The organism is Pseudomonas sp. KH_027, from assembly GCF_057838565.1.
Genome location: NZ_CM174470.1, coordinates 3,629,850 through 3,857,916, shown reverse-complemented (window position 1 = coordinate 3,857,916; position 228,067 = coordinate 3,629,850). Strand labels below are relative to the sequence as shown.

The following is a 228,067-nucleotide window of genomic DNA, read 5'->3' as shown; positions in this document are numbered from 1 at the left end:
CACCACCGGAACCGACAGTTCTTCGCCGAGGCGCGCCTTGGCATAGACGCGGCCGAACATGGCTGCGGTGTCGGCCTGTACCAGGCTGCCGGCCTTGTCGGTGTAGTCGATCACCTCTTCCAGCAGGCGGTGTTTTTCCTTCTGGTTCGGCACCAGGAACATGGCGTACACCACTTGGGCGAACATCGCCGGAATTTGCCCGCCGACGCCGAGGGCCAGGCCCTGTTTCTTCGCTTCGGCGAAATCGCCACGGAACATCAGGCGCCAAACCTCTTGCAGCTTGCCGGCATAAACCTCGGCTTCTTCCGGTTTTCCGGTGAAGCCGGTGTTGCCCTCCACCGTCATTTCCAGGGCTTTGGGGTAGGTGGTGGCCATGCTCAGCACCCAGTCGGCGTCCGGGAACGGATAGTCGGCGCCGAAACCGCGGGTCAGTTGCGGCCAGGCTTGGCGCAGTTTGTCGCCCGAGTAATCGAAGGCGCTTTGTTCGTAAGGGAAGGGTTTCCAGGTATCGTCCGCCGCAGCGCTGAAGCTGCAGAGGGCGAGCAGGGCAAGTAGATAACGGCGCATGGCAAAGACCTGTTTTTGTTATGAGCGAAGGTCCCCGCAAGGGGGTGCGCCGATCATAGGTCGCCGGACCTGGTGACCCACCCCATCCTAGGAATGGCTGTCCTTGTGCTGGAACTGGCGACGGTATTGGTTGGGCGACAGTTCTGTGTGCTGGCGGAACAGTCGGGCGAAGAAGCTGGCGTCGTCGTAGCCGACCTCGTAGCTGATGGTCTTGATGCTCTTGCGGGTGGCGCTGAGCAGGCCCTTGGCTGTTTCGATCCGTAACCGTTGCAAGTAGTGCAGCGGCTTGTCGCCGGTGGCGGCCTGGAAGCGCCGCATGAAGTTGCGAATGCTCATGCCGTGTTCGCGCGCGACATCCTCGAAGCGAAACTTGTCGGCGAAGTTTTCTTCCAGCCACTGCTGGATTTGCAGGATGGTCACGTCCTGGTGCAGCTTCTGGCCGCCGAAGCCGATCCGCCCGGGCGTATAGTTGCGTTGCACTTCATACAGGATGTCGCGAGCCACGGCTTGCGCGACGCTGGCGCCGCAGAAGCGCTCTATCAGGTAGAGGTAGAGGTCGCAGGCCGAGGTGGTGCCGCCGGCGCAGTAGAGGTTGTCGGCATCGGACAGGTGCTTTTCCTGATTCAGCAGCACCTTGGGGAAGCGTTCGGCGAACTCGCGGAAGAAGCGCCAGTAGGTGGTCGCCTCCTTGCCGTCGAGCAGGCCGGCCTGGGCGATCCAGAACACGCCCATGGCTTCGCCGCAGAGCACGCTGCCGGCGGCATGCTGGCTACGCAGCCAGCTCAGTATTTGTGGATGGCGGCTGCAGAGTGCGTCAAAGTCACCCCAGTAAGCGGGCAGGATGATCACGTCGGCCGGTGCCAGCGCGCCGTCCACCGGCAGGATGACATCGCTGAAGCTGCGTACCGGTAGGCCGTCCGGGCTGACCAGTTGGATCTCGAATGCGGGGGTCAGCCCCAGCCCCTGTTGCCGCCCGTAGCGCAGGCTGGCCATGTGGAAGAAGTCTTTGGCCTGCATCAAGGTGGAGGCGAACACGCCTTCGGTGGCGAGAATGCTGACTCGTTTCAATGCGGCGGATTGCACGGTAGACATGGGGTCGTTGTTCTTATTAGGGGAGAGTGGTCAAGGTCTGGCTGGATCGTCTTATTTTTTGTCGCATGTGTCCAGTGTGTCAGGACGTTTGACTGTCCTACAGTCTGGGCCTGCCAATCCTGGCGATAGACGTTTCTCTGCAGGTGCAACCATGATCCCAAGAACCCTGTTCAGCTCCGACCATGAGCTCTTTCGTGACAGCGTGCGCAAGTTCCTTGAGCAGGAGGCGGTGCCTTTCCATCAGCAATGGGAAAAGGATGGGCATGTCGACCGTCAGCTGTGGAACAAGGCCGGTGAAGCCGGGATGCTTTGCTCGCATATTCCCGAGCAATACGGCGGCATGGACGCGGATTTTCTCTACAGCACGGTGGTGATCGAAGAAATCAGCCGCCTGGGGCTTAGCGGCATCGGCTTCTCCCTGCACTCGGACATCGTCGCGCCGTACATTCTGCATTACGGCTCCGAGGCGCTGAAGCACAAATACCTGCCGAAACTGGTGTCCGGCGAGATGGTTACGGCCATCGCCATGACTGAGCCGGGCGCGGGTTCCGACCTGCAGGGCGTGAAGACCACTGCCGTGCTGGATGGCGATGAGTATGTGATCAACGGCTCGAAGACCTTCATTACCAATGGCTACCTGGCGGATCTGGTGATTGTGGTCGCCAAGACCGACCCCAAGGCTGGCGCCAAGGGCACCAGCCTGTTCCTGGTGGAGGCGGGGATGCCGGGCTTCGCGAAGGGCAAGCGACTGGAAAAAGTCGGCATGAAGGCGCAGGACACCTCCGAACTGTTCTTCCAGGATGTACGCGTGCCGAAGGAAAACCTGCTGGGGCAGGCCGGCATGGGCTTCGCCTATCTGATGCAGGAGTTGCCGCAGGAGCGTTTGACCGTGGCGCTCGGCGCCCTGGCCTCGGCCGAGGCCGCGTTGCAGTGGACGCTGGACTACACCCGTGAGCGTAAAGCCTTTGGCAAGGCCATCAGTGACTTCCAGAACACCCGCTTCAAGCTGGCGGAAATCGCTACTGAAGTGCAAATCGGCCGGGTTTTCGTCGATCGCTGCCTGGAGTTGCACCTCAACGGCAAACTGGACGTACCGACCGCGGCGATGCTCAAGTACTGGAGCACCGATATGCAGTGCAAGGTGCTGGATGAGTGCGTGCAGTTGCACGGTGGCTACGGCTACATGTGGGAATACCCGGTGGCGCGGGCCTGGGCCGATGCACGGGTACAGCGCATCTATGCCGGCACCAACGAGATCATGAAGGAAATCATCGCGCGTTCGTTGTAACGCGCCGGTTCAGGGTGCCGGGTTGGGTTGTGCCTTGTGGATCGCCTCGATGGCGGTGAGTACCTCGTCGCTCAACTTGAGTTCAGTACTGGCGAGGTTGCTTTGCAGTTGCTCAAGGGTCGTCGCGCCAATGATGTTGCTGGTGACGAAAGGTCGCGCGGTGACGAATGCCAGGGCCATCTGCGCGGGATCAAGTCCGTACTCTCGGGCCAGGGCGACGTAGCGCGAGCAGGCAGCCTCGGCCTGCGGGTTGGTGTAGCGGGTGAACCGGCTGTACAGGCTGATGCGCGCATTCGCCGGGCGGGCGCCACCCTCGTATTTGCCCGAGAGCATGCCGAAGGCCATGGGCGAGTAGGCCAGCAGGCCACATTGTTCGCGCAGGGCGACCTCGGCGAGGCCGACTTCGAAGGTTCGATTGAGCAGGTTGTAGGGGTTCTGGATCGACACGGCGCGCGGCCAGCCGCGATTTTCCGCCAGTTGCAGGTATTTCATGGTGCCCCAGGGCGTCTCGTTGGAGAGGCCGATGTGGCGGATCTTGCCGGCTTTCACTTGTTCGTCCAGCGCGTCCAGGGTTTCTTCCAGGGGCGTGAAGCTTTCTTCCTTGTGCTGGTAACCCCGTTGGCCGAAGAAATTGGTGCTGCGCTCGGGCCAGTGCAGTTGGTAGAGATCGATCCAGTCGGTTTGCAGGCGCTTGAGGCTGGCATCCAGTGCCGCGCCTATGTGGCTGCGGTTGTGCTTGAGCTGGCCGCCGCGGATGTAGTCGATGCCGTTGCCGGGGCCGGCGATTTTGCTGGCCAGCACCCAGTCCGCACGATTGCCGCGAGTTTTGAAGTAGTTGCCGATGATCTGCTCGGTGCTGCTATAGGTGTCGGCGCGTGGCGGTACCGGGTACATCTCGGCGGTGTCGATGAAGTTGATGCCGGCAGCGCGGGCCATATCGATCTGGGCAAAGGCTTGATCCTGGGTGTTTTGCTCGCCCCAGGTCATGCTGCCCAGGCAGATCGAGCTGACGCTCAGGTCGGTGCGGCCGAGCTTGCGAAACTGCATAAATATCTCCTCGCGCAAAACTGCCATCAAATCAGGTTGAAATTTTTCGTGCAATCGGCATAATTCCGCAGCTGTTTTCGGCGGGGGATGCCAAGCCTGCCGAACTGGCCGTACGGACGTGATGACCCGAGCCCCCGATAGCGTCCGTCTCTGGCTGTCTTTGACTTGTCAAAGCACGCACTATTCAGTAAGATCCGCCGTCTCATTTCAGGGCGGCCCCTGAGGCTATTAAAGAATGAAAACTTTTACTGCTAAACCGGAAACTGTTAAGCGCGACTGGTTCGTCGTCGACGCTGCAGGTCAGACTCTGGGTCGTCTGGCCACAGAAATCGCTAGCCGTCTGCGTGGCAAGCATAAAGCCGAATACACCCCGCACGTTGATACTGGCGACTACATCGTCGTGATCAATGCTGAGCAGGTGCGTGTAACCGGTGCTAAGACCACCGACAAAATGTACTACTCTCACTCCGGTTTCCCGGGTGGCATCAAGTCGATCAACTTTGAAAAGCTGATCGCCAAGGCGCCTGAGCGTGTGCTCGAGACCGCGGTTAAAGGCATGCTGCCGAAGAACCCGCTGGGTCGCGACATGTACCGTAAGTTGAAAGTGTACAAGGGTGCCGTGCACCCACACACTGCTCAGCAGCCCCAAGAACTGAAGTTTTAACGGAATAGTTCATTATGTCGGCGACTCAAAATTACGGCACTGGCCGTCGCAAGACTGCAACCGCTCGCGTTTTCCTGCGTGCAGGTACTGGCAAGATCTCGATTAACAACCGCACCCTGGAAAACTTCTTCGGTCGCGAAACTGCCCGCATGGTAGTTCGCCAGCCGTTGGAGCTGACTGAGACTGTCGAGAAGTTCGACATCTACGTCACCGTTCTCGGTGGTGGTGTTAGCGGTCAGGCTGGTGCAATCCGCCACGGCATCACTCGTGCCCTGATGGACTACGACGAATCTCTGCGTCCTGCTCTGCGTAAAGCTGGCTTCGTGACTCGCGATGCCCGTGAAGTTGAACGTAAGAAGGTCGGTCTGCGTAAGGCGCGTAAGCGTCCGCAGTACTCGAAGCGTTAATTCGCTCCTGCGTTCAAAAGCGCCCAGTTTCCTTACGGAGCTGGGCGTTTTTTATGGGCGTCACTTTTTATCGATGAAAATGCTGGTTGCGACAACTTGCCGCAGCGGCAAATCCCGCGTCCGACAAGGGGTTCAGCCATTTTGTATCCAGTAATTGCCTTGTCAGGAATGGGGCTTTTCTTTACCATTTGGCAAATTTTTTGCGCGGCTTGATTTTTACTTAGTAGACGCCTGAATAACAGGCCACAAAGCTGATGGGAGACGACTGAATGAGCAATGACGGCGTGAATGCAGGCCGACGTCGCTTCCTGGTAGCGGCCACTTCTGTGGTGGGTGCTGCTGGAGCGGTGGGTGCTGCGGTCCCGTTCGTGGGGTCATGGTTCCCGAGTGCCAAGGCCAAGGCCGCCGGTGCGGCGGTGAAGGTGAACGTGAGCAAGGTCGAGCCTGGTCAGCAGATGATTGCTGAGTGGCGCGGCCAGCCGGTGTTCATCGTGCGCCGTACCGAGGAGATTCTCGGTAACCTGGTCAAGATCGAAGGGACCCTGGCTGACCCGACGTCCAAGGCGTCTACTCAGCCCACCTACGTGGATCCTGAAGTGCGCTCGATCAAGCCGGAAATCCTGGTGCTGGTCGGTATCTGCACGCACTTGGGCTGCTCGCCGTCCTTCCGCCCGGAAGTGGCGCCGGTGGATCTTGGTGCCGAATGGGTGGGCGGTTATTTCTGCCCGTGCCACGGTTCTCGCTACGACCTCGCCGGTCGCGTCTACAAGTCGCAGCCCGCTCCCTTGAATCTGCCAGTGCCGCCGCACTCATATGAGTCGGACGATGTCATTGTCATCGGTGTGGACCAGGAGAAAGCCTGATGAGCAAATTCATGGAATGGGTTGATGCGCGCTTTCCCGCCACAAAAATGTGGGAAGACCATCTCAGCAAGTACTACGCACCGAAGAACTTCAACTTCTTCTACTTCTTTGGTTCCCTGGCGTTGCTGGTGCTGGTCAACCAGATCGTCACCGGCATCTGGTTGACGATGAGCTACACCCCTTCGGCGGAAGAGGCCTTTGCCTCCGTCGAATACATCATGCGTGACGTGGAATATGGCTGGATCTTGCGTCTGCTGCACTCGACCGGTGCTTCGGCATTTTTCATCGTGGTGTACCTGCACATGTTCCGTGGCCTGCTCTATGGCTCCTACCAGAAGCCGCGTGAGCTGGTCTGGGTATTCGGCATGCTGATCTACCTGGCATTGATGGCAGAGGCCTTCATGGGCTACCTGCTGCCTTGGGGGCAGATGTCCTACTGGGGGGCCCAGGTGATCATCTCGCTGTTCGGTGCCATTCCGGTGATCGGTGACGATCTGACCCAATGGATTCGTGGCGACTACCTGATTTCGGGGATCACGCTGAACCGCTTCTTTGCGCTACATGTGATCGCACTGCCGATCGTGGTGCTTGGTCTGGTGGTACTGCACATCCTGGCGCTGCACGAAGTGGGTTCGAACAACCCCGATGGCGTGGATATCAAGAAGCACAAGGATGCCAACGGCGTGCCGCTGGACGGTATCGCGTTCCACCCGTACTACACCGTGAAAGATATCGTCGGCGTGGTGGTGTTCCTGTTCATCTTCTGTTCGATCGTGTTCTTCTTCCCGGAAATGGGCGGTTATTTCCTCGAGAAGCCCAACTTCGAAGTGGCTAACGCCTTCAGGACGCCTGAGCACATCGCCCCGGTCTGGTACTTCACGCCGTTCTACGCGATTCTGCGGGCGATCCCGGACAAGCTGGCTGGCGTAATCGCCATGGGTGCGGCGATTGCCGTGCTGTTCGTGTTGCCGTGGCTCGACCGTAGTCCGGTCAAGTCCATGCGCTACAAGGGCTGGCTGAGCAAGATCTGGTTGCTGGTGTTCTGTGTTTCCTTCGTGATTCTCGGTGTGCTGGGTGTTCTGGCGCCGACTCCGGGGCGGACGCTGCTGTCGCAGGTGTGTACGTTCCTGTACTTCGCGTACTTCATCCTGATGCCGTTCTACACCAAGCTTGAGAAGACCAAACCGGTTCCGGAAAGGGTGACTGGCTGATGAAAAAGCTATTTGCTGCACTGATTTTCGCTGTATTGCCGGCTATTGCCTTCGCCAGCACTGGCGGTGGCCACGCGCTGGATGAAGTCGATATCGACCTGGCCGACAAAGCCGCCCTGCAGGATGGTGCGCGGACTTTCGCCAACTACTGCATGGGTTGCCACAGCGCCAAGTTCCAGCGTTACGAGCGCGTCGCCGATGACCTGGGGGTTCCGCACGAGTTGATGCTGAACAATCTGGTATTCACCGGCGCCAAGATCGGCGACCTGATGAAGATCGGCATGCAGCCGGCCGACGCCAAGAGCTGGTTCGGCGCTGCGCCACCCGATCTGACCCTGGTGGCTCGTGTGCGTGGTACCGACTGGCTGTACACTTACCTGCGCAATTTCTATGAAGACCCGACGCGTCCATGGGGTGTGAACAACAAAGTGTTCCCCAATGTGGGCATGCCCAACGTGCTGGTCGGCCTGCAAGGTCGCCAGGTCGTGGGTTGCAAGCAGGTGCAAGTGGTCGAGCATGGCAAGAAGCAGTACGACCCGTTGACCGGGACGCCGCTGACTCATGAAGCCTGTGATCAGCTGACCATCGTGCCGAAAACCGGCAAGTTGAACGAGGCCGAGTTCGACGAGAAGGTCAAGAATCTGGTGACCTTCCTGGCCTATTCGGCCAACCCGGTGAAACTGCAAAGCCAGCGCATCGGTACTTACGTGCTGCTCTATCTGGCCTTCTTCTTCGTGTTTGCCTACCTGCTCAAGCGCGAATTCTGGAAGGACGTGCATTAACTAGCTGTATTCTCCGCTGTCGACGTACGCGCCCACTTTGGGCGCGTACGTCTTTCTGCTTCTGATAACTTTAACAAGCGAGGAGGACCGCCATGGGCGTGACCAATCGGTTGGCCTGTTACTCCGACCCCGCCGACCACTATTCCCATCGTGTACGTATCGTGCTCGCCGAGAAGGGTGTAAGCGCCGAGATCATCAATGTCGAGCAGGGTCGTACGCCGCCCAAGCTGATCGAGGTGAATCCCTACGGCAGCGTACCAACCCTGGTCGATCGTGATCTGGCGTTGTATGAATCGACTGTGGTGATGGAATATCTGGACGAACGCTATCCGCATCCACCCTTGTTGCCGGTTTATCCGGTGGCGCGGGCGAATAGCCGGCTGCTGATTCATCGTATCCAGCGTGACTGGTGTGCGCTGGTGGACCTGATTCTCGATCCGCGCAGCAAAGAGCCGGCCCGCGTTCAGGCGCGCAAGGAGCTGCGTGAAAGCCTGACGGGTGTTTCGCCGCTGTTCGCCGACAAGGCATACTTTCTCAGCGATGAGCTGAGTCTGGTGGATTGCTGCCTGTTGCCGATCCTCTGGCGTTTGCCGAAACTAGGGATCGAGTTGCCCAAGCCGGCCAAGCCGCTACTGGATTACATGGAGCGCCAGTTTGCCCGCGAGGCCTTCCAGGTCAGCCTGTCCGGCGTCGAGCGGGACATGCGCTAAAGCTTAAGGAGCTTTCGATGAACTCCAGTCGTCCTTATCTGATTCGCGCACTCTACGAGTGGATTGTCGATAACGATTGCACGCCGCACCTGCTGGTCAATGCCGAGTACGCCGACGTGCAGGTACCGCAGGGCTTTGCCAGCGACGGGCAGATCGTGCTGAACGTCTCGCCGGGTGCTGTGCGCCATCTGCATATGGATAACGAAGCGGTGAGCTTCGAGGGGCGCTTCGGTGGTGTGGCGCATACCCTGTATATCCCCGCTGCGGCCGTGCTGGCGATCTATGCTCGCGAAAACGGTCAAGGCATGGTCTTCGATCTGGAGCCGCCGGTGGCGGATGAAGAGCCGGAGATTGGCCCGGATGATGAGGGCCCATCTGGCGGCGAACCGCCCAGGCCAAGTGGGCGACCCAGTTTGAAAGTGGTCAAATGAACAACAAAAAAGGCGATCCGAGGATCGCCTTTTTTGTGTCTGGAAAGTCGTCAGCTCAGTTGGTGTACTCGAACAGCTTGACGATTTTCTGCACGCCGGACACGCCTTGCACCAGATTGCTGGCGAGAGCGGCCTCCTGGCGGGTAACCAGTCCCAGCATGTAAACGATGCCGTTTTCGGTGATCACCTTGATCTGCGAGCTGGTGATGCTGTTGTCGGCCAGCATCTGGGTTTTGATCTTGGTGGTGAGCAGGGCATCGTTGCTGCGGGCCAGGGCGGAAGAGGGCGGGATCACCTGCAACTCGTTATGAACTATCCGTACGCCCTGGGTGGCGCGGGCAGCCTGTTCGGCTGCGCTTTTGAGTTCGGCGCGAGGTGTTTGGCCGGCCAGCAGTACCACGCCATTGTAGCTGGTGACGACGACGTGCGAGCCCTGGGCCAGTTGTGGGTTGGCCCTGGCGATGTTCTCGCTGACCTTCGATGGGATGAACTGGTCGTCGATCTTATTGCCGAACGAGCGGCTGCCGCAGCCAGCCAGAACCAGGCTGAGCGCCAGGGTGGCAAGGATCAGTGGTGAACGGGTCATTCTTCACTCCCAAACAGTTGGCTATCGATCAGGTCGCACAGGCAGTGGATGGCCAGCAGGTGGACTTCCTGAATGCGTGCGGTGACTTTTGACGGTACGCGGATTTCCACGTCCTCGGGTAGCAGCAGTGAAGCCATGCCGCCGCCGTCGCGGCCGGTGAGTGCGACCACCACCATCTCGCGGTCGTGGGCGGCCTGGATGGCCTGGATCACGTTGGCTGAGTTGCCGCTGGTGGAGATCGCCAGCAGCACATCGCCCGGCTGGCCAAGGGCACGGATTTGCTTGGAGAACACTTCGTTGTAGCTGTAGTCGTTGGCGATCGAGGTGATGGTCGAGCTGTCGGTGGTCAGGGCTATCGCCGGCAGGCTCGGGCGCTCGCGCTCGAAGCGATTGAGCAGCTCGGAGGAGAAGTGCTGGGCATCGCCGGCCGAGCCGCCGTTACCGCAGGAAAGGATCTTGCCCTCGTTGAGCAGGGCCTGAACCATCGCCAGGCTGCCTTGCTCGATGAAAGGGATGAGCACTTCCATGGCTTGCTGCTTGGTGTCGATACTGGCCTGGAAAAGCTGGCGGATACGGGATTGCATGTCCATCAGGTATTACCTTCAGTGTGGCGGCTGGTCACGCGGCTTCGCGCTTATCGCGCCGGCCGCCTGCTACAAGGGTATATCGCTTGGCAATCGCAGACCGGGGTCTGTGCTTTCGCCGAAGTTGAGTTCGGGTGCTGTCCTGCGCAGCTCCGGTGAATGTCGATGCAGGCCGGGCCGGCAGTTCTCTGGTCGTGTCAGGCGCAATCTTGCTGGGCTTGCTCAGGTATCAAAGGCGTTCTTGATCCAGTTCAATCGAGCCGTCGGATTGCTGTCGGCGTCGATGGCTACGACATCAAAACGGCAGGGATGTTTGGCCCAGCGCGGCTCCTGTTGCAGAAAATGTTCGGCGGCGGCAACGAGTTTGCCGCGCTTGCGCGCATCGACGCTTCCCAGGGCGCCGCCCCAGGCGGCATGCCGCCGGTAGCGTACTTCGACGAATACTACTGTATCGCCGTCGAGCATGACCAGATCGAGCTCGCCGCGCTTGCACAGCCAGTTCTGCGCCAGTAGGCGCAGTCCTTGCTGTTCCAGGTGCTGGCGGGCGAGCGCTTCGGCGGCCCGGCCACTGGACTGAGTGCCGCTGTTATCGGTCAATTGATGCTGTCGGGGAGGCGCTGAACCTGGCCGTCGCGGAACTCGGCCCAGGGCAGCTGGCGTTCGATGCGTTGTGTCGGGGTCAGGCTGAGGCTGCCGGACAGGCCATCGACGCGGCTTTCCGGCAATGCCTTGAGCTGGCTCAGGCGCGGTGCCAGGCGATAGGCGTCGACGCCCATGGCATACAGGCGGCCGAGGCTGCCGGCGGCCTGTGGCCATTGCGCGCTGACTTGTTGGCGCAGCGGATCGTTGGCGTCCAGCAGCCAGGGTGTTTCGCAAAAGCGAATGCCGTTCAGGTCGAGGTACTGGGTCGGATTATTGCCGCCGCTGAACAGGTGCGAGGTGGCATAGACCGGTACATCGCCGGCGTATTGGAAGGCCAGCGTCGGTTTGATCTGCTGTGCTTGCTGGGGGGTGGCGGCGAGGAAGATGAAGTCGACGTCCTGGCGGCGTGCCGGTTGCGCAGCGATCGCGACGCCAAGAGTACTCTGCAGACGCTTGGCGCGGGCTTCGCTCTGGCGCAGCTGGAACAGGTCGGCGATCTGTTGGGCCAGTTCGACGGGCTGGTCGACATGTTCTGCAGCGATCAGGCTGCCACCGGCGGCTTGCCAGCTTTGGCGGAAGGCATCCAGTACGCGATCACCCCATTCGCCGCGCGGCACCAGTGCCACGGCGCGGCGCATGCCGTCAGCCCAGGCGCGACGGGCGACTTCGCGGGCCTCGTCTTCGGCAGAGAGGCCGAACTGGAACAGTTGCGCAGGGCCTTCCTGGCCGGCTTCGCTGTAATTGAGGGCGAGGGTGGTGATCGGCAGTTGCTCGCGTGCACTGAGTTGCTTGACCAGTGGCTTCTCCAGTGGGCCGACGATCAGTTGTACGCCGGCGGCTTGCGCCTGGCGGTAGAAGTCGTCCAGCGAGGTCAGCGTGGAGCTGTCATACAGCTCGATCGCGGGCGGGTTCTGGCCGGCCTGCTGGGCCTGGTAGTGCGCGGCGAGGAAGCCGTCGCGCAAGGCGCGGGCGACCGAGGCCAGTTGGCCTTCCTGTGGCAACAGCAGGGCGATCTTGGTCAGCGGCTGGCTGGCCAGCTCTTTCAGTTTGCTCAGTGCTACCGGCAGTTGCAGGGCCGCCGGGTGTTGTGGGTGCTGCTGGCGCCAGGCGTCGATGGCGGCCTGTTGCTGTTCCAGGGTGCTCGCGCTCTTCGAGATTCGTGCCAGTTGCAGCCAGCCGGCCAGGTCGGCATCGCCACCGTCCTGCAGTTGCTCGAGCGGCAGGGACGATACCAGTGCCCAGATCGCTTCATGGTTGGTGGTGGCGGTTTCGCCGCTTAGCAGTGGCGCGATATAGACCCGTTCGCGCGCGGCCGCCAATGTCTGGCCGTCGGCTTCGAGGGCGCGGGCACGAACCAGTTGGGTGCGCGCCTGTTGCTCCACCGGCAGCTCGCTCAGGCGTTCCAGGCTCGGGTGGTTGAGCGCTTGCAGGGCGGACTTGGGCTTGTTGCGTGCGAGCGCGAGCTCGGCGGCCAGGGTGCTGGCGAAAATCTGTTGGGCCGGTTTCAGGCTGTCCAGGGGTACCTGTTCGAGGATGCCGGCGGCACGGCCCAGATCCTTTTGCTGGTAGGCCAGGTCGGCAGCGGATAAGCGCAGCAGGGCGGCCTGCTCGGGCTTGCTTTCAGTGGCCTGTTGCAGCAGCTGCTCGATACTGGCTTGAGGCGTGCGAGGCAGTTCGCCCAGGCTGGACGAGGGCGAGCTGGCACAGGCAGCCAGCAGGCCGGCGAGACAGAGGGCGGAGAACGGGCGCAGGCAGGCGATCATGTAAGCGATCCTGGTACTTGATCAAATGAGGGGCGAATTGTACCCAAGCCCCGCCGGGGGCGCGATGTCGATGGCGTGAATCGGGCTACAATGCGCGTTTTATGTGATAGATGAGGTGTGCGTTGTGACCGCTCCAGGCGCTCTGAATTCCGCTACTGGCACGCTTTATGTGGTGGCGACGCCCATCGGCAATCTGGATGACATCAGCGCGCGGGCGCTGAAAGTGTTGCGTGGCGTCGCGCTGATCGCCGCCGAGGACACCCGGCACTCGATCCGCTTGTTGCAGCATTTCGGCATCGCCACGCCGCTGGCGGCCTGCCATGAACATAACGAGCGCGACGAAGGCGGGCGCTTTCTGGCGCGTCTGCAGGCGGGCGATGATGTGGCGCTGATTTCCGATGCCGGTACGCCACTGATTTCCGACCCCGGCTACCACCTGGTGCGCCAGGTGCGGGCGGCCGGTATTGCCGTGGTGCCAGTGCCTGGCCCTTGCGCGCTGATTGCGGCGCTGTCGGCGGCAGGCTTGCCTTCGGATCGGTTTATCTTCGAAGGTTTTCTGCCGGCCAAAGCGGTGGGCCGTCGCGCCCGTCTCGAGTTGGTGAAAGAAGAACCGCGCACGCTGATTTTCTATGAGGCGCCGCATCGCATTGTGGAATGTCTGGCGGACTTGGAAGCGGTGTTTGGTGGCGGGCGCATGGCGGTCTTGGCGCGCGAGCTGACCAAGACCTTTGAGACCTTGAAAGGCCTGCCGCTGGCCGAACTGCATGCCTGGGTGGCGGCCGACAGCAATCAGCAGCGCGGCGAGTGCGTGGTCTTGGTGGCGGGGTGGCAGGCGCCGGAGGGCGATGATGCCTTGAGTGCGGACTCCTTGCGGGTGCTCGATCTGTTGCTCAAGGAAATGCCGCTCAAGCGTGCGGCCGCGCTGGCGGCGGAGATCACCGGGGTGCGCAAGAACCTGCTCTATCAGGCGGCTTTGGAGCGCCAGCAAGACGTTTAAGCTTGTTCTCAGGCCTGCCTGCCGCTACCCTAGGCGGCGGAGAGTCGATCGGACAGTCGCTGCTGCGTTTCGTTCCGCGAAATGCAGGGGAGGAAAGTCCGGGCTCCATAGGGCGGAGTGCCAGGTAATGCCTGGGGGGCGTGAGCCTACGGAAAGTGCCACAGAAAATAACCGCCTAAGCGCTTCGGCGCCGGTAAGGGTGAAAAGGTGCGGTAAGAGCGCACCGCACGGCTGGCAACAGTCCGTGGCTAGGTAAACCCCACTCGGAGCAAGACCAAATAGGGTTCCATTGGCGTGGCCCGCGCTGGAACCGGGTAGGTTGCTAAAGGCGTGCAGTGATGTACGTCGTAGAGGAATGACTGTCCTCGACAGAACCCGGCTTACAGATCGACTCTCCACCTTTTCTTCTATCCGCTTCGCCTCTCGCATCGCATTTCTAATACCGAAAAAATCTTACTCTTAACAAACCACTTTAAGTTTGAGCTCTAGCTGCTTGAGTCGGCGAAGTTTTGTCCTCGAAAAGCCCCCGTAATGCCTCGCCAATACCCCCTCTAAGTTCGCTAAATTACCGTCCTATAAGGGTTTTTCCCTATTTGCGCGCCTTGACGGTGGGGTGGCCGCATTCCTATAGTGTGCGTAAGTGGCACGAAGTGGCATGAAGTGGGTTTTTTGGGCATGGATAGCTAATCAAAGTGGGAGAGCTCAACAGTGTTTCGCGGAGCTAACGCCATATCTCTCGACGCCAAAGGGCGGCTCGCGATGCCAAGTCGGTATCGGGACGAGCTCGTTTCGCGTTCGGCTGGCCAGCTCATCGTCACTATTGATGCCATCGATCCATGCCTGTGTGTTTATCCGCTGCCCGAGTGGGAGCTGATTGAAGCCAAGCTCCGCGAATTGCCTTCTCTGCGTGAAGAAACCCGTCGCCTGCAGCGTCTGCTGATCGGTAATGCCGTGGACTTGGAGTTGGACGGCAGTGGCCGCTTCCTGGTGCCACCGCGCCTGCGCGAGTACGCCAAGCTGGACAAGCACGCGATGCTGGTCGGCCAGCTGAATAAATTCCAATTGTGGGACGAGGGTGCCTGGAATGCGGTTGCTGACGCAGACCTGGCGGCGATTAAACAGTCCGGCGGCCTGCCGGACGAACTGCGTGATTTGATCCTGTGACTATGACCAGTAGCGACTTTCGCCACATCACCGTATTGCTCGATGAAGCCGTTGAGGCTCTGGCCGTGCGCGCGGATGGCTGCTACCTGGACGGCACCTTCGGGCGTGGCGGGCATAGTCGCTTGATCCTCGAGAAGCTCGGCCCGGATGGGCGTCTGCTCGGTTTCGATAAAGATCCACAGGCGATCGCAACTGGGGAAGCGCTGGCGGCCGAAGACGGCCGCTTTGTCGTTGTGCAGCGCAGTTTTGCCGAGTTGAGCGAGGAAGTCGCGGCGCGTGGCATGGCCGGCCAGGTGGCGGGCGTGCTGCTGGACCTGGGTGTCTCCTCGCCGCAGCTGGATGATGCCGAGCGCGGCTTCAGCTTCCTCAATGATGGCCCGCTGGATATGCGCATGGACCCGACCCGCGGGATCAGCGCGGCAGACTTCATCGCCAGCGCGTCCGTGGAGGAGATCGCCCGGGTCTTCAAGGAATATGGTGAAGAGCGCTTCGCCAAGCGCATGGCTCGCGCGGTCGTGGAGCGCCGGGAAACTCAGCGTTTCGAGCGTACGGCCGACCTGGCCGAAGTGCTCAAGGTTGCCAATCCGGCCTGGGAGAAGGGCAAGAACCCGGCGACCCGTGCGTTTCAGGGTCTGCGCATCCATGTGAACAACGAGTTGGGCGACCTCGAACGCGGGCTGGATGCCGCGCTGGAGGCGCTGGAGGTGGGTGGGCGGCTGGTGGTGATCAGCTTCCATTCCCTGGAAGATCGCATCGTCAAACTGTTCATGCGCCGCCATGTGAAGGGTGAGGCGGATAATCTGCCGCGTGACCTGCCGGTGCGTTTTGCCGCCTTCGAGCCGAAGATCAAGGTCCACGGCAAGCCGCAGTTCGCTTCCGAGGCCGAATTGCAGGCCAACCCTCGCGCCCGCAGTGCGGTCATGCGCGTGGCGGAGAAGCTGCGGTGAGTCGCGCCTTCGCCAAGCCTTTGCCCGGCGGCAGCCTGCTGATGCTGGTGCTGTTCGTCGGCGTACTGGTTTCGGCGATTGCCGTGTCCTACAGCGCGCACTGGAATCGTCAGCTGCTCAATGGGCTTTATGCCGAACTCAGCGTGCGCGATAAGGCGCAGGCCGAGTGGGGCCGCCTGATCCTCGAGCAAAGTACCTGGACTGCCCATAGTCGTATCGAAAGCCTGGCTAGCGAGCAGCTGAAAATGCGCATTCCCGAGCCAGCCGAAGTGCGGATGGTGACGCCATGATGAAGCTCGAAGGCGCGCTCTACCCCTGGCGCTTCCGGCTGGTGCTGGCTTTGCTCGCGCTGATGGTCGGCGCCATTGCCTGGCGGATCATCGATCTGCAGGTACTCGATCACGACTTTCTGCAAGGCCAGGGCGATGCGCGCAGCGTGCGGCATATGCCGATTCCTGCGCACCGTGGCTTGATCACCGATCGCAACGGCGAGCCGCTGGCGGTCAGCAGCCCGGTCACCACCCTGTGGGCCAATGGCAAAGAGTTGCAAACCGCCCGCGAGCGTTGGCCGGCCCTGGCGGCGGCGCTTGGCCAGGAGCCGAAAGCCTTCGCTGCGCGCCTGGAACAGAATGGCGCGCGCGAGTTCATGTACCTGGTGCGCGGCTTGACGCCTGAGCAGGGGCAGGTGGTGCTCGACCTCAAGGTGCCGGGCGTCTACGCCATCGAGGAGTTCCGTCGTTTCTATCCGGCCGGTGAAGTCACCGCCCATGTGGTGGGTTTCACCGATATCGACGACCGTGGCCGCGAGGGCATGGAGTTGGCGTTCGACGAGTGGCTGGCCGGTGTGCCGGGCAAGCGCCAGGTCTTGAAAGACCGCCGCGGACGCCTGATCAAGGATGTCCAGGTCACCCAGAACGCCAAGGCTGGCAAAGCCTTGGCGTTGTCGATCGACCTGCGCCTGCAATACCTGGCGCACCGCGAACTGCGCAACGCCCTGACCGAATTCGGCGCCAAGGCCGGTAGCCTGGTGATGCTCGACGTCAAGACCGGCGAAGTGCTGGCCATGGTCAATCAGCCTACCTACAACCCGAACAATCGCCGCAACCTGCAGCCGGCAATGATGCGCAACCGGGCCATGATCGATGTGTTCGAGCCGGGCTCCACGGTCAAGCCGTTCTCCATGAGCGCCGCGCTGGAAAGCGGCCGCTGGAAGCCGGGTGACACGGTCGACGTCTACCCGGGCACCCTGAAAATCGGCAAATACACCATCCGCGACGTGTCGAAGAACGAAGGCGTGCTGGACCTGACCGGCATCCTGATCAAGTCGAGCAACGTCGGCATCAGCAAAATCGCCTTCGATATCGGCGCCGAGTCGATCTACAGCGTCATGCAGCAGGTCGGCCTCGGCCAGGATACCGGCCTGGGCTTCCCAGGCGAGCGGGTCGGCAACCTGCCCAATCACCGTATCTGGCCTAAGGCGGAGACGGCCACCCTGGCATACGGCTACGGCCTTTCGGTGACCGCCATCCAACTGGCCCATGCCTATTCCGTATTGGGTAACAATGGCCGCAGCGTGCCGATGACCCTGATGCGTGCGGACAATAAAGTGGCAGAGGGTGTCCAGGTGATTCCCGAAAGTACCGCCAAGACCATTCAAGGCATGCTGCAACAGGTGGTCGAGGCCCCTGGCGGAGTGTTCCGCGCCAAGGTGCCGGCTTACCACGTCGGCGGCAAGAGCGGCACCGCGCGCAAGAACACCGTGGGTAGCAAGGGCTACACCCAGAATGCCTACCGCTCGCTGTTCGCCGGCTTCGCGCCGATGAGCAATCCGCGCATCGCCATGATCGTGGTGATCGACGAACCCAGTACCGGCGCCTATTACGGCGGCCTGATCTCGGCGCCGGTGTTCGGCAAGGTCATGGCCGGTGCGTTGCGCTTGATGAATATTGCCCCGGACAACCTGCCGCCGCCGGCGGTTGAGCCTCCGACTATTGCCGCTGCTGTTGGCCAGGGAGTGCCGCGCTGATGCCGATGCCGCTGAATCAGTTATTGCCCGAGGCCGAAAGCTCGGTGCTGATCCGCGAACTGACCCTGGACAGCCGCAAGGTGCGTCCGGGTGATCTGTTCCTGGCGGTGCCGGGCGGTCAGCAGGATGGCCGGGTACATATCAGCGATGCCATCGCCCGTGGTGCCGCCGCCGTGGCCTATGAGGCCGAAGGCGCGGCGGCGATGACCGCCACCAGCGCCCAGCTAATTCCATTGAAGAACCTGGCGGGGCAGCTGTCGGCCATCGCCGGACGCTTCTACGGCGAACCGAGCCGTGCGCTGCATCTGGTTGGCGTGACCGGCACCAATGGCAAGACCAGTGTCAGCCAGTTGCTGGCCCAGGCGCTGGATCACTTCGGTGAGCGTTGCGGAATTGTCGGCACCCTCGGTACCGGCTTTCACAATGCCCTTGAACAGGGTCGCCATACCACGCCGGACCCGATTGGCGTGCAAGCGGTACTGGCCAACTTGAAACAGGCTGGCGCGCGCGCGGTGGCGATGGAGGTCTCATCCCATGGCCTGGAGCAAGGCCGGGTCGCGGCCCTGGCCTTCGATGTGGCGGTGTTCACCAACCTGTCGCGCGATCACCTGGATTACCACGGTTCGATGGAAGCCTACGGCGCAGCCAAGGCCAAGCTGTTCGGCTGGCCGGGCCTGCGTTGCCGGGTGCTGAATCTGGACGATGCCTTCGGTCGCCAACTGGCTACCGAGGCGCAGGACTCGCGCCTGATCACTTACAGCCTGGAAGACGCCAGCGCCTATCTGTATTGCAGCGAAGCGCATTTCGACGATCACGGCGTACGCGCCAAACTGGTCACGCCCAAGGGCGAGGGCAGCCTGTGCAGTTCGCTGCTCGGGCGCTTCAACCTGAGCAATCTGCTGGCGGTGGTCGGCGCCTTGCTCGGCATGGATTATCCGCTGGACGAAATCCTCAAGGCCCTACCCGCACTGCAAGGCCCTGCTGGGCGCATGCAGCGTCTGGGTGGCGACAAGCAGCCGTTGGTGGTGGTCGATTACGCCCATACCCCGGATGCACTGGAAAAGGTTCTTGGCGCTTTGCGTCCGCATGCCCAGGGCCGTCTGCTCTGTCTGTTCGGCTGTGGCGGCGACCGTGATCGCGGCAAGCGTCCGCTGATGGCCGAAGTGGTCGAGCGCCTGGCCGATGGCGTACTGGTCACCGATGACAATCCGCGCAGCGAAGCGCCGGAGCAGATCTTTGCCGATATCCGTGCGGGCTTCAAAGCCCCGCAGCAGGTTCGCTTCGTTTCCGGTCGTGGCCAGGCCATCGCGCAATTGATCGCCAGTGCCGAGGCAGCGGACGTCATCGTGCTGGCCGGTAAAGGGCATGAGGACTATCAGGAAATCAATGGCGAACGGCAGCCGTTTTCCGATCTGGACGAGGCCGGCAAAGCGCTGGCGGCCTGGGTGGTGAAGCATGCTTAAAGCCTTGCGTTTGAGCGAAATCGCCGCGCCGCTGAACGGCCGCCTGGTCGGTGCGGACGCCCTGTTCGATGCCGTGAGCACCGACAGTCGCGCGATTCAGCCGGGTCAGCTGTTCATTGCCCTGACCGGCCCGCGTTTCGACGGCCACGCCTATCTGGCTGAAGTCGCAGGCAAGGGCGCGGTGGCGGCGCTGGTCGAGCGCGAAGTCGCCGGCGTGGCGCTGCCGCAACTGGTGGTGCGTGACAGCCGCCAAGCGTTGGGGCAGCTCGCCGCCTTGAATCGCAGCGCTTACCACGCGCCGCTGGCCGCCATCACCGGCTCCAGCGGCAAGACCACGGTCAAGGAAATGCTCGCCAGCATCCTGCGCGCTGGCAGCGCCGGCCCGGTACTGGCGACCCGTGGCAATCTGAATAACGACCTGGGCGTGCCGCTGACCTTGCTGGAGCTGGCGCCGGAGCACGTTGGCGCGGTGATCGAACTGGGGGCGTCGCGCATCGGAGAGATCGCCTACACGGTCAACCTGGCTCAGCCGCAGGTCGTCATCATTACCAATGCCGGTACCGCCCATGTTGGCGAATTCGGTGGGACGGAGAAGATCGTCGAGGCCAAGGGCGAGATCCTCGAAGGGCTGCCTGCCAACGGCGTCGCGGTACTCAACCTGGACGATAAGGCCTTTGCCACCTGGCAGGCGCGAGTCCATGCCGGCACAGGCCGCGCGCGCAAGGTGTTGAGCTTCGCCCTGGCCAACGCCGCGGCGGATTTCCAGGCCAGCGACCTGAGCTGCGACGCCCGCGGTTGCCAGGCATTCGAGCTGCACAGCCCGGCTGGTAGCGCGCGGGTTCAACTCAATCTGCTCGGCGAGCATAACGTCGCCAATGCGCTGGCCGCCGCCGCCGCCGCTTTTGCCCTGGGCGTGCCGCTGGTCGGTATCGTCACTGGGCTGGAAACCGTGCAACCGGTCAAAGGCCGCGCCGTAGCTCAGTTGGCGACGAACGGCATGCGCGTCATCGATGACAGCTACAACGCCAACCCGACCTCCATGTGCGCGGCCGTTGATATACTCGCCGGCTTTTCCGGTCGCACCGTTCTGGTGCTCGGGGATATCGGTGAGCTGGGCGATTGGGCCGAGCAGGGCCATCGCGACGTCGGCACCTATGCCGCCGGCAAGGTCGACGCCCTGTATGCCGTGGGCCCGCTGATGGCCCATGCGGTCGCAGCGTTCGGCGCCGGCGCTCGGCACTTTGCCGACCAGGCCAGCCTGATCGTGGCCCTGGGCGCCGAACATGGCAACACCACCATTCTAATTAAGGGTTCGCGCAGCGCGGCGATGGAAAAGGTTGTCGCGGCTTTGTGCGGTACCAGCGAGGGGAGTCACTAAATGCTGCTGCTGCTGGCGGAGTATCTGCAACAGTTCTACAAGGGCTTCGCGGTCTTTCAATACCTGACCCTGCGCGGGATTCTGGGTGTGCTGACCGCGCTGTCGCTGTCGCTGTGGCTGGGTCCGTGGATGATTCGCACCCTGCAGATCCGCCAGATCGGCCAGTCGGTGCGCAACGATGGCCCGCAATCGCACCTGTCGAAATCCGGTACGCCGACCATGGGGGGCGCGCTGATTCTCTCGGCCATCGCCATCAGCACCTTGCTCTGGGCCGATCTGTCCAATCGCTATGTCTGGACCGTACTGATCGTCACGCTGTTGTTCGGTGGCATCGGTTGGGTCGACGACTACCGTAAAGTCATCGAGAAAAACTCGAAAGGCCTGCCAAGCCGCTGGAAGTACTTCTGGCAGTCGGTGTTCGGCCTGGGCGCGGCGATCTTTCTTTATATGACTGCGCCGAGCGCGGTGGAAACCACTCTGATCCTGCCGATGCTGAAAGATGTCAGCATCCCGCTGGGTATTGGCTTCGTGGTGCTGACCTATTTCGTCATCGTCGGTTCGAGCAACGCGGTCAACCTCACCGACGGCCTCGATGGCCTGGCCATCATGCCCACCGTGATGGTCGGCGGCGCGCTGGGCATCTTCTGCTACCTGTCGGGTAACGTGAAGTTCGCCGAATACCTGTTGATTCCCTATGTGCCGGGTTCCGGTGAGCTGATCGTGTTCTGCGCCGCGCTGGTCGGTGCAGGTCTGGGTTTCCTCTGGTTCAACACCTACCCGGCGCAGGTCTTCATGGGCGATGTCGGCGCGCTGGCGCTGGGCGCGGCGCTGGGCACCATTGCCGTGATCGTCCGCCAGGAGATCGTGCTGTTCATCATGGGCGGCGTGTTCGTGATGGAAACCCTGTCGGTGGTGATCCAGGTCGCTTCGTTCAAGCTGACCGGCAAGCGCGTGTTCCGCATGGCGCCGATTCATCACCATTTCGAACTCAAAGGCTGGCCGGAGCCGCGCGTGATCGTGCGCTTCTGGATCATCACCGTGATTCTGGTGTTGATCGGTCTCGCCACCCTGAAACTGCGTTAAGGACGAGGAGCCCATGAGCCTGATCGTTTCTGACCACTTCCGCATTGTTGTCGGCCTCGGCAAGAGCGGCATGTCGCTGGTGCGCTTCCTGGCGCGCCAGGGCATCCGCTTTGCCGTGGCCGACACGCGCGAGAACCCGCCGGAGCTGGCCACTATCCGTGCCCAGTACCCGCAGGTGGAAGTGCGTTGTGGCGAGCTGGACGTGGAGTTCCTGTGCCGGGCCGACGAGCTCTACGTCAGCCCCGGTCTGGCCCTGGCCACGCCGGCGCTGCAACAAGCGGCGGCGCGTGGCGTGAAGCTGCTGGGCGATATCGAATTGTTCGCGCGCCACGCCAAGGCACCGATCATTGCCATTACCGGTTCCAACGCGAAAAGCACTGTCACCACTCTGGTGGGTGAGATGGCAGTGGCTGCCGGCAAGCGGGTCGCCGTCGGCGGCAACCTTGGCACGCCGGCATTGGATCTGCTGCAGGATGACATCGAGCTGTATGTGCTCGAGCTGTCCAGCTTCCAGTTGGAAACCACTGATCAGCTGAATGCCGAAGTGGCCACCGTACTGAATATCAGCGAAGACCACATGGACCGCTACAGCGGCCTGCCGGCCTATCACCAGGCCAAGCACCGGATCTTCCGCGGCGCGCGTCAGGTGCTGGTGAATCGCCAGGATGGCCTGTCGCGTCCGCTTATCGGCGAGCAGGTGCCGTGCTGGACCTTCGGTTTGAACAAGCCGGACTTCAAGGGTTTTGGCTTGATTGACGAAGACGGTGAGAAATTTCTGGCCTTCCAGTTCGAGCCACTGATGTCGGTGCGTGAACTGAAAGTCCGGGGTGCGCATAACCAGGCCAATGCCTTGGCCGCTCTGGCGCTCGGTCATGCGGCCGGCCTGCCGTTCGCGCCGATGCTGCAGGCGTTGCGCGCCTTCACCGGCCTGGCGCATCGTTGCCAATGGCTGCGCGAGCACGCCGGGGTCAGCTACTACGACGACTCCAAGGCCACCAATGTCGGCGCCGCTCTGGCGGCCATCGAAGGCCTGGGCGCGGATATCGCCGGCAAGCTGGTGTTGGTGGCCGGTGGCGATGGCAAGGGTGCCGACTTCTCGGCCTTGCGTGCGCCGGTCGGCCAGTATTGCCGCGCGGTCGTGCTCCTCGGCCGCGATGCCGAGCGGCTCGCAACAGCGCTTGAAGGGGCCGGCGTGCCGCTGCGTCGCGTGCAACGCCTCGACGAAGCCGTGCAGTTGGCCGCCGAGTTGGCCCGGGACGGCGATGCCGTGCTGTTGTCGCCAGCCTGCGCGAGCCTGGATATGTTCAAGAATTTCGAAGAGCGCGGGCGCTTGTTTGCCCAAGCGGTGGAGGCGCTCTCCTGATGCTGACTGCGCTGCTTGGCATCCTCCGTCCTTACCCGTCGCCACTGTTCAGTCGGCGCGGCATCGACCTGGATTTCCCGCTGCTGGCGGGCTGCCTGGCGTTGCTCGGCCTGGGCCTGGTGATGATCACCTCGGCCTCCTCGGAAGTGGCATCGGTGCAATCGGGCAATCCGCTGTACCACATGATCCGTCACCTGATTTACGCCGTGATCGGCGTCGGTGCTGCGGGCCTGATGATGATCATTCCGCTCGCGACCTGGCAGCGCATGGGCTGGCTGTTGCTGGTCGCGGCCTTCGGTCTGCTGGTGCTGGTGCTGGTGCCGGGCATCGGTCGGGAAGTGAACGGTTCGATGCGCTGGATCGGCTTCGGTGCCTTCAACGTGCAGCCTTCGGAAATCGCCAAGGTTTTCGTGGTGCTCTATCTCGCCGGCTACCTGGTGCGTCGCCAGGAAGAAGTGCGCGAGAGCTGGATGGGTTTCTTCAAGCCTTTCGTCGTGCTGTTGCCGATGGCCGGCCTGCTGCTGCTGGAACCGGACTTCGGCGCCACGGTGGTGATGATGGGCGCCGCCGCGGCGATGCTGTTCCTCGGGGGCGTGGGGCTGTTCCGCTTCTCGCTGATGGTCGCCCTGGCGGTCGGCGCGGTGTTCGTGCTGGTGCAGACCCAGGAATACCGCCTGCAGCGTCTGATCACCTTCACCGATCCCTGGGCCGATCAGTTCGGTTCCGGCTACCAGTTGACCCAGGCGCTGATCGCCTTCGGGCGCGGCGAATGGCTGGGCGTCGGCCTGGGCAACAGCATCCAGAAGCAGTTCTACCTGCCGGAAGCCCATACCGACTTCGTGTTCGCGGTGCTGGCCGAAGAGCTGGGCCTGGTCGGCGCGTTGGCCACCGTTGGCCTGTTCGTCTTCGTCAGTGTGCGAGCCCTGTATATCGGCTTGTGGGCGGAGAAGGCCAAGCAGTTCTTCGCCGCCTATGTCGCCTACGGCCTGGCCTTCCTCTGGATCGGCCAGTTTCTGATCAATATCGGCGTGAACGTCGGCCTGTTGCCGACCAAGGGCCTGACCCTGCCCTTCCTCAGCTACGGCGGCAGTTCGCTGGTGATCTGCTGCGCCTGCCTCGGCTTGTTGCTGCGCATCGAGTGGGAGCGGCGCACGGTGCTGGGCAGCGAGGATGTCGATTTCGTCGAGAGCGACTTCGCCGAAGACCTCCCCAAGAAAAAGAGCCTGCCCGAGGAGGTCGTCCATGGCCGCTAATATTCTGATCATGGCCGGTGGTACCGGTGGGCACGTATTCCCGGCGCTGGCCTGCGCGCGTGAGTTCCAGGCGCGCGGCTACAGCGTGCATTGGCTGGGTACGCCGCGGGGCATCGAGAACGAATTGGTGCCGCAGGCCGGCCTGCAACTGCACCTGATCAACGTCAGCGGGCTGCGCGGCAAGGGCGTTCTGGCGTTGCTGAAAGCGCCGTTCAGCCTGGTTCGGGCCTTGTTCCAGGCACGTAGCATCGTGCGTAAGTTGCGCCCGGTGTGCGTGCTCGGGATGGGTGGTTATGTCACCGGCCCGGGCGGGTTGGCGGCGAAACTGGCCGGCGTGCCGTTGATCATCCACGAACAGAACGCGGTGGCCGGTACGGCCAACCGTAGCCTGGTGCGCTTCGCGACCCGCGTCTGCGAGGCCTTTCCGAATACCTTCAGCGCTTCGAGCAAGCGTCGCACCACCGGGAATCCGGTGCGCGAAGAGCTGTTCCTGGAAACGCCGCGTCCGGCTCTGCATAACCGCAAGCTGCGCCTGCTGATCCTCGGCGGCAGCCTGGGGGCCGAGCCGTTGAACAAGCTGCTGCCGGAAGCCCTGGGTGAAGTGCCGGCCGAGTTGCGTCCGGAAGTGGTTCACCAGGCTGGCAAGCAACACGACGAGGTGACGGCCGATCGCTATCGCGCCGCTGGCGTGCAGGCGCACGTCGCCCCCTTCATCCAGGACATGGCCGGCGCCTATGCCTGGGCCGACCTGGTGGTGTGCCGCGCAGGCGCGTTGACCATCAGCGAACTGGCCGCTGCCGGGCTGCCATCGATGCTGGTGCCATTGCCGCACGCCATCGACGATCACCAGACCCGCAATGCCGACTATCTGGCGCGGGAGGGCGCTGCCTTCCTGCTGCCGCAAGCGACGACCGGCGCCGCCGAATTGGCCGAGCGCCTGACCGAGGTTTTGATGCATCCCGAACGACTGATCTATATGGCGAGCACTGCCCGCCGCCTGTCCAAACCTGACGCGACCCGCACCGTGGTCGAGATCTGCCTGGAGGTGGCCCGTGGTTGAGAGCCAGAAAGCCTTCCCGCAACCGGAAATGCGCCGCATCCGTCGCATTCACTTCGTCGGCATCGGCGGCGCCGGCATGTGCGGCATCGCCGAGGTGTTGCTGAACCTCGGTTACCAGGTTTCCGGCTCCGACCTCAAGGGCTCGGCGGTGACCGAGCGCCTGGAGAGTTTCGGCGCACAGATCTTCATCGGCCACCGCGCCGAGAACGTCGAGAGCGCCGATGTGCTGGTGGTGTCCAGTGCGATCAATACGGCCAACCCGGAAGTGGCCACTGCCCTTGAGCGCCGTATCCCGGTGGTGCCGCGGGCGGAAATGCTGGCCGAGCTGATGCGCTACCGCCACGGCATCGCCGTTGCCGGCACCCACGGCAAGACCACCACCACCAGCCTGATCGCCTCGGTGTTCGCCGCCGGCGGCCTGGACCCGACCTTCGTGATCGGTGGGCGCCTGAACGCCGCCGGTACCAACGCCCAGCTCGGCACCAGCCGTTACCTGGTGGCCGAGGCCGACGAGAGCGACGCCAGCTTCCTGCACCTGCAGCCGATGGTCGCCGTGGTCACCAATATCGACATGGACCACATGAGCACCTACGAAGGGGACTTCAACAAGCTGAAGAAAACCTTCGTCGAGTTCCTTCACAACCTGCCGTTCTACGGCTTGGCCGTGGTCTGCGTGGACGATCCGGTGGTACGCGAGATCCTGCCGCTGATTGCCCGTCCGACCATGACCTACGGCCTCAGCGAAGACGCTGACGTGCGCGCCATCAATATTCGCCAGGACGGCATGCTGACCTACTTCACCGTGCTGCGTGCCGGGCGCGAGCCGCTGGCGGTCTCGGTCAACATGCCGGGCAACCACAACGTTCTGAACGCCTTGGCCACCATTGCCATCGCCACCGACGAAGGCATCACCGACGAGGCCATCTTCCAGGGCTTGTCGGGCTTCCAGGGGGTCGGTCGGCGCTTCCAGGTATACGGCGATCTGCCGGTGGAAGGTGGCAGCGTGATGTTGGTCGACGACTACGGTCACCACCCGCGCGAAGTCGCCGCGGTGATCAAGGCTGTGCGTGGTGGTTGGCCGGAGCGCCGTCTGGTGATGGTCTACCAGCCGCACCGGTTCAGTCGCACCCGCGACCTGTATGAGGATTTCGTCCAGGTCCTGGCCGATGCCAATGTGCTGCTGCTGATGGAGGTCTACCCGGCCGGCGAAGAACCGATCCCCGGTGCGGACAGCCGACACCTGTGTCACAGCATCCGCCAGCGTGGCCAGCTCGACCCGATCTATATCGAGCGCGGCACCGAGTTGGCGCCGCTGGTCAAGCCGCTGCTGCGTGCCGGCGACATCCTGCTGTGCCAGGGCGCCGGCGATATCGGCGGTCTGGCCCCGCAACTGTTGAAAAGTCCGTTGTTTGCGGGTGGCGAGTCGGCCGCCGCGAGGAAGTCCAAATGAGTCGCGAATTGAAATCCAACCTGGCCCCTGAGGCCTTTGGCCGCGTCGCCGTGCTGTTCGGTGGCAAGAGCGCCGAGCGTCCGGTCTCGCTGAAGTCCGGCAATGCCGTACTGGAAGCGCTGCAGGGCGCCGGCGTGGACGCCTTCGGGATCGACGTTGGCGATGATTTCCTGCAGCGCCTGGTCAGCGAAAAGATTGATCGCGCCTTTATCGTGCTGCACGGTCGTGGCGGCGAAGATGGCAGCATGCAGGGCCTGCTGGAGTGCCTCGGCATTCCTTACACCGGCAGCGGCGTGTTGGCCTCGGCACTGGCCATGGACAAACTGCGGACCAAACAGGTCTGGCAGAGCCTCGGGCTGTCGACGCCGCGGCACGCGGTGCTGGCCAGCGCCGATGACTGCCGGTCGGCGGTTGCGGAACTGGGCTTCCCCTTGATCGTCAAACCGGCCCATGAAGGTTCCAGTATCGGTATGGCCAAGGTGAACAGCGTCGACGAATTGATCGTCGCCTGGCAGGCCGCCTGCACGTTCGACTCCCAGGTGCTGGTCGAGCAGTGGATTCACGGCCCGGAATACACCATCGCCGTGCTGCGTGGCGAAGTGCTGCCGCCGATTGGCCTGGGCACGCCGCACAGTTTCTATGACTACGACGCCAAGTACCTGGCCTCTGATACCCAGTACCGTATTCCCTGCGGGCTGGATGCCGCGAAAGAACAGGAGTTGAAAGACCTCACCGCCCGCGCCTGCGAGGCCGTGGGTATCCAGGGCTGGGCCCGCGCCGACGTGATGCAGGACGCCGCCGGCAAGTTCTGGCTGCTGGAAGTGAATACCGTACCGGGCATGACCGATCACAGCCTGGTTCCGATGGCCGCTCGCGCCGCCGGTCTGGATTTCCAGCAGTTGGTGCTGGCGATTCTGGCCGACAGCGTTGAGGCGCGAGGTTAAGACCATGCACGGCGCCACGCTCCGTCATCAGCAACCCGCCACCGGCCGCGTTCCACCGCGCAAGCCGGCACAGCGGGGTGCCAGCCGGATGGTGGCCAAGGAACCCTTGTCGGTACGCATGCCGAAGCCGAACTTTGCCTTGATCAAGCGTGTGCTCTGGCCGTTGCTGCTGTTGGTGCTGGGCTTTGGCACCTACGAGTTGGCGCAGCGCCTGTTGCCCTATGCCGACCGGCCGATCACCAAGATCAGCGTCAAGGGCGAGCTCAGCTACATCAGCCAGCAAGCCGTGCAGCAACGTATCGCGCCCTATGTGGCGGCGAGCTTCTTCACCGTCGACCTGGCCGGCATGCGCTCGGAGCTGGAGCAGATGCCCTGGATCGCCCATGCCGAAGTACGCCGTGTGTGGCCGGACAGCGTGTCGATCCGCCTGGAAGAGCAGCTGCCGGTAGCCCGTTGGGGCGATGAAGCCTTGCTCAACAATCAGGGCCAGGCGTTTACCCCGCGCGAGCTGGCCAATTACGAAAACCTGCCGCAGTTGGTGGGCCCGCAGCGCGCCCAGGAGCAGGTGATGCAGCAGTACCAGATGCTCAGCCAAATGCTGCGGCCACTGGGTTTCTCCGTCGCCCGGCTGGAGTTGCGCGAGCGCGGCAGCTGGTTCCTCAGCACCGGCGTGAACAGCACCGGGCAGAGCATTGAACTGCTGCTGGGACGCGATCATCTGGTGGAGAAAATGCGTCGTTTCGTCGCCATCTACGAAAAGAATTTGAAAGAACAGATCGCAAATATTTCGCGCATCGACCTGCGTTACTCCAACGGCCTGGCCGTTGCGTGGCGTGAGCCGGTAGCGCCGGCGGCGGATAAAACCGTCGCTCTGAAGTGAATCAGGAGAAGGCAAGCAACATGGCAAACGTGCAGAGCGGCAAGATGATCGTCGGCCTCGATATCGGCACCTCCAAGGTGGTGGCGCTGGTGGGCGAGGTTACGGCTGACGGCCAGCTGGAAATCGTTGGCATCGGTACCCACCCCTCGCGCGGCCTGAAGAAGGGCGTGGTGGTGAATATCGAGTCCACGGTGCAGTCGATCCAGCGCGCGATCGAAGAAGCGCAGATGATGGCCGGGTGCCGGATCCACTCGGCATTCGTCGGTGTGGCCGGCAGCCACATTCGCAGCCTCAACTCCCACGGCATCGTCGCTATCCGCGACCGTGAAGTCAGCCAGGCCGACCTCGAGCGCGTGCTGGATGCCGCACAAGCCGTGGCGATCCCGGCGGATCAGCGCGTGCTGCACACGCTGGCGCAGGATTACGTGATCGATAACCAGGAAGGCGTGCGCGAGCCGCTGGGCATGTCCGGTGTACGCCTGGAGGCCAAGGTGCATGTGGTGACCTGCGCGGTGAATGCGGCGCAGAACATCGAGAAGTGCGTGCGCCGCTGTGGCCTGGAAATCGACGACATCATTCTCGAACAACTGGCTTCCGCCTACGCGGTGTTGACCGATGACGAGAAGGAGCTGGGTGTCTGCCTGGTGGACATCGGCGGCGGCACCACCGATATCGCGATCTTCACCGAAGGCGCCATCCGCCACACCGCAGTGATCCCGATCGCGGGCGACCAGGTCACCAACGACATCGCCATGGCCCTGCGCACGCCGACCCAATATGCCGAAGAGATCAAGATTCGTTATGCGTGCGCCCTGGCCAAGCTGGCAGGTGCCGGCGAGACCATCAAGGTTCCCAGCGTTGGCGATCGCCCGCCGCGGGACCTGTCCCGGCAGTCGCTTGCCGAGGTCGTGGAGCCGCGTTACGACGAGCTCTTCACCTTGGTACAGGCCGAATTGCGGCGCAGTGGCTACGAGGACTTGATCCCGGCCGGGATCGTCCTTACCGGCGGTACCGCGAAGATGGAAGGCGCCGTTGAGCTGGCCGAAGAGATTTTTCACATGCCGGTGCGTTTAGGTGTGCCGCACAGCGTCAAGGGACTGGCCGATGTCGTACGTAACCCCATTTATTCAACAGGCGTGGGCCTGCTGCTGTACGGGCTGCAAAAGCAGAACGACGGCGTCTCCATGTCTGGCATTAGCAGTAGCTATAGCGATGAACCCAAGACACCTGTACTGGAGCGACTGAAGCGTTGGGTCCAGGGCAATTTTTGATGTTAAACCGCGTGTGCTGTAGGCGTTACAACTAGAAAGCAAAGGAGAGGGGACCATGTTCGAGCTCGTAGACAATATCCCGCAGAGTGCAGTCATCAAAGTAATCGGCGTGGGTGGCGGTGGTGGTAATGCCGTCAACCACATGGCCAAAAACAACATCGAAGGCGTCGAGTTCATCTGCGCCAACACCGATGCACAGGCATTGAAAAATGTCGGTGCGCGCACCGTTCTGCAACTGGGCACTGGTGTGACCAAGGGCCTGGGCGCTGGCGCCAACCCGGAAGTCGGCCGTCAAGCCGCGCTGGAAGACCGTGAGCGTATCGCTGAAGTGTTGCAAGGCTGCGACATGGTCTTCATCACCACCGGCATGGGCGGCGGCACCGGTACCGGTGCGGCACCGATCATCGCCGAAGTGGCCAAGGAAATGGGTATCCTCACCGTTGCCGTGGTGACCCGTCCGTTCCCGTTCGAAGGCCGCAAGCGCATGCTGATCGCCGAAGAAGGCATCCGCGCGCTGTCCTTGAGCGTCGACTCGTTGATCACCATTCCCAACGAGAAGCTGCTGACCATCCTCGGTAAAGACGCCAGCCTGCTGTCCGCCTTCGCCAAGGCCGATGATGTATTGGCCGGTGCCGTGCGCGGTATCTCCGACATCATCAAGCGTCCGGGCATGATCAACGTCGATTTCGCCGACGTGAAAACCGTGATGAGCGAAATGGGCATGGCGATGATGGGGACTGGCTGCGCCAGTGGCCCGAACCGCGCCCGTGAAGCGACCGAAGCCGCTATCCGCAACCCGCTGCTGGAAGATGTGAACCTGCAGGGCGCGCGTGGCATCCTGGTGAACATCACCGCCGGTCCTGACCTGTCCCTGGGTGAGTACTCCGACGTGGGTAACATCATCGAACAGTTCGCTTCCGAGCACGCCACTGTGAAAGTGGGCACCGTGATCGACCCGGACATGCGCGATGAGCTGCACGTGACCGTTGTCGCAACAGGCCTGGGTGCGAAAATCGAGAAGCCGGTCAAGGTTATCGACAACACCGTGCAGCCGGCTGCCGTTTCGGCCTCTGCCGCACGTCAGGAACAGCCTTCGGTCAACTACCGCGATCTGGACCGTCCGACCGTGATGCGCAATCAGGCTCACGCCGGCGCGGCCACTGCGGCCAAGCTGAATCCGCACGACGACCTGGACTATCTGGATATCCCAGCCTTCCTGCGTCGCCAGGCTGATTGATGAAATGTATCAGGAGTATTGGGGTGATTGGTGTTCAGCAAAGGCCGGTTCTGCTATCATCGCCGGCCATTGTTGAAAACAATTCGCAACTAGTGCTATAGCGGCCAAAGCCATGATCAGACAACGCACCCTGAAGAACATCATCCGCGCCACTGGCGTCGGCCTGCATTCCGGGGAAAAGGTTTACCTGACCCTGAAGCCGGCACCGGTGGATACCGGAATCGTGTTTCGTCGTACCGACTTGGACCCCGTCGTGGAAATATGCGCGCGGGCTGAAAACGTCGGTGAAACCACCATGTCGACCACGTTGATTAATGGTGATGTGAAGGTGGATACCGTGGAGCACCTGCTTTCGGCCATGGCTGGCCTGGGCATCGATAACGCCTACGTCGAGCTCTCCGCGTCCGAAGTGCCGATCATGGATGGCAGTGCTGGGCCCTTTGTATTCCTGATTCAATCCGCCGGTCTGCAGGAGCAGGAAGCGGCCAAGAAATTCATCCGCATCAAGCGTGAAGTGACAGTGGAAGAGGGCGACAAGCGCGCCACTTTCGTGCCCTTCGACGGTTTCAAGGTGAGTTTCGAGATCGATTTCGACCATCCGGTTTTCCGCAATCGCACGCAGAGTGCGACGGTGGACTTCTCCAGCACCTCCTTCGTCAAAGAAGTGAGCCGTGCGCGGACTTTCGGTTTTATGAGTGACATCGAGCACCTGCGTTCGCAGAACCTGGCGCTCGGCGGCAGCGTGGAAAACGCCATCGTGGTCGATGAGTTTCGCGTGCTTAACGAAGACGGCCTGCGTTACGAGGACGAATTCGTCAAACACAAGATCCTCGATGCCATTGGCGATCTCTACCTGCTGGGTAACAGTCTGATTGGCGAGTTCCGTGGCTTCAAGTCGGGGCATGCACTGAACAACCGTCTACTGCGCGCGTTGATCGAGCAGACCGATGCGTGGGAAGTGGTGACCTTCGACGACGTGAAGAGCGCGCCGATCTCGTACATGCGTCCGGTTGCGGCCGGTTAAGCAACACTCTCTCTCTTTTGCTTTTTTTGAAGGCCACCTCCGGGTGGCTTTTTTTTGCCTTGAGTTTGAGCGCGGAAGAGGTGGGCTTAGTGCTTCAACCCAGCCTACCGAACGTGCTTGGCTAGCCGTTCCAGGGCGGCGCGCAGGCCAGGGTCGGTAATGCCCTCGGCAATCTCCTGGATGCCGTCGGCGCTGTCCTGCGACAGCTCCATGGTATGGCCCTTGAGCTGTGCGATGGCCACCGGTGGCTGTACCTTGAACAGGATACGGTTCAGGTTGCTGAACTCGTCGAAGGCCTGCAGCTGGCGTTGCAGGCGTCGTTGCTGATAACGCAGGCGCGTGGCCCAATGGCCATCGGTGACGATCAACAACAGGCAGCCTTCGCGCCACGAAGCCACGTGACAATGCTCGCGGGCGGCCGGCTGCAGTTGGCTTTCCAGCAGGCGTTGCAGGTTGCCGAGGCGCTGGGCCTGCTTGAACAGTGCTTGCAGGGGCTTGGCATCGCGCAGCAGCGCGGCGGGAGCTCGGGCCGGTAACGGGCGAAAAGCCATGACGGAGTGCCTGAGGTTGCAGAGCTGTCATGGTAGCAGAAAGGTCGCGCTCTTCAGCCTTTCATGCAGGTCGTTGTCGGCGCGATACGCTTTCGCGCGCACACGCGCAGGGCTTGATTTCGCGGTCGGCGGCTCCATATAGGTACAACGGGAAAGTTCAGCTTGGCTATGCACATTCCAGCGCGCGTCAGCGTTGTTCCGTGTGCGTGGAGTTGACTGTACGGTCAGCCGAAGCTGCAGGCGCCACAGGTGCTGGCACACTGAAACAACGCTACTTTCCTCATCAACGTTTCCGGGTAGAATGCCCGCTTCGCAAGCAGCCATGAGGGCTGCGCGGGCGACTCACGGGGCCGCCCTCCATCCATACGTGTGGAAGATCCTGCCGATATGTTTGCGCCTTTGTTGAAAAAGCTCTTTGGAAGCAAGAACGAGCGCGAAGTGAAGCGCATGCTCAAGACGGTGCAAGCCGTTAATTCGTTCGAGGAGCAGATGCTGGCGCTCTCGGATGAGCAGTTGCGCGCCAAAACCGAAGAGTTCAAGGCCCGTCTGGGCAAAGGCGAAACCCTTGATCAGCTGCTGCCCGAAGCCTTCGCCGTGGCCCGTGAGGCCGGCAAGCGGGTCATGGGCATGCGTCACTTCGATGTGCAGCTGATCGGCGGCTCGACCTTGCACGAAGGCAAGATCGCCGAAATGCGCACCGGTGAAGGCAAGACCCTGGTGGCGACGCTGGCGGTCTACCTGAACGCGCTGTCCGGCAAGGGCGTGCACGTGGTCACGGTCAACGATTACCTGGCCCGCCGCGATGCCAACTGGATGCGCCCGCTGTATGAATTCCTCGGCCTCTCCGTCGGCATCGTCAGCCCGTTCCAGCCGCCGGAAGAGAAGCGTGCCGCCTACGCCGCCGACATCACCTACGGCACCAACAACGAATACGGTTTCGACTACCTGCGCGACAACATGGCGTTCAGTCTGGAAGAGAAGTACCAGCGCGAGCTGAACTTCGCCGTGATCGACGAAGTCGACTCGATCCTGATCGACGAAGCCCGTACGCCGCTGATCATTTCCGGTCAGGCGGAAGACAGCTCCAAGCTCTACATGCAGGTCAACCTGCTGATTCCTCGTCTCAAGCAGCACATCGAGGAAGAAGAAGGCGTCGTCACTCAGGAAGGCCATTACTCGGTCGATGAGAAAACCCGCCAGGTCGAGCTGAACGAGCAGGGTCACCAGTTCATCGAGGACATGCTGACCCAGGCCGGCCTGCTGGCCGAAGGCGAGAGCCTGTACTCCGCACACAACCTCGGTCTGTTGACCCACGTGTATGCCGGCCTGCGCGCGCACAAGCTGTTCCAGCGCAACGTCGAATACATCGTGCAGAATGATCAGGTCCTGCTGGTCGATGAGCACACCGGCCGCACCATGCCGGGCCGTCGCCTGTCCGAAGGCCTGCACCAGGCCATCGAAGCCAAGGAAGGTCTGAGCATCCAGGCCGAAAGCCAGACGCTGGCCTCGACCACCTTCCAGAACTACTTCCGCCTCTACAACAAACTGTCCGGCATGACCGGTACGGCCGACACCGAAGCGTTCGAATTCCACCAGATCTACGGCCTGGCCGTGGTGGTGATTCCGCCGAACAAGCCGCTGGCCCGTAAGGACTTCAACGACCTGGTTTACCTGACCCAGGAAGAGAAGTACGCCGCCATCGTCGCCGATATCAAGGAAAGCCAGGCGGTCGGGCGTCCGGTGCTGGTGGGCACGGCCTCGATCGAAAGCTCGGAGTACGTGTCCCAGCTGCTGACCAAGGAAGGTATCGAGCACAAGGTGCTCAACGCCAAGTTCCACGAGAAGGAAGCTGAAATCATCGCCCAGGCCGGCCGGCCCGGCGGGCTGACCATCGCCACCAACATGGCCGGTCGTGGTACCGACATCCTCCTGGGCGGCAACTGGGAAGTCGAAGTCGCGGCGCTGGAAGATGCGACGCCCGAGCAGATCGCGCAGATCAAGGCCGATTGGCACAAACGTCACCAGATGGTGATCGAGTCCGGTGGCCTGCATGTGATCGCCTCCGAGCGGCATGAATCGCGCCGTATCGACAACCAACTGCGTGGCCGCTCCGGTCGTCAAGGCGACCCGGGCTCCAGCCGCTTCTATCTGTCGCTGGAAGACAATCTGATGCGCATCTTCGCCTCGGACCGGGTGAAGAACTTCATGAAGGCCCTGGGCATGCAGTCCGGCGAGGCGATCGAGCACCGCATGGTGAGTAACGCCATCGAGAAGGCTCAGCGCAAAGTCGAAGGGCGCAACTTCGACATGCGTAAGCAACTGCTCGAATTCGACGACGTGGCGAACGAGCAGCGCAAAGTGATCTATCACATGCGCAACAGCTTGCTGGCCGCCACCGATATTGGCGAAACCATCGTCGACTTCCGCCAGGAAGTGCTGGATAACACCATCAGCCAGCACATCCCGCCGCAATCGCTGCCGGAGCAGTGGAACGTGCCGGCCCTGGAAGCTGCGTTGTTCAGCGATTTCAGCATCAAGCTGCCGATCCAGCAGTGGCTCGACGACGACGCCCATCTGTACGAAGAGCCGCTGCGCGAGAAGATCCTCGCCGCGCTGCTCGAGGCCTACAGCGAGAAAGAAGACCAGGCCAGCGCCGAGGCGCTGCGCACCTTCGAGAAGCAGATTTTGCTGCGCGTGCTGGACGACCTGTGGAAAGACCACCTGTCGACCATGGATCACCTGCGTCACGGTATTCACCTGCGTGGCTATGCGCAGAAGAACCCGAAGCAGGAGTACAAGCGCGAATCCTTCACCCTGTTCCAGGAATTGCTCGACTCGATCAAGCGCGACACCATTCGCGTGCTGTCCCACGTTCAGGTCCGGCGCGAAGATCCGGCCGAAGAAGAGGCGCGTCTGCGCCACGAAGCCGAGCAACTGGCGCAGCGTATGCAGTTCCAGCACGCCGAGGCCTCGGGCCTGGAACCGCTGCAGCAGGCCGAGCCCGAAGGCGAATTGGCCGTGGCCACTTTTGCGCCCGTGCGCAATGAGCAGAAAATCGGCCGCAACGAGCTGTGCTACTGCGGTTCGGGCAAGAAGTACAAACATTGCCATGGGCAAATCAGCTAAGGCTGATTAGTCTGTGGCTCAACGCCGCGACCGGCTTAGCCGCTCGCGGCGTTTTTGGCTCAATCTGCGCTGCGGCGCAGTTTTCAATTCTAGTGTTTCTGCCAAGGAGCTCCCTCCATGCCTGTCGGTCTCGGCCCTCTGCCCACCCTGCACCCGGTTTCCGGTTTTGAACTCGGCATCGCTTCTGCCGGCATCAAGCGCGCTGGGCGCAAGGATGTGGTGGTCATGCGCTGCGCCGAAGGCTCAAGCGTAGCGGGCGTGTTCACCCTGAATGCGTTTTGCGCGGCGCCGGTGATCCTGGCCAAGAAGCGCGTGCTCGGCGAAGTGCGTTACCTGCTGACCAATACCGGCAATGCCAATGCCGGCACGGGCGAGCCCGGCCTGCTGGCGGCGACCCGCACTTGCGCCAAGTTGGCGACGCTGGCGGGTGTGGCGGAGAGTGCGGTACTGCCATTCTCCACCGGGGTGATCGGCGAGCCGCTGCCAGTGGAGAAGATCGAGGGCGCCCTGGAAGCTGCCCTGGCGGATCTGGCCGTGAACAACTGGGAGGCGGCGGCCACTGGCATCATGACCACCGACACCCTGCCCAAGGGCGCCAGCCGTCAGTTCGTGCATGACGGCGTGACCGTGACGGTGACCGGCATCAGCAAAGGCGCCGGGATGATCAAGCCGAACATGGCGACCATGCTCGGCTACATCGCCACCGACGCCAAGGTCGCCCAGGGCGTGCTGCAGGACCTGCTGCGCGATGCGGCGAACAAATCCTTCAACCGCATCACCATCGACGGCGATACCTCGACCAACGATTGCTGCATCCTGGTCGCCACCGGCCAAGCCCAACTGCCGGAAGTGACCCAGGCCAGTGGCGCATTGTTCGCCGAGCTCAAGCAGGCGGTGCTGGAGGTATCCATGGAGTTGGCCCAGGCCATCGTGCGCGATGGCGAAGGCGCGACCAAGTTCGTCACCGTGCAGGCCAACGGCGGTGCGACCCATCAAGAGTGCCTGGACGTTGCTTATGCCGTGGCCCACTCGCCGCTGATCAAGACCGCGCTGTTCGCCTCCGACCCGAACTGGGGGCGGATTCTCGCGGCCGTCGGTCGCGCCGGCGTGGCGCAGTTGGATGTGAGCAAGATCGACGTGTTTCTCGGTGATGTGTGTATCGCCAGCCGTGGTTGCCGTGCAGCGAGCTACACCGAAGAGCAAGGGGCTGCGGTGATGGCCGAAGAAGAGATCGGCATCCGCATCGAACTGGGGCGCGGCACGTGCAGCGAGACGATCTGGACCACCGACCTGTCCCACGAGTACGTGCGCATCAACGCCGAATACCGTTCCTGATTGCCGAAGGCAGCAGGCGCCGAGCCCGGTTTGCCTGCTGCCGCCGCGCTTTCTCTGTGCCACGCTGTGGCGCGCTTAAGTGCCTGCCGCCAGGCGGTTATTCCAGGCGCTTATCCCCGCATGAATAATCGGAATTTGCCCTGAGCCCGGGCGCTGCCTATTGTCGCAGTTCGTTCAATCAACTTCAGAATAGGTGGCGCGCATGGCTTTATCACTGCTGATCGGCGACAAGACGTATTCTTCCTGGTCGCTGCGGGCGGCGCTGGCGTTGGAGCTGACGGGTGCGCCCTACACCGAGTTGTTGATTCGGCTGAATCAGGCGGATACCCGCGCGCGGATTCTCGAGCATTCGCCGACCGCTAAAGTGCCCTTGCTGAAGACCGAAGAGGGTTCGATCTGGGACTCGCTGGCGATCAGTGAATACCTTGCCGAGCGCTTCCCCGAGGCGCATCTGTGGCCGCGCGGGCAATATGCGCGGGCCGTCGCACGCAGTGCCTGCGCGGAGATGCACAGTGGTTTCGTCGCACTGCGCACACATATGCCGATGGATCTCAAGCGCGCTCAGGTATTGGCCGAGATCCCGGTCGACGTGCAGGCTGACATCGAGCGCATCGTCGCGTTGTGGGCGCGATGCCGCGCCGAGTTCGGTCAGGACGGTCCGTTCCTGTTTGGCCATGCCAGTTTGGCCGATGCTTTTTTCGCCCCGGTGGCCGCCCGCTTGCGCAGCTATCAGGTAGCGCTGCCGGCAGAGGCGGCGGCCTATGTAGAAACCATTTACCAGTGGCCGGCCTTTAAGGGCTGGTACCAGGCAGCACTTGAGGAACGCGCGGCGTGAAACGAGTTCATGTGGCAGCAGCAGTGATCCGTGGCGCGGAGGGGCGCATCCTGCTGGCCCGGCGCCCGGCGGATAAGCACCAGGGCGGCCTGTGGGAGTTTCCCGGCGGCAAGGTGGAAGAGGGCGAGTCGGTGGCGGCGGCGCTGCAGCGCGAATTGGCCGAAGAGCTGGGTATCCAGGTCAGCGCTGCACGGCCATTGATCCAGGTGCAGCACGACTATGCGGACAAGCACGTATTGCTGGATGTCTGGGAAGTCTCGGCCTTCACGGGCGAACCCCATGGCGCCGAGGGCCAGCCGCTGGCCTGGGTCAGCGCCAAGCAGCTGGTCGATTACGAGTTTCCCGCCGCGAACCGGCCGATAGTGGCTGCCGCGCGTCTGCCGCAGCATTACCTGATCACCCCGGAGAATCTCGAGCCGCAAGCCCTGTTGCGCGGCCTGAAAGCCGCTCTGGAAAGCGGTATCCGCCTGGTGCAGCTGCGTGCGCCAAACATGTACGACCCGCAGTACCGCGATTTGGCGGTGGATGCCGTCGGCCTGTGTGCCGGCCGTGCCCAGTTGATGCTCAAGGGCCCGCTGGAATGGCTGGGCGACTTTCCCGCGGCGGGCTGGCACCTGACCTCGACCCAGCTGCGCAAGCTGGTCAGCGGCGGCCGGCCGTTCCCGGCGGCGCGCTGGCTGGCGGCCTCCTGCCACGATGCCGAAGAGTTGGCGCTGGCGGCGCAGATGGGGGTGGATTTCGTCACCCTGTCGCCCGTGCAGGCCACCCAGACCCACCCCGAGGCGCAGCCGTTGGGCTGGGACAAGGCTGCAGAGCTGATCGCCGGCTTCAATCAGCCGGTCTATCTGCTCGGTGGTGTCGGTGCGGCAGAGACCGAGCGCGCCTGGCAGGCCGGCGCCCAGGGTGTGGCGGGCATCCGCGCGTTCTGGCCGCAGGTCGTATAAGCCTGCGGCGGATAACCCTGCGGGGTCATTCGCGTCACAGGGTTTGCGGTTTCGGGGCCGCCTGCCAGAGCACTTCATTGATCTGCATGCGCTTGGCGATCAGCCGGGCGGCAACGAACAGCAGGTCGGACAGGCGGTTGATGTACGCCAGGCCGACGCCGGTCAGCGGCTCCAGCGCATTCAGGTGTTGGCAGCGGCGCTCGGCGCTGCGCGCCAGGCTGCGGCAGACATGGGCTTGGGCGACCAGGTGCGAGCCGCCCGGCAGGATGAAATTTTCCAGCGGTCCCAGCTCCTCGTTCCAATGATCGATGGCCGTTTCCAGGCGTTGTACCTCGGCCGTATTCAGGGCCTGGTAGACCGGCATCGCCAGTTCGCCGCCGAGGTCGAACAGACGATGCTGGCAGGGCGCCAAGACCTCGATCAGCTCGCTCAGGCCCGGCCACATGGCTTCATGCTCGGCCAGGCCCGCCAGCAGCAGGCCCAACTGGCTGTTGAGCGTATCCACCTCGCCCATGGCCTCCACCCGTGGGTGATCCTTCGGCACCCGGCGGCCGTCGGCCAGCCCGGTTTCGCCGCTATCACCGGTGCGGGTGTAAATCTTCGAGAGTCGCATGCTTAAAGTCCTGTGAGGTCCTGGGCGGCGGTCAGCGGCAGGCGCAGGGTGAAACAGGTGCCCTGGCCCAGCGTGGAGTGCACTTCCATCTGCCCTTTGTGGTTGTTGGTGATGATGAAGTAGGAGACCGACAGTCCCAGCCCCGTGCCCTGGCCGATCTCCTTGGTGGTGAAGAACGGCTCGAAGATGCGCTTGCGCACCAGTTCGGGCATGCCGATGCCGTTGTCTTCCACCTGAATCTCCGCCCAGGTCGGTGTCAGCCGCGTGCGCAGGATGATGCGGCCGGGCTCCAGTGGCGCCGCGCCGGGCTTGGCTTCGCGTTGGTGGATGGCCTGGGCGGCATTCTTCAGCAGGTTGAGCAGCACTTGTTCCAGTTCGTTGCCGATACCGGGCACCGGGCCGACCTGTGGGTCGAACTCGCGCAGGATGCTCAGGCCCTTGAAGTCAAAGCCTTCGGTCAGGTCGAAGTTATTGCTGGCGATCTCCACCGCCTGTTCGATCAGCGCCGGTAGCTGACAGGGGGCGAGCTGACGGTTACTCATGCGGCTGAAACTGAGCATGTGGGTGACGATTTTCGCCGCCCGCGAGCCGGCTTGCTGGATGCCATCGAGCAGTTGCGGCACTTCGCGGCCTTGCAGGTAGCGATTGACCGTCTCCAGTGAAACGCCCACGGCCTCGGCGTGTTCGAGGTTTTTCGGCAGTTCGCTCGACAGGCGCCGGCGAATGTTCTGCACGTTGTGCAGGATGGCGCCCAGTGGGTTGTTGATCTCATGGGCCATGCCGGCCGCCAGGCCGCCGACCGAGAGCATTTTCTCGGATTGCACCATCATCTCCTCCAGTGACAGGCGCTGGGTGATGTCGTCGATGCGGATCACCACGCCCCGGCCGGCGCCGCCCATCAGCGGATAAAAAGTCAGGGCGTAATGCCGTGGCACCTCATCCTTGAGCCAGGTCACACGCTCGATTTTCTCCACGGTGTGCCGTTCTGCGGTGTTTCTCAGCTGTGGCAGGAACGGCTTGAGGAGCGGGAAGGCAAGGAATACCGGCTGGTTCAGGGCCTCGTCCAGGCGGGTGCCCGAGAGTGCGCTGGCTTCCTGGTTCCATTGGCTGACGTAGAGCTGCTCGTCGAGGGCGATCAGTGCCGAGGGCATCGAGTCGATGATGCTGTTCAGGTAGTTCTGAAAGCCGGTGAGTTTCTTTTCGATCTTGCCGCGTACCTGCACTTCCAGCTCCAGCCTGCGGTTGGAGTGGCGGGTTTCCTCGGCCAGATGCTGCGCCTGGTCGAAGGCTGTTTGCGCGTCGTCGCGGGCACGCTTGAGCTGCTGCTCGCGCGCTTCGATACGCGACAGCATGGTGTTGACGGCCTCGGCCAGGCTGCCGATTTCGTCCTGATTGCCGCGGACGGCGCGCAGGGCGTAGTTCTCTTCGCGGGTGACTTGGCGCGACAACTCTTCCAGCTTGCGGATCGGTCGTGTCACCAGGCGCCGGATTTGCCGGGCCACCAGGCTCCAGAACACCACGCTGAAGGCGAGAATCACCAGGCTGGCGGTCAAGGTGCCGGTGTAGAAGGCGCCGGGTAATTCGCTGGAGGCGACCAGCAGCAGATGGCCGGGCGGCTTGCCGTTTTGTGGCAGGGCGATCAGTTGGTTGGCGCGAAATTCGCCGTAGCGCCAGCTGTCCAGCTGTTCGAGGCTGTGCGGCAGCTGCAGTTTCTCGCCGCGTTCCAATTGTGCCAGGCGTTTGCCGTTGCTGTCGTAAATGACCGCCGCGCGCAGCGGTGTGTAGCCGTTCAAGCGTTGCAGCATGGCCTCGGCGGCGGCCGGCGAGCTGAGCGCTTCATTGCTCAGGGAGGGGCTGGAGAACAGTCTGCCGAGGGTCTGCAGGGCTTGCGGCGCCATGTTCTCCTGCGAGATCCAGTAGGCGGCACTGATAAAGGCCAGATTGGCCACCAGCAGTACGGTAGTCAGCAAGGCCAGCAGTGCAACCAGGAGTTTGCGGCCAACCGGGAGGTTTTCAAGACGCTTGCGCAGGGTCATGGGCAGGTTGATCGCGGCGAAAGTAAGAGCGGCAGGGTAACGCGGGCTTTACTGGGTGGGCAATCCGCGTGCGCTGAGCTGGCTGATCAGGCGCCTGTGCAGAGCCGCCAGGTGTGGCAGTTGGCGCTGATGCCGCTCTGCCACGGCGCAGGCGTAGCCGAGCAGGAAGCTGATTTCGGTGCGCCGCCCCAGGGCGACGTCCTGGTGCATCGACGAGTAGTTGGCTGCGGTGGCTTTGATCACCCGCTCGACTTCTTCCGCCAGTTGCTCGGCCGCCGCCGGCTGGCCGCAGAGGCTCAACAACTCGCCCAGTTCGGCGCAGAGGGTCGCCACTTCGGCCGGGTGTTCGAGCAGGCCGCCATTGCGGCAATCGTAGAGAACCGTCAGCGGATTGATCGCGCAGTTCAACGCCAGCTTGCGCCACAGGCGGGTGAGGATGTCCGGCGTCCATTGGTGCGGTATGCCGGTGCTGGCGAGCTGTTCGAGCCAGGCCGGCGGTGTGGGGTCGCGCGGGTCGCCGAGCCAGGTGTGGCCGTGGCCGGCGAACACCACACGGAAATCGCCGTCACGGAACGCGCCCTCGGTACTGGAGGCGAGGATGCAGCGCGTGCGCGGCAGGCAAGCAGCCACGGCGTCCTGGCTGCCCATGCCGTTCTGCAGCAGGATCAGTTCGGCATCTGCCGTCAGGCGGTGGGCCAGGCTGGCGACCGCGGCCTCGGCGTCGTAGGCTTTGCAGGCCAACAGCAGTCGGCTGATCGGGCTGGTGTCCGCTGCGGTTTGCGCGGCGATCGGGTAGAGGCTGCTCTGGCCATGCTCCACCAGCGTCAGGCCGCCGGCTGCGCGGTAGGCGGCCAGGCGTGCGCGGTCGCGCAGGAGCAAGCGCACGGGCAGGCCGGCGCGGGCCAGTCGAGCGGCCCATAGGCTGCCCAGGCTGCCGGCACCCAGTACGTGCCAGGTCATGGTTACTTGTGCAGCGGCAGGCGTAATGCCGCCACCCGGCCGCTGGCGTAGGACTCCGGCAGTAGCGTGGTGGCGTGCGTGATCAGGCTGTCCGGCTCGATCGGCAGCGCTTTGGCGTCCATGCCAACCAGGCTGATACCGGCTTTGAGACTGATGAAGCCTTCGCTGGTCTTGAAGGCTTTCAGATTCAGGCCCTCGTGCAGGCGCTTGAAGCTGCTCGGGGAGCATTCTTGCAGGTCTTCGAGCAGGGTGAGCAGGCCGAAGTGGTTGTCGTCCAGCCGCGTCAGCACATCCAGCGGCCGCACCAGCTGTTGCAGGCGGCGGGCGACGCCATGCAGCAGTTCGTTATAGAAGCTGTGGCCATATTGCTGCCGCAATTGCGGGGCATCCTGCAGGCCGATCAGCAGGTAGCACACGGCGCCGCCGCGGGATTCGATCTGGCGCAGGCTGTCCGCCAGCATCTGCTGCAGGTAGCGCGGGTTGCCCAGGCCGGTTATGGGGTCGACCAGGTTGCGCTGCTCCAGACTGGCGATGTTCTGCGTCAGCAGGCGGTTCTCCTGCAGCAGCCGTTGCAGCGTGTTGCACAGGCGGTCGGCGGCGTAGACCCGCGGCACCAGTTGCTCGCTCATGGCTGCCTTGCTGATGAAGTCATCGACGCCGCGGTCGAAGGCTTCGTGCAGCACGTTCTCGCCTTCCTTGCCGGTGAGCAGCATGACGTAAGTGTAGTGGTCGGCCATTTCGTCGAGCTGGCGCACGCGTCCGGTCAGTTCCAGGCCGTCGATTTCCGGCATCAGCCAGTCAGCCAGCAATACGCTGGCTGGGCGTTCTTCCAGCAGCGTGAGCGCTTCAACGGCGCTGCTGGCGAAGCGCACATCAAGATAGCCTGCCTGGCTGAGGGCGCGGCCGATCATGGCGCTGGAAAACTTGGCGTCGTCCACCACCAGGATGCTGAGATGGGGGTTGGGCATTGGCAGGCTCGCAGGAAAGAACACAAAGAATAAAGATCCCGAGACATCGCCGGGCAGTGATTGTATCTGCGGTTATATAATGGCTGCGCATTTTAACCATCAACAAGCATGGCGCGCTCCGTACGTGACCTGGGTCGCGCCGTCTATCTGGAGAAATCCCATGCCCTCGTTCGACGTGGTGTCCGAACTGGACAAACATGAACTCACCAATGGGGTGAAAAACGCCATCCAGGAGTTGGAGCGGCGCTTCGACCTGCGTGGTAAATGCAGCATGGAGCACAAGGACAAGACTGTCACGCTGACTGCCGAAGCCGATTTCATGCTCGAGCAGATGCTCGAGATCCTGCGTGGCAACCTGATCAAGCGCGATATCTCCAGCCAGTGCATGGAAACCAAGGACGCCTACGCCTCCGGCAAGGTGGTCAAGCAGGAAGTGACGTTCCGCGAGGGCATCGACAAGGAGTTGGCGAAGAAGCTCGTCGCGCATGTCAAAGACTGCAAACTCAAGGTCCAGGCCGCCATTCAGGGCGAGCAGGTACGCATCACCGGCAAGAAGCGCGATGACCTGCAAGAGGCGATTGCGGCCCTGCGCGCCAAGGATTTCGGCATGCCGCTGCAGTACAACAACTTCCGCGACTGAAGCGCAGGCGCCAGCAATGGGCCAGAACCTTCGCGTCTGGCTGGCGTTGCAGTGTACGTGGCGTCTGTTTGCATGGCCGGCATGTGCCGGCCTTTTTCATGGCTGCTCGGTAGAAGGCTGTCCGTTGCTGGCTGCGGGCGTCGAGCCATTCGGCTGTTGGCCGTCGCGGCGCCATTGCCAGACGATCAGGATCAAGGTCGGGACGCCGAGCAGGGCGGTAATCAGGAAGAAGTCGCTGTAGCCGAACTTCTCCACCATCACCCCGGAGTAGCCACCGATCAGCCGCGGCAGCAGCAGCATGATCGAGCTGAGCAGGGCGTACTGGGTGGCGGAGAACTTCAGGTTGGTCAGGCTCGACAGGTAGGCGACGAAGGCCGCGGTGGCCAGGCCGGCGCTGAAGTTGTCGCAGGAGATGGTCAGGATCAGCATCTGCAGGTGCGGGCCCATGTCGGCGAGCATCAGGAACAGCAGGTTGGTCGCCGCCGATGCCGCGCCGCCGATCAGCAGAATCGGGAAAATCCCGAACCGCACGATCAACAAACCACCGAGGCCCGCACCGAGCAGGGTCATGATCAGGCCGAACAGCTTGCTGACGCTGGCGATTTGATCCTTGGTGAAGCCCTGGTCGATGTAGAAGACGTTGGCCATCACCCCCATCACCGTATCCGACAGGCGATAAGTGGCGATCAGGCCGAGCAGCAGCAAGGCTTGCCAGCGGTAGCGCAGGATGAAGTCGTTGATCGGTGTCAGTACCGGTGCCAGGCCACGGCGGCCCATGGCCGACAGGCACAGCGCGGTGAGGATGGTGTAGAGCAGGGCGCGCAGAAAGGCCCGGTCTTCCAGCAACAGGTCGAGCAGGCTGCTGCCGTGGAACAGCACACTCTCGAAGTTGGTCCGGTACAGCTGGGTGAACATCGCCGGTACCGAGACCAGCAAGACGATCAACACCAGCACCGAGGCCATCTGATGGCTGAAGCCATAGCGCGCGGCCGACAGCTGGGTACGCAGCGGCACCGCCGGTTCGCGCATCCATAGGCTGGTGAGCAGCCCCGGCAGCATCAGCAGTGCGAACGCGAGGTAGGTGCCAGCCCAGGCCGAGTGCTTGTACTGTTCATTGGTGGAACCGAACCACTCGGCGAAATACAGTGCGCCAGCGGTCGCCAGCAGCGCGGCAACCCGATAACCGGCCATGTAGCTGGCGGCCAGTGCGGCCTGGCGGGTGTCGTCGGCGATTTCCAGGCGGTAGGCATCGACGGCGATGTCCTGGGTGGCCGAGGCAAACGCCACCAGCACCGCCAGGGCGATCAACCAGGACAGGTGTTGCTGCGGGTCGCACAGCGCCATGCCGGCCAAGCCGATGGCGACCAGCAGCTGCGCGAGCACCAGCCAGGAGCGCCGCCGGCCGAGCTTGCCCAGCAGCGGCAGGCGCCATTGGTCGAGCAGCGGCGACCAGACCCATTTGAAGGCATACGCCAGGCCGATCAGGCTGGCGAAACCGATGGTTTCACGCGCCACGCCGGCCTCGCGCAGCCAGACCGAGAGGGTGGAGAACACCAACATATAAGGAAGGCCTGCAGCGAACCCCAGCAGGAGCAAGGCCAGGCTGGCAGGGCTAGCGTAGGCGGCGAGGGCGGCGCGCCAGGTTTTACGGGGCATTGGGTTGAGATCTGCCTGGGGAATACGGGCTGGGATTGCAAAACGGGATTATCAAAACAACGCGCGCACTCTAACCGCTGTGCTCCATCGGGCGCCAGCCATGGCGCTGCATAACCACCCGTTCGTTATGGATACGCACGCCTTCGGCGCGTAAACGAGCGCGCTGTTCATCGCCAGAGAGGGTGCCGGCAAGCAGGCTGAGTCGTCCGCCGGCGGCCACCACGCGATGCCAGGGCAGCGTGCTGTCCGGCGGCAGCTGGCTGAGGGTGCGTCCAACCCAGCGTGCGGCGCGGCCAAGCCCCGCCAGTTCGGCCAACTGACCGTAGCTGACCACTTTGCCTTCCGGTACCTGCGCCAGCGTCAGGTACAGCGCCGCCCGCCGTGCCTCGGCGCTTGCTGCCGGTCCGGGAGCCCAGGCATGCTCTGCCGCTTCGAACTCACCCTTTGCCTGTCGATCAATCATGCTGCTACGCGTCCTGCTGTCACGAATCGTGTTGTTAACCGCTTTGTCGGGCCTGGCCACGTCGGCCTGGGCGGACAGCGTCTGGCTGAATAATGGCGATCGCCTGAGTGGCGAAATCCTGCTGCTCGATGGCGGCAAGCTGGCGCTGCAAACCAAGTATGCCGGTCAGGTGCTGATCGACTGGAAGGATATCGACACCCTGCGTTCGGACAAACCCCTGCTGCTGCGTCGGGCCGGCCTCGACAGCGAGCATAGCAAGCGCCTGGAAGCCGCCGGCAAGGGTATGGTGCGGGTGCTCAACTCGACCAGCGAGACCGTGCCGCTGGCCAGCATCACCCGTCTGGTGCCACCGCGACCGTTGCTGCAGGACCGGGTCTGGGAAGGCAACCTGGACGCCAAGCTGGACGTGCAGCGTAATGACGATGAAACCGATGAGTGGCACCTCAAGGGCAATACCCGCATCGAGCATGGCCGCTGGCGCCATGTGCTGACCGGCGAGTTGGAGCGCGAAACCCAGAACGACGAACAAACCGACAACAATTGGCAGTATGAGTACGACCTCGACCGCTTTCTCACCGAGCACTGGTTCTGGCGCGCGGGCATCGAGGTGCAGCGCGACGAGTTCGACACCATCGAGCGCCAGCGCATGCTCGGCACTGGCCCCGGCTATCGCTTCTGGGACAACGAACTGGGGCGCTTCGACCTGATCGGCAAGTTCAACCAGGTCAACTTCGAGACTGTCCAGGGGGATCTGGAATTCAACACCTACTCGCTGGAGTGGGATTACAAACGCCTGCTCTGGGGTACGCGGCTGGAGTTTTACAGCAACGCGGAGTTGCAGATCCCGCAGATCCGCGAGATCGACTACGCGCTCGACAGCGAATTCGGTTTGCGTTATCGCCTCAACAGTTGGGCCCGCCTGTCGCTGCTCTATGAATTGAATCAGACCAGTGGCGTGGCCGGGATAAGCAGTTCCGATAGGCGCTACCTGCTGGGTGTCGGGGTCGGTTGGTAAGGGCCGGCGGTTCTGGCTAGCGTGCGCGTCGGTCAGTCCGGTTGAACTCTGCCGGCTGCTACCGGTCAGTCCTTGCACTGGCGATGGGCGTACGGATAATGCCCAGCCTTTCGCGAACCGGAGTAGTCGCCATCCCTATGCTGTCGAAAAGAAAGCTGTCTAGAACGCTGTTGTCCGTTGCCCTCTCGCTCGTTGCGGGGCCTTTGCTAGCCGATACGGTGTGGTTGAAAAACGGTGATCGGCTGTCAGGCACGATCAAACTCTTCGATGGTGGCAAGCTGGTCCTGGAGACCGACTACGGCGGTGCCATCGTGCTCGACTGGAAAAAGATCGCGACCCTGGAAAGCGACCGCGAGATGCTGGTCAAGCTGGATGAGGTGAACGGCGAGCGGGCCAAGTCGTTGCAAGCGGCCGAGCCCGGCAAAGTCACCCTGGTCAACGGTGACGCGCCGAAGACCGTGGAACTGGCCAGCATCGAGCAGATCATGAAACCCAAGCCGCTGGTCGAGGACCTCGTCTGGAAGGGTAATGTCGATGTCGGGCTCGACTATAAACGTGCGGAGACCGACACCGACGACTACGACGTCGATTTCAAGACCAAGGCGCGCCATGGCCGCTGGCGGCACAACGCCGAGGGTGGCTATAACCGCGAAACCCAGAACGAGGTGGTCACCACCGACAACTGGGATGCCGAATACGCCCTCGACCGCTTTCTCGACGAACATTGGTTCTGGCAGGGCCGCCTGAGCTACAAGCGTGACAAGGTCGAAGAGGTTTCCGAGCAGCGCACCATCGGTACCGGTCCCGGTTACCAGTTCTGGGACGATGAGCTGGGTGCCTTCTCCCTGGCGACCCTGGTCAACCGCAATGACTACGAGTACCAGGATGGCGGCAACAGTGACTTCTACTCACTGGGCCTGAAGTGGGATTACAACCGCTACCTGGTGGGCAAGAGCGTCGAATTGTTCAGCAGTGGCGAAGTCGGCAAGCCGATTGGTGGCGACACCGATTACGAGCTGGATGCCGAAGCCGGGCTGCGCTACAAGGTCACGGATTGGGCCTCGTTGAATGTGAAGGCGGAGAAAAACCTGGTCAGCGGCGCCGAGGACGGCGAGCTGGACGAAACGCGTTATAGCGTTGGTTTCGGGGTTGGCTGGTAAGAACCCATCCAGTGTCTACTGCGCTTGGTGATGCTGCGTTGACAACAGGATCGAAATGCGCATTGACTGCAGTCAACTCCGCTTCCGCGCCTGTTTTCACCTGGCCTGACCTACGCTCGCGACGACCTTGAACAGGTTCTGCGCCTCTGCGCCGGCCCCATAAAAAACCCCGCGATTGCGGGGTTTTTTATGGGGCCGGCGGCGATCAGAGACGCAGGCCACCGTCCAGTTCGAGGATGCGACCGGTGTAGTAGTCGTTTTCCAGGATATAGGCGACCGAGTGAGCGATCTCCGTCGGCTTGCCCATGCGCTTGAGCGGGATGCCCGAGGTCATCTTCTCCAGGGCTTCGGGCTTCATGCCGAGGGTCATTTCGGTTTCGATGAAGCCCGGTGCCACGCCGGCGACACGGATGCCGTAACGCGCCAGTTCCTTGGCCCAGACCACGGTGTCGGCGGCTACGCCAGCCTTGGCTGCGGAGTAGTTGGCCTGGCCGACGTTGCCGGCACGGGAGATCGAGGAAATATTGACGATCGCGCCTTCATTTTTCAGCTCGATCATCTTCGCCGCCACTTCGCGGGTGCAGAGGAATACGCCGGTCAGGTTGACGTCGATCACCGACTGCCACTGCGCCAGGCTCATCTTGGTCATTTCGCCATCTTTGATTCGGATGGTCAGGCCGTCACGCAGGATACCGGCGTTGTTGACCAGGCCATTGATGGCGCCGAAGTCTTCGGCGATCTGCGCCACGGTGTGCGTTACCTGCTCTTCATTGGCGACGTTGCACAGGTAGGCCCGCGCGTCGCCACCGGCGGCCTTGCAGGCGGCCACGGCTTCGTCGAGCTTTTCCTGATTGAGATCGACCAGGGCCAGCTTGGCGCCTTTGGCTGCCAGGTACTCGCCCATTGCGCGGCCCAGTCCCTGGCAGCCGCCGGTGATGATGATGACTTTGTCTTTCAGTTGCATGCCAATCCCCCAAAGGTGTGTCGTGTTACCCCGCTGGCGCTGCGAGTCGCTATGCTGAGCGCCTGTCCGTTTTCGACGAATTCTGTGCGAGGAGTCATAAGGTGAGCGTGAAAGCCGGCAAGCATGCCCGAGAATTGCTACTCAAGGAATACCGTGGGGTGCTCTCCACCCAGTCCAAAGCCATGCAGGGCTACCCTTTCGGATCGGTGGTGCCGTATTGCCTGGACGAACAGGGCCGGCCGCTGATCCTGATCAGCCGCATTGCCCAGCACACCCACAATCTGCAGCTCGAACCCAAGTGTTCGCTGCTGGTTGGCGAGCGCGACGCGCAGGATGTGCAGGCCGTCGGGCGCCTGACCCTGCTGGCGCAAGCGCGCCAGTTGCATGACGCGCCGGCGATCAGCGCGGCGGCGGAGCGCTATTACCGCTATTTTCCCGGTTCGCAGGGCTACCACCAAGCGCATGACTTCGATTTTTGGGTCTTGGAGCCGGTGCGCGGCCGCTATATCGGTGGTTTCGGCGCCATCCACTGGGTCGACAGCGTCACCTTGGCCAACCCCTTCGCCGGCGCGGCGGAGCTGAGCATGGTCGAGCACATGAACAATGACCACGCCAGCGCCATCGCCCATTACGTCGAGCTGGCCGGTTTGCCGCGTGAGCCCCAGGCGCAACTGGCTGGGATCGACAGCGAGGGTTTCCACCTGCGCATCGGCCAGGCGTTGCACTGGTTGGCCTTTCCAACATCCTGTAACAGTCCCGGTGAAGTGCGCCAAGCCTTGGTGGCGCTGGCGCGTGCCGAGAGTTTGCCGACCGACGGAGCGGAGCAGGGTTGAATTTTTCCTGCTCCATCATCATTTAAGCTGTATTGAAGGTCATTCCTCCGTCCCTGGGATCGTGTTGATGCGTGTTTTTCTGTTCCTTTTCCTGCTTTTTCCGCTGATCGAACTGGCCCTGCTGATCAAGGTCGGCAGTGTTATCGGCGTGTTGCCGACCCTGCTGCTGATTATCGGCAGTGCCGTGCTCGGTAGCGTGCTGCTGCGGGTTGCCGGGGTCGCCACTGCCTGGCGTGCCCGTGAGCGTCTGGCGCGCGGCGAACTGCCCGAGCAGGAAATGCTCGAAGGCCTGTTGATTGCGGTCGGTGGCGGCCTGCTGCTGTTGCCGGGCTTTATCAGCGACATCTTCGGCCTGCTTTGCCTGCTGCCGTTCACCCGCCGGCTGCTGGTGAACAAAATGCGCCAGCGTGCGGTCGATCAGGCCATGCGCCAGCGCGCCTTCGCCGATGATCTGCAAGCGCGTTCCGGGCCGACCCGGCCGAACGTCATCGAAGGCGAGTTCGAGCACCGCGACTCTTAAAGATTTTTCATTCCCGCCCTTGAATTCCCCTTGTTAGCCCCTATGTAGTGGTCACCGCAAGGTCTCTGTCGGCAACGACAGTCAGTCTTCTGCGGTCCGCTCTGCGGGCCGCAACCGGCAACGCCGGATACGTTAATCAGCTGGTGCATAAACCGGCGGCTTTAAATCACCTTACTTGGGAGAGATCGACAATGAAGCTTCGTCCTCTGCATGACCGCGTCGTAATCCGTCGCAGTGAAGAAGAATCGAAAACCGCTGGTGGCATCGTTCTGCCGGGTTCCGCCGCTGAAAAGCCGAACCGTGGCGAGATCCTCGCTGTGGGTACCGGCCGCGTGCTGGACAACGGTGAAGTGCGTGCGCTGGCCGTGAAAGTCGGCGACAAAGTGGTATTCGGTCCTTACTCCGGCAGCAACACCATCAAAGTTGACGGCGAAGACCTGCTGGTAATGAGCGAGAACGAAATCCTGGCCGTTGTCGAAGGCTGATTTCAGCGCTACGTCGCTACGAATTCCGTTCTACCGAAACGAATTGAGGAATAACGATCATGGCTGCAAAAGAAGTTAAATTCGGCGATTCCGCCCGTAAGAAAATGCTGGCTGGTGTTAACGTCCTGGCTGACGCGGTAAAAGCGACCCTCGGCCCGAAAGGCCGTAACGTGATCATCGAGAAGAGCTACGGCGCTCCGACCATCACCAAGGACGGCGTTTCCGTCGCCAAAGAAATCGAGCTGAAAGACCGCTTCGAGAACATGGGCGCGCAGCTGGTCAAAGACGTTGCCTCCCGTGCCAACGATGACGCGGGCGACGGCACCACCACCGCTACCGTTCTGGCTCAGTCGATCGTCAACGAAGGCCTGAAAGCCGTCGCTGCCGGCATGAACCCGATGGACCTCAAGCGCGGCATCGACAAAGCGACCATCGCTATCGTTGCCCAGCTGAAAGCCCAATCCAAGCCATGCGCTGACACCAAAGCCATCGCTCAGGTCGGCACCATCTCCGCCAACTCCGACAACTCGATCGGCGACATCATTGCCCAGGCAATGGAAAAAGTCGGTAAAGAAGGCGTGATCACCGTTGAAGAAGGCTCGGGCCTGGAAAACGAACTGTCGGTTGTTGAAGGCATGCAGTTCGACCGTGGCTACCTGTCCCCGTACTTCATCAACAAGCCGGACACCATGGTTGCCGAGCTGGACAGCCCGCTGATCCTGCTGGTCGACAAGAAGATCTCGAACATCCGCGAAATGCTGCCAGTTCTGGAAGCCGTGGCCAAAGCTGGCCGTCCGCTGCTGATCGTTGCCGAAGACGTCGAAGGCGAAGCCCTCGCGACTCTGGTGGTGAACAACATGCGCGGCATCGTTAAAGTCGCCGCCGTCAAGGCCCCGGGCTTTGGCGACCGTCGCAAGGCCATGCTGCAGGACATCGCCGTTCTGACTGGCGGTACCGTGATTTCCGAAGAAATCGGCCTGAGCCTGGAAAGCGCTACCCTGGAACACCTGGGTAATGCCAAGCGCGTGATCCTCAGCAAAGAAAACACCACGGTCATCGACGGTGCTGGCGTTCAAGCTGATATCGAAAGCCGCGTTGCACAGATCCGCAAACAGGTTGAAGACACTTCGTCCGACTACGACCGTGAAAAACTGCAAGAGCGCCTGGCCAAACTGGCTGGCGGTGTTGCCGTGATCAAGGTTGGCGCCGGTTCCGAAGTTGAAATGAAAGAGAAGAAAGCCCGCGTTGAAGACGCCCTGCACGCCACCCGCGCAGCCGTTGAAGAAGGCGTGGTACCTGGCGGTGGTGTTGCCTTGGTGCGTGCTCTGCAAGCCATCGAAGGTCTGAAGGGCGACAACGCCGATCAGGACGTCGGTATCGCGCTGCTGCGTCGCGCCGTTGAAGCGCCGCTGCGTCAGATCGTGGCCAACTCCGGTGACGAGCCGAGCGTTGTGGTCGACAAGGTCAAGCAAGGTTCGGGTAACTTCGGTTACAACGCTGCGACCGGCGAGTACGGCGACATGATTGAAATGGGCATCCTCGACCCGGCTAAAGTGACCCGTTCTGCTCTGCAGGCCGCGGCCTCGATCGCCAGCTTGATGATCACCACCGAAGCGATGATCGCTGAAATCGTGGAAGACAAGCCTGCTGGCGGCGGCATGCCGGACATGGGCGGCATGGGTGGCATGGGTGGCATGATGTAAGCCGACCAGCCCTTATGGTCTGATCACGCTGTAGAAGAAACCCCGCCTGGTGCGGGGTTTTTTTATGGGCGCAATTCGGCACCTGTGTAGGACGCCCTGCACACCGTACGGGAACTGGAATGGTCTTTGGACTTGTGCGCGCTGCTTCAGCTGCGCTGGGTTGACGGTTCTTCGCGACTGGAGTCGCTCCTGCCCCTATGCTCATCAACCTGCCGAGCGGGGCGATAGAGCACGGCGTAGTAAGAACCCAGGCAGATCAGCCAGCAGAACAGTGCGGTCCACAGGTTGTGGGAGAAAAAGTGCGCGCCCTGCAGCATCCGGCCGATGGAGAAAATGCTGCCCAGGGCTAGCGCGAAGATAAACCCGGCCCGTGCCAGGTGCGGTCGGCGGTCACGCCAGACGAAGAACAACACGAACAACGTGAAGCCGGCTGCGGCATGGCCGCCCGGCCAGCAGCGCCCTGGCTTGTCGGTGGGCGGGCGCGGGCTGAGCAGTGCGCTGTAGGTTTCCTTGCCGCCAAATTGGCTGAGGCTCCACGGGCATTGCACGGCCGTGACGGCTTTCATCGGTGTGACGAAGCTGGTGGACAGGGCCATGGCCAGCACCACGTAGCTGAGCTGTCGGCGCATCGGCTTCAAGCGCTCGATGAACAGGCTCGTCAGCAGCCCGAGGATCGACAGCATAGCGAAGGCGATCACCACCTGTTTGGCGCGATCATGCAGCACATCTTCGAGGAAGGCGCTGTGCCGGCCGATAAAACCCACGCCAGGCTCATAGGCCAGGTTGGCGATGGCGAAGTCCAGGCGCGTGGGTTCGACGATCAACAGCAGGGCCATGATGGCCAACGGCAGGCCCAGGCAAAGCCAGGGATTCAGCGGTGCAGAGTAACGGTGGGCAGGAGTCGACGGCATGCGGAGTCCGGGCGGTGGGCGAAGAGGTTTACGCGGCGGTGTCGCTGCGCGAGGTGGTTCTGTGGTGTTGAGCGTTTGCGGCGGTTACGGCTGGCCGGCCCTGACGGAGCGGAATGGGCGATAGTCTGTGGCGCGGCCTGTGGTCAGGGCGTGAATCAAGTGTGAAAAATCTGTCAAAAGCGCCGGCAGTGGGGGTGCTTCGAGTTAAGGTTGGCGCACGACGAGGAAAGTACTGATGCGAATTCTGTTGGTCGAAGACAATCGCGACATTCTGGCCAACCTGGCCGATTACCTGGGTATGAAAGGCTATACCGTCGACTGTGCGCAGGATGGCCTGTCCGGCCTGCACCTGGCGGCGACCGAGCATTACGACCTGGTCGTGCTCGACGTCATGTTGCCCGGGATGGACGGCTACAGCCTCTGCAAGCGCCTGCGCGAGGATGCGCGCCGCGATACCCCGGTGATCATGCTCACCGCCCGTGACCAGTTGGATGATCGCCTGCAAGGCTTTCGTTCCGGTGCCGACGACTACCTGGTAAAGCCTTTCGCCCTTTCCGAATTGGCGGCGCGCATCGAAGCGGTGATGCGCCGCACCCAAGGCGGCGGGCGGCGCTGCCTGCAGGTGGCGGACCTGACCTACGACCTCGACACCTTGCAGGTCAGCCGCGGTGGGCGGCCGCTCAAGCTCAACCCGATCGGCCTCAAGCTGCTGGCCGTGCTGATGCAGAAAAGCCCCCATGTGCTGCGCCGCGAGGTGCTGGAGGAAGCATTGTGGGGCGACGACTGCCCGGACAGCGACAGCCTGCGCAGCCACGTTCACCAATTGCGTCAGGTGATCGATAAACCCTTCCCCAAGGCGTTGCTGCAAACCGTGCATGGCGTGGGTTATCGCCTGGCGGAGGCGAGCGATGGAGTTTAAGCGCAGCCTGTCACACCGGATCGTGATTGCCTTTGTATTGATGACGTCGCTGGTGGCCGGTGCCTTTGCCCTGGGGATCGTCGAAACCGTGCATCTGGTCGAAGAAAAGCTGCTCTCCGGCGAACTGGGTGGCGATCTGGATCGCTTGCTGCAGATGGACAGCATGGCGGAGTGGCGCCTGCGCCCGGAGCCGGAGCAGTTGTTCTACTTCTCGGGTGGCCGTGATGAGTTCGCTTTGCCGGACGATCTCCGGGAGCTGACGCCGGGTTTTCATGAGGTGTTTCGCGGCGAGCTGTCGTACCACGCTTTTGTCCGCGTGGTGGACGGCCGGCATTATGTCTTGCTGCAGGATCAAAGCGAGTTCGAAGACCGCGAGCGGGTGTTGTTCTCCACGGTATGGATTGGTTTTCTGCTCTGTATTGTCCTGGCCGTGGTCCTGGGCCGGCTGCTGGCACGCAAGGTGATCGAGCCGGTCGTGCGCCTGGCGTTGCAGGTGCGTCATCGCGACCAGTTGTTGGCCATGGCGCCGCCCTTGGCGCCGGATTACGCCGCTGATGAAGTCGGGCAACTGGCGGCGGCCTTCGATGCCACGCTCGGTCTGCTGCGCCATGCGCTGACCCGCGAGCGGCTGTTCACCAGTGATGTCAGCCATGAGTTGCGTACGCCCTTGATGGTGCTGGCCAGCTCCTGCGAACTGCTGCTGGCCAATACCGGCCTGGACGCGCGTGCCCGCGCCCAGGTGGAGCGCATTGCGCGGGCCTGCGAAGAGATGCGCGATCTGGTGCAAACCTTCTTTCTCCTGGCACGAGCGCAGAATGAGGATGCCAGCGCCGCACCCGCGCTCAGCCTGGGCGCGGTGGCGGACGAGTTGGTGGAGCAGTGGCGCGCGCCGATCGAGAGCAAGGGGCTGCAGTTCGACTATCGTCCCGCTGCGTCGCCGGGCGGTAGTTTCAACGCAACCTTTCTGCGCGCGGTGATGGGCAACCTGCTGCGCAACGCCCTGCACTACACTGAAACCGGGCGGATCAGCCTGTGCGTGCTGGACGACGGCTTTATCGTCGAAGACAGCGGCGTCGGCATTCCCGAGAGCGAGCGCGAGGCCATGTTCCAGCCCTTCGTGCGTGGCGGCAGCCAACGTGGCGATGGCTTGGGTCTGGGGTTGTCGCTGGTGCAGCGTATCTGCGAAAGCCAAGGCTGGCTGGTCAGCCTCGCGGCGGTAGAGCCACGCGGATGTAGGTTTCTGGTCAGGCTGGGTGCTGGACCGGCTTAGGTTTCATTACTGGTACCGTTGAGCCGGGTGTCCGTGTCGTGGGGTATTGATTACGCTTCGCAGCTTATTTTCCTGGCTCCAGTCGAAGACCTGTGCCGCCGGTCGCGCTAAGTATTTAACGGATTTTTCACATGGTGTTGACCTGGTCTTGACGGCGGGTTGTTTATGGTTCGGTGATCATCCTCAGGAGATGGCCCCATGAAAAATCAGATTGATCTCGAGTTCTCCAACAAATACGACCAGGAGCATGCGCAAGAGTATCTGCGTAAGCATCGGGACGGCGGTTGGCGTAAGTTGTCGAACTGGCGTGATCAGAGCCTGGCCCGCCAAGCCCTGGCTCTGGCGGGTGAGCCGGGCCTGGTGCTGGACCTGCCGTGCGGCGCCGGACGTTTCTGGCCCATGCTGGCGGAAAAGTCCAACCGCGTGATCATCGGCGCCGACAACTCGGCGCAAATGCTTAAAGTCGCCTGTGCGGCGCAACCCGCCGAAGTGGTCAAGCGGGTACGGCCATTGCAGACCTCGGCATTCGCCATTGATCTGCCAGACAATGCGGTGGACAGTATTTTCTGTATGCGCTTGCTGCACCATGTGGGCGATGCCGAGCACCGGCTTGCGCTGCTGCGCGAATGCAAGCGGGTAACACGTGACAGCTTGATCGTTTCACTGTGGGTCGATGGCAACTACAAGGCCTGGAAGCGTAAACGTCTGGAGCAACGTCGGCAGGCTGAGCGTGGCCAGGGCGGTTACCAGAATCGCTTCGTGATCCCTGCCGCGATCGCTGAGGCGGAGTTCCGTCAGGCGGGCTTCAGAGTTCAGGAACATTTGGACTTCATACCGCTGTATGCCATGTGGCGTATTTATGTACTGCGTAAAGGGTGACCAAGCATGAGTGAAGCGCCATATTCGACCCCGGCATTTGCCGCGCCGCAAGCATTCGAGCGCTGGTGGCAGCAGCACGGCGAGTGGGTTGAAGCGCCGAATCAACGGCGCGGTGGCGAGAGCGGTGTGCAGCGCATCCATGATGCTGGCGGGCGGTTGTTGTATGTCAAACGCCAGGTTGGCCATCTCTACCGCAGCTTGCGGCATCCTTTCGGGCAGCCGACGGTGCTGCGTGAGCGCAATGCCTTGGAAAGCTTTCTGCGACTCGGGGTGCGAGTCCCCGAGGTGGTGTATTGCGGTGCGTCGTGCGATACGGATAAAAGCTGGCGCGGGTTGCTGGTGACGGTCGCGCTGGACGGTTTTCAGGAGGTCGACAACTGGTACGCCAGTGGCGGCCGCGAGCGCTATGGCGAGCAATTGCATCAGCACATGCTGCATGAGCTGGGTGCGATGCTGGCGCGCTTGCACCTGGGGCATTGGCAGCACAGCTGCCTGTACGCCAAGCACGTATTTGTGCGGGTGACGGGGGAGGGCGCTACGGCTCGGGTGGAGGTGGCGCTGCTGGACTTGGAGAAGGCGCGGCGGCGGTTGAGCCGGCAACGTGCGGCCCGCCACGACCTGCGGCAGCTAAAACGCCATTCGTCGTGGAGTGCAGCGGATTGGCAGCAACTGATCTACGGTTACCAGACGGCGTTTGGCAGCGCTATCAAGGGGTTGCAATAATGAAGCTAGAAATCGCACGAGGTTTGTTTCTCGTAGGGGCTCTAGGTATGGCGTCCCTCGCTGTTGCAGCCTGGCATGAGCCAGGTCCTGGGGTGTTGAGTGCGCACGACACCACAGACTATTGCCCGGTGCCGGCTAATGCCAAAGCCAAAGTGCAGGTGCGTCCGGACCATGACTTGCTGCTGCTGATGTTTGGTCTGTCCCAGGGTGGGACGCGCTAGAAGACAGTCGCTATTTCGTCTGCGCCGAAACAAAAAGCCCCGCATGTGCGTAATGCTGTTCACTTAAGCATTTGAACGCCAGCCGGGCTTCCCCGAGAATCCGATGCCAGTCTTCCTGGTATCGGATTTTTTATGTCTTTCCAACAGCATCTGCTCGATCTGGGCGAGCTATTCAACTTCTCCGACCTGAGCACCTTCACCCAGAACATCCCAATCGAGTGGGTGGCGTCCGCGCTTGATCTTTCCTCTCAGGCCACCATCCGCCGTCGTCGGCTACCTGCCGATCAGGTGCTCTGGCTGGTGCTAGGCATGGCGCTCTTCCGCGATGAGCCTGTCCATGAGGTGGCCAGGCGTCTAAACATTTGTGCCCAGGGACTGGCTTCGGATTGCTTGCTGGCCAAAAGTGGTGTCACTGAGGCTCGCAAGCGGCTTGGCGCCGAGCCGGTCGAGTGGCTGTTCCGCAAAACTGGCAGCCAATGGGGAGGCGAACGCTATAGCGATGACACCTGGCGGGGGCTGCAGGTTTTTGCCGTGGACGGGGCACTCATGCGCACGCCCGATACGCCTGAACTACGGGACCATTTCGGGTCTGGCAATACCTCCACCGAGCGCCAGACGCCCTTCCCCATGATGCGTCTTGTAGCCTTGATGAATGTGCGCTCCCATTTGATTCTGAATGCCCAGCTGAGCCCCTATCGGCGCAGTGAAATGCGCCTGGCCGATGAGTTTTTGCAACAGATCCCCAACCATTCGGTCACGTTGTTCGATAAAGGCTTCTGGAGTGCTGATTTGCTGCTGAAAGTGGCCACGGCCGGTGACAACCGACACTGGTTGATCCCCGCTCGTCAGGGCCTGATCAGCGAGGAGGTGATCCGTTACGGCAAGCAGGATCGCCTGCTGCGTATGAAGGTTTCACCGCAGGCGAGAAAGCGTAACCCAGACCTACCAACCTACTGGGACGTGCGTGAAGTCAGCTATGCAGTGCAGGGCAAAGTGAAAACCGTCCTGACCTCGCTACCGGCCGACGCCTACAGCGCCGAAGCCGTTGCAGAGCTGTACCAGGAGCGCTGGGAAATTGAACTGGGCTTCAGGGATATCAAAAGCTCCATGCAGCAGAATGCCGCAACCCTGCGCAGCAAGAAGATTGACCTGATCTACCAGGAAGTTTGGGGATTGCTGCTGGCCTACAACATCATTCGTCGGGAGGCGAGTCAGGCGGCGGTAGCGTTTGGACGCACCCCGTCCGATATACGCTTCAAGCCGGCTTGCCAGTACATCGCCGTGCAGCTGATCGTGATGGCCGCTGCCAATCCACTGTCGGCAACAGGTAGACGCTTGTCGGCTTTGCGGGCGGGCATCGGAGGGTTGTTTCTGGATCACCGTCCAAGGCCATCACGACCAAGGACGGTGAAAATTTCCAAGACCCGTTACCCAGTTAACCGCAATGCTGCTCCGCTTAAGTGAACAGCATTACCGCATGTGCGGGGTTTTTTGTTGACTCGGGCGCGGTCAGTGCGGCGTTACCGGCTCAGCCTGGAGTGCCGCCGCCGGTGCATCCGGCTTGGCCAGCAAGCTGTAGACGCAAGGCAGTACGAACAGGGTGAACAGGGTGCCGACCGACATGCCGGTGGCGATCACCAGGCCGATATCGAAACGGCTGACCGCCCCGGCGCCGCTGGCGAGGATCAGCGGCACCATGCCAAAGACCATCGCCGCCGTGGTCATCAGCACCGGCCGCAGGCGGATCGAGGCCGCTTCCTCGACCGCTTCGCGGCGTGACAGGCCTTTCTCGCGGCGCAACTGATTGGCGAACTCGACGATCAGAATGCCGTGCTTGGTGATCAGGCCGATCAAGGTCACCAGGCCCACCTGGGTGTAGATGTTCATGCTGGAGAAGCCGAGGAACAACGGGACTAGTGCTCCGCAGATCGACAGGGGCACCGTCACCATGATCACCAGCGGGTCGCGGAAGCTTTCGAACTGCGCGGCCAGCACCAGGAAGATCAACGCCAACGCCAAGCCGAAGGTGACGTATAGCGCGCTGCCTTCTTGCACGTACTGGCGCGAGGCGCCGGCATAGTCGAAGGCGAAACCGCGTGGCGCTTCCTCCTCGGCGATCTGCCGGACGGTCTCGATGGCCTCGCCCATGCTGACACCGGGCATGCCCTGGATGATCGCCGAGTTGAGTTGCTGGAACTGGTTCAACTGCGTCGGTCGCGCCTGGTCATGCACCTTGATCAGGGTCGCCAGCGGCAGCATTTCGCCACTGGCGTTCTTCACGTAGTAGTTGCTCAGCCAGCCCGGGTTGTCGCGGTAGGCGCGCTCGACCTGGGCAATCACCTTGTAGCTGCGCCCTTCGATGGTGAACCGGTTGATCTCGCCTTCGCCCAGCAGCGTTGCCAGGGTCAGGCCCAGATCCTCCATCGACACGCCCATCTGCGCCGCCTTGGCGCGGTCGATGTCGACCACCACTTCGGGTTTGTCAAAGGCCAGGTCGACATCGAGGAAATAGAATTTTCCGGACTCCTGGGCGCGCTTCTTCACGCGCTCGGTAACCTGCAACAGCGACTCGTAGTCGTTCGGTGTGTTGATCACGAACTGGAACGGCAGGCCGTCGCCGGTGCCTGGCAGCGACGGCAGGTTGAAGCCGAAGATCTGCAGTCCGGGAATCTCGCCCAGTTTTTCCTGCACCAGCGGTAGCAGTTCCATCTGCGTGCGCTCGCGCTCGTCCCAGGGCTTGAGCAGGAAGCCGCCGATGCCTGACTGCACACCGCTGATACCGTTGATCTGGAACGACGAGTAGTACTCGGGGAACTCCTTGAAGATCTTCACGAACTGCTCGGTGTAGGCATTCAGGTAGTTGAGGTTGGTTGGCTGCGGCGCGGTGGCCATCAGGAACACGATGCCCTGGTCTTCGTCCGGGGCCAGTTCACTCTTCATGAACATCGGGTTCAGCATGACCGGTATGAGCAGCATGATGATCAAGGCCAGTACCACAACCACCGGACGGGTATTGAGGGTGCCATGCAGTGCGCGCTGATAACGTTGCTTGAGCCGGTCGAAAATCTTATCGAGCCGGTGGGCCAGGCCAGTGGGGTTTTCCTCGTGGCGCAGCAGTTTGGAGCACATCATCGGCGACAGGGTCAGGGCGACGATGCCGGAGATGATCACGGCGCCGGCCAGGGTCAGGGCGAACTCCTTGAACAGGGCGCCGGTCAGGCCTTCGAGGAAGCCGATGGGGGCGTAGACGGCCGCCAGGGTGACGGTCATCGACACCACCGGCACGGCGATCTCGCGGGCGCCCTCGATGGCCGCGTCGAACGGCGTTTTGCCTTCCTCGATATGGCGATGGATGTTCTCCACCACCACGATGGCATCGTCCACCACCAGGCCGATCGCCAGCACCATGGCCAGCAGCGTCAGCAGGTTGATCGAGTAGCCCATCAGCTGCATGAAGAACATCACGCCGATCATCGACAGCGGAATGGTGATGACCGGGATCAGCACCGAGCGCAGCGCGCCGAGGAACAGGAAGACCACGACTATGACGATCAACACCGCTTCGAACAGGGTTTTCACCACCTCGTCGATGGAGGCCTGGATAAACAGTGTGGCGTCGTAGGCGATGGAGACTTTCAAATTGGGTGGCAGCTGTGCCTCCAACTCAGGCAACAGCTTGCGCACTTCCTTGATCACATCCAGCGGGTTGGCGCCGGGCGTACCCTTGATGCCGATATACACCGAGGGCGTGCCGTCGAAGGAGCTGATCGAGTCGTAGTTCTCGGCGCCCATTTCCACCCGGGCGATATCGCCGATCAGTACGCGGCTGTCACCGACAGTCTTGAGCGGAATCGCGGCGAAGGCCTCGGCGGATTTGAGGTCGGTACTGGCGTTGATGCTGGTGACCGTGTACTGGCCCTTCACTTCGCCGGCGGCGGAGAGGAAGTTGTTGCGCCGCACCGCGTCGTTGACATCCTGCGCGGTGATGCCATAGGCCGCGAGCTTCACCGGGTCGAGCCACAGGCGCATGGCGAAGACCTGGTTACCGAGAATTTCCGCCTCGGCCATGCCTGGCAACGTCGCCAGCTTGGGCTGGATCACCCGTGACAGGTAGTCGGTGATCTGCGGGTTGCTCAGCTCGTCGCTGTAAAAACTGATGTACATCAGCGCCGAGGCGTCGGCCGCCTCTTTGCTCAGCACCGGGTCTTCGGCGTCCTGCGGCAGCTGGTTCTTGACCTCGTTGGCCTTGGCCAGCAGCTCGGTGAACAGTCGGTCGCTGTCGGCGCCGATGCGCGCGTAAATCGAGACGATCGAGACATTCTGCCGGCTCTCCGAGGTCATGTAGTCGATGCCTTCGGCGCTCGCCAGGCTCTGTTGCAACGGCTGAGTTATGTAGCCCTGGATGGTCTCGGCGTTGGCCCCGGGGTAAGCGGTGGCCACCGTGATCAGGGCGTTCTCCATCTGCGGGTATTGGCGGATGGTCAGTTTGCCGAAGGCCTGGAAACCCAGCAGGATGATCAGCAGGCTGACCACGGTCGCCAGCACCGGGCGACGGATAAACGGATCGGTAAAAGCCATGAAGTGATTCCTTGGCGCCGGCGGCGGTCAGTTGCTGGGCTGACTGTTCGAGGCGGCGGATGGGGTCTGGTCGGCGGCGATGCTCACAGATGAGCCGTTATCCAGCTTCAACTGGCCGGCAGTCACCACCTGTTCGCCCTTGGCGAGTCCTTTGAGGATTGTCACCTGGCCATCGCGGCGTTCGCCGCTCTCGACGAAACGTCGTTCTACCAGCAACTGCGCTTGGCCCTTGGCGTCTTTCTGCGGTTGACCGTCCGCGCCTTTTTTCTCGCTGATCACGTACACCGAGTTGCCGTAGAGGGTGTAGGTGAGGGCGGTTTCCGGCACCACCACGCGGCTGGTCTCGCCCGGCAGCAGCACGTCCAGGTTGGCGAACATGCCCGGCAGCAGCTTGCCGTCCGGGTTGTTCAACATGGCGCGCACTTGCACGTTGCGCGTGGTTTCTTCGACTTTCGGGTTGATCGCGCCGATATCGCCTTCGAAGACTTCACCCGGATAAGCGGCGACGCTGAAGCGCACGCGCTGACCGATGCTCAGCAGCGGCACGGACTGTTCGGGCAGGAAGAAATCGACGAACAAGGTGCTGACATCTTGCAGGGTGGCGATGATGGTGCCGCTGGAGACGAAGTCGCCGACATCGACCTGGCGGATGCCGATGGTGCCGGCAAACGGCGCGAGGATGCGCTTCTTGGCCAGAATGGCCTTCAATTGCGCGACTCGGGTAATGGCCTTTTGCAGCTCGGCGGAGAGCCGGTCGAACTCGCTTTTGGAGAGCGCCTGACGGCTGAGCAGGCTACGCGCGCGCTCGAATTCGACCCGCGCCAGGCCCAGTTCGGCCTCGGAAGTGGCCAGGGTCGCCTGTTCGACATCGCTGTCCAGCTGCACGATGGGCTGATTCAGCGTGACCTTCTCGCCGGAGAGAAACAGCACATCTTTCACCGTGCCGCTGGCTTCCACGGTCAGGTCCACACCCTGGAAAGCCTTGAGCGTGCCGATGGCCGGCAACCGGCTCTGCCAGGGTATTTCCACGGCCTGGGCGGCGGATACGCTGATCGGTGGCGGCGCAGCGGAAAAGGTCTGGATCTGCTGGTAGAAGGAGAAGGCTTTGTAGGCTGCAAGGGCGAGCACCACGAGGGTGACACCGCCCAGCATGATCAGCATGCGGCGGAGCAACATATTCCGGTTCCTTGGCAGGGCCAAAATGGGGGCCTGGGAATAGGCAAGGGCAGTACCTTAGTCCCACTGCTCCGGGCAAGTCAAAACCACGGCTTTGCAAATAGTTGCAGCGCGCTATGAGCGAAACTCAATGTTGCGCCTATCAAGGGCCTGAGCCGCTGGGACCGGCATTTACCAGATAGGGTTGTGGCGCTTCAGGGGGGCGGCGAGAGGGTGGGAGGGCGGCACATCCCTGTGCCGGGCCGCCTGCAGGGCTTAAGCGCTCAGACGCTGGGTGACCTCGCTGAGTTGACCCGAGAGGTCGCGCAGGTCATGGCTGGCGGCTTCGGTGCGTTGTACGTTTTCCTGGTTGGTGGTGGCAATGGCGGTAATCTCGGTGAGGTTGCGCGAGATGTCCTCGGCCACCGAGGTCTGCTCTTCGGCGGCGGTGGCGATCTGCCGGTTCATGTCGCGAATCGCCTCGACCGCGCTGGTGATGCGTTGCAGCATGACGCCGGCCTCGGTGACTTGCTCGACTCCTTCCTCGCTGCGGCTCTGGCCACTCTCGATGGCGCGCACGGCGTTCAGTGCACCGGTCTGTACGGTGTCGATGATCTGGTGGATTTCGGCGGTGGACTGCGCGGTGCGCTGCGCCAGGGTGCGCACCTCGTCGGCGACCACGGCAAAACCACGGCCGGCGTCCCCGGCGCGAGCGGCCTCGATGGCGGCGTTGAGCGCCAGCAGGTTGGTCTGCTCGGCAATCCCGCGAATCACTTCCAGCACCTTGCCAATGCGCCCGCTGTCGCTTTCCAGTTGGCGAATCACCTCGGCGGTGTTGGCGATTTCGCCGCGCATGTGGGTGATGGTGCTGATCGTCGACTTCATCACCTTGTCGCCCTGCTGGGCCGACTGGTCGGCATCGTCGGCCGCGCGCGCGGCTTCGGCGGCATGCCGGGCGACTTCCTGGGCGGTCGCGGACATCTCATGCATCGCCGTGGCGACCTGGTCGGTACGCGAGAATTGCTCGGCGGTACCCTGTGCCATCAGGCTGGCGATGGCATGCAGTTCGCCGCTGGCGTTGTCCAGGTCGGCGGTGCTGCGTTGCAGGCGGGTGAAGGTGTCGGCGAGGAAGTCACGCAGGGTATTGGCGGCCACGGCCAGCTTGCCCAGTTCGTCGCGTCGGCCGGTATCGACCCGTTGGCCGAAATTGCCCTGGCTGAGCTGGGCGATATGTTCGATCAGGCTCTTGATCGGTGCGATCAGGTTGCGATTGACCAGCCACAGGCTGAACAACGCAATCAGCACGCTGGACCCGAGCAGCACCAGCGTGCCGTAAAGCCCGGTACGGTCGGCGCTGGCGCTGATGGCCTGGGCCTGTTCCTGGCTGCGCTGGTGCAGTTGACTGACCAGCGTGGTCATCTGCTCGCTGGCGGCGCGGTCGATGCCCTTCACCGCCGCATCGCCGACCTTGGCATCGGCATCGGCGCCGATAAAGGCATCCCGGCCTTTGCGATAGGCTGTGCCGAGGCTTTGATGCTCGCGGCGCAGGCGTTCCACCTGGGTTTTCAGGGCGCTGTCCGTGCCGGCTTCACTGGCCAGTTGGGCGAGGATGTCCTGCACCTTGCGTTCCTGGGCTTCGAACTGGCCCCAATATTTGTCCCGGTCGGCCGGCTCTTTGCCGCGCAGCAGGACGTTCTTCCACTCTTGCACTTGCACCTTGAACTCGAGGTTGGCGGTGTCCACCAACTGCGACTGTTGCAACGGACCATCGAGCAGCCCGCGGTAGGCCTGGATGCCGCCGGAGAGGAAGTGGAAGCAGGCCAGGGCAATCAGCAGGGTCAGCAGCAGGCTGCCGCCCAGGAGGGCAAGAATCTGCGCGCGAAGGGAGCTTTGTAGGAGCATGGGCAACGCCTCTAAATGACTAATTGGGTATCCAACCGTCCATGCTGACGAGGGTAACGAGGCGTTATGACTTCCATGTGGCTCTGTAGCGGCGGATTCAGCGCCAGGCCTGTGCGGCTGCAGCGCTGCCGGCTGGGCTTTTGGGCCTGGCGAGCACGGGGGTGGTTTGCATAGAGTCGGCCACGGGCGGCGGTACTTGAGGCGTTTTGGCAAACTCGCGCGCCGCGTACAGCGGTTGGGTGGCGCAATCCCGAGGCGTTTGATCGCTGGGCTTCGCGCCGCTCAGCCCAACCTGGGTTCGATCTGTACGTGCGGCCTTCAGGCCAGGCGCAGGTGGTTGTCCCAGAGCCCGGCGGGCAGTTCCAGCGGTTGCGCGACGATGCGTTCGCCACGGCAGTCGTACAGCCGGCAACGGCCCTGGCCGGAACTGACGACAAAGCCGTCGGCCACTGCACCGACCCCGGCGCAGTCCGGCAGCGGCACGTCAAGCCGCAGTTGCGCGCTGTCCAGGTCCCAGAGCATAAAGCGGTTGCCACGTGGCGCGGTCAGCGCCAGCAGGCGCAGCTCGCTGTGAATGGCCAGGCTGGCGGTGTACTGGTTCATCGCCTGGCGCTGGGCATCGGCGATCGGGAAGGGCTGGAAGGCCTGGCCCGGGCGTTTGATCGCGAGCATTGGCGCACTGTCGCCGGGCTCGCCTTCGTATTGCTGGCCGGTGACCACGGTACCGTCGCTGGCCACCGCCAGATGACGCACGCTGTTCATTCGCTCGGGCAGTTGTTCCTTGCTCAGCAGCGTGCCGTCTCGCTTGAGCAGCACCAGGCTGGACTCCATGGCGTCGAGGTTCATGGCCGCGCGGCTGTCGGCTTCGGTACGGATGCCGCCATTGGCGACGACTATGGTTTCGCCGTCGGGCATCCACAACAACTGGTGCGGGCCCACGCCATGGCTGGACAGCTCGCTGCTGCGCAGCAACTGCTGGCCGTCCAGGCGGTAGACGCCGAGCACGCCCCGACCGGGTTCTGCGGTGTCGTTTTCGGTGCTGTAGAACCATGCACCGCTCTTGTGGAAGATGCCGTGCCCATAGAAATGCCGCTGTGCCGGCGAAGTCAGGGTTTGCAGCAGGCGCCCATCGCGCAGGTCGAGCAGATAGCTTTCGGTGCTCGGCCGGCGGCCGACGAATACCGCCAGCGGCAGGTTGGGGTGGGGCACCACGTCGTGACAGCGTTCGTTGACCGCAGTAGCGAACACCTTGCTGCCGTCCAGGCGATAGCCGACGGCGTAGTGCTTGCCGTCGGCGTCATCGCGGGCCGAGAGCAGCAGTGGCTGCCGGGTGTGCTGGACCAGGGTCCAGCCGCCGAAGGCGGAGGCGGCGAGCAGGGCGCCGCCGAGGCCGAGAAAAGCACGGCGTTTCATGTCGGTCTCCTTTGGCTCAGTCGCCGTCGTTGGCGTTGAAGCCCAACTGAATGCCGAGGGTTTTCGCCAGTTCGCCGGTGTGCAGGCGGTGCAACTTGTCCAGGCTGTCGTATAACGCATTGAGCTGGGTGCGCCCGGCCTCGTCGGCCAGCAGGGCGCTCAACGGCTGTTGCAGTGCTGCGAGGCGTTGGCGGGTGTCGGCGTAGGCGGCGTCGATACGCGTGCCCAGGTCGGCCTGTTCCGGGCTCAGGAGCGCGCGGATACCATCCTGCTTGGCGCCTTGCCAAACCTGCTCGGCGCTGGCCAGTGCGGCGGCCATGTTGTTCAGGCTGGCATTGCTGCGCCAGGCTTCCGCCTGATAGGGCTGCGGCAGGCTTTTGCTCTGCCGGCCCATGGGCGTGCCGAGTTTCTTCTTCAGGCTGTCGATGCCGGTGGCCTGGGTGCGCAGCAGTTCGGATATGGCCTCCGCGCCTTCGGCATAGCGGGCGTTGGGAAACGTCTGCAACTGCGCGCCAATGCCATCCTGGCTTTGCCATTGGCTCAGGACGTTGGCCGAAAGATTTTGCTGGTGCTCGCCGATCGCCACCAGCAGCGGGCAGTAGCGGCTTTTCTGGGTGGCGTCGTTGAGGTCGAGCGCCGGGTCGAACAAGGCATATTCATAAGCGGTCAGGCCCTGAACCACCACGCTGGACTTATCCAGGTCTGCTGGCGTCAGTTGCGGCTTGCTCTTGAGCAGTGTTTCCACCTGGCGCGCGACCAGGTTCTTCTTGTCCGGCCAGAACTGGATCTGCCAGGCCCGGTTGCCTTCGGTCAGCGGGCCGATCAGCAGCGGTTGCAGCCCGGCCCAGGCATTTTGCGCGGTGAAGAAGGCCTGGCGCGCGGCGCTCAGGTCCTGACTGCCGGCGCAGAAGGCCTTGGCGCTGGCCGCGAGCTGGCTGTCGGCTGCGACCCAGGCGTTGTAGGCCGGCAGCAGCACGCCTTCGGTGAGGGCGGCGCTGGTCTTGCTCTGCGGGTCGGACGGGGCACAGGCGCTCAGGGCCAGGCCGCTGAGGACCGCGGCGAAGGCGGCGGTAAGTCGATGGGTGCGCAGCATGCTCGGCTCCTTACAGGGAGTTGAGAAAAGCCAAGAGCGCGGCGCGCTGCTCGGCATCGAAGGTCAGGACGTGTTGCTTGGCCGCTTCGGCTTCGCCACCGTGCCAGAGGATGGCCTCCAGCAGGTTGCGGGCGCGGCCGTCATGCAGGAACTGGGTATGGCCGTTGACGGCTTCGGTCAGGCCGATGCCCCACAGCGGCGGGGTTCGCCACTCGCTGCCGCTGGCCAGGAACTCCGGGCGATTGTCAGCCAGGCCGGGGCCCATGTCATGCAACAGCAGGTCGCTGTAGGGGCGAATCAACTGGTTGGCCAGCTCGGGTTCGGCGGCATCCGCCGCGGTGGTGAACTGCGGGGTATGGCATTGCTGGCAGCCGGCCTGGTGGAACAACCCTTTGCCGTTGAGCACTTGTGGGTCATCGACCCGGCGGCGGGCCGGTACACCGAGGTTGCGGCTGTAGAACAGCACCTGAGCGAGGATGTGCTCGCTGACTTCCGGCACGCCACCGTCGGCGGCTGTCAGGCAGGCGGTCTGGGTCGGGCTGCAGTCATCCTTTGGGTGCAGGCTGGTAATCAGGCCCATGTCGCCGGCGAAGGCATGCGCGTTCTGTTGGTTGAGCGTCGGTTGCCCGGCTTTCCAGCCGAAGCGACCGAGCACTGTCTTCTCCTGGGCGTCGTCCCAGACGTAATTGGGACGCCCGGAAACACCCTCGGCAGTGGCGTTTTCCGCCACGACATTGGCGAGGATGGCGGCTTCCGGTATCGCCTCAAGCAGGCCGAGGCCGATCATCGGCGGGGCGATGCGGGCGGAGAATTGGGTGTCCGGATGCAGCTCGCCGTAGCCGAGCTGGCTGATCCGCAGTTGGGGTTGGCGCAACTCCACGCTGCTGCCGTCAGCCAGGCGTACAGCGATGTTCCGGTAGTCCACCCGCACCTTGCCTTCCGGAGCTACGCCGGGGTTGGCCATGTCCTGCATCTGGCTGCCATAGACCGGCTCGGGCAGGACGCCTTGGCGTTGCACAATAGGCGCCTGCTTGAAACTGGCGGGAATCGACAGGCGTACCAACATCGACACCGCATTGGTGGCGTCGGCACTCGGTGGGTGACCGCGGCCGTCCTTGATATGGCAGCCCTGACAGGCGTTGGTGTTGAACAGCGGGCCGAGGCCGTCGCGGGCAATGGTGGTGGACGGGGCTATGACCCAGGGGTTGCGGAAGAAGCTGTTGCCGACGCTGAAGTCCAGCCGGCGCAGTGGCGAGAGGTTCGCGGAGGGCTGGGAGAAGGCGTTGTGATCACGCTTGTGCACGGTGGCACTGCCAGCGGACAAGGCTTCGCCGGGCTCGGCGTGGGTAAAGCGCGGTGCGTCATCGCACCCGGTCAGGCCAAGCGCCAATAGCAGTGGCGGTAACAGAGGGAGCAGGCGGGGCATCGGCAACGAACCAGACCACGGAATCAAGCGCGCAAGCTTAACAGGCTGAAGGAGTTCGAATAAGAGGGATTAGCGTTTGCGAGGCGGACGAAATGTCGCGCCAGACGCGTGGCTGCTTGAAATGCAGGCGAAAAAAAACGGATGCGCCTTGTGGGCGCATCCGTTGCCAGTGCTGAGGTATCAGAACTGGTGGTCGGCGGTATCCGGGTTCAGGTCGCTGATCCCCAGTTTGCTGGCGGCCTGTTCGATCGCAGCGGTCTGTTTGACCAGCGAGGCGATGGCGTCACGCACGATCTGCTGGCCGGCGGTGTTGTCGGCGGCGATCAGTTGATCGAAGTGCTGGCCATTGTTGGCGCTGTCCGCCAGGGCTTGCAGCTTGCCTTCGGTGGCGGCCAGGTCGGCTTTCAGGGTGGCGTCGGTGGCCGGGTCGATTTTGGCTACCAGGGACGACAGGCTCGGGCCGCTCAGGGTGGTGCCGTCGACCTTCTTGTACTCGCCCAGGTAGACGTTGCGGATGCCCTTGCCGTTGTAGAAATGCGAGTTGTGGGTGTTGTCGCTGAAGCAGTCGTGCTCGTCTTCGGTGGAATTGGCTTCCAGAGCGACCTTCATGCGTTCGCCAGCCAGTTCGCCGAGCGACAGGCTGCCCATGCCGAAGAGCATCTTGCGCAGGCCGTTTTCAGCGGTGTCGGCTGTCAGGGTCGCGCGGTAGTTGTCGGCAACACCGGCTTTCCACTGCTCGACCATGCTGTCCAGGTCCTTGACCAGCAGGTCGGTGGCGGCTTTCAGATAAATGCCGCGGCGATCGCAATGGCCGTTGCTGCAGTCTTTGCCGCTGGCGTAATCGGTCGCAGGGCGTTCGCCGGCGCCGGCAGCGGTGCCGTGCAGGTCCTGGCCCCAGAGCAGGAATTCGATGGCGTGGTAGCCGGTGGCGACGTTGGCTTCGGAGCCGCCCAGTTCGTTCAGGCTGGCCAGTTTCTCGCCGGTGATTTCGGTCACGTCGAGCTTGTCTTCGCCGACCTGGATCGAGGTGTTGGCAATGATGTTGGCGGTGGCACCCGGGTTACCCTGCGCGTGCGGGGTGTCGGCGGCCACGTAGTCGATCAGGCCTTCGTCCAGCGGCCAGGCGTTCAGTTGGCCTTCCCACTCATCCACCACCGGGTTGCCGAAGCGGAACACTTCACTCTGCATGTAGGGCGCGCGGGCGGCCAGCCAGGCTTCGCGGGCGGCTTTCAGGGTCGCATCGCTGGGGCTGGCGATCAGGGCGTCAACCGCGCTCTGCAATGCCTTGCCGGTGGTGGCGGCGTCGGTGAAGACGGCCAGGGCGATATCGGCGTAATGGTTGACCACGGCTTTGCTGGCGGCTGCATCGAGTGTGCCGGCACTGGCGGCTGGCGTGGTTGCGCTGCTGGCAGCCGGCGCGGCCGCTTGGGTTGCGGGGGCTTTGTCTTCGCCGCAACCGGCGAGAGAGATAGCAATGGCCAGCAGGCTGGCGGTGGCCAGAGGCATACGAATCATGGCGAAGTCCTTTGCGTCGATAGGTGGGTGCGGTACGCGCTGCGTACATAAAACTACAACATAATGCGAAAGATTTGCATTTTGTGCAAAGGACTAATGCGCCTAATTGTTCTGAATAAGCCGTGCGCCAGTTCTGCTTTGCGCAACACAGTGCCGCTAGAATGCCAGCACTCTTACCCGCAGCTCTTTTGGAGAAACCTGCATGAGCCTGACCAGCGTTGCCGTCGTGGTTGTTCTGTTTCTGCTCGCCGCTTATGTGGTGATTCTCTACAACGGCCTGGTGCGCTTGAAGCATGGGGTGAGCAAGGCCTGGGCGAACATCGAGGTTCTGCTCAAGCAACGCCACGATGAGCTGCCCAAGCTGGTGGAGACCTGCAAGCAATACATGCAGCACGAACGCAGTACCTTGGAGCGGGTGATCCTCGCCCGTAACGCCGTGGCCAGCGCCCGTGAGAAAGGCGATGTCGGCGCCCTGGGCGTGGCGGAAAGCGGCCTGCGTGCCGGGCTTGGGCAGTTGTTCGCCCTGGCCGAAAACTATCCGCAGCTCAAGGCCAACGAGAGTTTCCAGTTCCTCCAGCAGCGCATCAGCGGGCTGGAGAACGGCATCGCCGATCGGCGCGAGCTGTACAACGAAGCGGTCAATCTGAACAACGTACGCATCGAGCAGTTTCCCGACCTGATCATCGCCGGGCCGTTCGGCTTCAAGGCGGCCGAGTTGCTGGAGTTCAGCGAGGCAGAAAAGGCCGACGTCGACCTCAACGCTTTGTTCGGTTAAGCCGTGGAGATGCAAGAGCTGGTGTTTTTCCTGGCATTCACTCTCGGCGCCTGTTTGTGTGGCGCCTGGTGGTGTGTGCGGCGTCTGGCCCAGGCTCGCCATCTGCTCGATACCCCGACCTCGAAGATCCGTTCGGCGGCGCAAGGCTATGTCGAGTTTTACGGCGTGCTGCAGGCGCAGCCGGAGGCATTGATTCAAGGCCCGCTGACGGGTAAGCCGTGCCTGTGGTGGCGTTTCAAGATCGAGGAATACAGCAGCAACGGTAAGAATCGCTCGTGGCGCCTGGTCGAGAGCGGCAGCAGCGAAGGTTGGCTGCGGATGGCCGATGCAACCGGCGATTGCCTGATCGATCCGCAGGGGGCAGAGGTGCGCCCGGCGACGCGCGAGGTGTGGAAGGGCAACCAGCGCCACCCGCGTGGCCCGCTGCAAACCGGGATACTTGGCTGGTTGGCCAGCGGCAAGGATTACCGCTACACCGAGGAGCGCCTGCACGTGGGCGAACCGTTGTATGCCATCGGCGATTTCCGCACCACCGGCGGTGGTCGTCAGGGGCTCGACCTGAGCGCGGCACAGAGCGGTGTGATCCGTGAATGGAAGGGCGATTTCGGGGGGCTTGTGCAGCGTTTCGACAGCGACGGCAACGGTCAGCTGGATGAGCTGGAGTGGAATCGCGTGCGTCTGGCGGCCCAGCTGGAAGCCGAGGATCGGCACCGGCAGGTGAGCGTGCAACCGGCCCAGAACTATCTGGCCCGGCCGCGGGAGTCGCAGCCGTTCATTCTTTCCAGTTTTGGTGAGGATGACCTGGCCCGGCGCTTCTACTGGCAGGCCGCCGCAGGAGGCGGGGTGTGCCTGTTCGGCGCACTGACGACGGCCTGGCTGCTGGGTGTCACGGTGATCTGAGGGCGGGCTCGGCTGCTGGTTGTGTGCGGTAGCCATCCACACGGATGGCGTGTTCGGCCTGAACGGCCCACCACACTCGACCACTGGCTTACAACGCCCGCCAAAGCGGGCGTTGTTGTTTAGTCGGGGGTTCAGAGCGTCGCGGGGTTGGTGCTGGCGCCGGCGTTGCTGAGGCGCCGGGATTGCTTCAGGAACAGAGTCAGCTCGCGGGCCGGTAGCGGCTTGCTGTACAGGTAGCCCTGCCCCTCGTTGCAGCCCTGGGCAATGATGTAGGCCTCCTGCTCGAGGGTTTCCACGCCCTCGGCGATGACCTGCATGCCCAGGCTTTTACCCAGCTGGATGATGGCGCGCACGATGGTCGCGTCGTCTTCGTCGTCCAGCAGGTCCTGTACGAAACTCTTGTCGATCTTGATCTTGTCCAGCGGCAGGCTCTTCAGGTAACTGAGCGACGAGTAGCCGGTGCCGAAGTCGTCGATCGCGATCAGCGCGCCGGAGCGGCGCAGGCTGAGCAGGTGCTGGGCGGCGGTGGTGATGTCTTCCATCAGGCCGGTTTCGGTGACTTCCAGCTCCAGGCTGCGTGGCGGCAAACGGTAGACCTGCATCAGGTTGTTCACCACTCGCGGCAGCTCGGCGTGGTGCAGCTGTACGGTGGAGAGGTTGACCGCCATGCGCAGGTCGGTGAAACCCTGGTCGTGCCATTCGCGCAGTTGCCGGCAGGTCTGGTCGAGAATCCATTCGCCGATCGGGATGATGCTGCCGTTCTGTTCGGCCAGCGGAATGAACATGTCCGGCGGCACCAGGCCGTGTTGCGGATGCTGCCAGCGCAGCAACGCCTCGACACCGACCACGCGGTGGTCGTGGTAGTCCACCTGGGGTTGGTAGACCAGATGCAGCTGGCCATGGGCGAGGGCTTCGCGCAGGTCTTTTTCCAGCTCGCGGCGGCGGCGCATCTCGCTGTCGACGCTGGCGATATAGAACTGATAGCGGTTGCGCGAGCGACTCTTGGCCAGGGTCATGGTTTGTTCGGCTTTCTGCAGCAGCTTTTCGGTGCTGTCGCCGTCTTCCGGGAACAGGGTGATGCCGATGGTGGCGCGCAGATGGACTTCCTGCTGGTCGAGCATGAACGGCGCCTCGAGGTCATCGAGCACGCTCTGCGCCAGCTCGGCGGCCTCATAGGGCTGCTCGATATCCGCTTGCACCAGGGCGAACTGATCGCCACCCAGGCGGGCCAGGGCGCCGAGGCGGCCGCTGTGGCTGCGCAGGCGGTCGGAGAGGGCGAGCAGCAGTTGGTCGCCGGTCTGGTAGCTGAACTGTTCGTTGATGCCCTTGAAGTCGTCCAGGCCGACGCAGAGCACCGCCACCCGGCGTTGCAGGCGGCCGGCATCGCCGAGAATCTGGTCGAGCTGTTGCTGCAATTGCTGGCGATTGGGCAGGCCAGTGAGGAAGTCGTACTGGGCCAGGCGCAGCAGGCTGTCTTCGGCTTCGCGGCGTAAATGCGTGTTGCGTTCGATGGAGGCCAGCAACTGGTTGGCGGTATTGATCCACAGTCCCAGTTCGTTCTTCTCGTTGCCCTTGAGCATCGGCAGCTTGTGCTCGCTGGGGCGATCCGGGTTGATGTTGGTCAGGTGTTCGATGATCTTCGACAAGGGCTTGGTCAGCAGCCAGTGGTAGACCAGATAGAGCACCAGGCCCATGGCCAGTGCGCGCAGTACCCCGGAGATGAAGATGATCACCGAACTGGTGATGAAGTCCTCGCCGTAGGGGGCGGTGTCGAGGGTGATGGCCAGGTCGCCGTAGTACTCGCTGTAAGGGCCGCGGCCCACCAGTTGGGTGGTGAAGGTGGCTTCATCGCCAAGGATCGGGTCGGTCAACCAGCGCGTGGGGCGGGTCATCAAGTCGCGGGATTTCTCCGCGAGCATCGGCTCGTTCGGGTGGCCGATCGCGGCGAAACGCACCGATTCGTTCTGGAACAGGCCTTCGATGACCTGCATGCCCATCTCCCGGTCCAGGCTGTAAACCGCCTGGGTCGAGGGGTCGCGGAACATGTCGAGGATGCGCTGTGCGTCGCTGGCAACGGCCTGGCGCGTTTTGTATACGTCGAACATGATCTGCGCGCAGCTCAGCACGACGCCGACTACGAGCGCCGAGAGCAGCACCACGCGGAGCAGTTTCAGCGACAAACTGTGTTTGAGTTCCAGCTTCAAATGACCATTCCTTGTTCGAGGCCAGAGGCGTCAGACCGGTGTGAGTATTAGCAATCACGCGCGAGCAGTCAAAGGGCCATTATCAGGAAAGTAGTTGTGCCATCTGTGTGGGGGGCCGGTATGCACTTGCAGCTTACGCCTGCGTACTTGATCTGTGTCGGTACAGTGGTGCTTTGGCTTGAGGCCGTTCGGCGATTCTCTCTGCGCGGCGGCGGGTAATGCGCGCTGCAGGGGATGCCGGCAGGGCATATCAGGTAGGGTAAATAGCTGGGCCCTGACGCAGAAAACCCAGCGAGTGCCGGGTTTTCTTGGGCTGGAGGCAGGTTTTAGGCGGCGTAGTTTTTCGCTACGAAGTCCCAGTTGACCAGGTTCCAGAACGCTTCAACGTACTTCGGACGCAGGTTGCGGTAGTCGATGTAGTAAGCGTGCTCCCAGACGTCGCAGGTCAGCAGCGGGGTGTCGCCGCTGGTCAGCGGACAGCCGGCACCGATGGTGCTGGCCAGTGCCAGGGAGCCGTCGGCTTTCTTCACCAGCCAGCCCCAGCCGGAACCGAAGGTGCCGATGGAGGTTTTGCTGAACTCTTCCTTGAACTTGTCGAAGGAACCGAAGGCCGCGTTGATGGCTTCGGCCAGCGCGCCAGTCGGTTGACCGCCGGCGTTTGGCGCCAGGCAGTTCCAGTAGAAGGTGTGGTTCCAGACTTGAGCGGCGTTGTTGAAGATGCCGCCCGAAGAAGTCTTGACGATCTCTTCCAGGGTTTTGCCTTCGAACTCGGTGCCTGGCACCAGGTTGTTCAGGTTCACGACGTAGGTGTTGTGGTGCTTGTCGTGGTGGAACTCCAGGGTTTCCTTGGAAATGTGCGGCTGCAGGGCATCGTGTGCGTAGGGCAGCGGCGGCAATTCGAAAGCCATGATGATTCTCCTAATCAGGTCAGTTGCGGTGAGCGCAAGGCCGATCACGGGCGGCCAGATATGCGCCGGGGAGTTTGTACTCTTTGCGACGCAGGGGCTGGATCATAGCACCGGGGCAGCCCCATAACCACGCAACAACTGTGTGGGAAAGGCCCTGCCGCCGAGTCGCGAGGCCGGTGCCAGGGCCTTCGGCAAGGCCTTCAGAGCAGAACTATCTTGGCTCGAACCGGGCGTTCAGCCCGCAATCAGTTGCCCAGCCACGGCAAACATCATCAGCGCCACCCCCAGGTCGAGCAGGCGCCAGGTGGTGGGGCGGGCCAGCCAGGGCGCGAGCCAGGCAGCGCCGAGGGCGAGGGTGAAAAACCAGACCAGGGAGGCGCTGGCGGCGCCCAAGGCATAGGCGCCGGGCACGCTTTGCTGCGCGCCGAGAGAGCCGATCAACAGCACGGTATCCAGGTACACGTGGGGGTTGAGCAAGGTCACCGCCAAAGCTGCCAGTAGCACCGCCCGCCGCGAACGGGGGCCGGCGTTGCCGGCTTCGCTCAGTGCCTGAGGCGCGAGGGCGCGGCGCAAGGCTTTGACCCCGTACCAGAGCAAAAAGGCCGCGCCACCCCAGCGGGCGATGGCCAGCAGCAGGGGGTTTTGCGCCAGCAGGCTGGCCAGGCCGAATACCCCGGCGGCGACCAACAGGGCATCGCAGAGCACGCAGAGTGCCGCCACCGGCAGGTGGTGCTCACGGCGCAGGCTCTGGGCCAGGACAAAGGCATTCTGCGCGCCAAGGGCAACGATCAGCCCGGCGGCCACCAACAAACCGTTCAAATAACTCTGCCACATGGCTATCACTCCTCGTCTGTTGCGAGTTGACGCAGTACGTCGAACGCGCGCTGGCCATCGGCCTGGGCGACGAACAGGTGGTCGTGGTGGTAACCGGCGATGACGTTGCAACTGATGCCGGCGTTGGCCAGGGCCGTGGCGAAGGCGGCGGTCAGGCCGACGGCATCGAGTGCCGAATGCACGCGCAGGGTGATCCAGGCGGCGACATAGTCGAATGCCAGGCCCAGGTCCTCGGCCTGTTGCCGTTGGAGAATCACCGTCAGCCCCTCGGCTTCGCGAAAACTGCCCAGTACTTGAGTTCCGGCCAGCTGGGTTTCGTCGTCAATGCAGCAAAATACATAGTCGCCAGCGTTCAGGTGCGGGCTCATGTTGCGCAGCAGACGGGGGAGCGATGTTTCGCCAGCCATGGTGGTTTCCTTGCAGGTGGTGGCCTTTGGTTGTGGCGAGTCTGTTGCGAGTGGTTGTATAAGGAAAACGAATCATGCTGATCGCTCATTAGGAGAATTGATCATGTTCGACTACAAGCTCCTATCCGCCCTGGCCGCCGTGGTGGAGCAGGCCGGGTTTGAACGGGCGGCGCAGGTGCTGGGCTTGTCGCAGTCGGCGGTGTCGCAGCGGATCAAGTTGCTCGAAGCGCGGGTCGGCCAGCCGGTGCTGGTGCGGGCCACGCCGCCGGCGCCCACGGAAATCGGGCGGCGGCTGCTCAACCATGTGCAGCAAGTGCGCTTGCTCGAACGCGATCTGCAGGGCCAGGTGCCGGCGCTGGACGAAGGCGGGTTGCCGGAGCGGCTGCGCATCGCCTTGAATGCCGACAGCCTGGCGACCTGGTGGGCGCAGGCGGTCGCGCAGTTCTGCGCGCAGCATCGGGTGCTGCTGGATCTGGTGGTGGAGGACCAGGATGTCGGCCTCAAGCGCATGCGGGCCGGCGAGGTGGCCGCCTGTGTCTGCGCCAGTGACCGTCCGGTGTCCGGGGCGCGCAGCCTGGCGTTGGGGGCGATGCGTTACCGCGCGCTGGCCAGTCCGGGGTTTCTCGCCCGGCATTTTCCCGCCGGCGTCACGCCGCCAGCCCTGGCGCGGGCACCGGCCATCGTCTTCGGCCCGGACGATCTGTTGCAGCACCGCTACCTGGCGGCGCTCGGGGTCGAGGGCGGTTTCATCCACCACCTTTGCCCTTCTTCGGAGGGGTTTATCCGCCTGGCCGAAGCTGGCCTGGGTTGGGGGCTGGTGCCGGAGTTGCAGGTGCGGGGGGAATTGGCGCGGGGCGAGCTGGTTGAGCTGCTGCCGCAGCAGCCGATCGATGTGCCGCTGTATTGGCACCACTGGCGCAATGGTGGTGAATTGCTCAGCGAACTCACCCGCCATCTGGCCCGCACGGCCGCCCAGACGTTGGTGCCTGCCAATGCAACGACTGGCTAGAGTTGGAAGCGCGCCACCAGTTCTTGCTGGCCGCCGGCGACCTGGCGCAGGTGTTCGCCGCAGTCGCGGGTATGCGCGGCGGTCCGGCGGTTCTCCCCGGTCATGGCGTGCAGGCGGTGCATATGCTGGTTGACTTCCTGGGTGGTGGCGGCCTGTTGCTCGGCCGCCGCGGCAATCTGGAAGGCCAGCGCCTGCACGCCCTGCAAGGAGTAGTCGAGCTGACCGAGGGAGTCGAGCACCGCCTGGGTCTCGTGCTCCAGGGCACGGGCCTGTTCGGCCGAGCCCTGCATGGTCTGCATCGCCTCGCCGGAGGAGCCCCGCAGGGTGGCGATGATGGTGACGATCTCCTCGGTGGCGCTGCGCGTGCGCAGCGCCAGGTTGCGCACCTCGTCGGCAACCACGGCGAAACCGCGGCCCTGGTCGCCAGCCCGCGCCGCTTCGATGGCGGCGTTGAGGGCCAGCAGGTTGGTCTGCTCGGCGATGCCGCGGATCACCTCCAGCACCGAGCCGATCTGCAAGGTGTCGCTGGCCAGGGTGTCGACCACGGCGCCGGCCTGGCGGAGATCCGTGAGTAGGTGGGCCTGCCGCCCGATCATCTGCTCTAGGGTGTGCTGCATCTGGCCGAAGGCCGCGCGCGCGGCGGCGCTGCCCTGGGCGCTCTGGCCGGCGTTGGCGGCGATCGCCTGCACGGTGGCGGCCATCTGGTCGACCGCGCAGACGACCAGCTCCAGCGCCTCCTGCTGCTGGTCGAGGCGTTCGCTGGTCTGCCCGGCGGCGCCGAGGATGTCGCCGCTGGCATGGCCGATGGCCTGGCTGGACTGACGCAGGCGTTCGATCACCTCGCGCCAGGCGCCGGCCATCTCGTGCAACGCCTGCATCAGGCCGGCCTGGCTGGTGCCGGTCGGCGGCAGGCTCAGTTCGCCGGCCGCCAGTTGGCGGGCCAGGGCCACCATGGTGCTCGGCTCGCCGCCCAGCGGGCGCATCACGCTGCGGCTGATCAGCCAGGTGGCGGCGGCGACTGCGACCACCGTCAGCAAACCGAGCAGCAACACCTGCCACATCAGCTGGCGCACCGGGGCGAAGGCTTGATCCTGGTCCATCTCGGCGATCAGCGCCCAGCGGTTGCCATCGAATTCCAGCGGCACGAAGGCCTTGAGTGAGGTTCGCCCATCCAGCCCGGGCTCGGTCAGGCGTCCCTGCTGGCCGTCCAGGGCGCGGCTGATCGCGTCGCCCGTCAGAGGCTGGTGTTGGGAGAAACTCTGTGCCACCTGTTGTTCGGGGAAGCGCGCCGAGTCCGAACGCAGCAGTCCGTCGGCACCCACCAGGTAGGTCTCGCCGCTGTCGCCGAGCCCTTGGCGGGTCTGCATCACCGCATTCAAGGGCGCGAGCGGCAGCTCCAGAACCAGCAGCATCTGCACTTCGCCCTCGGCCAGCACGGGCGTGGCGAGGAACTGGGTGGTGTCCTTGCTCTGCGGATTGACGACCAGGTCGCTGATCTGCAACTGACGGCTTTCGCTGCTCTGGCGAACCAGGCGGGCCAAGGGGCCATCGCGCAGCTCGGCTTCATTGAGGTTGCGTTGGTAGTCGGCATCGCGGAGCACGCTGAAGATTACCTTGCCGTCCGGTAGAACCAGCTTGAGATCGCGATAACCGAAGGTGTTGATGAAGTTCTCGAAGATCGGCTTGTCATAGGCGAGGGCGCTGACCAGGGCGATGGCATCCAGGCCCTGGTAACTGGTGCTGAGGTTGCTGGCCAGGGTGCTGAGCTGGTTTCGCCGTTCCTGCCAGTTATCCAATAGCTGACTTTGTTTGATATTCGCTACAGCCTCCAGTGCGTTCAGGGTCTGCTCGCGCAGCGCTCCACTGGCCTGTTGATAGACCGTGAAGGCCATGGCTGACACGGGAATCAGGCCGATCAGCAAGTAGCTCATGGCGAGTTTGAGGCGTAAGGGCATGTCCACAGCTCCGTGTGTCGAAGGGTTACAGGCTTTGGGGAGTGTTGGATATTCTGCAATTTGCGTGCAAATTATTAGACGAGTGATCGAAATATTGAGCGAAGGCCCGCAAGGTCGCTGTTCTGGCGAGGCCAGCCACGACGCGAGCTATGGCTCGCTGCTAGAGTGCCCAGACATAACAAGAACGATGGGGGCGCGGGATGAGGATTCTGGTAACCGGAGCTAGCGGCTTTATCGGTGGGCGCTTTGCCCGTTTTGCTTTGGAGCAGGGGTTGACGGTACGGGTCAATGGCCGGCGGCCGGAGGCGGTGGAGCATCTGGTCAAGCGCGGTGCCGAGTTTGTCCAGGGTGACCTGTCCGATCCCGAACTGGTGCGCAGGCTGTGCCAGGATGTCGAGGCCGTGGTGCATTGCGCTGGCGCCGTGGGCGTCTGGGGTAATTACCAGCACTTCTACCAGGCGAATGTCGCGGTCACCGAGAACATCGTCGAGGCTTGCCTGAAGCAGAATGTGCGGCGCTTGCTGCATCTGTCTTCGCCGTCGATTTATTTCGACGGTCAGTCCCATGTCGGGATTAAGGAAGAGCAAGTGCCCAAGCGCTTTTCCGATCACTACGGGGCGACCAAATACCTGGCCGAGCAGAAGGTCTTCGGCGCCGAGGAGTTCGGCCTCGAGGTGATTGCCTATCGCCCGCGCTTCGTCACCGGCGCCGGCGACACCAGCATCTTTCCGCGGTTGATCAATATGCAGCGCAAAGGGCGCTTGTCGATCATCGGCAACGGCTTGAACCGGGTCGACTTCACCAGCATGCAAAACCTCAACGATGCGCTATTCAGTGGCCTGCTGGCCGCCGGGCCGGCGCTGGGCAAGGTCTACAACATCAGCAACGGCACGCCGCTGCCGCTCTGGGATGTGGTCAATTACGTGCTGCGCCAACTCGAACTGCCAGAAGTCACCCGTCATCTACCCTATGGCGTGGCTTATGCGGCGGCCACCCTCAACGAAGCCGTGTGTAAAGTGCTGCCGGGGCGCCCGGAGCCGAGCCTGTTTCGCCTCGGAGTGGCGGTGATGGCCAAGGACTTCTCGCTGGATATCAGCCGGGCGCGGCAGTACCTGGACTATGACCCGCAGGTCAGTGTCTGGACCGCGCTGGATGAGTTCTGCCAGTGGTGGAACGTGGCGGCGCAACAGCCCTGAGCCTGAGCGGGCGGATGCATCAACCGCGCAGCGGGCCGGCGTACTGAGTGTACTTGGCGATCAACTCGGCCTCAGTGAGTACCGGTGCCGCTGGCGGTGCCAGGCGCAGGCCGCTGAGTTCGCTCAGGCGTGCGCCCAGCTCACGGGTTTCATCGACTGTCGATTCGGCGCAGGCCAGCAGCATGCTTTGCACGGCGCCTGGCTGGCTCAGGCGAATGTCGATTGCTTGTTCAAGGCGCAGACGGCGACGCAGCGTTTGCATGCAGTCGAGTACAGACTTGGTCAGTTCCATACGATCTCTCCCCCAATGACGCGAACTCAAGCGAGCTCTAAGTCGGCTGGCTCAGTGACAGGCAACGCTTTGGCCGGTAAGGCATAACCGGGCAAACCCGCAGCGCAGACGCTTCGTCAGTCCCGCAGTTGTTTAGCAAATGTTGTACCAGTTCACAGAATGAGGAACTGCGTGGCCTGGGGAGGGTCGATTGACTGCTCGCAGCGCTTGCGCGCGCTCCGCCGGTGCGTGGCGCACTGGCTTGGCGCGACGCTGAAGCACGGCGCGTGAACCGTTATACTGCGCGCCACCTTGCCCTCTTTGTGTGCCCCTGAAGGTTTCCCCATGCGTAACGATGCTCTCGACGAACTGGATAGCGTGCCCAGCCTGACCAACGATGTCCGCGATCATGACTTCGCTCATGGGCATGAACCGGCCGAGCGTAGTCCCGTCTATGGCCGCAGCAATCCCCCTGCGCAAGTCAAGGGCTCCAGCACCGGGCCGTTGTGGGCGTTGGTGAGCGCGTTGGTGATCGCCCTCGGCGGCCTTGGTTGGTGGAGTCACCAGCAGATCGACCTGATGAGCCAGCAACTGGTAGCCACCCAGGAAAGTTTTGCGCGGATCAGCGAAGAAGCGGCCGGGCGTATTCAGGACATCACCGGCAAGGTGGTCGCCACCGAGTCCAGCGTGACCAGCGGTAGCGAAGCGCTACGGCTCAAGGTCAAGCAGCTGGAGAGCAAAGTGGCCGAGTTGAGCAAGCAGCAGCAAACCCTCAACAGCCAGCAGGGCACGCAAGGCAAGCGTGTCGAGCAAGTGGCCGCCGACTTGGAAAGCCAGCAAGACTCAGCGGGTCAGTTGGACGGCAAACTGAAAAGTCTCGCCAGCGAGCAGGCGGCTTTGAAAGCTGCACAAGGCGATCAGTCCAAGATTGACGGACAGCTGAAAAACCTCAGCGCTGATATCGAAACGTTGAAGAAACAGGGCAACCCCAACGTTGCCATCGGCCGTCTGGAACAGGACCTGCTGGTGCTGAAAAGCGAACAGGAAAACCGCCCGGCAGCCGCCAGCAACACCAGCGAGTTCGATGCCTTCCGCGCGCAGATGACCCGCAATATCAGCACCCTGCAAAGCCAGGTGCAGAACCTGCAGCAACAGCTCAACGCGCGTTAGCTTCTGGATCACTGCGTTCCCACCTGTGCGGGAATGCCGGTGTCGGGGTGATGAAGGTTTAGCGCCCTAACCCGGTCGTCCTCGCGAATGTGGGGAGCCAGCGACGTGTATGTCCGGGTTGGAAATGACGGGTGACGGGCTGGCGCTGCTCTGCGCCTTTCACCGAGTATGAAAAAGCCCCGCATTCGGGGCTTTTTCATTGGTGCCGGATCAGCCTTACATCCGCGGATAATCCAGATAGCCGACCGGGCCTGAGCCGTAGAAGGTTTCCGGGTGCGGCTCGTTCAAGGGCGCGTCTTGCGCCAGGCGCTCCGGCAGGTCCGGGTTGGCGATGAAGGGGATGCCGAAGGCCACGGCATCCGCCGCGCCGCTGGCCAGCAGGGCATTGGCGCTGTCTTTGGTGAAACGTTCGTTGGCGATGAACGCGCCGCCGAAGGCTTGTTTCAGTTCGAGGCTGATGCTGTCTTCGCCGAGCTTTTCGCGGGTGCAGATAAAGGCGATGCCGCGCTTGCCCAGTTCGCGGGCGACATAGCCGAACGTCGCCGAGCGATTGGAGTCGCCCATATCGTGACTGTCAGCGCGCGGCGCCAGGTGCATGCCGACGCGGCCGGCATCCCATACCGAGAGCACAGCGTCGGTCACCTCCAGCATCAAGCGGGCACGGTTTTCCAGGGAGCCGCCGTATTGGTCGCTGCGCTGGTTGGTGCTGTCCTGCAGGAACTGGTCGAGCAGATAACCGTTGGCGCCGTGGATTTCCACGCCGTCGAAGCCGGCCGCCTTGGCATTTTCGGCACCCTGGCGGTAGGCCTCGACGATGTCGGTGATTTCTTCAGTCTCCAGGGCGCGCGGCGTGGGGTAGTCGCGCAGTGGGCGCAGCAGGCTGACATGGCCTTTGGCAGCGATGGCGCTCGGCGCGACCGGTGCTTCGCCGTCGAGGAAGGACGGGTCGGAGATCCGCCCGACATGCCACAGTTGCAGGACGATCTTGCCGCCATTGGCATGCACGGCCTTGGTGATGTTGCTCCAGCCGCGCACCTGGGCTTCGGACCAGATGCCTGGGGTGTTGGGGTAGCCGACACCCATCGGCGTCACCGAGGTGGCTTCGCTGAGGATCAGCCCGGCCGATGCGCGTTGGGCGTAGTACTCGGCCATCAGGGCATTCGGTACGCGGCCTTCGTCGGCGCGGCAGCGGGTCAGCGGCGCCATGATGATGCGGTTTTTCAGTTGCAGGTCGCCAATCGTGATGGGGTCGAAAAGGCTGGTCATGGGATGGAATCTCCGGTGCTGGGGTAATGAGGATGCGATTTTTGAGTGGTCGATCAGTCGAGAACAGGTTCGAGGCGAGCACCGACGCTCAGCGTCAGTTGCGTGGCGATCAGTGCCAGTACGGCCAGTGCCGCGGCAGCCAGTGGCACGTTGGTCAGCCCCTGGCCCTGGCTGATGACCAGCCCGCCGACCCAGGCACCGAGGGCGTTGCCGAGGTTGAAGGCGCCGATATTCAGGGTCGAGACCAGGTTCGGGGCGTCCTTGCCGAAGGTCATCACATTGATCTGCAAAGCCGGCACGGCAGCGAAGGCGGCCACGGCCCAGAGGAACAGGGTGATTTCGGCCGGGATCAGCGCTTGGCTGGTCCAGCTGAACAGGCTGGCGAGCACCGCCAGGGCGATGAAGACGCCGCACAGGGTGGTTGCCAGGCGCCAGTCGGCCAGCCTTCCACCGAGCACGTTGCCGAGCGTCAGGCCCAGGCCGATCAACAGCAGGGTCCAGGTCACGCCAGCCGGCGACACGCCGGTGACTTCACCGAGCAGGGGGGCGATATAGGTGAACAGGGCGAACATCGAGGCGGAGAAGAACACCGTGCTGCTCAGCGCCAGCCACAGCCCGGCGCCGCGCAGGGCACGCAACTCGCTGCGCAGGTCGGCCTTCTGCTCGTCGCGCTGGGCCGGCAGGTAACGCCACAGGCCGATCAGGGCGAGCACGCCGATCACGGTCACCGCCCAGAAGGTCGAGCGCCAGCCGGCGGCTTGGCCGAGCGCGGTGCCCAGCGGCACGCCGAGCACATTGGCCAGGGTCAACCCGGTGAACATCAACGCCACCGCCGAAGCCCGGCGGTTGGCCGGCACCAGGCTGGCGGCGACCACCGAGCCGATACCAAAGAAGGCGCCGTGGCAGAGTGCGGTAACCACCCGCGCCAGCATCAGCATTTGATAGTCCGTGGCCAGGGCGCAGAACAGGTTGCCGGCGATGAAGATGCTCATCAGCGTCAGCAGGGCGGCCTTGCGCGGCCAACTGGAGGTGACCAGCGCCATGAACGGTGCGCCGATGGCCACGCCGAGGGCGTAACCGGTGACCAGCCAACCGGCACCGGGAATCGACACACCGAGGTCGGCGGCGACATCGGGCAACAGGCCGAGGATCACGAATTCCGTGGTGCCGATGGCAAACGCGGACAAAGCGAGGACGAGAAGCGAAATCGGCATGTGCCGGCTCCTTAAAAAGCGCTGAGGGAAGCGGTTTGGTTGAGTTTTACAACTCGTTGCCCAGATGCTCGAGGAAGGCCTTGATGGTGTCCTCGTTACGCTTGAAGAAGCTCCATTGCCCGACCTTCTTGCTGCTGATCAGGCCGGCGCGCTGCAGGGTCGCCAGGTGCGCCGACACGGTGGACTGCGAGAGGCCGGTGCGCTGGTCGAACTTGCCGGCACAGACGCCGATGTCGAAGGGGTGGTCCTGTTCGACGAAATACTTCTCCGGCTCTTTCAGCCATACCAGCATTTCACGCCGTACCGGGTGGGCGAGGGCTTTGATGATTTCGTCGAGGTCGATGGTCATGTTCGGGCACCTGTGCGGCGGTATGCCGCTATATCGCAATGGAGCGAACTATATATCGTCATCTGACGATATATAGATTGATTGTGCCGATACTGACTATCGATACCCTTGATGCCGGCAGCGGGGATTCATCGGCCAAGGCCGCCGATACCCAGGATGGTCGTCCAGGCAGTAAGCTTGAAGCCATGAACTATCTCGCTCATCTTCATCTTGGCGGCCAGCAACCGGCGCAGTTGCTTGGCAGCCTGTATGGCGATTTTGTCAAAGGCCCCTTGGCTGGGCACTATCCGGCGGATATCGAGCTGGCGATCCGTCTGCATCGGCGCATCGATGTGTTCACCGACAGCCATCCGAGCGTGCTGCAGGCCAAGGCGCGTTTTCCAGTTGAGCGGCGGCGTACGGCGGGGATTCTGCTCGACTTGTTCTTCGATCATTGTCTGGCACTGCACTGGCAGGATTACTCCGCCGAGCCGCTGCCGCGCTTCACTTCCCGGGTTTATCAGGTGCTGGCGGCGGAGCCGGCGTTGCCGGCGCGGCTGGCGCGCATCGCCCCACGCATGGCGGAGCAGGACTGGCTGGGCAGCTATCAGGAGTTCGCGGTGCTGGAGCAGGTGCTGCAGGGGATGCGCAGGCGCCTGTCACGGCCCGCGCTGCTGGACGGCGCGCTGGATGAGCTGGAAGCGCTGTACCAGCCGCTCAGCGAGGACTTTCGGTTGTTTTACCCGGACTTGCAGGCGTTTGCCCGCGCCCAACTCGATTCGGCTTGACACGCCGAATCGAGCGTCCAGTGGCGCAGCTCAAGCGGCGCGACTCAACTGCTCGGCTTCACCGAAGAGTGCGTCGCTGACGGCCAGATGAGCCTGTTTGGCCAACTCGCTGCGCGACAGGCCGGCTGTCTCGATGGGCGTCAGCAGCTGTACCTGGACGGCAGCCAGGTCGCTGGAAAGCAGGCGCATCAGGTGCGAGAGCAGATCATCCTCGCCGATAAAGGGCGCAATCGCGCAATCCAGTTGGCCGTTGCGCAGGTAACGGATCGCCACCGGCTGCAAGGGCACGCCGACTTCGATGGCGCTGGTCAGTAACCGCCCGTGGAAGGTGCGCAACAGGCTGCCGTCGGTGGTGGTGCCTTCGGGGAAGATCAGCAGGTCGCAGCCTTGTTGCAGATGTTCCGTCAGTTGCCGATTGAGCAGGCCGCTATCGCCCGAGCCGCGGCGGATGAACAAGGTGCCGGCCTTCTTCGCCAGCCAGCCCGCCACCGGCCAGCTACGCACCTCGGCTTTGGACAGGAAGGCCAGCGGCGCCAGCATCCCCAGCAGCGGGATATCGGTCCAGGACACATGGTTGCTGAGCCAGAGCATCGGCTGGCGCGGCAGTTCGCCTTGGACTTCGACCTTGAACGGCAGCGCCGCACTCAGGCGCCGCAAGTACCAGCGGGTCAGGCGTTGGCGGATCTGCCGCAGGTTGCGCAGTTGCAAGCGCTCCAACAGGCTCATGCCGCTGGCCAGCAGCAGCCCCAGCCCGATCACCGCCAGCAGCCGGGCGATGCGCAACCAAAGTCGCAACGTGGCCATCAGACCGCCGCCTTGAAGTGGCGGGCGTAGCGTGGGCAGAGTTCGTCACGCTTGAGCAGGATGAACACGTCGGCGACCTGGAAATCCTGGTCCCAGCACGGCTCGCCGCAGATCTTCGCGCCCAGGCGCATGTAGGCCTTGAGCAGGGGCGGCATTTCGGCGATGACGTTGCTCGGCAGATCCAGCGCCGGCAGCGGGGTTTTCGGTTCGGCGCGCAGGTGTTCGGTGCACAGGTAGCGTTCGCGCAGGCGCTGCATGACCGCCTGGGCCTGGATGCCGCCGTCCTTCATGGAGATGCTGGCGCAACCCATCAGGTAGCTGTAGCCGCCTTCGTTCAGCACTTCGGCCAGTTCGCCCCAGAGCACGGCGATGGTGCCGCCGTTGCGGTACGCCGGGTCGACGCAGGTGCGGCCGATTTCCAGTACCGGACCTTGCAAGTGGGCGAGACCGTGCAGGCTGAACTCCTCTTCGCTGTAGAAGCGGCCGAGGCTGCGGGCGGCCTGGTGGTCGAGCAGGCGGGTGGTGGCGACCAGGTTGCCGCTGTTCAGGTCACGTACGCCGATGTGCGCGCAGTGGCTGTCGTAGTCATCCATGTCCAGACCGAGTTCGGCGCCTTTGAGTTTGGCGTCGAACTCGCTGCTGAATACGCGAAAGCGCAGGGCCTGGGCCTCCCGCAATGCGCGCGGACCAATCAGGCGTTCGGCCTGCAGACGGCGTTCCTGGGTATTGTTGTCACGAGTGCGAGCGATCTGGGTCATCTATGAGCCTCCTACTGCGCTCGGTTATGTCGCTTGGTCAGCCAGCCTTATGCGGGTTGCGGCCAAGCGGCTTTGTTGTGCAAGCTCACGTTAGGTAGCCCCGGTGTCACCTCCATGAAGTTTTGGTGATGCTTGTATGACAGTGAACAAGGAGCCCCCCATGCACTGGCAACGACTGCTCGAAATCCGCGAGCGCCTGCCCGCGATGCCCGCCCTGGATGATGGCTATGCGGCCCTGTTGGCCGTGCTTGGCGAGGGTGTGAGCCCGTTCGAGTTGGCGCTGCTCGGCGGGCGTCTGGCGGCAAGCCCGGGCCTGGCCTTTCTCGCCGGCTACCAGGGAGCGCTGCGGGCGCTGTGGCCATCGGCGCCCTGGTCCCTTGGCGCGCTGTGCGTGACCGAGAACAAAAGCGTGCGGCCGGCGGATATGCACACGCGCCTGGACGGGCTGACGCTGCACGGGCGCAAGGATTTCGTCACCGCCGCCGAGGCCGCCGACTGGCTGCTGGTGGTGGCGCGCACCGAGTTGGAGGGGGCCAGGCCGCAACTGGCCCTCTGCGTGACCTACAGCGGTGCGCCGGGTGTGCGCATCGAACCGCTGCCGGCGTTGGCCTTGATGCCGGATATCGGCCACGCCCGCCTGCATCTCGATGGCGCCCAGTGCGAGCGCTTGGCAGGCGATGGCTGGGATGCCTACGCGAAGCCCTTCCGCACCCTTGAAGACCTGCACGTGCTGACTGCCGTCGGCGCCTGGCTGTACGGTATCGGTCAGGAACAGGGCTGGCCGCAGGCGCTCAGGTTGCGCCTGCTCGGTGTACTTGGCGGCTGCGCCGAAGCCGCCCGGCAGTGCGCCACCTCGCCCGCGACGCATCTGCTGCTGGCCGGCGTATTCGCTCAGTTCGATGGGATGAAAGCCGAGTTGAGCGCGGCATTTGCTGCGGGCCCGACGGCGTTGGCGGCGGTCTGGCAGCGTGACTGCAAGCTGCTGGAAATCGCCCGCGGGCCGAGGGCCAAGCGCCTGGAAAACGCGCTGGCGGCGTTGACCGCGGCTTAGCCTGCAATACGCGCCGAATAGTCCGCAGAAGCGGCACGTTCGGCGCTATTTTCCGTCATCTGGCCCGTGCTAGGGTTCGCCTCTTCTACCCACAAGAGGCTGCTCAATGCCCGCTCTCGTCCTGCGTCGTCTGAGCCTTGCGCTCAGCCTGTGCGCGATGGCCACCCTGACCCGCGCCGAAACCTGGCCCGCCGTCGACTGGGCCCGTGCCCCGGCCGCGCCCAGCCCGGCCATCGAAGCCCTGGAGGCTTACGCCTTTCCCGTCCGCGATGATGCGACCCGCAAGGGCATCCGCACCGACGCGCTGCTGGTGATCCGCGACGGTGAAATCGTCTACGAGCGCTATGCCGGCCCGACCAAGGCCGAAACCCCGCACCTGACCTGGTCGGTGAGCAAGAGCCTGATGGCCGCGACCCTGGGTACGGCCTATGGCAACGGACGCTTCAAGCTGGATGACCCGGTGGCCAAGTTCTACCCGCCGTTCGCCGGGCATCCCGAGGTCAAACTCGGCCATCTGCTGAACTGGGCCTCCGGTCTGGCCTGGCAGGAGGGCTACGAATATGCGCCGCTGAAATCCACCGTGGTGGCGATGCTCTACACCCGTGGTCGTGCGGATATGGCGGCCTATGCGGCAAGCATCGAGCAGGACGTCGCGCCCGGCACCCGCTTTCGCTATTCCAGTGGCGACAGCAACCTGATCTCGGCAGCCTTGAAGGGCATGGTCGGCGAGCCGGCGTACAAGGATTATCCCTGGAACGCGTTGTTCGAGCCGCTCGGCATCCGCAGCGCAGTCTGGGAAACCGATGCCAGTGGCACTTTCGTCGCGTCTTCCTACGCCTATATGACCGCCCGTGATCTGGGCCGGGTAGGCTTGTTGATGCAGCGCGATGGCCGGTGGGGCGAGCGTCAGTTGTTGCCCAAGGCCTGGGTCGACTTCAACCGCACGCCGTTCGCCAATTACCAGCCGTCTGTCGAGACTGCCGGTGAGGCGGTGCCCGGTGGGCAGTGGTGGTTGAACGTGCCGCTGGCTGGTGCCGCCAAGCCTTGGCCGGATGTGCCGGATGATGCGTTTGCCGCGCTCGGCCATTGGGGGCAGGGGTTGTATGTGTTGCCGAGCGAGAAACTGGTGATCGTCCGCTATGGCGATGATCGCGACAAAAGCTACCAGCACAACCAATTGCTGAAACTCGCGAAAGCGGCTTTCGCTGCGGGGGCCAAGCAATGAGCGCCTTTATCAAACGTCGTCCGTTCAGCAGCCTGTTGCTGCTGATCGTTATCGCACTGGCCTTGCTCGGCTGGCAGAACCGCGTTCATCTGCAAGCCTTCCCCGGCATCATCGGCGCCTACTCGGCCAAGGAGTACTGCTCCTGCCGTTATGTGATGGATAACCCAGCGGACTATTGCCTGGGTTACGTCAAACAGTACGTGCCCACCAGTGGTTTCTTCGATGACGCGGCCAACAAGCGGGTTACCGCACGCGGCCTGGGCAGCAGCCAGACGGCCGCCTGGCTCGGCCCACGTCAGGGCTGCCAGCTGTTGCCGCAAGCGACGGCGTTGCCGGAGTCCTGAACCGCTGTTGCCGTGGGGGGAGCGGTCCTGTGGCGTTCGGCATGCCCGGCGGGCAATCTCCCTGGCGCCCCCGGGTTTGCAAGGCGAGCTCAGGCGGTTATCGTGCCGCCTGAGTCTGCTGCCCGAGAGTTCCGATGCCCACGCTGTTTGCCCTGCTTCTCGCTGCCTGCGTTGCCTTGCCGGTTCAGGCCGGCTGGTACCTGGACAATGAGTCCTCGCGCCTGTCGTTCATTTCGACCAAAGCCGGCAACTTCTCCGAAGTTCATCGTTTCCTCACCCTGCACGGCCAGATCGATAACGCCGGCCTGGCGAAGTTGCGCGTCGAGCTGGACTCGGTCAGTACCGGTATTCCCCTGCGCGATGAGCGTTTGCGCAAGCTGTTTTTCGACACCGCGACCTTTGCCGAGGCCCAGATCAGTGCGCAACTCGACCTGCGCCCGATCACCGACCTGGCGTCCGGCGCGCAACTGGAACTGCGCCTGCCGCTGACGGTCAAGCTGCATGGTCAGCAGCACAACTACGACGCCGAGTTGCTGGCCACGCGCCTGGATGATCAGCGCTTCCAGGTGGTAACCCTGGCGCCGCTGGTGTTGCAGGCCGAGGACTTCGGCCTGGCCGCCGGCCTCGAAGCGTTGCGCCAGGTGGCGGATTTATCGGCTATCAGCTTGTCGGTGCCGGTGGGTGTGGTCTTGATCTTTACGGTGCGTTAGCAGCGCTGCCGCTGTCAGGGAGAACGATATGGCCAGTGCAAGCAAGCGACGACTATTGCCGCAATGTGCCGCCTGCCCGCCTTGGGCGTCAGCCTGATGCCTAGCGCGGTCTTTCCGTGGCGCAGCGCTAACCGCTTCGATTTGTTGATCGATGGCCCGGCCTTCTTTCCGCGCATGTTCGAGGTGATTGCGCGAGCCGAGCGGCAGGTCGAGCTGGAGCTGTATCTGGTCGAGGCCGGGGCCTGCGTCGATGCCTTGGTGCAGGTGCTCTGCGCCGCCGCCGAACGTGGCGTGCAGGTACGCTGCCTGTTCGACGATTACGGCAGCTTGGGTTTGCTCACGCGCGAGCGCGAGCGCCTGCTCAACGCCGGGATCGCGTTACGGTTCTATAACCCGATCAAGCTGCGCCGGGGTTTGCGCAATCTTTATCGGGATCATCGCAAACTGCTTCTGGTCGATGGTCAGTGGGCGTTTGTCGGTGGCACCGGGGTGACCGACGCGTTCTGGACGCCCGGCCAGGCGACCAGCGCCTGGCATGAGGTGATGGTGGAAATGGCCGGCCCGCTGGTGGCCGACTGGCAGCAACTGTTCGACCGGCAATGGCAGGCCTGCCAGACGCGCCTGGCCTGGAAACCCGCCCGGCAGACCGGGTTGCCACGCTTGCCGCTGTGCCCCCCGGCGGGCGCAGGCCTGGGCCGTGTGGCCTACGCCAACGCCTGGCAGCACCGCGACATTTTGCAGTCGCTGGTGCGGGCTTTGAACAGCTCGCGTCAGCGGGTCTGGTTGGCGACGCCGTATTTCCTGCCGACCTGGAAAGTTCGCCGCGCCTTGCGCAAAGCCGCGGCGCGGGGCGTGGAGGTGCATTTGTTGCTGACCGGGCGGCGCACCGATCACCCTCCGGTGCGGTTCGCCGGCCAGCGTTACTACCCGCGCCTGCTCAAGGCCGGCGTGCGGATCTTCGAGTACCAACCGTGCTTCCTGCATTTGAAGATGGTGCTGGTCGATGACTGGGTCAGCCTGGGCTCGTGCAACTTCGATCACTGGAACCTGCGCTTCAATCTGGAAGCCAACCTAGAGGCGCTGGACCCGGCGCTGGCCGCAGCGGTCGCGGCCAGCTTCGTCACCGATTTCGGCAACAGCCGGGAAATCACTCTGGAAGGCTGGAAGGCCCGGCCCTGGTGGCGGCGCGTGCAACAGCGGGTGTGGGGCTGGTTGGATCGGCTGGTGGTCAACCTGCTCGACCGGCGCCGCTGACGGTCGGCCGTCGACTTTACTCGCGGACGCCCGGTGCGCACGGTGCCGCGTTACGTCAGGTCATTCAGCGTTCCCCAGCCTTTTGTCGGGTGTTGCGCGTGAGCCGGCTGGCTATGCTCGGCGCATAACCATAAGAGGGATGCGCGCATGCGCCACCACCTGTTCGCTCTGTCGCTGCTGGCCACCCTGGCTGGTTGCTCCACACCTGGTGCGTTCTTCGGCGCCAGCGATGGGGCGGCGTTCACGCGGCACGCCTTGAGCGACGAGAACCATGCCCTGGTCTACCTCTATCGCCCGCAAAGCGCCTGGGCCGATCAGGAGCTGGAGGCGCCGGGTTTGTTCCTCAACAACCAATTGATCGGCAGCCTGCCGAGCAACGGTTATCTGGTGCTGGAATTCGAGATTGCCAGTTATCAGTTGGAAATGCGCCGGCCGCTGCTTGGCAGCTACTGGACGCTGCTGGCCGAGGGGCCGCTGGATTTCACCCGCATCGCCAGTTTCGCCCTGGATGCCGAGGCCGGAGGCATCTATTACCTGCGTTACGACGAGTTGAATCCGCCGCCCATCAGCGATGGTGCGCCAAGTGCCGGGGACGGGCCGTTGCAGCTGGTGGCAGAAGGTCTGGCGCAAGAGGAAATCAGTGCCACTCGTGAAGTGCAGCCGTTCGAGCGGATTGCCGCGGGTGGCGAGCGTATTCGTCCGCAGCGCGGTTTCTGGCGCGGCGTCGGCAAAGCACTGGAGAAGATCGGCATCTGAAGCCTGACGGGTTTGCGCCCAGGTCAGCTGGGATAACGCGCAGGTAGCACTGGTCATCTCGGCCAGGCTGGGTAGAATGCGCGCCCCTTTTCAGTTGCAGGAGCGCTCGATGAGCTTCAACTTGGCCAATCAACCCGGTGACGCACGTTCCTCCATCGAAGAAGAGAAATCGCGTCTGTACGACATGTGGCAGGCCAATCTGTTGCGCTCGAAGGTCGAAGCCGGGCGGATTCTCGGTGAAAAAGCCAAGCGCAAAGGTAAGTGGGACGAGTGGATGCGCGCCCAGCTCGGCACCCTGGCGCCGCCCGAATACGCCAGCATGGTGCGCAGCGAGCTCAAGCGCCTGCTCGCGACCAAGTAGGGCGGCTGGCGGTTGCAGGCAGGGCGATGCAGTGAGGCGTTCAAAGCCGGCAGGTAGTACTAGCCTATTACCTGAGCGCTTTGGGTCGCAGGAATACTGCAACGGCCCCCAACCCTAGCCAGGAGATGCCTGATGGCCGCGAAAAAGATTTTGATGCTGGTCGGCGACTACGTCGAAGATTACGAAGCCATGGTGCCTTTCCAGGCCCTGCAGATGGTCGGCCATACCGTGCATGCGGTCTGTCCGGACAAGATCACCGGGCAGGCGGTGCGCACCGCTATCCATGATTTCGAGGGCGACCAGACCTACAGCGAAAAGCCCGGGCATAACTTCGCCCTGAACTTCGACTTCGCCAAGGTCAAGGCCAAAGACTATGACGGCCTGGTCGTCCCCGGCGGCCGCTCGCCGGAATACCTGCGTCTGAACAAGAAAGTGCTGGAACTGGTAAAAGCCTTCGACAAGGCCAAAAAGCCGATTGCATCGGTCTGCCATGGCGCGCAACTACTGGCCGCCGCGGGCGTGCTCAAAGGCCGCGAGTGCAGCGCCTATCCGGCCTGCGCGCCGGAAGTGCAGCTGGCCGGTGGCGTGTATGTGGACATTGCCGTGGATCATGCGCATATCGAGGGTAACCTGGTGAGCGCCCCGGCCTGGCCCGCGCACCCGAACTGGCTGGCTGGTTTCCTCATGCTGCTGGGCACCGAGATCAAGCTGTAAGGTCTGTAGGAGCGGGCCAGGCCCGCTCCTACGCCAATGCTCATTACCGAGGCCAAGCCCCATGTGCGAGCTGTATGTCAAAGCCGACCCGATTCTCTACGAGTCCCGCTCGCGCTCGCTGCGTATCTGCGGCGTGGTCACCACCCTGCGTCTGGAAAACCAGTTCTGGGACATCCTCTCGGAAATCGCCGCAGTCGATGGCATGAGCACCAACCAGCTGATCAGCAAACTGTACGAGGAAGTCATGGACTATCGCGGCGAGGTGCTGAACTTCGCCTCTTTCCTGCGCGTCAGTTGCACCCGCTATCTCAGCCAGCGGCGGGCCGGGGTGACTGAACTGAGCTTGGTTCCGCGCGCCCTGTAGGGTGGCTTTTGCCCAATAAAAAGCCCGGCACTTGGCCGGGCTTTTTATTTAACGGTTAAAGCGCTTACTGCACTTCCACCGCCAGGCTTTCGCTGATCTTCTTCTGCCAGATCGCCGGACCGGTGATGTGCACCGATTCGCCTTTGGCATCGACCGCGACGGTCACCGGCATATCTTTGACCTCGAACTCGTAGATCGCTTCCATACCGAGTTCGGCGAAGGCTACCACGCGCGACTTCTTGATCGCCTGGGCGACCAGGTAAGCGGCGCCGCCCACAGCCATCAGGTAGACCGCCTTGTAGTCCTTGATCGCTTCGATGGCGATCGGGCCGCGTTCGGACTTGCCGATCATGCCCAGCAGGCCGGTCTGATCGAGGATCTGCCGGGTGAACTTGTCCATCCGCGTGGCGGTGGTCGGGCCGGCCGGGCCGACCACTTCTTCGCGTACCGGATCGACCGGGCCGACGTAGTAGATGAAGCGCCCCTTGAGGTCCACCGGCAGGGTTTCACCCTTGTTCAGCATCTCGACCATGCGCTTGTGCGCAGCGTCGCGGCCGGTGAGCATCTTGCCGTTGAGCAACACGGTTTCGCCCGGCTTCCAGCTCTGCACGTCTTCCGGGGTCAGGGTGTCGAGGTTGACACGGCGGGCCGACGGGCCGGCTTCCCAGACGATTTCCGGGTAGGCGTCCAGCGGTGGCGCTTCCAGCGAGGCCGGGCCGGAACCGTCGAGCACGAAGTGCGCGTGACGGGTGGCGGCGCAGTTGGGGATCATGCACACCGGCAACGAGGCGGCGTGGGTCGGGTAGTCCATGATCTTCACGTCGAGCACGGTGGTCAGGCCGCCGAGGCCCTGGGCGCCAATACCCAGTTGGTTGACCTTCTCGAACAGCTCCAGGCGCATCTCTTCGAGACGGTTGGATGGGCCACGGGCCTTCAGTTCGTGGATGTCGATGGACTCCATCAATACTTCCTTGGCCATCACCGCGGCTTTCTCGGCGGTGCCGCCGATGCCGATGCCGAGCATGCCTGGTGGGCACCAGCCAGCGCCCATCTCCGGTACGGTTTTCAAAACCCAGTCGACAATCGAGTCGGACGGGTTGAGCATGGCCATCTTCGATTTGTTTTCCGAGCCGCCGCCTTTGGCCGCGACGTCCACTTCCACGGTGTTACCCGGGACGATGGAGTAGTGGATCACCGCCGGGGTGTTGTCCTTGGTGTTCTTGCGGGCGCCTGCCGGGTCGGCGAGGATCGAGGCGCGCAGGACGTTTTCCGGCAGGTTGTAGGCGCGGCGTACGCCTTCGTTGATCATGTCGTCCAGGCCCATGGTGGCGCCATCCCAGCGCACGTCCATGCCGACACGGACGAATACGGTGACGATGCCGGTGTCCTGGCAGATCGGCCGATGGCCGGTGGCGCACATGCGCGAGTTGATCAGGATCTGCGCCATGGAGTCGCGGGCGGCCGGCGACTCTTCGCGCAGGTACGCCTCATGCATGGCTTGGATGAAATCTACCGGGTGGTAGTAGGAAATGAACTGCAAGGCGTCGGCGACGCTCTGAATCAGGTCGTCTTGCTTGATCACGGTCATGCGGCGCGCTCCTCTATAAACACGGGAACATCGAGGCGCGCCGGACCATGACCCGGCGCAGGCTCTCAAGGTAAAAAGGCAAGGCAAAAATAGGCGCGGCAGTATAACGCGGCGTTTGCCCGCGGCGCACCCGCCGACAATAGTCCTTGGTCGACTAACACACCAGTCAGCGTACTAGGCTTTTTGTGATCACAGAGGTAGAGTGACGGCAAGATGCCAGTACGGGATGGAGCCCATGAACACCGCCAGTGAAAGGGTCACCCATAGAGCCCTACAAAGCCTGTTGCTGAAGCGTTTCGGCATGGCGGCGGCAACTTACGGCCTGAGTTTGACCTTGTTCGGAATCCTGGTGTTCAGCGATCTGTACCGTGCGCCGTTGTCCAATGCACTGATCAGTTGCGCGTTGGTGGTCCTCAGCCAGGTGGTGCTGTTGCTCGTGTTCCTCAGCGGCTACAACCTGCGCTTTCGCGACCCCAGCCTGACCGAGCCGCAGGTTTTGCTGGCCGTGGCCTGGCACACCTATCTGCTTTACCACCTCGACAGCGCGCGTGGCACTTTGTTGGTGATCTACGTGCTGGTTCTGCTATTTGGCGTGTTCCAGTTGCAGCCACGGGTTTTTGCCCGTTGTGCGGCGCTGGCTTTTCTCGGCTTCGCCGGCATCAACTTCTGGGATGCCTACCAGATGCGCCTGGCTGATCCGGGGCTGGCGGCGCTGCAGATATGCACCCTGTTCGTTGTCCTGGCGTGGTTGAGCCTGTTTGCCGGTTATGTACAGGCGATGCGCCTGCGCATGCGCCAGCGGCGTTTCGCGTTGCAGGCACACCAGGACACCCTGCGGGGGATGATGCGCCAGTTGGAAGATCTGGTCGCCACCGACGAATTGACCGGGTTGTTCAATCGTCGGCATTTCCTCCGGCTCGCCGCGCGCGAGCTGGGCAGCCTGCGGCCGGGGCGTCAGCATGGCCTGGCGCTGATCGACCTGGATCACTTCAAGCGGATCAATGATGCCCATGGCCATGCGGCGGGTGACCGGGTCTTGCAAACCTTCGCCGCCGTGGCCCGCGCCTGTCTGCGCGATGGCGATATATTGGCGCGCTATGGCGGCGAGGAGTTCGTGTTGTTGTTGCCCAATACCGATGCCGATCAGTTGACCGCCTGCTGCGAGCGCCTGCGTGAAGCCTTCGCGTGTGCCGAGCCGGTGGGCGTGCAGGTGGAGGGCATCAGCCTGTCTGCTGGCATGACCTTGCTGATGCTTGGCGATGATCTCGACGAGGCCCTGCACCGGGCCGATCAGGCGCTTTACCGGGCCAAGCGTGGCGGGCGCAACCGCTGCGATGCGGCGTGGGAGAGTCGTGGTGCCTGAATTGTGCGTCGCCGGCCAACGTTGCACGGTGGCCCCGGCCAGCAACCTGTTGGATGCCCTGCTCGGCGCGGGTATCGCGGTGCCCTTCAGCTGCCGGGCGGGTAGTTGTCATGCCTGCCTGGTGCGCTGCGTGCGTGGCGAACCGCTGGATGCCAAGCCCGAGGCGCTGGCAGCGGCTCAGCGTGAGCAAGGCTGGCGCCTGGCGTGCCAGTGCCGGGTAGTCGATGACCTCAGCGTCGAAGTGTTCGACCCCCTGCGTGATGGCGCGCCAGCACAGGTCGACAGCTGTACCTGGCTCAGTCCTGATGTGCTGCGCCTGCGGCTGCTGCCCGAGCGCCCGTTGCACTATCGTGCGGGTCAGCACCTGGTGCTGTGGAGCCCGGCGGGCGTGGCGCGGCCGTACTCCCTGGCCAGCCTGCCGGGCGAAGATCCTTGGCTGGAATTCCATCTGGATTGCCGTCACAGCGGTGCCTTCAGCGACGCGGCGCGCCAACTCAAGGCCGCGGATCTGCTGCGGCTTGGCGAATTGCGTGGCGGCGCGCTGCATTACGACCCGGATTGGCAGGCGCGGCCGCTCTGGCTGCTGGCCGCCGGCACCGGTTTGGCGCCACTGTACGGGGTGCTGCGCGAAGCCTTGCGCCAGGAGCATCAGGGCACTATTCGGCTGATCCATCTGGCTCGCGATGCGTCCGAGCATTACCTTGCCCGCGAACTCGCCGAGTTGGCCCTCCAGCACCCGCAGCTACAGGTCGAGTTGCTCAGCGCGGCCGAGTTGCCAGCAGCTTTGGCCGAACTGCGCCTTGTTTCACGACAAACCCTCGCCTTACTCTGCGGCCATCCGGCCAGCGTCGAGAGCTTTTCCCGCCGGCTCTATTTGGCGGGTCTGCCGCGCAACCAAATGCTCGCAGACCTGTTTTTGCCGCACGCCCGTTAAGCGCGGTGGCTATCCCGAGGATTGATATGAGCGAGCACGTAGTCGTCGAGCGCGAAGAGGGGCTGTTGACCCTGCGCCTGAACCGCCCGGACAAGAAGAATGCATTGACCCGTGCGATGTACAGCCGCATGGCCGAGGAACTGGAAGCCGCCGATGCCGACCCGCGCGTGCGCGTGGTGCTGATCAGCGGCAGCAGCGAGTGTTTCACCAGCGGCAACGATATCGCCGACTTCCTCCAGGCGCCGCCAACCGGGCTGGACAGTCCGGTGTTTTGCTTCATGCGCGCTTTGTTCGAGATGAAAAAGCCGGTGGTCGCGGCTGTTGCCGGTGCCGCCGTGGGTATTGGCACCACGCTGCTGCTGCATTGCGACCTGGTGTATGTCAGTCGCGATGCCCGGTTGAAAATGCCGTTCGTGAGCCTCGGCTTGTGCCCTGAGTTCGGTTCCAGCCTGATCCTGCCGCAGATGCTCGGCCACGCCAAGGCGGCGGAGCTGTTGTTGTTGGGCGAATCCTTCAGTGGCGAGCAGGCGGCGGCCTGGGGGATCGCCAATGCGGCCTTGGAAGATGGCGCCGCGACCTTGGCCAAAGCCCGGGAGATGGCGCTGCGCTTCTTGCAGTTGGCACCGTCAGCGGTGGAAGTCAGTAAACGGTTGATGCACGCCCCAGGGCGCGAAACGCTACGCCAGGTGATTGCGCAAGAGGGCGAGTTGTTTGGTCAGCGCCTGCGTTCGCCGGAAGCGGTCGAGGCCTTGTCGGCATTCATGCAGCGGCGCGCGCCGGATTTTTCCAAGTTCGCTTGAGGCGTGTACGGGTGGTGATCGAGGCCCCCGGTGGCAGTCGCTTCAGCCGCGAAAAGTAGCGTGGCTGAAGCGACTCCCATACGGAACAGTCAGGCGGCTCTGCTTAAGCCAGCAGCTCGCCCACATGCAGGATCTTCATGGTGTTGGTGCCGCCGATGGTGTGGTAGCTGTCGCCTTTGGTCAGGATCACCCAGTCGCCCGGCTGTACCACTCCGCGCTTGAGCAGCTCGTCGACCGCCGCCTGGCTGACCTTGTCCGCCGGCAATGCCGCTGGGTCGAAGGGCACGGTGTAGACGCCACGGAACAAGGCCACGCGGGCCTGGGTTTCACGGTGCGGGGAGAAGGCGAAAATCGGGATCTCGGAGCGGATGCGCGACATGATCAGCGGGCTGTAGCCGCTTTCGGTCAGGCAGATGATCGCCTTCACGCCGGGGAAGTGGTTAGCGGTGTACATCGCCGCCAGGGCGATGCTTTCATCGCAGCGTTCGAAGGTCTGGCCCAGGCGATGGCTGGAGCGTTTGTTGGTCGGGTGCTTTTCGGCGCCGACACAAATCCGCGCCATGGCCGTCACCGCTTCGACCGGGTAGAGGCCGGCGGCACTTTCGGCCGAGAGCATCACCGCGTCGGTGAAGTCCAGCGCGGCGTTGGCAACGTCGGAGACTTCCGCACGGGTCGGCATCGGGCTGCTGATCATCGACTCCATCATCTGCGTCGCGGTGATCACCGCTTTGTTGTAGCGGCGCGCGTGGAGGATGATTTTCTTCTGGATGCCGACCAGCTCGGCATCGCCGATTTCCACGCCGAGATCGCCACGGGCGACCATCACCGCATCACTGGCACGGATCAGGCCGTCCAGGGTTTCATCGTTGGCCACCGCTTCGGCGCGTTCGATCTTCGCCACCAGCCAGGCCGTGCCACCGGCTTCGTCGCGCAGGCGGCGAGCCAGTTCCATGTCGGCGGCATCGCGCGGGAAGGACACTGCCAGGTAGTCCAGTTCCATTTCCGCCGCAAGCTTGATGTCGGCCTTGTCCTTGTCGGTCAGCGCGGGTGCCGTAAGGCCACCGCCGCGGCGGTTGATGCCTTTATGGTCGGACAGCGGTCCGCCGATCAGTACCTTGCAGTGCAGCTCGTCCGCGGTGGTCGAGTCGACGCGCATCACCACGCGGCCGTCATCGAGCAACAGCTCGTCGCCGGTTTTGCAGTCCTTGATCAGATCCGGATAGTCGATGCCGACCACATCCTGGGTGCCGGCATTGCGCGGATGGGTGACGGAGAAGCGAAACGTGTCGCCTTCCTTCAGCTCGATGCGTTTGTCGGTGAACTTGGCGATGCGGATCTTCGGCCCCTGCAGGTCACCGAGCAGCGCGACGAAGCGGCCATGCTTGGCGGCGATCTCGCGGACCAGGCGTGCGCGCGCCTTGTGTTCGTCGGGGGTGCCGTGGGAGAAGTTCAGGCGGGCGACGTCGAGCCCGGCGAGGATCAGCTGTTCCAGCACTTCGGGAGAATTACTGGCTGGGCCGAGGGTGGCGACGATTTTAGTGCGGCGGAAGGTCATGCGAAGGACTCCAGGGTTCGAGCAGAATGCGAGGCTACTATGCTGCGGCGCTGTAGTCATTGTTCTGCTGCACTACCTAAAAGCGCTGGGTGCGGCGCGCACAGGACTAGGCATACCGCTGCAAAAGCACGATGCGAGATAGCCGAGCGGCGCACTCAAAGTGCCTGAACACGCCGGCCTCGGTAGCAAAGCCTGAGGCCTGGGCGTGACAGCTTATGGCGTTGACAGGTTCAGGGCCTGGTCCAGGTGGCGTGACGCCTGGTTGGCCAGCGCGCTGCCGGGGTACTGCTCCAGCAATTGACGCAGGTAAGCGATGGCCTTGTCGCGATTGGCGTGGGGGTTGTCGCTGGCGAGGTACATCAGGGCCAACTGGTAGAGCGCCTTTTCCTTGATGTCGGCCTGCACGCCGCTGTCGCTGAGGGCCAGCCGGTAGAGCTCTTCGGCTTCGGCGACGCGGTCCTTGAGTACCGCGCGCCGGGACAGCAGGGTCATGTCCGGGTCGAGGCTGGCTTGATAGAGGTCGAGGTTCTGGCTCGGCTGCCAATGGGCCAGCAGTTCGCGCGCGGTTTTCTGCACCGGAGCCTGGGCGCGCTGCTGGATCGACTCGATGTGCGCCGCGCTGCGGCTGGCAGCGCGTGTGCCTGGGAATTGGTTGCGCGCCTGATAGAAGTAGTTGAGCGCTTTCGCGTCATTGCGCTCGTCGTTGTAGCGGCTCATGTAAATCAGGCCGATCTGGTACAGCGCAATGGCGCGCACTTCAGCGCTGAGTTTCTGGTCGTGATAGCCGGCCAGGTAGGTTTGCTCGGCTTTTGCGCTCTTCGCGTCGCGGATGGCCAGGGCGCTGTAGGTCAGCAGGTCGCCTTCCTCTTCTATCGCCGCGGTCATGCGGTTGCTCTTCAGCGTCTTGTACTCGGCCACTTCGTGGGTGCTGACTTGGGCAATGAACAGCGGCGTGGTCGGGGCGCAGGCGACCAATGTGGCGGTGCAGAGCAGCAGAGCGAGGCGAATGGGCATGATGGTTCCTTGGCGCCAGGGCCGGGTACGGCCAGTCTAGTCAGCGCCCGGGTGGCGAGCCAAGCGTGGCGGCACGGTTCCAATCGGAGGATATGCTGCACACTGGAATCTGCAGTTTTTCTCGTGACAGTCGATAAACTGCATACCGGAGGATATGCCCATGCGAATTTTTCTCGTTCTGGTCTTGGCCCTGAGTGCCGTCGGCTGCACCCGTTGGTCGCTCGATTACCATTTGAATAACGCTTACCAGGAGTACAACCGCGGCAATTGCGATAAGGCGATGCTGGAGTTGTCCAAGGCGGAGCGCAAAAGCCGTTCGCGCAACTATATGCAACCGGAAATCTCGCTGCTGCGCGGTCAGTGCCTGGAGCGCGAGAACCTGTTTGTCGATGCGGCGCAGACCTATCAATTCATCATCGCGCGCTACCCGGCGAGCGAGTATGCGTACCGCGCCCGCGCCCGCCTGGAGACATTGCAGCAACTCGGCCACCGCAGCACGGAGCCGGCCAAGGCTTCTCCCGCGTCTTTGTGAGCGGCGTTCAACCGTCGGTCGCGGCCCGCTTGAGTGGTTGTCGCTCAGCGCTAAGCTGGAATATTGGTTCAGGGAGGAAAGCCATGCGTTACCTGTTGTGCTGTGTACTGTTGTTGCCGGAATTGGCCGCTGCAGAGATCTATCGCTGGACCGATGCGCAGGGGCAAGTGCACTTCGAGCAGCGCCCGAGCGCGGGTGCCGAACAGGTCGAGGTCAAGCCGCAAGTGGTCGAGCGCGATGCCGCCACCCGCGAGCGCGTGGCGCGCACCGAGAAGTTCTACGAGGCGCGTCGGCAAGAGCAGGAGCAGGCCGCCACGCAGGCGGCAGAGCGTCAGCGCAAGCGTGAGCAGGAGTGCCGCGAACTGCGCAGCAACCTGGCGCAGATCGCCAATGGTGGGCGGTACTACTCCACCGATGCGCAGGGGCAGCGGGTCTATTACAACGACACCCAGATAGACACCGCTCGTCGCCAATTGACCGAGCGTGTCAGCTCGCGCTGCGGTTGAGGCTGGCTTGGCGGTAAGAGTGCGACCATACTCAGTTACCACTTATAGCGATTTGCCATCATGCGAAATGAACGCCGAATCGAACGCCATCAACTGCCTTACTACCTCAAGGTCTTCAACCGCATCACCGATAAACCCATGGGTTACATCGGCAATGTCTCGCTGGACGGCCTGATGCTGATCAGCCAGCTGCCGATGCTGGTCGGCGCACGCTTCGAGATGTGTTTGAAGATTCCCGGGCAGCCCGAGCAACGCCTGATCGACTTCTCCGCCACCTGTCAGTGGTGCCGCGAAGACGTCACCCCCGGCGGCTACGATTCCGGTTTCGCCTTGGTTGCGCCACCGGCGGACTATGTCGAGATGGTCGACGCCCTGCGCCAGTACTTCAGCTTTCATACCCTGGCCGCATCGGTGTAACGCCGCGTTCTAGTTAGCCGGAATACGCTGTTCTTCGTAGGCGCGGGGCATGCCCGCGAAAGCCCTTCAAGCATCGCGGGCATGGCCCGCTCCTAAGGGTTTGCGCTTTTTGCTTCTATTGCCGATCAAAACACCCCGGCTTTCTTCCACGCCAGGTAGCGTCCGACCAGCTCGGGACCGAGTTCGCTGGGGCGTGCATCCAATACCGGGACTCCGTGCGCCGTCAGCCGTTCGTGCAGGCCGGCGCGGGCATTCAGGTAGTCCACGGTGCCGCAGTAGGCCAAGGCATCCTCGAAACCTTGTACCGGCGTTTGGCGCAGTTGGTCGAGAACTTCCTCGCGCAGGCTGGTGAGCAGCACGCGATGCTGTCGCCCCAGGCGTTTGAGTGCCGGCAGCAACTCCTCGTCGTCTTCGTCGCGCAGGTTGCTGACCAGCACCACCAGGGCGCGGCGGCGTTGGCGGGCGAGCAGGGTGTCGATGGCCGCGGCGAAGTCGGCCGGACGGCGGCTGCTCTCCAGGTCGTACACGGCGTTGAGCAATACGCTGAGCTGGGCCTGGCCTTTGACCGGTGCGACGAACCGCGACTGGTCACCGGCAAAGGTCGCCAGCCCCACCGCATCGCCCTGACGCAGCGCCACATAGCTCAACAGCAGGCAGGCGTTGAGGGCGTGGTCGAAGTGCGAGAGATCGCCATCCTGGCTGCGCATCCGGCGACCGCAATCGAGCAGGAAGATGATCTGTTGGTCGCGCTCGTCCTGGTATTCACGGGCAATCGGGGTGCGCTTGCGAGCGGTGGCTTTCCAGTCGATCTGCCGCAGGGTATCGCCATCGCGGAACTCGCGCAGCTGATGGAATTCCAGCCCCAGGCCGCGTCGTGGGCGCTGGCGCACCCCGAGCTGGCTGAGCCAGTCGTCCACGGCCATCAGCTGGGCGCCATACAGGCGGGCGAAGTCCGGGTAGACGCGGGTCTGCGCGGCGAGTTCCAGCAAGCGCCGGTCTTGCCACAGGCGCAGCGGGCTGGGCAGGCTGAGTTCGCAGCGGGGGAAACTGAAGTGCCCGCGCACCAGCGGCCGTACCCGGTAACTGAATTGCGTTTGTTCGCCGGGGCGCAGCTCGATGCGTTGCGGCAGGTGTTCGAATTCCATGCCGGCGGGTACGTGGTCGAACACGTCCAGCCGGTGCGCCTGGGTGAAGCGGTGGTGAGCGGTCAGCTTGACTTCGCCCCAGCGGCCGAGCGACAGATTGCCCGGCAGTTGGCGCTCCAGCTGCGGTGAAGGCAGGCGCCGCAGCCAGAGCGCGTCCGTCGCGGCGATCAGCGTCAGGGCCAACAACAGGCCCCACCAGAGCGGTTGCAAGGTCGCGGGCAGCTTGATCCCTAGCGCCGTCAGGCTGCCGAGCACAATGGCGGCGCCGAGCAGGCCGCCGAGCAGCAGCAACAGTGTGCGGGACGGTTTCATGCCGGACACTTCATAGGCGCGGTGCCGCGACCTGGTCGAGCAATTGCTGCAGCACCTGATCGACCGACAACCCTTCGATGTCCAGCTCCGGCGAGAGCCGCACGCGGTGACGCAATACGGCCAGGGCGCAGCCCTTGATGTCGTCCGGGAGCACGAAGTCGCCACCGCGCAACAGCGCCCGTGCCCGGCCGCCGCGTACCAGCGCGATCGAGGCGCGCGGCCCGGCGCCGATGGCCAGACCCGGCCAGCTGCGGGTGGCGCGGGCCAGGCGCACGGCGTAGTCGAGCACCTGCTCGTCCAGCGGCAGTTCGCTGGCGATCTTCTGCAGGGCCTGCACATCCTTGGCTTGCAGCAGGGTGCGCAGCGTCGTGACCTCGAGCATGTCGGCTTTCGATGAGCGGCTCACCTGGCGCACCATGTTCAGCTCCTCATCGACCGAGGGGTAGTCCATGCGTAGCTTGAGCATGAAGCGGTCGAGTTCGGCTTCCGGCAGCGGATAGGTGCCTTCCTGTTCGATCGGGTTCTGCGTGGCCAGCACCATAAAGGGCTGCGGTACCGGCAGGGCGCGGCCTTCCAGGGTCACCTGGCGTTCCTGCATGACTTCCAGCAGCGCCGCCTGGGTTTTTGCCGGCGCGCGGTTGATTTCATCGGCCAGCAGCAGGTTGGTGAAGACCGGCCCCTTGCGCAGCTTGAACTGCTCGGATTGCAGGTCATACACGGCGTGGCCGGTGACGTCGCTGGGCATCAGGTCCGGGGTGAACTGGATGCGCGAGAACTCGCCGCCGAAGCAGCGGGCGAGGGCGCGAACCAGCAGGGTCTTGCCGAGGCCGGGCACGCCTTCGATCAGCACGTGGCCGCCGGCGATCAGGGCGGTCAGCACATCGTCGATCACCGCACTCTGGCCGATCACGGCTTTTTGCAGTTCCTGGCGCAGGGCCTGGGCCAGTTGGCTGGCGCGTTGCCGTTGCACGGCCGGGTTGGCCATGGGGGCGGGTGCCGGATTGGCCGCCGCGCTGGTAGTGGTTTCGGGTACTGGCTGTTCGGGCGTCTGTTCGCTCATAAGGCATTCCTAAGGGTTTGCAGGTGGGCGACCTGGCGGGTGAAGTCGGCGGCGGAAAGGCGCTGCGGGGGCAGCGGGCGCATGGCTTGGCTGATGGCACTGGTCGGCAGGCGGGTCAGGCGCCCGAGAGTCTGCCATTGCGCCGCAACATCGAGGCGTTCGAAACCGGGGTGGCGGCGGCGCGCCTGCCGCTGGATATCGCGCTGCAGGCCCTGCAGCAGGCTCTGTTGGCCGCTGCAACGGCGAAGGAAATCGGCACTGCCGCGCAGGTGCTCCTGCAATTGCCGACGGGCGCGGCTGGCCGGGGCTTGCAGCGGTCCCTGGCGCAGGCCAGCGGCCCAGAGGCCGAGGGCGATCAGCAGGGCCAGCGCCACCAGTGCTTCGGGGAAATTACGCAGCAGCAGGCTGGCCAGGTCGTCGCGCTCGGCGCGGTAGAGCAGGGTGACGGCGCTGTCCTGGGTCAGGTACCAGAGCAGCCAGGCGTTGTCGTAGTCGCCAATGTTGCGGTTCTGCCAGACCCAGCTGTCCGTCAGTACGGTGATCAGCCCGTCGCCGTGGTTGAGTTGCAGCAGGTGAGTGGCCTCGCCGCTGTTGGCCCAGGCCTGCGCCTGGTTCTCGGCATCGAAGAGGTGGAAGTCGGTATCGAAGCTGATATACGCCGGGGCTTTCTCGTTCTCCAGGTACAGCTTGGTCAGTTCGGGGTAGCGGTCTGCATCCTCGGCCTGTTCGTCTGTCGGCTTCGAGTCTGCTGCGTCAGTCTGCTGCTCGGCGCTCTCCGGGTCGGCCTCGCTTGAGTCTGCGTCGTCCGCGTCTTGGGCTTCGTCGTCGAGGTCTTCGGCCAGGTATTGCTGAATCTGCAGGCGATCGAGCAGCAGGTCGCCGCTTTTGCCCTCGTCCTCGTCCCATACGCGCTCGGCGACGAACAACAAATGACCGCCCTGGGCGGCCCACGCCAGCACTCGCTCGGCTTGCCGTGGGGTCATGTGTTTGCGGTCACCGAGCAGCAGCAGGGTCTGCCCCTGGCTTGGCAAGCCGGGTAGCGCCTGCAGGCCGTCGGCGCGTTGCACGTTCAGGCCGCGAGCGCGCAGAAAGTGCTCGGCGGCCAGGTAGGGATTGGCGGCGACTTCCGGGGCTGGCCCGTGCTCGATGGTGGTCTGGTAGGGCGACAGGCGGCCGAGCAAATAAATGGCCAGCAGGCCCAGCGCGAGGAGCAGGCCGGCGCCCAGGTAGAATGAGGCACGCCGGCTCATACCGGGGCACTCTGCTGAAAGAGTCGGCGCCAGCCTTCACAGAGACCGCGTTTGAGGTTTTCCGGCGGCAGTTGGTGGCCGTAGGCGAGGTTTTGCCAGTGGCGCGTGAGCACCTGGGTAAAGCGGCTCAGTTCGGCCTGTTCGAGGCTCTGCACCAGTCGTTGGACTTCGCCTTCGGTATGCGAGCCTTTGAGCGGCAGGCGGAAGTCGTGCAGCAGGCGGCTGAGCAGCGCGCGGTAGAGCAACCCGAGCGCTTCGCGCGGTTGCTCGGCCCAGAGCCGTTCGGCCTCGCTGGCGACATCCTCGGGCAGGCTTTCGGGGGAGACTTCCAGGCCGAACAGCATGGCTGGCACCTCGCGCTTACGCCGTTGCGGCAGGCTGAAACGCCCGGCGAAGGTGTTCAGCCAGTCGCGGTAGCGCCAGCCGAGCACTACCAGCAGGCTGATGAGCGTACCCCAGAGCAGCACTTCGAAGAACAGCGCGACCTTGTCCATGCTGCTCCAGAGTTCGAGCAGGTCGATGAAATGCTTGAGTAGCTTGGCCAGGTCCGGGTTGTCAGCCGCGCTCGGCTGTTTTGCTTCGGTTTCTTCACCGAAGCGCCAGCGTGTCACGGTTTCGCGATTCTCGAAGGGTGGCTGGTCGAGCAGGGTGGCGATGCTGGTTTGCGCGGCTTTGCTGGTCAGTGGCTGCTGTTGCAGGCGCTCGGCTTCCGGCCCGTGTGGGTCTTCGCTGGGCAATGGGCAACTGCTGACAGTGGTGTCGGTCGCGGCCCAGGCGGGGCCAGGTGTTTGCAGCAGGAACAGGCCGGCACCGAGCAGCACGGCGTAGGCCACGCCGGTGAGGCGTTGGCGCAGGCGGCGGAAGGTCAGCTCGATATCCCAGGCTTCCAGGGCGGTGCGGCGGTTCAGGTAGAGGGTGAAGCCACAGGCGACATAGACCGGTTCCCAGATGATCAGGATCAGCACATAGAGCAGATTGGACAAGTGCTCCAGCCATAGCCACTGGCCTGAGGCGGCGTCGATCAGGCTTTGCCAGCTCCAGTCCAGTTCGATCTGTTGTGGCAGCAGCAGGTAGAACAGGGTGATCAGGCCCAGCCACAGGGCGCTTTCCAGGTGCATGCCGACCAGCGTCAGCCAGGTCGCCGCAGCGGCGTCACGCTGGCCGAGGACGATCAGGCGCTGGCTGCGCGCCTGGCCCGCGAGGCCTTCGAGTTGCAGCACCGGCAAATCGAAGCTGCGGGTCAGGCTCAGGCGGCGCCAGGTCAGGCTGGCCAGCAGTTGCGGCTTGAGCAGGCGCGGCCAGGCCTTGAGGGCTTGCTTGAGCGTCGGCGTGTCGCCGAACAGGGCATGGGACAGAATGTGCAGCGGCAGACGTTCGTAGGCTGGCTTCAGCAGCCAGAACAGGAACAGCGCCCAACTCGGGTAGTCCCACAGCAGCAGGCTGAGCAGCGCGAATATCGGCAAGGTGACCAGCGCCCAGCTGGCCATCAGCAGACCGGCGTGCCGGCGCGCCAGGAGTGCACCCAGATCCAGGGCTTCCCAGGCGCTGCGGGGGCGGATGGCCACGCTGGCGTCAGTCAGGCGCATGGGCAGTCCGTCCAGCGCCGATGAAGTAGGCCAGTACCAGCAGCCACAGCCCGGCGCCGACCAGGTATTTGATCTGGGGCGTGGTGTAGGTCATGGAGGACCAGTACGCCTCGATAAAAGCGGCGATCAACAGGAACAGGATCACTCCGCCGACCAGTTGCACGCTGCGCCCGGCTGCCAGGCGCAGGGCCTCGCCGCGGGTCAGGCGGCCCGGCGCGAGCAAGGCCCAGCCGAGTTTGAGGCCGGCGGCACCGGACAGGGCGATGCCGGTCAGTTCGAAGGCGCCATGGCCGATGACGAAGGACCAGAAGGTCTGGTTGTAACCGATTTCGGTCAAGTGCCCGGCCACGGCGCCGATCATCAGGCCGTTGAACAGCAGGAAGAACAGGCTGCCGAGGCCGAACAGCAGGCCACTGGCAAAGGTCTGAAAGGCGATACCGATGTTGTTCATGATGTAGAAGCCGAACATCATCCAGTCGTCGCCGGAGTCGCGTTCGCTGAAGCGGCCAATGCGCGAGCTGTCAGGGTCGTACATGGACTCCATCGATGCCACCTGCTCGGGGGCGATCACGCTGTAGACCAGGTCGGGAAACAGGTAGACCAGCAGCCCCATGCCGATCAGGCTGCCGAAGAACAGCAGGCTGGCGGCCAGCACGCTGCGCCATTCGGCGCGCACCAGGCGAGGAAAACCGCCGAGTATGAAACCGATCAGTTGCGCCCCGAGGTGGCTGCGATGCCGGTAGAACTGCTGATGGCCGCGCATGGCCAGCAGTTGCAGTTGGTCGATCAGGTGGCTGCTGTAGCCACGCTCCTGGGCTAGCGCCAACTGCTGACACAGGTGCCGGTAGTCGGCGGCGAACGTCTGGCAGGCTTTGCCCTCGGCCTTGCCGCGCTCCAGGGCATCGAGCAGTTGGCTGAAGCGCTGCCAGTCGGCCTGATGGCGGTTTTCGAACTGGCTCTGCTTCATGTCGGCCCCACCAACCCACGGGCGATGCGGTTGATCTGTGCTTCAGCCTGCTCCGCCGGTACTGCCAGGGGCTCGGCAAGAATCGCCGCCAACTCGGCACGGCGGGCGCTGGAGAGCTCCGCCTGGCGTTCGGCAAAGCCCAGCAGCGCCCGCTGCTCGTTCAGGCTCAAGGCAAAGGGCGCGTGCAAGGGTTCGACAGGCAGCAGCGGTGGCCGCTTGAGCGGCAGATCGCGGTAGATCACCAGGGTGCCGGCGGCCAGATCGCCCAGGCGCTTGAAGGCCGGGTGATTGAGGCAGCTGAGTATGCCCAGGGTGTAGCCGAACGGCAGCATATCGACGAAGCGCAGCAGGTTGCGGGTCAGCGAAGCGGCCCAGCCGACCGGTGTGCCGTCATCGTGAACGACACGCAGGCCCATCATCTGCTTGCCTGGCGAGCGGCCCTGGTTGAGCACCTCGAACAGCACCATGTACCACCAGGTGACGATAAACAGCAGGATGGTTCCGAGGCCCATGCCGAGCTGGCCCAGCAGCGCGAGGATGACGAACATCAGCAACAGGATCAGGCCGCGGATCGCCAGGTCGATGGCGAAGGCGAGCGCCCGCGGGATCAGGCCGGCAGGGCGCAGCATCAGGTCGATACCTTCCGGGGTTTCCACCTGAAAGCGGGTGTCCAGCGTCACACCGGTAGGCGTGCCTGGATGGACATTGGCGGCGGGCGAGAGAGGCATCGGCGAACTGTGTCGAGGAAAGCCCGATGCTAGCGAGCAGCAGGCCGGGAAGCAACCGGGCCATAGCGCTGGCCCGGTGTTTGCGCAGGCTTATTTGGCGGCGGGCAGCACGCCGAAGATGGTGCGGTAGAGCACGCCCATGCTGATCACGAACAGCGGAAGGCTCCAGATCAGGCCGATACCCAGCGGGATCATGCTCAGCACCATGATCAGGCCAAGCAGCAGAAGCAGGCCGAAGACCTTGAACCAGTGCTGGCTGATGGCTTTGCGCGAGGTTTCCAGTGCCTGCCAGGGCGACAGACCGCGTTCCACCACCAGCGGAATGGCGAGCATGTAAGCCACGCTCAGGTAAATGCCCGGGATCACCAGCAACAGCAGGCCGACATACATCAGCACCACCATGATCAATGCGGTCACGATCAGCGGCAGCACGAGCCCGAAGTAGCTGAACATCTCGTTGATGCTGATCGGTTGGTCGGCGGCGCGGCGAATGCCGGTCATCATGATGCCGGCCAGGAAGGGGTAGGTGAACACCGAGCCGATAATACCAATCAGCAGTTGACCGATCACCATGGTGGCGATGCCGCCGTCCAGGGCGCCGAGGCCGACGAGCCCGAAGAGCACTCCGAGGACGGTGGTGATCGCCAGAATGGCCACGTAATAGATGAGAAAGCCACCAATGATGATGCCCTTGGTGCCTTTGGTGCGCTGCCAGGCTTCGCTGATCAGCGCGCCGATGCTGAAGTCGTAGCCGCGTTGCAGGGCTTCGGCGATGCCCGGTACCTGGCCGCTGGCGCGGGTTTCCTGCAGGTTGCTGGCAGGTGCGGCATAGGGGTTTTGCGCGAGAGAATCACTCATGTTAATCGTCCTTGTGATGAGCTGAACTTCTAGGTTCCATGCTAGCGGTACTGGCAACTTGGTAGCAAGGCGCGTGATCGAAGCCTGTCCGGCAGTGTGCGCAGCATCAAGCTTTACCGCCTGGGAACCTGCCAGCGGCCAGCCCGGCGGCTGATGCTAGACTGGCGCCGCCCCCCGTTTTAGGAAACGACTGTGACTGCGAGCATCTTCTGGCACGACTACGAAACGACCGGTATCGACCCACGCAGTGACCGCCCGTTGCAGGTCGCGGGTATTCGCACGGATGAGGCGCTGAATGAAATCGGCGAGCCGCTCAACCTCTATTGCCGGCCGAGCGACGACATCCTGCCGCACCCGGCGGCGTGCCTGATCACTGGGATAACCCCCGGCCGCCTCGCCGAACAGGGCTTGGACGAGGCGCAGTTCATGGCGCGGGTGCATGCCGAGCTGTCCGCGCCGGGCACCTGCGGGGCGGGCTACAACAGCCTGCGCTTCGACGATGAAGTGACGCGCTACAGCCTTTATCGCAACTTCTTCGAGCCGTATGCGCGCGAGTGGCAGGGCGGCAATAGTCGTTGGGATCTTATCGACGTGGTGCGCACCGCCTATGCGTTGCGCCCGGAAGGGATCGAATGGCCGCAGGAGGATGGCCGGGTCACGCTCAAGCTGGAGCGTTTGACCAGCGCGAACGGGATCGACCACGGTCAGGCTCACGATGCGTTGTCTGATGTGCGCGCCACGATCGGGCTGGCGCGCTTGATCCGCGCCAAGCAACCGAAACTCTATGATTACCTCTATCAGCTGCGCAGCAAGCAGCGGGTGCTCGACCAGGTCCGCCTGCTGCAGCCGCTGGTGCATGTTTCCGGGCGCTTTGCGGCGGCCCGGCATTACCTGGCGGTGGTGCTGCCGCTGGCCTGGCATCCGCGCAATCGTAATGCGCTGATCGTCTGCGACTTGCAGGCCGACCCGACGCCGTTATTGGAGCAGGATGCCGAGAGTCTGCGGCGGTTGCTCTACACCCGTCGGGAGCAGTTGGCGGAAGGTGAGTTGCCGGTACCGCTGAAGTTGTTGCACGTCAATCGCTGCCCGGTGCTGGCGCCGTTGAGTGTATTGCGCGACGCCGATCGGCAGCGGTTACAGATCGATATGGCTGAGTGCGAGGCGCGTGCTGCAGTACTGCGCGAGGCGCAGTCGGTCTGGCAGAATAAGTTGCTGGCACTTTATAGCGCGGATGAGTTTGCCCCGAGCCAGGACCCGGAACAGCAGTTATATGACGGCTTTCTGGGTGATCGTGATCGCCGACTCTGCGAGCAAGTGCGCTCTGCCGAGCCGCAACGCTTGGCCCGAGAGGATTGGCCGTTCGATGACGGACGTTTGCCAGAGTTGCTGTTTCGCTACCGGGCGCGCAACTTTCCGCAGAGCCTGTCTGAATCTGAGCGAAAGCGCTGGCGAGAATTTTGTCAGCGGCGTTTGAGTGCGCCGGAGTGGGGGGCGCCTAATACCTTGATGAGCTTCGACCTGGCAATGATGCAAGCGCTGAGTAGTGCATCGGCTGAGCAGCAACTGGTGTTGGGTGAGTGGCGGGAATATGCACTGCAGTTGCGCCAACGCCTGGGCTTATAACGGGTGCTTTTGTACGGCATGTCCGCACGGGGTAAATAATTGCTAGAGAATAAAAAACGCCAGCGATGCTGGCGTTTTTTATTGTGCGTTGCAGTCGGCAGCGCAGTGCTTAGCCGAGCAGAGTGGCCCAGCCTTCTACTTCGGCGGCGCCCCATTTGGCTTTCCACTCTTTCAACGTCTTGTGGTTGCCACCTTTGGTTTCGATCACTTCACCGGTGTTCGGGTTCTTGTATTGCTTGACCTTGCGCGCGCGCTTGGTACCGGTGGCTTTTGCGGCACGCGGTGCCTTGCTTGCTTTGGCGTCCGGGTCGAGCATGGCAATGATGTCACGCAGGGACTTCTGGTATTCACCCATCAGTGTGCGGAGTTTGCCTTCGAATTCGAGTTCTTTTTTCAGCTTGTCGTCTTGCGACAGATTTTTCAGGCGCTCTTGGAGCTCTTTGATGGCTTCTTCTGTTGCGCGGTATTCATTGATCAGGGACATGTGCTCTACCTGGAGTCGGGAGGGTGCAGTGGCTAAGTGTTAGTAATAATAGTCAGGCACTTTGTGCAAGTAAACATGTTTGAAAAGTTTTGCACAAATTATTCAGGCGGTGTTCCAGGCGTTGGCTGTATTCAGTCGGTTGAATCGACTTAAGCGCATGCGCTGAGTTAAATAAGGCCTTCATCACTTGGAAATATATGCCGCGCAAAACCTTATCAACAGCATGGAATATTGTCGGGTCGCTGCTGTTGGCTGGCACCGGTGGGCGCGCCCGGTCTCAGCCCTTGGATTAAATGTTTGCCGCGTCGGCGGCGCCGTTCGCCGCACCTCAAACTGTGCGGATTACTGAAGTTTTTCCGGGCTGTGGCTAGAATGACGGCCTTTGTGAAGTTTCTGGAGTTTTCCGCATGCGCACTTTTAGGTTGGTCATCGCCTGCCCGGACGGCGTTGGTATCGTCGCCAAGGTCAGTAATTTTCTGGCCACCTACAATGGCTGGATCACTGAGGCGAGCCACCATTCGGATAATCAAAGTGGCTGGTTCTTCATGCGCCACGAGATTCGTGCGGATTCCTTGCCCTTCGATCTCGAGGGTTTTCGGCAAGCGTTTGCGCCGATTGCCCGCGAGTTTTCCATGGAGTGGCGGATCACTGACTCGGCACAGAAGAAGCGTGTGGTGTTGATGGCCAGCCGCGAGTCGCACTGCCTGGCCGATTTGTTGCATCGCTGGCATAGCGATGAGTTGGACTGCGAAATCCCCTGTGTCATTTCCAACCACAACGACTTGCGCAGCATGGTCGAGTGGCACGGCATTCCTTATTACCATGTGCCGGTCGACCCGCAAAACAAAGAACCGGCCTTCGCCGAAGTGTCGCGTTTAGTGCGTGAGCTGCAAACCGATGCGGTGGTGCTGGCGCGCTATATGCAAATCCTGCCGCCAGAGTTGTGTCGCGAGTTCGCTCAGCGGGTCATCAATATCCATCACAGTTTCTTGCCGTCGTTCATTGGCGCGAAGCCTTATCACCAGGCTTCGCTGCGCGGGGTGAAGTTGATCGGTGCGACATCCCACTACGTCACCGAGGAACTCGATGCCGGCCCGATCATCGAGCAGGATGTGGTGCGCGTGAGCCATCGCGACAGCATCGAGGAAATGGTTCGCCTGGGTAAGGATGTCGAGAAAATGGTCCTGGCCCGTGGCCTGCGTTACCACCTGGAAGACCGCGTGCTGGTGCACAGCAACAAGACCGTGGTATTTGACTGAATCGACCGCCGCAGATGGCTTGCGCGCGATCTGGTGCGGATTGGAGCGTGCTCCCGGCTCAGGAGGCTGCCCATGACTGATCCACTCGAACGTGCCACCGCGAGTCCGCCGCCGACGCTGGGCGAGGGTTGCCTGAGTCGTTACGACCCTGAGGCGATGGGTGAAGAAACCGGCACTGATTTTTCCGATGCCGCCGAGCTTTGGCGCGAGTTGACGCAGCCAGCAAACCACGTGCCTGAGCTACCGGCCGCAAAACCGTAACCGCAACCAAGTAGTGCGGGCGGGTCGTTTGGCCATGCTCAGCGTGTTGCAACGGCTCGCTCAGGCCTAGCCATAAAAAAAGCGCCCGGCTCGTCCAGAGCCGGGCGCTTTTTTTGTCTGCGGGTCAGATGCGGAAGCTGTCCACCAGTTGTTTCAGGCGCGAGGCCTGTTGCTCCAGATCGCCACAGGCGCGCAGGGTCGCCTGGAGGTTTTCCACCCCTTCCTGATTGAGGGTGTTGATCTCGGTGATGTCCATGTTGAGTGACTCGACTACCGAGGTTTGTTCCTCGGTGGCGGTCGCCACGGACTGGTTCATGCCGTCGATCTCGCCAATCCGCTGAGTCACGCTGCCCAGCCGTTCGCCGGCCTGATTGGCGATTTCCACGCTTTCCTCGCTGTAGCGCTGGCTCTCGGTCATGGTGGTCACCGATTCGCGGGAGCCGACTTGCAGCTCCTCGATCATTTTCTGGATTTCCTGCGCCGACTCCTGGGTGCGGTGGGCCAGGTTGCGCACCTCATCGGCCACCACGGCAAAGCCACGACCGGCTTCACCGGCTCGCGCCGCCTCGATGGCCGCGTTGAGGGCCAGCAGGTTGGTCTGCTGGGAAATGCTCTTGATCACTTCGAGGATTTGCCCGATGTCCACGGTCTTGCCGTTCAGCGTCTCGATATTGCCGCAGGAGATGCGGATCTTGCCGGACAGTTCGTTCATCGCCTGAATGGTCTTTTCCACCACCTGACGGCCATCTTCGGCCAGCAGGCGGGCGTCGGAGGCCTGGGTCGAGGCATCCGCGGCATTGCGCGCGATCTCCTGGGCGGCGGCGCCGAGCTCGTTGATCGCCGCGGCAACGCTGTTGGTGCGGTTGGCTTGCTCGTCGGAGTTGAGCATCGAGGCGTTGGAGGCATTGACCACCAGTTTCGCCACTTCGTTGACCTGGCTGGTGGCCGAAGAAACTTCCCGGATCGAACCGTGAATCCGCTCGACGAAGCGGTTGAAGGACGTGGCCAGTTCACCGAACTCGTCGTTGGACTGGATCGCCAGGCGCTTGGTCAGGTCGCCTTCGCCCTGGGCGATGTCCTGCATGGCTTTGCCCATCACGTGCAGTGGCTGCATCAGCACGCGGATCAGCATGCCGAGCAGGAAAATAATGATCGCCACGGCGATCAGGGTGGCGATGATCGCCGAGGCGCGGAACTCGCTGAGCATCCCGTAGGCCTTGCCTTTGTCCACCGCCAGACCGACATACCAGTCCACCGATGGCAGCCCTTTGACGGGGGCAAAGGTGAGGATCTGCTCTTCACCCTTGAGTTCGGTTTCACTGAGGTCGGTGCTGATCGCCGGGGTGTTTTGCGGGTAGATGTCTTTCAGTGTTTTCATCACCAGGCTCTTGTCCGGGTGAACCAGTATCTTGCCGTCGGCGCTGACCAGAAAAGCATGCCCCATGCCGTCGAAATTCAGTGAGTTGAGGATCTGTACCAGGGTCTCCAGGCTCAGATCGCCACCAACCACGCCAGCCGCCTTGGCGGGTGTGGCAATGGTGATGATCAGTGCGCTGGTGGCGGCGTCTACATAGGGTTCGGTCAGCGTCGAGCCGCCAGCGTTCACGGCGTCTTTGTACCAGGGCCGGCTGCGCGGGTCGTAGCCGTCGGGCATGGCACTGTCCGGGCGCATGGTGAAACTGCCGTCGGCGCTGCCCAGGTACGTGAAGGCGAAGGTCGAGGTCAGTGCCTTTTGTTCGAGCAGGCTGCCGACGCTTTCTGCGGCGCTGTCACGGGCTATCGACTGGGCTGTACTTTCCACCAGCAGGATGCGTCCGGACAGCCAGTTCTGGATATTGCTCGCGGTAACGTTGCCCATCTCATGCAGGTAGCTTTCCAGATCGTCACGGATCGCATTACGCTGCAGGTAGTCGTTGTACAAGGTGAACAGCGAGAATGCAGCGATCACGACCAAGGAGGCCGCGAGCAGAATCTTGTGGCTGAACTTAAGGTTATTCGTCATGTCTTCTTGCGTCCGGTAATGTCTGACACCAGTCTTAGGCTGATGTACGGCACAGGCTGCGCCGGCGGTTCGGCATTGTCGGTTATGTCGGCACAACTGCAGCAAAGCTTTAACCCAGGGGATGGCAAGATGCCTATATCTAACCAATTTGTTTTAGGTGCTGACCTCTCCGGTCAGCCAGTCGGCCAGGCATTGCGCCTGGCCAATCGACATGGCCTGGTTGCGGGTGCGACCGGCACCGGTAAGACCGTGACCCTGCAGCGCCTCGTCGAGACGTTCAGCGATGCGGGCGTGGCGGTATTCGCCGCCGATGTGAAGGGCGACCTCTGTGGTCTCGGTGCGGTCGGCACTCCGCAGGGCAAGGTGGCTGAGCGTATCGCCAGCATGCCTTGGCTCGAGCACCAGCCTAAGGCTTATCCCGTGACGCTCTGGGACATCCATGGGCAGAGCGGGCATCCGCTGCGCACGACGCTGAGCGAGATGGGGCCGTTGTTGCTCGGCGCCTTGCTGGAGTTGAGCGACAGCCAACAGGCCGCGCTCTATGCGGCGTTCAAGGTGGCGGACCGTGAAGGCTTGCTGCTGCTGGACCTCAAGGATCTAAAGGCGCTGCTGGCGCACCTCAAGGACCACCCTGAAGTGTTGGGGCAGGACAGCGCGCTGTTCACCAATACCTCGGCGCAGGCACTCCTGCGCAGGTTGTCGAGCCTGGAGCAGCAGGGCGCCGAAGCGCTGTTCGGCGAACCGGCCTTGCAGTTGGAAGACATTCTGCAACCCGATGCCAATGGTCGTGGGCGCATTCATCTACTGGATGCCAGCCGCTTGGTTCATGAAGCACCGAAGGTGTATGCGACTTTCCTGCTGTGGTTGCTGGCTGAACTGTTCGAGCAGTTGCCTGAACGCGGCGATGCGGATAAACCGCTGTTGGCGCTGTTCTTCGACGAAGCACACCTGCTTTTTGCCGACACGCCGAAGGCCTTGCAGGAGCGCTTGGAGCAGGTGGTGCGGTTGATTCGCTCGAAGGGCGTCGGTGTCTATTTCGTGACGCAATCGCCCAGCGACTTGCCGGACGATGTGCTGGCGCAACTCGGTTTGCGTATTCAGCATGGTTTGCGCGCCTTCACGGCCAAGGAGCAGAAGTCCTTGCGGGCGGTCGCCGATGGTTTCCGCGCCAATCCGGCCTTCGATACGCTGTCGGTACTCACCGAGTTGGGCATTGGTGAGGCGCTGGTAAGCACCATGGAAGAGAAGGGTACGCCGGCGATGGTGCAACGGGTGGCGATCGCACCGCCGCAGTCGCGCATCGGCCCATTGAACGAAGCGGAGCGGGCGGCCTTGATTCGCCAGTCGCCACTGGCCGGGCGTTATGACAAGGCGATTGATCGTGAGTCTGCTTACGAGCGGCTGACGGCGCGCGCGACAGCGGCCGATGAGGTGGCTCCGGCATCAACCGCCCCGAGTAAAGACGGCGCATCGGAAGGCGGGTTGGGTGAGCTGGCGGGCGATCTGCTAGGCGGTTTCGCCGGGCAGATGTTGAAAACGGCCGCACGCCAGGCCGCCAATCAACTGGGCCGCCAGTTGGTGCGGGGGTTGATGGGCTCGCTGTTGGGCAGCAAACGTCGTTAAGGTCGGCGGCCAGTATCTGTGTTGAAGAGAGGCTGGCCGGTTCCGAACGTGTCGCGCGGACGATGAATGCACAGGGCTGGCCGAGTTCTCGCTCTCACGGGCGCAGCTTTGGCGGTGCCCTGATCGTTAGCTGTTCGACTCGTCGATTTTGGCTTGTTGGTCTTTTTCGATTTTCTGCAGCTCTTTTTCGAAGGCTTGGTCGAGAAGGCTGGCTTTCTTGCGCCAAGGCTTGCGCTCAGGGTCCGGCTGGGCGGCGTAGGTAATGACTTCCCCACCGTAAACTTCCTTGTAACGCTGCGCCTGGCGCTCGAGTTCGGCGCGCAGTTCGTCTTTGGTCACGTAGTATCCCATTGGTCTTAAAGTGTTCCGGTAGCGTGCCTGGCGTAAAGCTTCAGGATTGCGGCTACCTGGAGTAGGGCTGTTGTCGTGCCCGGTTTATCGTTATTCGAACAAGTCTAGGAACCTGTATCCATAGGCTTCGTTCCGACAAAAAACCACTCCCCCCTCTCTAGGTGGTTACTGATTGTTTTTTGTGACTGTATATAACTGCTCGCCTGATATTATAGCGAAGTTTAAGTCGTTCTTGAAATCAGGCTCGAATACTTGAATTCGCTGTCTCGATCGGGCGCGGATTAAAGAGAATATTTACCTTTTATGACCGGTGAACTGTGCTGTCTAGCCGGTGCGAATTCGGCTTGCAGATCATGGCCTGTAGCTCAGCAGTTCACTGTGGCCAGCGCCAGAGTAGCTCTGCCGATATGAGGGGCGAATCTAAGTGTCAATTCAGTAGTTGGCCTGTAGCGGTTGGAGGACTCTTGTCATGCCGATCGTGCGATCAACACCTGTCAGCCCATGGCCGCACTACTCATGGAGAATTGGTAGATTAACCAGGCAGGAAGCTTCGACCTGAGAGAGGCCCTCGCTGAAATATTGATGGCACTCGAGTCTGTGCCGGGTGCTTGAGATGACTGGCTCTTGAGCATGACAAAGCAAAAAACTTATTGATAAGGTTTAAACGAATACAGGATGCGTCATTGTTTTGATTTGGCCGTCAGCTGAGTTCGGGTGTTTCAAGGCAATGAGGGCCTTCCTTGGATCTATTTATGCAAAACTGTTCAACCTGCCGGTCACCCATTCTCAGAGCGGTGACCGTCCAGAAGTGGGTACATCGACGCTGTCGACGAGAATAGGAGGGGTTATTCAAGTCCTAAGTCGAAGAGTTGTTTTGTTGGCTGGCTCGTTCCACCAACACTTGCGTCGCCCCCTGGGGCTTCTGGGTAAACCACAGCACCCGACTCATGCCCCGGGTAATCGCCACATAAGCCAGTCGCAAACTCTCATCCTGCATCGCTTGGTCGTAGCTATTTCGAAAGAACCCCGAATAGGCGTATAGCGCATTGCGTAGCGGGTGTTGTTCCGGCGGCGAGCAGTCGTCGACGATGATTGCGACTTCGGCTTGCAAGCCCTTGGCGCGATGGATGGTGTAGGTTTTGACCGGCAGCTTCTTATCCAACTGGGCCTGAATGTTCTGCAAGGGTTCATTGCGTCGGCTCAGGACAAGCACCGCGGTGCGATCGGCCATTTTGCGGGTGGCAACGTGCTCGCATTGCGCTTTGATTTCCTTTAGCAGTTCCGGCAGACGAGTTTTTACATCGAAGCGTTGCACCACTTTTACGCCGTGGTCTCCTGCTTGTAGGGACTTGAAGGCTTTACTGCTCTTGGCTTGCTTGAACTCGACGCCATCGAGAACCGCCTCGCCATCGCGGATCACTGGCTCGATTGAGCGGTAATTGGTGTCCAGCATGAGCACGGTGCTTTTCTTCGATTTTCCCTTGCCAGGGAAGTACCTGTCGAAGTCCATGAACAGTTCGGGGGAGCTGCCGCGCCACCCATAGATGGACTGCCAGTCGTCGCCGATGGCCATAAGGCTGACCGCCGTACCCTGGCCCGCCAAGACACGGTGTACGGCCTGCAGCCACTGGACGATCTGCGGCGAGATGTCCTGGAACTCGTCAATCAGCAGATGACTGAAGGGCGCCAGAGCTTGGGTCGAGATGCCCTTTGCGCCGGTAGCCAGATTTTGCGTGAGCTGCTGGAATGCGCCGTTGAATGTCATCAACCCTTGTTCTTGCAAGCGGGCTTCGAAGTAGCTCCAGAACATTACCAGCGCTTCGATGAAAACGCGTTCCCGGGTGGAGCATGACAGCGCTTGGGCTTGTATCCGGTCGATACGGATGCCGATGCTTTCCATAAAGCCCGCCTGCACATAGATGGCTTCGAACAGCGGCAGCGGGGTGAACTCCCCGGCCAGCTTGAAGCCATCCATCGGTGCTTTGGGCACTTTTATACGCTGACCCTCTATGTCGGCCGACGGCGGTGATGGCAAACCCAGCAGGGTATGAGCCCGCTCTCGGAAGCCCTGCTCCTGGGCGTAGCACTCTTGGTAAGCCTGCTTCAGCAAGCGTTGCTGGGCTGGGCGCAGGCGTGCGGAGGTGAGGGGGTTATCCAGTTCGCCGCCCGAAGCGACCTTGTCGTCCACCCGTTCGAACCAGGCCGGGTTGTTCAAAATCTCCTTGGCCTGGACCCCCATGGCCGAATGGAAGGTGCGCACGCATTGCCGAGCCTGACTGGCGTCGAAGGGATACTGCCAAAACTCCAGGACCTTAAGCAGTTGCTCGCGAAGCTGCCCGCAGGACGCAGTAGTGAAGGAAATTACCGTCAGGCGTCCGGGGTCGATGCCCATATGGCAGAGCATGAACACCACGCGTAGCACCAGGGTGGTGGACTTGCCCGAGCCCGCCCCGGCGAAGATTCGGGTGAGCGGATTGCGGCCGAGAATCATCGCCCACTGCTCATCCGAAGGGGGGCTGATCACGCCCGCATCCACGGCCTTGCCAGCGCGCTCGCGCATGGCCCTGATCTGTTGTTCGTCGACCGCCATCAGCGCAGGTCCATAGATGCCTTCGCTGGCCGCTTTACTGGACTTGGCGCGGGGGCTGGCGGGCTTTACCGCACCCGCAGCTTTGACCTTGCGGGCTGTCGCGGTGGCCTTCTTCGCCCGCGCTCTGGGCTTGGCCTGTAGCAAAGCCGCTTCGCTCTCAGCGCGCAGATACGCTGTTGTTCTGGGAAAGTAACGCGCCAACGCCCCGGAGATGAGCAGTTTGTAGCGCTTGACGGCAGACAGCATCGACGATTCTCACCCAGGCCATGATGTATATCGTTGAATGATAAGTGCTTTTGGTTGTGGCCTGGCAATCGCTGGTCGGCTCGCGCCTGAGAAGCACGAAGAGTGACAAGCCAGGCATGGTGAGAAGGGGCATGGCTTAACTGATGGCCGATGCTGGCATGGCAGGGGGACGCTGGAGCATTCCTTGGCGTACGCGACCTTCAAAAAAAGGGGATGCCGGGGCGGTCGAGCATGCATGGGCACAAAAAAACCGGCTCAAGGGCCAGTTTTTCTGGGTTCCCGCTTCATGTTGAGGTGTCTCGAAGCATGCTGGGATAGGAATCTGGAGGGCGAAGGGATTAGAACTATCCCATGTTTACTGTGTTGCAAGGCTGTTTTTAGTTTGGGCATACAAATAGGCATACACCGTGCCGGCTGCTGGGTTTGAATTGATCACACTTCAATCAGCCTATTTTGCTGTTCGTGGGTATGCGTCCGGCAAAGGCATCTAGCCCGCTCTGCTAGGCCAAGACATGGTGTGCACTTCAATTTAAGTGGACACCTCGTCTAGCCTTTTTAAGCAGATATTCCATGCAGCCAACGCGCCGTTCCTATCCCAAATCCTTCAAAGCCCAAGTCATACAAGAGTGCTCACAGCCCGGGGCCTCGATTGCCAATGTCGCGCTGAGCCACAGCCTCAACGCGAACCTCGTCCATAAGTGGATTCGGCTGCAATCGCAGAAAAATGTCGCCCTGCAACCGGCCTTCATCCCGCTGAAATTACAGGCACCTGCGACACGATCAGAAATCACCGCCGCCACTATTCGCATCGAAGTCCCAAGCCCTCGCGGAACAGTCGCGATCAACTGGCCGACCGAAAGCGCAGCCGCCTGCGCGACCTTTCTTCGAGACCTGTTGCGATGATCCGCATCGACTCGATCTGGCTCGCCACCGATCCCATGGACATGCGCGCCGGTACCGATACCGCGCTGGCGCGGGTCGTGGCGGTGTTCGGTGCGGCGCAGCCGCACTGTGCTTATCTGTTTGCCAATCGTCGTGCCACGCGCATCAAGGTGTTGGTGCACGACGGGTTGGGTATCTGGCTGGCGGCCCGCCGTCTGCATCAGGGCAAGTTTTTCTGGCCGGGCTCTCGACACGGCGCTCAAGTGGAACTGGGCGCTGAGCAGTTGCACGCCCTGGTGCTCGGTTTACCCTGGCAAAGAGTCGGGCCAGGCGGCGCGATTTCTATCGTGTGACGCCTGCCATGGCCTTCCTGGCCGTGCAATTGTCCGATGAGTCTCTCGCCGGTACTGGCCTGCTCTGGCAAAGTCGGCGACATGACTTCGCTTCCCAATCTCGACCAGCTCAACCCTGAACAACTGCGCGCTCTGGCGGCGCAGTTGATGCAGCGCGTCGAGAGTCTCGATCAAAAAGTCGAGTCAATGGACAAGCAAATCCACCATCACAAAACGGTTAACGAGAAACTGGCCCACGAGATCGCGCAGCTCAAGCGCTTCAAGTTTGCCAAGCGCAGCGAGCAGCTAAGCCCGGCCCAGACCAGCTTGCTCGATGACCTGATCGACACCGACATCGCGGCCATCGAAGCCGAGCTTGAGGCCCTGCAACCGGCTCTCGTTTCGACCGAGGTTCGGCAAAAACCTAAACGTACGGCCTTGCCGCCACAGTTTCCGCGCACCCTGATCCATCACGAACCGGACAACACCGAATGCTCATGCGGCTGCGCCCTTAAGCGTATCGGCGAAGATGTCAGCGAGAAGCTCGACTACACGCCGGGCGTGTTCACCGTCGAGCGCCACATCCGTGGCAAGTGGGTCTGTGATCAGTGCGAAACCCTGATTCAGGCACCGGTTCCGGCGCAGGTCATCGACAAGGGAGTCCCGACCGCCGGGCTGCTGGCCCACGTGATGATCGCGAAGTTCGCTGATCATTTACCGCTCTACCGCCAGGAATCGATTTTTGGTCGAGCCGGTTTGGCCATCGCGCGCTCGACTCTGGCCCAATGGGTCGGCGTATGCGGCGTGCAACTGCAACCGCTGGTCGATGCGCTGCGCGACGTGGTGCTTGGGCATCACGTCATCCATGCCGACGAAACACCGGTGCAGATGCTCACGCCGGGCGCGAAGAAAACCCACCGCGCTTACGTCTGGGCTTATGCCACCAGCCAGTTTGCCGACGTGAATGCCGTGGTTTACGACTTCAGCCCCAGCCGCGCCGGAGAACACGCCCGCAACTTCCTGCACGACTGGAAGGGCAAGCTGGTCTGTGACGATTTTGGCGGCTACAAGGCCAGCTTTGAACTCGGCGTCACCGAGATCGGCTGCATGGCTCATGCTCGGCGCAAGTTCTTCGACCTGCACGCCACCAACAAAAGCCAGCTCGCCGAACAGGCCTTGCGCTACATCCAGTTGTTGTACGAAATCGAACGTGAAGTCCGCGACCTGGAGCCGGATTTACGCCGTCGAATACGGCAAGAAAAAGCTGTACCGGTGATGGACGCTCTGCATATCTGGATGATCGCCCAGCGTCAGCTCGTGCACGATGGCTCAGCTATTGGCAAAGCCCTGGATTACAGCCTCAAACGCTGGACGGCGCTGTCGCGCTATCTCGATGATGGGGCGGTGCCCATTGATAATAACTGGGCGGAAAACCAGATCCGTCCATGGGCGCTAGGTCGCAAGAATTGGCTGTTTGCCGGCTCACTGCGTAGCGGCAAACGTGCGGCTGCGATCATGAGTCTGATCCAGTCGGCACGGCTCAACGGGCATGATCCGTATGCTTATTTGAAGGACGTGCTGACTCGCCTGCCGACGCAGCGGGCGAGTGCTGTCGACGAGCTGCTGCCGCATAGATGGCAACCGGTTTAGCTGCGCAAGACGGGATGCCCGGACGCATACGTTCGTGGTCATCGTGAAGGCGCACTTTCTGACCCACTAAGCCCCTAGGTTGCACCGACAAAACCGGCGAAAGCATCCTGAAATAGAAAGCACGTGCTGGGCTGGCTTCTTGTGGATTTCAGGTGGCTATGATGCTGCCACGAACGCGCTGCGTAATTGCATCGCACTTGGCCACCCATTTGCATTGCCACTGACCAGCCATTTGCATTCGACTTGACCAGCACACGCAGTAGTGACGACTGGCAGAGAGCGGCCAGGAGAAGACAGTCAGTGGCGTCTAAGGAAGAAGGGGCTATTCAGGGTCGTACCTTCCAGCTGTTTCCAATCCCCATAAAGTGCGGCAGTGTTGGTAGATTACGGGACATATGATTCGCCCAAGGATCTATCACTACCTGCGGAGTGCAGGTCTAGCTAGCCCATTTCTGCCTCAAGGAGATAAGAGCAATGCAGACACAGTTCGGACCTCTTTCAGAAGCGTCTACCGCACGCGGGCTCCTCAGATATTCGCTTGAGCTTTGGCACCAGGGGTTGAACAAGCACAGGATCATTCGTGGGGAATCGCCGTCCATTGTGAAAATGATGGCCACCTTGCAATCCCAGGAATGGGATGAGCGTTGGATTGCGGTTATAGACCGGAGTCAGCGGCAAACCGGGAAACGCCGTCAGGACGAGTGCAAAATCTTTGCGGCACAGCGTACCCAGGATGCGCTTGATGACCTGGCAAGTCTCGGTTCGATTCTCAAAGCCACGCTAGAAGTCGATGATGCCCTCGAATGGGACAACCTGAAGGACACCACCCCCTTTCCTGAGATGGCGCCTGTCGCTCCGAAACTGCCACCAGAACCAAAAATGGGGGAACAGCCTCGCGAGCCAAAGCGTCAGGATGACCAGTACACTCCCCAACTGGGCTTAATAGAGAAGCTGATCCCTTCTCGCAAGGCCAGTGCCATCAAGGCGCTGGACGAGAAGTTCGATGCAGACCATCGGAGCTGGCAAGCCCGAGTGGGCGTAATCCAGCGTGCGCACAGCCTGGCTATGCAGAAGCATGCAGAAGTCACTTCTGCGCTCAAGCAGGAGTACAGCAAGCGACTCAATGCATGGAAGTCCCGGCGCGATAAGTACATGGCCGAAAAGGCCGAAGATCATGCTGCAGTCGATGCCAGGAAGGCGGTGTATGAGTCCGGCGACCCTCAAGCGATCACCGAATACTGCGACTTGGTGCTGTCCGCCTCGAATTACCCAGAGTGGTTCCCTCAAGAGTTCGAACTGGACTATGACCTCAGCTCAAGAACCCTGATCGTCGATTACAAGATGCCCTCTCCCGATGACTTGCCGCGTTTGAAGGGGGTGAAGTATGTGGCCAACCGGGATGAGTACGAAGAGCAGTTCATATCGGACTCACAAGCAGCCAAGCTCTACGACGAAGTGCTCTATCAGGTCACCCTCCGGACAGTACACGAGCTGTTCGAGGCCGACCTAATTGCGGCTTTGGACGTGGTTGTGATCAACGGAATCGTCACAGCCATTGATCGCTCCTCCGGTAAGGCCGTGACTTCTTGCCTGCTATCCCTTCGCGCTAGCAAGGACGAGTTCATGGACATTAACTTGGAACAAGTGGACCCCAAGGCTTGTTTCAAGAGCCTCAAAGGCGTAGGTAGCTCCAAGCTGCACGGCCTCGCCCCAATCGCCCCCATCATGCAGGTTTCCCGGGAGGACAAGCGCTTTGTTGCCTCCTATGACGTAGCCAAACAACTGGACGAGGGGGTGAACCTGGCGTCGATGTCCTGGGAGGACTTTGAGCATTTGATTCGCGAGATCTTCCAAAGTGAGTTCGCTAGCGGCGGTGGCGAGGTGAAGGTTACCCAGGCCAGTCGTGATGGCGGGGTGGACGCCGTCGTATTCGATCCTGACCCCATACGTGGCGGAAAGATCGTGATCCAAGCTAAGCGCTACACCAACACAGTGGGTGTCGGGGCGGTTCGCGATCTCTATGGCACTGTCCTTAACGAGGGGGCCAACAAGGGAGTTCTGGTCACGACCTCGGACTTTGGCCCTGACTCGTATGCTTTCGCGGCCGGCAAGCCGCTGGTCTTGTTGAGCGGTGCCAACCTGCTGCACATGTTGCAGAAGCATGGTCACAAGGCAAGGATTGACCTGAAGGAAGCCAAGCTCGTTGCTTCCAAGTCCTAATGGAACGGCGGAATGAATTGGCCCTGCTTCGGTAGACGCTCTAAAATCGCCTTTTTGCCCGCTTCAAATCTCTCGCGAACGTCCGCAAAGGGTCCAGGCTGTGTGAAAACTACTGTGCTCGGTTATACGGCGTTGAAATCAGGCTCAGACTGCTCATTTACAGCTCGTAAACTCCGCGTCTTCGCCCGATTTCGCCTTGTCTAACCTTCGCTCGCTACGTTTTCACACAGCCTGGGTCGGTTGCTGCCCTTCAGTGCTTGGCTGACGCACTCCCCCTGAGAGGCCCTCGCTGACACTGATCAACTACAAACAGCTGGTCAGCGTGAATGCAAATGACTGGTCAGTTCGTGTGCAAACGGGTGGTCAAGTTAGTGCAATTACGCACGCGCTGGGCAGCTCGAGAACAATGGTCGGTGATCCTTGATCGGGCCTCACTTTTCCTCTCTATGTGCATGCCATAAAAAGGCGTCAGAAAGCGGCTGAATCATCATTACCTGAGGCAGCTCAGCACTCTTTTCGCTTTGGTTGGGTGCGGATTGTGCGGAAAGTGCGGGCTACCTGCATTTGTTGGGCTTGTGCCTGCGGAGACGGTGCGGAGAGCTGCGGATAAATCTGATTGTTGCTGGGTTTCCGCACTTCTCCGCAAAATTTCCGCAACCGCTAAGCCCCGGTATTACTGGGCTCCCTCAGTTTCCGCAGCTTCCTCAACCGGGTTAAGGCTGAATTGCTTCCCGTCAGCGGTTAGCAGGTGGTGATGTTTCACTAGCACGGCCAGCAATGGGTCACGTGCCTTGGCGCTCTTGCGGACGGCGGGCGGCCCTGACTTACCCAACTTGTCGCGGTGGAACTCTTGCCAGCCATCAGCCCGTTTGGGGTCGCGTAGCCATTCAATAAGAGCCACTGCCTGCTGTAGCAGCGGATCGGATGCCGCACTATCCGTATACCGCCGCCATTCGGAAAGCGAGTGGCGAACTATTGCAGTAGCTCGGCACATACACTCGCTGTCAATTTGCGCCTGACCTTCAAAGCAGGCAAACACGGCAGCCAGGCGGCGAGCTAGTTCACCCGCTCGGCCAGCGAAGGGGCGCAGGTTGGCGAATTTGCCAAGGGGTGACTGCTCGCCTTCCACTTCGTTATAGAAATCCAGCCAGTCTGCCTGGGCTTCGGCGTCCAGCTCCAGCACCGGCGGGGAGACTTCGCCTGTCTGCGGGTCAATTGCTTGGGCGGTGGCGCTGATGGCCTCACAGCGCGCCCAGTAGCGTTGCAGACGTGGGTCTGCGTATGCCTTGCGGTTGAGCTGTTCAGCGGTAAGAAGGCGCGTCCCGGCGATGCTGGCAGGGCTGGCGAACAGGAAACGCGGCAAGAAGCCTTGTCCGCGCAGCAACGGATCATCCAGCGCAGTGGCCACCGTGACCGATTGCGCCAGCAGGTGAACGCTCAAGCGGCGCTTATAGGCAAAGCCTGATCCCTCAAGGTTGCCGTGTGAACGGGTGCGCTCAAATGCTCCGTTGTCGAACGCTTTAACCAGTCCACCCAGCGTAGCGGGGCGGGTGTCTGCCTTGAGTGATGCGCCGCCCAGCACCTGGCCGCCTTCGTCGGTGTCCCATGATACGGCTGATGCGCCCCGGATCATGTCGCCGGCGATGCGCTCGAAAGTGGCGTCACTGTACTGAGTTCGCGGGTCGGCTGGCAGAGGGTGTTCGACTAGGTGTCGCTCGCGCTCTTTGCCCTTCAGCCCATCGGCAAAACTACTGATTTCCTTACAGGCTTGCTGGTGATCGGTGCGGGCCTTTTCCTCGGTTTCGTCAATCGTCTTGAACGCCAGCCGCCGACATTCACTTTTGCGGTCGCCAGAGTCGGCCAGGGTCAGCAGGAACAGCGAACAAGGCATGCCATCAGGGTTATGGATATGCGGGGCGTTAGCGCGTGTTTGCGCCAAGTAGGAACCTGCGCCGATAACGCACTGCGCAGCGAGCGCTAACGGTGCCTGTACATAGTCGGCAATGGCCCGGGCGGCCTCACGCATAAGCGGCGGTAATGCCTCTATAGGATATGGTGCTGCGTTCTCCAGATCGGGCAACAGCGGGCGCGGCTCGGGGTAAGACTCCAATGTCTCAGGAACGAACGAGTGACTAGACGCAGCCCTTGCCGTGTTCGCTATCTTCTTGCCTATACCCAGCGGGGTTATACCGTTCGCCTCAGCGGACGCCTTAACGCTTTCAGCCGTCCAGGCTGTATACGGCTCATCAGCGGGCGTGCTGGTGCTTGGTTCCTCGATTGCGTCAAGGTCATGGTATGCCTCAAGTGGGGTCACTTCGCCTTGCCATGGTGGCGTGCTCATCATTCGGCCACCTCTCGCAGCACATACAACGCCACCCCGTGATGCTCAGTGCCGTTATCATCGATAACTGATATGCGGCGTGTCTCAATAGCAAAGCCACGCTGCTTAAGCTTCAGAATGCGAGGGGCCGGCATTAGCACAGCCAGCTCGCGACGAATTGTCAGCGTGTCCGCTGGCCCTTGGCGGAGAAGTTCAAGAATGCGAATACGCTGCGCGGCGGCGCTGGTATCATTGGCGTGCGTTTTCTGAGGGCTGGCCGTTTGGTCGGCCTTTTTTTTGTTCGTCATTTAGATCGCTGCGGATTCCACGACACTTGGACACTCAGCCCACGATCATTTGGACACTCGTTCCATGCTCACTTGGACACCTGATCCACGTCCACTTGGACAGGCAGTCGGAGCGCAGCGACGCAGGTTTGCATTGTTAGTCTGAAGTCTCTGTCGCCGTCAATTTCGTTGCGCGTCTGCGCATCGATTCGCCCTTCAGTTCGATCCGATAAGCGTTGTGCACCAGCCGGTCGAGGATCGCATCGCCCAAGGTCGGATCGCCGATCAGTGCGTGCCATTTGTCCACTGGCATCTGGCTGGTCACTAGCGTCGAGCGGTTGCCGTAGCGGTCGTCCAGCAGTTCAAGCATGTCGCGCCGTTGCGCAGCGGTAAACGGCGCCAGGCCCCAGTCGTCCAGGATCAGCAAGTCGGTCTTGGCATAACCCGCCATCAGTTTCGCGAAGCGGCCGTCGCCGTGGGCCAGGCCTAGTTCTTCCATCAAGCGCGGCAAGCGCAGATAACGCACGCTGTAACCGTCGCGGCAGGCCTTATGAGCCAGCGCGCAGGCGAGCCAGGTTTTGCCTACGCCAGTTGGGCCGCCGATGATCAGGTTCAGGCCGTCGCGCAGCCACTGGCCGCTACCCAGTTGCAGGATCAGAGATTTGTCCAGGCCGCGCGGGCTGCGGTAGTCGATGTCTTCCAGGCAGGCGTTATGGCGCAGTCGTGCGGCCTTGAGGCGAGTAGTCAGGCGTGCGTCTTCGCGCTCGGTCAGCTCGCGGTCGACCATCAGACCGAGGCGTTCGTCGAAGCTAAGATCGTTGATGTCAGGCGTTGCGTGTTGTTCGCCAAGCGCCTTGATCATGCCGTGCAGGCGCAGGGTTTGTAGCTTGTCGAGTGTCGGGTTGGGCAGCATTTTGGTGCTCCTTTTTCAGGTCAGTGGTAGTAGCCAGGGCCGCGCAGGTTGATGTGTTCTTCGGGCAGTAACGGCAGGTTTTGCTGGGCAAGCGGCAGCCGTTCCAGCCCTTGGCGCAGGATCGATTCCAGGCTTTTATAGCTGCACGCGCCCAGTGCCAGCGCTCGCTGGCAAGCGGCTTCCAGCCGCTCTTCGCCGTGCTGTTTGCTCAGGCGCAGGATCCCCAGGCAGGCGCGGAAGCCGTGCTGCGGATGGATTCGGCGTTCGAGGATATGAGCGATGACACCAGCGGTGTTCGGCCCGGTCTGCTCAGCCCAGTGGATCAGTCGCTGCGGCGTCCATTCAGCATGTTCGCGGTGACTTTTGGGCATGTGCTCGGTTTGGGTGGTGTGGCGGCCTTTGTGCGGCGAGCGCAGATGGCTGGCCACACGCTGGTTGGCGTGGAAGCACTCGACGGTCTTCGCGGTTAGCCGCACTTCGAGTTGGTGTTTCACCAGCTGGTACGGCACCGAGTAGTAATGGCCGTCGACCTCGACGTGGTAGTCGATGTGCACCCGCACCTTTTTCCATTCGGCGTAGACATACGGATGTTCTGGTAGCGGTTGCAGTGCGGGTTGGTCGATGGTCTCGAAGGCCGAGCGGCGTGAGCCGGGCAGCTTCTTGAAGGGCTTCTGATTGAGGCGATCCAGCAGCAGCGCGATGGCTGTGTTGAGTTCGCCCAAGGAGAAGAACTGGCGGTTGCGCAGCACCGCCAGGATCCACCGCTCGACGACCTGTACGCCGACTTCAACCTTGGCTTTGTCCTTGGGTTTACGCGAGCGCGCGGGCAGCACGGCTACGCCGTAATGCTCGGCGAGATCGCGGTAACTGGGGTTGATATCCGGCTCGTAGCGATGCGCCTTGGTGACGCCGCTGCGCAGATTGTCCGGTACCAGGATCTGCGATGTACCGCCGAGAAAGGCGAAGCAGCGTACGTGCGAGCCCAGCCAGTCAGGCAGCTTCTGCGACCAGGTGGCCTCGGCGAAGGTGTAGCTGGACGCGCCGAGGACGGCGACGAAGATCTGCGTCTGGCGGATCTCGCCGGTTCGCCGATCAATGACCGGCACGGTCTGGCCGGCGTAATCGACGAACAGCTTTTCGCCAGCACGGTGTTCCTGGCGCATGACCACGTCGACCTTGGCAGCCCAGAGGCGGTAGTGCTCGCAGAACCAGCTGTATTGGAAGCCTTGCGGATGGGTGAGCCGATACTCTTGCCAGAGCAGGGCCAAGGTGACGCCGGGGCGACGTAACTCGGCATGGACATGAGCCCAGTCCGGCATCGGACGTTGATCGCTAGGAACCGTCGGCGCTGGCGGGAACAGACATCGCTCCAGTTCGGCGTCCGACAACTGCGTGGGCCAAGTCAGCCCGCAAGCGTTGAAGCGGTGCAGGTAATTGCCGGCACTGCCGCTGCTGATGCGTAGGCTGGTGGCAATTTTGCGCACGGACAGGCCGGCGTCGAACTTTAGGCGTAGTACCTCTCGGATTTTACGCATGGATATACGCTCCACGACGACCTCTTCGCTTCGAGAAAAGAGGTCGATGGTAGTGAATAATCCTGCGTTGCTGCCTGCCTGAGCGTGGGGTCGGATCAGTGAGAGATCACTGTCCAAGTGCTCGTGGAATCAGTGTCCAAGGGGCCGTGGAATGAGTGTCCAAGTCAGCGTGGAATCGCTGTCCAAGTGTTCGTGGACTGGGTGTCCAAGTGCGCATGGAATCCCCATAGATCGCCTCCCTCGCGTCGATTTTCGACTGTTGCCAGGTAGCGACTTCGCTCGCGACGAAGAATGCCCGCGCAGAACGGGCGCCCCCATTTTTGATGATTCGGGGGAAGGTCGGGTCGCTGGCCATCAGCTTGTAGATGCCGGAGCGCGACTTGCGCAGCAGGCTACAGACTTCGCTAAAGGCCAGTAGTTGAGCTAGGCCGGTGGCCTGACGCTGAAGGTCTTGCAGGTTGATTTCTTGCATCACCGTGTACCTGTTTGGCTGTTGGTGATGCCAGCCTATGCACCGAAACGGCAGCCTAATAACTACTTGCCGTTATTTTTGGCTATCCGTGCCCGGACTGTTCGAGCTGGAATGCCAAGGCGCTTTTCTATGAGCGATGCCACATTCCTTGGGTTGTGGCCAGAAGATAAAAGCTCTTCCTCGAGTTTTGCGGCCGCTGCCCAATCGTGAGTATTCCGTGCCGGCCTGGCTTTGTTCGCCAGGGTGTCCCGTTGCTTCTGAGTATGTCGATGTTTAGCCCTGGCTAGCGGATATGCGACATGTGATTCTCTGGCGTAAATCAGGACACATTTCAGCGCTTGTGCAAGAGCAAGTGCATAGTCGAAATGCCCCTCGTTAAAGGCTTGTTCGGACAGAGAGCGCCACTCGCTGATTTGTTGCTTCGCTTTTGGTGCTAGATCGATGCTGACAATGAGCTGGTCGAGAAAATTGATATCGATATCGCCCACAAGATCCATCTCAAAGGCGTAGATTGTTGCCTCTTCTGGTTCCTTCATGCCAGCTTCACCAGATCGATCACGTTACCCTCAATCAGGTTCACCTGGCGGCTAAACTCCTTGCGTTGAGCAGGGGTCATGCCTTCGGCCAGGCAGTCCAGGTAGTCGGCATACCATTGCATCATCGACCGGCGCTGCGGCAGGTACTGGGCCTGGTTGTAGACGCCAGAGACGCCAGCCTCCTTGTGCGCGAGCTGGGCCTCGACGTGCTCTTTGAGCCAGCCGTGTTCGCGTAGCAGGGTGCTTGCTGTATGCCTGCTGCCATGACCTACCAGCTTTCCTCGATAGCCGACTTTGGAGAGCGTCAGGTTTATGGTGTTCTCACTGATAACGGGCTTCTTGGGGCCGATGCCGGGGAACAGGTAACGGCTGCTGCCAGTCATGCGGCGCAGATCACGCAGGGCATCGAGCATCTGGCGGGAGAGGGGAGCCACATGGTCGCGGCGCATCTTCATTTTGCCGGCTGGGATCGTCCAAAGGGCTTTGTCGAAGTCGATTTCCGACCACTCGGCCCAGCGCACCATACCAGGACGGCTGGCAGTCCATAGGCACATCCAAGTCGCGGTACGGGCCGGCAAGCGGCTAGTTGTTGCTCGTAGACGATGCAGGAATGCCGGTAGCTCAGGTTCGAGCAGGTGAGGGTACTGTTTAGCCTTGGGGGTTTTGGTACTGATCGACAACAGCTCACTGGCGGGGTTGTTCTCACACAAACCACGGGCAATGGCCTGGCTGAATATCTGGCGCAGAGCTACCCGTACCTTGTCTCGGGTGTTCGGGGCGTTGCGGGCCTCAATGCTGGCTTGCAAGTCGGCGCAGTCTTTGCGGGTCACTTCGGTGATTGGCTTGTCACCAAAGGCAGGCAGCACATCATTGTCGAGGTATCCGCGCATCAGGCGCAGGGTGCTAGCAGCTAGGCCGTCATTCACCTTGCGCTGATACCAGTGTTCAGCAGCTGCCCTAAAGGTATTGGCTGCGGCGACGGCTTCTGCCAGTTTGGCGGCTGCCTTGTGCTCTACAGGGTCAACACCGGAGGCGAGCAGTTTGCGGGCCTGCTCTGCCTTGGTGCGGGCGTTGGCCCCAGTAAGGTCAGGGTATCCACCCAGGCCATGCCATGACCAGTTGCCGTCTGGCTTCTTGTAGCGCAGCTCCCAGGATTTGGTGCCGTTAGGCTTAACGCGAAAATACAACCCGTTGCCGTCTACCTCGCGGTAGGCCTTGGTCTCGGGGTCTAGAGTCGCCAGCACAGTGTCAGCCAGAGGGCGGCGCTTAATGTCTGCTCGCTTCATTTTTGTATGCCCAACTTCGTATATTCCCTGAGCATACAAGGAGGCATACAAGGTATCAATGCTTATGCGGGGGCATACAGAGACATATGGGCATAAAAAAACCGGCTAAAGTGCCGGTTTCTCTGGGTTTCAGCATCATGCGGGGGCATGTGGAAACATAGTATTGGAGCGGGCGAAGGGAATCGAACCCTCGTTATCAGCTTGGGAAGCTGGAGTAATGCCATTATACGACGCCCGCTTTTGCGGGTGCCTTTGTACCAGAAGTCGCGTGGAAAATGAAGCCTGCACCGAGTGCAATTATTTGCGGCTCGGTGCAGTCAGGCCTATTTACGCGCATTCAAATGGCAATCGCCGAGGTTTCGGCAAGCCGTGGTCGGCGTTTCTGCTGACCGCTTGGCGATGCTTGCAGGAAACCCAGCAGTGCTTGTTGCGACTGGAGCCAGGCACCTTTGTGCTCCATGTCGAGGAAGTGCCCGGCGTTGCTGATGGTGCTGAACTGGCAGTCGTTGACGTGCTGGGCGAACAGCCGCGCATCCGTCGCTGAGGTGTATTCGTCGTGCTCACCGTTGACGAACAGCAATGGGATCTCGATGGCCCCCAGGCAGTTCATGTGGCTGTGGTTCTCCAGTTTCAGCACTTGATGGATATGGGCGTGCATCTGCCGATATTCGTGCGCGTCGAGGTTGCTGATATGGCGATGGTTATAGCGTTTGAACAAGGAGGGCAGGTGCTTGCCGATGGTGTTGTTGACCAACTGGCCCATGTCCTCACGCGCCATGTCGTGCAGATAACGCAGACCCTTCTCCAGGTAGTCGAGCATCGGCGCATTGAGCAGTGGCGAGAAGGAGCTGATCACGGCCTTCTCGATTCGTGCCGGGCATTGTGCCAGCGCGAGCAGGGCGGCTACGCCACCCCAGGAAAAGGACAGCAGGTAATCGACCTGATAGTGCTCGATCAACTCCAGCAGGATCTCGGCTTCGTCCTCTTTGCTGATCGGTTGTTTGTGGCTGTTGTGCGGTTTGGACTGGCCGGCATAGGGCTGATCGTAGAGCACGACATTGAACTGTGGTTGCAGGTACTTGATGGTCTGCGCGAATGAGGCCGTGGTCGCCAGCGAGCCGTTCACCAGGATGATGGTTTTTCGAGCGGCTGGGCAGGCGTAGAACTCGGTGTGAACGTTGTACTGGCTGTGAACTTTAACGACTGCGGTTTCTGGCCTCATGTCGTTTTCCTCCTGGCGCAGGTGGAGCAAGGCAATCGGCTGGGCCGTTCACCTGGCTATATATGGCAGTCAGCAAAGCGCCTGGACATGACAAACGGATGTCAGGCTGGAGGATTTTATAAGTTATTTATTTTCAAACGGTTAGGATCGAACAAGACGACTTTTCCGGCGCTTTCAAGGGCGCGGAAGAGTATCTTTGAACCAGGCAGGAACCCACTATGCGCAAAGCGCAAACAACCGAACGAACGCTTAGATGGTCGCCGTGACTACTTGGTCACAGGCTGACCTTATGGTTTTTATTTAAGCAGTAAGCCCTGGCGCTGGCAAGCGTGAAAAAGGCTTTTATCGCCACCGTTCGCCGGTTAAGCCGATGACTTGCCATGCATTCATTCGATGCCTGCACGGGGCATACGAGGCGTCAGGCTGCAGCGACTTGCGCAAGAGCGCTGGTGTCTTGCCCGATGGGGTTGTTTCTCAGCCTAGGCGTATATCGCGAAGAGGGTGGAAAATTCTTTGGGGGGAGAGTCGCCGCCGCTCGAGGTATCCGCTATCGCGTTGCGGCTTGCTTACCTTTGCTGGCTGATTGACGCGGCGCTGACCGCTGGGCAGTTTTGCCCGGCGAGAAAGCGCGAGTTTTTCAGCCAGTTTTGTTGTGGGTAATAGGCGAACACATAGCTGCCGCCTTGCAGGCGATTGATCAACTGACCGGCAATTGCCGGTCGTACCGCCGGGCAGCCGTGGCTGCGGCCCAGGCGGCCGAGGCTGGGGACGACTTCGGGGTCGGCGTAGGCGGCGGCATGCATGACGATGGCGCGCGACTCGCTGTTGTCGTTGAAGCCCGGTTCCAGGCCATACAGGCGCAGCGAGCGGCCGTGCTTGCCGCTGTAGATCTGCCCGGTACGGTACAGGCCGATGGAGGATTGCTGGCTGTTTGGCTCGTTGGAGAACGAGGTGGCGAGATCGGCGCCGCTGTTCTTGCCATGGCTGACCCACTCTTTGAATAGCAGGGTTTTCGTATTCAGGTCAAAGACCCAGAGGCGTCTATCCCGCGAGGGTCTTGAATAGTCGATCAGCGTCAGTAGCCCATCGGGGTTGCTTTGGCTGCGGGTGGCGCACTGATAGGCATCCAATGCCAGTTGCAAGGTCGAGAGGTCGGCGGTGGGAGCCAGGCGTTGCAGCTCCGTGGCACTGGGCAGGTTGGCGGCAACAGCGCTGTGCCAGGCGCAGATCGCGAACAGGCTGGCGCTGGTAACCGTGAGCTGCCGCTTTGTGACTAAGGTGCTCATATTGGATTCCCCAAGGGGTCTTTGGGCTGCCTGCAAAAGCCTGAATACGGCTGCATGGAAACGGCGCCGCATCAGGGAGGCCGCTCCCACTTGATGGTGGGCCGGTTTTCAGAGCAAGGCAATTTCTCCAGCTGACAACGCACGGTATGCGCCAGGCGTCAGGCTGGGGTCGAGCACCAGCGGCCCCATGCTTTCGCGGTGCAGGCGCAGCACTTTGTTCTGGAAGTGACCGAACATGCGCTTGACCTGATGGTAGCGACCTTCGAACAGCGTCAGGCGGGCGCAATGGGGGGCGAGGATCTGCAGGTCGGCGGGCCGGGTGGTGAGGTCTTCATACTGGAAATACAGGCCGCGGGCGAAGACCTCGGCATATTCGGGTGTGATCGCCTGTTCGGTCTCGACGTAATAGACCTTCGGCAGTTTGCTCTTGGGCAGGGTGATGCGCCGTGACCACTGGCCATCGTTGGTGATCAGCAGCAGACCTGTGGTGTTCAGGTCCAGGCGCCCGGCCAGGTGCAGCTCGTGTTTGTCCGGCTCATCCAGCAGGTCGAGCACGGTGGGATGTTCGTCGTGGGCCGTGGCGCTGACGCAGCCACCGGGCTTGTGCAGCATGAAATAACGCGCGGCCTTGCCGGCCTGCAGCAGGCGGTCGTCGAGTTCTATGCGCTGGAATTCGCGGATATCCAGGCGGCCATCGGTGGCCCGCGCGCCGTCAACCTTGACCCGTCCGGTGGCGAGCAGCAGGCGGGCGTCGAGGCGGTTGAAATCCGGCAGGTTGCTGAGGAATCGGTCGAGGCGCATAGGGTCGGGAAGTCGTTACAGGTCAGTGCATCTTAAGCGATCGTTGTGCCCCGGGCGCAGTTGGGGCAGAGACAGACGAGGTCGCGTACGGTGGCTGTCAGGTTATCGAGCACGGCGCGGTCGATCGGCGTGGAGAAGCACCAGCAAGGCAACTGGGCGGTATGCGGATCGGCCTGGGTGCACTGGTTGGATTGGCCGCAGAGCGGGCAGCGGGTGGGTTCTGGGCGGGTGCTCATGCTTGGGCTGGCGAATGTCAGGGGCGTTCAGGGTGCAGTGTGAGCGCGCCGAGCGCAAGGTGCACCAGACCGGCTGCCCGCACCGCCGGGTCAGTCTGTTGCGCCCGCGGGCTCGATGCAGACGCGGTTGCGCCCCGACTGCTTGGCTCGGTACAGCGCCCTGTCGGCGCGGGCCAGCAGGCTGTGCAAGGTGTCGCTCGGGTGCAGTTCGGTGAGGCCGATGCTGGTATTGATCTGCAGGTTGACCCCGGCGAAGGGGTAGCGGTGCTGTTCGCCGAGGCTGCGGATCTTCTCGGCCAGTTGCTGGGCGATGGCACCGTCGGTGTCCTTGAGCAGGACGATGAACTCTTCGCCACCCCAGCGGCAGATGATATCGGACTGGCGCATGCAGTCTTGCAGGTTGTTGGCGAACCCTTGCAGCACTTCATCGCCGGCCAGGTGGCCGTAGGTGTCGTTGAGTGCTTTGAAGTTGTCCAGGTCGATCATCAGCGTGGTCAGCGGCATCCGGTCGCGCTGGGCTTCCTGCAGTGCCTGGGTGGCGAGGATGTCGAAGCCACGGCGGTTGGGCAGCCCGGTCAGGCTGTCGGTGGTGGCCAGTGCCTCGATACGCGCCTGGTAGCGGCGCAGCACCAGATAGACCAGGGCCAGCACCAGGGCGGTGACGACGAAGCAGATCAGCAGGTTGAGGTAGAGGGTCTGGCGGATGCCGGCGAGGGCACCGTCTTCGTGCTTGTCGACGAACAGGTACCAGTCCAGTTCGGGGATAAAACGCACGTTGAGGAAGTGGCCGCGGCCATGCTCCTGATAGTTGAAGTTGCCGCTTTGTGGCTTTGGCAGCTTGGCCTGCAACTCTTCCAGGCCGGGCACCGCGCTCAGCGCCTGGCCGACCTTGGCGCCCAGTGGCCCGCCGGTGGCGCCGGTGAGGACGATCTTGCCGTGGGTGTCGACGAAGAACACGCTGCGGTCGTAGCGCTGCTGGTAGTCGTCGATCAGCTTGACCACCGCGTCAACGGTGAGGCCGACACCGGTGGCGCCGATGAATTTGCCGTCGTAGTCGAACACCTTGTAGTTGATGAAGAAGGTCAACTGGTCCTGGTTGGCCATGTCGACGTCGACATTGACCTCGTAGGGCTCCTTCATATCGCGCACACGGAAGTACCAGACATCCCGGGGCTCGCGTTCGCTCACGCTTTTGAGCACGCCTTTGGCCTGGTAGTAGCGCAGGGTTTTGTCCGAGATGAAGAAGCTGGTGAAGGCACCGTAGTGCTCCTGCACTTCGCGCAGGTAGCGGGTTACCTGCGGCACATCCTGCTCGCCGCCGATTACCCAGTCACGCAAGAAGGTGTCGCGGCTCATCATCGAGGAGATCAGGATCGGTCGCACCAGGTCCTTCTGGATCTCCGAGTAGACGTTGTCGGAGGTCAGCGGCAGTTCGGTGTTGACGATGCTACTGCGGATTGAGTTGAGCGAGGCGTAGTAGCTGACCAAGGAGGTGGCGAGGAAGCCACTGCCAAGCATCAGCGCAAGCAACACGACCAACGAACGCTGGGTTTTCCTGGAGTGGGTGCTGTTAGGCATGGAGCTGGGCGATCTCTGGGTGAGTGGCGCTATGCTATCGATTCGCCGAGGCTGCGTCATTCGCGCCGATCAGTGTTTTCAAGCGGTTCTTGCAGCTTATCGGCGGCATGTCGCCAGGCTTTACCGTCCGTGCAGGGCCAGGGCACTGAGCAGGTGCTTCATCTCGCGGTAGAGCGCCTGGATGTCGTCGGCGCGGTTCTGCGCCTGGTCGCGGGTCCGCGGCGGCATGACGGGTCCTTGTGCGATGCCACCCGCGCGGGTGGCGTCCTGAATGCACGCACTCCAGCGCCAAGGTTCGGATACCGCCAAGCCGCGCTCAACCCTTGTTTTTCAGGTACCCGCGCCAGCCGCCAAAGTGGCTGATATCGCTGGCGCCGGCCAGGCCGTAGGGCTCGCAGATAAAGCCGCTTTCCCAGCTGCCATCGGCCAGCTGCACCTTGCCCAGGCCAAGCGGTGCTGGGATGCCGGTGAGGAAGGAGCCCAGTTCGCTGCTCGGCAGCTCCCAGACTTCCACCGCGATGGCCACACCGCCTTCGCTGACGCGCAGCATGCCCGGGCGCAAAGGCGGGCCGCCGGCGAGGGCATAGAGCTGATAGTCCGCCGAGCTGTGCGTGGCTTGCAGCAGGCGGCCGCCACGTTGTTTCAGCTGCCAGTTGAGTGGCAGGCCATCCAGGTGTGCGCCACACACCACGATGCGGGCCAGGTCATTGCGGGCGGCAGTGGCGGGTGCGTTCAGGCCCAGCGTGCGCTCGCCAGCCAGCGGCAAGTCGTGCTGGCATTGCAGGCCTTCGGCCAGGCTGAGCAGGTATTGGTCGGTGAAAGGCCGGCCGAACAGCGTCACCCCCCACGGCAGACCATTGGCCATGAAACCCGCCGGCACGGCGATGGCGGCGTAGTCGAGCATGTTCATGAAGTTGGTGTAGTAGCCCAGGTCGGAATTGCGCGCGACGGGTTCGTCATGCAATTCGGCCAGAGTCACCGGGCGCGGATAGGCCGGAGTCAGCACGCAGTCCAGCCCGGCCATGGCGCGGTCGCAAATGGCTTTCAGTGCTTGCAGGCGATAGTGCGCACGGAACAATTGCACGGCAGTGGTGCCCGGCGCTTTCGATAGCACGGCGCGGATCACCGGCAGCACGGCATCCGGTTGCGCTTCGATCAGCTCGCCGGCGACGCTGTAGCGTTCGGCGACCCACGGGCCTTCATAAAGCAGGCGTGCGGCTTCGAGGAACGGCGCGAAGTCGAGTTCCACTGCTTCGCCCCCGAGGTCTTGCAGGTGTTTGAGGGTGGCGGCGAACAGCGCCGGGCTCTCAGTGCAGCCGAGAAACTCAAGCTGCTTGGGGACGCCGAAGCGGAAGCCTTTGCGCGGTGTGCCGAAGGCGCTGGCATCGTTCCATAACGGGTTGGCGCGGCTGTATTCGTCGCGCGGGTCGAGCTTGGCGGTCAGGGCCAGCAATTGGCTGGCCTCGCGGGCGGTGGCGGTGAAGTAGGTGACGCAGTCCAGCGTGCGGCAGGCCGGCACTACGCCGGCGGTGGAGAGCAGGCCTTTGCTGGCTTTGAGGCCGATCAGGTTATTCAGCGCGGCAGGCACGCGACCGGAGCCCGCCGTATCGGTGCCGAGGGCGAAACTGGCGACGCCAAGCGCCACGGCCAGCGCCGAACCGGCACTGGAACCACCGGAGGGATATTCCGGGTGCACGCTGTTACGGCATTCGCCATAGGGCGAGCGGGTGCCATTCAAGCCGGTGGCGAATTGATCGAGGTTGGCCTTGCCCAGCGGCACCGCGCCGAGTGCGATCAACTGAGCGACCAGGGTGGCCGAGCGCTCAGGGGTATAGGCGAAGGCCGGGCACGCGGCGGTGGTCGGGATGCCGGCGAGGTCGATGTTGTCCTTGATGGCAAAAGGCACGCCGAACAGCGGCAGGCTGTCGGCGGCTTGGCCATCCAGTGCGGTCAGGTAAGGCTCCAGTTCTGCCACGGTCAGCAGGTGGATGAACAGATTGAATTCAGGGTTTAGCGCCGCGGCTTGTTCACGCAATGCGCTGATCAGTTGGCGCGGCGTGGTGGTGCCGGCCAGGTAAGCGGCTTTCAGCGCGCCGAGGCGTAGATCGAATGGGTGTTTCATGGTTGGCTTCCTTCTGAGGTTGGCCAGGACTCGGTCAATTCCCTCTCCCCACGGGGAGAGGGTTAGGGAGAGGGGAGGGTTCATATTTCTTCCAGCACCACCACCCTCTGCCCGGCACGCACCGGCGAACCCGGTTGCACGCGCACCTCCTTGACCACGCCATCACGCGGGGCGAGCAGGGGGATTTCCATCTTCATCGACTCGAGGATCACCAGCACATCGCCGGCGTTCACCGTGCTGCCGGCTTCCACCTGCACCTGCCAGAGGTTGCCGGCGATGTGGCTGTCGATTGAGTGCTGGCCAAGGCCAAGCGGCGCGTCTTCGCCTGGCTCCGGGACGACTTCTTCGCTGTCGAAATGTGCCTGGCCGCTGGTGATCCAGCGCTCGCGTTCGGCGTTGAAGGCCGCTTGTTGCTGGCCGCGGAAGGCGCCGATGCTGTCGGCATCCCTGGCCAGGAAGGCTTGATAGTCGGCAAGGTTAAGTTCGCTGTATTCGATCTTCAGCGGGTAGCGGCCAAGGGGGAAGTCGCGGCGGATTTGCAGCAGTTCGCAGGCCGAGACCGGGTAGAAACGGATCTGGTCGAAGAAACGCAGCAGCCAGGGTTTGCCATCGAAGGCGGCGACTTCGCGGTAGCGGTTCCACATCTGCAGGGTGCGGCCGACGAACTGATAACCGCCGGGGCCTTCCATGCCATACACGCACATGTAAGCGCCGCCGATGCCCACCGAGTTTTCCGCGGTCCAGGTGCGGGCCGGGTTGTACTTGGTGGTGACCAGGCGATGGCGCGGGTCCAGTGGCGTGGCCACCGGCGCGCCGAGGTAGACGTCGCCGAGGCCCATCACCAAGTAGCTGGCCTCGAACACCGTGCGATAGACCTCAGCCAAATCAGGCAAGTCGTTGATCCGGCGGATGAACTCCAGGTTGCTCGGGCACCAGGGCGCGTCTTTGCGCACGGTGGTCATGTATTTCTCGATGGCCAGCTGGCAGGCCGGATCATCCCAGGACAGCGGCAGGTGGACGATCCGTGACGGTACTTGCAGGTCCTGCGCGGCGCAGACCGCATCCCATTCGCCGGCGATGATGCCGAGCAGGTCGGCCAGCGCCAGGGTTTCCGGCTGGTAGTGCACTTGCAAGGAGCGGATGCCCGGCGTCAGGTCGATCACGCCGCGCAAGGTCTTGCTTTCGAGTGCCTGCATCAGCGCATGGCCACGGAAGCGCAACACCAGGTCGAGTTCAGCCGCGCCGATTTCCACCAGCAGATGGGTGTCGCCGGAAAGGCGGGCGACCAGGCGGGTGTCGTCGCTGCCGATGTCGAGGACGATGGGGGTGGTGAGCGCCGCGGCTGCCACAGTAGGAGCTGCTTGTGTGGGAGCGGCTTCAGCCGCGATTGTGCCGACACTGGAAGCGCGGCTGAAGCCGCTCCCACATGTGCTGCTACGAAGTTCTTTGCACTCCTGCTTGCGCGCCTTCGCCAGCTTGCGCGCGGTGGCGATTTCCACTGGGGTGAACTGCACCTTGTCGCCGGCTTTGAGCTGGCCGAGTTGCCAGAGGTCGGCCTCGATGATGCTCACCGGGCAGACGAAACCGCCCAGGCTCGGGCCGTCCGGGCCGAGTATCACCGGCATGTCGCCGGTGAAGTCGACCGCGCCGATGGCGTAGGGGTTGTCGTGAATGTTGGAGGGGTGCAGGCCGGCCTCGCCGCCGCTGTCGCGGACCCATTGCGGTTTCGGGCCGATCAGCCGTACGCCGGTGCGGCTGGAGTTGAAGTGCACTTCCCACTGGGTGGCGAAAAAGGTGTCGATATAGGCCGGGGTGAAGTATTCCGGCGCGCCGTGGGGGCCGTAGATTACGCGGATGCTGCGTACGCTCGGCAATGGCGCGCAGAGTTCGCTGGCCAGGCTGGCGCCGTGGCTGTCATCGCCCAGTGCGGGAATGTGCAGCACATCGCCGGCACGCAGGGCACGGCCGCCGTGGCCGCCGAACTGGCCGAGGGTGAAGGTGCTTTTGCTGCCCAGGTAATCCGGCACCTGCACGCCGCCGCGCAGGCACAGGTAGCTGCGGGCGCCGGCCCCGGCGATGGTGCCGAGGCTGAGGGTACTGCCGGCTTTGACCAGCAAGGCGGTGTTCAGGGCTTGCGCGACACCATCCAGGCTCAGCGGAATCGGCGCACCCGTGACCGCCACCACCGCATCGGTGTTGAAGCGCAGGCTCGGCCCACTCATGGTGATTTCCAGCGCGGCGGCGCCTTCGTCATTACCCAGCAGGCGATTGCCCAGGCGCAGAGCGCGGTCGTCCATCGGCCCGGATGGCGGTACACCCACGGCCCAATAACCGAGGCGGCCAGGGAAGTCCTGCACGGTGGTTTGCGTGCCGGCGCTGAGCACATCGAAGGTGTCGGCTTGGTAAATCAACTGCTCCAGGCAACGGGTCCAGGGGTTGCCACTGGCGAACGGCACGTCCTGGATGATTTGCCGCAGGTAGTCGCGGTTGGTTTCCACGCCATACAACAGGCTGTCGCCGAGGGCGTCGTACAGACCGTCGCTGGCCTCCTCACGGGTCGGTGCCCAGGCGATCAGCTTGGCGATCATCGGGTCGAAGTACGGCGGAATTTCGCAGCCGGCTTCCACCCAGGTGTCGATGCGCAGGGTTTTGCCATCGGCCTTCGGAAATCGCACGGCGGTCAGCAGGCCCGGGCTCGGCTGGAAATCGCGGCCCGGATCTTCCGCATACAGGCGCGCCTGAATGGCGTGGCCGTTGGGTTGCAGGCCCTGCTGCAACTGGCTCAGCGGCGGCAGGTCGCCAGCGGCGAGCTGGATCATCCAGCCGACCAGATCGACGCCCCAGACCTGTTCGGTGACGCCGTGCTCGACTTGCAGGCGGGTGTTCACTTCAAGGAAATAGAACTGGCTGGCCTCGCTGTCGTAAACGAACTCGACGGTGCCGGCGCTGCGGTAGTTGACCGCTTTCGCCAGTTTGATCGCCGCTGCGCACAGCTCGTCGGCCATGCCGACAGGCAGGTTGGTCGCCGGGGTTTCTTCCAGCACTTTCTGGTTGCGCCGCTGCACCGAGCAGTCGCGCACGCCCAGGGCCAGGACTTCGCCGCGACCATCGCCGAACACCTGCACTTCCAGGTGACGGGCGCGCTGGATGTATTTCTCGATGAATACCCCAGAGTCGCTGAAATTGTTCTGGCCCAGGCGTTTCACCGCATCGAAGGCTTCGCTCAGCTCGGCGGCCGAACGGCACACGCGCATGCCGATGCCGCCACCGCCAGCGGTGCTTTTCAGCATCACCGGGTAGCCGACCTGTTCGCCGGCAAGCAGCGCGGCGTCGAGGTTCTCCAGCAGTTCCGTGCCTTCGAGCATCGCCACGCCGTGCTGTTTGGCCAGCGCGCGGGCGGTGTGCTTGAGGCCGAAGACGCGCAGTTGTTCTGGCGTCGGACCGACGAAGGCGATGCCGGCCGCTTCGCAGGCTTCGGCGAAAGCGGCGTTCTCGGAAAGAAAACCGTAGCCGGGGTGAATGGCCTGGGCACCAGCCTGTCTGGCCGCGGCGAGAATCTTCTCGACCACCAGGTAGGTACCAGCGGCCGCGCCTTCGCCGAGACTGAAGGCCTCATCGGCTTGCTGGATATGCAGGCTGGCGGCATCGGCTTCGGAGTACACGGCCACGCTTTTGACATCCAGCGTGCGCAGGGTCCGCAGGATGCGGCAGGCAATGGCGCCACGGTTGGCGATCAACAGTTTCTTGAACATGTTGTTAAACCCTCGAAAGGGAAGGCGGGCCGTCCCGCTGTATTCGGTCTGCACCCACGGTCGTCCGGGGTGGGGAATTGGTGTGCGCTGCGCTTTTTGTGGGAGCGGCTAAAGCCGCTCCCATAAAGGTTTCCCTGCATACCTCGGTCAATTCCCTCGCCCCCAGCGGGGAGAGGGCTAGGGTGAGGGGGGACTTTGATGTTGCGTTTTGCCCTTGTCCTCGGTCCCTCTCCCGCCAGCGGGAGAGGGATGACGTTGCAGTACCTGCCCACTCCGGCTCTGACATAGCTGAAACAACCACCCCCGCCACTTACCCACACTCAATCCCATACCAGCACCTCGGCCGGGGTCGGGTTGTAGCCGTTGCACGGGTTGTTCAGCTGTGGGCAGTTGGAGATCAGCACGATGATGTCCATGTGCGCGATCAGTTCGACGTACTTGCCGGCGGCGGAGATGCCGTCCTCGAAGGTCAGGCCGCCCTCCGGGGTGACCGGCACGTTCATGAAGAAGTTGATGTTGGCGCTGATGTCGGCCTTGTTCAGGCGGCCGTCGTGCAGACTGGCGCGCAGGAAGTTGTCGCGGCAGCTGTGCATGTAGCGCGTGTCGAGGGCGTAGCGCACGCTGTTGCTCTCCTGCGCGCAGGCACCGCCCAAGGTGTCGTGGCGGCCGCAGGTGTCGGCGCTGATGGTCAGCAGCGGGTTGCCGAGGTTGGAATACAGTACGCTGCCGCTGGTCAGGTAGACGCGGTTCTGTTTGCGCAGGGTGCGTTGCACGTCATAACGCTCGCGCGGGTTGCGGGCGCTGTAGAACAGCGTGTCGACCGCCTGGTTGCCTTCGAGGTCGAGCAGGCGCAGGGTCTGTCCAGCTTTCACCTCAGTCATGAACGGCTCGCCGGCGGCGATGGTGGCGCGGTAGACGGCGGCTTCCGGGTGCTTGTCGCTGTGGGTCAGGTGCATGAGACGGCCCTCAGATGTACTGGCGTTCGGTGTTGTGGAAGCCGCGGCCGTTCTCCGGGCGCGAGGTGCGGCAGAGCACGCTGATGCTGTCGTCGGCGACTTTGCTCCAGTTCAGTTGCACCGGCTTGGGGGCGTACTGCGGGTTTGGGTCCAGCGGGTGTTGCAGGGCGGTGAGCACCACCAGGGTGTCCATCGGCGCATACAGTTCGAGGTAGTCGCCGGCCTTGGAGTTGCCGGTTTCGAAGTGGAAGCAGCCATCGGCATCGACCGTGACCTTGCTGAACAGGTTGAGGGTCATCAGCAGGTCCTGCAGGTTGAGGTTCCACTTGCCCATTTCCACCAGCAGGTTGTCCACGCCGTTGCGAAAGAAGCCGTTGCGCAGTTCCTGATAGCGGCCGCTGCCGTACTTCTCCTTTACTTCAGTGGCGTTCAGCACACCGCCGAAGCTGTCGTGCCAGCCGCAGGTGTCGGCGCTGATGGCGGCCAGTACGCGGCCCATGTCCGAGTACAGGCAATGGCCGGCGGTGAGCTTGGCGGTGTGCTGGCATTTCAGCGAGTCCGGCAGGTTCAGACGTTCGCTTTTTTCATGGGCGTTGAGCAGCAGCAGGCTGACGTTGGCGCCGCCTTCGAGGTCGGTGATGCGCAGCAACTGGCCGCGCTTGAGGACGAACGAGGTGTGGCCACCGCCCGGAACAACTTCTTCGTACAGGCTGGATCGCAGGGTCAGAGCAGCACTCATCATCGGGCTCCTTGATGGGCGGGTTGCAGGTTGGCGGCGACAGTTGCCGGCAAGGCTTCGACGGCGGCACGCGTGGTGCGGCGGTCGCTATTCAGCGGAATGTCGTAGGTGATGCGTGCGCCGAAGGCGTTCGGCGCGTGCGGGTCGTGGCGGACCTTGTCGAATACCAGGATGCGGGTGCCGAGGGTGAAACCTTCGGACAGGTCGTGGGTGACCATGAACACGGTCAGTTTGGTTTCCCGCCACAGCTCCAGCAGCAGCCCGTGCATGTCCTTGCGGATGCCGGGGTCGAGGGCGCCAAAGGGTTCGTCGAGAAGCAAAATGCGCGGCTGCATGATCAGCGCCTGGGCAATTGCCAGGCGTTGCTGCATGCCGCCGGAAAGTTGGCTCGGGTATTTGTCCAGGGCGTGGCCGAGGCCGACCTTGTGCAACAGCGCGGCGGCCTGTTCGCGGGCTTCACGCTTGGCTCTGCCGAACAGCCGACCGAGCAGCGGCGAGCGCGGCAATTCGAGGCCGAGGGCGACGTTGTCCAGCACCGATAGGTGCGGGAACACCGAGTAGCGCTGGAACACCACGCCACGGCTGGCGTCCGGTTCGCCGACCAGTTTTTCGCCGTTCAGCAGGATCTCGCCACGGCTCGGCGTCTCCTGGCCCAGCAGCAGGCGCAGGAAGGTCGATTTGCCGCAACCGGAGGTGCCGACCAGGGTGCAGAACTCGCCCTCGGCCACGCTGAGGTTCAGGCGTTCCAGCACGACTTGATCATCGTATGTCTGCCAGACGTTCTTCACTTCAATGAAGGCGCTCATGCTTTCGCTCCTTCATACCAAGGGAAGGCCAGTTGGGTCAGGCGCTTGAGGCCCAGGTCCATCAGCCAGGCGAGCAGGGTGATCCAGGCCACGTACGGCAGGATCACGTCCATCGCCAGGTAACGCCGCACCAGGAACACCCGGTAGCCGAGCCCGTCGGTGGAGGCGATGGCCTCGGCCGCGATCAGGAACAGCCAGGCCGACCCGAGCACCAGGCGCAGGGAAATCAATAGGCGCGGCATCAACTGCGGCAGGATCACCCGCAGGATCAGCGTCCAGGTCGAGGCGCCGAGGGTCTGCGCCTTGATCAGCAGTTCCGGTGGAATCTCCCGGGCGCGTTGTTCCAGGTCCCGCGCCAGCACCGGGGTGATGCCGATGACGATCAGCATCACCTTGGACAGCTCGCCGAGACCGAAGACGATGAACAGGATCGGCAGAATCGCCAACGGTGGCACCATCGACAGCACGGTGAGCAACGGCGACAGCGGTGCCCTGAACAGCGGCAAGGTGCCGGCGGCGATGCCCAGGCACAGGCCGAGCAGCGCCGCGATACCCAGGCCGATGCCCAGGCGTTGCAGGCTGGAGCGGGTGTCCTGCCACATCAGGTAGCCACCGCTGCGTTTGTCTTCGCTGAAGGCCAGGCGCTTGACCGCGTCGGTCATCTGCGCTGCGCTGGGCAGCAGCTTGTCGTTGGGGTTTTCCGTCAGCCGCGCGGCCGAGCCCGTGAAGTAGGCGAACAGCAGCAGGGCGAACGGCAACAGTACCAGCAGCAGTCGTCCCGCACGGTCCGGCTGGCGATTGATCAGGCGCATGATTGTTCCTCGTCGTAGGAGCGGGCCATGCCCGCGATTGGGTTCGCGGGCATGGCCCGCTCCTACTGTCCTGTCACAGCGTTCCCTCGGCCGCCATTTGCACGTAGCTCGGGTCGAAGCGCAGCTTGACGTTGCCCTTGTTGCCGGTGACGACGCCCTTGGCGAAACTCATGCCGACTGCGCCAGCGTCTTTCGCGCCTTCGCCGAGCAACCCGTGGGTGAAGGAGAACGATGCAACCTTGTCCATGGTCGCCGGCAGTTTCGGGCTGGTGGCGAAGGCCAGGGCATCTTGTGCGGTGTAGAACAGCTTGGTGCTCGCCAGTTGCGACTTGAAGCCAGCCAGGTCAGTGCCCGATGCCTTGGCCATGTGTTCCAGGGCGGCGGTGGCGGCCGGGGTATCGGTGCTCATCAACTGCATGATTTCGAACCAGGCACCGGTCAGCGCTTTACCCAGGGCCGGGTTGTCTTTCAGGGTCAGGCTGTTGACCACCATCATGTCCATGATCTCGCCAGGTATCTGGCTGGAGTTGAATACTTCGGTAACGCTCGGCTTGGCGTTGATCTCGGCCAGCATCGGGTTCCAGGTGGCGACGGCACTCACTTCATCGGTATTGAAGGCGGCGGCGATGTCGGCGTCCGAGGTGTTGACCACGGTCAGGTCTTTCTCGCTCAACCGGGCTTTTTCCAGGCCACGGGCGAGCAGGTAATGGGAGACGGAGAGCTCGACCAGATTGACCGGCTGGCCCTTGAGGTCGGCCAGGGTCTTGCCTTCGCCCTTGATGACGATGCCGTCGTTGCCGTTGGAGAAGTCGCTGACGATCAGCGCCGTGGAGTCGACGCCACCGGCTGCCGGAATGGTTAGCGCATCCATGTTGGTCATGGTGCAGCCGTCGAATTGGCCGGCGGTGTATTGGTTGATCGATTCGACGTAGTCGTTGAGTTGCACCACCTCGATGGCGATGCCGTACTTCTTCGCCCACTTATCGACGATGCCTTCGGCGGCGGCGTATTCCCACGGCATCCAGCCGGCGTAGAGGGTCCAGCAGACGCTGAACTTGTCTTTGGTTTCGGCCTGGGACGTGAGGCTGATGGCGACGGCAAGGCCGGCGGCTATTGATAACAAACGGCGGGCGAACAAACGGGGCTTACGCATGTGGAACCTCCAGTTCGAGAAAAAAGCGGACAGGCGTAACGCGGCTTGGCGTTCGTCTCCCGGGCTTTTGTCCCGCCGTGTAACCTCAACTGGAGGTCGATGACTCTCGGACCAGCCACTCGCCGCATTCACATGTTGGCGAGCCGGAACCCTAGTCATCCATTGCAAATTGTGGTGCCGCGAACCCAGGGGTCTGGGTGATACCTGCACGGTCATTGTTAAGCGAGAGCCGTGCCAAGTCGGCAGACGCCCGCTGGGGCGGGGGTTTCGATGCGCGCTGGGCTGTTTCGTGGCGGCTTGTGCGCGCAAATGAAGCGCGCGGGTTTATTTTGGTGCGTTTTGCCGGGCGATTGAAACAACTGGCAACGGAATATGGTCGAGCCCCGCTCTGCACTCCACCGCTGCTGGCACTGTCAAAGTCAGTGGAAGCTCTTGCTGGCGCCGGTACTCACTGGCGCCGCTTCCGTAGCGGTCGAAGGAGGCCGCCATCATGTTCTGCCGATCAATCCTGCTCGCGGTCATGGGTTTGTTCTTGAGTGGTTGCGCGGTGTATGCCTATGACGGTGATCGTGGCTACCCCCGCTATGCCGGCGGTGGTTATGGTGCCCACGATTACAACAGGGGTTACAGCGTGCGGCGTTATGAGGTTTACCAAGTCCCGCGCTATTACGACTACGGTGGTCGCCGTTATGACGCGCGCCGTTACGACCATCACCGCTACGATCAACAGCGCTATGTCGCGCCGCCGCGTTATCGGCCGCCGGCACCGCGTTACTACACGCCAACCCGACATCCGACCCGGCGCGGTTGGGAGCAGGGCAGCCAAGGCGGTTATCAGGCGCCGCAGATGCACGGCCAGCGGCATGATTATCGCCGCGCCGACCAGGGCGGTTCACCACGGCGCGAGTATGATCGCGGCCGCAACAACGAGCACCGGCAGAGGAATTAGCCGGTACGCGTGGGCCGTAACGCATCCTCTTTGCGCAGCTGGTCGAGCATGGCCTGCGCCGCCGGCGACAGGCTGTGCCCGGCGCGGCTGACCAAGCCGTAGGCGGAGCGTTGGGCCAGTTCGCCTGAGGCGATGGGCAGCACGGCCAGGCGTCCGGCCTCGACCTCTTCGGCGATCACGTCCCAAGGCGCCATGCTCAGCACATCGCTTTCCGCCACCAGGGCTTTTAGCACCATGAAGTTGTCGCACTGGATGCCCAGGAGTTGCTCGCGGCCGCTGAGTTGTCGCAGTGCGCTGGCGACTTGGTCGGGCAATTGGGTGCCGGCCAGCGGGTAATCGGCCAGCGCATGAAGACTCACATCGGGCTGCTTGAGCAGCGGATGACCGGGGCGGCAGAACAGCACGCCGGGGTGCGTCTGCAAGGGTTCGATGGCCAATTGCGGGTCGCCGTGCAGATCGCGGGTGTCGGCCACGAACAGTTCAATGTCTTCATTCAGCAGTCGCTCCCGCAGGCTGCGCCAATCCTCGATGAGCAAGTGCACGCGAACCTTGGGGTATAGCCGCACCAGCCGCCCGAGGGCGCGTGGCACCAGGCGCGCGGCGGGGTAGGGGCCGGCGCCCAGGCACAGCTCGCCGGCTTCGAGGTTGCCCAACTGGCTGACGGCGTTTTGCAGCGATCGATTGGCCGCCAGCAGGCGTCGGGCATGCTCCAGTACCAACTGGCCGTAGGCCGTCAGCACGGCGTTGCGCGGCCCGCGATCGAGCAGCCGGCAACCGAGGCTGGCTTCCAGCGCCTGAATGCTGCGCGACAGGGCTGGCTGGCTGAGGTTGACCGCCTCGGCGGCGCGGGCGAAATGGCCGTGCTCGGCAACGGCGACGAAGTGGCGAAGCTGGCGCAGGTCACTCATGCATAACTCGCATTGAAAGCTGGATAATTTCGCATTGGAATTATCAGTCTGCCTTTGCCAGTCTTCCTGCGTCTATAACAACAACCGATAAAAGCACTTATGAGCGTCCTCACCCGTTTCAGCGGTCTGTTGCTGGCCGTGGCTTTACCTATGACGGCCCTGGCCGAGCTGCCCGAAGAGCGCATCGAACCCTCGATCAACGCCGAGCTGGCCGAGCACACCAAGGTGTTCAACAAACAGATCTACCAGGTCGCCGACAACGTCTACTCGGCGGTGGGCTGGAGTATTGCCAACAGCGTGATGATCGTGGCGCCCGAAGGGCTGATCATCGTCGACACCGGCGAGTCGGTGGAGGAGTCGCGCAAGGTCTTCGCCGAGTTCCGCAAAATCAGCGACAAGCCGGTCAAGGCCATCGTCTACACCCACTTCCACCCGGACCATATCAACGGTGTCAAAGGCTTCGTCAGCGAAGAGCAGGTGAAAAGTGGCGAGGTGCAGATCTACGCCCACGACACCCTGTTGGAAAACGTGGTGACCCAGGGCGCGCTGGTCGGACCGATCCTGGCCATGCGCTCGGCCTACAGCTTCGGCGCGGCGCTGAATGACGCCGACCGCAAGGACATGAACGCTGGCATCGGGCCGATAGCCGTCGGCGGCCCCAGCACCTTCATCGCCCCGACCATCACCTTCAAGGACCAGCTGGACACCCGCATTGCCGGCCTCAAGGTGCAGTTCCGCTGGGCGCCGAGCGAGGCGCCGGACGAGATCGTCATGTACCTGCCGGACAACCGCGTGCTGATCAGCGCGGAAGTCGACCAGGGCCCGACCCTGCCGAATATCCACACCCTGCGCGGCACCAAGTTCCGCGACCCGGTGCTGTGGGTCAACAGCCTCGATCTGCTGCGCAGTTTCAAGGCCGAGCATATGGTGCCGCTGCACGGTCGGCCGGTAAGTGGCGAGGCTAAAGTCGAGGAGGTGCTGCGCATGACCCGCGACGGCATCGCCTATGTCCATGACCAGACCGTGCGCTGGATGAACAAGGGCCTGACCCCGGACGAGCTGGCCGAGAAGGTCAAACTGCCGCCGCACCTGGCCGGTTATACACCTTACCTGCGCGAGTACTACGGCACGGTCAAACACAGCGTGCGGCAGATCTACCAAGGCTACCTCGGCTGGTTCCAGGGCGACCCGGTGGATCTCGATCCGATCCCGCCGCAAGAAAAGGCCGAGCGTCTGCTCGGCCTGATGGGCGGCCGCGACAAGGTGCTGCTGGCGGCTGGCGATGCCTACCTGAAGGGCGACTATCAATGGGCGGCGGAGCTGGCCGGCTATGCGATCCGGGTCGACCACGAGGACAGGCTGGCGCGCGATATCAAGGCCCGCAGCTTGCGCAAGCTCGGCTATGGGCAGATGAACATCAACTGGCGCAACTGGTACCTGATGAGCGCCATGGAACTGGAGGGCGGCCTCGGCGAGGAGCAGTCGCTGGAACTGGCCCAGCGGATGCGCGGCACCTTCCTTTCGCCGGACATGCTGAAGAACTTGCCGGTAAAAGTCTTCCTGCAGAACTGGGTCACCCGCGTCGATCCGGACAAGGCCAACGCGGTGAGCCTGACCCTGGGCTTCAGCTTCCCGGACATCCAGGAAGAGTGGGCCCTGGAAGTTCGCCGTGGGGTGGTGCAACTGCACCGTGGCATTCCGGCCGGGACCACGCTCAAGCTGACCCTCGACAAGAGCTACCTGGACACTGTGATCAGTGGCGAGAACAGCCTGCTCAAGGGCGCCGTGCTGGGCGATGTGCAGGTCGACGGCAGTCTGCTGGAGATCAAGACCTTTCTCGGCTGCTTCGACTTCGCCGATGCGCCCATCGCCCTGACCCTGCGTTGAGCCGGCTGCTCCGGCCATTGCCCCGCAATGGCACCGGCGTATCCGCGTCATACCCGCCGAAAGTACGGAGGGTGTGACACCGGCCAGCCGGCACACTGTGGGCTCCTGACAACCGGAGGTGGGTTCGATGCATTTACTGTCTTTCGCCAAGGGCGCGCTGGCCATGTTCTGGCTGGTGGCCGGGGTCAACCTGATCCTTCCCTTCGGCGAGCCGCTGTACCGGCCGCTGAGCCTGCTGGCCGGCGGCATGCTGGCGGTGCATGTGCTGGAAGTGGCGCTGCTGCATCGGCGCATTTCGCGGCGCCCGCAACCCTGGCTGGATCGGCAGCAGGTCTTGCTGTTCGGCGTGCTGCACCTGCGCAGCCTGCGTTGACGGCGCGCTCGCCGCTGTAATTGCCCAGGCTGCATGCGTTTGCGTGGCACCGTGCTTGATTGCACGGTGCCATTGTCTTTTTCCGGTGCAGCACGCACCATCCGCACGCTCTCAATTGACCGCATGGACTACCCGCAGTGGCGGTACGCTTTCCTTTATCCCGCAGCCGCCGCAGGCTCTGGCTGACGGCTGTCAGCTCGGCCCTGCTGACGGTTCTGTTGCTTGGCGGTCTGCACGCCGACTGGGACTTTTCCCTGATCAGTCGACGTGCGGAAACGCTCTACGGTCCGTTGGGGGCGGGGCGTGAGCGTATCGATGGCTGGCAGCGTCTGCTGGTCAGCCATAGCCAGGTCAGTGAGCAGGAAAAGTTGCGGGAGGTGAACCGCTTCTTCAATCGGCAGCTGCGCTTTGAAGAGGATCAGGTTATCTGGCGGGAAACCGATTATTGGGCCTCGCCGGTCGAGTCGCTGCGCCTTGGCGCGGGAGATTGCGAAGACTTCGCCATCGCCAAGTATTTCAGCTTGCGGCATCTGGGCGTTGCCAGCGAAAAGCTGCGAATCACCTACGTAAAAGCCTTGCGCCTGAACCAGGCGCACATGGTCTTGACCTATTACGCCAGCCCCGAGGCCATGCCGCTGGTGCTGGACAACCTGGTCGACGCGATCCGGCCGGCGAACAAGCGCAATGACCTGTTGCCGGTTTATGCCTTCAACGCCGAAGGCCTGTGGCTGCCAGGGGCGGGCGGTAGCAAGCGGGTGGGGGACAGCAAGCGCCTGTCGCGCTGGCAAGACCTGTTGCAGAAGATGCGCAAGGAAGGCTTTCCCGCGGAGCCGGTCAACTAGTTGGCATTCACCGCCCTTCCCCGGTCCTGGCCACGCCGGCCGGGGAGGGCAGGCAAGCCAGGCTCCACGTTTATATGAGTTAATGAACCAAGCAAGCAGGTCACTGGTAGTAGGAGTTGAGATGTCCCTGTTCAAGCAGTTATTGATCGCGATTTGCTTGTTTCTCGTGATCGCCTTTAGCGGCAGCTTCATGGTCAGCCTGGAAAGCTCGCGGGCGCAGTACGTCAACCAGTTGCGCTCTCATGCGCAGGATGCAGCCACTGCGCTGGGCTTGGCCCTGACGCCGAATATCGACGACCCGGCGATGGTTGAATTGATGGTCAGCTCGATCTTCGACAGCGGCTATTTCACCAGCATCCGCGTAGTCAGCCAGGCCACGGGCAAGGTGATGGTCGAGCGCAGCGGCATTCCCAGTGAAACCCGGGTGCCGGGCTGGTTCGTCACATTGATCGGCCTGCAGCCGGCCGGCGGCGATGCCATCGTCAGCCGTGGCTGGGAGCAGGCGGCGCGGGTCGAGGTGGTCAGTCACCCGATGTTCGCCATGGCCAAGCTCTGGCAAAGCGCCCTCGGCAGCCTTGGCTGGCTGCTGCTTTGCGGCGTGGCCAGTGCCGGGCTGGGCGCGGTGCTGCTGCGCCGGCAGTTGAAACCCCTGGACTACATGGTCGAGCAGTCGCGCGCTATCGCCCGCCGCGAGTTCCTCAGCCTGCCGGAATTGCCGCGCACCCCCGAACTGAAACGCGTGGTGCAGGCCATGAACCAGATGGTCGAGAAGCTCAAGACCCTCTTCCAGGAGCAGGCCGAGCGCAGCGAGAAGCTGCGCGAGGACGCCTATCAGGACAGCCTGACCGGGTTGGCCAACCGGCGGTATTTCGACATGCAACTGCATGCGCGGCTGAGCGTCGAGGAACATGCCTGTTCCGGTTATCTGCTGCTGTTGCGGGTCAATGACCTGCTCGGGCTGAATCAGCGCCTGGGCGGGCAGCGCACCGACCAACTGCTCAAGGCCGTGGGCGAGCAATTGCAGCGCCTGAGCGCCGAGCATCCGGAAACCAGCGACCTGATCGCGCGCAACCGTGGTGGCGAGTTCGCCGTGCTGGCGCCAGGTCTGGTGCGCGAGGAGGCGGAACAATTGGCGCAGCGCCTGCAAGCCGCGCTGGAAAGCCTGCGCGCCACCGGTGCCTCGGATTGCACGCCGGTGGCCTATGTGGGCCTGGCGTCGTTCAACCCCGGCGACTCGGCGCAGGGGCTATTCGGCCTGGCGGACGAAGCGCTGACCCAGGCCGAGAGCCTGGGGCAGCAGACCTGGGTGCGCCTTGAACGCAGTGACCTGGCGACTGTCGGCGAAGAGCGGCATGTCTGGCACCGTCTGCTCGATCAGGCGCTCAGCCAGGGCCGCTTTCGCCTGTTCTTCCAGCCGGTGGTGGACTGCCGCGAGCCCGAGCGCGTGCTGCATTACAAGGTGCTCTCGCGGCTGCTCGACGAGCAGGGCGAAGCCATCGCGGCCGGGCGCTTCCTGCCATGGCTGGAGCGTTTCGGCTGGTCGGCGCGGCTGGACCAGGTGATGCTGGAACTGGTGCTGAAACAGATGGCCGGGCACAGCCAGTCGCTGGCCCTGAACCTGTCTGCCGCCACCCTGCGCGACCCGCAGGCGCTGGGCCGCGTGCTGGAGCGCTTGCGTCAGTATCCGCAGTTCGGCGCGCGCCTGACCCTCGAACTGGAAGAGTCGCAGCTACCGGAACAGGCGGTGCTCGAACAGTTGATCCGCCGCCTGCACGAGCTGGGCTTTGCGCTCAGCCTGCAACACTTCGGCGGCCGCTTCAGCATGATCGGCAACCTGGCGCGCCTCGGTCTGGCTTACTTGAAGATCGATGGCAGCTACATCCGTCATATCGATCAGGAAAACGATAAGCGCCTGTTTATCGAAGCCATGCAGCGCGCGGCCCATAGCATCGACCTGCCGCTGATCGCGGAACGGGTCGAGACCCAGGGTGAGCTGGAGGTGCTGCGCGAGATGGGCTTCCAGGGCGTACAGGGGCGCTTGTTCGGCGAACCCGCCGAGTGGCGTTGAGGCCTTTCGCGGGTTGTTCGCGACTTGCCGGGCTCCCGCCAGCGCGGGAGTGAAGGGCGTACGGCTGGGGTATTGCTGGGCAAGCTGATTTCCAGTGCTGGACTGTTCGCTGCGTGCCCGAGTCCGGCCTACTGGCGCAAGCCGTTCGCGCGGCTAGATCACCCCGGCTTCTTCATCGTTGATCAACCGGCTCAACCCACCCAATGCTTCCCGCGCCTGGGTGCGGTTCATCAGTTTGGATTGCGCCGCCGGCGGCAGGTCGGTGATGCGGATTACGCCTTTGCTCATCAGCACCTGAATCAAGTCGTCGAGTACCCGGATCATGTCCAGGTCGCTCTGTTGCAGTTGCAACAGGCTGGTTTCCACGGTTTGGTTGGCGAACCAGGCTTGTACCTCCTGGTCGTCGGCGGCCAGCGTCTGATCCATCTCGGCGAATGCTACCGCCTCGACCCGCATCAGCTGGCCTTGGGTGTCGCGTTGTACATAGAACATCGGCAATCCTTCAGGCTCTGCCTGTTTGCCTCAGCCGCCCGTGCTGGCGCGGCTGAGGGGCAGGGGTGGTTAGCTGTGGTCGACCTTCACCAGCGGATCCGCACCGGCGATCAGCGAGTTGACGATCTGCGCCGAGCTGCTGCCGTAGGTGGTCAGATCTATACCTTGTAACTGGATCGTCAGGTCAGCGCTAGCGCCAGTGGCAAAGCTGCCTGTAGTGCTGACCTGCAGCGTGTTGGTCGCGGTATCCACCTGCAGGTAGTTGAGGATATTGCCGTCGCTCTCCCCTTGCAGCAGATCGCTCAGGTTGATGCGATCACCGTCGGTGGCGCTGAAGTCCTTGATCACATCGCTGCCAACGTCGCCGGCACGCCAGACGAAGGAGTCTGCGCCCATTTCACCGGACAGTTGGTCGGTGCCAGTACCGCCAAGCAGAATGTCATCACCGCTGCCGCCAATTAGAGTGTCATTGCCGGTACCGCCTGCAAGAGTGTCGTTGCCCACCGCGCCACTGATGTTATCGCTTCCTGCGCCGCCACTGATGTAGTCATTTCCGGATCCGCCGGTGAGAGTCGAATCGCCCGACCCGCCGATAATCGTTTTGGCGGTGCTCGAACCGCCGTCGCTTACCTCAAGAGTAAGGGTCGGGGCGAAACCGCTGGGGAGCGCCGAGTTGGTGGTCAGATAGATCTTGTCAGTTCCCGCTGAGGTCGTTGCAGTGCTCAGCAGAGAGGTGTAGGTGCTCAGGTCATATTCACCCAGAGCGTTGGGAGCAATTTCCTGATAGGTGCCGTCGGCACGAACCACGCTGATGATCGAACCAACGGGAAGTTCACTCAGCTTCAGGCTGGTGAAGGTCTCCACCGTTCCCACCGTGTCCTGAATCACGGCATAGAGGTCCACCGGGTAGCTATAGCTGGTCAGGCCGGAAGGGCTTGGGTCTACTGCGATGTACTCGATCTGGAAGCCGTTGTTGTTTTGGCCGGAGGAGAAAGTATTGCTGGTGTCCTGGGCAATCGACAGGCTCTGCATATCAGAGCTGGTGGAATAGGTCACGTTCGCCAAGGTATTGCCGCCTTGGTTGAACAGGTCGCCGTCGATGGTCGACACGACTGTTGCTTTGGTGATTGTCCCGCTAACACCGCTGTAGGAAACCGACCAGGTACCGCCCGAATTCACCGTGGCGTTCAGCGTCACGGTACTCGTAGTGCCGCCGTTTAGCACATCCAGCACCAAGCTGACCTTGAGATTGAAGGACGAAACGGTTCCTCCCGAAGAGGTGATCGTTCCCGTTATCGGCTGGTTTACCTGAAGATCGCCAACCTCGAGAGTGCTACGAACCAGAACGGTGTCATCGCCCGCGTTCTTGAGCTTCAGGGCCATGTACTGCATGCCGTAGGGGAAGGTGAACCCTATGGCTTCGTTGCCCTCGATCCGCTGCGCTGCGCCGCCGTTGTCGCCAGACCCGTTTACTCCCAGGTCATTGCCATTCGACCAGGCGAAGACACCGTTACCTCCAGTGGATATGGTGATTCCGTTCCCGAAGGTATAGCTAGGCAAACCGTTCAGGTTGCCGTTATCGACGAAGCTAATTGTGTTCGTCACCGGAGAGCCAATCACCACCGACACATCACTGCCCGGTACTGCATCAGCCACCGGGTTGATGGTAATGGCGGTAGTGTCGATATCGTTCAGCGCGCCGCCTGCTCCGGTGTTGCCAAGATCGTTGGTGGTCATGGTCAGCGTGACCGTGCCACTGGCATTCGCAACTGGTGTGTAAGTCGGCTGGGTGGCCGGTGCAGCCAGGTAGGCGTTGATCTCGGTGAGCGTGCCACTCAGCACCACACTGCCAGTACCCGACCCGGTCACAGTGATACCGGCGGCGACTGCCGCGGTGATCGTGCCGCTAACAACGGCGAGGGTTACCGAAATAGCGCCTGATGCGGCATCGACGTCAGTGACCGACATACCGCTCAACTTGAGCGGCGTATCTTCGTTGACGGTGTAACTCGCCGGCAGGGTATTCGCCGGTGCATCGTTCACGGCGCCGACGTTGACGGTCACGCTGGCGGTATTGGAAGTCAGGCTGCCATCGGTGACGGTGTAGCTGAAGTCAGCCACGCCGTTGAAGTTGGCGTTGGGGGTGAAGCGTACGTTGCCGTTAGCATCCAGCACGGCGGTCCCGTTGTTGCCACTGGTGACGCTGGCGATGGTCAGCGGGCTGTTCTCGGTGTCGCTGTCGTTACCGGTCAACTGCGCGGCGCTGAAGGACACCGGGGTGTCTTCGCTGGCGCTGAGGCTGTCGGCGAAGGCTACCGGCACATCGTTGGCCGGGTTGACGGTCAGGTTGACGGTCGCAGTATCCAGCCCGCCGTGCCCGTCGTTGATGGTGTAGGTAAAGCTGGCCTGGCCGCTGTAGTTCAGGGTCGGGGTGAAGACCACATTGCCATTCACCAGCGCCACGCTGCCATGCTGAGCGTCCTGCACGGAGGTGATCGACAGGGTGTCGCCGTCGATGTCCGTGTCGTTGGCCAGCAGGATGCTTGGGTTGATGGTCAGCGCCTGGTCTTCATTGGTAATCAGGGCAGGGTTCAGCTGGCTCAGCTTGTCTTCGCCGAGTACCGAGTAGGTTCCGCCTTGGTTACGCAGCTCGACTTGCAACTGAGCATTGCCGGTCTGGTCCCAGTAGATGATTTCAATCTGGTGCTGGCCGCTTTGGCTGATGTTGAAGGTCGCGAATTCACGCGTGGTCGGGCTTTGGTTGCCGTCGAACTCGGCCACGGCCACGCCATCAATGCGAATAGTGAAACCATCGTCAGCGGTAACCCGGAACTGATAGGTCCCGGCATCCAGATTCACTAAGCCGCTGAGCTTGATGATCGCATCCGAGCTGTTGGCCGGATCGCCGGAGAGCGAGGCCGCGTCACCTTTGAGGAACTGCTGAAGCTTCTGGTCGCCACCCAGGCCGCCATCGGGGACTAGCCCGTAGTTCAGGGTTTTGCCGACGAATGTCGCGCTCGCCGTGTGGCTGTTAATGAACGCGGTGACGCCGCTGAGGTTGGTCAGGTTGCCGCCGTCGGTACCTTCGCGGTAGGCGAAGTACTCGCCTTTCAGGCCGCTGAGGTTGACGTCGTTGTTAGCCACCGGTGCGTCGTTCACCGGCGTGACGTTCAGTGTCAGGGTGTTCGGCGTGGTGTCGAAGGCATTCGACTGATCCTGAACCGAGAAGGTCAGGCTGGCGTAGTTGTTGCCATTGGCGTTAGCCGCCGGGGTGAAGGTCAGGCTGCCGATCTGGGCCACGGTGATGACCTGGCCCGCAGTCACGGCAACGCCGCCCAGGGTCAGTGAACCGGCGCCTGGCAGGCTGTCGATGCGCACAGCCTTGAGGCTGTCACCGGCATCCACATCAGTGAAACCAAAGTCGCCAGCGGTGAAGACCCGGCTGGTGTCTTCGTTGAGCGACACCGCGTTGTTGGTGCCAGCCGGCGCGTCGTTCACACCATTGACGGTGATGGTCACGGTTGCGGGTGCGCTGATACCGCCGTTGTTGTCGGTGGCGGTGTAACTGAAGCTGACCTGGCGGCTGGCGCCGGCGGCCAGATTGTCGAAGTCGCTGCCCGGGTTGAAGCTGTAAGTGCCGTTGGCATTGAATGTCAGGGTGCCGTTGCCATTGCCCACGCCAGTGGCCAGCGTGTAACTGGCCACAGTTCCGTCGACATCAGTGGCGGCCGGAACGCTGCTGTTCAACGTGGTGTTCTCGCCCGTTGTGCCAACGCCTGCAGAGGCGACTGGAACATCGTTAGTACCGGTCAGGGTAATGGTCAGCGTGCTGCTGCTGGACGCATTGTGTTGGTCGGTGACGGTCACCGGAATGCTGATGACCTGCTGCTGGCCGAGCGCCAGGCTGTCGTAAGCCGGGTTGCTCGGGTCGAAGCTCCAGACGCCGGCGGAGCTCAAGGTCAGGCCGGCGACGTTGGCGGTGGTGCTGTAAGTCAGCACGGCGCCGGTGTCGACATCGCTACCGGCGATCTGGCCGCTGATCACGGCCGCGCCTTCGCTCGCGGCGCCAGTGGCGGCGGAGATCAGGGGCTTGTCGTTGATGCCGGTAACAGTCAGGGTCAGGATGCTGCCGCTGGATGCGCCATGTTCGTCGGTGACGGTGAACGGAATCGGGATGATCTGCGTCTGGCCTTGCCCCAGCGACTGGTAGGCCGCATCGCTGGAGTCGAAGGTCCAGCTGCCGTTCGGGTTCAGGCTGAAACCGGCCGGCGGCGTACCGTCGACGCTGAAGGTCAGCACGGCGTTGTGGTCGACGTCGCTGGCCTGCAGTTGCCCGGAAACCTGGGTTACCGGCGTCAGCAGGTTGCTCAGGGTGCCGTTGTTGGCACCGTTGCTGCTGAGGTTCCAGCTGCCATTGGCGCCCGAGGCGGCGCCGACCGTGGTGATCGAACCGATCAGCGCGGACGGCAGGTTGCTCAGTGCCAGGTTCGAGTCGCCCACGCCGTCGAGCGCATCGGCCACGCCGATGACGATCTGGTACGTGCCCGGAGTGGCGAACACGTGGCTGAAGTTCTGCAACCCGGAGTTGCCGTTGTTGCCGACGGCCGAGATGCTGCTGAGAGTCTGAACCGGCTGACCATCGATCTGGATAAAGGCGAAATCGTTGTACGGCAGATAATCCGAGGTACTGAACTGCCAGTTGAAGTCGAAGCTCTGGTTCGGCTCGGTGACGACTACGGTAATGACAATGGCCGAACCGTCGATGGAGTTGGCGACCGGGCCGGGGGTGAACACGCCGTCTTCGACCGCGCCGGCGCTGGCAGGTGCGGCGATCGGAGCGTCGTTGCTGCCGCTGACGGTCAGGGTCAGGCTGCTGTTGCTGGTCGTGCCCTTATCGTCGGTGACGGTGAAGGGAATATTGATCACCTGGCTTTCGCCGACCTTCAAGGCCTGGTAGGCCGCGTCGCTCGGGTCGAAGGTCCAGCTGCCGCTGCTGTTCAGGCTGAAGCCGGCGGGCGCGGCCTGATTCAGGGTGAAGCTGAGCACGGCGCTGCCATCGGCGTCGGTGGCGGCCAGTTGACCGTTCAACTCGGCATCGTCCTCCATTACAGAAGCGCTGGTGCTGGTCGCGACCGGAACGTCGTTGGTGCCGGTAATGGTGACTTGCACGGAGGTGGTGGTGCCATCGGCCGCCGCCACGCTGAAGGTGTCGACGATGGTCTGGCCGGCACTCAGTTGCTCGAAGGCCGAATCGGCGGTGAAGCTCCAACTGCCGCTGGCGTCGATGGAGAAACTGCCATAAATGCCCTGGAAAGCGGACTGCGCGATGAACTCTGCGGGGCTGTCGACGTCGACGATGCTCAGTTGGCCACTGGTGGTCAGCGGGGCATCGGTCTCGTTCAGGTCAATCACGGCGCTGCTGAGTATGGCGGCATCGTTGCTGCCGTGGATGGTCACCTGGACGGTAGTCGATGTGCCATCGGCGGCGAGCACGGTGAAGTTCTCGCTGACCGACTGACCGATGTTCAGGTTATCGAGCGCGGTGCTGGCGATGTAGCTCCAGTTGCCGGCGGCATCGATGGAGAAATTGCCGTGGTTGCCCGGGGTATTGGTCTGTGCCAGGAAGCTGTTCGGGTTGTCGACGTCGCTGATCGTCAGTAGACCGCCGGTAGTCAGCGGGGCGTTGGTTTCGCTCAGGTCAATCACGGCGCTGCTGAGCACCGCGGCATCGTTGCTGCCGTTGATGGTCACCTGGACGGTAGTCGACGTGCCATCGGCGGCGAACACGGTGAAGTTTTCGATGGCCGATTGGCCAATGCTCAGCGTGTCGAGGGCGGAGTTGGCGCTGTAGCTCCAGTTGCCAGCGGCATCGATGGAGAAGCTGCCGTAGGTGCCCGGGGCATTAGTCTGCGCCAGGAAGGTATCCGGGCCGTCGACGTCGCTGATGGTCAGTTGGCCGCCGGTGCTCAGCGGGGCGTTGGTTTCGCTCAGGGTGACCGACGCGCTGGAGACTACAGCGGCATCGTTGCTGCCGGTGACCGTGATGGTGATGGTCGCCGGGGCGCTGACCGCACCGTTGCTGTCCTGGGCAGTGTAGGTGAAGGTAACCGGACGGGTATCGCCAGCTGCCAGGCTGTCGAAGTCGCTGCCCGGGTTGAAGCTATAGCTGCCGTCGCTGTTGAAGATCAGGCTGCCGTTGCCGGTGCCCGGGCCGCTGACCAGCGCATAAGCGTTGGTATTGATGGCGCTGTCGATATCGCTGGCGGTTGGAACAGTGCTGTTGAGCACGCCGTTCTCACCGGTGCCGGCGCTCGCGGAAGCGGCAACCGGGGCATCGTTGAGCGCATTCACGCCGACCGTGGCGGTGGCCGTGGAGCCGCCGCCCTGGCCGTCGCTGATGGTGTAGGTGAAGCTGCCGGTGCCGTTGAAGTTGCTCGCCGGGGTGAACACCACGTTGCCGTTGACCAGCGCCACGCTGCCATTCACCGCACCCTGCACGCTGGTGATGGTCAGGCTGTCGCCATCCACATCGCTGTCGTTGCCGAGCAGGGTCGCCGGGCTGATGGTCAGGGCCTGGTCTTCGTTGGTGACCAGTTCGCTGCCGACGGTGTGGCTCAGGGCCGTGCCGCCAAGTACGCTGTAGCTGCCGTTTTCGGGGCGTAATTCGACCTTGAGTACGGCTTGGTCGCCCTGATCCCAGTAAATGATTTCAATCTGGTGCGCGCCGCTTTCGGCGATGTTGAAGGTCGCCGATTCGCGGGCGGTCGGCCCCTGATTGCCGTTGTATTCGGCCACCACCACGCCGTCGACGCGGATGCTGTAGCCGTCGTCCGCGGTGACCTGGAACTGGTAGGTGCCGGCGGCGAGGTTGAGCGCGCCGGTCAGTTGGATGATGGCGTCCGAGGTATTGGCCGGGTCAGTATTCAGCGAAGCGGCGTCGCCGCCGAGGAATTGCTGCAACTGCTGTTGGCCGCCCAGGTCGCTGCCGACGCCGTTGCCGTAGTTCACCGAGGTGGCGATGAAGGTGGCGCTCGGGGCGTGGCTGGCGATGAAGGCCGTGACGTTGGAGAGACTCTCCAGGTTGTTGCCATCCGTACCCTGGCTGTAACCGTAGTACTTGCCGGTCAAGCCACTGACTACGCCGAAGTCGTTGTTGGCGACCGGATCGTCGTTCACCGGTGTCACGCCAAGGGTGACGCTGCCGCTCACGGTCGCGCTGCCGTCGTAGACGCTGTAAGTGAAGTTGCCCACGGTCTGGCCGGCGTTGTAGTCGGCCGGGCCGTTGTATTTGAGGCCCTGCAGTTGCTCGCTGGTCAGGATCTGGCCGTTGTTCACCGCCGTACCGTCGGCGAGGGTGACGCTGCCCAAGGTCGGCAGACCGGTGACGGTGATGGTCAGGCTGTCGCCATCGACATCGGTCGGCGCGGCGATATTCAGGTTGGTGCCGGTGCTTTCTTCGGCCACGGTGGCGCTGGTGCTGCTGACCACGGGCAGGTCGTTGCGACCCTCTATGGTCAGGGTTGTGGTGGTCGGCGTGACCCCGCCCTTGCCATCGATCACGTTGTAGCTGTAGGTCAGGGTGACGTTTTCGCCCACGGCCAGGTAGTTGTAGCGCGAGGGATCGACGCTGAGGGTGCCGTCCGGGTTGACGGTCACGCCCGCGGCATCGTTGCCGCTGATTTCCTGGAGGTTGCTGACGCTGATGGCGTCGATCGCATCTACATCGGCGGCGTTTTGCAGCAGGTCGACGCTGTAGGCGAGGGCATCTTCGTGGCTGACCGAGGCCACGGCGCCGCTGACCAGTGGCGCATCGTTGCTGCCGGTGAGGGTGACGGTGACGTCCTTGAAGGCGCTGGCGCCACTGCTGTCGGTCACGCTGACACGGTAGACCTGGGTCAGGGTCTGGCCCGCGCCGAGGAAGTCCAGGGCGCTGGCGGCGACGCTGAAGTTCCAGGTGACAATGCCTTTGCCGTCGCCAGTGGCGGCGTTGCTGATCACCGGAGTCAGGCTGCCCAGCGCGCTGCTGGCGCCGGAAACGGAGTCGGTGGCCGAGAGCAGCTGGGCGCTCGCGCTGTGGCTGTTGGACAGGTCGGCATCGCTGAAGGCCAGTTCGCCGCTGGCTGTCAGGTTGCCGCTGTTCTCGCCGTTGACGCCATCGGCGCGCTCGTCGACTGCGCCGGCGGTGCCATTGGTGATCGCCTTGTCGAGGGAAACCTGCAGCTGGTAGGTGGCGCCCGCGGGGATCGGGTTGTTCGGAGTGGCGCTGCCCGGGTACTTGCCCACCGAGATGTAGTAAGTGCCCGGTTGGCTGAAGGTGTAGCTCAGGTAAGCGTCCAGGCCGTTGACGCTGCCACCCGCACCGTTCTGGGTGCTGTTATCGTCGTTCAGCGCGATGCGGTTGCCGTTGGCGTCCCACAGGTGCAGGTAGGAGTCGAAGCCGCCGCTGTTGGTTATCCCATAGTCGATGTCGAACACCGCCGTGGTGCCGGCTTCGGTCACGGTGAACGCGTAGTAGTCCGCCGCGTTGCCGCCGGTGCCGTGGATCGAGACGAACGGCGTGGTTTCGGCGTTCTGTACGTCCGGATTGCTGCCGGTGACGAAGGCGCCGTCGAGGCTGATGGCGCTGGCGAAACTGTGGTTGGCGGCAGCCTGGGCCTTGACCACGATGCCGGCGTCATTGCCGATGCTGGCCAGCATCACCGGCGCATCGTTGCGGCCTTCGATGGTCAGGGTGGCGGTGGTCGGCGTGACCCCGCCATTGCCGTCGATGACGGTGTAGTCGTAGGTCAGGGTGACGCTTTCGTTCTCGGCCAGGTAGTTGTAGGCCGTCGGGTCGACGCTGAGGGTGGCGCCGCTGACGGTGACGCCCGCGGCGTTGTTGCCGCTGGTTTCGCTCAGGCCGCTGATGCTCAGGCTGTCGCTGAGGTCGGCATCGCCGGCGTTGGCCAGCAGGTCGACGCTAAAGCCGCTGGCATCTTCGTCGCGGGTGACCGCGATGGCGCTACTGATCGCCGGCGCATCGTTGCGCCCGTCGATGGTGATGGTGGCGCTGGTGGCTACCGAGCCGCCCTTGCCGTCGCTGACCTCATAGCTGTAGATGAGGGTCACGCTCTCGCCGACGGCCAGGTAGTTGTAGGCCGCGGGATTGACGGAAAGGCTGCCGGTGGCGGCATTGAAGGTAACGCCGGAGGCGTTGTTGCCGCTGGTTTCAGTCAGGTTGCCGACGCTCAGGCTGTCATTGGTGTCGGCATCGCTGGCGTTGGCCAGCAGGTCGATCAGTTGGGCGCTCTGATCCTCGTCGGTGCCGAGCGTGATGCTGGCGCTGACCACGGGGGTATCGTTCAGCCCGGTGATGGTCAGGGTCAGGATGCTATCGCTGGTCAGGCCGCCACTGTCGGTCACGCGGTAGGGCACCTCGATGGTCAGAGGTACGCCTTCGCTCAGGCTTTGGTAAGCCGCGTGCGTCGGGTCGAGTGTCCAGGCGCCGGTGCTGCTGAGCGCAAAGCCCGCCGGTGGGTTGCCGGTCAGGGCGAAGCTCAGGGTGTCGCCACTGTCGACATCGCTGGCGATCAGTTGCCCGCCAACTGCCGGGCCATCTTCGACGGCGCTGTCGCTGGCCGGGGAGGCGAGCGGTGCATCGTTGACCGCCGCCACCGAGATGGTCGCGGTGTTGCTGGCCGAGGTCGCACCACTGTTGTCGGTGGCGCTGAACTGGAAGCTGGTGTCGCCGTTCCAGTTGCTGTCGGGCACGAAGTAGACCGGGCCGCTGACCACCGCGCCAACGCTGAGCGGTGTGCCGCCGCTGGCCGAGGAGTAGAGGCTGCCGTTGGCGGGCAGGGAGTCGAGGGTGTAGCTGCTGACGTTGCCGTCGACATCGCTGCCGGCGAGGGTCACGGGAATCCGTGTGGATGGGTCTTCGCTGCCGCTGGCGACCACGGCGCTGGCGACCGGAGCGTCGTTGGTGCCGTCAATGGTGACCGTCACCGTGGTCTTGGTGCCGTCGGCGCTGAACACCTCGAAGCTGTCCTGGTGGCTCTGGCCAACATTCAGTTCGTTGTAGGCGGCGTTGGCGGTGTAGCTCCAGTTGCCGTCGGTATCGACGCTGAAACTGCCATAAGCGCCGGCATTGCCGGTCTGCGCGACGAAGGTGGTCGGGCTGTCGATGTCGCTGATGGTCAGTTGACCGCCGGTGGTCAGCAGGGCATCGGTTTCGTCCAGTGCCACATCGGCGTTGGAGAGGATGGCTGCATCGTTCACACCGGTGACGGTCAGCGTCAGGGTACTCTGGCTGCTGGCGCCATGCTCGTCCGTGACGGTGTAGGGCACGCTGACGGTCAGGGGAACGCCCGCACCCAGGTGCTGGTAGGCGGCATCGCCGGCATTGAAGGTCCAGGTGCCCGTGCTGCTCAGGCTGAAGCCGGCGGGCGCGTTGCCGACCAGGCCGAAGCTCAGGCTGGCGCCGTTGTCCACATCGCTGCCGAGCAAGGTGCCGTTGATGGTGCCATCTTCGCTGACCGCCGCGCTGCTGGCGCTGGCCACTGGCGCGTCGTTGGTGCCGGTCAGGTTGATGGTCAGGGTGCTTTGGCTCGAGGCGTTGTGTTCGTCGCTGACCGTGTAGGTGATGCTGATGACCTTCAGCTCGCCCTGGGCCAGCGACTGGTAGGCGGCATTGCTGCTGTCGAAAGTCCAGCTGCCATCGCTGTTCAGGGCGAAGCCGGCCGGGGCGCTGCCGGGCAGGCTGAATGTCAGGCTGGCGCCGGTGTCGGCATCGCTGGCCTGCAACTGGCCGCCGATCTGCGCGGGCTTGCTCACCAGGTCGATGAGGCCTTGCGGGTTGGTGCCGGATGACACCAGCGTCCAGGCGCCACCGTTGTTGGTCGCCGCGCCGGTGGAGGTGATCGAACTGATCAGCCCGTTCGACAGGTTGCTCAGGTTGAGCTGCGAGTCCACGCCCGTGTCGCCGCTGTCGGCAATGCCGATCACGATCTGGTAGGTGCCGGGGGCGCCAAAGGTGTAGGCGTAGGTCTGCAGGCCCGAATCGCCATAGTTGCCGACCATGGCCACGCTGCTCAGGGTGCCGGCGGGCTGGCCATTGATCTGCACGAAGGCGAAGTCGTTGAAGGGCAGGTAGTCGCCGGCTTTGAATTGCCAGTCGAAGGAGAAGGCCTGGTTGGCGTCGGTGGTGACCACGGTGATGACGATGGCCGAGCCATCGGTGGCGTTGCCGACCGCGCCAGCATTGCTCAGGCCATCTTCGACGGCGAACGCGGTGGCGGCCTGCGCCACCGGCGCATCGTTGGTGCCAGTGACAGTCAGTTGCAGCACGCTGGTGCTGGTGGCGCCGTTGCTGTCGGTGACGGTGAAGGGGACGTCGAGGCTCAGCGTCGCCCCTTCGGCGAGGTTCTGGTAGGCGGCATTGCCGGTGTCCAGTGTCCAAGTGCCGGTGGCGGCGTTGAGGCTGAAACCGGCCGGCGCGGTGCCGTTCAGGCTGTAGCTGAGTACGTCGCCGTTATCGACATCGCTGGCGAGCAACTGGCCGCTGGCGAGGCCACTGTCTTCCGTGGCGGCGGCACTGCTGTCTTCGGCAATCGGCGCATCGTTGGTGCCGGTGACATTGAGGGTGATGACGCGGGTGTCGGTGGCGCCGTTGCTGTCGGTGACGGTGAAGGGGACGTCGAGGCTCAGGGTTTGCCCGGCGGCGAGGTTCTGGTAGGCGACATTGCCGGTGTCCAGCGTCCAGATGCCGGTGGCGGCATTGAGGCTGAAACCGGCCGGCGCGGTGCCGTTCAGGCTGTAGCTGAGTACGTCGCCGTTATCGACATCGCTGGCGAGCAGTTGGCCGCTGGCGAGGCCGTTGTCTTCCGTGGCGGCGGCGCTGCTGCCTTCGGCAATCGGCGCATCGTTGGTGCCGGTGACGGTCAGTTGCAGCACGCTGGTGCTGGTGGCGCCGTTGCTGTCGGTGACGGTGAAGGGGACGTCGAGGCTCAGCGTCGCCCCTTCGGCGAGGTTCTGGTAGGCGGCATTGCCGGTGTCCAGCGTCCAGGTGCCGGTGGCGGCATCGAGGCTGAAGCCGGCCGGCGCGGTGCCGTTCAGGCTGTAGCTGAGTACGTCGCCGTTATCGACATCGCTGGCGAGCAGTTGGCCGCTGGCGAGGCCATTGTCTTCCGTGGCGGCGGCGCTGCTGCCTTCGGCAATCGGCGCATCGTTGGTGCCAGTGACAGTCAGTTGCAGCACGCTGGTGCTGGTGGCGCCGTTGCTGTCGGTGACGGTGAAGGGGACGTCGAGGCTCAGGGTTTGCCCGGCGGCGAGGTTCTGGTAGGCGACATTGCCGGTGTCCAGCGTCCAGGTGCCGGTGGCGGCATTGAGGCTGAAACCGGCCGGCGCGGTGCCGTTCAGGCTGTAGCTGAGTACGTCGCCGTTATCGACATCGCTGGCGAGCAGTTGGCCGCTGGCGAGGCCATTGTCTTCCGTGGCGGCGGCACTGCTGCCTTCGGCAATCGGCGCATCGTTGGTGCCGGTGACGGTCAGTTGCAACACGCTGGTGCTGGTGGCGCCATTGCTGTCGGTGACGGTGAAGGGGACGTCGAGGCTCAGGGTTTGCCCGGCGGCGAGGTTCTGGTAGGCGGCATTGCCGGTGTCCAGCGTCCAGGTGCCGGTGGCGGCGTTGAGGCTGAAACCGGCCGGCGCGGTGCCGTTCAGGCTGTAGCTGAGTACGTCGCCGTTATCGACATCGCTGGCGAGCAACTGGCCGCTGGCGAGGCCGTTGTCTTCCGTGGCGGCGGCACTGCTGCCTTCGGCAATCGGCGCATCGTTGGTGCCGGTGACGGTCAGTTGCAACACGCTGGTGCTGGTGGCGCCATTGCTGTCGGTGACGGTGAAGGGGACGTCGAGGCTCAGGGTTTGCCCGGCGGCGAGGTTCTGGTAGGCGGCATTGCCGGTGTCCAGCGTCCAGGTGCCGGTGGCGGCGTTGAGGCTGAAACCGGCCGGCGCGGTGCCGTTCAGGCTGTAGCTCAGTACGTCGCCGTTATCGACATCGCTGGCGAGCAACTGGCCGCTGGCGAGGCCGTTGTCTTCCGTGGCGGCGGCACTGCTGCCTTCGGCAATCGGCGCATCGTTGGTGCCAGTGACAGTCAGTTGCAGCACGCTGGTGCTGGTGGCGCCGTTGCTGTCGGTGACGGTGAAGGGGACGTCGAGGCTCAGCGTCGCCCCTTCGGCGAGGTTCTGGTAGGCGGCATTGCCGGTGTCCAGTGTCCAAGTGCCGGTGGCGGCGTTGAGGCTGAAACCGGCCGGCGCGGTGCCGTTCAGGCTGTAGCTGAGTACGTCGCCGTTATCGACATCGCTGGCGAGCAACTGGCCGCTGGCGAGGCCGTTGTCTTCCGTGGCGGCGGCGCTGCTGCCTTCGGCAATCGGCGCATCGTTGGTGCCGGTGACATTGAGGGTGATGACGCGGGTGTCGGTGGCGCCGGATGGGTCGGTGACGGTAACGGTGAAGCTGTCGCTGGGTTGGTCGCCAGCCTGCAAGGCATTCACCGCAGCGGCATCGACTATGTAGGTGTAGCTGCCATCCGGGTTGACGGTCAGTTGGCCGTAGCTACCGGCGGCGCTGCCGCTCCAGGTCAGGGTGCTGTCGTCGACGTCAGTGGCGGCTAACTGGCCGGTGATGTCGGCGTAGCTGTCGGCGACGGCGCTGTCGACGATATCGGTTGCATAGCTGCCGCTGGCCACGGGCGCATCGTTTACCGCTGTTACGCCAAGGTTGACGGTCAGCGGCGAGGACGCGCCAAGGCCGTCGATGACCAGGACTGCAAAGCTGTCCGGGCCGTTGTAGTCCTGGTTCGGGCTGTACTGCCAGGTGCCGTCGGCATTCAGCGTCAGGCTGCCATTGGTTGGCGCCTGGGTCAGGCTGAAGGTGTAGGGATCGCCATTCGGATCGCGGGCGGTGAAGGTGCCGCTCAGGGGGGTGTCTTCTGCGGTGACCAGGTTCAGGCTACCGGCGAGCGGGCTGCCATCGGCGGCGCTGAATGCCGGGGGCAGGTTGGGGGTCTGGGGGTCCTGGATCACTTCAGTGCCCGTGTCGGCGAGTGCCAGTAGTTGGGTGTCGAAGCCGATTTCGGCTTGCAACTGGCTGGCCGTTGTTTCCAGCATCACGAAGCTGTGGCCGCCGCCCACCGAGCCGCCACTGCTGCCGGCCCCCGGGCCTGCTGCGGTGGGCGCGAATGCTTGAGTCGGGTCGACACCGGCAGCGATGGCTTGCTGCAGTTCGTCGGCCGACGGGCTGGCCGATGGTTCGGTGGCGGGCGTCTGCGCGTCGAGCTCGGCGCTGCTCCATTGTGTGTCGCGACCCAGGTCGACGATACGGCCATCGGCCAGCTCCAGGCTGACCATGCCGGACGGGCCGGTTGCTATCTGCTCGCCCTTGAACAGGCGGTCACCCTCTATGAGCACACGCTGCGCGCCTTCAGGCGTAAGCGCGATGACTTGGCCAACGATGCTTTTTACGATGGCAACAACACTGCTCATGGGTGACGCTCCTTGTGAGTGCTGGCTTGAGGCTGCCATGTAATTCCATGGCGTGGTGATGCCGGCGCAGCGGGGAAGCTGTAGTTAGATATGGTATAAGTTTGGCGTCAATTTATTGTCTTTATGACGACTGGCTATTAAGTTTATGCCAAAGTATTGACCAGTCAGCCTCAATCCTAAACAATCCGCACGGTCATGTCACTTTGATATTGTAATGTGGTGGCGCGGACCGTAATCCGAGGCTCTAGCTCCGCTCAGACGCAGTAAACATGCGCTGTTCAGGCATTTTCTCAATAGTGGCATTTGTCTAAAAATGGACGTTCATCGCCTCAAAGGAAGCTAATTAAAATGCGCATGCCTTTCTTTACCGCTTTGCCTCTGGTTTTTGGCGCCAGTTTTCAGGTGCAAGCTCAAAGTCTGCCTGAGGCCATGCAAGGGGCTTTGGATGTTCATCCGGAAGTGCAAGCTGCAGTAAATAGCCGGTTGTCCGCTGACTACCAGCTCAAGGCCGCCAAGGGTGGTTACCTGCCGAAGGTCGATTTGCTCGGTGGCATCGGTCGTGAAGGCACCGATGATCCGGGTAGCCGGTCCACGAACAGCGGCAATGGTTCCGACAATCATTGGGAAACCCTGACCCGCAGTGAGTCCAGCCTGCGTCTGCAGCAAATGGTGTTCGATGGTTTTGCGACCTCCAGCGAAGTCGGTCGCCAGCAAGCGACGGTCAACTCGCGAGCCTACTCGCTGTTGGGCACTGCCGAACGTACTGCCCTGGATGTGGCCCAGGTGTATCTGGAAGTGCTCAAGCGCCAGGAAATGGTGCGCTTCGCCGAAGACAACCTGAAAAGTCACACCCGCATCTATGACCAGATCAGCCTGCGCAGCGAGCGCGGTGTGGGCAGCACGGCCGACCGCGACCAGGCCGATGCGCGTCTGGCCCAGGCCCGCAACAACCTGATTACCGAACAGACCAACCTGGCGGATGCCCGCACCAACTTCATCAGCGTGGTCGGTGCCGAGCCGACCGAGCTGGTCCTGCCGCAGGGCCTGCCGGGCCAGTTGCCGGAAACGCTTGACGATACCAAGCGGCAGATGCTGGCAAACAGCCCGGTGCTGCGTTCGGCCGAGTCCGATGTGGCGGCCACCGAGAAGCAGTACGAGGCGGCCAAGTCGACCTTCTACCCGCGTTTCGATGCCGAGCTGTCGCGCAGCGCGGACAACGACGTGGATGGTCAGGACGGCCACGTCAACGATTGGCAGGCCATGCTGCGCATGCGCTACAACCTGTACGCCGGCGGCAGCAACAAGGCGGACCTGGAATCCAAGTCCTACCAGATCAACGAAGCCCTGGATATTCGCAACAACGCCCTGCGCGTACTCAGCGAAGAAGCCGGTCTGGCCTGGAATGCGCTGTACAACGCCCGCGAGCAAAAACCGATCGCGGCGCAGTACGTCGACTACAGCAGCCGCGTGCGCAGTTCGTATCAGAAGCAGTTCAGCCTGGGTGAGCGTACGCTGCTCGACTTGCTGGACAGCGAGAACGAACTGTTCACCGCACAACGTCGTTTGGCGGATGTGACCTACACCGAATTGTTTACTCAGTACCGGATCAAAGCCACCATGGGCGAGTTGCTCAAGAGTCAGGGCGTAGTCGCACCTTTGGCGTCGGTGGTGCAGAACGACGTGAAAACTAACGTGAGCCTGCCCGGTTTGAATTGAGCGCTAACCCGCTAAAGGAAAGAGTGCCAGCGTGGAATCAGAAGTCAGTCGAGTGCAACTCAGCCATGATCCACGCGGGCAGCATGACGATCCTTTATTGGACAGTCTGCTATCGCTCTGCGCCCTGCATCAAAAACCGACCAGCCGAGCGACGCTGACCACCGGTTTGCCATTGCCCAAACAACGCATGACGGCCGAGCTGCTAGCCCGTGCGGCAGCGCGGGTCGGGCTGCAAGGGCGGTTGTTGCGCCGCAGCCTGGAGCAGATCCCGGTGATTGCGATGCCGGCGATGCTGTTGCTCAAGGACGGCCGCAGCGCCGTGCTGCTGGGGTGGGGCGCCGATGGCCGGGCGCGGCTGATGCTCAGCGAGAGCGAAGGCGGCGAGGTCAAGGTGGCGCCGCAGCTGTTGGCCGAGGATTACCTCGGCCAAGTGTTTTTCGCCCAACCACGGCACAAGTTCGATCTCAACCACGGTGAGCTGATCCCGCGTACCCGGACCTGGTTCCGCGACACGCTCAAGCGCTCGCGCTGGCTGTATGTCGATGCCGTCGCCGCCAGCCTGCTGATCAACCTGATCGGTCTGGGCGCGCCATTGTTCGTCATGAACGTCTACGACCGGGTGGTGCCGAACCAGGCCACCGCGACCCTCTGGGTTCTGGCCATCGGGATCTCCGGCGCCTATCTGTTCGACCTGCTGCTCAAGACCATGCGCGGCCTGTGCCTGGACCTGGCGGGCAAGAAGACCGACCTGATCATTTCCGCGACCCTGTTCGAGCGCATCGTCGGCATGACCATGCGCAATCGCCCGGCGCGCATCGGCAGCTTCGCGCAGAACATCCACGAGTTTCAAACCCTGCGGGATTTTCTCGCCTCGCTGACCCTGACCACGCTGATCGATCTGCCCTTTACCTTGTTGGTGCTGCTGGTGATCGCCATGCTCGGCGGGCATCTGGTGTGGATTCCGGTGGTGGCTTTTCCGCTGGCGCTGTTGATCGGCTACCTGTTGCAGAAGCCCCTGGTCGAGACCATGGACCGCACCATGTCGCTGTCCGCCGAGCGCCAGTCCAGCCTGATCGAGACCCTCGCCGGGCTCGATGCGGTCAAGGTGAATAACGCCGAGAGCGAGCGCCAGTACCTGTGGGAGCAAACCATTGGCACCCTCAGTGGCCTGGAGCTGCGGGTGCGCATGCTCTCCAGCCTGGCGATGAACATCACCCAGATGATCCAGCAGATCGCGGGCGTGGTGATGATCATCTTCGGTGTCTACCTGATCATCGACGGCCATCTGAGCATGGGCGGCCTGATCGCCTGCTACATGCTCAGCGGCCGCGCCCTGGGGCCACTGTCGCAGCTCTCCGGGCTGCTGACCCGTTACCAGCAGGCACGGCTGACGATGACCTCGGTCGACCACATGATGGACCTGCCGCAGGAGCGCCAGGAGGACGATCGGCCCCTGACCCGCCAGCGTGTGCAGGGCGCCATCGAAATGCGCCAACTGGATTTCGTCTACCCGCAGCAGCAGACCTTCGCGCTGAAGAACATCAACCTGGTGGTTCGTCCGGGCGAGAAGATCGGCATCATCGGCCGCAGCGGTTCGGGCAAGAGTTCGCTGGCCAAGCTGCTGGTCGGGCTTTATCAGGCCGACGCCGGCAGCTTGCTGGTGGACGGCGTGGATATCCGCCAGCTGGATGTCAGCGAGCTGCGCCACAACATCGGCTATGTGCCGCAAGACATCCAACTGCTCAGCGGCACGCTGCGCGACAACCTGGTGACCGGCGCGCGCTATGTGGAAAACGACCAGTTGCTGCAAGCCGCCGAGCTGGCCGGTGTGCACGAGTTCGCCCGGTTACACCCGCAAGGCTATGAGTTGCAGGTCGGCGAGCGTGGCCAGAATCTCTCCGGCGGGCAGCGGCAGAACGTTGCCCTGGCGCGCGCGTTGTTGCTCGATCCGCCGATCCTGCTGCTGGATGAGCCGACCAGCTCCATGGACAACACCGGCGAAGAAAATCTCAAGCAGCGGCTGGCGGCGGTTATCGTCGACAAGACCGTGTTGCTGGTCACCCACCGGGCCTCGATGCTGACGCTGGTGGATCGGCTGATAATCATCGACAAGGGCCAGATCATTGCCGACGGTCCGAAGGATGCGGTTATGGAAGCGTTGAAGAAGGGCCAGATCAGTGTCGCTTAAGCCCTTGCTCAGCAGCCTCCAGCGTTACTTCAAAGGGTCCGATTCGGTCGAGGGGCAGCCGCTGCCCGCGGTCAGCAAGGCGTTGGTCGAAGACGCCCCGCGTGTGGTGCGGCTGACCATCTGGAGCTTGATCGGGTTCTTCCTGTTCCTGTTGGCCTGGGCGCACTTCGCGGTGGTCGACGAGGTGACGCGTGGCGACGGCAAGGCGATTCCGTCCTCCAAACTGCAAAAAATCCAGAACCTCGAAGGCGGCATTGTCTCCGAGCTGTTCATTCGCGAGGGGCAGATCGTCAAGGTCGGTGATCCGCTGTTGCGCCTGGATGACACCCGCTTCGCCTCGAATGTCGGCGAAACCGAGGCCGATCGCTTGTCTTGGCTGCTGCGTCTGGAGCGCTTGAGTGCCGAGACCGAAGGGCGCCCGTTGCTGATTACCGACGAAACCCGCGCCAAGGCGCCGGGTCTGGCCGCCAGCGAACAATCGCTGTACGAGAGCCGCCAGCAGCAATTGCATGACGAAGTCGCCGGGCTCGAGGAGCAACTGATCCAGCGTAAACAGGAGCTGCGCGAGTTCGCCTCCAAGCAGGCGCAATACCGCAGCAGCCTGAACCTGCTGCGCCAGGAAATTCAGATGTCCGAGCCGCTGGTGGCGGAAGGGGCGATTTCCCAGGTCGAAGTGCTGCGGCTGCGGCGTGCGGAAGTCGAAAACCGCGGGCAGATGGATGCCACCGGCCTGGCGATACCGCGTGCCGAGTCGGCGATCAAGGAAGTCGAGCGCAAGATCGACGAAACCCGTGGGCGCTTTCGCAGCGAGGCTCTGGCGCAGTTGAACGAGGCGCGTACCGAGCTGAGCAAGACCGAAGCCACCGGCAAGGCGCTGGAGGACCGGGTCAATCGCACGTTGGTGACCTCGCCGGTGCGCGGTATCGTCAAGCAGCTGCTGGTCAATACCATCGGTGGCGTGATCCAGCCGGGTAGCGACCTGGTGGAAATCGTGCCGTTGGACGATACCCTGCTGGTCGAAACCCGCATCCGCCCGCAGGACATCGCCTTCCTGCATCCGGGGCAGGAGGCCGTGGTCAAGTTCACCGCCTACGACTACACCATTTATGGGGGCTTGAAGGCCAAGCTGGAACAAATCAGTGCCGACACCATCACCGATGAAGAAGGCAACAGCTTTTACCTGATCAAGCTGCGCACCGATAAGAGCCACCTGGGGACAGAGGAAAATCCGCTGTTGATCATTCCCGGGATGGTCGCTTCGGTGGACATCATCACCGGCAAGAAGAGCATTCTCAGCTACCTGCTCAAGCCGATCCTGCGGGCCCGCGCCGAGGCCTTGCGCGAACGTTGAAGCCGACGATTCCGTAGGCGCGGGCTATTGGGTAACGAACAGCTTCTGCGCCACGGAGAAATCCTCCTGGCCGTGACCTTGTTCGAGTAACTGGCGGTACAGGCTCAGCGCCAGCGCGCCCATTGGTGTGGGGCTGCCGCTGGCTTGCGCGGCTTCCTGGGCCAGGCCCAGGTCCTTGGCCATCAGTTCGGCCATGAAACCGCCGCTGTAACCCTTCGATGCCGGGGCGTTTTCCATCACGCCGGGCCAGGGGTTGTAACGTTCCAGTGCCCAGTTGCCACCGGAGCTCTGGCGCATGATTTCGGCCAGGACTTTAGGGTCGAGGCCGCTGGCCACGCCGAGCGCCATGGCTTCGGCGGTGCCGAGCATCAACACCGCGAGCAGTTGGTTGTTGCAAACCTTGGCTACTTGCCCGGCACCGCTCTCGCCGGCGTGGAAAATGTTCTTGCCCATGGCGGTGAGCACCGGTCGGGCCTTTTCCAGCACGTTGTTTTCGCCGCCGATCATAAAGGTCAGGGTACCGGCCGCCGCGCCAGCGGTGCCGCCGGAGACCGGCGCATCGAGCAATTCGATGCCGAGCTCGGTGGCAGCCTTGCTGACCTTCCTGGCCGATTCGGGGGCGATGGTCGAGCACTCCAGCACCAGGCTGCCCGGCGTGATAAAGCCGAGCAGGCCCTGTTCGCCGAGGTACAGGCCTTCGACATGCTGGCTGGCCGGCAGCATGGAAATCACCACCTCGGCAGCGTGCACGGCGTCGCGGGCGCTATTCGCGGCCTGGGCACCCTCGGCCGCCAGTTCGTCGATGGCGCTTTGTTGCAGGTCGAAGACCTTGAGTTCGAAACCGGCTTTGAGCAGGTTACGAGCCATGGGCAGGCCCATGTGGCCGAGTCCGATAAAGGCGACTTTTTTCATTGCTGTGCTCCTTGGCCGATGCGAGGTGATGGGGCTTACAGGTTCGCCAGCGGATGCGGGCCCTCCCAGGTGGGCTGGAAGTGCGCTTCGATCACGGCTTCGGGGATGTTGGCGACGTCCGGCCAATGCCAGTGCGGCGTGTTGTCCTTGTCGATCAGGCGGGCCCGCACGCCTTCAGGGAATTCCGGGTGGCGACAGCTGTTCAGGCTCATGGTGTATTCCATCTGGAACACCTGGGCGAGCGACAGGTGCCTGGCCCGTTCGATCTGCTCCCACACCAGGTGCGCAGTCAGCGGGCAGCCGGCGCTCAGGGTCTTGGCCGCACGGCTGAGCAACAGGTCGCTATCGTGTTCCAGGGCGCTGATGGCGCGCCAGGCGCTGGGCAGGTCGGCGACGTCCAGCAGGTTGTCGATATGGTTGCGACGCGGAAGCAACTGGGCTGCGGGCAATTGCTGGTTGGCCTCGTGCTCCAGGGCCTTGAGCAGGCTGTTGAGCTGCATCGCCGGTTGCGCCTGCCAGTTCAGTTGCTGCAGCCCGTTGATCAGTTCGCCCTGTTGTTCGTCATGCAGAAAACGGTCGGCCAGGCCGAGATTGAGCGCGTCGTGGGCATTGATCTGGGTGGCGGTCAGACCGAGGAACAGGCCGAGTTTGCCGGGCAGGCGACTGAGGAACCAGCTGCCGCCGACATCCGGGTAGAGGCCGATAGTGATTTCCGGCATCGCCAGGCGGCTGCTCGGAGTGACGATGCGGATGCCCGCGCCTTGCATCAGCCCCAGTCCACCGCCCAGCACATGACCGTGGGCCCAGCAGATCAGCGGCTTGGGGTAAGTGTGGATGCGGTGGTCGAGGCGGTATTCGTCGGCGAAGAAGCGCGCGGCCAATGGTGGCACCTGGCCGGGATGTTCGCGGCAGGCCTCGACCAGCTTGCGCACGTCGCCGCCGGCGCAGAAGGCTTTCGGCCCGTTGCCGCGCAGGATCACGCAGGCGATGTCAGGGTTTTCTGCCCAGCTCTGCAGTTTGGCGTCCAACGCCTCGATCATCGGCAGTGAGAGGGCGTTCAGGCTTTGCTCGGCGTCCAGGCTGGCGATGCCGATGTGGGCGCCGTGCTGGCCGGCAAGTTCTTCGAAAGTGACGTTCATGATTCGCGGGTCTCGTCCAAGTGATCGGCTCCACGGCAGGCGCTCGGCGCCCTGGTTATAGGGTTTATTTGTTGCGCCACTGCGGCTCGCGTTTTTCCAGGAAGGCATTGACGCCTTCGCGGGTGTCATCGGCATCGAACAGGTCGACGAAGCGCTCGCGCTCCTCGGGCAGCCAGCTGTTCGGCCCGCGCTCGCGAGCGCCCTGCAGCAGCGGCTTGATGGTGCGCACCGCGACCGGGCTCTGCCGCGCGACCTTGGCCGCCAGCAGCAGGGCATGGCCACGGGCTTCGCCGCTGTCCACCACCTGCTCGACCAGGCCGATGCGCAGGGCGGTTTGCGCATCGACGCGTTCGCCGCAGAGGATCATGCGTTTGGCCCAGCCTTCGCCGATCAGCCAGGGCAATACCTGGGTGCCGCCGGCGCATGGCAACAAGCCGACCGTGGCTTCCGGCAGCGCCATCTGTGCCTGGCTCTCGGCGATGCGGATGTCGCAGGCCAGGGCGCATTCCAGGCCGCCCCCCATGGCGTAGCCGTTGATCGCGGCGATCGACACGCCACGGAAGTCGCGCAGGGCTTCGAAGGCTTCGCCGAAACGCCGGGCCATTTCGCGGGCGCGGGCCTTGTCGCCATCGGCGAACAGTTTCAGGTCGGCGCCGGCGCTGAAGAATTTGCCGCCTTGGCCGGTGATCACCAGGGCATAGATGGCGTCGTCGCGGTTGAGGTGCTCGATCAGCTGTTTGAGGCCGATCAACGTCTCGCGATCCCAGGTATTGGCTGGCGGGTTGTTGATGGTCAGCAGGGCGGTGTGACCGTGCTTCTCCACCGTCAGCTTGTGGGTCAGGTCGAATAGCCCGGAGTGGTAGGTTTCTACGGCGTTACTCATAAGCGTGTTGCCCCTGTCGTCAGTTACAGCAGTTGGTCGAGCATACCGCCTTGCTCCAGCAGGCGCCGCGCCACGATCACCCGCATGATTTCATTGGTGCCTTCGAGTATCTGGTGCACGCGGCTGTCGCGGACCCAGCGCTCCAATGGGTAATCATTCAGATAACCATAACCGCCGTGAAGTTGCAGGGCGTCGTTGCACAGCTCGAAGCAGTGGTCGGTGGCGAAGCGCTTGGCCATGGCGCAATAGAGGCTGGCTTCCGGGTGTTTATGGTCGAGCTTGTGCGCGGCCAGGCGCACCATCTGTCGGCTGGCGGTGAGGTGGGTGAGCATGTCGGCGAGCTTGAATTGCAGGGCCTGGAATTGCGCCAGCGGCTTGCCGAATTGCTTGCGCTCCTCGACATAGCGCAGCGTTTGCTCCAGCGCCGCCTGGGCCGCACCGAGCGAGCAGCTGGCGATATTCAGGCGACCGCCATCCAGCCCCTTCATCGCGTAGACGAAGCCCTGGCCTTCCGGGCCGATGCGGTTGCCCGCCGGAATGCGCACGCCCTCGAAGCTGATCGAACGGGTCGGCTGCGCCCGCCAGCCCATCTTCAATTCATTGCGCCCATAGCGCACGCCGGGCGCGTCGGCGGGCACCAGGAAGCAGGAAATGCCCTTGGCGCCATCTGCTCCGGTGCGCGCCATGACGATCAGCACTTCGGTACTGCCGGCGCCGGAGATAAAGCACTTGCTGCCGTCGATGAGGTACTCATCGCCCTCGCGCCTGGCGCGGGTGCGCAGGTGCGCGGCGTCGGAGCCGGCGTCCGGTTCGGTCAGGCAGTAGGAGGCGAGCAGTTCGCCGCTGATCAGGCGGGGCAGCCATTGGGCTTTGAGCGCCTCGTCGGCGAAGCTGGCGAGCATCCAGCTGGCCATGTTGTGAATGGTCAGGTAGGCGGTGGTGGCGACACAGCCGGCCGACAGTTGCTCGAAGATCAGTGAGGTCGACAGCCGCGACAGTCCCAGGCCGCCATCTTCCTCGCCGATATACAGGGCCAGGTAACCCTGCTCGGCGGCGCGGCGGATCACCTCCAGCGGGAAGTGATGGTCACGGTCCCAGTCGGCGGCATGGGGCGCCAGTTCCTGGCTGGCAAAGGCCCGTGCGCTCTCGACCAGCAGGCGTTGTTCTTCAGAAAGGTCGAAATCCATAGGTGCTCCAATGCCTCAGCCTACTTCAGCTGAATGGTCATGTTCGGTCCGGCCGGCGCCCCGGCGCTCAACGGGCCGTCATCGAACCAGCGGCTGGTGACGGTCTTGGTCTCGGTGTAGAAGCGCACGGCCTGTTTACCATAGGCGTGCAGGTCGCCGTAGAACGAGCCTTTCCAGCCGGTGAAGGAGAAGAACGGCAGCGGTACCGGCACCGGCACGTTGATGCCAACCTGGCCGACCTGGATGTCGTGCTGGAAGTGCCGCGCGGCGCCGCCCGAACCGGTGAAGATCGAGGTGCCGTTGCCGTAGGGGCTGTCGTTGATCAGTTTGATCGCGTCTGCCAGGCTCTCGACTTCCATGCAGACCAGCACCGGGCCGAAGATTTCCTCGCGGTACAGGCTCATCCGGGTGGTCACGCCACGGAACAGGCTGGGGCCGAGCCAGTTGCCATTCGGGTAGCCGGGCACTGTGCACTGGCTGCCATCGAGCAGGCATTCGGCACCCTCGGCCTTGCCCTCGGCGATCAGCCGTTGCACCCGTTGCTTGGCCTGCTGGCTGATCAGCGGGCCGTAGGCGGCCTGCGGGTCATTCCAGTTACCGGGGCGCAGTTCGGCCATTTGTCCGGCCAGTTCGGGAAGCCAGTCTTTCGCGGTACCGACGAATACCGCCACGCTGATCGCCATGCAGCGTTGCCCGGCGGCACCGCAGCTGGCGCCGACCAGGTTGCTCAGAACCTGCTCCTTGTTCGCGTCGGGCATGATCACCATGTGGTTCTTGGCCCCGGCGAAGGCCTGCACGCGCTTCAGGTGGGCGGTGCCGGTGCGGTAGATATGCTGGCCCACCGGCACCGAGCCGACGAAGGAGATGGCGCGGATATCCGGGTGGGTGAGCAGGGCGTCGACTTGTTCGCGGCCACCGTGCAGCACTTGCAGCACGCCTTTAGGGGCGCCGGCCTGGATAAACAGTTCGGCCAGCCGATTGGGGGTCATCGGGTCCTGTTCGGAAGGCTTGAGGATGAAGGTGTTGCCGGCGGCAATGGCCAGCGGGAACATCCACAGCGGAATCATCGCCGGGAAGTTGAACGGGGTGATGCCGACGCAGACGCCGAGCGGCTGGCTCCAACTGGCGGTGTCGATGCCGCGAGCCACGTTCTCGACGGTTTCGCCCATCATCAGGCTGGCGATGTTGGCGGCCTGTTCGACGACTTCGATGCCGCGCCAGACGTCGCCCTTGGCATCGGCGAAGGTCTTGCCGGTTTCCTTGGCGAGGATTTCCGCCAGCTCGTCGTGGTGTTCCTTGAGCAGGTGCTGGTAGCGCAGCATCAGCCGCGCCCGTTCGGAGACCGGCACTTCACGCCATTCGAGGAAGGTTTCCTTGGCGCTGGCGATGGCGGCTTCGATTTCCTCGTGGGTGGCTTTGGGCGCCAGGGCCAGCACGTCCTGGGTCGCCGGGTCGGTCACCTCGATCAACTCGCGGGACCGGCTTTCGCGCCACTCGCCGGCAATCAACTGCAGCATGACCTTGTTCATCGCGCTTCTCCACGGGCTGAAGGGTTGTAGTAGTTATAGCGATTGTCTAACGAGCAGGGGATTGACGATCTTGTCCGTGGGATGGACGATCTTGGGATCGATCATGGTCAGGCTCCGCCGCCGGCAAGGACGGAAACGGGTGATCCGCAGCGTCGAAACCTCGAATTGGCCACTGCCCGCCAATGGCGTGCGCTTTATCACGCCACCGCGCCTGCGTCGGGCGTTGGCCCGTCACCCGCTGGCAATGGGCTGCTATCCGGTGGCGTTGGGGTTTTATCCCGAGGCTTACGGGCATCGCATGAGTCGCCCGCAGCCGGAGGATCATCTGCTGCTCTACTGCCGTGCTGGCCAGGGTTGGTTGGAAACCGAAGATGGACGATTCGAGGTCGGTGGCGGTGATTTGATGGTGCTGCCAAAGGAGCGGGCGCATGCCTATGGCGCGGACGCTCGCCGGCCCTGGACGCTGTATTGGGTGCACTTCGAGGGCGACCTGGCGGCGGAGTTCATGCGCCCGCTGGGCAAGGGCCCGGTCTGGCGAATTGGCGTGCAGCCGCGGCTGCTGGCGGAGTTCGATGCGCTGCTTGGCGTGCGCCGGCAGGGTCTGAGCCTGCCGCATTTCATTCTGGCCGCGCACCAGTTGCAGGTGCTGCTGACCTCGCTGGCGGTGCTGCCGGCGCGGGCCACGCTGAAGTCTGGGCGGGTGCTGGACGTGGATGCGGTGCAGGCGGTGATGCGCGCCCACCTGCACGGCGCGCTGAACCTCGACCAGTTGGCGGCGCAGTTCAAATTGTCGCGTTTCCACTTTGCCAAGACGTATCGCGCGCTGACCGGCTATGCGCCGATTCAGGATTTTATCCGGCTGAAGATGGCCCACGCGTGCCGCCTGCTGGATGAGGGCGAACAGGCTATCAGCCAGGTTGCCGAGCAGTTGGGCTACGAGGACGTGTATTACTTCTCGCGTCTGTTCCGCAAGGTCGTCGGCATGGCGCCCAGTCATTACCGGGCCCTGCATCAGGGGTAGTGGGAGGACGTAGGAGCGGGCCATGCCCGCGAACATCAAGAGATCGCGGGCATGGCCCGCTCCCGCGGGAGATCGTCAGACCCTGGCGATGGTCGCCAGGCCGGTGGCGATGATCTTTTCCTGGCCGTCGCGCACGGCGAACACGTCGGCGCGGGTCACCACCTGGCGCTGGCCGGCCTTGATCACGGTGCCGCGACAGATCAGTTTTTCGCCGATGGCCGGGGCCAACAGGTTGACCTTGTATTCCGAGGTCACTACGTCGCCGACCACCGAGGCCGCGGCCCAGGCGCAGGCACTGTCGATCATGAAGCCCACCACCGCGCCGTGGACGAAGCCGTGGTGCTGGGTCAGTTCATGCCGTGGCAGTACCTCGAGGGTGATCTGCCCGGGTGCGTACTCAGTCAGTTGAAAGCCGATCAGCTGGGCGAACGGCGAGTGTTGCAAGGCGTCCTCCAGGCGTGCGCGGGTCATCGTTTGCGCGCTGTCCATGGCATCTCTCCGGTAGGGGCTCAACAGCAGTCTTGGCCGGTGCGCGGGCAACGGCAATCAGCATCCAATGGCGTGATGGTGCGGCATCAGTGCTGGCCTTGACTTGCCCATGTCGCTTCTCTAGCGTGCCGTTTCTGTTTGCACTCAGGGTTGGGGGATGGATGAACGTCGCGGATGACCGTATCAAGCTCGAAGCGGGTTGGAAAAACGCCCTGCGCGAGGAGTTCGAAAAGCCCTATATGCGTGAACTCAGCGAGTTTCTGCGCAGCGAGGCGGCGGCCGGCAAGGAGATCTATCCGCAGCGACCGCTGATCTTCAATGCGCTCAATTCGACGCCGCTGGACCAGGTCAAGGTGGTGATCATCGGCCAGGACCCCTATCACGGTCCCGGCCAGGCCCATGGCTTGTGCTTCTCGGTGCAGCCGGGGGTGGTCCCCCCGCCGTCCCTGGTGAACATCTACAAGGAATTGAAGCGCGACCTGAACATCGACATCGCCGCCCATGGCTACTTGCAGAGTTGGGCGGAGCAGGGCGTGCTGCTGCTCAATACCTCGCTCACCGTCGAGCGCGCGCTCGCCGGCTCGCACGCGGGCAAGGGCTGGCAGCAGTTCACCGACCGGGTCATCGAAGCGGTCAGTGCCCATCAGCCGCGCCTGGTTTTCCTGCTCTGGGGCGCCCATGCGCAGAAGAAGGAGAGCCTGATCGACACCACCAAGCACTTGGTCCTGCGCTCGCCGCACCCTTCGCCGTTGTCCGCCCATCGCGGTTTTATCGGCAATGGCCACTTTGGTCGCAGCAACAAATTCCTCGCGCAGCACGGCCTCACACCGATCGACTGGCGGTTGCCGGAGAGTGTCTGAGCGCTGGCGCGTACTGATGGCTAACGACAAAAAGAGCCCGCGCAAGGCGGGCTAAAGGGTGGTCTTGTCGAGCCGTTGCCAAAGTTTGAAGATCGGCTCGGCGAGAAACAGCACCAGCAGTAAGCGCAGTACCTGCAACGCCGTCACCAGCGGCACCGAGAGTTGCAGTGCTGCGGCGGTCAGGCTGAGTTCGGCGATGCCGCCGGGCATCATGCCGAGCATCAGCGACTGCTGATCCAGCGCGCCAAGCCGGCTCAGCACTTCGGCGGCAAGCGCGGCGAACAGCATCATCAAGCAGGTCGCCAGCAACGTGCGCGCTATAAACGCGGGCGCACTGCGAAAGAACGAGCGGTCGAAGTGACAACCCAGCGCGCAACCGATCAACCATTGCCCCAGCGCACTCGCGAAGCCGGGCAGGCCGAGTTGCAGGTCGAAACCGAGGCTGATCGCCGCACTGACCACCAACGGGCCGAGCAGCCAGGGGTTGGGTTGGCGCAGACGTTGCCAGGCCAGCGCCACCAGCGCGCCGCAGGGGAACAGCAGGGCCAACCAGCGCCAGTCCAGCGTGGTGGCCTGATGCATGGGCGCCCCGTCACCTAGCAACCACTGGAACAACGCCGGCACGCTGAGTACCACCAGCAACAGGCGCAGGCTCTGCCCAGCCGCGACCCGGCTGGCGCTGGCGCCGTTGCGGGCGCCGAGGTTGACCATTTCGCTGGCGCCGCCGGGCATGCTGGCGAAGAACGCGGTGGCGCGATCCTCGCCAGTGCGGCGCAGCAGCGAGACGCCGATCAGGCAGGAGAGGGTGGTCAGCAGCGCGCCGAGCAGGATGATGCCGCTGTGCGCCAGCACCTGTTCGAGCACTGCCGGGGTGAAGTGCAGGCCGATGCCAATGCCGATGATCCATTGCCCGCATTGGCGCGCGCCGGGCACTTCCGCCAACTGCCAGCCGCCCAGGCAGCGCAGCAGAATCACCGCCAGCAACGAGCCGATCATCCACGGCAGTGGCCAGCCGACCAGACTGGCCAGGTAGCCGCCGGCCAGGCCGACCAGCGGCGTTCCCCAGTAGTCATGCCAGGTTCTTTCAGTCATTCGCCAACTCGCGACGCAGGGCGGCCCGCTTGCGCAGGATACGGACGATCGGCAGCACCAACATGGCCAGCACCAGCACCCAGCAACCGATGCTGATCGGGCTGGCCCAGAGAATCTCCAGGTTGCCGTTGGAGATCGACAGTGCGCGGCGCAGGTTGTCTTCCATCAACCCGCCCAGCACAAAGCCGAGCAGCAGCGCCGAGAGTGGGAAATCCAGCTTGCGCAAGACGTAACCGAATACCCCGATACCAACCATCAGCAGCAGATCGAAGGTCGTCGCATGCACGGCGTAGACGCCGATCGAGGTGATGATCGCAATCAGCGGCACCAGCGCCCAGTTCGGTACGCTGAGGATGCTGGTGAAGACGCGGATCATCGGCACGTTGAGGATCAACAGCATGACGTTGGCGATGAACAGCGATGCGATCAGGCCCCAGACGATATCCGGCTGGTTCTGGAACAGTAGCGGCCCGGGGGTGATGTTGTAGAGCGACAGCGCGCCAAGCATCACTGCGGTGGTGCCGGAACCCGGTACGCCGAGGGTCAGCATGGGAATCAGGTTGCCGCAGGCGCAGGCGCCGATGGCCGATTCCGGGGCGGCCAGGCCGCGCATGTCGCCTTGGCCGAACTTGCCCTTGGCGCCGATCAGGTTTTTCTCGCTCATATAGGCCACCGCGCTGCCGACGGTCGCACCGGCGCCCGGCAGTACGCCGAAGACGAAGCCGATCAGGCCGCCACGCAGGGTGGTCATGAAGGTGAAGGTGACTTCCTTGACGTTGAACATCATGCGGCCGCTGGCTTTGATCGCCTGTTGCCCATGATGGGTTTTTTCCAGCATCAGGAGGATCTCGCTGACCGAGAACAGGCCCAATACCAGAACCACGAACTGGATGCCGTCGGCCAGGTGGACGTTGTCGCCGGTAAAGCGGTACACACCACTGTTGGCGTCGATGCCGATCGTCGCGAGGAACAGCCCGAGCAGCGCCGAAACCAGGGTTTTCACCGGCTTGTCGCCAGCCATGCCGCCGAGGCAGACGATGGCGAAGACCATCAGCACGAAGTATTCCGCCGGGCCGAAGGCAATCGCCCATTTCGCCAGCAGCGGGGCGAACAGGACCATGCCGATGATGGCGATGAAGGCACCGATGAACGAGCTCCAGGCCGAGAGCGACAACGCCACGCCAGCCAAGCCCTGGCGGGCCAGCGGGTAACCGTCGAGCGTGGTCATCAGGGTCGAGGCTTCGCCGGGGATGTTCAGCAGAATCGAGGAAATGCGGCCGCCGTATTCGCAGCCGAGGTAGACGGCGGCAAGCAGGATCAGCGCCGATTCCGGCGGCAGGCCGAGGGCGAAGGCCACGGGAATCAACAGCGCGACGCCATTGATCGGGCCCAGGCCGGGTAGCAGGCCGACGATGGTGCCGATAAAGGTGCCGATCAGGGCCGCGGTCAAGTTGTAGGGGGTCATGGCCACGCCGAACCCCTGGCCGAGCAAGCTTAAGGTATCCATGTCATCACTCCAGCACGCTGAGCAGGCCCAGCGGCAACGGTACGTCGAGTACCTTGTCGAATAGCAGGTAGAGCCCGATAGCCAGGCCGAGGCTGACCAGCAGCGCCGGTTTCCTGGGCGCGCCATAGAGCATGGCCAGGCCGAAACCGACCAGGGTGCTGCTGATGATCAGGCCGAGCGGCTCGAACAGGGCGGCATAGGCCAGCAGCAGGACGATGCACAGGCCGATCTTGCGCAGCGTGGCATTGTCCAGCGGGTGGTCGTCGTGCCCTGTGCTCAGGCGGGTCGGGCGGATCGTCAGGTAGATCAGGCCGATCGCGCTCAGGCCGAGGATCAGCAACGGGTAAGCGCGTGGGCCGACTGGCTCGTAGGAGAAGGCCGTCTGGTATTGCCAGGCGAACACGGCGAGCAGCGCACAGGCGATAAGCCCGCTCAGGGTGAACAAGCGTTGGAAAAGCATGGGAAGTCCTCGCGGGGGCAGGCAGAGGAGCGTGCTGGTCGGTCATGCCCGACTTGAAAGTTGCGGGGCATGAGCGGCCAGCGCGGACGCTTACTGGATCAGGCCGAATTCCTTGGCCAGCAGTTTGTAGTCGGCGACTTGCTTCTTCACGTAGGTATCCAGCTCCGGGCCGGTCATGGCGAAGGGGAACAGTTCGCGCTGGTCGCGCAGTTTGGCGAAGTCATCGGAGGCCAGCAGTTTGTCAAAGGCGTCCTTCCACCAGTTGTACTCGGCGTCGCTGACCTTTGGCCCGAGGTAGAAGCCGCGCACCACCGGCCAGACGATGTCGTAGCCCTGTTCCTTGGCGGTCGGGATGTTGGCCATCGCCGCTTCCGGCAGGCGCTCTTCGGCGAACACCGCGAGCAGGCGCATGCCACCGCTTTGCACATGCGGCATGGAGTCGGAGATGTCGGTGCTGCCGACCTGGATATGCCCGCCGAGCAGGGCGGTGGCGATCTCACCGCCGCCTTCGAGGGCGACATAACGCAGCTTGCGCGGGTCGATGCCGGCCGCGCGGGCGATCAGCGCGGTCTGCATCCAGTCCTGGCTGCCGACGGTGCCGCCGGAGCCGATCACCACGTTGTCCGGGTTTTCCTGGAGGGCTTTGACTAGGTCGTCGAGGTTCTTGTACGGCGAATCGCTGCGCACGGCGATAGCGCCATAGCTGGTGCCGACCGCCGCCAGCCATCGCACGGCGTTTTCGTCGAAGCGGCCGAACTTGCCCTGCGACAGGTTGAGCAGCGAACCGGAAGAGAAGGCGACAATGGCGTTGCCATCGGTCGGTCGCTGCGCGACCACGGCGTTATAGGCCACCGCGCCGACACCGCCGGGCATGTAGGTGACGCGCATGGGTTTGTTCAGCAGCTTGGCGTTCAGCAGGCCGCTTTGTGCGAGCTTGCAGGTCAGGTCGAAACCGCCGCCGGGTGCGGCGGGGGCAATGCACTCAGGTCGTTTGGGTTCGGCTGCCAGCAGTTGGCCGGCGAAGACCAGGCAGGATGCCGTGAGGGCGATGCGGGTAAATACAGTTTTCATGGGCTGTTCCTCTCGCTTCTTATTGTGGGTTACCAAATTGGCAGTGCGTAGCTGACGATCAGGCGTACTTCATCGGCATCTCGGGCGAAGCTGGAGCGGTAAGTGGCGTTGCGCAGGCGCACGGCAACATCCTTGAGCGCGCCGGTTTGCACCACGTACTTGACCTCGCTGTTGCGCTCCCATTCAGTGCCGCGTTCGTTGCTGCCGGTCACTTGGGCGTTGTCGCCGCTGACGTAACGGCTCATGAAACTCAAGCCGGGGAGGCCAAGTTTGCTGAAGTCATAGTCGTAACGAGCCTGCCAGGAGCGTTCGTCGGCGTTGGCGAAGTCGTTGATCTGCACGAAGTTGACCAGGAACGGGTCGCTGCCATCGACATAGGCGAAACCGGTGTCGCCGCCCATGCGCTGGTAGGCCAGGCTCAGTTTGTGGCCGTTCAGGCCGTAGCTGAACATGCCGTTGAGCGCCTGGTTGTCGATCGTGCCGGCATTGGCCGCGCCCTGGTCAGCGCTGAGCGACAGGCGCAGATCGGTGGAGAAGGTGCCGGCCCCCAGTGGTTGGTTGGCGAGCAGGCCGATAAAGTGCTGGCGATAGATGTCGTCCAGTTCGGCGAAGTGATATCGACCGACCACGCTGTCGCTGAATTGGTAGTCGGCGCCGGCCAGGTTGAAATGGTCGGCGGTGGCGGCGGTGGCGAAACGGTGGTTCTTGTTGTTCAGCGCCAGGTCTTCGTTGTTGCTGGAACTGCGGTCTTTCACCTGGTTCAAGCGGCCACCGGTGAAGGTCAACTGGTCCAGTTCCTGGGAGGTCAGCAGCGCGCCCTGAAAGGTTTGCGGCAGGATGCGACCATCGCTGGGCTTGAGGGTCGGCAATTCTGGAATCAGGGTGCCGAACTTGAGCTCCGTGGCGGAGACTTTCACTTTGCCGGTCAAACCGAGGCTGGAGTACTCATCGGCGGCGCGACCGTCGTCGTGTACCGGCAGCAAATCGGTGCCGGCGCGATCCGGGCTGGAGTCCAGTTTGATCCCGAGCAGGCCGAGGGCGTCGACGCCAAAGCCGACGGCACCTTCGCTGTAACCCGATTGCAGGTTGAGGATAAACCCCTGCGCCCACTCGTCGCGCTTGGATTGGCCGGCGCCATCATGGAAGTCGCGGTTCAGGTAAATGTTGCGGGCTTCCAGGCTGGCCGAACTGTCGTCGATGAAATCGGCGTATGCAGTGGGCGTGAGCAGGGCAGCGGTAACGGCTAGGCTAAGCAGATGAACAGGCAGCAGTGCCTGACGGGAAGCTGGCAGCATCGTGGTGGTATCCATTTGTTGTTTTTGTAACGGCCGCACACCACTGTGCGAACCGTTCTGGTGGGTGGTTCGAGCCACCCGAAATCGATGCTAATGGGTCAAGCTTTCACCAGGCTTTCACTGCCCCAGAGTTTTTCTCGCGGGTAGTCACTGGCATTTCGGCGATTCACAGGGCGCGCTGCGCCTGTAAACTCCTGCCCTCGAATGGTGCTGCCGATACAGCCTGCGACAGCGGCCTTGACTCGGACTTTGGTGGAGGTGGCGGTGCGAATTCTGCTGGTCGAAGACCATCCGCAACTGGCGGCAAGCGTGGCTCAGGCGCTGAAAAGCGCCGGTTGGACAGTGGACGTATTGCACGATGGCGTGGCCGCTGACCTGGCACTGAGCAGCGAGGAGTATGCGCTGGTGATTCTCGATATCGGCTTGCCGCGCATGGACGGTTTCGAGGTTCTGGCGCGTTTGCGTGGGCGTGGCAAGACACTGCCGGTGCTGATGCTGACCGCCCGCAGCGAAGTCAAAGACCGCGTGCATGGGCTGAACCTGGGGGCCGACGATTACCTGGCCAAACCCTTCGAACTCAGCGAGCTGGAGGCGCGCGTCAAGGCGTTGCTGCGCCGCAGCGTACTTGGCGGTGAGCAACAGCAGCGTTGCGGCGAGCTGGTTTACGACCTGGGCACCCGGCGTTTCAGTTTGCGCGACGACCTCCTCAGCCTGACCTCGCGCGAGCAAGCGGTGCTGGAAGCCATGATCGCGCGCCCGGGCCGGGTGATGAGTAAGGAGCAGTTGGCGGCTCAGGTGTTTGGTCTGGATGAAGACGCCAGCTCCGATGCCATCGAAATTTACGTTCATCGCCTGCGCAAGAAGCTTGAAGGCAGTCGCGTACACATCGTCACGTTCCGCGGTTTGGGTTACCTGCTGGAGGCCATCGGTGGTTAGGCCGTGCCATCAATTACTGAGCGTCATCAGGTCCCGTCGCAATGGGGGGAATGCTTGATGGCGCACCCCGAAGCCGGCAGCCTGCGGGGGCGGTTGTTGCGGCGTCTGGCGGCGCTGTTGACGGTATTGCTGCTGATCAGCAGTTTGAGCGCCTACTGGAATGGCCGCCAGGCGGCCGACACCGCCTACGATCGAACCCTGCTGGCCTCGGCCCGGGCGATTGCCGCCGGACTTTCCGAGAAAGACGGCAGCCTCAGTGCCGACGTGCCCTACGTGGCGCTGGACACCTTCGCTTACGACAGTGCCGGGCGTATCTATTACCAGGTGACGGATATTCATCAGAAGCTGATTTCCGGTTACGAGAACCTGCCAGGGCCTCCGCCCAATACGCCGCGCACCAATGATTATCCGGCGTTGGCGCGGTTTTATGATGGGCAATACCTGGGCCAGGACGTACGCGTGGTCAGCCTGTTGCAGCCGGTCAGCGAGCCGAATATGAACGGCATGGCGGAAATCCGTGTGGCGGAAACCGAAGAGGCGCGCGAACGCATGGCCCGTGGCCTGATGGCCGATGTGCTCTGGCGTCTGGGCCTGTTGGGCATCTGTGCGCTGGTGCTGGTGTGGTTTGCCGTGAGCGCCGCGCTGCGTCCGCTCGGCCGCCTGCGCAGTGCGGTGGAAGAGCGTCAGGCCGATGACTTGCGCGCGTTGCCGCTGATCAGCGTGCAGCGCGAATTGAAGCCGTTGGTGGCGGCACTGAACCACTTCACCGAACGCCTGCGTGAGCAGTTCGAGCGTCAGGCGCAATTCATCGCCGATGCCTCCCACGAGCTGCGCACACCTTTGGCGGCGCTCAAGGCGCGGCTTGAGTTGGGCCTGCGGGCGCAGGACCCGCAGGTCTGGCGCAGCACCCTGGAAGAGTCCGCACAGAACACCGATCGGCTAACCCTGCTGGCCAACCAGTTGCTGTCGCTGGCACGGATCGAAAGCGGTGCGCGGGCCATCGCCGAGGGGGGCGCGCAGCGTATCGACCTGAGTCAGTTGGCCCGCGAACTGGGCCTGGCGCTGGCCCCGCTGGCCCATGCGCGCGGGGTTTCATTGGCGCTGGAGGCTGAGCAGCCGGTGTGGCTGCGCGGCGAGCCGACGCTGCTCAATGAGCTGCTCTGCAACCTGGTGGATAACGCCCTGGCGCATACGCCGCACGGCGGTACTGTGATCCTGCGGGTGCTGGAACCCGGGGTGCTGGAGGTGCAGGATGATGGCCCGGGCGTACCCCTGGGAGAGCGTGAAAAGGTCTTCGAGCGCTTTTACCGACGCCATGCACAGGGCACGGGTGCCGGCCTGGGCTTGGCGATAGTCGGGGAAATCTGTCGCGCGCATCTGGCTACCATCAGCCTGCATGATGTGCTGCCGAGTGGCTTGCGGGTACGGGTGGAGTTTCCGCCCGAGGCCCGCTGATCAGGGCGTAAGGCTCAGCGGCTGCCGGGCTTCGAACAGGTATTGGGCGACTTTACCGCTGTCGCGCAACTGCTTGAGGCCACGGTTGAAGCGTTCGATCAACTCGGCGTTGCCGGGTACCGTGCGCGACAGCATCAGGTGCAAGGAGTCACTGCGCAAGGGCTTGGGGTGAAAGCTCAGCTGTGCTCGTTCGGCGGCACTGAAGCGTTGGTAAAGCAGGTCGAAGCCGACCGTCTTGTCTACCGGAAATACATCGATGCGCCCGGCCAGCAACTGGCGTAAACCCAATTCGTCGTTGTTCAGTCGGCGTACTTGCAGTTGCCCTGCGGTTTCGGCCTGCTGGAACGACTGGCCATAGTCATAGCCATTGGTGCCACCGACTTTCAGCCCCTGCAGGTCTGCGACCCGCTGCCAGTCGAAAACCATGCTCTTGCGATGGAGCAGGTAATAGCCGCTGTCGATCACCGGTTCGCTGATGAAAAAGGTTTGTTCGCGTTGCGGGCTGCGCAACCAGACCGCAGTGCCGGCCCGTTTGCCGCGCTCGGCCAGCATCAGTGCGCGGGCCCAGGGGTAGAATTCCCACTGCACCTGAATGCCTTCCAGGGCAAAGGCTTCGGCGACTATGCGTGAGGCGATGCCGTGATGGGGCAGGTGCTGGCCGAGATAGGGCGGCCACTCACCGTTGGTCAGGTGCACTTCATCGGCAACCGATTGGCTGCTGAACGAGGCACCGAAAAGCAGGCCGAGGCACAGAAGCAATGGGCGCATGCTGGAATTCCCTTGCCGAGCTGCGACTCAGTCTAGTGGCATTTGGCCGCTTGCGCCTGCGGCCGAGTGAAAGTGCCTGCGGGCTGGGCGCCTCGGCAGGTACTCACTCGGCCTGCTGAGGTGTTACTGGAGCATGCTCATCGCCGCTTCCATGGCGGCGGAAAGGTCTTCATCGGCCTGCAAATCGGCGTTCGGGTCGAGGCCGAGCTTGGCGAAGGCGGGGGTTTTGCTCCAGTCCAGCTGCGTGTACGGGTGCTCGCTGCCCAGGTAGCTCTGCAGCGTGGCGACCTGCACGATATCGACGTAATCGACCTTGGCCGAATCGCGGGTGAAGTCCAGGTATTGGCCGGGCAGCATGGCGATCAGCTCGGGAAAGTCCCAGGCGCGGAGAATTTTTTCGCCAAGGATCGGATGGATCTGCTCGATCACATGGTTGAGGCTGATGGAGTCGGACAGCAGCTCATCGTGTTCCTCGGCGTAGGTCAGGATTGGCAGCACGCCGATTTGATGGACCAAGCCGGCAAGGGTCGCCTGATCGGGCAGCAGGCGGGTGTAGTGGCGGCAGAGTACATGGCTGATGCCGGCGATTTCGGTGCTTTTATTCCACACTTCGCGCATTTTGCGGTCGACCACATCGGAGGTCGCCTGGAACATCTGTTCCATCGCCAGGCCGGTGGCCAGGTTGCAGGTGTAATTGATGCCCAGACGGCTGATGGCCATCTGCAGGTCGGTGATTTCCTTGTTGGTGCGTAGCAACGGGCTGTTCACCACCTTGATGATGCGCGCGGTCAGTGCCGCATCGTTGCCGATCACCTTGCTCAGGGCCGGGATGCTGATATCCGGGTTTTCCGCGGCTTCGCGAACCTTGAGTGCCACTTCCGGCAGGGTAGGCAGTACCAGTTCGTCGTTGTCGATGGCCTGAATCAGTTCCTGTTGGACTTTGTCGGCAAGTTTGCTCATGGAATGTTCTCTGCAAGCGGTGGCGCCTGGAGGCCAGGCTGCCTGATTGAGTAAGTGGGTTAGCGTTGGATCTCGCGGTTGGAGTCCAGCGTGTAGGGCAGTTCCAAGAGTGTGAGCGCCGGGCCTTCTGCGCTTTCGAGGAAGATACGGCCGTCGTTCACGGCATCTTCCTGTAGCACGGCGAGCAGCTCGATACCCTGTTCCGCATGCGCGGCCAGCACCACTTCGCCAACGCCCGAGCGGTGGACCGGGGAGTGCAGTTCGGTGGCTGGCGCCGGTAATTCATCGGCGTCCAGGCGCAAGCGATACAGGCGCCGCTTGAGTTTGCCCAGGTACTGCATGCGCGCGACGATTTCCTGGCCGGTGTAGCAACCTTTCTTGAAACTGACGCCGCCGAGGGCCTGCAAATTCAGCATCTGCGGGATAAACAGCTCGCGCGTAGCGCCTACCACCTGGCCAATGCCGGCGCGCACTTGGGCGAGCAGCCAGCTATTGAGCGGCGCTTGTGGCAGGTGCTCGGCGAGACGCGCTTGCAGGGCGGCGTGGGTACTGGCTGGAGCCCAGAGTTCGGCGCGGCCATCGGCCAGGCGGATGGCGATCAACCCATTGCCGCGTGCGACATGATCGGCGTGTGGCGCCAGCTCCAGGCCCAGTTCGAGCAGCAACGCATCGGCGCCGCTCAGACCGAAGCGTACCCAGTGGCTGCTTTCATCGCTGAGCTTGGCCTTGGAAAATACCGCGTACTTCTGCAGATCGCTCACCTGGGCATCGAGCAGTTCGCTGGCCAGCGCCAGGAGGTAGCCGTCGCCATCGGTGAGGATGCGAAAGCTCGACAGCATGCGGCCTTTTGCCGTGCAGCGGGCGCCGAGGCTGGCGGTGTGCGGGTCGAGGTAGTTGAGGTTGCAGGTCAACTGGCCTTGGAGGAACTTGCTGGCGTCGGGGCCGCGGACGGCGAGAACGCCCTCATGGGACAGCGTGCAGAAAAAAGCGGAGGCGGCCATTGAGAATCGCTGAGTCAAAAGTCTGGGGGCTCATCATAGAGTGCAGCCATGAGCTTGTCAGCGGGTGCCGGTGAGCGGTCGGCGCCGTTATACTGCCGGCCTATTTTGAAGGAGCCGCTCGCATGGTCGACGCTATTGAACTCAACCGACTCTTTTGGCACAGCCGTCGCGGCATGCTGGAGTTGGATGTGCTGCTGGTGCCCTTTGTCAGAGAGGTGTATCCCAACCTCGACGAGGCGGACCGGGAGCGCTATCGCAAGCTGTTGGAGTGCGAGGATCAGGACATGTTTGGCTGGTTCATGCAGCGCGGCGAGCCGGAAGACGCCGATCTGCGGCGCATGGTTCGGATGATTCTGGACCGTGTCCAGCCCAAGTAAGGTCTTCGAGTGCCGCTGGCGCGCCTCGCGGCTGCTGCTGGCAGCCTATCTGGCGGCACAGGTCGTGGCGCTGGGGGCGCTGGTTTTCGCGGACCTCCCACTCTGGGCGCAGGCGCTCGGGCTGCTGGCGTGCCTGGCGCACGGTGCCTGGGTGTTGCCGCGGCAGATTCTGCTCAGTCATGCGACGGCGTTTCGCGGTCTGCGCCATGACGCCGACGGTTGGCAGTTGTGGAGTGCGCAGAAGGGCTGGCAAGCGGTTCAACTGCGTCCCGATAGCCTGGCTTTACCATTGCTGGTGGTGCTGCGCTTTCGTCTGGCCGACGAGTGGCGGGTGCGCGGCCTGTGTGTGCCGCGCGATGCGCTGGCGCCAGAGTTGCATCGGCGCTTGCGCGTGCGACTGAAGTTCACACGGCGTAGATGGGCGGCACCAGAATAGTGTCCTGGGCTTCAGGCAACTGGTCCGGGTAGTCCAGGGTGTAATGCAGGCCACGGCTCTCGTGGCGTTGCATGGCCGACTGGATGATCAGTTCGGCCACCTGCGCCAGGTTCCTGAGTTCGATCAGATCGCGGCTGACCTTGTAGTTGCTGTAGAACTCGTCGATTTCATCTAGCAGCAGGCGTACCCGGTGCTGGGCGCGCTGCAGGCGCTTGTTGGTGCGCACGATGCCGACGTAGTCCCACATGAAACGCCGCAACTCGTCCCAGTTGTGCGCAATGATCACGTCTTCGTCGGAATCGGTGACCTGGCTCGCATCCCAGCTCGGCAGCGCTTGCGGCTCCGGGGTATGGGGCAGCTGCTGGAGAATGTCGGTCGCTGCCGAACGGGCATAGACGAAGCATTCCAGCAGCGAGTTGCTGGCCATCCGGTTGGCGCCATGCAGGCCGGTGAAGCTGGTCTCACCAATCGCATAAAGGCCCGGTACATCGGTGTGTCCGTGCTGGTCGACGACCACGCCGCCGCACGTGTAATGCGCGGCCGGAACCACCGGAATCGCTTCGCGGGTGATGTCGATGCCGAAGTCCAGGCAGCGCTCGTAGACGGTTGGGAAGTGCGCCTTTATGAACTCCGCCGGTTTGTGGCTGATGTCCAGGTACACGCAGTCGACACCGAGGCGCTTCATTTCGTGGTCGATGGCCCGCGCCACGATATCGCGCGGGGCCAGTTCGGCCCGTGGGTCGAAGCGCTGCATGAAGCGTTCGCCATTGGGCAACTTGAGCAGCCCGCCCTCGCCACGTATGGCTTCGGTCACTAGAAAGCTTTTGGCCTTGGGGTGGTAAAGGCAGGTCGGGTGGAATTGATTGAACTCCAGATTGCCGACGCGGCAACCCGCACGCCAGGCCATGGCAATGCCATCGCCGCAGGCGCCGTCCGGGTTGCTGGTGTACAGGTACACCTTGGAGGCGCCTCCGCTGGCCAGCACGGTGAAACGCGCGCGATAGGTGTCGACTTCGCCGCTGGCGCGATTGAGGACGTAGGCGCCAAGGCAGTTTTGCCCGGATAAACCGAGTTTGCGCTCGGTGATCAGGTCGACCGCGACCCGCTGTTCCAGCAGTTCGATGTTCGGGCGTTGCTGGGCTTGTGCCAGCAAGGTGTTGAAGATGGCCGCGCCGGTGGCGTCGGCGGCGTGAATGATGCGTCGGTGGCTATGGCCGCCCTCGCGGGTCAGGTGGAACTCGAAGCCACCGTCTTCGCGCGCGGTTTCATCATCGCGGGTGAAAGGCACGCCTTGCGCGATCAGCCATTCGATCGCTTCGCGGCTGTGCTCCACGGTAAAGCGCACGGCGTCTTCACGGCACAGCCCTGCGCCGGAGTTCAGGGTGTCCTCGACATGCGACTCGACGGTATCGGCATTGTCCAGCACAGCCGCTACGCCGCCCTGTGCCCAGTAGGTCGAACCGTTGGTCAGGTCGCCTTTGCTCAGCACCGCGATGCGCAAATGAGCGGGCAGGGTGAGGGCTAAAGTCAGGCCGGCTGCACCGCTACCGATGACCAGGACGTCGTGCTGGAAATGTTGGCTCATGTTCGAATTCCGCAAAAAGCGGCCACTAGTATATAGGTGGGGGCGGCGGCACAATAGCGGGCTTATGACTGGGTATGGCGTTTGGGAACTTTCTTAGTCTCCCAGGTTCCATAGGCGGTTGCCTAGAAGAGGACAACACCGTTTTTGCTGGAGTGGCCGTGGTGCATTTTGTGCCCGCTCGCTGTGCCGAAAACCGGTGACAAGATTATCCGCGCAGCCGGCTTTTATGTCGCGCTGCGCGATTCCGTGCAAGACAGATGCGTACTTGTGCGGAAGCTTGTTTGGAGGGGGAGAACTTTTGCGCAAGACCCGAGTCTATCTTGGCAAGACGATTCACTTGCTGGTGCAGCATCCCTCCGAATTCAACGAGGAGTGTTCATGCTAACCCAGGAAGATGATCAGCAGTTGGTCGAGCGGGTGCAGCGTGGCGACAAACGGGCTTTCGATCTGTTGGTGCTGAAATATCAGCACAAGATTCTCGGGTTGATAGTGCGCTTTGTGCACGATCCTCACGAAGCTCAGGATGTTGCCCAAGAGGCCTTTATCAAGGCTTATCGAGCACTGGCTAACTTTCGCGGAGACAGCGCTTTTTATACGTGGCTGTACCGCATCGCCATTAATACGGCGAAGAATCATCTGGTGTCGCGCGGTCGGCGGCCGCCAGAGAGTGATGTAAGTGCTGAGGATGCGGAGTTCTATGAGGGCGATCATGCGCTCAAGGACATCGAATCACCCGAGCGCTTGATGTTGCGCGATGAGATCGAGCACGCGGTGCATCGAACCATCGAGCAGCTGCCTGAAGATCTGCGTACGGCCTTGACCTTGCGCGAGTTCGACGGCTTGAGTTACGAGGACATTGCCAGCGTCATGCAATGCCCGGTCGGGACTGTGCGCTCACGTATTTTCCGAGCGCGAGAAGCAATTGATAAAGTCCTGCAACCTTTGTTGCAGGAAACTTGAGACAGCGGCGTTAGCCAAGAGAGGAACCGCCATGAGTCGTGAAGCCCTGCAGGAATCGCTGTCCGCGGTAATGGATAACGAGGCGGATGAGTTGGAATTGCGTCGTGTGCTCAGCGCCAGCGATGACGCGGAGTTGCGCTCCACCTGGTCGCGTTACCACATCGCTCGTGCGGTCATGCACAAAGAGCTGCTCGAACCGCGACTGGATATCGCGGCGGCGGTTGCGGCGGCGTTGGCAGATGAGGCGGTTCCGGCTGTCGCACCTGCTGCCGGGCTGCCATCCCGCTGGCGCAGTCTTGGGCGTTTGGCTGTGGCGGCCTCGGTTACCGTGGCGGTGCTGGCCGGTGTGCGCCTCTACAATCAGGACGAGGTGCTCGGTACCCAGTTGGCTCAGCAGGGCGCTCAGCCAACGCTGGCGATGCCACAGATGCAGGGCGCAGCCTTGCTGGCTGGCTATAGTGAGGGTGTAGAGCCGACTCAAGCCTCGCGGGCGAATGACTCTCGGCAGGCTAAATTGAGCTGGCACGAACAGCGTCTACCGACCTACTTGCGCCAACATGCGCAGCAGGCGGCCATGAGTGGTACGGATAGCGTCTTGCCTTACGCTCGCGCCGCCAGCCTGGAAAACCGCTAAGGAGGATCATGCGCGCCATCCCTTTCTTTTTTCTGCTGGGTAGTTGGCTGACCCAGCCAGTGCATGCGGCTGATGCGCAAGATTGGCTGAACCGTCTCGCCGAGGCGGAGCAGCGGCAAAACTTTCAAGGTACGTTCGTCTACGAGCGTAACGGCAGTTTTTCCACTCACAGTATCTGGCATCGGGTAGACAGCTCGGGTGAGGGCGAAGTGCGCGAGCGCTTGCTGCAGCTGGATGGCCCGGTTCAGGAAGTGTTGCGGGTGAATGGCCGAGCCGAGTGCGTGAGTGGTGCTTTGGCTGATCAGGTGTCTGATAGTCCGACGTGGCCGGCCCGAGCCTTGGATCCCAAGCAACTGGCGGAGTGGTATGACCTGCGCATCATCGGCGAGTCCCGAGTGGCGGGGCGTGCCGCTGTGGTGCTGGCGATTCTGCCGCGTGATCAGCATCGCTATGGCTTTGAGCTGCACCTGGATCGTGAAACCGGCCTGCCGTTGAAGTCCCTGCTCTTGAATGAGAAGGGGCAGTTGCTCGAACGTTTTCAGTTCTCCAGTCTGGATACCACGCCCCCGCTCGATGGTGCGTTGAAACCTAGTGCCGACTGCCAACCCGTGCATTTCAGCGCGGCGAAAGCCGTGGAGTCGAACGCCTGGCGTTCGGAGTGGCTGCCACCGGGCTTCAATTTAAATAGTGTGTTGCAGCGGCGCAGCCCGGCTTCGTCCGAGCCTGTCGCCTGTTTGATGTATGGCGATGGTCTGGCCAGCTTTTCAGTATTCCTCGAGCCACTGCACGGCGCTGCAGTCGATGACGCGCGCAGTCAGTTGGGCCCCACCGCGGCAGTGTCCAGGCGCATCTCGATGGCCGGTGGCGACGTAATGGTTACCGTGATCGGCGAAATTCCCTTGGGCACCGCCGAGCGCGTTGCGCTGTCGATGCGGGCCGGTGAGGCGCAAGCCACGCCATGATCGAGGCTGTGCAAGGTTTTTCTGTTTCCTGACTGGCTACTATTGCCACCCTTGGGAAGGTTCGCGGCGAGCATGCTCGCCGAGTGCCGGAAGCTGATGGGGATTGGGTTGTTTGCAGGTCTGGGTGGTCTCGCCTTGATCTGGTTTGTGTGGTGTTGGCGGTGCCGACGCGACGCAGGCACTCTTGCGTTGCGGCCCATGAGCTGCACGCCCTGCTCGCCGGGTCTTGCGGCTCGTTCTGAGTTTATCTTGCTGGTTCTGGATGGGAGCTGAATGTCGATGCTTAGCCTGAAATCTGGTTGGTCTGCGCTGTTCATGCTGTTGCTGCTGGGGCAGACGGCTATCGCGCATGCTGAATTACCGGACTTTACCGAGTTGGTCGAAGATGCTGCGCCGGCCGTGGTGAATATCAGTACCCGGCAGAAGGTGCCTGAGCGGGTAGCCACTGATGGTCAGCAGCAAATGCCTGATCTGGAAGGCCTGCCGCCAATGTTTCGTGAGTTTTTCGAGCGCAACATGCCGCAAGTGCCACGTGCGCCGGGTAATGGTGGTCGCCAGCGTGAAGCGCAATCATTGGGTTCGGGTTTCATCATTTCGTCCGATGGTTTCATCCTGACCAATAACCATGTGGTGAGCGGCGCCGACGAAATCATCGTTCGCCTGTCCGACCGCAGCGAGTTGGAAGCCAAATTGATTGGCGCTGATCCGCGTACCGACGTGGCGCTGCTGAAGGTCGAAGGCAAAGACCTGCCGATCGTCAAGCTGGGCAAGTCGAACGATCTCAAGGTCGGTGCCTGGGTATTGGCCATCGGCTCACCGTTCGGCTTCGATCACTCGGTGACCGCCGGCATCGTCAGCGCCAAGGGTCGCAGTCTGCCGAACGAAAGCTATGTGCCGTTCATCCAGACCGACGTGGCGATCAATCCGGGCAACTCCGGTGGCCCGCTGTTCAACCTGGCGGGTGAGGTGATTGGCATCAATTCGCAGATTTTCACCCGTTCGGGCGGTTTCATGGGCTTGTCCTTCGCCATTCCGATCGATGTGGCGATGGATGTGGCCAACCAGCTTAAAACCGAAGGCAAGGTCAGTCGTGGCTGGCTGGGCGTGGTGATTCAGGAGGTCAATAAAGACCTGGCCGAGTCCTTCGGTCTGGATAAGCCGGCGGGTGCCCTGGTGGCGCAGGTGCTGGAAGACGGTCCGGCAGCCAAGGGTGGTTTGCAGGTCGGTGACGTGATTCTCAGCCTCAACGGTCAACCGATCATCATGTCTGCCGATCTGCCGCATCTGGTGGGTGGCTTGAAGGCGGGCGCCAAGGCCAGCCTCGAAGTGGTGCGTGAGGGCACCCGCAAGACGCTGGAGATGACTATCGGGGCCTTGCCGGCCGAGGGCGAAGAGCTGTCTGCCAGCGGTGCTCCGGGGGCCGAGCGCAATGTTAACCGGATGGGTGTTCGGGTGGCTGAACTGACCGCCGAGGAGAAGAAGGGCCTTGACCTCAAGGGTGGCGTGGTTATCAAGGAAGTGCTGGATGGCCCGGCTGCGCTGATCGGTCTGCGTCCAGGCGATGTGATCACTCATCTGAATAATCAGGCGATTGACTCTGCCAAGACCTTCACCGATGTGGCCCAGGCTCTGCCGAAGAACCGTTCGGTCTCGATGCGTGTTCTGCGCCAAGGGCGGGCCAGCTTCATTACCTTCAAACTGGCCGAGTAGGTTTGGCTGAGTAAATCAGCCAGATAAGCACAAAGGGCGGTCTTGATCGCCCTTTTTCATGGGTGCCGGTCGGCAGCTAAACGTGACGCCCCAGGCGCTGATCGGGTACACTTCCCGGCTATTTTTCGGCGGGCAATCTGCCTGCGGCCTTTTTGAGTGTTGATCCGTGAGTGACCTGAGTCATATCCGTAATTTCTCCATCATCGCCCACATTGACCATGGCAAGTCGACCCTGGCTGACCGCTTCATTCAAATGTGCGGTGGTCTGGCCGAGCGCGAAATGGAAGCTCAGGTTCTGGACTCCATGGACCTGGAGCGTGAGCGCGGGATCACCATCAAGGCCCACAGCGTTACCCTGTATTACAAAGCCAAAGACGGTATTACCTACCAGCTTAACTTCATTGATACCCCGGGCCATGTCGACTTCACCTATGAAGTCAGTCGCTCGCTGGCGGCCTGTGAAGGTGCGTTGCTGGTGGTCGATGCCGGTCAGGGCGTTGAGGCGCAGTCGGTCGCCAACTGCTACACCGCCATCGAGCAGGGCCTCGAGGTCATGCCGGTGCTGAACAAGATCGACCTGCCGCAGGCCGATCCAGAGCGCGTCAAAGAAGAAATCGAAAAAATCATCGGCATCGATGCCACCGACGCGGTCGAGTGCAGTGCCAAGACCGGTCTGGGCGTCGACGAAGTGCTCGAGCGCTTGGTGCACACCATTCCGGCACCGACCGGCAACATCGAAGACCCGCTGCAAGCGCTGATCATCGACTCCTGGTTCGACAACTACCTGGGCGTTGTCTCGCTGGTGCGCGTGCGCCACGGCCGCGTGAAGAAGGGCGACAAGATCCTGGTCAAATCCACCGGCAAGATCCATCTGGTGGACAGCGTCGGCGTATTCAACCCGAAACACACCGCTACCGTTGACCTGAAAGCCGGTGAAGTAGGTTTCATCATCGCCGGTATCAAGGACATTCATGGCGCGCCAGTGGGCGACACCCTGACCTTGAGCTCGACGCCGGATGTCGACGTGCTGCCCGGCTTCAAGCGCATTCAGCCGCAGGTTTACGCCGGCCTGTTCCCGGTCAGCTCCGACGATTTCGAAGACTTCCGTGAAGCCCTGCAAAAGCTCACGCTGAACGACTCTTCCCTGCAATACACCCCGGAAAGTTCCGATGCCCTAGGCTTTGGCTTCCGTTGCGGGTTTCTCGGCATGCTGCACATGGAGATCATTCAGGAGCGCCTGGAGCGCGAGTACGACCTGGATCTGATCACCACCGCGCCGACGGTAATCTTCGAGTTGCTGCTCAAGACCGGCGAAACGATCTACGTCGATAACCCGTCCAAGTTGCCGGATCTGTCGGCGATCGAAGACATGCGCGAACCCATCGTGCGGGCCAATATTCTGGTTCCGCAGGAGCACCTGGGTAACGTCATTACCCTGTGTATCGAAAAGCGAGGCGTGCAGCACGACATGCTGTTCCTCGGTACTCAAGTTCAAGTGACCTACGATTTGCCGATGAACGAAGTGGTCCTGGACTTCTTCGACCGTCTGAAGTCCACCAGCCGCGGCTATGCCTCGCTGGACTACCACTTCGATCGCTATCAGTCGGCCAGCCTGGTCAAGCTGGATGTACTGATCAATGGCGACAAGGTCGATGCCTTGGCGCTGATCGTGCACCGTGACAATGCGCACTACAAAGGCCGTGCATTGACCGAGAAGATGAAAGAGTTGATCCCGCGGCAGATGTTCGATGTGGCGATCCAGGCCGCGATCGGCGGGCAGATTGTCGCGCGTACGACGGTTAAAGCGCTCAGGAAGAACGTATTGGCCAAGTGCTACGGCGGCGATGTGAGCCGTAAGCGCAAGCTGCTGGAAAAGCAGAAGGCTGGTAAAAAACGGATGAAGCAAGTGGGTAATGTGGAAATTCCACAAGAAGCCTTCCTTGCGGTGCTCAGGTTGGATGGTTAATACGCTATGTCGATCAATTTTCCGCTGTTGTTAGTCATCGCCGTAGCTGTTTGCGGCGTTTTGGCCTTGTTCGATCTGGTGCTGTTGGCGCCGCGTCGACGCGCCGCGATCACCGCCTATGAAGGTCAGGTCGGCGAACCCGATCAGGTCGTGCTCGAACAGCTGAACCGTGAGCCGCTGCTGGTGGAATACGGCAAGTCGTTCTTCCCGGTGCTGGCCATCGTGCTGGTGCTGCGTTCCTTCCTGATCGAGCCGTTCCAGATCCCGTCCGGTTCGATGAAGCCGACACTGGAAGTGGGCGATTTCATCCTGGTCAACAAGTTCGCCTATGGCATCCGCCTGCCGGTACTGGACACCAAGGTGATCGAAGTCGGTGACCCGCAGCGCGGCGATGTGATGGTGTTCCGCTACCCGAGCGAGCCGAACATCAACTACATCAAGCGAGTGATCGGTTTGCCGGGCGATAAAATTCGCTACAGCAGCGACAAGCGCCTGTTCATCAATGGCGAGTCGATCGCTGAGAAACTGGTCGGCGAAGAGCCCGGTTCGCTGGGCAGTGCGGTGCTTTACCAGGAGAGCCTGGGCGCCGCCGAGCATCTGATCCGCAAGGAGATGAACCGCTACCGCGCCGAGCCGGGCCGTGAGTGGACGGTGCCGCAAGGGCACTATTTCATGATGGGCGACAATCGCGACAACTCCAACGACAGCCGTTACTGGAACGATCCGAAGATCCCCAAGGACTTGCTGGGCATGGTGCCGGACAAGAATATCGTCGGCAAAGCCTTCGCGGTCTGGCTGAGTTGGTCCGACCCGAAGCTGCAACACCTGCCGAACTTCTCCCGAGTTGGCCTGATCCGCTGACTTTTCGATTATGTGAGGCGCTGTTCAATACGGCGCCACGCGCTATATATAGTCTTGCTCCTGTGGCATAGACGTTCCAATAACCCTGACATTGAGGTCGATCATGACATTTGCGCGTTCGCAGAAAGGTTTGTCGGTTCTAGGTTGGCTGATGGTTTTGGCGGTGGTGGCATTCTTTGCCAGCACGGCGTTCAAGATGATTCCGCACTACATGGATTACATGTCCATGGAAAAACTGATTACTTCGGTAGAAACCGATAGGGCCGCACAGATCCGCAGCGTCGGTGAGTTCTATGCGCACGTGAGCAAGGGCATGCAGGTCAACAGCATCCGCGACCTGGACCTGGAGAAAGCGCTGGTGGTGAAAATCGAGAACAACGAATTTCGTGCCCACCTGAAGTACGAAAAGCGTGAAGCCCTGATCGAGAACCTCGACCTGGTGGCGCGTTTCGACAAAGAATTCCGCGTGCGTATGCCGTGAGCGTACCGCTAAGCCGTCTCGAGCGTCAGCTCGGCTATACCTTCCAAGACCAGGATCTGATGATCCTGGCGCTCACCCACCGCAGCTTCGCCGGACGCAACAACGAGCGCCTGGAGTTTCTCGGCGATGCCATTCTCAACTTCGTTGCCGGCGAGGCGCTGTTCGAGCGTTTTCCGCTGGCACGCGAAGGCCAGTTGTCGCGTTTACGCGCGCGCCTGGTGAAAGGTGAGACCCTGGCCGTACTGGCTCGCGGTTTCGACCTGGGCGAGTACCTGCGTCTGGGCTCCGGCGAGCTCAAGAGCGGTGGTTTTCGCCGTGAATCGATTCTGGCCGATGCGCTGGAAGCCCTGATCGGCGCCATTTACCTGGATGCCGGCATGGACGCCGCGCGCCAGCGGGTCCTGGCTTGGCTAACCTCTGAACTGGATGGCCTGACGTTGGTCGATACCAACAAGGATCCGAAAACCCGCCTGCAGGAGTTCCTGCAGTCGCGTGGCTGTGAACTGCCGCGCTATGAAGTGGTGGATATCCAGGGCGAGCCGCACTGCCGGATTTTTGTCGTCGAGTGCCAGATCACCTTATTGAATGACAAGACCGTAGGGCAGGGTGCAAGCCGTCGTATCGCTGAACAAGTGGCGGCCGCGGCAGCACTGATTGCCCTCGGCGTGGAGAACGGCCATGACTGATTCAACTGCAACACGCTGTGGCTATGTCGCCATCGTCGGCCGCCCCAACGTGGGCAAATCCACGCTGCTCAATCATATTCTCGGGCAAAAGCTGGCGATCACTTCGCGCAAGCCGCAGACCACCCGTCACAACATGCTCGGGATCAAGACCGAAGGCGCCGTGCAGGCGATCTACGTCGACACCCCCGGCATGCACAAAGGCGGCGAAAAGGCCCTTAACCGTTACATGAACAAGACCGCTTCGTCGGCATTGAAAGACGTCGACGTGGTGATCTTCGTGGTCGACCGCACCCGCTGGACCGAAGAGGACCAGATGGTTCTCGAGCGCGTGCAGTATGTCCAGGGGCCGGTGATTCTGGCGATCAACAAGACCGACCGGATCGAAGACAAGGCTGAACTGATGCCGCACCTGGAGTGGTTGCAACTGCAACTGCCAAAAGCGGAAATCGTGCCGATCTCGGCGCAGCACGGGCACAACCTGGAAGCCCTGGAAGGCCTGATCGCCGGGCATTTGCCGGAGAACGAACACTTCTTCCCGGAAGACCAGATCACCGATCGCAGCAGCCGCTTCCTCGCCGCCGAACTGGTGCGCGAGAAGATCATGCGCCAACTCGGTGCCGAGCTGCCGTACCAGATCACGGTGGAAATCGAAGAGTTCAAGCAGCAGGGCAAAACCCTGCACATCCATGCGCTGATTCTGGTCGAGCGCGATGGGCAGAAAAAAATCATCATCGGCGACAAGGGCGAGCGGATCAAACGCATCGGCATGGACGCGCGCAAGGACATGGAAGTACTGTTCGACTCCAAGGTGATGCTCAACCTCTGGGTCAAGGTCAAAGGTGGTTGGTCCGACGACGAGCGCGCCCTGCGTTCGCTGGGCTACTCCGACATTTAACCCATGCCTAACAGCGCGCAGCCGGCTTTCATCCTGCACAGTCGGGCCTACCGCGAAAGCAGCGCGCTGGTGGATTTCCTCACCCCGCAAGGGCGCCTGCGTGCCGTGTTGCGCGGCGCGCGAGGCAAGGCGGGGACCTTGGCGCGGCCTTTCGTGCCGGTGGAGGTCGAGTTCCGCGGCCGCGGCGAGCTGAAAAATGTTGGCCGCCTGGAAAGTGCCGGCATCCCCCGCTGGCTGCATGGCGATGCGCTGTTCAGTGGTCTCTACCTGAACGAACTGCTGATCCGCCTGTTGCCGGCAGAAGACCCGCATCCGCTGTTGTTCGATCACTACGCGGCAACCCTCGAGGCGCTGGCTGAGGGCCGGGCCCTGGAGCCGTTGTTGCGCGCATTCGAATGGCGCCTGCTGAGCGAGCTGGGTTATGGTTTTGCCCTGGCTGAGGACTTGGGCGGTCAGCCGATTGTGCCGAACGGCCTCTACCGTTTGTTGCCGGATGCCGGCCTGGAGCCCGTGGCGCAGTTGCAGCCTGGCCTGTTCCAGGGCGCCGAGCTGCTGGCCATGGCCGAGGCCGACTGGACTGCCTCGGGCGCCCTGGCTGCGGCCAAACGTTTGATGCGCCAGGCCCTTGCCCCCCATTTGGGCGGCCGACCGCTGGTCAGCCGCGAACTTTTCATGACGCTCAAGGAGCCGACCCGTGACTGATGCCAATCGTATTCTGCTGGGTGTGAACATCGACCACGTCGCCACCCTGCGCCAAGCGCGCGGCACCCGTTATCCCGATCCGTTGAAGGCCGCCCTGGATGCCGAAGAGGCGGGCGCCGACGGCATCACCCTGCACCTGCGGGAAGATCGTCGGCATATTCAGGACCGCGACGTGCGCATCATGAAGGACGCCCTGCAGACGCGGATGAACTTCGAGATGGGGGTGACCGACGAGATGCTCGCCTTCGCCGAGAGCCTGCGTGCCGAGCACGTGTGCCTGGTGCCGGAAAGCCGAGCCGAACTGACCACCGAGGGCGGCCTGGATGTGCTCGGGCAGCAGGAGCGTATCCGCGCCGCCGTGCAGCGCCTGAGCAGTGTCGGCAGTGAGGTGTCGTTGTTCATCGATGCCGATGAGCGGCAGATCGAAGCAGCCAAGCGGGTCGGCGCGCCAGCGATCGAGATCCATACCGGACGCTATGCCGATGCCCATACCCCGGCCGAGGCTGCCCGCGAGTTGGCGCGGATCCGCGACGGCGTGGCCTGCGCGCTGGCCCACGGGCTGATCGTCAACGCCGGCCACGGCCTGCACTACCACAACGTCGAGCCGGTGGCTGCCATCGCCGGCATCAACGAGCTGAATATCGGCCACGCCCTGGTAGCGCACGCCCTGTTCGTCGGCTTCAAACAGGCGGTGGTGGAGATGAAGCAGCTGATAGTCGCAGCCGCCGCACGCGGCTGAGCTTAGCCTGTAGGAGCGGCCCATGGCCGCGAGAGGCTTTTCGCGGCCATGGGCCGCTCCTACAATCGATCCATTCTTGTCAGGGTTTGCGGGCGATCAGGACGGCGCGGCTCGGTGCGGGCAGGCCTTCGATGGTGCGACTGTGGTCGGCGGGGTCGAGAAACTCCGGCAACGATTGGAAGCGCATCCATTCGGTCGAGCGCTGTTCCTCGACCGAGGTCGTGCTGACATCCACGCAGCGCACATCGACGAAGCCGGCCCGTCGCAGCCACAGTTCCAGCGCAGGCACCGAGGGCAGGAACCAGACGTTGCGCATCTGCGCGTAACGGTCTTCCGGTACCAGCACCTGTTGCGCATCGCCTTCCACCACCAGGGTCTCCATCACCAGTTCGCCGTCCTTGACCAGGCAATCCTTCAAGTCCAGCAGGTGGTCGATGGGCGAGCGGCGGTGGTAGAGCACGCCCATGGAAAACACGGTGTCGAAGCCTTGCAGCTTGGCCGGCAGTTCTTCAAAGGCCAGTGGCAAGTGCCAGGCGGGCAGGTCGGGCAGGTAGTTCTTCATCGCCAGGAATTGGCAGAGGAACAGCCAGTTGGGGTCGATACCGACCACGCTGTCGGCGCCGGCACCGAGCATGCGCCACATGTAGTAGCCGTTGCCGCAGCCGACATCCAGTACGCGCTTGTGCTTGAGGTCGAGGTAGGGCGCGACGCGCTGCCACTTCCAGTCGGAATGCCATTCGGTGTCGATATGCACGCCGAACAGCTCGAACGGTCCTTTGCGCCAGGGAGCAAGACCTTGCAGCGCCGTTTTCAGCGTGGCGCGGGTCGGCTCCTCGCACGGCCCGTCGAAGGTAAAGCGTTGGCGCAGTTCAGTGTGTTCGACATTCAGCGCCGGCAGCGCTTCGACGGCGCCGTACCAGCGCTGCAAGTCGCCGTGGCCGATCGCCAGCTTGGCGTCGATTTGACCGGGCAGGCCTGCCGCCCAGTCTTGCAGCGCAGTGCCCGCCAGTTGCTGCTGCAGGGCGTCGAGGTCGAGGCGGCGAATCATGGTAAGGCGATCAGTGAGGCGAAGTTCAGGCACTGGAACCACGGCACCACTTTGCTGAAACCCGCGGCCAACAGGCGCTCGCGGTGTTCTTCGAGGCTGTCGGGGAGCATCACTTTTTCCAGCGCGCTGCGTTTCTGCGCTATTTCCAGCTCGCTGTAGCCATTGGCACGCTTGAAGGCGATATGCAGGTCTGTGAGCAGTGCCTGTTCCTCGTCATCGTTGAATCGCAGTTTCTCCGAGAGGATCAGCGCGCCGCCAGGCAGCAGGGCCTGGCGGATCCGGCCGAGCAGGGCCAGGCGTTGCTCGGGCTGGATGAATTGCAGGGTGAAGTTCAGCGCCACCAGCGAGGTCGGCAGGAAGTTCAGGCCGAGAATATCGGCTTCGATCACCTCGACCGGCAGCAATTCCTGAAACATCGAGTCCTGGGCGTGCAGGTATTCGCTGCAGCGTTCGACCATGGCGCTCGAGTTGTCGACCGCGATGACCCGGCAATCCTCGCTCTTTACATGCCGACGCAGCGCCTGGGTGACCGCGCCCAACGAACTGCCGAGGTCATACAGCACGCTGTGGGGCTGGGCGAATTGCGCGGCGAGCACGCCAATGTTCTCGACGATGGTCGGGTAGCCCGGTACGGAGCGCTTGATCATGTCCGGAAACACCCGCACCACGGCCTCGTTGAAGGCGAAGTCCTGAACGTGGGGCAGGGGTTGGGCGAACAGGCGGTCGGGTTCTTTGCTCACGGTGGTTCCGAAGGCGATGACGAAGAGGTCGGCATTTTAGCCAAGACCAGGCCGCAGCCATACCCTTAGGTGCCTACTTCAACTGGTCGGAAAAAAACTCTCCGGCCCCCTGGATCGGCCCCAGCGGGTTCTTTTTCGATTCAATTCGGCGGATGTTCGGCTCGCCGCTGCTGACTTTGTGCACCAGGGTATCGTCCACCAGCACGAATACCGCGCGAAAGGCCCAGCCCTGCACCGCGCGCTTCTTGCTGAAGTTGAACACGTCGGCCCAGAAGTTGCCGACCCGTTGGGTATCGGTCTTGGAGAACTCGAAGGCATAGCCGATGCAGCGGTCCTTGGCATCCAGGCATTGCACGATGCCGTCCGGCAGATAGGAAATGGGGATATTGGGTTGGACGAACATCAGGCGCACGTCGATGAACGACAGCATGCGTCCATTGCCCTGGGCGAGCGGATCGAACCCCAGGGAAAACAGCTCAGGGCGTGTGGTTTTACCTGGCACGGCTTGGGAGAAGCGGATTTCGGTATCCAGGTAATCACCGAAGGGCGAAATGATCTCCGCATGCTCGCTCGGTAGCAGGCTACCGCAGCCAGTCAGCAATGCTGCCGAGATAACCGCAACCACAGTACACCGACAGCCGCTCATGATGTCTCCTTGATTTCAGTTCCCTCCCTATCTCCTATAGACGATTTAACGCGTGGCTGCCGGTGTGTTTTCGGGACAGTGTTCAACGTGGCGAGCGATGCAGCGCCGAGGCCGTGATACCCCACTGGCCCAACCAATAACTGAGGATGATGGCGTAGGGCGCGGCGGCAAAGGGGGCGACGAAACGGTTGATGCCGATCAGGCTGTCGGACAGCACGAACAGCGCCGCGCCGCCGGCTGCGAGCCAGGCCGACGTGCGGCTGACGCCTGGCGCGCCGATCCGGGCGAGGGCGCGCCAGAGCATCGCGCTGATGGCCAGCGCATACAGCGCCACCGGAATCAGCAACGGGCCGAGGCCGTTGCTGGCCAGCGTGGCGAACATGCTGGCACCGACCGCCGCGGCGAGCAGCAGGGCCTTGGGGGCCAGCCGACGGCTGTCGTCCAGGTACGCGAGCAGGTAGGCCAGGTGGCCCAGGAGGAAGGCGCCCAGGCCGAAGACAAACAGGTCGGCAGGCCACTCCAGCAGCATGTCGCCGGCCAGCGAGCACAGCAGGCCGAGCATGATCCAGCGGCGATAGCCACCCGCGGGTGCGCCGCGCAGCCAGAGTAGCAAGGCGAGCACTGGGATGGGTTTGACCAGCAGGCAGAGTTCCGCCCAGTCGCTGGCTCGCCCGTAGACGAAGGCCAGTGCCCCGATCAATGCCACGATCAGCCAACGCATATTCGATCCTCAATGGTTGCTTGAGCGGCAACTATGCCCGGCCATGGAATAGAACCACAGGCGACATGCGTCAGGCGTAGGCACATATCGCGCCGTGCAAGATGAGGGGGCGGTTGGAGGGTAGGTTGTGGTAGGAGCGGGCCATGCCCGCGATAGCCGGTCAAGGACGCATCGCGGGCATGGCCCGCGCCTACGGGGTTGTCGGTGTGGCGGGTGATTTACTTCACGTTGATCTGGCAGTCGAAGGTCTTGGCCGGTGCGACCTCCACTTCCCAGGGGCGGTGGTAGACCAGCAGCAAATGCCCGTCGCCAGGGGTGGTGGCCAGGAAGCGCCAGGTCGACTGGCCGGCACTGCCGACCAGGCCGGCATCTTCCGGGTTGCTGTAAACCTCCGGCCCCAGGCTGCGCAGCACGCCGGGTGCGGCGTCGCGTATTTGCCAGCGGAAACCGGTGGTGGGGTTGCTGGGCAGGGTCAGGATCAACTGTTGGCCGCTGTGCAGCTTCAGCGGGCAGTCGTCCTGCTGCTCCTGTTGCAGCGTGACGTTGGTTGGTTGCTGCGCGCAGGCGGCGAGCAGACTGAGGCCAAGGGGCAAGAGCAGGCGGGCAGCCGTCATAAACAGTTCCTGTCGATTTCTAACCAGCCGCCAGCATAACCTCAAGGCATGGCACAGTCGTAGCCTGGATCGCATCGGATCGCGCGACGACATCGGCGCCAGCGGCTCGAACCGGCGTGCCAGGGAACGTCGTCATCCGCGCAGGCCGGAGTCCATCAGGTCGCGAAACCTGGACGCCCGGCTGGCGCGGGCCCCTAGTCGAACAGCACCTTGGCCACATCCGCATAGCGCTTGGCAAAGTGCACGGTCAGGCCGTCCTTGAGGTAGTCCGGCAGTTCGGTGAAGTCGCCCCGGTTGGCTTCCGGCAGGATCAGCTCGAAGATTTTCTGCCGCCGCGCGGCGATGACCTTTTCGCGTACCCCGCCAATCGGCAGCACGTGGCCGGTGAGGGTCAGTTCGCCGGTCATCGCCACGCCCTTCTTCGGCGCCTGGTTGCGCGCCAGCGAGAGCAGTGCGCTGGCCATGGTCACGCCGGCGCTGGGGCCATCCTTCGGCGTAGCACCTTCCGGCACATGCAGGTGGACGAAGGCCTGGTCGAAGAACGTCGGGTCGCCCTGGTACTCCTTCAGGTGCGAACTGATGTAGCTGTGGGCGATTTCCGCCGACTCCTTCATCACTTCGCCGAGCTGGCCGGTGAGCTTGAAGCCACGATTCAGGGTGTGAATGCGCGTGGCCTCGATCGGCAAGGTGGCGCCGCCCATGCTGGTCCATGCCAGGCCGGTGAGCACGCCGACGCCGGAGAGCAACTGCTCGCGGCGGAACACCGGCATGCCGAGGTAGTCCTCCAGATCCTTAGGGCCAATCTTCAGCTTGGCGTCGGGGTCGTCCAGCAGCTTGACCACCGCCTTGCGCACCAATTTGCTCAGTTGCTTCTCCAGTTGCCGCACCCCGGCTTCGCGGGCATAGCCTTCGATCAACGCCTTCAGCGCGCTGTCGCTGATCGCCAGGCGCTGTTTCGGCACCCCGGCCTTCTCCAGTTGCTTGGGCCACAGGTGGCGCTTGGCGATGGCGAGTTTTTCCTCGGCGATGTAACCGGACAGGCGAATCACTTCCATGCGGTCGAGCAGCGCGCCGGGGATCGAGTCCAGGGTGTTGGCAGTGCAGACGAACAGCACTTTGGACAGATCGAGGCGCAGGTCCAGGTAGTGATCGAGAAATTCCGCGTTCTGCTCCGGGTCCAGCGTTTCCAGCAGCGCCGAGGCCGGGTCGCCCTGGTGGCTGGCGCCGAGCTTGTCGATCTCGTCGAGCATGATCACCGGGTTCATCACTTCGACGTCTTTGAGCGCCTGCACCAGCTTGCCGGGTAGGGCGCCGATGTAAGTGCGGCGGTGGCCCTTGATCTCCGCTTCGTCGCGCATGCCGCCGACGCTGAAGCGGTAGAACGGCCGGCCGAGGGTTTCGGCGATGGACTTGCCGATGCTGGTCTTGCCGACACCGGGCGGGCCGACCAGCAGCACGATGGAGCCGGCGATCTCGCCCTTGAAGGCGCCCACGGCAAGGAATTCGAGGATGCGCTCCTTGATGTCGTCGAGCCCGGCATGCTGCTCATCGAGCACTTTGCGCGCGTGCTTGAGGTCGAGCTTGTCCTTGCCGTATATACCCCAGGGAATCACGGTGGCCCATTCGAGGTAGTTACGCGTGACGGCGTATTCCGGCGAGCCGGTTTCGAGGATCGCCAGTTTGTTCAGCTCCTCGTCGATACGTTTGCGCGCCTGCTCGGGCAGGGTCTTGCCATCCAGGCGTAGCTGGAACTGTTCGATATCGGCGCTGCGGTCATCCTTGGTCAGGCCCAGCTCCTGCTGGATCAGCTTGAGCTGCTCCTTGAGGAAGAAGTCGCGCTGGTGCTTGCCGATGGTGCGGTTGACCTCGGCCGACAGCTCACCTTGCAGGCGTGCCACTTCCACTTCCTTGCGCAGCAGTGGCAGTACTTTTTCCATGCGCTTGAGCATGGGTACGGTGTCCAGCACCTCCTGCAGCTCGATGCCGGGCGCGGTGGTCAGGGCGGCGGCGAAGTCGGTCAGTGGCGAGGGGTCGTTCGGGCTGAAGCGGTTGAGGTAGTTCTTCAGCTCTTCGCTGTACAGTGGGTTGAGCGGCAGCAACTCCTTGATCGCATTGATCAAGGCCATGCCATAGGCCTTCACCTCGTCGCTCGATTCTTTCGTGCTCTTGGGGTATTCGACCTCTGCCAGGTAGGGCGGTTTACGGCTGAGCCAGCCGCTGATGCGCACGCGGGTCAGGCCCTGGGCGATGAACTGCAGTTTGCCGCCTTCCTCGGAGGCGTTGTGAACGCGCACCAGGGTGCCGTGTTCGGGCAGGTTTTCCGGATCGAAGTCGTGGGCATCGGTCGACGGGTTGTCGACATAGAACAACGCCAGGCTCTTGTGCTCGGTCTTGGCCACGCGCGCCAGGGTTTCCGCCCAGGGCTGCTGGTTGACGATCACCGGCAATACCTGCGCCGGGAAGAACGGACGGTTGTGGATGGGGATCACATAGAGCCGTTCCGGTAGCCGCTGATCGGGCAGGGCGAGGCTCTGGCTCTGGTGATGGGCGTCGTCGTGGGGAATATCCGGCGTGCTGTGCTGATCGTTCATGCGGCACCTTGTGATCGATACATGAAAGGTAGATGGGTTGGCCGGCGCGCTAATTCAATCCCGTGCTGTTGCGAACTGTGTCGTTACGCTGGTCGGTGGCTGCTGGCAAAAAGCCGGCGCATTCCCGTAAAATGCGCAAAATTTGACCAGCAGCCGCCATGCTCAACGCCCGCCTGATCCGCCTGGACGACCAAGCCCACGAACATGCCCACGACCATCATCAATTAGTGATGTCGTTGTCGGGGCGTGCCGAGTTCGAGGTCAATGGCCGCGGCGGCGAAGTCTGCCGGATGCGCGCCTGCCTGGTGCCGGGCGATGCCGAGCACCAGTTCGCCGGGGTCGGCGACAACCGCATGCTGATCCTCGACCTGGATGAGCGCGGCAACTCGCCGGAAGACCTTGAGCTGCTTGGCCATCTGTTCGACACGCCACGCTACCCGTCCCTGGATGCGGACTTTCAGAACCTGCTGGCCTATGCCGGTGCCGAACTGGCCCGTTATGGCAGTGACCCGCTGTTGGCCCGTGCCCTCGGTGGCGTGCTGCTGCGGGCCTTGCACCTGCGTTTGTTCGGCGAGCAGGCGCAGCGCGCGGTGGGCCCGCTGAATGTCGAGCGGCTGGATGCCTATATCGGCGAACACCTGGCACGGCGTATCAGCGTCGCCGAGTTGGCACAGGTGGCCTGCCTGAGCCCCAGCCACTTCCATGCGCAGTTCAAGGACAGCGTCGGCTTCACTCCGCACCAATACCTGCTAAAAACTCGCCTCGACCGCGCCGCGCGGTTGCTGCGCGAAACTGCTCTGCCGCTGATTCGCATCGCCGAAGAGTGCGGCTTCTCCAGCCAGAGCGCGCTGACCACCGCGATGCGCCGCTACCTGGGCCTGACGCCCAAGCGCCTGCGCGGCGCCGAGTGACCGGAGGGCTCGAATTCGAGCCTGCGCGGCGGCAAAAACCTTCTACCTTTACAGCGTGCCTGCCGGCTTGAACCGGTGCGGGTCATGCCTTGTCCTGCTGGCTTTCTGCCTGCTTTTAGCAGGTGCTCTTCGCTGCTGTTCCAGATAATCTGCGGGTTGGAAAAAGGGGGTTCGCTTTGCCAGGGAGTCAGGTGTTTGCTTCGGTACGCAGGTGTCCTGTGATTTGCAAGGTAGTCGGCATGCGGGTTTCTCCCCTGAACAGTGTGGCGTTGGGTGTGCTGGGTGGCTGGCTGCTGGGCCTCGGCCATGCCATGGCGGCCAGCTTGCAGGCCGAGCTGGTCGATGGCCAGGGCAGGCCGGTGAGCGATGCCGTGCTGACCCTCAAGGGCCCGCTGGGTGTGGATGCACCGCCTGCCATGGCGATCATGGACCAGGTCAAGCAGCAGTTTCTGCCCTCGGTGCTGGCGGTGCATACGGGCACCCAGGTCAGCTTCCCGAACAGTGACAATATCCGCCATCACGTCTACTCCTTCTCGCCGACCAAGCGCTTCGAACTGCGCCTGTACCAGGGCACGCCGTCCGAACCCTTGGTGTTCGACAAACCTGGGTTGGTGGTGCTCGGCTGCAATATCCACGACTGGATGGTCGGTTACGTCTATGTCACCGACGATCCCTGGTTCGCGGTTGCCGACAAGGCCGGCAAGGTCGTCATGCAGGTGCCGGCCGGGCGCTATGCCGCGACCCTCTGGCACCCGCAAAACCCTGACCTGCTGCCGCAGAGCGCTGGCGAGCTGACGGTGCCGGCACAAGGGCTGCAACCGCGTCTCGCGTTGGCCCTGCAAGCGCCTGCCGAATCCGCCCCCAGCGCTCCGGCGCCATCCACTTTTGGCGATGCGTTCAAGAAGGCCGCGCGTGAAGCTCCGTAATAGTTTTCAGGCCCGCATTGCCGGCGTCCTGATCCTGCTGTTGCTGGTGGTGATCGGCTCGCTGTACTTCGCCGTCAAAGCTGCGACCGCGGATTCGGTGACGATGCAGGCGGGCAAACAGCTGGAGGCCGGCGTGCGGGTGTTCGAGCGCCTGCTCGACGTGCGCGGCCGGCAGATACGCGATGCGGTGCAGGTGCTGTCCTCGGATTTCGGCTTCAAGGATGCGGTGGCCAGCGGCGACACCGCGACCATCCGTTCGGTGCTGGCCAACCACGGCGCACGCATCAATGCCAGCGAAGTGCTGTTGCTCGGCCTCGACGGCACTATCCTGGCGACCAGCGCCGAGGCCGCCAGTCCGGCGTCCGGCGCCCAGTCCGGCAGCCCGAATGTGTTCCGCGAGGGCAGCCGTTTCCGCTACAGCGAGGAGCTCGCGCAGTCGCGGCGCCTGGGGCAGTCGACGATGATCGTCTCGCTCGGGCGTGAGCCGCACCTGCTGGTGGAAACACCGGTGCTGGCACCGATTGCCATCGCACGGGTGGTCATGGGCTTTCGCATGGATGAAGCCCTGGCTTATGAGCTGCGCGGCTTGACCAACCTCGAAGTTTCCTTCGTCGCCCTCGAAGACGCCCGGCCCGGCAGGCTGATCAGCACCCTGAATGCCGCTGAAGGTTCGGAATTGATGGCCGAAAGCCTGGCCGCCGAGCGCAGGAATGTGTTGAAGGCGCTCGACTTCGCCGGCCAACGCTATTTGAACGAGCAACTGGTACTGGCCAGTGGGTCGGACTACCAAGTGCTGGCCTACCTGCACAGTTCATTGGACCAGGCGCTGAAGGCGTTCAAGCCGCTCGACCAGCGCATCCTGCTGATCGCCCTGTGCGCGTTGCTGGCCTCCCTGGTCGGCGCATTGCTGCTGGCGCGCAGCGTGTCGCAACCGGTGCGCGAACTGGCCCGGGTCGCCGAGCGGGTGGGCCAGGGCGATTACCGGACACCGATCGAGCTGCAGCGCAGCGATGAGCTGGGGCTGCTGGCCAAGACCTTTCAGCAGATGCAGGGCGGGATCGCCGAGCGCGAACGGCAGCTGGCGCACAACGCCCTGCATGATGGCCTCACCGGGCTGCCGAACCGCACCCTGGCGTTGGAACGCCTGGGCAGCTCGATCACCGCTGAACGCCCGGTAGCGCTCTTGTACCTGGGGATCGGCAACTTCCGCGCGGTAAATGAAACCTGCGGCACGGGTGGCGGCGACCTGGCTCTGCAGCAGCTCGGCCATCGCCTGCAGGCCAGCCTGCGGCCCGGCGACAGCCTGGCCCGGCTGCTGGCCGATGAGTTTCTGCTGATGCTCGATGGCAGCGACCGCGACAGTGCGGTGGCCGCGGCGGACAAACTCCAGCAATTGCTGATCAAGCCGTTGCGGATCGGCACCCAGGACATCGCGCTGGACTGCCGGATCGGCATCGCCGCCTTTCCGGCCGACGGCACGACCGCGGACGACTTGCTGCGCCGCGCCCATCTCGCCATGCAGGACGCGGCCCACTTGCCGGGGCGCCTGCAGGTTTACCAGCAGGGCCGCGAGGCCGATCACCAGCGGCAGATCAACCTGATCCGCGACCTGCGTCGGGCGGCGGTCAACGGCGAACTGCTGCTGCACTATCAACCCAAGCTGGATATCCGCGCGGGCCGCGTGCGCCAGGCCGAGGCCTTGCTGCGCTGGCAGCACCCGCAGTACGGCATGGTTTCGCCGGCCGAGTTCATCCCGCTGGCCGAGCGCACCGGTAGCATCCAGACGCTCACCGCCTGGCTGATAGAAGAAGTGTTGCGCCAGTTGCATGAATGGAACATCCGTGGCCTGCGGGTGCAGATGTCGTTGAACATTTCCGCCGAGGACTTGCACAGCCTGGAGTTGGCGGGCCGCGTCGGGTTGTTGTTGACCCGATACGCGGTGCCGGCCGAGCAATTGATTTTCGAGATCACCGAAAGCGCGGTGATGCAGAACCCGGAGCAGGCGCTCAAGGTGCTGCACAGCCTGCGCGAGTGCGGTATCAGCCTGTCGGTGGACGATTTCGGCACCGGTTATTCCTCCCTCGCGCAGCTCAAGCGCATGCCGGTGCAGGAACTGAAGATCGACCAGTCATTCGTCCGTGACCTGGACGACACCAGCGAGGATGCGGTAATCGTCCGCTCGACCATCGATATGAGTCACAGCCTCGGTCTCAAAGTAGTGGCCGAAGGCGTCGAGTTCGAGCGCAGCCTGCGCCTGCTGGAGCGCTGGCAGTGCGATACCGCGCAGGGTTATCTGATCAGCCGGCCGCTGAGCGCGGCGGCATTCGAGGCATGGATCGGGCAACCGTTGCACACCAATCTGGCCATGGTGCATTGACCGATGAGTAAAGCCTGTTCTGCCTTGTTGTTCGCCTTGTTGCTGCCTGGCCTTGCCAGCGCCGATAACGGCCGTCTGCTCGCCACCGGCGGCGCCAGCAGTATCGATGGCGCCGCCGGTGGCGGCATCACGCCCTGGGCGGTATTGGCGGGCTATGGCGAGCGGGGCGAGTGGGGCGGGGATGTGTTCGCCACCCGGGTGGAGACCGGCGACTACCGCCTGGATGTGGCCGGCGCCGCCGTGGCCTACGACAACCGCATCGAGTTGTCTTTCGCCCGTCAACGCTTCGATCTCGGCACCCTGGCGCGCGACTTGGCCCTGCCGGAAAACAGCCTCAGTCAGGATGTTTTCGGCCTCAAGGTGCGGTTGTTCGGCGACCTGATCTACGACCGCTTGCCGCAGGTGTCGCTGGGTATCCAGCACAAGCGCCAGAAAGACTTCCTGATCCCCGGCCTGGTCGGCGCCCAGCGCGACGAAGACATCGAGGGCTACATCAACGCCAGCCGGTTGATCCTCGGTGGCGCCTTCGGCTACAACCTGCTGCTCAACGGCGGCCTGCGCTACAGCCGTGCCAACGAACTGGGCCTGCTCGGCTTCGGCGGTGACCGTCGGGATGAGCGCAGTGTGCTCAAAGAAGGCTCGCTGGCGCTGCTGTTCAACCCGCGCTGGGCGTTGGGCGTGGAGTACCGCGAGAAGCCGGATAACCTGTCCTTCGCCGGTGAGAGCGACTGGGCCGACCTGTTTCTCGGGTACTTCCCGAACAAGCGCCTGGCCGTGGTGCTGGCCTACGCCCGGCTCGGTGAAATCGCCACCCTGGATAACCAGGACGGCGCCTACCTGTCCGTGCAGGGGAGCTTCTGAACATGCGCACGCTCCTGTTCGTACTGGCACTCGGCCTCGCCGCCTGCGCCCAGCAGCCCGCCAAAGACGACAACCTGTACCGCGCCCTGGGCGAACAGGCCGGCATCACCCGCATCGTCGAAGGCATGCTGCTCAATATCGCCAAGGACCGGCGTATCGTTCGCCACTTCGAGAACATCGACATCGTGCGCCTGCGCGACAAGCTGGTTGAACAGTTCTGCGTCGAAGCCGGCGGCCCTTGCACCTACACCGGCGACAGCATGGAAGAGAGCCATAAGGGCCAGCGCCTGACCCGCAGCGACTTCAACGCCCTGGTGGAAAACCTGCAAGACGCCATGGAAGCGCAAGATGTACCGATGCCGGCGCAGAACCGCCTGCTGGCGCGCCTGGCACCCATGCGCGAGCAGGTGATCGAGCGCTAGCTTCATCCCCACTGGTTGAGCCGCATCAGCGGTAAAAGCGGCTGTGCTGATCGTTCCCGCGCTGCTGGGTGGGCATGCCGCCGAAGGTGCTCCGGCACGGGAGGCCGCGAACTGCCTGCCCCTGAAGCCCGCCTCCCGTCGAAAGTTCCGGCGCTCAGAGCTTTTGACAAAAACTCCGTAGTGTTTCGCAAGAACCGGTCATGCCGCTGCCACTAAATTCCGCCATCGATTTGCATGGCTGCGTTGGTTCAGGCCTGAGATCTATTTGGCCGGAACCGCACTTCTGGGCTAGACCCATAGTAATGGTGGTCGAAACCCTGGCCGCAGCTCTCCTGGCAATCTCTCTGACACCAAGTCTCCACCATAGGATGGGCGTGATGTTCAAAGCCAGTCACGCCTTGCAGGGCGAGTTCCTTACCCGGATCTCTTCCCCAAAGGTCGCCGAGTTTTTTCCGTTCATCAGCGCTAACTACCGCGTTGACGAAGCCGCCTATCTGACTGCGTTGCTGTCGCTCGCCGACGCTGGGTAAAAAAACGGATGGGTGCCGATCGGCCCTCGTCCGCTCTTGCATGAAAAGGGGTTCACCCCCCATAACCAGGCGCTCGCCACAAGCGACGCCGTTTGTCCACCAAGGGCGCGGGCCTATCCCCGCGGCCCGAATAACAACAAACGAGAGGGGAGCCCCCCAATGACTGCTAACACTCCAATGCTGATCACCTTCGTGGTGTATATCGCAGCCATGGTATTGATCGGCCTGTTTGCCTATCTACGCACCAATAACCTGTCCGATTACATCCTTGGCGGCCGTAGCCTGGGCAGCTTTGTAACCGCATTGTCTGCTGGTGCATCCGATATGAGCGGCTGGTTGTTGATGGGCCTGCCGGGCGCCGTCTACATGTCCGGCCTGTCCGAGGGCTGGATCGCCATCGGCTTGATCGTCGGCGCTTACCTGAACTGGCTGTTCGTCGCTGGCCGTCTGCGCGTGCAGACCGAGCACAACGGCAATGCCCTGACGCTGCCGGACTACTTCACCAACCGCTTCGAAGACAACAGCAAGGTGCTGCGGATCTTCTCCGCCGTGGTGATCCTGGTGTTCTTCACCATCTACTGCGCCTCCGGCGTGGTGGCGGGTGCGCGCCTGTTCGAAAGCACCTTCGGCATGTCCTACCAGACCGCGCTCTGGGCCGGTGCCGCGGCGACCATCGCCTACACTTTCGTCGGTGGCTTCCTGGCGGTCAGCTGGACTGACACCGTGCAGGCGTCCTTGATGATCTTCGCGCTGATCCTCACCCCGATCGTGGTGATGCTGGCGACCGGCGGTATCGATCCGACCTTCGCCGCCATCGAACTGAATGACGCCACCAACTTCGACATGCTCAAGGGCGCCAGCTTCGTCGGCGTGATTTCGCTGATGGGTTGGGGCTTGGGCTATTTCGGCCAACCGCACATCCTTGCGCGCTTCATGGCGGCGGATTCGGTGAAATCGATCCCGGCCGCACGCCGCATCTCCATGACCTGGATGATCCTGTGCCTGGGCGGCGCCGTCGCCGTGGGCTTCTTCGGCATTGCCTACTTCGCCGCGCACCCGGAACTCGGCGGTGCCGTGACCGAGAACCCGGAGCGGGTCTTCATCGAACTGGCGAAGATTCTGTTCAACCCGTGGGTTGCCGGTGTGTTGCTGTCGGCCATCCTGGCTGCAGTGATGAGTACCCTGAGCTGCCAGTTGCTGGTTTGCTCTAGCGCTCTGACCGAGGACTTCTACAAATCCTTCCTGCGTAAAAACGCCAGCCAGCTCGAACTGGTCTGGGTCGGCCGGGCCATGGTGTTGCTGGTGGCGCTGGTCTCCATCTGGCTGGCGTCCAACCCGGAAAACCGCGTACTGGGTCTGGTTTCCTACGCCTGGGCCGGCTTCGGTGCCGCTTTCGGTCCGGTGGTGTTGATCTCCCTGGTGTGGAAGAACATGACCCGCAACGGCGCACTGGCCGGCATGCTGGTCGGTGCCCTGACCGTGATCGTCTGGAAGCAGTTCGGCTGGCTCGGCCTGTACGAGATCATCCCGGGCTTCATCTTCGCCTCCATCTCCATCCTGGTGTTCAGCCTGCTGGGCAAGGCCCCTTCGGCCACCATGCTCAAGCGCTTCGCCGAAGCCGAGCAGGAGTACCAGGACGCGCATAACGACCAGCAGGCAGCTCCCGCCCGTTAAGCAATCCCGCGGCAGCTGGCTGGTCGTTCAGCTGCCGCTTAGTGCGTGCGACCGATAGTGCTTCGCCGGCCCACACCTCGTTGTGTTGGGCCGGTTTTTTTTGCCTGGGATTCAGCCAGAGACACTCCGCGTCCGCTCTATCAATGGGAACGGTATCGGCCACATGCCGCTTTAGTTGCCACTGACCTGCAGCGGCACCTGGCAGCGGGTGTTGCCGTTGGCTTCCAGGTACGGTTCGAGGATCGGCGCCATGCCTTTGAGCACCTGCACCGGTAATGCCGAGGTGAAACGGAAGCCTTCCGCCGCCCGGCCAGGGACGAAGGCGGTGAGAGTGCCGAAGTGCTGGCTGCCCAGGTAGAAGACGAACGTGGCGGTGCGGTTGGTGGCGCGGGAGCTGAGGATGCGCCCGCCGGAGCCGATGCTTTCGATCCGGTTGTCGCCGGTTCCGGTCTTGCCGCCGAGGGTCAGCGGAGCGCCGTCGGCCAGGGTGAAGCTGCCGTGCAAGCGCCGCGCGGTGCCGCTGTCGACCACTTGCGAGAGCGCCTCGCGCAGGGCGGCGGCGACTTCGGTCGGCAGCACCCGTTGGCCGCGATCCGGGTCGAGGCCGAGGCGGGTTTCGTAGGGGGTGTCGGCGGCGAAGTGCAGGCTGTCGATGCGAATGGTCGGCTGGCGCACGCCGTCATTGAGGATGATACCCATCAATTCCGCCAGCGCCGCCGGGCGGTCGCCGGAACTGCCGATCGCGGTCGCCAGCGACGGCACCAGGTGGTCGAAGGGGTAACCGACCCGTTGCCAGCGCCGGTGGATATCGAGGAAGGCTTCGACCTCCAGCATGATGCGGATGCGGCTGTCGCGGGCGCTCTTGTGGCGGCTCTTGAACAGCCAGCCGTAAACCTCCTGGCGTTCGTAATCGCTGGCGATGGTGGCTTCCTTGAAGCTGGCCTGCGGGTGTTGCAACAGGTAGCCGAGCAGCCACAGCTCCAGCGGGTGCACGCGGGCGATATAGCCTTGGTCCGGCAGGCTGTAGGCGCCGGGGCCGTATTTGCCATACAGCTCGTGGATGCGTTTTTCGCCGATTTTCTCCTGCGGCAGGTGGGCGTTGATAAAGGCGCCAAAGGTCGTTTCATCGACCTCCGGCATCAGGTAGCGATGCACCGCCGCCAGACGCGAAGCGGTCGGGCGCAGGCCGTCGAGGAAGGTGTCGAGGCGTTCCGCCGCGTTCTTGCCCTGGTATTTGCGCCAGAAGCGCAGCAGGAACACCGTGCCCTCGCGGTCGGCGAAGCGGCTGAGGTACTCCTGGCGGCGCGGGTCGCGGTCGTCTTTCAGCAGTTCGGCGCTGTTGTTCGGGGCCTGGTAGGTGCTGTAGCGCACCAGGTCGCGCATCAAGCGGATAAACGGCAGGTTGATCGATTCGCGCAACGCCTCGCGCAGTGTCGGGTTACGGCCGTTGTCTTCGCGGCGGAAGTTGTTGAAGGTATGCAGCCCGCCGCCGGTGAAGAAACTTTCCCCGGGGCTGGCTGAATACTTGCGCTCCAGCGCTGCCCCGAGCATGGCCGGCAGGCTCTGGTCTTTGCTGCTGGCCAGATAGTCGACGGCCCAGCGGCTCAGGCGATCCGCTTCGGGGACTTCGACCTTGCGCAGCTCGGCTGGCGTTTTCCCGGCGAAGCGCTGGTGCAGTTCGGCGATGATTTCCAGGTAGGTGGTGAGCACGCGCAGCTTGGCGGTGGAGCCGAGTTCCAGTTTGCTGCCTTCGTTGATGTCGAAGGGCTGGTCGGTGCTGTCGGTCTGCACCCGCACCCGCGAACCATCGGCCGTGCGCTCGAACAGGGTGAAGCTGTAACGCACATCCTGGGTTTTTTCCGGCGACAGCAGGCGTTCGCCAAACAGGCCGATGTGCTCGGCGAAGGTCGGGTCGGCGAGTTGGCGCAGGTAGACGCTGACGGCTTGCTGCAACTCACCGTTCAGCGTGGTGGTGGCGGCCAGGTCCAGGCGGTCGAGGTCGTACAACGGCTTGTTCAGCAAGCCGGCCAGCCGGCTGCGGGCGACGCTGATGCCTTTGTTGTTTTCGACCGCTTGCAGCGTGGGCTGCAGGAGCAGATCGCGGAAGCTGGCCTGGCTGGCCAGGGCGGCCTCGCGCAGTGGCTGGTCGATCACGCCACCCTGGGCCAGCAGGCGGATGTGGCTATCGGTCAAGATGGCCAGTTCCTTGCGACCCTGCGCCAGGTAATAGGACGGGCGCCGTTGGGCGATCATCAGCGAGAGCACCTGGCGCAAGGCCAGGCCGCGTTGCGCCAGACTCGCCCCGGGCGACTGCGCCGGGTCGAGCAGGCGGTTGACGGTCTGGAAGTCGGCGCCGTACCAGACCCGCAAGCCATCGGCCAGACCGTGGATTTCACCATGGCCGGGCGCCGCCGAGAGCGGCACGCTGTTGAGGTAGTCGCGCACGATGTTTTCCCGGGCAGCGAGGGTTTGCGGCCCGCTTTGGTAGGCGCGGATGCTGGCGGAGATCATCTGCCGGAGTTTTTCCTTGGCGGACACGGTCAGTCCATCCGGCGAGTGGCGATATTTTTCCAGTTGGGTGGCCAAGGTGCTGCCGCCGGCGGATTGCCCCTGCAAGTCCAGCTTCTTGCCCACTTGCGAAAGGGCTGCGAGGGTGAAACGCGGCCAGTCCACCGCCGGGTTGGCCAACGGTTGTGCGGTCGTCAGCAGTTCACGGTTTTCGATAAACAGCAGGCTGTGGACGATCAGTGGCGCAATGCTGTTGAAGCTCGGGTAGAACTGTTGCGGGTAGCGGAAGGTGTAGAGCGGCAGCCCCCGGCAGTCGGTGATATCCAGCCCGGTTTGCAGCTTCTCCGGGTAGGGTGCGAAGAAGCCGCGGTTGCTGTAGTCCAGCAAGGCCGGGGAGAAGTGTGCTTGTTGCAGGATCAGGTAGTCGCGTTGCTGCAGGCGCTCCAGCATTTGCGGCAGGTAGGCATAGCCGAGGCGCTTGTCGAAGGGCCCGTCCTCGGGGAAGCGGATGGCGGCGCTGGGGCCGGGTTGCAGCTCATAGTCGAGGGTTGCGGCGTAGCGGCTGAATTCCCGGGCTTGGTAATAGGCCGTGCGGATTTCCTCCTTCAGCGCCATGCCCAGCCCGAACAGCAGCAGTACCAGCAGCAACCAGAACAATCGGCGGGTTTTCGAGCGGTGTTTTTTGCCGGTGGGCATCAGCACCTCCGGAAGGCTGTGCGCGGGGAGCTCAGCCTGCTCTGCGTCGGATTGCCATAGTACGCCCATGTCTGCTCGGCCCTGGCTACGCGTGTTGCGCGCATTTGCTTAGAGCTTAGACGCTGTCAGCGTGTCTAGAATCAGGGTAACGTTAAAGTCGCAATGGTTTTAGCGGCCCGGAGTGCCCCATGCAGCGCGATCATCGTGAGCAGCTCAACTTCAGTTGGCAGGCCAATGCCGATGCCTGGACGGCGGCCGTGCGTGAGCAGCGCATCGAAAGCCGGCGGCTGGTGACGGATGCGGCGATCCTGCGAGCGATACTGGCCTGTGAGCCGAAGCGGGTGCTGGATATCGGCTGCGGTGAAGGCTGGTTGTGCCGCGGGCTGATGGCCCATGGCATCGAGGCGGTCGGGGTGGACGCCTCGGCGCCGCTGATCGAGGTCGCCCGGGCGATCTGCTCCGGGCATTACCGGGTCTGCGGTTATGCCGAACTCGAGGCCCAGGCGGCGCTGCTCGGGCGGTTCGAGGTGCTGGTGTGCAATTTCGCTTTGTTCGATGAGCCGCTGACGCCGGTCCTGCAAGCCCTGCATGGGCTGCTGGCGCCGGGCGGTTCCTTGCTGATCCAGACGATCCACCCCTGGAGCGCCCGTGGCGAAGGCCTGTATCAGGATGGTTGGCGGGTCGAGACCTTCGCCGGTTTCGGTGAGGGCTTCCATGAGCCGATGCCCTGGTTTTTCCGCACCCTGGAGTCCTGGCTGATGCTGCTCGCGGAAACCGGCTGGCGCCTGCAGTGGCTGCAGGAGCCGCTGCACCCGGAGAGCGAGCAGCCGGTGTCATTGTTGCTGTTGCTGACTTCCGCGCAACGCTGAGCCGCCTGCCGAAGTCGGGCTCCCGAGCCATGAAGGAAAACTTGCGGGGTAAGGCTATGCAGTTCCTGGTGAATATCGACGTGCCGGACCTGGAGGCGGCGATCGCCTTCTACACCCAGGCTTTCGACCTACGCCTGAGTCGCCGTTTATTCGACGCCGAGGTCGCCGAGCTGCTGGGCGGGCCGGCTCCCCTCTATCTGTTGCGCAATCCTGCCGGGAGCACGGCCTGCCTGGGCGCCGTGCGTGATTACCGTCGGCACTGGACGCCGCAGCATCTGGACTTCGTCGTCGAGGACTTGCCGGCCGCCTGTGAGCGCGCCCTGGCCGCCGGCGCGCGCAGTGAGGGTGCCATCCGCAGCGAAGCGTGGGGGCGCATCGCGCCCTTTGCCGACCCCTTCGGCCATGGTTTTTGTCTGCTGCAACTTCAGGGGCGCGGCTACGCTGAAGTGTCCTGAGCCTCGGTTCGACACGCTACAAGCTCCTGGGAGGTCGCCATGTCCGTGTTTGCCAAGTCCACCCGCGCCAACCTGATTCCCTGCCTGCGCTATCGCGATGCGCCAACCGCGATCGACTGGCTCTGCCGAACCTTCGGCTTTGCGGCGCATCGGGTGGTGCCCGACGAGCGCGGCGGCATCGCCCATGCGCAGCTCAGCTGCGGTAACGGCATGTTGATGCTTGGTTCGGCTGATGAAACGGCCTCCGCTTATGGTCAGTTGATGCGTCAGCCGGATCAGGCCGGCGGCAGTACCCAGAGCCTCTATATGGTGGTCGACGATGCCGACGCCATCTATGCCCAGGCATTGGCCGCCGGGGCGCAAATCGTCATCGAAATCAAAGACGAAGACTATGGTGGCCGCGGTTTCAGCTGCCGCGACGTGGAAGGGCATGTCTGGAGTTTTGGCACCTACGACCCCTGGGATGAGTCATAGGCGGCATGGGCTCAGTTGCAGCGGTGCCGCACGATTCAGGATGGCGAGAGGGGCGCCGGCGCCGACTGCTGGCTGATCGTGCTCGCGCTGAAGCGGCGCCGGTAGTCGCTGGGCGAAAGCCCGGCGAGCTTGCGGAAGACCTTGCGGAAAGCCCCGGGGTCCTGGTAACCCACTTCCCAGGCGATCTGGTCGATCGTTCTATGGGTGAACTCCAGCATCTCGCGGGCTTTGCCAACGCGTAGTTGCTGGCAGTACTCGGTCGGTTTCAAACCGGTCGCGGCCCGGAAACGGCGCAGAAATGTGCGCTCTTCCAGCCCCGCTTGCGCGGCCATTGCGGCCACCGTCACGGCGCGCGCGCCAGTCGCTTGCAGCCAGTGCTGGACCCTCAGAACGGCCTCGTCGCCATGGTTGAGCGTTGGCGAGAAGTTGTTGTAATAGCGTTGCGTCTGCCCTGACGAATCGACGACCAGAAAGCGTGCGGTCTCGAGCGCGATCGTCGGGCCGAGCAGCCGCTCCACCAGTCGCAGGCCGAGGTCGGCCCAGGCCATCAGCCCGCCGGTGGTGATGATGTCGCCATCGTCAATGATCGGTTTGTCCGCCTCGACGCGAATATCAGGAAAGCGTTCACCCAGCGTTTGGGCAAAGC

197 protein-coding genes, 1 tRNA gene, 1 other RNA gene, 3 pseudogenes and 1 riboswitch (2 of these 203 only partly in view) are annotated in these 228,067 nt (G+C 62.8%); of the genes and pseudogenes, 107 read left to right on the top strand and 95 right to left on the bottom strand.

The features are described 5' to 3' along the window. Positions 1-567 carry the 5' portion of a hypothetical protein gene (locus AC3IYG_RS18045; RefSeq protein WP_489310739.1) on the bottom strand. It extends 399 nt beyond the left edge of the window, so the window shows 567 of its 966 coding nt (coding positions 1-567); the start codon lies at positions 565-567; the stop codon falls past the left edge of the window. Between the two features lie 87 nt (positions 568-654). After that, a complete protein-coding gene (locus AC3IYG_RS18040; protein ID WP_489313953.1) occupies positions 655-1,560 on the bottom strand; it encodes a GlxA family transcriptional regulator in 906 nt (301 codons plus the stop codon). 250 nt (positions 1,561-1,810) lie between these two features. On the opposite strand from AC3IYG_RS18040, the gene AC3IYG_RS18035 reads away from it, so the two are divergent. Continuing rightward, complete coding sequence (locus AC3IYG_RS18035; RefSeq protein WP_489310737.1) at positions 1,811-2,947, top strand: acyl-CoA dehydrogenase family protein; 1,137 nt, start codon at positions 1,811-1,813, stop codon at positions 2,945-2,947. 9 nt (positions 2,948-2,956) lie between these two features. On the opposite strand, the gene AC3IYG_RS18030 is transcribed toward AC3IYG_RS18035, so the two are convergent. Next, positions 2,957-3,994: an NADP(H)-dependent aldo-keto reductase gene (locus AC3IYG_RS18030; RefSeq protein WP_489310735.1), complete on the bottom strand. Its 1,038-nt coding sequence runs from the start codon at positions 3,992-3,994 to the stop codon at positions 2,957-2,959. A 235-nt stretch (positions 3,995-4,229) separates the two neighbouring features. On the opposite strand from AC3IYG_RS18030, the gene rplM reads away from it, so the two are divergent. The 7 genes from rplM (at position 4,230) to AC3IYG_RS17995 (ending at position 9,062) form a co-directional block, all read left to right on the top strand. After that, positions 4,230-4,658 carry a 50S ribosomal protein L13 gene (gene rplM / locus AC3IYG_RS18025; RefSeq protein WP_119952216.1) on the top strand — a complete coding sequence of 143 codons (429 nt, stop codon included), beginning with the start codon at positions 4,230-4,232 and terminating at the stop codon, positions 4,656-4,658. Between the two features lie 14 nt (positions 4,659-4,672). Then, positions 4,673-5,065, top strand: coding sequence for a 30S ribosomal protein S9 (rpsI, locus tag AC3IYG_RS18020; protein WP_489310733.1), 393 nt, complete (start codon positions 4,673-4,675; stop codon positions 5,063-5,065). A 269-nt stretch (positions 5,066-5,334) separates the two neighbouring features. After that, a complete protein-coding gene (gene petA, locus AC3IYG_RS18015; RefSeq protein ID WP_489310731.1) occupies positions 5,335-5,928 on the top strand; it encodes a ubiquinol-cytochrome c reductase iron-sulfur subunit in 594 nt (197 codons plus the stop codon). Further along, positions 5,928-7,139, top strand: a complete 1,212-nt coding sequence (locus AC3IYG_RS18010) for a cytochrome b (RefSeq protein WP_489310729.1) — start codon at positions 5,928-5,930, stop codon at positions 7,137-7,139. Before petA ends, AC3IYG_RS18010 begins: the two co-directional genes overlap by 1 nt. Beyond that, complete coding sequence (locus tag AC3IYG_RS18005; protein WP_489310727.1) at positions 7,139-7,921, top strand: cytochrome c1; 783 nt, start codon at positions 7,139-7,141, stop codon at positions 7,919-7,921. Before AC3IYG_RS18010 ends, AC3IYG_RS18005 begins: the two co-directional genes overlap by 1 nt. A gap of 92 nt (positions 7,922-8,013) precedes the next feature. Continuing rightward, positions 8,014-8,631, top strand: a complete 618-nt coding sequence (locus AC3IYG_RS18000; RefSeq protein ID WP_489310725.1) for a glutathione S-transferase N-terminal domain-containing protein — start codon at positions 8,014-8,016, stop codon at positions 8,629-8,631. 17 nt (positions 8,632-8,648) lie between these two features. Continuing rightward, the gene (locus AC3IYG_RS17995) at positions 8,649-9,062 is read left to right on the top strand and encodes a ClpXP protease specificity-enhancing factor (protein WP_489310724.1); all 414 of its coding nucleotides are present in this window, start codon (positions 8,649-8,651) and stop codon (positions 9,060-9,062) included. 55 nt (positions 9,063-9,117) lie between these two features. On the opposite strand, the gene AC3IYG_RS17990 is transcribed toward AC3IYG_RS17995, so the two are convergent. The 4 genes from AC3IYG_RS17990 to AC3IYG_RS17975 form a co-directional block, all read right to left on the bottom strand. Continuing rightward, positions 9,118-9,648, bottom strand: a complete 531-nt coding sequence (locus AC3IYG_RS17990) for a BON domain-containing protein (protein ID WP_489310722.1) — start codon at positions 9,646-9,648, stop codon at positions 9,118-9,120. Then, positions 9,645-10,238, bottom strand: coding sequence for a phosphoheptose isomerase (locus AC3IYG_RS17985; protein WP_489310720.1), 594 nt, complete (start codon positions 10,236-10,238; stop codon positions 9,645-9,647). Before AC3IYG_RS17985 ends, AC3IYG_RS17990 begins: the two co-directional genes overlap by 4 nt. A 216-nt stretch (positions 10,239-10,454) precedes the next feature. Continuing rightward, a complete protein-coding gene (locus AC3IYG_RS17980; RefSeq protein WP_489310718.1) occupies positions 10,455-10,829 on the bottom strand; it encodes a YraN family protein in 375 nt (124 codons plus the stop codon). Next, complete coding sequence (locus tag AC3IYG_RS17975) at positions 10,826-12,637, bottom strand: penicillin-binding protein activator (protein ID WP_489310716.1); 1,812 nt, start codon at positions 12,635-12,637, stop codon at positions 10,826-10,828. The genes AC3IYG_RS17980 and AC3IYG_RS17975 overlap by 4 nt, the downstream gene beginning before the upstream one ends. 142 nt (positions 12,638-12,779) lie before the next feature. Here AC3IYG_RS17975 and rsmI point away from each other — a divergent pair, with 142 nt between their 5' ends. From rsmI to lpxC, 18 genes are all read left to right on the top strand, one after another. After that, complete coding sequence (gene rsmI / locus AC3IYG_RS17970; RefSeq protein WP_489313952.1) at positions 12,780-13,634, top strand: 16S rRNA (cytidine(1402)-2'-O)-methyltransferase; 855 nt, start codon at positions 12,780-12,782, stop codon at positions 13,632-13,634. A gap of 40 nt (positions 13,635-13,674) precedes the next feature. Continuing rightward, positions 13,675-14,033, top strand: an RNA gene (rnpB, locus tag AC3IYG_RS17965) — RNase P RNA component class A. 309 nt (positions 14,034-14,342) lie between these two features. Beyond that, positions 14,343-14,798, top strand: coding sequence for a division/cell wall cluster transcriptional repressor MraZ (gene mraZ, locus AC3IYG_RS17960; RefSeq protein WP_489310714.1), 456 nt, complete (start codon positions 14,343-14,345; stop codon positions 14,796-14,798). Positions 14,799-14,800: 2 nt separating this feature from the next. Beyond that, complete coding sequence (gene rsmH, locus AC3IYG_RS17955; RefSeq protein WP_489310712.1) at positions 14,801-15,745, top strand: 16S rRNA (cytosine(1402)-N(4))-methyltransferase RsmH; 945 nt, start codon at positions 14,801-14,803, stop codon at positions 15,743-15,745. Continuing rightward, complete coding sequence (ftsL, locus tag AC3IYG_RS17950) at positions 15,742-16,035, top strand: cell division protein FtsL (protein ID WP_489310710.1); 294 nt, start codon at positions 15,742-15,744, stop codon at positions 16,033-16,035. Before rsmH ends, ftsL begins: the two co-directional genes overlap by 4 nt. Beyond that, complete coding sequence (locus AC3IYG_RS17945; RefSeq protein WP_489310708.1) at positions 16,032-17,771, top strand: peptidoglycan D,D-transpeptidase FtsI family protein; 1,740 nt, start codon at positions 16,032-16,034, stop codon at positions 17,769-17,771. Before ftsL ends, AC3IYG_RS17945 begins: the two co-directional genes overlap by 4 nt. Further along, complete coding sequence (locus AC3IYG_RS17940) at positions 17,771-19,234, top strand: UDP-N-acetylmuramoyl-L-alanyl-D-glutamate--2,6-diaminopimelate ligase (RefSeq protein ID WP_489310706.1); 1,464 nt, start codon at positions 17,771-17,773, stop codon at positions 19,232-19,234. The genes AC3IYG_RS17945 and AC3IYG_RS17940 overlap by 1 nt, the downstream gene beginning before the upstream one ends. Further along, on the top strand, positions 19,227-20,612 hold the full coding sequence (locus AC3IYG_RS17935) for a UDP-N-acetylmuramoyl-tripeptide--D-alanyl-D-alanine ligase (protein WP_489310704.1): 1,386 nt from the start codon (positions 19,227-19,229) through the stop codon (positions 20,610-20,612). Before AC3IYG_RS17940 ends, AC3IYG_RS17935 begins: the two co-directional genes overlap by 8 nt. After that, on the top strand, positions 20,613-21,695 hold the full coding sequence (mraY, locus tag AC3IYG_RS17930; protein ID WP_489310702.1) for a phospho-N-acetylmuramoyl-pentapeptide-transferase: 1,083 nt from the start codon (positions 20,613-20,615) through the stop codon (positions 21,693-21,695). A 13-nt stretch (positions 21,696-21,708) separates the two neighbouring features. Further along, positions 21,709-23,058, top strand: a complete 1,350-nt coding sequence (gene murD / locus AC3IYG_RS17925) for a UDP-N-acetylmuramoyl-L-alanine--D-glutamate ligase (RefSeq protein WP_489310700.1) — start codon at positions 21,709-21,711, stop codon at positions 23,056-23,058. A gap of 11 nt (positions 23,059-23,069) precedes the next feature. Continuing rightward, positions 23,070-24,311, top strand: a complete 1,242-nt coding sequence (gene ftsW / locus AC3IYG_RS17920; RefSeq protein ID WP_489313951.1) for a putative lipid II flippase FtsW — start codon at positions 23,070-23,072, stop codon at positions 24,309-24,311. Continuing rightward, the gene (gene murG, locus AC3IYG_RS17915) at positions 24,301-25,371 is read left to right on the top strand and encodes an undecaprenyldiphospho-muramoylpentapeptide beta-N-acetylglucosaminyltransferase (RefSeq protein ID WP_489310698.1); all 1,071 of its coding nucleotides are present in this window, start codon (positions 24,301-24,303) and stop codon (positions 25,369-25,371) included. Before ftsW ends, murG begins: the two co-directional genes overlap by 11 nt. 28 nt (positions 25,372-25,399) lie before the next feature. Continuing rightward, positions 25,400-26,821 (top strand): UDP-N-acetylmuramate--L-alanine ligase, encoded by a 1,422-nt coding sequence (gene murC, locus AC3IYG_RS17910; protein WP_489313950.1) that lies wholly within the window; start codon positions 25,400-25,402, stop codon positions 26,819-26,821. Then, a complete protein-coding gene (locus AC3IYG_RS17905) occupies positions 26,818-27,765 on the top strand; it encodes a D-alanine--D-alanine ligase (protein WP_489310696.1) in 948 nt (315 codons plus the stop codon). Before murC ends, AC3IYG_RS17905 begins: the two co-directional genes overlap by 4 nt. Positions 27,766-27,769: 4 nt before the next feature. Then, positions 27,770-28,645, top strand: a complete 876-nt coding sequence (locus AC3IYG_RS17900; protein ID WP_489310694.1) for a cell division protein FtsQ/DivIB — start codon at positions 27,770-27,772, stop codon at positions 28,643-28,645. Positions 28,646-28,665: 20 nt separating this feature from the next. Continuing rightward, the gene (ftsA, locus tag AC3IYG_RS17895; RefSeq protein WP_489310692.1) at positions 28,666-29,916 is read left to right on the top strand and encodes a cell division protein FtsA; all 1,251 of its coding nucleotides are present in this window, start codon (positions 28,666-28,668) and stop codon (positions 29,914-29,916) included. 55 nt (positions 29,917-29,971) lie between these two features. Beyond that, the gene (gene ftsZ, locus AC3IYG_RS17890; RefSeq protein WP_489310690.1) at positions 29,972-31,153 is read left to right on the top strand and encodes a cell division protein FtsZ; all 1,182 of its coding nucleotides are present in this window, start codon (positions 29,972-29,974) and stop codon (positions 31,151-31,153) included. A gap of 112 nt (positions 31,154-31,265) precedes the next feature. Continuing rightward, a complete protein-coding gene (gene lpxC, locus AC3IYG_RS17885) occupies positions 31,266-32,177 on the top strand; it encodes a UDP-3-O-acyl-N-acetylglucosamine deacetylase (protein WP_489310688.1) in 912 nt (303 codons plus the stop codon). A gap of 104 nt (positions 32,178-32,281) precedes the next feature. On the opposite strand, the gene AC3IYG_RS17880 is transcribed toward lpxC, so the two are convergent. Then, entirely contained in the window at positions 32,282-32,728 is a 447-nt protein-coding gene (locus tag AC3IYG_RS17880; protein WP_489310686.1) for a DciA family protein, read from the bottom strand. Positions 32,729-33,115: 387 nt separating this feature from the next. Between AC3IYG_RS17880 and secA the strand changes: the two genes are divergently transcribed. The 4 genes from secA to AC3IYG_RS17860 all read left to right on the top strand — a co-directional run bounded on the left by secA (position 33,116) and on the right by AC3IYG_RS17860 (position 38,968). Then, a complete protein-coding gene (gene secA / locus AC3IYG_RS17875; protein WP_489310684.1) occupies positions 33,116-35,854 on the top strand; it encodes a preprotein translocase subunit SecA in 2,739 nt (912 codons plus the stop codon). 117 nt (positions 35,855-35,971) lie between these two features. Beyond that, positions 35,972-37,189 (top strand): bifunctional glutamate N-acetyltransferase/amino-acid acetyltransferase ArgJ, encoded by a 1,218-nt coding sequence (gene argJ / locus AC3IYG_RS17870; RefSeq protein WP_489310682.1) that lies wholly within the window; start codon positions 35,972-35,974, stop codon positions 37,187-37,189. 202 nt (positions 37,190-37,391) lie between these two features. After that, positions 37,392-38,024 carry a glutathione S-transferase family protein gene (locus tag AC3IYG_RS17865; RefSeq protein ID WP_489310680.1) on the top strand — a complete coding sequence of 211 codons (633 nt, stop codon included), beginning with the start codon at positions 37,392-37,394 and terminating at the stop codon, positions 38,022-38,024. Beyond that, positions 38,021-38,968 carry a Nudix family hydrolase gene (locus tag AC3IYG_RS17860; protein WP_489310678.1) on the top strand — a complete coding sequence of 316 codons (948 nt, stop codon included), beginning with the start codon at positions 38,021-38,023 and terminating at the stop codon, positions 38,966-38,968. The genes AC3IYG_RS17865 and AC3IYG_RS17860 overlap by 4 nt, the downstream gene beginning before the upstream one ends. Before the next feature lie 34 nt (positions 38,969-39,002). On the opposite strand, the gene AC3IYG_RS17855 is transcribed toward AC3IYG_RS17860, so the two are convergent. The 4 genes and pseudogenes from AC3IYG_RS17855 to AC3IYG_RS17840 all read right to left on the bottom strand — a co-directional run. Beyond that, positions 39,003-39,581 (bottom strand): cob(I)yrinic acid a,c-diamide adenosyltransferase, encoded by a 579-nt coding sequence (locus AC3IYG_RS17855; RefSeq protein WP_489310676.1) that lies wholly within the window; start codon positions 39,579-39,581, stop codon positions 39,003-39,005. Positions 39,582-39,583: 2 nt separating this feature from the next. Then, positions 39,584-41,617 (bottom strand): sensor histidine kinase, encoded by a 2,034-nt coding sequence (locus AC3IYG_RS17850; protein ID WP_489310674.1) that lies wholly within the window; start codon positions 41,615-41,617, stop codon positions 39,584-39,586. Between the two features lie 48 nt (positions 41,618-41,665). After that, on the bottom strand, positions 41,666-42,577 hold the full coding sequence (locus AC3IYG_RS17845; RefSeq protein WP_489310672.1) for a putative 2-dehydropantoate 2-reductase: 912 nt from the start codon (positions 42,575-42,577) through the stop codon (positions 41,666-41,668). 2 nt (positions 42,578-42,579) lie between these two features. Next, a pseudogene (locus tag AC3IYG_RS17840) lies at positions 42,580-43,554 on the bottom strand (GGDEF domain-containing response regulator); the annotation flags it as partial. A 151-nt stretch (positions 43,555-43,705) separates the two neighbouring features. On the opposite strand from AC3IYG_RS17840, the gene AC3IYG_RS17835 reads away from it, so the two are divergent. Continuing rightward, positions 43,706-44,185, top strand: a complete 480-nt coding sequence (locus tag AC3IYG_RS17835; protein ID WP_489310670.1) for a YajQ family cyclic di-GMP-binding protein — start codon at positions 43,706-43,708, stop codon at positions 44,183-44,185. 96 nt (positions 44,186-44,281) lie between these two features. On the opposite strand, the gene AC3IYG_RS17830 is transcribed toward AC3IYG_RS17835, so the two are convergent. Together AC3IYG_RS17830 and AC3IYG_RS17825 are read right to left on the bottom strand one after the other, a co-directional pair. After that, positions 44,282-45,841 (bottom strand): AmpG family muropeptide MFS transporter, encoded by a 1,560-nt coding sequence (locus AC3IYG_RS17830; protein WP_489310668.1) that lies wholly within the window; start codon positions 45,839-45,841, stop codon positions 44,282-44,284. 70 nt (positions 45,842-45,911) lie between these two features. Beyond that, entirely contained in the window at positions 45,912-46,304 is a 393-nt protein-coding gene (locus AC3IYG_RS17825; RefSeq protein ID WP_489310666.1) for an MGMT family protein, read from the bottom strand. Here AC3IYG_RS17825 and AC3IYG_RS17820 point away from each other — a divergent pair. Continuing rightward, the gene (locus AC3IYG_RS17820; protein WP_489310664.1) at positions 46,303-47,319 is read left to right on the top strand and encodes a DUF481 domain-containing protein; all 1,017 of its coding nucleotides are present in this window, start codon (positions 46,303-46,305) and stop codon (positions 47,317-47,319) included. The genes AC3IYG_RS17825 and AC3IYG_RS17820 overlap by 2 nt on opposite strands. A gap of 137 nt (positions 47,320-47,456) precedes the next feature. Beyond that, complete coding sequence (locus tag AC3IYG_RS17815; protein ID WP_489310662.1) at positions 47,457-48,479, top strand: DUF481 domain-containing protein; 1,023 nt, start codon at positions 47,457-47,459, stop codon at positions 48,477-48,479. Between the two features lie 205 nt (positions 48,480-48,684). On the opposite strand, the gene AC3IYG_RS17810 is transcribed toward AC3IYG_RS17815, so the two are convergent. Further along, positions 48,685-49,443: an SDR family oxidoreductase gene (locus AC3IYG_RS17810; RefSeq protein WP_489310660.1), complete on the bottom strand. Its 759-nt coding sequence runs from the start codon at positions 49,441-49,443 to the stop codon at positions 48,685-48,687. 101 nt (positions 49,444-49,544) lie between these two features. Here AC3IYG_RS17810 and AC3IYG_RS17805 point away from each other — a divergent pair, with 101 nt between their 5' ends. The 4 genes from AC3IYG_RS17805 (at position 49,545) to groL (ending at position 52,984) form a co-directional block, all read left to right on the top strand. Beyond that, the gene (locus AC3IYG_RS17805) at positions 49,545-50,276 is read left to right on the top strand and encodes a HugZ family pyridoxamine 5'-phosphate oxidase (RefSeq protein ID WP_489310658.1); all 732 of its coding nucleotides are present in this window, start codon (positions 49,545-49,547) and stop codon (positions 50,274-50,276) included. Between the two features lie 67 nt (positions 50,277-50,343). Next, a complete protein-coding gene (locus tag AC3IYG_RS17800; protein WP_489310656.1) occupies positions 50,344-50,796 on the top strand; it encodes an FxsA family protein in 453 nt (150 codons plus the stop codon). Positions 50,797-50,987: 191 nt separating this feature from the next. Next, positions 50,988-51,281 (top strand): co-chaperone GroES, encoded by a 294-nt coding sequence (locus AC3IYG_RS17795; protein WP_489310654.1) that lies wholly within the window; start codon positions 50,988-50,990, stop codon positions 51,279-51,281. Between the two features lie 59 nt (positions 51,282-51,340). Further along, complete coding sequence (gene groL / locus AC3IYG_RS17790; protein WP_489310652.1) at positions 51,341-52,984, top strand: chaperonin GroEL; 1,644 nt, start codon at positions 51,341-51,343, stop codon at positions 52,982-52,984. Between the two features lie 146 nt (positions 52,985-53,130). Here groL and AC3IYG_RS17785 read toward each other — a convergent pair whose 3' ends face one another. After that, positions 53,131-53,895: a phosphatase PAP2 family protein gene (locus AC3IYG_RS17785; RefSeq protein ID WP_489310650.1), complete on the bottom strand. Its 765-nt coding sequence runs from the start codon at positions 53,893-53,895 to the stop codon at positions 53,131-53,133. A gap of 235 nt (positions 53,896-54,130) precedes the next feature. Between AC3IYG_RS17785 and AC3IYG_RS17780 the strand changes: the two genes are divergently transcribed. The 6 genes from AC3IYG_RS17780 to AC3IYG_RS17755 all read left to right on the top strand — a co-directional run bounded on the left by AC3IYG_RS17780 (position 54,131) and on the right by AC3IYG_RS17755 (position 59,371). Then, complete coding sequence (locus AC3IYG_RS17780) at positions 54,131-54,814, top strand: response regulator transcription factor (protein WP_489310648.1); 684 nt, start codon at positions 54,131-54,133, stop codon at positions 54,812-54,814. Beyond that, positions 54,804-56,084 carry a sensor histidine kinase gene (locus AC3IYG_RS17775; RefSeq protein ID WP_489310646.1) on the top strand — a complete coding sequence of 427 codons (1,281 nt, stop codon included), beginning with the start codon at positions 54,804-54,806 and terminating at the stop codon, positions 56,082-56,084. The genes AC3IYG_RS17780 and AC3IYG_RS17775 overlap by 11 nt, the downstream gene beginning before the upstream one ends. 198 nt (positions 56,085-56,282) lie before the next feature. Then, complete coding sequence (locus AC3IYG_RS17770; RefSeq protein ID WP_489310644.1) at positions 56,283-56,963, top strand: class I SAM-dependent methyltransferase; 681 nt, start codon at positions 56,283-56,285, stop codon at positions 56,961-56,963. A 6-nt stretch (positions 56,964-56,969) separates the two neighbouring features. Beyond that, the gene (locus AC3IYG_RS17765) at positions 56,970-57,686 is read left to right on the top strand and encodes a lipopolysaccharide kinase InaA family protein (RefSeq protein ID WP_489310642.1); all 717 of its coding nucleotides are present in this window, start codon (positions 56,970-56,972) and stop codon (positions 57,684-57,686) included. Beyond that, complete coding sequence (locus tag AC3IYG_RS17760) at positions 57,686-57,907, top strand: hypothetical protein (protein WP_489310640.1); 222 nt, start codon at positions 57,686-57,688, stop codon at positions 57,905-57,907. The genes AC3IYG_RS17765 and AC3IYG_RS17760 overlap by 1 nt, the downstream gene beginning before the upstream one ends. Before the next feature lie 132 nt (positions 57,908-58,039). Beyond that, positions 58,040-59,371: an IS4 family transposase gene (locus AC3IYG_RS17755; protein WP_489309617.1), complete on the top strand. Its 1,332-nt coding sequence runs from the start codon at positions 58,040-58,042 to the stop codon at positions 59,369-59,371. A 45-nt stretch (positions 59,372-59,416) separates the two neighbouring features. On the opposite strand, the gene AC3IYG_RS17750 is transcribed toward AC3IYG_RS17755, so the two are convergent. The 8 genes and pseudogenes from AC3IYG_RS17750 to AC3IYG_RS17715 form a co-directional block, all read right to left on the bottom strand. Next, positions 59,417-62,485, bottom strand: coding sequence for a multidrug efflux RND transporter permease subunit (locus tag AC3IYG_RS17750; protein ID WP_489310638.1), 3,069 nt, complete (start codon positions 62,483-62,485; stop codon positions 59,417-59,419). Positions 62,486-62,512: 27 nt separating this feature from the next. Then, positions 62,513-63,661 (bottom strand): efflux RND transporter periplasmic adaptor subunit, encoded by a 1,149-nt coding sequence (locus AC3IYG_RS17745; RefSeq protein WP_489310636.1) that lies wholly within the window; start codon positions 63,659-63,661, stop codon positions 62,513-62,515. 255 nt (positions 63,662-63,916) lie between these two features. Next, entirely contained in the window at positions 63,917-64,621 is a 705-nt protein-coding gene (locus tag AC3IYG_RS17740) for a methyl-accepting chemotaxis protein (RefSeq protein ID WP_489313949.1), read from the bottom strand. Between the two features lie 228 nt (positions 64,622-64,849). Continuing rightward, positions 64,850-65,059 (bottom strand): annotated as a pseudogene (locus AC3IYG_RS17735) (methyl-accepting chemotaxis protein); the annotation flags it as partial. An 801-nt stretch (positions 65,060-65,860) separates the two neighbouring features. After that, positions 65,861-66,955, bottom strand: coding sequence for a DUF1513 domain-containing protein (locus AC3IYG_RS17730; protein ID WP_489310634.1), 1,095 nt, complete (start codon positions 66,953-66,955; stop codon positions 65,861-65,863). A 16-nt stretch (positions 66,956-66,971) separates the two neighbouring features. Beyond that, positions 66,972-68,048 carry an imelysin family protein gene (locus AC3IYG_RS17725; RefSeq protein WP_489310632.1) on the bottom strand — a complete coding sequence of 359 codons (1,077 nt, stop codon included), beginning with the start codon at positions 68,046-68,048 and terminating at the stop codon, positions 66,972-66,974. A gap of 10 nt (positions 68,049-68,058) precedes the next feature. After that, complete coding sequence (locus AC3IYG_RS17720; protein ID WP_489310630.1) at positions 68,059-69,474, bottom strand: di-heme oxidoreductase family protein; 1,416 nt, start codon at positions 69,472-69,474, stop codon at positions 68,059-68,061. 180 nt (positions 69,475-69,654) lie between these two features. Continuing rightward, positions 69,655-70,989: an imelysin family protein gene (locus tag AC3IYG_RS17715; protein WP_489310628.1), complete on the bottom strand. Its 1,335-nt coding sequence runs from the start codon at positions 70,987-70,989 to the stop codon at positions 69,655-69,657. A gap of 202 nt (positions 70,990-71,191) precedes the next feature. Here AC3IYG_RS17715 and AC3IYG_RS17710 point away from each other — a divergent pair, with 202 nt between their 5' ends. Further along, positions 71,192-71,764, top strand: coding sequence for a LemA family protein (locus AC3IYG_RS17710; RefSeq protein ID WP_489310626.1), 573 nt, complete (start codon positions 71,192-71,194; stop codon positions 71,762-71,764). A gap of 9 nt (positions 71,765-71,773) precedes the next feature. Next, positions 71,774-72,664 (top strand): GIDE domain-containing protein, encoded by an 891-nt coding sequence (locus tag AC3IYG_RS17705; RefSeq protein ID WP_489313948.1) that lies wholly within the window; start codon positions 71,774-71,776, stop codon positions 72,662-72,664. 131 nt (positions 72,665-72,795) lie between these two features. Here the strand turns inward: AC3IYG_RS17705 and AC3IYG_RS17700 are convergent, their stop codons facing one another. From AC3IYG_RS17700 to AC3IYG_RS17685, 4 genes are all read right to left on the bottom strand, one after another. After that, positions 72,796-74,868, bottom strand: coding sequence for a putative bifunctional diguanylate cyclase/phosphodiesterase (locus tag AC3IYG_RS17700; RefSeq protein WP_489310624.1), 2,073 nt, complete (start codon positions 74,866-74,868; stop codon positions 72,796-72,798). Between the two features lie 326 nt (positions 74,869-75,194). Beyond that, positions 75,195-75,776, bottom strand: a complete 582-nt coding sequence (locus AC3IYG_RS17695; RefSeq protein ID WP_489310622.1) for a superoxide dismutase — start codon at positions 75,774-75,776, stop codon at positions 75,195-75,197. Positions 75,777-76,010: 234 nt separating this feature from the next. Next, complete coding sequence (locus tag AC3IYG_RS17690; protein ID WP_489310620.1) at positions 76,011-76,610, bottom strand: LysE/ArgO family amino acid transporter; 600 nt, start codon at positions 76,608-76,610, stop codon at positions 76,011-76,013. Positions 76,611-76,615: 5 nt separating this feature from the next. Then, the gene (locus tag AC3IYG_RS17685) at positions 76,616-77,017 is read right to left on the bottom strand and encodes an ACT domain-containing protein (protein WP_489310618.1); all 402 of its coding nucleotides are present in this window, start codon (positions 77,015-77,017) and stop codon (positions 76,616-76,618) included. Positions 77,018-77,114: 97 nt separating this feature from the next. Between AC3IYG_RS17685 and AC3IYG_RS17680 the strand changes: the two genes are divergently transcribed. Continuing rightward, positions 77,115-78,026: a LysR family transcriptional regulator ArgP gene (locus AC3IYG_RS17680; RefSeq protein ID WP_489310616.1), complete on the top strand. Its 912-nt coding sequence runs from the start codon at positions 77,115-77,117 to the stop codon at positions 78,024-78,026. Here the strand turns inward: AC3IYG_RS17680 and AC3IYG_RS17675 are convergent. Next, entirely contained in the window at positions 78,023-79,981 is a 1,959-nt protein-coding gene (locus tag AC3IYG_RS17675) for a methyl-accepting chemotaxis protein (RefSeq protein WP_489310614.1), read from the bottom strand. The genes AC3IYG_RS17680 and AC3IYG_RS17675 overlap by 4 nt on opposite strands. Positions 79,982-80,181: 200 nt before the next feature. Here AC3IYG_RS17675 and AC3IYG_RS17670 point away from each other — a divergent pair, with 200 nt between their 5' ends. Further along, positions 80,182-81,177 (top strand): NAD-dependent epimerase/dehydratase family protein, encoded by a 996-nt coding sequence (locus AC3IYG_RS17670; protein ID WP_489310612.1) that lies wholly within the window; start codon positions 80,182-80,184, stop codon positions 81,175-81,177. Between the two features lie 19 nt (positions 81,178-81,196). On the opposite strand, the gene AC3IYG_RS17665 is transcribed toward AC3IYG_RS17670, so the two are convergent. Further along, the gene (locus tag AC3IYG_RS17665; RefSeq protein WP_489310610.1) at positions 81,197-81,469 is read right to left on the bottom strand and encodes a hypothetical protein; all 273 of its coding nucleotides are present in this window, start codon (positions 81,467-81,469) and stop codon (positions 81,197-81,199) included. Between the two features lie 324 nt (positions 81,470-81,793). Between AC3IYG_RS17665 and AC3IYG_RS17660 the strand changes: the two genes are divergently transcribed. Further along, entirely contained in the window at positions 81,794-82,618 is an 825-nt protein-coding gene (locus AC3IYG_RS17660; protein WP_489310608.1) for an ATPase, read from the top strand. Positions 82,619-82,834: 216 nt separating this feature from the next. Here AC3IYG_RS17660 and AC3IYG_RS17655 read toward each other — a convergent pair whose 3' ends face one another. From AC3IYG_RS17655 to AC3IYG_RS17645, 3 genes are read right to left on the bottom strand one after another with little or no spacing between them, the layout of a single operon-like run. Then, complete coding sequence (locus AC3IYG_RS17655) at positions 82,835-83,884, bottom strand: alkene reductase (RefSeq protein WP_489310606.1); 1,050 nt, start codon at positions 83,882-83,884, stop codon at positions 82,835-82,837. A 53-nt stretch (positions 83,885-83,937) separates the two neighbouring features. After that, positions 83,938-85,098, bottom strand: coding sequence for an MFS transporter (locus AC3IYG_RS17650; protein ID WP_489310604.1), 1,161 nt, complete (start codon positions 85,096-85,098; stop codon positions 83,938-83,940). 46 nt (positions 85,099-85,144) lie between these two features. Continuing rightward, a complete protein-coding gene (locus tag AC3IYG_RS17645; protein ID WP_489310602.1) occupies positions 85,145-85,447 on the bottom strand; it encodes an ArsR/SmtB family transcription factor in 303 nt (100 codons plus the stop codon). A gap of 185 nt (positions 85,448-85,632) precedes the next feature. On the opposite strand from AC3IYG_RS17645, the gene AC3IYG_RS17640 reads away from it, so the two are divergent. After that, the gene (locus AC3IYG_RS17640) at positions 85,633-86,214 is read left to right on the top strand and encodes an acyl carrier protein phosphodiesterase (protein WP_489313947.1); all 582 of its coding nucleotides are present in this window, start codon (positions 85,633-85,635) and stop codon (positions 86,212-86,214) included. A gap of 30 nt (positions 86,215-86,244) precedes the next feature. Here AC3IYG_RS17640 and AC3IYG_RS17635 read toward each other — a convergent pair whose 3' ends face one another. Further along, positions 86,245-87,018, bottom strand: a complete 774-nt coding sequence (locus AC3IYG_RS17635) for a lysophospholipid acyltransferase family protein (protein ID WP_489310600.1) — start codon at positions 87,016-87,018, stop codon at positions 86,245-86,247. Next, on the bottom strand, positions 87,018-87,776 hold the full coding sequence (gene olsB, locus AC3IYG_RS17630; protein WP_489310598.1) for an L-ornithine N(alpha)-acyltransferase: 759 nt from the start codon (positions 87,774-87,776) through the stop codon (positions 87,018-87,020). The genes AC3IYG_RS17635 and olsB overlap by 1 nt, the downstream gene beginning before the upstream one ends. Before the next feature lie 160 nt (positions 87,777-87,936). On the opposite strand from olsB, the gene AC3IYG_RS17625 reads away from it, so the two are divergent. The 9 genes from AC3IYG_RS17625 to AC3IYG_RS17585 all read left to right on the top strand — a co-directional run bounded on the left by AC3IYG_RS17625 (position 87,937) and on the right by AC3IYG_RS17585 (position 94,555). Then, complete coding sequence (locus AC3IYG_RS17625; protein WP_489310596.1) at positions 87,937-88,827, top strand: acyl-CoA dehydrogenase family protein; 891 nt, start codon at positions 87,937-87,939, stop codon at positions 88,825-88,827. Positions 88,828-88,933: 106 nt separating this feature from the next. Then, a complete protein-coding gene (locus AC3IYG_RS17620; protein ID WP_489310594.1) occupies positions 88,934-90,052 on the top strand; it encodes a serine hydrolase domain-containing protein in 1,119 nt (372 codons plus the stop codon). Then, entirely contained in the window at positions 90,049-90,396 is a 348-nt protein-coding gene (locus tag AC3IYG_RS17615) for an amidase (protein WP_489310592.1), read from the top strand. Before AC3IYG_RS17620 ends, AC3IYG_RS17615 begins: the two co-directional genes overlap by 4 nt. A 134-nt stretch (positions 90,397-90,530) precedes the next feature. Beyond that, complete coding sequence (locus AC3IYG_RS17610) at positions 90,531-91,106, top strand: YceI family protein (protein ID WP_489310590.1); 576 nt, start codon at positions 90,531-90,533, stop codon at positions 91,104-91,106. A gap of 96 nt (positions 91,107-91,202) precedes the next feature. Further along, a complete protein-coding gene (locus AC3IYG_RS17605) occupies positions 91,203-92,360 on the top strand; it encodes a phospholipase D-like domain-containing protein (protein WP_489313946.1) in 1,158 nt (385 codons plus the stop codon). Between the two features lie 147 nt (positions 92,361-92,507). Continuing rightward, a complete protein-coding gene (locus AC3IYG_RS17600) occupies positions 92,508-93,116 on the top strand; it encodes a DUF2846 domain-containing protein (protein WP_489310588.1) in 609 nt (202 codons plus the stop codon). A gap of 109 nt (positions 93,117-93,225) precedes the next feature. After that, complete coding sequence (locus tag AC3IYG_RS17595; protein ID WP_489310586.1) at positions 93,226-93,477, top strand: hypothetical protein; 252 nt, start codon at positions 93,226-93,228, stop codon at positions 93,475-93,477. A gap of 129 nt (positions 93,478-93,606) precedes the next feature. After that, a complete protein-coding gene (locus AC3IYG_RS17590; protein ID WP_489313945.1) occupies positions 93,607-94,191 on the top strand; it encodes a DJ-1/PfpI family protein in 585 nt (194 codons plus the stop codon). A 61-nt stretch (positions 94,192-94,252) separates the two neighbouring features. After that, positions 94,253-94,555 carry a ribbon-helix-helix domain-containing protein gene (locus AC3IYG_RS17585; protein WP_489310584.1) on the top strand — a complete coding sequence of 101 codons (303 nt, stop codon included), beginning with the start codon at positions 94,253-94,255 and terminating at the stop codon, positions 94,553-94,555. 64 nt (positions 94,556-94,619) lie between these two features. On the opposite strand, the gene AC3IYG_RS17580 is transcribed toward AC3IYG_RS17585, so the two are convergent. Continuing rightward, the gene (locus AC3IYG_RS17580; RefSeq protein WP_489310582.1) at positions 94,620-96,143 is read right to left on the bottom strand and encodes a fumarate hydratase; all 1,524 of its coding nucleotides are present in this window, start codon (positions 96,141-96,143) and stop codon (positions 94,620-94,622) included. A 235-nt stretch (positions 96,144-96,378) separates the two neighbouring features. Between AC3IYG_RS17580 and AC3IYG_RS17575 the strand changes: the two genes are divergently transcribed. The 3 genes from AC3IYG_RS17575 to AC3IYG_RS17565 are packed head-to-tail and all read left to right on the top strand — an operon-like array spanning position 96,379 to position 99,240. Further along, positions 96,379-97,506 carry a GGDEF domain-containing protein gene (locus AC3IYG_RS17575; RefSeq protein ID WP_489310580.1) on the top strand — a complete coding sequence of 376 codons (1,128 nt, stop codon included), beginning with the start codon at positions 96,379-96,381 and terminating at the stop codon, positions 97,504-97,506. Continuing rightward, positions 97,499-98,440, top strand: coding sequence for an iron-sulfur-binding ferredoxin reductase (locus AC3IYG_RS17570; protein WP_489310578.1), 942 nt, complete (start codon positions 97,499-97,501; stop codon positions 98,438-98,440). Before AC3IYG_RS17575 ends, AC3IYG_RS17570 begins: the two co-directional genes overlap by 8 nt. Positions 98,441-98,466: 26 nt before the next feature. Then, a complete protein-coding gene (locus AC3IYG_RS17565; protein ID WP_489310577.1) occupies positions 98,467-99,240 on the top strand; it encodes an enoyl-CoA hydratase-related protein in 774 nt (257 codons plus the stop codon). Positions 99,241-99,343: 103 nt separating this feature from the next. On the opposite strand, the gene pyk is transcribed toward AC3IYG_RS17565, so the two are convergent. Continuing rightward, entirely contained in the window at positions 99,344-100,795 is a 1,452-nt protein-coding gene (gene pyk / locus AC3IYG_RS17560; protein ID WP_489310575.1) for a pyruvate kinase, read from the bottom strand. Between the two features lie 213 nt (positions 100,796-101,008). Beyond that, entirely contained in the window at positions 101,009-101,809 is an 801-nt protein-coding gene (locus AC3IYG_RS17555) for a tetratricopeptide repeat protein (RefSeq protein WP_489310573.1), read from the bottom strand. Positions 101,810-101,969: 160 nt separating this feature from the next. Here AC3IYG_RS17555 and AC3IYG_RS17550 point away from each other — a divergent pair, with 160 nt between their 5' ends. The 3 genes from AC3IYG_RS17550 to AC3IYG_RS17540 all read left to right on the top strand — a co-directional run bounded on the left by AC3IYG_RS17550 (position 101,970) and on the right by AC3IYG_RS17540 (position 103,264). Beyond that, positions 101,970-102,341, top strand: a complete 372-nt coding sequence (locus tag AC3IYG_RS17550) for a tetratricopeptide repeat protein (RefSeq protein WP_489310571.1) — start codon at positions 101,970-101,972, stop codon at positions 102,339-102,341. An 83-nt stretch (positions 102,342-102,424) separates the two neighbouring features. Further along, positions 102,425-102,847, top strand: a complete 423-nt coding sequence (locus AC3IYG_RS17545) for a DUF4124 domain-containing protein (protein WP_489310569.1) — start codon at positions 102,425-102,427, stop codon at positions 102,845-102,847. A 60-nt stretch (positions 102,848-102,907) separates the two neighbouring features. Then, entirely contained in the window at positions 102,908-103,264 is a 357-nt protein-coding gene (locus AC3IYG_RS17540) for a PilZ domain-containing protein (protein WP_489310567.1), read from the top strand. A gap of 125 nt (positions 103,265-103,389) precedes the next feature. On the opposite strand, the gene AC3IYG_RS17535 is transcribed toward AC3IYG_RS17540, so the two are convergent. The 7 genes from AC3IYG_RS17535 to AC3IYG_RS17505 all read right to left on the bottom strand — a co-directional run bounded on the left by AC3IYG_RS17535 (position 103,390) and on the right by AC3IYG_RS17505 (position 111,170). Beyond that, complete coding sequence (locus AC3IYG_RS17535) at positions 103,390-104,721, bottom strand: DUF58 domain-containing protein (protein ID WP_489310565.1); 1,332 nt, start codon at positions 104,719-104,721, stop codon at positions 103,390-103,392. Positions 104,722-104,731: 10 nt separating this feature from the next. Then, a complete protein-coding gene (locus AC3IYG_RS17530) occupies positions 104,732-105,781 on the bottom strand; it encodes an AAA family ATPase (protein WP_489310563.1) in 1,050 nt (349 codons plus the stop codon). After that, positions 105,778-107,031 (bottom strand): DUF4350 domain-containing protein, encoded by a 1,254-nt coding sequence (locus AC3IYG_RS17525; RefSeq protein ID WP_489310561.1) that lies wholly within the window; start codon positions 107,029-107,031, stop codon positions 105,778-105,780. The genes AC3IYG_RS17530 and AC3IYG_RS17525 overlap by 4 nt, the downstream gene beginning before the upstream one ends. Next, positions 107,028-108,617 (bottom strand): DUF4129 domain-containing protein, encoded by a 1,590-nt coding sequence (locus tag AC3IYG_RS17520; protein ID WP_489310559.1) that lies wholly within the window; start codon positions 108,615-108,617, stop codon positions 107,028-107,030. The genes AC3IYG_RS17525 and AC3IYG_RS17520 overlap by 4 nt, the downstream gene beginning before the upstream one ends. Then, positions 108,604-109,584, bottom strand: a complete 981-nt coding sequence (locus tag AC3IYG_RS17515; RefSeq protein WP_489310557.1) for a stage II sporulation protein M — start codon at positions 109,582-109,584, stop codon at positions 108,604-108,606. Before AC3IYG_RS17515 ends, AC3IYG_RS17520 begins: the two co-directional genes overlap by 14 nt. Further along, positions 109,581-110,312 (bottom strand): RDD family protein, encoded by a 732-nt coding sequence (locus AC3IYG_RS17510; RefSeq protein ID WP_489310555.1) that lies wholly within the window; start codon positions 110,310-110,312, stop codon positions 109,581-109,583. The genes AC3IYG_RS17515 and AC3IYG_RS17510 overlap by 4 nt, the downstream gene beginning before the upstream one ends. Positions 110,313-110,402: 90 nt before the next feature. After that, positions 110,403-111,170, bottom strand: coding sequence for a DUF975 family protein (locus tag AC3IYG_RS17505; RefSeq protein ID WP_489310553.1), 768 nt, complete (start codon positions 111,168-111,170; stop codon positions 110,403-110,405). Positions 111,171-111,362: 192 nt separating this feature from the next. On the opposite strand from AC3IYG_RS17505, the gene sbcB reads away from it, so the two are divergent. Then, positions 111,363-112,793: an exodeoxyribonuclease I gene (gene sbcB / locus AC3IYG_RS17500; protein ID WP_489310551.1), complete on the top strand. Its 1,431-nt coding sequence runs from the start codon at positions 111,363-111,365 to the stop codon at positions 112,791-112,793. A 109-nt stretch (positions 112,794-112,902) separates the two neighbouring features. On the opposite strand, the gene mvaT is transcribed toward sbcB, so the two are convergent. Next, on the bottom strand, positions 112,903-113,277 hold the full coding sequence (gene mvaT / locus AC3IYG_RS17495; protein ID WP_489310550.1) for a histone-like nucleoid-structuring protein MvaT: 375 nt from the start codon (positions 113,275-113,277) through the stop codon (positions 112,903-112,905). Positions 113,278-113,684: 407 nt separating this feature from the next. Between mvaT and purU the strand changes: the two genes are divergently transcribed. After that, entirely contained in the window at positions 113,685-114,536 is an 852-nt protein-coding gene (purU, locus tag AC3IYG_RS17490; RefSeq protein ID WP_489310548.1) for a formyltetrahydrofolate deformylase, read from the top strand. Between the two features lie 72 nt (positions 114,537-114,608). Beyond that, positions 114,609-114,797 carry a hypothetical protein gene (locus AC3IYG_RS17485; protein ID WP_489310546.1) on the top strand — a complete coding sequence of 63 codons (189 nt, stop codon included), beginning with the start codon at positions 114,609-114,611 and terminating at the stop codon, positions 114,795-114,797. Between the two features lie 124 nt (positions 114,798-114,921). On the opposite strand, the gene AC3IYG_RS17480 is transcribed toward AC3IYG_RS17485, so the two are convergent. Then, positions 114,922-116,799, bottom strand: coding sequence for a methyl-accepting chemotaxis protein (locus AC3IYG_RS17480; RefSeq protein WP_489310544.1), 1,878 nt, complete (start codon positions 116,797-116,799; stop codon positions 114,922-114,924). A gap of 129 nt (positions 116,800-116,928) precedes the next feature. On the opposite strand from AC3IYG_RS17480, the gene AC3IYG_RS17475 reads away from it, so the two are divergent. Beyond that, a complete protein-coding gene (locus tag AC3IYG_RS17475) occupies positions 116,929-118,422 on the top strand; it encodes a helicase HerA-like domain-containing protein (protein WP_489310542.1) in 1,494 nt (497 codons plus the stop codon). A 126-nt stretch (positions 118,423-118,548) separates the two neighbouring features. Here the strand turns inward: AC3IYG_RS17475 and AC3IYG_RS17470 are convergent, their stop codons facing one another. Together AC3IYG_RS17470 and AC3IYG_RS17465 are read right to left on the bottom strand one after the other, a co-directional pair. Beyond that, complete coding sequence (locus AC3IYG_RS17470) at positions 118,549-118,761, bottom strand: hypothetical protein (protein ID WP_489310540.1); 213 nt, start codon at positions 118,759-118,761, stop codon at positions 118,549-118,551. A gap of 868 nt (positions 118,762-119,629) precedes the next feature. Beyond that, the gene (locus AC3IYG_RS17465; protein WP_489310538.1) at positions 119,630-121,609 is read right to left on the bottom strand and encodes a UvrD-helicase domain-containing protein; all 1,980 of its coding nucleotides are present in this window, start codon (positions 121,607-121,609) and stop codon (positions 119,630-119,632) included. 570 nt (positions 121,610-122,179) lie between these two features. On the opposite strand from AC3IYG_RS17465, the gene tnpA reads away from it, so the two are divergent. The 4 genes from tnpA (at position 122,180) to AC3IYG_RS17445 (ending at position 126,693) form a co-directional block, all read left to right on the top strand. Further along, a complete protein-coding gene (tnpA, locus tag AC3IYG_RS17460; protein ID WP_489310536.1) occupies positions 122,180-122,512 on the top strand; it encodes an IS66-like element accessory protein TnpA in 333 nt (110 codons plus the stop codon). Then, positions 122,509-122,844 (top strand): IS66 family insertion sequence element accessory protein TnpB, encoded by a 336-nt coding sequence (gene tnpB / locus AC3IYG_RS17455; RefSeq protein ID WP_489310535.1) that lies wholly within the window; start codon positions 122,509-122,511, stop codon positions 122,842-122,844. Before tnpA ends, tnpB begins: the two co-directional genes overlap by 4 nt. 81 nt (positions 122,845-122,925) lie before the next feature. Then, complete coding sequence (tnpC, locus tag AC3IYG_RS17450) at positions 122,926-124,473, top strand: IS66 family transposase (RefSeq protein ID WP_489313884.1); 1,548 nt, start codon at positions 122,926-122,928, stop codon at positions 124,471-124,473. A 474-nt stretch (positions 124,474-124,947) separates the two neighbouring features. Continuing rightward, entirely contained in the window at positions 124,948-126,693 is a 1,746-nt protein-coding gene (locus AC3IYG_RS17445; RefSeq protein ID WP_489310533.1) for a restriction endonuclease, read from the top strand. Between the two features lie 673 nt (positions 126,694-127,366). Here the strand turns inward: AC3IYG_RS17445 and AC3IYG_RS17440 are convergent. The 20 genes from AC3IYG_RS17440 to AC3IYG_RS17345 all read right to left on the bottom strand — a co-directional run bounded on the left by AC3IYG_RS17440 (position 127,367) and on the right by AC3IYG_RS17345 (position 149,505). Further along, entirely contained in the window at positions 127,367-128,719 is a 1,353-nt protein-coding gene (locus AC3IYG_RS17440; protein ID WP_489310531.1) for a DUF3987 domain-containing protein, read from the bottom strand. Positions 128,720-129,033: 314 nt separating this feature from the next. After that, on the bottom strand, positions 129,034-129,321 hold the full coding sequence (locus AC3IYG_RS17435; RefSeq protein ID WP_489310529.1) for a helix-turn-helix domain-containing protein: 288 nt from the start codon (positions 129,319-129,321) through the stop codon (positions 129,034-129,036). A 136-nt stretch (positions 129,322-129,457) separates the two neighbouring features. Further along, entirely contained in the window at positions 129,458-130,213 is a 756-nt protein-coding gene (gene istB, locus AC3IYG_RS17430; RefSeq protein WP_025163932.1) for an IS21-like element ISPsy14 family helper ATPase IstB, read from the bottom strand. A 20-nt stretch (positions 130,214-130,233) separates the two neighbouring features. Then, positions 130,234-131,748 carry an IS21 family transposase gene (gene istA / locus AC3IYG_RS17425; RefSeq protein WP_025163931.1) on the bottom strand — a complete coding sequence of 505 codons (1,515 nt, stop codon included), beginning with the start codon at positions 131,746-131,748 and terminating at the stop codon, positions 130,234-130,236. A gap of 106 nt (positions 131,749-131,854) precedes the next feature. Next, a complete protein-coding gene (locus tag AC3IYG_RS17420) occupies positions 131,855-132,220 on the bottom strand; it encodes a helix-turn-helix transcriptional regulator (RefSeq protein WP_489310527.1) in 366 nt (121 codons plus the stop codon). Between the two features lie 62 nt (positions 132,221-132,282). Next, positions 132,283-132,756: a hypothetical protein gene (locus AC3IYG_RS17415; protein ID WP_489310525.1), complete on the bottom strand. Its 474-nt coding sequence runs from the start codon at positions 132,754-132,756 to the stop codon at positions 132,283-132,285. Next, on the bottom strand, positions 132,753-134,042 hold the full coding sequence (locus tag AC3IYG_RS17410) for a tyrosine-type recombinase/integrase (RefSeq protein WP_489310523.1): 1,290 nt from the start codon (positions 134,040-134,042) through the stop codon (positions 132,753-132,755). Before AC3IYG_RS17410 ends, AC3IYG_RS17415 begins: the two co-directional genes overlap by 4 nt. A 164-nt stretch (positions 134,043-134,206) precedes the next feature. Next, positions 134,207-134,280, bottom strand: a tRNA-Gly gene (locus AC3IYG_RS17405). A gap of 99 nt (positions 134,281-134,379) precedes the next feature. Then, positions 134,380-135,264, bottom strand: a complete 885-nt coding sequence (locus tag AC3IYG_RS17400) for an alpha/beta fold hydrolase (protein ID WP_489310521.1) — start codon at positions 135,262-135,264, stop codon at positions 134,380-134,382. 566 nt (positions 135,265-135,830) lie between these two features. Next, entirely contained in the window at positions 135,831-136,550 is a 720-nt protein-coding gene (locus tag AC3IYG_RS17395; protein ID WP_489310520.1) for a murein L,D-transpeptidase catalytic domain family protein, read from the bottom strand. Positions 136,551-136,658: 108 nt separating this feature from the next. Then, positions 136,659-137,351 carry a pseudouridine synthase gene (locus tag AC3IYG_RS17390; protein WP_489310518.1) on the bottom strand — a complete coding sequence of 231 codons (693 nt, stop codon included), beginning with the start codon at positions 137,349-137,351 and terminating at the stop codon, positions 136,659-136,661. A gap of 32 nt (positions 137,352-137,383) precedes the next feature. Continuing rightward, positions 137,384-137,587, bottom strand: a complete 204-nt coding sequence (locus tag AC3IYG_RS17385; protein ID WP_489310516.1) for a cysteine-rich CWC family protein — start codon at positions 137,585-137,587, stop codon at positions 137,384-137,386. A 90-nt stretch (positions 137,588-137,677) separates the two neighbouring features. Beyond that, complete coding sequence (locus AC3IYG_RS17380) at positions 137,678-139,165, bottom strand: sensor domain-containing diguanylate cyclase (RefSeq protein ID WP_489310514.1); 1,488 nt, start codon at positions 139,163-139,165, stop codon at positions 137,678-137,680. Between the two features lie 316 nt (positions 139,166-139,481). Then, complete coding sequence (gene atzF / locus AC3IYG_RS17375; RefSeq protein ID WP_489310512.1) at positions 139,482-141,287, bottom strand: allophanate hydrolase; 1,806 nt, start codon at positions 141,285-141,287, stop codon at positions 139,482-139,484. An 80-nt stretch (positions 141,288-141,367) separates the two neighbouring features. Then, positions 141,368-145,039 (bottom strand): urea carboxylase, encoded by a 3,672-nt coding sequence (gene uca / locus AC3IYG_RS17370; protein ID WP_489310510.1) that lies wholly within the window; start codon positions 145,037-145,039, stop codon positions 141,368-141,370. Between the two features lie 320 nt (positions 145,040-145,359). Then, positions 145,360-145,995, bottom strand: coding sequence for an urea amidolyase associated protein UAAP2 (locus AC3IYG_RS17365; RefSeq protein WP_489310508.1), 636 nt, complete (start codon positions 145,993-145,995; stop codon positions 145,360-145,362). Between the two features lie 10 nt (positions 145,996-146,005). Further along, a complete protein-coding gene (locus AC3IYG_RS17360; protein ID WP_489310506.1) occupies positions 146,006-146,734 on the bottom strand; it encodes an urea amidolyase associated protein UAAP1 in 729 nt (242 codons plus the stop codon). After that, positions 146,734-147,540, bottom strand: a complete 807-nt coding sequence (locus AC3IYG_RS17355) for an ABC transporter ATP-binding protein (RefSeq protein WP_489310505.1) — start codon at positions 147,538-147,540, stop codon at positions 146,734-146,736. The genes AC3IYG_RS17360 and AC3IYG_RS17355 overlap by 1 nt, the downstream gene beginning before the upstream one ends. Then, positions 147,537-148,352 carry an ABC transporter permease gene (locus tag AC3IYG_RS17350; RefSeq protein WP_489310503.1) on the bottom strand — a complete coding sequence of 272 codons (816 nt, stop codon included), beginning with the start codon at positions 148,350-148,352 and terminating at the stop codon, positions 147,537-147,539. Before AC3IYG_RS17350 ends, AC3IYG_RS17355 begins: the two co-directional genes overlap by 4 nt. 73 nt (positions 148,353-148,425) lie before the next feature. Then, positions 148,426-149,505 carry a putative urea ABC transporter substrate-binding protein gene (locus tag AC3IYG_RS17345; RefSeq protein WP_489310501.1) on the bottom strand — a complete coding sequence of 360 codons (1,080 nt, stop codon included), beginning with the start codon at positions 149,503-149,505 and terminating at the stop codon, positions 148,426-148,428. Between the two features lie 54 nt (positions 149,506-149,559). Beyond that, positions 149,560-149,671: riboswitch (guanidine-I (ykkC/yxkD leader) on the bottom strand. A gap of 324 nt (positions 149,672-149,995) precedes the next feature. Between AC3IYG_RS17345 and AC3IYG_RS17340 the strand changes: the two genes are divergently transcribed. Further along, positions 149,996-150,454 carry a hypothetical protein gene (locus tag AC3IYG_RS17340; RefSeq protein WP_489310499.1) on the top strand — a complete coding sequence of 153 codons (459 nt, stop codon included), beginning with the start codon at positions 149,996-149,998 and terminating at the stop codon, positions 150,452-150,454. On the opposite strand, the gene AC3IYG_RS17335 is transcribed toward AC3IYG_RS17340, so the two are convergent. Then, positions 150,451-151,362, bottom strand: a complete 912-nt coding sequence (locus tag AC3IYG_RS17335) for a LysR family transcriptional regulator (RefSeq protein WP_489310497.1) — start codon at positions 151,360-151,362, stop codon at positions 150,451-150,453. The genes AC3IYG_RS17340 and AC3IYG_RS17335 overlap by 4 nt on opposite strands. 99 nt (positions 151,363-151,461) lie before the next feature. Between AC3IYG_RS17335 and AC3IYG_RS17330 the strand changes: the two genes are divergently transcribed. From AC3IYG_RS17330 to lapD, 4 genes are all read left to right on the top strand, one after another. Further along, positions 151,462-153,249, top strand: coding sequence for an alkyl/aryl-sulfatase (locus tag AC3IYG_RS17330; protein ID WP_489310495.1), 1,788 nt, complete (start codon positions 151,462-151,464; stop codon positions 153,247-153,249). 127 nt (positions 153,250-153,376) lie between these two features. Then, a complete protein-coding gene (locus AC3IYG_RS17325) occupies positions 153,377-153,622 on the top strand; it encodes a DUF1145 domain-containing protein (protein WP_489310493.1) in 246 nt (81 codons plus the stop codon). A gap of 137 nt (positions 153,623-153,759) precedes the next feature. Next, a complete protein-coding gene (lapG, locus tag AC3IYG_RS17320) occupies positions 153,760-154,464 on the top strand; it encodes a cysteine protease LapG (protein ID WP_489310491.1) in 705 nt (234 codons plus the stop codon). A 121-nt stretch (positions 154,465-154,585) separates the two neighbouring features. Continuing rightward, entirely contained in the window at positions 154,586-156,532 is a 1,947-nt protein-coding gene (gene lapD / locus AC3IYG_RS17315) for a cyclic di-GMP receptor LapD (protein WP_489310489.1), read from the top strand. Between the two features lie 153 nt (positions 156,533-156,685). Here lapD and AC3IYG_RS17310 read toward each other — a convergent pair whose 3' ends face one another. Then, positions 156,686-157,024 (bottom strand): tryptophan synthase subunit beta, encoded by a 339-nt coding sequence (locus AC3IYG_RS17310; protein ID WP_489310487.1) that lies wholly within the window; start codon positions 157,022-157,024, stop codon positions 156,686-156,688. 69 nt (positions 157,025-157,093) lie between these two features. Then, positions 157,094-171,544 (bottom strand): retention module-containing protein, encoded by a 14,451-nt coding sequence (locus AC3IYG_RS17305; protein ID WP_489310485.1) that lies wholly within the window; start codon positions 171,542-171,544, stop codon positions 157,094-157,096. A 348-nt stretch (positions 171,545-171,892) separates the two neighbouring features. On the opposite strand from AC3IYG_RS17305, the gene AC3IYG_RS17300 reads away from it, so the two are divergent. From AC3IYG_RS17300 to AC3IYG_RS17290, 3 genes are read left to right on the top strand one after another with little or no spacing between them, the layout of a single operon-like run. Continuing rightward, complete coding sequence (locus tag AC3IYG_RS17300; RefSeq protein WP_489310483.1) at positions 171,893-173,260, top strand: TolC family outer membrane protein; 1,368 nt, start codon at positions 171,893-171,895, stop codon at positions 173,258-173,260. A gap of 31 nt (positions 173,261-173,291) precedes the next feature. After that, positions 173,292-175,448, top strand: a complete 2,157-nt coding sequence (locus tag AC3IYG_RS17295; protein WP_489310481.1) for a type I secretion system permease/ATPase — start codon at positions 173,292-173,294, stop codon at positions 175,446-175,448. Then, positions 175,438-176,799, top strand: a complete 1,362-nt coding sequence (locus tag AC3IYG_RS17290; protein WP_489310479.1) for an HlyD family type I secretion periplasmic adaptor subunit — start codon at positions 175,438-175,440, stop codon at positions 176,797-176,799. The genes AC3IYG_RS17295 and AC3IYG_RS17290 overlap by 11 nt, the downstream gene beginning before the upstream one ends. Before the next feature lie 24 nt (positions 176,800-176,823). On the opposite strand, the gene mmsB is transcribed toward AC3IYG_RS17290, so the two are convergent. The 5 genes from mmsB to AC3IYG_RS17265 form a co-directional block, all read right to left on the bottom strand. Next, positions 176,824-177,711, bottom strand: a complete 888-nt coding sequence (gene mmsB / locus AC3IYG_RS17285) for a 3-hydroxyisobutyrate dehydrogenase (RefSeq protein ID WP_489310477.1) — start codon at positions 177,709-177,711, stop codon at positions 176,824-176,826. Positions 177,712-177,746: 35 nt separating this feature from the next. Then, a complete protein-coding gene (locus AC3IYG_RS17280) occupies positions 177,747-178,850 on the bottom strand; it encodes an enoyl-CoA hydratase/isomerase family protein (RefSeq protein WP_489310475.1) in 1,104 nt (367 codons plus the stop codon). Between the two features lie 64 nt (positions 178,851-178,914). Beyond that, entirely contained in the window at positions 178,915-179,733 is an 819-nt protein-coding gene (locus tag AC3IYG_RS17275; RefSeq protein WP_489310473.1) for an enoyl-CoA hydratase, read from the bottom strand. Positions 179,734-179,756: 23 nt separating this feature from the next. After that, entirely contained in the window at positions 179,757-180,920 is a 1,164-nt protein-coding gene (locus AC3IYG_RS17270) for an isobutyryl-CoA dehydrogenase (RefSeq protein ID WP_489310471.1), read from the bottom strand. A gap of 20 nt (positions 180,921-180,940) precedes the next feature. Continuing rightward, positions 180,941-182,449, bottom strand: a complete 1,509-nt coding sequence (locus AC3IYG_RS17265) for a CoA-acylating methylmalonate-semialdehyde dehydrogenase (protein WP_489310470.1) — start codon at positions 182,447-182,449, stop codon at positions 180,941-180,943. Positions 182,450-182,588: 139 nt separating this feature from the next. Between AC3IYG_RS17265 and AC3IYG_RS17260 the strand changes: the two genes are divergently transcribed. Continuing rightward, a complete protein-coding gene (locus AC3IYG_RS17260) occupies positions 182,589-183,470 on the top strand; it encodes a helix-turn-helix transcriptional regulator (RefSeq protein WP_489313944.1) in 882 nt (293 codons plus the stop codon). Positions 183,471-183,545: 75 nt separating this feature from the next. Here the strand turns inward: AC3IYG_RS17260 and AC3IYG_RS17255 are convergent, their stop codons facing one another. After that, the gene (locus AC3IYG_RS17255; RefSeq protein WP_489310468.1) at positions 183,546-183,959 is read right to left on the bottom strand and encodes a PaaI family thioesterase; all 414 of its coding nucleotides are present in this window, start codon (positions 183,957-183,959) and stop codon (positions 183,546-183,548) included. 161 nt (positions 183,960-184,120) lie between these two features. Here AC3IYG_RS17255 and ung point away from each other — a divergent pair, with 161 nt between their 5' ends. Next, complete coding sequence (gene ung, locus AC3IYG_RS17250) at positions 184,121-184,819, top strand: uracil-DNA glycosylase (protein WP_489310466.1); 699 nt, start codon at positions 184,121-184,123, stop codon at positions 184,817-184,819. A 51-nt stretch (positions 184,820-184,870) separates the two neighbouring features. Here ung and AC3IYG_RS17245 read toward each other — a convergent pair whose 3' ends face one another. The 5 genes from AC3IYG_RS17245 to AC3IYG_RS17225 all read right to left on the bottom strand — a co-directional run bounded on the left by AC3IYG_RS17245 (position 184,871) and on the right by AC3IYG_RS17225 (position 190,244). After that, positions 184,871-185,911, bottom strand: a complete 1,041-nt coding sequence (locus AC3IYG_RS17245) for an AbrB family transcriptional regulator (RefSeq protein ID WP_489310464.1) — start codon at positions 185,909-185,911, stop codon at positions 184,871-184,873. Then, a complete protein-coding gene (locus tag AC3IYG_RS17240) occupies positions 185,904-187,418 on the bottom strand; it encodes a tripartite tricarboxylate transporter permease (RefSeq protein ID WP_489310460.1) in 1,515 nt (504 codons plus the stop codon). The genes AC3IYG_RS17245 and AC3IYG_RS17240 overlap by 8 nt, the downstream gene beginning before the upstream one ends. 4 nt (positions 187,419-187,422) lie before the next feature. Continuing rightward, positions 187,423-187,878, bottom strand: coding sequence for a tripartite tricarboxylate transporter TctB family protein (locus tag AC3IYG_RS17235; protein ID WP_489310459.1), 456 nt, complete (start codon positions 187,876-187,878; stop codon positions 187,423-187,425). Between the two features lie 90 nt (positions 187,879-187,968). Next, complete coding sequence (locus tag AC3IYG_RS17230; protein ID WP_489310457.1) at positions 187,969-188,949, bottom strand: Bug family tripartite tricarboxylate transporter substrate binding protein; 981 nt, start codon at positions 188,947-188,949, stop codon at positions 187,969-187,971. 29 nt (positions 188,950-188,978) lie between these two features. After that, entirely contained in the window at positions 188,979-190,244 is a 1,266-nt protein-coding gene (locus AC3IYG_RS17225; protein ID WP_489310455.1) for an OprD family porin, read from the bottom strand. 264 nt (positions 190,245-190,508) lie between these two features. Between AC3IYG_RS17225 and AC3IYG_RS17220 the strand changes: the two genes are divergently transcribed. Both AC3IYG_RS17220 and AC3IYG_RS17215 read left to right on the top strand, forming a co-directional pair. Further along, positions 190,509-191,180 (top strand): response regulator, encoded by a 672-nt coding sequence (locus AC3IYG_RS17220; protein WP_489310453.1) that lies wholly within the window; start codon positions 190,509-190,511, stop codon positions 191,178-191,180. A 57-nt stretch (positions 191,181-191,237) separates the two neighbouring features. Beyond that, entirely contained in the window at positions 191,238-192,635 is a 1,398-nt protein-coding gene (locus tag AC3IYG_RS17215; protein ID WP_489310451.1) for a sensor histidine kinase, read from the top strand. Here the strand turns inward: AC3IYG_RS17215 and AC3IYG_RS17210 are convergent, their stop codons facing one another. From AC3IYG_RS17210 to ygfZ, 3 genes are all read right to left on the bottom strand, one after another. Next, positions 192,636-193,403 carry a substrate-binding periplasmic protein gene (locus AC3IYG_RS17210; protein WP_489310449.1) on the bottom strand — a complete coding sequence of 256 codons (768 nt, stop codon included), beginning with the start codon at positions 193,401-193,403 and terminating at the stop codon, positions 192,636-192,638. A gap of 123 nt (positions 193,404-193,526) precedes the next feature. Next, positions 193,527-194,363, bottom strand: coding sequence for an HDOD domain-containing protein (locus AC3IYG_RS17205; protein ID WP_489310448.1), 837 nt, complete (start codon positions 194,361-194,363; stop codon positions 193,527-193,529). Between the two features lie 59 nt (positions 194,364-194,422). Next, the gene (ygfZ, locus tag AC3IYG_RS17200) at positions 194,423-195,364 is read right to left on the bottom strand and encodes a CAF17-like 4Fe-4S cluster assembly/insertion protein YgfZ (protein WP_489310446.1); all 942 of its coding nucleotides are present in this window, start codon (positions 195,362-195,364) and stop codon (positions 194,423-194,425) included. Positions 195,365-195,486: 122 nt separating this feature from the next. Here ygfZ and AC3IYG_RS17195 point away from each other — a divergent pair, with 122 nt between their 5' ends. Both AC3IYG_RS17195 and AC3IYG_RS17190 read left to right on the top strand, forming a co-directional pair. Continuing rightward, complete coding sequence (locus AC3IYG_RS17195; RefSeq protein WP_489310444.1) at positions 195,487-195,741, top strand: FAD assembly factor SdhE; 255 nt, start codon at positions 195,487-195,489, stop codon at positions 195,739-195,741. Then, complete coding sequence (locus AC3IYG_RS17190) at positions 195,725-196,177, top strand: protein YgfX (protein ID WP_489310442.1); 453 nt, start codon at positions 195,725-195,727, stop codon at positions 196,175-196,177. The genes AC3IYG_RS17195 and AC3IYG_RS17190 overlap by 17 nt, the downstream gene beginning before the upstream one ends. Here AC3IYG_RS17190 and nadB read toward each other — a convergent pair. Then, positions 196,146-197,762, bottom strand: coding sequence for an L-aspartate oxidase (nadB, locus tag AC3IYG_RS17185; protein ID WP_489310440.1), 1,617 nt, complete (start codon positions 197,760-197,762; stop codon positions 196,146-196,148). The genes AC3IYG_RS17190 and nadB overlap by 32 nt on opposite strands. Before the next feature lie 378 nt (positions 197,763-198,140). On the opposite strand from nadB, the gene rpoE reads away from it, so the two are divergent. The 11 genes from rpoE to pdxJ all read left to right on the top strand — a co-directional run bounded on the left by rpoE (position 198,141) and on the right by pdxJ (position 208,358). Further along, on the top strand, positions 198,141-198,722 hold the full coding sequence (rpoE, locus tag AC3IYG_RS17180) for an RNA polymerase sigma factor RpoE/AlgU (protein ID WP_489310438.1): 582 nt from the start codon (positions 198,141-198,143) through the stop codon (positions 198,720-198,722). A gap of 31 nt (positions 198,723-198,753) precedes the next feature. Then, positions 198,754-199,356, top strand: coding sequence for a sigma-E factor negative regulatory protein (locus AC3IYG_RS17175; RefSeq protein WP_489310436.1), 603 nt, complete (start codon positions 198,754-198,756; stop codon positions 199,354-199,356). Between the two features lie 8 nt (positions 199,357-199,364). Then, on the top strand, positions 199,365-200,318 hold the full coding sequence (locus tag AC3IYG_RS17170) for a MucB/RseB C-terminal domain-containing protein (protein WP_489310434.1): 954 nt from the start codon (positions 199,365-199,367) through the stop codon (positions 200,316-200,318). Positions 200,319-200,597: 279 nt separating this feature from the next. Continuing rightward, positions 200,598-202,028, top strand: a complete 1,431-nt coding sequence (locus AC3IYG_RS17165) for a DegQ family serine endoprotease (RefSeq protein WP_489313943.1) — start codon at positions 200,598-200,600, stop codon at positions 202,026-202,028. A 166-nt stretch (positions 202,029-202,194) separates the two neighbouring features. Further along, positions 202,195-203,994: a translation elongation factor 4 gene (gene lepA, locus AC3IYG_RS17160; RefSeq protein ID WP_489310432.1), complete on the top strand. Its 1,800-nt coding sequence runs from the start codon at positions 202,195-202,197 to the stop codon at positions 203,992-203,994. Positions 203,995-204,000: 6 nt separating this feature from the next. Next, positions 204,001-204,855 carry a signal peptidase I gene (gene lepB, locus AC3IYG_RS17155; RefSeq protein WP_489310430.1) on the top strand — a complete coding sequence of 285 codons (855 nt, stop codon included), beginning with the start codon at positions 204,001-204,003 and terminating at the stop codon, positions 204,853-204,855. A 103-nt stretch (positions 204,856-204,958) separates the two neighbouring features. Then, a complete protein-coding gene (locus AC3IYG_RS17150) occupies positions 204,959-205,336 on the top strand; it encodes a DUF4845 domain-containing protein (RefSeq protein ID WP_489310428.1) in 378 nt (125 codons plus the stop codon). Then, positions 205,333-206,022 (top strand): ribonuclease III, encoded by a 690-nt coding sequence (gene rnc, locus AC3IYG_RS17145; protein WP_489310426.1) that lies wholly within the window; start codon positions 205,333-205,335, stop codon positions 206,020-206,022. Before AC3IYG_RS17150 ends, rnc begins: the two co-directional genes overlap by 4 nt. After that, entirely contained in the window at positions 206,015-206,917 is a 903-nt protein-coding gene (gene era / locus AC3IYG_RS17140) for a GTPase Era (RefSeq protein WP_489310424.1), read from the top strand. The genes rnc and era overlap by 8 nt, the downstream gene beginning before the upstream one ends. A 3-nt stretch (positions 206,918-206,920) precedes the next feature. Further along, entirely contained in the window at positions 206,921-207,619 is a 699-nt protein-coding gene (gene recO, locus AC3IYG_RS17135; RefSeq protein WP_489310422.1) for a DNA repair protein RecO, read from the top strand. Further along, positions 207,612-208,358: a pyridoxine 5'-phosphate synthase gene (pdxJ, locus tag AC3IYG_RS17130; RefSeq protein WP_489310420.1), complete on the top strand. Its 747-nt coding sequence runs from the start codon at positions 207,612-207,614 to the stop codon at positions 208,356-208,358. The genes recO and pdxJ overlap by 8 nt, the downstream gene beginning before the upstream one ends. Before the next feature lie 79 nt (positions 208,359-208,437). On the opposite strand, the gene cmoB is transcribed toward pdxJ, so the two are convergent. The 6 genes from cmoB to lon all read right to left on the bottom strand — a co-directional run bounded on the left by cmoB (position 208,438) and on the right by lon (position 214,718). Continuing rightward, entirely contained in the window at positions 208,438-209,406 is a 969-nt protein-coding gene (gene cmoB / locus AC3IYG_RS17125) for a tRNA 5-methoxyuridine(34)/uridine 5-oxyacetic acid(34) synthase CmoB (RefSeq protein ID WP_489310418.1), read from the bottom strand. Beyond that, positions 209,403-210,146 carry a carboxy-S-adenosyl-L-methionine synthase CmoA gene (gene cmoA / locus AC3IYG_RS17120; RefSeq protein ID WP_489310416.1) on the bottom strand — a complete coding sequence of 248 codons (744 nt, stop codon included), beginning with the start codon at positions 210,144-210,146 and terminating at the stop codon, positions 209,403-209,405. Before cmoA ends, cmoB begins: the two co-directional genes overlap by 4 nt. 73 nt (positions 210,147-210,219) lie before the next feature. After that, positions 210,220-210,792, bottom strand: a complete 573-nt coding sequence (locus tag AC3IYG_RS17115; protein WP_489310414.1) for a hypothetical protein — start codon at positions 210,790-210,792, stop codon at positions 210,220-210,222. A gap of 82 nt (positions 210,793-210,874) precedes the next feature. Continuing rightward, positions 210,875-211,513 carry a lysoplasmalogenase gene (locus tag AC3IYG_RS17110; RefSeq protein ID WP_489310412.1) on the bottom strand — a complete coding sequence of 213 codons (639 nt, stop codon included), beginning with the start codon at positions 211,511-211,513 and terminating at the stop codon, positions 210,875-210,877. Between the two features lie 218 nt (positions 211,514-211,731). After that, on the bottom strand, positions 211,732-212,127 hold the full coding sequence (locus AC3IYG_RS17105) for a protease inhibitor I42 family protein (RefSeq protein WP_489310410.1): 396 nt from the start codon (positions 212,125-212,127) through the stop codon (positions 211,732-211,734). Between the two features lie 194 nt (positions 212,128-212,321). Beyond that, entirely contained in the window at positions 212,322-214,718 is a 2,397-nt protein-coding gene (gene lon / locus AC3IYG_RS17100; protein WP_489310408.1) for an endopeptidase La, read from the bottom strand. Between the two features lie 158 nt (positions 214,719-214,876). On the opposite strand from lon, the gene AC3IYG_RS17095 reads away from it, so the two are divergent. From AC3IYG_RS17095 to putP, 7 genes and pseudogenes are all read left to right on the top strand, one after another. After that, entirely contained in the window at positions 214,877-215,629 is a 753-nt protein-coding gene (locus AC3IYG_RS17095; RefSeq protein ID WP_489310406.1) for a helix-turn-helix domain-containing protein, read from the top strand. Between the two features lie 239 nt (positions 215,630-215,868). After that, positions 215,869-216,555, top strand: a complete 687-nt coding sequence (locus tag AC3IYG_RS17090; protein ID WP_489310404.1) for a methylamine utilization protein — start codon at positions 215,869-215,871, stop codon at positions 216,553-216,555. Beyond that, on the top strand, positions 216,542-218,932 hold the full coding sequence (locus tag AC3IYG_RS17085) for a putative bifunctional diguanylate cyclase/phosphodiesterase (protein WP_489310402.1): 2,391 nt from the start codon (positions 216,542-216,544) through the stop codon (positions 218,930-218,932). The genes AC3IYG_RS17090 and AC3IYG_RS17085 overlap by 14 nt, the downstream gene beginning before the upstream one ends. A 3-nt stretch (positions 218,933-218,935) precedes the next feature. After that, entirely contained in the window at positions 218,936-219,793 is an 858-nt protein-coding gene (locus AC3IYG_RS17080) for a DUF3034 family protein (RefSeq protein WP_489310400.1), read from the top strand. Between the two features lie 2 nt (positions 219,794-219,795). Next, positions 219,796-220,215, top strand: coding sequence for a group I truncated hemoglobin (locus tag AC3IYG_RS17075; protein WP_489310398.1), 420 nt, complete (start codon positions 219,796-219,798; stop codon positions 220,213-220,215). A 377-nt stretch (positions 220,216-220,592) separates the two neighbouring features. After that, positions 220,593-220,742 (top strand): annotated as a pseudogene (locus AC3IYG_RS17070) (hypothetical protein); the annotation flags it as partial. A gap of 162 nt (positions 220,743-220,904) precedes the next feature. Then, complete coding sequence (gene putP / locus AC3IYG_RS17065; protein ID WP_489310396.1) at positions 220,905-222,419, top strand: sodium/proline symporter PutP; 1,515 nt, start codon at positions 220,905-220,907, stop codon at positions 222,417-222,419. 171 nt (positions 222,420-222,590) lie between these two features. On the opposite strand, the gene AC3IYG_RS17060 is transcribed toward putP, so the two are convergent. Then, a complete protein-coding gene (locus AC3IYG_RS17060; protein ID WP_489310394.1) occupies positions 222,591-225,692 on the bottom strand; it encodes a transglycosylase domain-containing protein in 3,102 nt (1,033 codons plus the stop codon). Positions 225,693-225,811: 119 nt separating this feature from the next. On the opposite strand from AC3IYG_RS17060, the gene AC3IYG_RS17055 reads away from it, so the two are divergent. The 3 genes from AC3IYG_RS17055 to AC3IYG_RS17045 are packed head-to-tail and all read left to right on the top strand — an operon-like array spanning position 225,812 to position 227,421. Beyond that, positions 225,812-226,492 carry a class I SAM-dependent methyltransferase gene (locus AC3IYG_RS17055; protein WP_489310392.1) on the top strand — a complete coding sequence of 227 codons (681 nt, stop codon included), beginning with the start codon at positions 225,812-225,814 and terminating at the stop codon, positions 226,490-226,492. A 56-nt stretch (positions 226,493-226,548) separates the two neighbouring features. Beyond that, positions 226,549-226,947 (top strand): VOC family protein, encoded by a 399-nt coding sequence (locus tag AC3IYG_RS17050; RefSeq protein ID WP_489310390.1) that lies wholly within the window; start codon positions 226,549-226,551, stop codon positions 226,945-226,947. Positions 226,948-226,986: 39 nt separating this feature from the next. Further along, positions 226,987-227,421 (top strand): VOC family protein, encoded by a 435-nt coding sequence (locus tag AC3IYG_RS17045; RefSeq protein ID WP_489310388.1) that lies wholly within the window; start codon positions 226,987-226,989, stop codon positions 227,419-227,421. A 35-nt stretch (positions 227,422-227,456) separates the two neighbouring features. Here the strand turns inward: AC3IYG_RS17045 and AC3IYG_RS17040 are convergent, their stop codons facing one another. Next, positions 227,457-228,067: the 3' portion of a GlxA family transcriptional regulator gene (locus tag AC3IYG_RS17040; protein WP_489310386.1), read on the bottom strand. 409 nt of this gene lie beyond the right edge of the window; 611 of the gene's 1,020 nt are visible here — the last part of the coding sequence; the start codon falls outside the window, past its right edge — the gene reads right to left on this strand; the stop codon is at positions 227,457-227,459.

Coding starts and splice junctions, on each gene's coding strand:
- AC3IYG_RS18040 (WP_489313953.1), bottom strand. CDS start 1,560: ATGGCCAGCCTGCGCTACGGGCGGCAACAGGGGCTGGGGCTGACCCCC.
- AC3IYG_RS18035 (WP_489310737.1), top strand. CDS start 1,811: ATGATCCCAAGAACCCTGTTCAGCTCCGACCATGAGCTCTTTCGTGAC.
- AC3IYG_RS18030 (WP_489310735.1), bottom strand. CDS start 3,994: ATGCAGTTTCGCAAGCTCGGCCGCACCGACCTGAGCGTCAGCTCGATC.
- rplM (WP_119952216.1), top strand. CDS start 4,230: ATGAAAACTTTTACTGCTAAACCGGAAACTGTTAAGCGCGACTGGTTC.
- rpsI (WP_489310733.1), top strand. CDS start 4,673: ATGTCGGCGACTCAAAATTACGGCACTGGCCGTCGCAAGACTGCAACC.
- petA (WP_489310731.1), top strand. CDS start 5,335: ATGAGCAATGACGGCGTGAATGCAGGCCGACGTCGCTTCCTGGTAGCG.
- AC3IYG_RS18010 (WP_489310729.1), top strand. CDS start 5,928: ATGAGCAAATTCATGGAATGGGTTGATGCGCGCTTTCCCGCCACAAAA.
- AC3IYG_RS18005 (WP_489310727.1), top strand. CDS start 7,139: ATGAAAAAGCTATTTGCTGCACTGATTTTCGCTGTATTGCCGGCTATT.
- AC3IYG_RS18000 (WP_489310725.1), top strand. CDS start 8,014: ATGGGCGTGACCAATCGGTTGGCCTGTTACTCCGACCCCGCCGACCAC.
- AC3IYG_RS17995 (WP_489310724.1), top strand. CDS start 8,649: ATGAACTCCAGTCGTCCTTATCTGATTCGCGCACTCTACGAGTGGATT.
- AC3IYG_RS17990 (WP_489310722.1), bottom strand. CDS start 9,648: ATGACCCGTTCACCACTGATCCTTGCCACCCTGGCGCTCAGCCTGGTT.
- AC3IYG_RS17985 (WP_489310720.1), bottom strand. CDS start 10,238: ATGGACATGCAATCCCGTATCCGCCAGCTTTTCCAGGCCAGTATCGAC.
- AC3IYG_RS17975 (WP_489310716.1), bottom strand. CDS start 12,637: ATGATCGCCTGCCTGCGCCCGTTCTCCGCCCTCTGTCTCGCCGGCCTG.
- rsmH (WP_489310712.1), top strand. CDS start 14,801: ATGACCAGTAGCGACTTTCGCCACATCACCGTATTGCTCGATGAAGCC.
- AC3IYG_RS17945 (WP_489310708.1), top strand. CDS start 16,032: ATGATGAAGCTCGAAGGCGCGCTCTACCCCTGGCGCTTCCGGCTGGTG.
- AC3IYG_RS17940 (WP_489310706.1), top strand. CDS start 17,771: ATGCCGATGCCGCTGAATCAGTTATTGCCCGAGGCCGAAAGCTCGGTG.
- AC3IYG_RS17935 (WP_489310704.1), top strand. CDS start 19,227: ATGCTTAAAGCCTTGCGTTTGAGCGAAATCGCCGCGCCGCTGAACGGC.
- mraY (WP_489310702.1), top strand. CDS start 20,613: ATGCTGCTGCTGCTGGCGGAGTATCTGCAACAGTTCTACAAGGGCTTC.
- murD (WP_489310700.1), top strand. CDS start 21,709: ATGAGCCTGATCGTTTCTGACCACTTCCGCATTGTTGTCGGCCTCGGC.
- murG (WP_489310698.1), top strand. CDS start 24,301: ATGGCCGCTAATATTCTGATCATGGCCGGTGGTACCGGTGGGCACGTA.
- murC (WP_489313950.1), top strand. CDS start 25,400: ATGCGCCGCATCCGTCGCATTCACTTCGTCGGCATCGGCGGCGCCGGC.
- AC3IYG_RS17905 (WP_489310696.1), top strand. CDS start 26,818: ATGAGTCGCGAATTGAAATCCAACCTGGCCCCTGAGGCCTTTGGCCGC.
- AC3IYG_RS17900 (WP_489310694.1), top strand. CDS start 27,770: ATGCACGGCGCCACGCTCCGTCATCAGCAACCCGCCACCGGCCGCGTT.
- ftsA (WP_489310692.1), top strand. CDS start 28,666: ATGGCAAACGTGCAGAGCGGCAAGATGATCGTCGGCCTCGATATCGGC.
- ftsZ (WP_489310690.1), top strand. CDS start 29,972: ATGTTCGAGCTCGTAGACAATATCCCGCAGAGTGCAGTCATCAAAGTA.
- lpxC (WP_489310688.1), top strand. CDS start 31,266: ATGATCAGACAACGCACCCTGAAGAACATCATCCGCGCCACTGGCGTC.
- AC3IYG_RS17880 (WP_489310686.1), bottom strand. CDS start 32,728: ATGGCTTTTCGCCCGTTACCGGCCCGAGCTCCCGCCGCGCTGCTGCGC.
- secA (WP_489310684.1), top strand. CDS start 33,116: ATGTTTGCGCCTTTGTTGAAAAAGCTCTTTGGAAGCAAGAACGAGCGC.
- argJ (WP_489310682.1), top strand. CDS start 35,972: ATGCCTGTCGGTCTCGGCCCTCTGCCCACCCTGCACCCGGTTTCCGGT.
- AC3IYG_RS17865 (WP_489310680.1), top strand. CDS start 37,392: ATGGCTTTATCACTGCTGATCGGCGACAAGACGTATTCTTCCTGGTCG.
- AC3IYG_RS17855 (WP_489310676.1), bottom strand. CDS start 39,581: ATGCGACTCTCGAAGATTTACACCCGCACCGGTGATAGCGGCGAAACC.
- AC3IYG_RS17850 (WP_489310674.1), bottom strand. CDS start 41,617: ATGACCCTGCGCAAGCGTCTTGAAAACCTCCCGGTTGGCCGCAAACTC.
- AC3IYG_RS17845 (WP_489310672.1), bottom strand. CDS start 42,577: ATGACCTGGCACGTACTGGGTGCCGGCAGCCTGGGCAGCCTATGGGCC.
- AC3IYG_RS17835 (WP_489310670.1), top strand. CDS start 43,706: ATGCCCTCGTTCGACGTGGTGTCCGAACTGGACAAACATGAACTCACC.
- AC3IYG_RS17830 (WP_489310668.1), bottom strand. CDS start 45,841: ATGCCCCGTAAAACCTGGCGCGCCGCCCTCGCCGCCTACGCTAGCCCT.
- AC3IYG_RS17820 (WP_489310664.1), top strand. CDS start 46,303: ATGCTGCTACGCGTCCTGCTGTCACGAATCGTGTTGTTAACCGCTTTG.
- AC3IYG_RS17825 (WP_489310666.1), bottom strand. CDS start 46,304: ATGATTGATCGACAGGCAAAGGGTGAGTTCGAAGCGGCAGAGCATGCC.
- AC3IYG_RS17815 (WP_489310662.1), top strand. CDS start 47,457: ATGCTGTCGAAAAGAAAGCTGTCTAGAACGCTGTTGTCCGTTGCCCTC.
- AC3IYG_RS17810 (WP_489310660.1), bottom strand. CDS start 49,443: ATGCAACTGAAAGACAAAGTCATCATCATCACCGGCGGCTGCCAGGGA.
- AC3IYG_RS17800 (WP_489310656.1), top strand. CDS start 50,344: ATGCGTGTTTTTCTGTTCCTTTTCCTGCTTTTTCCGCTGATCGAACTG.
- AC3IYG_RS17795 (WP_489310654.1), top strand. CDS start 50,988: ATGAAGCTTCGTCCTCTGCATGACCGCGTCGTAATCCGTCGCAGTGAA.
- groL (WP_489310652.1), top strand. CDS start 51,341: ATGGCTGCAAAAGAAGTTAAATTCGGCGATTCCGCCCGTAAGAAAATG.
- AC3IYG_RS17785 (WP_489310650.1), bottom strand. CDS start 53,895: ATGCCGTCGACTCCTGCCCACCGTTACTCTGCACCGCTGAATCCCTGG.
- AC3IYG_RS17780 (WP_489310648.1), top strand. CDS start 54,131: ATGCGAATTCTGTTGGTCGAAGACAATCGCGACATTCTGGCCAACCTG.
- AC3IYG_RS17775 (WP_489310646.1), top strand. CDS start 54,804: ATGGAGTTTAAGCGCAGCCTGTCACACCGGATCGTGATTGCCTTTGTA.
- AC3IYG_RS17770 (WP_489310644.1), top strand. CDS start 56,283: ATGAAAAATCAGATTGATCTCGAGTTCTCCAACAAATACGACCAGGAG.
- AC3IYG_RS17765 (WP_489310642.1), top strand. CDS start 56,970: ATGAGTGAAGCGCCATATTCGACCCCGGCATTTGCCGCGCCGCAAGCA.
- AC3IYG_RS17760 (WP_489310640.1), top strand. CDS start 57,686: ATGAAGCTAGAAATCGCACGAGGTTTGTTTCTCGTAGGGGCTCTAGGT.
- AC3IYG_RS17755 (WP_489309617.1), top strand. CDS start 58,040: ATGTCTTTCCAACAGCATCTGCTCGATCTGGGCGAGCTATTCAACTTC.
- AC3IYG_RS17750 (WP_489310638.1), bottom strand. CDS start 62,485: ATGGCTTTTACCGATCCGTTTATCCGTCGCCCGGTGCTGGCGACCGTG.
- AC3IYG_RS17745 (WP_489310636.1), bottom strand. CDS start 63,661: ATGTTGCTCCGCCGCATGCTGATCATGCTGGGCGGTGTCACCCTCGTG.
- AC3IYG_RS17740 (WP_489313949.1), bottom strand. CDS start 64,621: ATGTCCGCGACCGCCCAGGAAGTCGCCCGGCATGCCGCCGAAGCCGCG.
- AC3IYG_RS17730 (WP_489310634.1), bottom strand. CDS start 66,955: ATGAAACGCCGTGCTTTTCTCGGCCTCGGCGGCGCCCTGCTCGCCGCC.
- AC3IYG_RS17725 (WP_489310632.1), bottom strand. CDS start 68,048: ATGCTGCGCACCCATCGACTTACCGCCGCCTTCGCCGCGGTCCTCAGC.
- AC3IYG_RS17720 (WP_489310630.1), bottom strand. CDS start 69,474: ATGCCCCGCCTGCTCCCTCTGTTACCGCCACTGCTATTGGCGCTTGGC.
- AC3IYG_RS17715 (WP_489310628.1), bottom strand. CDS start 70,989: ATGATTCGTATGCCTCTGGCCACCGCCAGCCTGCTGGCCATTGCTATC.
- AC3IYG_RS17710 (WP_489310626.1), top strand. CDS start 71,192: ATGAGCCTGACCAGCGTTGCCGTCGTGGTTGTTCTGTTTCTGCTCGCC.
- AC3IYG_RS17705 (WP_489313948.1), top strand. CDS start 71,774: ATGCAAGAGCTGGTGTTTTTCCTGGCATTCACTCTCGGCGCCTGTTTG.
- AC3IYG_RS17695 (WP_489310622.1), bottom strand. CDS start 75,776: ATGGCTTTCGAATTGCCGCCGCTGCCCTACGCACACGATGCCCTGCAG.
- AC3IYG_RS17690 (WP_489310620.1), bottom strand. CDS start 76,610: ATGTGGCAGAGTTATTTGAACGGTTTGTTGGTGGCCGCCGGGCTGATC.
- AC3IYG_RS17685 (WP_489310618.1), bottom strand. CDS start 77,017: ATGGCTGGCGAAACATCGCTCCCCCGTCTGCTGCGCAACATGAGCCCG.
- AC3IYG_RS17675 (WP_489310614.1), bottom strand. CDS start 79,981: ATGCCCTTACGCCTCAAACTCGCCATGAGCTACTTGCTGATCGGCCTG.
- AC3IYG_RS17670 (WP_489310612.1), top strand. CDS start 80,182: ATGAGGATTCTGGTAACCGGAGCTAGCGGCTTTATCGGTGGGCGCTTT.
- AC3IYG_RS17665 (WP_489310610.1), bottom strand. CDS start 81,469: ATGGAACTGACCAAGTCTGTACTCGACTGCATGCAAACGCTGCGTCGC.
- AC3IYG_RS17660 (WP_489310608.1), top strand. CDS start 81,794: ATGCGTAACGATGCTCTCGACGAACTGGATAGCGTGCCCAGCCTGACC.
- AC3IYG_RS17655 (WP_489310606.1), bottom strand. CDS start 83,884: ATGACCAGCCTTTTCGACCCCATCACGATTGGCGACCTGCAACTGAAA.
- AC3IYG_RS17650 (WP_489310604.1), bottom strand. CDS start 85,098: ATGCCGATTTCGCTTCTCGTCCTCGCTTTGTCCGCGTTTGCCATCGGC.
- AC3IYG_RS17645 (WP_489310602.1), bottom strand. CDS start 85,447: ATGACCATCGACCTCGACGAAATCATCAAAGCCCTCGCCCACCCGGTA.
- AC3IYG_RS17640 (WP_489313947.1), top strand. CDS start 85,633: ATGAACTATCTCGCTCATCTTCATCTTGGCGGCCAGCAACCGGCGCAG.
- AC3IYG_RS17635 (WP_489310600.1), bottom strand. CDS start 87,018: ATGGCCACGTTGCGACTTTGGTTGCGCATCGCCCGGCTGCTGGCGGTG.
- olsB (WP_489310598.1), bottom strand. CDS start 87,776: ATGACCCAGATCGCTCGCACTCGTGACAACAATACCCAGGAACGCCGT.
- AC3IYG_RS17625 (WP_489310596.1), top strand. CDS start 87,937: ATGCACTGGCAACGACTGCTCGAAATCCGCGAGCGCCTGCCCGCGATG.
- AC3IYG_RS17620 (WP_489310594.1), top strand. CDS start 88,934: ATGCCCGCTCTCGTCCTGCGTCGTCTGAGCCTTGCGCTCAGCCTGTGC.
- AC3IYG_RS17615 (WP_489310592.1), top strand. CDS start 90,049: ATGAGCGCCTTTATCAAACGTCGTCCGTTCAGCAGCCTGTTGCTGCTG.
- AC3IYG_RS17610 (WP_489310590.1), top strand. CDS start 90,531: ATGCCCACGCTGTTTGCCCTGCTTCTCGCTGCCTGCGTTGCCTTGCCG.
- AC3IYG_RS17605 (WP_489313946.1), top strand. CDS start 91,203: ATGCCTAGCGCGGTCTTTCCGTGGCGCAGCGCTAACCGCTTCGATTTG.
- AC3IYG_RS17600 (WP_489310588.1), top strand. CDS start 92,508: ATGCGCCACCACCTGTTCGCTCTGTCGCTGCTGGCCACCCTGGCTGGT.
- AC3IYG_RS17595 (WP_489310586.1), top strand. CDS start 93,226: ATGAGCTTCAACTTGGCCAATCAACCCGGTGACGCACGTTCCTCCATC.
- AC3IYG_RS17585 (WP_489310584.1), top strand. CDS start 94,253: ATGTGCGAGCTGTATGTCAAAGCCGACCCGATTCTCTACGAGTCCCGC.
- AC3IYG_RS17580 (WP_489310582.1), bottom strand. CDS start 96,143: ATGACCGTGATCAAGCAAGACGACCTGATTCAGAGCGTCGCCGACGCC.
- AC3IYG_RS17575 (WP_489310580.1), top strand. CDS start 96,379: ATGAACACCGCCAGTGAAAGGGTCACCCATAGAGCCCTACAAAGCCTG.
- AC3IYG_RS17565 (WP_489310577.1), top strand. CDS start 98,467: ATGAGCGAGCACGTAGTCGTCGAGCGCGAAGAGGGGCTGTTGACCCTG.
- pyk (WP_489310575.1), bottom strand. CDS start 100,795: ATGACCTTCCGCCGCACTAAAATCGTCGCCACCCTCGGCCCAGCCAGT.
- AC3IYG_RS17555 (WP_489310573.1), bottom strand. CDS start 101,809: ATGCCCATTCGCCTCGCTCTGCTGCTCTGCACCGCCACATTGGTCGCC.
- AC3IYG_RS17550 (WP_489310571.1), top strand. CDS start 101,970: ATGCGAATTTTTCTCGTTCTGGTCTTGGCCCTGAGTGCCGTCGGCTGC.
- AC3IYG_RS17545 (WP_489310569.1), top strand. CDS start 102,425: ATGCGTTACCTGTTGTGCTGTGTACTGTTGTTGCCGGAATTGGCCGCT.
- AC3IYG_RS17540 (WP_489310567.1), top strand. CDS start 102,908: ATGCGAAATGAACGCCGAATCGAACGCCATCAACTGCCTTACTACCTC.
- AC3IYG_RS17535 (WP_489310565.1), bottom strand. CDS start 104,721: ATGAAACCGTCCCGCACACTGTTGCTGCTGCTCGGCGGCCTGCTCGGC.
- AC3IYG_RS17530 (WP_489310563.1), bottom strand. CDS start 105,781: ATGAGCGAACAGACGCCCGAACAGCCAGTACCCGAAACCACTACCAGC.
- AC3IYG_RS17525 (WP_489310561.1), bottom strand. CDS start 107,031: ATGAGCCGGCGTGCCTCATTCTACCTGGGCGCCGGCCTGCTCCTCGCG.
- AC3IYG_RS17520 (WP_489310559.1), bottom strand. CDS start 108,617: ATGCGCCTGACTGACGCCAGCGTGGCCATCCGCCCCCGCAGCGCCTGG.
- AC3IYG_RS17515 (WP_489310557.1), bottom strand. CDS start 109,584: ATGAAGCAGAGCCAGTTCGAAAACCGCCATCAGGCCGACTGGCAGCGC.
- AC3IYG_RS17510 (WP_489310555.1), bottom strand. CDS start 110,312: ATGCCTCTCTCGCCCGCCGCCAATGTCCATCCAGGCACGCCTACCGGT.
- AC3IYG_RS17505 (WP_489310553.1), bottom strand. CDS start 111,170: ATGAGTGATTCTCTCGCGCAAAACCCCTATGCCGCACCTGCCAGCAAC.
- mvaT (WP_489310550.1), bottom strand. CDS start 113,277: ATGTCCCTGATCAATGAATACCGCGCAACAGAAGAAGCCATCAAAGAG.
- purU (WP_489310548.1), top strand. CDS start 113,685: ATGCGCACTTTTAGGTTGGTCATCGCCTGCCCGGACGGCGTTGGTATC.
- AC3IYG_RS17485 (WP_489310546.1), top strand. CDS start 114,609: ATGACTGATCCACTCGAACGTGCCACCGCGAGTCCGCCGCCGACGCTG.
- AC3IYG_RS17480 (WP_489310544.1), bottom strand. CDS start 116,799: ATGACGAATAACCTTAAGTTCAGCCACAAGATTCTGCTCGCGGCCTCC.
- AC3IYG_RS17475 (WP_489310542.1), top strand. CDS start 116,929: ATGCCTATATCTAACCAATTTGTTTTAGGTGCTGACCTCTCCGGTCAG.
- AC3IYG_RS17465 (WP_489310538.1), bottom strand. CDS start 121,609: ATGCTGTCTGCCGTCAAGCGCTACAAACTGCTCATCTCCGGGGCGTTG.
- tnpA (WP_489310536.1), top strand. CDS start 122,180: ATGCAGCCAACGCGCCGTTCCTATCCCAAATCCTTCAAAGCCCAAGTC.
- tnpB (WP_489310535.1), top strand. CDS start 122,509: ATGATCCGCATCGACTCGATCTGGCTCGCCACCGATCCCATGGACATG.
- tnpC (WP_489313884.1), top strand. CDS start 122,926: ATGACTTCGCTTCCCAATCTCGACCAGCTCAACCCTGAACAACTGCGC.
- AC3IYG_RS17445 (WP_489310533.1), top strand. CDS start 124,948: ATGCAGACACAGTTCGGACCTCTTTCAGAAGCGTCTACCGCACGCGGG.
- AC3IYG_RS17440 (WP_489310531.1), bottom strand. CDS start 128,719: ATGCGTGAGGCCGCCCGGGCCATTGCCGACTATGTACAGGCACCGTTA.
- AC3IYG_RS17435 (WP_489310529.1), bottom strand. CDS start 129,321: ATGACGAACAAAAAAAAGGCCGACCAAACGGCCAGCCCTCAGAAAACG.
- istB (WP_025163932.1), bottom strand. CDS start 130,213: ATGCTGCCCAACCCGACACTCGACAAGCTACAAACCCTGCGCCTGCAC.
- istA (WP_025163931.1), bottom strand. CDS start 131,748: ATGCGTAAAATCCGAGAGGTACTACGCCTAAAGTTCGACGCCGGCCTG.
- AC3IYG_RS17420 (WP_489310527.1), bottom strand. CDS start 132,220: ATGCAAGAAATCAACCTGCAAGACCTTCAGCGTCAGGCCACCGGCCTA.
- AC3IYG_RS17415 (WP_489310525.1), bottom strand. CDS start 132,756: ATGAAGGAACCAGAAGAGGCAACAATCTACGCCTTTGAGATGGATCTT.
- AC3IYG_RS17410 (WP_489310523.1), bottom strand. CDS start 134,042: ATGAAGCGAGCAGACATTAAGCGCCGCCCTCTGGCTGACACTGTGCTG.
- AC3IYG_RS17400 (WP_489310521.1), bottom strand. CDS start 135,264: ATGAGGCCAGAAACCGCAGTCGTTAAAGTTCACAGCCAGTACAACGTT.
- AC3IYG_RS17395 (WP_489310520.1), bottom strand. CDS start 136,550: ATGAGCACCTTAGTCACAAAGCGGCAGCTCACGGTTACCAGCGCCAGC.
- AC3IYG_RS17390 (WP_489310518.1), bottom strand. CDS start 137,351: ATGCGCCTCGACCGATTCCTCAGCAACCTGCCGGATTTCAACCGCCTC.
- AC3IYG_RS17385 (WP_489310516.1), bottom strand. CDS start 137,587: ATGAGCACCCGCCCAGAACCCACCCGCTGCCCGCTCTGCGGCCAATCC.
- AC3IYG_RS17380 (WP_489310514.1), bottom strand. CDS start 139,165: ATGCCTAACAGCACCCACTCCAGGAAAACCCAGCGTTCGTTGGTCGTG.
- atzF (WP_489310512.1), bottom strand. CDS start 141,287: ATGAAACACCCATTCGATCTACGCCTCGGCGCGCTGAAAGCCGCTTAC.
- uca (WP_489310510.1), bottom strand. CDS start 145,039: ATGTTCAAGAAACTGTTGATCGCCAACCGTGGCGCCATTGCCTGCCGC.
- AC3IYG_RS17365 (WP_489310508.1), bottom strand. CDS start 145,995: ATGCACCTGACCCACAGCGACAAGCACCCGGAAGCCGCCGTCTACCGC.
- AC3IYG_RS17360 (WP_489310506.1), bottom strand. CDS start 146,734: ATGAGTGCTGCTCTGACCCTGCGATCCAGCCTGTACGAAGAAGTTGTT.
- AC3IYG_RS17355 (WP_489310505.1), bottom strand. CDS start 147,540: ATGAGCGCCTTCATTGAAGTGAAGAACGTCTGGCAGACATACGATGAT.
- AC3IYG_RS17350 (WP_489310503.1), bottom strand. CDS start 148,352: ATGCGCCTGATCAATCGCCAGCCGGACCGTGCGGGACGACTGCTGCTG.
- AC3IYG_RS17345 (WP_489310501.1), bottom strand. CDS start 149,505: ATGCGTAAGCCCCGTTTGTTCGCCCGCCGTTTGTTATCAATAGCCGCC.
- AC3IYG_RS17340 (WP_489310499.1), top strand. CDS start 149,996: ATGTTCTGCCGATCAATCCTGCTCGCGGTCATGGGTTTGTTCTTGAGT.
- AC3IYG_RS17335 (WP_489310497.1), bottom strand. CDS start 151,362: ATGAGTGACCTGCGCCAGCTTCGCCACTTCGTCGCCGTTGCCGAGCAC.
- AC3IYG_RS17330 (WP_489310495.1), top strand. CDS start 151,462: ATGAGCGTCCTCACCCGTTTCAGCGGTCTGTTGCTGGCCGTGGCTTTA.
- AC3IYG_RS17325 (WP_489310493.1), top strand. CDS start 153,377: ATGCATTTACTGTCTTTCGCCAAGGGCGCGCTGGCCATGTTCTGGCTG.
- lapD (WP_489310489.1), top strand. CDS start 154,586: ATGTCCCTGTTCAAGCAGTTATTGATCGCGATTTGCTTGTTTCTCGTG.
- AC3IYG_RS17310 (WP_489310487.1), bottom strand. CDS start 157,024: ATGTTCTATGTACAACGCGACACCCAAGGCCAGCTGATGCGGGTCGAG.
- AC3IYG_RS17305 (WP_489310485.1), bottom strand. CDS start 171,544: ATGAGCAGTGTTGTTGCCATCGTAAAAAGCATCGTTGGCCAAGTCATC.
- AC3IYG_RS17300 (WP_489310483.1), top strand. CDS start 171,893: ATGCGCATGCCTTTCTTTACCGCTTTGCCTCTGGTTTTTGGCGCCAGT.
- mmsB (WP_489310477.1), bottom strand. CDS start 177,711: ATGAAAAAAGTCGCCTTTATCGGACTCGGCCACATGGGCCTGCCCATG.
- AC3IYG_RS17280 (WP_489310475.1), bottom strand. CDS start 178,850: ATGAACGTCACTTTCGAAGAACTTGCCGGCCAGCACGGCGCCCACATC.
- AC3IYG_RS17275 (WP_489310473.1), bottom strand. CDS start 179,733: ATGAGTAACGCCGTAGAAACCTACCACTCCGGGCTATTCGACCTGACC.
- AC3IYG_RS17270 (WP_489310471.1), bottom strand. CDS start 180,920: ATGGATTTCGACCTTTCTGAAGAACAACGCCTGCTGGTCGAGAGCGCA.
- AC3IYG_RS17265 (WP_489310470.1), bottom strand. CDS start 182,449: ATGAACAAGGTCATGCTGCAGTTGATTGCCGGCGAGTGGCGCGAAAGC.
- AC3IYG_RS17255 (WP_489310468.1), bottom strand. CDS start 183,959: ATGGACAGCGCGCAAACGATGACCCGCGCACGCCTGGAGGACGCCTTG.
- ung (WP_489310466.1), top strand. CDS start 184,121: ATGAACGTCGCGGATGACCGTATCAAGCTCGAAGCGGGTTGGAAAAAC.
- AC3IYG_RS17245 (WP_489310464.1), bottom strand. CDS start 185,911: ATGACTGAAAGAACCTGGCATGACTACTGGGGAACGCCGCTGGTCGGC.
- AC3IYG_RS17240 (WP_489310460.1), bottom strand. CDS start 187,418: ATGGATACCTTAAGCTTGCTCGGCCAGGGGTTCGGCGTGGCCATGACC.
- AC3IYG_RS17235 (WP_489310459.1), bottom strand. CDS start 187,878: ATGCTTTTCCAACGCTTGTTCACCCTGAGCGGGCTTATCGCCTGTGCG.
- AC3IYG_RS17230 (WP_489310457.1), bottom strand. CDS start 188,949: ATGAAAACTGTATTTACCCGCATCGCCCTCACGGCATCCTGCCTGGTC.
- AC3IYG_RS17225 (WP_489310455.1), bottom strand. CDS start 190,244: ATGCTGCCAGCTTCCCGTCAGGCACTGCTGCCTGTTCATCTGCTTAGC.
- AC3IYG_RS17215 (WP_489310451.1), top strand. CDS start 191,238: ATGGCGCACCCCGAAGCCGGCAGCCTGCGGGGGCGGTTGTTGCGGCGT.
- AC3IYG_RS17210 (WP_489310449.1), bottom strand. CDS start 193,403: ATGCGCCCATTGCTTCTGTGCCTCGGCCTGCTTTTCGGTGCCTCGTTC.
- AC3IYG_RS17205 (WP_489310448.1), bottom strand. CDS start 194,363: ATGAGCAAACTTGCCGACAAAGTCCAACAGGAACTGATTCAGGCCATC.
- ygfZ (WP_489310446.1), bottom strand. CDS start 195,364: ATGGCCGCCTCCGCTTTTTTCTGCACGCTGTCCCATGAGGGCGTTCTC.
- AC3IYG_RS17195 (WP_489310444.1), top strand. CDS start 195,487: ATGGTCGACGCTATTGAACTCAACCGACTCTTTTGGCACAGCCGTCGC.
- nadB (WP_489310440.1), bottom strand. CDS start 197,762: ATGAGCCAACATTTCCAGCACGACGTCCTGGTCATCGGTAGCGGTGCA.
- rpoE (WP_489310438.1), top strand. CDS start 198,141: ATGCTAACCCAGGAAGATGATCAGCAGTTGGTCGAGCGGGTGCAGCGT.
- AC3IYG_RS17175 (WP_489310436.1), top strand. CDS start 198,754: ATGAGTCGTGAAGCCCTGCAGGAATCGCTGTCCGCGGTAATGGATAAC.
- AC3IYG_RS17170 (WP_489310434.1), top strand. CDS start 199,365: ATGCGCGCCATCCCTTTCTTTTTTCTGCTGGGTAGTTGGCTGACCCAG.
- AC3IYG_RS17165 (WP_489313943.1), top strand. CDS start 200,598: ATGCTTAGCCTGAAATCTGGTTGGTCTGCGCTGTTCATGCTGTTGCTG.
- lepB (WP_489310430.1), top strand. CDS start 204,001: ATGTCGATCAATTTTCCGCTGTTGTTAGTCATCGCCGTAGCTGTTTGC.
- AC3IYG_RS17150 (WP_489310428.1), top strand. CDS start 204,959: ATGACATTTGCGCGTTCGCAGAAAGGTTTGTCGGTTCTAGGTTGGCTG.
- era (WP_489310424.1), top strand. CDS start 206,015: ATGACTGATTCAACTGCAACACGCTGTGGCTATGTCGCCATCGTCGGC.
- recO (WP_489310422.1), top strand. CDS start 206,921: ATGCCTAACAGCGCGCAGCCGGCTTTCATCCTGCACAGTCGGGCCTAC.
- cmoB (WP_489310418.1), bottom strand. CDS start 209,406: ATGATTCGCCGCCTCGACCTCGACGCCCTGCAGCAGCAACTGGCGGGC.
- AC3IYG_RS17115 (WP_489310414.1), bottom strand. CDS start 210,792: ATGAGCGGCTGTCGGTGTACTGTGGTTGCGGTTATCTCGGCAGCATTG.
- AC3IYG_RS17110 (WP_489310412.1), bottom strand. CDS start 211,513: ATGCGTTGGCTGATCGTGGCATTGATCGGGGCACTGGCCTTCGTCTAC.
- AC3IYG_RS17105 (WP_489310410.1), bottom strand. CDS start 212,127: ATGACGGCTGCCCGCCTGCTCTTGCCCCTTGGCCTCAGTCTGCTCGCC.
- lon (WP_489310408.1), bottom strand. CDS start 214,718: ATGAACGATCAGCACAGCACGCCGGATATTCCCCACGACGACGCCCAT.
- AC3IYG_RS17095 (WP_489310406.1), top strand. CDS start 214,877: ATGCTCAACGCCCGCCTGATCCGCCTGGACGACCAAGCCCACGAACAT.
- AC3IYG_RS17090 (WP_489310404.1), top strand. CDS start 215,869: ATGCGGGTTTCTCCCCTGAACAGTGTGGCGTTGGGTGTGCTGGGTGGC.
- AC3IYG_RS17080 (WP_489310400.1), top strand. CDS start 218,936: ATGAGTAAAGCCTGTTCTGCCTTGTTGTTCGCCTTGTTGCTGCCTGGC.
- AC3IYG_RS17075 (WP_489310398.1), top strand. CDS start 219,796: ATGCGCACGCTCCTGTTCGTACTGGCACTCGGCCTCGCCGCCTGCGCC.
- putP (WP_489310396.1), top strand. CDS start 220,905: ATGACTGCTAACACTCCAATGCTGATCACCTTCGTGGTGTATATCGCA.
- AC3IYG_RS17060 (WP_489310394.1), bottom strand. CDS start 225,692: ATGGGCGTACTATGGCAATCCGACGCAGAGCAGGCTGAGCTCCCCGCG.
- AC3IYG_RS17055 (WP_489310392.1), top strand. CDS start 225,812: ATGCAGCGCGATCATCGTGAGCAGCTCAACTTCAGTTGGCAGGCCAAT.
- AC3IYG_RS17050 (WP_489310390.1), top strand. CDS start 226,549: ATGCAGTTCCTGGTGAATATCGACGTGCCGGACCTGGAGGCGGCGATC.
- AC3IYG_RS17045 (WP_489310388.1), top strand. CDS start 226,987: ATGTCCGTGTTTGCCAAGTCCACCCGCGCCAACCTGATTCCCTGCCTG.